Here is a 230,686-nt window from a genome sequence, read left to right on the forward strand (position 1 = left end):
TCAACAATTTTATAAAAATCAATCTTTTACTTGTGGATAAAGTGCATTCATAATAGTCGGTCTTGGGCTGCTTATTGAGCCATTTAAACGCAATACAGGTGTGATTTTTGAATCATTATTGATGTGCGGGAATAAAAATTATATCTCTGGGAGTTTTACTGTGTATCTGTCGGTTTGGCAAAGTTGTTTATATGTATTGCAAGATGAATTGCCTTCGCAGCAATTCAGTATGTGGGTCAGACCACTTCAAGCAGAAAGTACCGAAGATACCTTGACGATTTATGCGCCTAATCGTTTCGTACTTGATTGGGTGAGAGAGAAGTACTTAAATAGAATAAATGAATTATTGGTAGAAATTTGTGGTGTAGAAGCACCCGAGTTACGCTTTGATGTAGGTAGCAAGCCGCTATTAAATGCACAAGCTGCACCAGTGGTTGAAACACAATCAGCGCCAAGCACGCAATCAACGGCAAAACAACCGCCTCGAGAACAAAAACCGGTTGTAGAGCCAGCTCCTAAATCTGGTTATAAATCAAACATTAAAGAAAACTATACCTTTGATAGTTTTGTTGAGGGTAAATCTAACCAATTAGCAAAAGCGGCTGCCACTCAGGTAGCAGATAATCCTGGCTCTGCATTTAATCCTGTTTTTATTTACGGTGGTACGGGCTTAGGTAAAACGCATTTATTACATGCGGTAGGCAACGGTATTATGGCCAATAAGCCAGATGCTAAAATTGTCTACATGCATTCAGAACGCTTTGTGCAAGACATGGTTAAAGCACTGCAAAATAATGCGATTGAAGAGTTTAAGCGTTATTACCGCAGTGTTGATGCACTCATGATTGATGACATTCAATTTTTTGCTAATAAAGAACGTTCACAAGAAGAGTTCTTTCATACCTTTAATGCATTATTAGAAGGTAACCAGCAAATTATTTTAACCTCTGACCGTTATCCTAAAGAGATAGAAGGGGTTGAAGATCGCCTTAAATCTCGTTTTGGTTGGGGATTAACTATCGCGATTGAGCCGCCAGAGCTTGAAACACGCGTTGCCATTTTGATGAAAAAAGCCCAGCAAAGTAAAATTAATTTACCGCATGAAGTGGCATTTTTTATCGCTAAAAAATTACGTTCAAACGTACGTGAACTTGAAGGGGCTTTAAACCGTGTAATTGCTAATGCAAACTTTACCGGCCGCCCAATTTCTATCGACTTTGTAAAAGAAGCACTGCGTGATTTACTCGCACTGCAAGATAAACTAGTCACCATAGACAATATTCAACGTACGGTAGCAGAATACTATAGAATACGTGTGTCTGATTTACTGTCTAAGCGCCGCAGCCGCTCTATAGCAAGGCCGCGCCAAGTTGCCATGGCATTATCTAAAGAACTCACTAATCACAGCTTACCTGAGATTGGGGATGCCTTTGGTGGGCGTGACCATACAACAGTACTGCACGCGTGTCGCAAAGTTAAATCATTACGTGACGAAAGCCACGAGATTAAAGAAGATTACCAAAATTTAATAAGAACATTGTCATCTTAGGGCTGACTTTATTATGCAAATAACAATATCAAGAGAACAATTTTTAAAACCATTGGTGCAAGTATCGGGTGCCATAGAGCGTAAGCATACGTTACCTATTTTATCTAACGTATTACTCGTGGTAGAAAATGGCCAGCTTTCAATGACAGGGACCGACCTTGAAATTGAATTAGTGGCGAGCGTGTTTGTAGGTGATGATGTTGCCGATACCAAGCTCACATTACCGGCTAAAAAATTACTCGATATTTGTAAAAGTTTACCGGATGGTTCTGATCTTACATTAAGCTTACAAGATCATCAGTTACTTTTAACCAGTGGTAAAAGTCGTTTTTCATTGACCACATTAGCGGCTGAAGATTTTCCTAATTTAGAGCAGTGGGATGGTGAAGTTGAATTTCAACTAACGCGTTTAGAGTTACGTAAATTACTTGAAAGCACGCACTTTTCAATGGCAAACCAAGATGTGCGTTATTACTTAAACGGCATGTCGTTTGAAGTTGATAACAGAGATATAAAAACAGTCGCCACTGATGGGCACCGTTTAGCGATTGCACAAAAGCAACTAGGTCAGTCATTAAATACACAGCGCCAATTAATTATACCGCGCAAAGGCGTGCAAGAAATTATGCGCCTAATGGTTGCCGACCAAGAGTTAGTCACTATTCAGTTTGGTGCTAACCACATCCGTATTATTGATATTGAGTTTACTTTTACGAGTAAATTAGTTGATGGCCGTTTCCCTGATTACCGCCGTGTTTTACCACGCGGTGGCGATAAAGTTATTACAGCAAACAGAGAATGGTTACGTAATGCATTTCAACGCGTATCGATTTTATCGAACGAAAAGTTTCGTGGTGTACGTTTAAATTTATCAAACGGTTTATTAAAAATTACGGCTAACAACCCAGAGCAAGAACAAGCGGAAGAAGTAGTTGAAGTAATGTACGAGGGCGATGACCTAGAAATAGGGTTTAATGTGTCTTACGTGCTTGATGTATTAAATACATTAAAAACTGAAGATGTGTTATTTACACTTGCCGATTCAAATAGCAGTGCACTAATAGAAGGTGCTGGCGATGAAGAAGCGATGTACGTCGTTATGCCTATGCGTTTATAAGATTATAAATACATAATGAGCTTAAGTCATTTGAGCCTCAAATATTTTCGTAATATTGAGGCGCTGACGCTAGAACCAGTTAATGGCGTTAATATAATTTATGGTGAAAACGGCAGCGGAAAAACCAGCCTTTTAGAGGCTATATATTACCTTTCTCACGGCAAATCTTTTCGAACTTCTAAACATAAAAGTATTATTGCACACCAGCAAGATCAGTTTGTTATTCATGGCCGCAAAGCGTTATACGATTTATCTATCCCTATTGGTATTAGTAAAACCCAAGCGGGTGAAACCAATTTAAAAATCCAGGGTAAGGCGAGTCGAAAAGTATCTGAACTTGCCCAGTTAATGCCGGTACAAATTATAACACCAGAGAGCTATTCACTATTTTTTGGCGGTCCTAAGGAGCGCAGAAAGTTTTTAGACTTAGGTTTGTTCCACGTGGAACATGAGTTTTTTTTCTTATGGCAATCGTTTAATAAAGTGCTTAAACAACGCAACGCCTTATTAAAATCTAAGCCTAAGAATTATTTTGACCAAATCAAGTTTTGGGACAAAGAATTTGTTAGACTGGCTGAACAAATAAATAAATTAAGAATCGCGTATATAACTAGGTTTAAGCAGCAATTTTTTGATAAAATGTGTGCAGAATTAACGCTAATACGCGATTTAGAAATTAGCTTCAATGCGGGCTGGAAAGAGAGTGAATCTCTTTGTGATGCGTTAGAGCAAAGTTTTGAGCGAGATGCTCGCCAAGGCTTTACAAGTAAAGGCCCTCATAAGGCTGATTTTAGTTTTAGTGTCGCTGGCTGCAGTGTTGAGAATGTATTCTCACGCGGGCAATTAAAGTTATTGTTGTATGCGTTAAAAGTAACGCAAAATAGCTTAATTGAGTCAGAGACAGATAAGCAATCAATATTGCTAATAGATGATCTACCTTCAGAACTAAGCGAAGATACAAAAGAGAAAGTGGGCCAGTTATTGACTCACTGTAGTTCTCAAATATTTATTTCTTCAATTTTATCTGAAAGTATTTCTGCTGTGGTGGAACCCATGCAACGAGAACTAAAAATGTTCCACGTGAAACATGGCAACCTAATAACAAGATAAGTGGGATTAACCATGTCTGAGAATTATGATTCGTCGAGTATTAAAGTACTTAAAGGATTAGATGCAGTAAGAAAGCGTCCTGGTATGTATATAGGGGACACCGATGATGGTACGGGCTTACACCACATGGTGTTTGAGGTCGTTGATAACTCTATCGATGAGGCCTTAGCGGGTCACTGTGATGATATTTATGTCACTATTCACTTAGACGGTTCGGTATCTGTAAGAGATAACGGCCGTGGTATTCCTACTTCTATACATGAAGAAGAAGGTGTATCTGCAGCTGAAGTAATTATGACGGTACTACACGCCGGTGGTAAGTTTGATGATAACTCTTATAAAGTATCAGGTGGCTTACACGGTGTTGGTGTATCGGTAGTAAATGCATTATCAGAAAAATTAAAACTAACCATTCGTCGTGAAGGTAAACTTCATGAGCAGTTTTACACTATGGGTGTACCTGATGCACCACTAGCTGTAATTGGTGATTCTGAAACAAATGGTACTGAAATTCGTTTTTGGCCAAGTGGCGAAACGTTCACTAACCTTGATTTTCATTACGATATTTTAGCAAAGCGTTTACGCGAGCTGTCGTTTTTGAATTCAGGTGTAAGTATCATATTAAGCGATGAACGCGAAGAAAATAAAAGCGACCACTTTAAGTACGAAGGCGGTATCAGAGCATTCGTTGAATACCTAAACCGCAATAAAACACCAGTGCATAAAGGGGTATTCCATTTTACTCACGAACGTGAAGAAGATGGTATTAGTGTAGAAGTATCAATGCAGTGGAATGATGCATTCCAAGAAAATATTTACTGTTTCACAAATAATATTCCTCAACGTGATGGTGGTACTCACTTAGCTGGTTTTAGATCGGCGCTAACGCGTACGCTCAATAACTACATGGAAAAAGAAGGCTTTAACAAAAAAGCTAAAACAACCAGTAATGCAACGGGCGATGATGCGCGTGAAGGCTTAACTGCAGTTGTGAGTGTTAAAGTACCTGATCCAAAGTTCTCATCACAAACAAAAGACAAGCTAGTTTCTAGCGAAGTTAAGTCGGCAGTTGAGCAAGCAATGGCTGAAAAATTCACTGAGTTTTTATTGGAAAACCCATTGGATGCAAAAATTGTTGTTGGCAAAATTATTGATGCAGCACGCGCCCGTGAAGCAGCGCGTAAAGCGCGTGAAATGACACGTCGTAAAGGCGCTATGGACTTAGCTGGTTTACCAGGTAAATTAGCTGATTGCCAAGAAAAAGATCCAGCCCAATCTGAACTATACATAGTGGAGGGTGACTCAGCTGGCGGTTCAGCCAAGCAGGGTCGTAACCGTAAGAATCAAGCGATTCTTCCGCTTAAAGGTAAAATCTTAAACGTAGAAAAAGCACGTTTTGATAAAATGCTTTCTTCACAAGAAGTGGCAACGCTAATTACTGCATTAGGTTGTGGTATTGGCCGTGACGAATATAACCCAGAAAAACTACGTTACCACCGTATCATCATCATGACCGATGCCGACGTGGATGGCTCTCACATTCGTACCTTGCTACTAACGTTCTTCTACCGTCAAATGCCGGAAATTGTTGAACGTGGTTACATTTATATTGCTCAGCCACCTCTTTATAAAGTGAAAAAAGGTAAGCAAGAGCGTTATATTAAAGATGACCCTGCATTAGTTGATTACCTTACATCTTTAGCGCTAAGTAATGCTGCTCTTTACACGAGTGATAGTGCAGAAGCGGTTGATGGTGAAGCGTTAGAAGCAATCGTTCATGATTACCAAAACACGGTTAAAGTGATCGAGCGCTTAAAGCGTAAGTATCCAAACACAGTGATGAACCGTTTGATTTACCAAAGCGAGCTGAAAAAAGAAGACCTTTCAGACGAGGCTAAGGTAATTGCTTGGACTAAAGAGCTTGTTGATGACTTAGTTGCGCGTGATGAAGATGCAACTATTTTCCACGCAGGTACTGAGCACGATACAGAGCGTAATTTATATTACCCTGTTGTGAATATTCGTCAGCATGGTGTGGATAAAGCGCATGTACTTCATTATGACTTTATTACTTCAAGAGATTACCAACGTATTGCTGTAACAGGTAAAAATATTGCTAATATCATCACTGAGGGTGCTTACATCCAACGCGGTGAAAAAACAAAACCTGTTGATAACTTTGTGGATGCATTGGAATGGTTGATCGCAGAATCTAAGCGTGGGATCTATATTCAACGCTATAAAGGACTAGGTGAAATGAACCCAAATCAACTTTGGGAAACCACCATGGATCCAAGCGCACGCCGTATGTTGCAAGTGACGATTGAAGATGCTGTTGCAGCGGATCAATTATTTGCTACGTTAATGGGCGATCAAGTTGAGCCTCGTCGTGAGTTCATAGAAACGAATGCACTGCGTGTGGTTAACTTAGACGTATAATTAAATTATGCTAATCACAAAAAAGGAGCCTTAGGCTCCTTTTTTATTTTCTCAATTGCACAAACTGCTTAAAACCTGAGTGTGCACAAGGTATACTGAGGGTAATTTTCACGCTACTTCTCAGATAGTAAAAAGCCAAAATATGCAAAAATATGACGTTAAAACCTTTCAAGGTTTGATCCTGGCTTTACAGGATTATTGGGCACAGCAAGGCTGTGTCATTATTCAACCACTTGACATGGAAGTGGGCGCAGGGACATTTCACCCGCAAACATTTTTAAAATCAATTGGCCCAGAGCCTATGTCGAGCGCTTACGTTCAACCGTGTCGTCGACCTACCGATGGTCGTTACGGTGAGAATCCAAACCGCTTACAACATTACTACCAATTCCAAGTGGTGTTAAAGCCATCTCCAGATAATATCCAAGAGCTTTATTTAGGCTCTTTAGCGGCGATGGGTATTGATACCCTCACTCATGAAGTGCGCTTTGTAGAAGATAACTGGGAATCACCAACGTTGGGTGCATGGGGACTGGGCTGGGAAATTTGGTTAAACGGCATGGAGGTAACCCAGTTTACCTACTTCCAGCAGGTGGGCGGATTAGAATGCTCACCGGTCACAGGTGAAATTACCTACGGCCTAGAGCGTTTAGCAATGTATATTCAAGGCGTAGATAGCATTTACGACTTAGTATGGGCAGACGGTCCATTAGGGCGCGTAACCTACGGTGATGTATTCCATCAAAACGAAGTAGAGCAGTCTACTTATAATTTTGAACATGCAAACGTAGAAGACTTATTTGCACAGTTTGATAAGTGCGAAGCAGAAAGCCAAAAGTTAATTGAAGCAAACTTACCATTACCTGCCTACGAGCAAGTAATGAAAGCATCGCACGCATTTAACTTATTAGACGCACGTCATGCTATTTCGGTGACCGAGCGTCAACGTTACATTTTACGCGTTCGTGCATTATCAAAAGCGTGTGCACAAAGTTATTACGATGCACGTGAAGCGCTTGGTTTCCCGCTGTGTAAGGATAAGTAAGCATGTCAGCAGAAAATTTATTAGTTGAAATTGGCACCGAAGAATTGCCACCAAAATCACTTCGAAAATTAGCCGAAGCCTTTGCTGCAAACTTAACAGCAGAACTTGAAAGCTTAGAACTTGCTCACCAAGGTGTGAGCTGGTATGCATCACCTCGTCGTTTAGGTTTACAAGTAAAAGCGCTAGACGCTAAACAACAAGACAAAGAAGTTGAAAAACGCGGCCCTGCAACTAAAGCGGCATTTGACGCTGAGGGCAACCCAACCAAAGCAGCCATGGGTTGGGCTCGTGGTTGTGGAATTGAAGTAAAAGATGCGCAAACACTCGAAACCGATAAAGGCGCGTGGTTATTACATATTGCTAAAGTAGCAGGGCAAGAAACCAAATTACTAATGGCTGATGCAATTAGTAAAGCGCTTGCTAAATTACCTATTCCAAAACCAATGCGTTGGGGCGCGAATAAAACACAATTTATTCGCCCTGTGCATACAGTCACTATTTTACTGGGTAGTGAGCTAATAGAAGGTGAGATACTGGGTAAGCAAGTGAGCAATCAACTGCAAGGCCATCGTTTTCATCATCCAGAAAAAATTAGTATTAACCATGCTGATGATGTGTTTGACGTACTTAAATCAGCTTACGTGATAGCTGACTACGAACAGCGTAAAGCACAAATTCGTGCGCAAATAGAAGACGCAGCAAAAGCAGTTAATGCCGTAGTTGCTATGGATGAAGATTTACTTGAAGAAGTTACTTCATTGGTTGAATGGCCAGTAACGCTAACAGCTACATTTGAAGAAGCATTTTTAGATGTGCCAGCCGAAGCGCTTATTTACACCATGAAAGACGATCAAAAATACTTCCCGTTATTAGATCAAAACGGCAAACTTTTAAATAAGTTTTTGTTTGTTTCTAACATCGAAAGTAAAGATCCAAGTGTGGTTATTTCTGGTAACGAAAAAGTAGTGCGCCCGCGTTTAGCTGATGCGCAGTTCTTCTTTGAAACAGATAAAAAGAAAACCCTTGAAAGCCGACTTGAGTCGCTAGACAGCGTTTTATTCCAAAAGCAGTTGGGCACACTTAAAGATAAGTCACAGCGTATCAGTGAACTTGCCGGTTACATTGCAGAGCAACTAGGTGCAGATAAAGCACTAGCAGCGCGTGCTGGCTTATTAAGTAAAACCGATTTAATGACCGAAATGGTGATGGAATTTACCGACGTACAAGGTGTAATGGGAATGCATTACGCACGTCATGACGGTGAAGCTGAAGATGTCGCTGTTGCGCAAAACGAGCAGTACATGCCACGCTTTGCCGGCGATAACTTACCAACGAGTTTGATCAGCTGTGCAGTTGCTATTGCAGATAAGTTTGACACACTGGTGGGTATTTTTGGTATAGGCCAAGCACCAAAAGGTGATAAAGACCCATTTGCACTTCGTCGTGCGGCCATTGGTGCATTACGTATCATGGTAGAAAAGCAGCTACCACTTGATATTTTAGACCTGGTTGCTAAGTCGCAAACCTTGTTTGGTGAAAAGCTGACTAACCTAAATGTATCAACCGATGTATTCGAATTTATGCTAGGGCGTTTTCGTGCTTGGTATCAAGATGAAGGCATTGAGGTAGATGTAATTCAAGCGGTACTTGCGCGCCGTCCAACGAAGCCTGTTGATTTTGATCGCCGAGTTAAAGCCGTAAGCCATTTCCGCACTCTAGACGCCGCAGAATCGCTTGCAGCCGCTAATAAGCGTGTAAGTAATATTCTGGCTAAAAACAACATTACAACGCAAGGTGATGTTGATCAGAGCTTACTAAGTGACGACGCAGAAAAAGTACTGGCTGCGCAAGTTGCAAAATTTGCCACCGACTTAGCGCCGCTATACAGCGATGGAAACTACCAAGAGGCATTAAGCCAATTAGCTGGTATTCGTGACAGTGTTGATAACTTTTTTGACAATGTCATGGTAATGGCCGACGATGAAGCGGTTAAGCAAAACCGCCTTGCGCTTTTAAGCCAGCTTAGCGGGTTATTTTTAGAAATTGCAGATATTTCTGTATTACAAAAATAACAGCCAATAGCTATTTAAAAAGCCAGCATTATGCTGGCTTTTTAGTGTTTTATTTATATTAGTTAATAGAGGATTCACCATGAAGCTCCCAATGAAACGCATTTTCACGTTAGCCTTAGTGGGCCTATTGAGTGCCTGTACCAGCCAAATTTCAATTAACGACGTGTTGCCGCAGCAAGAATTGGATCGCAGTATTTATTTAAGAGGGGACTTCACATTATGGGATGCCGAACCTCAATATCAATTTAAACAAGTTGGGCCTGCGCTTTACCAAGCCCAAGTTAGGTTTTCGACCCCAGGCAAAGTGTACGAATTTAAAATAGCGGATGCGGATTTTAGTGAAGGTTTTAACTGTGGCTACAGCGATTCACAGCCATCAGGGCAAAGCCTAACACTCGGCCAATCAACACGCGCCGACTGTAATACCATTTATAATTACTTTAGCTACACACCAGCGATTAAAGGCTCCTACATAGTCAGCATTGATTTTAGTGACTACGATGAGCCGCAAGTGACGATAACGAAGAAGTAAAAGCTGTAAGTCATCAGCCGTCAGTCGTTAGTTTAAAGATAAAATAAAAAACCGTGCTTGATTTAACAAACACGGTTTTTTTAATTTTGAGCTGATAGCTGATAGCTGATAGCTGATAGCTGATAGCTTTACAACCCTTTCTTCACCACATATCTATACGGTGATTCTGCAACTTCTTTAGCCACTAGCGTGTGATCCATGAACGTACAAAAGCTAGGTATATCACGGGTGGTTGAGGGGTCGTCGGCAATAATAAGCAATGTTTCACCCTCGCTCATTTTGCGAATTGCAGCGCGCACCATCATCACAGGTTCTGGGCAGCGAAGGCCGATAGCATCTAATTGGTGATCGGGGTTATCAAAGCTCATAAAAATTACCTGTAAAAATAGTCGTGGCTTGGTTAGGTCGGGTAGTTTAGCGCAAATAAAGCTGTTGGTTAACTATTTTACGTATAACAAAACGGCTCAACTTATTAATAGATAATCTGAGATAAATTTAATGCACCCGATCACATTATTCATTTTAAACCTGCAAAAGCTGGTGGCATAAAAAAGGCGAACTAACTTGCGCTAGTTCGCCTTTTAATCACCAAGATGGTTTTACATGTTAAAAACTAATTAGTCTTGAACACGTTCAAATACAGTAGCAATACCTTGGCCTAAACCAATACACATAGTCGCTAAACCGTATTTTGCGTTATTGTCTTCCATTAAGTGAATAAGTGAGGTGCTAATACGCGAACCCGAACAACCCAGCGGGTGACCCAGTGCGATAGCGCCGCCATTTAAATTCACTTTTTCGTCAACCACATCCGCTAAACCTAAGTCTTTAAGTACGGGTAATGATTGTGCTGCGAATGCTTCGTTAAGTTCAGCAACATCGATGTCATCAATAGTAATACCAGCTTGTGCCAATGCTTTTTTACTTGCTGGTACTGGGCCGTAACCCATGATTGATGGATCGCAACCGGCAACGGCCATCGCGCGAATATATGCACGAATTGGTAAGCCAAGTTCTTTTGCTTTTTCTTCGCTCATCACTAACATAGCTGATGCGCCATCAGAAAGTGCTGAAGATGTGCCCGCTGTAACAGAACCCGTAGCAGGGTTAAATACTGGACGCAGCTGCGATAAACCTTCAACCGTTGTTTCAGGGCGAATTACTTCATCATCTTCAACAAGGATAAGTGAACCGTCAGCATCGTGACCTTCCATTGCTAAAATTTCGCGGCGGAAACGCCCTTCAACTGTTGCAGCATGTGCACGTTGATGCGAGCGGTAAGCAAACTCATCTTGTTGCTCACGGCTAATACCGTGAATAGTAGCAAGGTACTCAGCAGTTAAACCCATAGAGCCAGATGCTTGTGCAATTGATGTAGCTAAGCCTGGGTGAAAGTCGTTACCGTGAGTCATAGGTACGTGGCCCATGTGTTCAACACCACCAATTAGGTAAGTATCACCAGCGCCAGTCATAATAGCGCGAGCAGCATCATGCAATGCTTGCATTGATGAGCCACATAAACGGTTCACTGTGGTTGCTGGCACTGAATGTGGAATGCCTGCAAGTAGAGATGCGTTACGTGCAACGTTAAAGCCTTGCTCTAAAGTTTGCTGTACACAACCCCAATAAATATCGTCAATTGACGCAGGGTCAACTGCTGGATTACGTTCTAATAAGCCTTTCATTAAATGAGCGCTTAAGTCTTCCGCACGTTTGTTTTTAAATACGCCGCCTTTTGAGCGACCCATTGGTGTGCGGATACAATCTACAATTACTGGATTATTCATGATATTAACCTTCCACCTTATAGAAAACACGGCCTTCTTCAGCCCACTTGCGAGTTTGCTCTGATACTTGGTAAATCGCACCTAGGTGAGCGTATTTATCTGCTGCTGCAACAAAATTAGCTAAACCTGTTTGATCTAAGTAACGGAACGCGCCGCCTCTAAATGGAGGGAAACCAACACCGTATACAAGTGCCATATCAGCTTCTTGAGGAGAAGCAACAATGCCTTCTTGTAAGCAAAGTAGCACTTCGTTGATCATTGGGATCATACAACGGTCAATGATTTCTTGTTTATCAAATTCTTTTGGTGCGTCTGTAATTGGTGCAAGTAGTTCAATCGCTGTTTGGTCATGCGATTTTTTAAGACGACCACGACGATCTGTTTCGTACTTGTAGAAGCCCGCTTTGTTCTTTTGACCAAAACGTTTTTCGTTAGCAAAAACAGTCACTGGATCTTTTTCTGCACGCGCCATGCGCTCAGGGAAACCGTCAGCCATTACGCCAGTACAATGATAAGCCGTATCAATACCTACAACATCTAATAGGTAAGCTGGACCCATAGGCCAGCCAAATACGTTTTCCATGACTTTATCTACTTTTGCAAAGTTAGCGCCTTCAACCACTAATTTGCTAAAGCCTGCAAAGTAAGGGAATAAAACACGGTTTACAAAAAAGCCTGGGCAATCGTTAACAACAATCGGCGATTTACCTAGTTTAAGTGCGTAATCAACTACGGCATTAATGGTTTTATCTGAGGTTTTTGCACCACGGATAATTTCTACTAATGGCATTTTTGGTACTGGGTTGAAAAAGTGCATACCACAGAAGTTTTCTGGTTTTTCAAGTGCTTCTGCAAGTAGGTCAATACAAATAGTCGATGTATTTGACGTAAGCACAGTGCCTTCTGGCATATTCTTTTCAAGGTCAGCAAGTACGGCTTGCTTCACTTTAGGGTTCTCTACTACCGCTTCAACAATAATGTTGGCGTTTTGTAGGTCTGCATCGTTAAGCGTTGGTTTGATTTTGCTAAGCGTTGCTAGCATTTTTTCCATCGGCATATGGCCGCGCTTAACTTTTGCACCTAATAGCTTAGACGCTTCACCCATACCTAAATCAAGTGCATCCTGTTGGATGTCTTTCATTATGATTGGTGTACCTTTATAAGCAGATTGGTATGCAATACCGCCGCCCATAATACCTGCGCCTAATACAGCAGCTTGTTTAATTTCTACATCACTGTGCTTAGCAAATTTACGTGCTTTACCTTTAATGTATTGGTCTGCTAAAAAGATACCTGTTTGCGCGGCTGCTTCGTTGGTACGAGCAAGCTTTGCAAAGTTGGCATTTTCAATTGCCATTGCTTCGGCGCGTGAGCAGTTTGCTGCCGCTTTAATAGTGCGAACGGCCATAACTGGAGCAGGATAGTGGCCTTTGGTTTTACCCATTACCATACCTTCTGCCATTGCAAAGCTCATGCCTTGCTCAACACGGTTTAATTTAAGCGGTTGTAATTTTACAGCGCGTTTTGCTTGCCAATCTAGCTTGCCAGCAATCGCTAATTCTAATGTTGCTATACTTGACTCTTGTAGTTTGTTGGCACTAACTACTGCGTCAAATGCACCTACTTTAAGGGCATCAGCTGCGCGATTTTCGTTACCTGTGGTGATCCACATCATCGCGTTATCGGCGCCAATAATGCGCGGAAGGCGCACTGTGCCGCCAAATCCAGGCATTATGCCTAATTTAACTTCTGGTAAACCCATTTTTGCTGAGTCACTTGCAACACGATAATCGGTAGCAAGTGCCCACTCACAGCCGCCGCCAAGCGCCAAGCCGTTTATAACACTTAGTGTTGGAAATGGTAAATCTTCAATTGCATCAAAAACGTCAGTTGCATCTTTGATCCACGTTACTAATTCTGCTTCAGGTTTAGTAAAAGTAGGTAAAAATTCGAAGATATCTGCACCAATAATAAAGTGGTCTTTATCACTGGTAAAAATCATGCCTTTAATATCAGCGTTAGCGGCTAATTCTTTTAATGCTGCCGCGCAATCTGAAAGAGTTTGTTGAGATAATGTGTTTACAGAACCTGTAGCACAAAACTTAAACTCGGCGATGTTTTCCTTCACGAAGCTAACTTCAAAGGAATCGCTTTTATATAACATTATTATTCTCCCTAGTTGATGAACTAAGACTGGTACGATGAGTTCATATTCAGACCAGTGTGCTTGCTTTAAATTAAAAATGCAACGAAAAATTTATCTTGGTTACAAACGTCTGGTTAAAATATAGCTGGTTTGGTGCTAAGGTGGGTTTGAAAGTTTTCTTTATTCATTTTATTGCGCTGTCTTAGTGTTCATAGCTTGGGTTTTATTAGAATAAATAGTACAGCTGTGTATGTGCTGTTGTTTACTTACTCTTCGCCACACTTCGTCAGCCTTGAAGGTTACTATGCCCTAAAGGACATTATGAAAAAATACTTATTAAGCGTAGCGGCAGCGACTCTATTTTTCTCTTTTACCTCTGCCAACGCGAAAACTGATATTGATGCATTTTTAGACGCTGAAAAACAGGCGCGCTATGGCAATTATCAAAATTTTAAAGAAGCGGTGGATTCATTGTCTCATCCGCTTAAACCGTATGTTGAAAAAGCATATTGGGAACGTTACCCAAGCTTAGCCCACCAAACAGAGATAGAAAATTTTCTCACTGTTTATGAACATACGCCATTAGAGTGGCCAGTGCGTAAAGCATGGTTAAACTATTTAAAACGCAGAAATCAAAAAGCAGCGTTTATTAAAAACTACCGTGAAACCTCTGACAGTGAGCTTACTTGTACCCACCTTACTTTTCAGCTTGATCTTGGTGCGCCTAAAAAAGCAATACTCAATCAGGTAACCGACTTATGGACAGTGGGTGAGTCGCAGCCAAGTGAATGCGATGGCCTTTTTAAACGCTGGCGTCAAAATGGTTATTTAACGCCCGATGTTGTTTGGCAACGTGTCACTTTAGCGGCACAAGGTGGGTCTTATCGTTTACTGCCTTATTTAAAAACATTGTTGCCAGCCAATGAGCGCTACTTAGCCGATTTATACTCAAAAGTAAGACGTGACCCAAGTGCAGCGGCGGGGTTATACCGTTATAAGCGCAAAACAGTGAAAGAGGGTGAAATAGCGCTTTATGGTATTAAGCGTTTAATTTGGCGTGATAAAGAGTTGGCATTAAAGGCATGGCAAAAAATTGAGGGGTTATTTGATTACACTGATGATGAAAAAGCGGATGTATATTATACCTTTGCGCTTTCATTGGCGTCGAGCGGCCATAGCCAAGCTAGCTTCTATTTAAATAAAGTACCCAAAGAGCGCCAAGATCGTAAATTAATGCAATGGCAGTTAGCTAATCTACTCAAAACCCAAGATTGGGAGGGAATTGCGGCATTTTTTACAGGTAAAGAAAATCTTAGCTTAGGGCAACAGTATTGGCTTGCTTATAGTTATGACAAACGCGCAGATCATGAAAAAGCTAAGGCAATTTGGACTAAAGTGGCCGCTAACCGTGATTATTATGGTTTTTTAGCCGCTGCGCGTTTGGGCATACCGGTTGATTTAAATGAGTTGCCCGTTAATGTAAATCAAGCTTTAGTAACAAGAGTGAGTAATGCGCCAGGCTTTAAGCGTGCCAAAGCCCTGTATGAATTAGAGCGCTTTACTGCTGCTCGACGCGAGTGGAATTATTTAACTGATACCTCAGCTGATGATGAAAAATTAGCTGCGTCGGTACTTGCAGCCGAGCTGGATTGGTTTGATAGTACTATATTCACCCTAGCAAAAATAAAAGCATGGGATTATGTGGATTTGCGTTTCCCTTTTGCATTTCAAGAAATGTTTGAGCGTTACAGCAAGCGAAGCAAAATTGACCTAACTTGGAGTATTGCTATTGCACGTCGCGAAAGCTCATTTGCACCTGATGCGCGCTCCCATGCAAATGCACGCGGGTTAATGCAGCTATTACCGAGTACGGCAAAGTATATTAATAAAGGCACGGTTTCTAATCGTCGTTTGTATCAACCAAAAACCAACATTCGTCTTGGGACTCGTTATTTACAGTATTTAAAAAAGAAAAACCACGGCAATGAGGTGTTAGCTACAGCATCTTATAACGCTGGGTATCATCGTATTAAGCGTTGGTTACCAGAAGAAGCAATGCCGGCTGAGCTATGGGTTGAACTTATTCCTTACAGAGAAACCCGAGATTATGTAAAAAATGTATTTGCTTATCGGCAGGTTTATCATACTCGCCTTGGTCGGGAGGGAAACCTTCTAGCCCCCATATTAGAAATGACGATGGGCGGATAGTAAAAATAAATCTACAACCACAGAGGGATATTTACACAGTACGTATCCCTCTTTTTTGAGCGCTTTGTGTATAAGTGGTAGACTCAAAGCAAGTTAAATTTAACAGATGGGTTTATTATGGAAAAATTAGCCGTTTTATACGCCGAACATATTGCAACATTGCAGCAGCGTACACGTACTATTTGTGAGCAAGAAGGGTTAGAAGGATTAGTCATTCATTCAGGCCAAGCTAAGCGCCAATTTTTAGATGATATGTATTACCCGTTTAAAGTTAACCCTCATTTTAAAGCGTGGCTACCGGTTATTGATAATCCACATTGCTGGATTGTGGTAAATGGTAGCGATAAGCCAAAACTTATTTTTTATCGTCCAATTGATTTTTGGCATAAAGTACCTGATGAGCCAAGAGATTTTTGGGCAGAATACTTCGATATTGAATTGTTATTACAACCTGATCAGGTTGAAAAGCTACTACCTTACGATAAAGCTAAATTTGCCTACATTGGTGAGTATCTCGAAGTAGCACAAGCACTTGGTTTTAGTATTATGAACCCTGAGCCAGTACTTAACTATATTCATTACCACCGTGCTTATAAAACGCAATATGAACTTGAGTGTTTACGTAATGCGAACCGTATTGCGGTTGATGGCCATAAAGCAGCGCGTGATGCGTTTTTTAATGGTGGTAGCGAGTTTGATATTCAGCAAGCTTACTTAATGGCAACGCGCCAAAGTGAAAACGAAATGCCATATGGCAATATTGTGGCACTTAACGAAAACTGCGCTATTTTGCACTACACCCATTTTGAGCCAAAAGCACCACAAACGCATAATTCATTTTTAATTGATGCGGGCGCTAATTTTAATGGTTACGCTGCGGATATTACCCGTACCTACGACTTTAAAAAGCAGGGTGAGTTTGCTGACTTAGTTAACGCTATGACAGCGCATCAAATTGAGTTAGGAAAAAGCTTAAAGCCAGGTTTACTGTATGGCGATCTGCATATTGATTGTCATAACCGTATTGCTCAGCTATTAAGTGATTTTGATATTGTTAAACTACCTGCAGCCGAAATTGTTGAGCGTCAAATTACCTCAACTTTCTTCCCGCATGGCTTAGGGCATCATTTAGGTGCACAGGTTCACGATGTGGGTGGTTTTATGCGTGATGAAACAGGGGCACATCAAGCGCCACCAGAGGGTCATCCATTCTTGCGCTGTACTCGCTTAATTGAGAAAAACCAAGTATTTACTATTGAGCCAGGTTTGTACTTTATTGACTCTTTATTAGGTGATTTAGCACAAACAGACAATAAGCAGTTTATTAACTGGGAAAAGGTCGAGGCGTTTAAACCTTTTGGCGGTATTCGTATCGAGGACAATATTATTGTTCACGAAGATAGCCTAGAAAATATGACGCGTAATTTATTACTCGACTAAATCCTTATAAAGACGAGTTAGCCAATACGCGCTAAAATAAACGGATACAAAGGGGCCTTTTGGCCCCATTTTTTTAATTAAAGCCTAAGTAAGTGCTATGTCTGAATATAAATACCCAGCCGAAGCTGTATTTCATCAAGAAGAAATTAAAAAAAGTACCTTTATCGTTCATATAGGTCACACGCCCGATCTAAATGCTGCGAAAGCCTTTATTAAAAATATTGAAGAAAAATATAGTGATGCACGTCACAATTGTTGGGCACATGTTGCAGGTAACCCAGGGGGCAGCCATGTTTATGGTTTTTCTGATGACGGGGAGCCCAATGGCACCGCCGGTAAACCCATGCTCAACGTGTTGGTGGGCTCTGGCCTAGGTGAAGTAACTGCTGTTGTAACACGGTATTTTGGTGGTATAAAGCTTGGTACCGGTGGGTTAGTTCGTGCTTATGGTGGCTCACTTAATAATGCCTTAGCAAAATTACAAACAGTGGTAAAAGTACCCAGCATTGAGCTGGTTGGCTTTAGTGAATACAGTATGCAAGGCGCAATAGAACAGCACTTAAAAACCAACTTTCAGGTACTTAATATTGAAAAGCAGTTTACTGCAAATATTGAGTGGACTATTACCATTGATAGTCGCCAAGCGCAGCAAGCCATCAAAGATATTTTTGATTTAAGCCACGGCGCAGTTGAGTTAACAATCAAAGAGTAATAGTCTTACATTCATCCCATTTAATGATTAAACATTAAATTTCGAGTCATACAGTAGTTATTTTAATTTACTAATAAAAAGCGATACGCTCAATGCAATTTCGTACCATCATAAAAATTCTTGGCCAATTGGTTGCGCTATTCAGTATTACTATGGTGCCACCAGCGCTAGTGTCTTTAATTTATAAAGATGGTGGAGGGGTGCCGTTTGTTTTAGCCTTTATATTCAGTGTTGTTATTGGCTTAATGGCTTATTACCCAAATAGGCATGAGCATGGCGATTTAAAAGCCCGCGAAGGCTTTTTAATCGTGGTTTTGTTTTGGCTAGTACTAGGCGCGTTTGCCTCCTTACCGCTGGTATTTTTACAAGAACCCAACCTCTCTTTAGCCGATGCCGTGTTTGAAGCTTTTTCTGGCTTAACCACAACAGGGGCTACCGTGCTGACCGGTATAGAGTATCTGCCTAAATCGGTCTTGTTTTATCGCCAACAATTACAGTGGTTTGGTGGTATGGGGATCATTGTATTAGCGGTAGCAATCCTGCCAATGCTTGGCGTAGGTGGTATGCAGTTGTATCGGGCTGAGATTCCAGGCCCCGTTAAAGATTCCAAAATGACCCCGCGTATAGCCGACACCGCTAAACACCTTTGGTATATTTATGTGTCTATTACCCTTGCATGTACTTTGGCGTATTGGAGCGCTGGCATGAATTGGTTTGATGCAATTTGCCATGCTTTTTCTACGGTGGCTATTGGTGGTTTTTCTACTTATGACGCTTCAATGGGGCATTTTGATAGCCCAGTAATTAACTTTATTTGTGTGTTCTTTTTAATTATCGCAGCCATTAACTTTTCTCTGCATTATGCTGCTGTAGCGAGTCGTAATATTAGTGTCTACATTCGTGACCCTGAATTCAAAGTGTTTCTATGTATTCAGCTCGCGCTGGTGGTGATTTGTTTCACGGTACTTTCATCTCACGATGTTTATGCCAATGGCGATGAAACCCTCGATCAGGCATTGTTTCAAGCTGTATCTATAAGCAGCACCGCAGGATTTGCCACAGATAACTTTTCTGCTTGGCCTTTGTTTTTACCTATTTTATTAATATTCTCTAGTTTTATTGGTGGCTGTGCTGGTTCAACTGGCGGCGGTATGAAAGTAGTGCGCGTGTTTTTACTTTATCTACAAGGGGTGCGAGAGCTAAACCGCTTAGTGCATCCTCGAGCTATATACTCTATAAAGTTAGGACGAAAGGCGCTACCAGATAAAGTAGTTGAAGCGGTATGGGGGTTTTTCTCGGCTTATGCACTAGTCTTTATTATTATTATGTTAGCGTTAATGGGCACCGGGTTAGACAATATAACGGCATTCTCAGCAACGGCAGCGTGTTTAAATAACCTTGGGCCTGGTTTAGGAGATGTTGCTTCTCATTATGGCGCTATTACCGATACTGCAAAATGGATATTAACCGTGGCAATGGTATTTGGTCGTTTAGAGATATTTACCTTACTTGTGCTATTTACCCCAACATTTTGGCGTGGATAACGTTATAAATATCAGGAAGGAAATATGCGAAAAACCAATTTGGAAAAGTTAAACCAAATCGTCACGGGTGGCATAGTTGATTTAGAAATCCTCACCCCCACGAGTAGCCGACGCGTAAAAACAGAGTTTATAGGCTTATTAGAAAATAAGTTTATTGTTTTAAATTACCCCAATGCAAAACGGCTCCCCATGGCAAGTGATTATTTACGCGATGGTGTGATGGTGGTGGTAAGAGCGCTTATAGAGGGCAGTGGTGGGCATGTTTTAGCGTTTCGTCAGCAGCTTATGTCTGTAGCATCTCACCCGGCTAAGTTATTGTTTATCGACTATCCTTCACAAGTACAGCTATTTGAACTGCGCTCGCAAGCGCGTATACCGACGCTGTTTCCAGCCAAGTTAAAATTATCGGATGATCGCCCTTCCTTTGAAGGTGTTATAAAAGATATTTCGTTAACGGGTGTTATGTTTGATATTAAAACAACCCAAGAAATCGACGACATTAAAGATATGCGTTGCATCGTAGTGTTTGATGAAGATACAAAGCACGAAGGGCAAATATGCAGTGTGAAAAAACATGCTAAGGGCATATATTGCGGAATTCGATTATTTGCCAGTGAAGAGCAAATGAAAGCCCTGATGGGGGATCACTTCATTGACCCTAATGCACTTGAAGTTGAAATTGTATAAGACCTGTTATCTTTCGACGCTAAACATTTTACAATTCTAAAATATCAACAAGCTCTAACATTTTCGCTCTTTTGCAACAAATAGCCATGTGTTGTTGTTATTTTTAAAAGCCATTTCAAATTTATTTTATAAATTCATTAAAAACAATTAGTTAAATATGTTTTTTATTCTAATTTTTTTGTTTATAACAAAATTAAACTCAACTCACCTTCCTTTTTGTTTATTTAATCCTCTTTTTTAGCGGTTGCTCACCGACTGTGTGGGGTTTTCCCTAAACTCAACTCTTTGATTTTTATTGTTTTAATTTTATTGCCTTATCTACTGTTGCTAAAAAGCAACAAAATAACGAGTTAAATAGCGCCATTTTCAGCTAGTTGCTGGTTAATGTATTGAAAATTATGGTTTTTATATTTTTGGCATCGAAGTTGTAATAGTCAGGCTGTATTGAACGAAACGTGATTTAAAGTAAAACACTTAATCGCATAAAACATAAACTTTGAAGGAAGATAGATTATGAAAAGCATTAATAAAACTTTAGCACTTATCGCATTGGCTTCTTCATCAGCCGCTTTTGCAGCAAGCGACTTTGACACGCTAGACGTTGACGGCAACGGCGCAATCAGTCAAAGCGAAGCATCGGTTGATGCAAAATTAATGAGCATGTTTTCAGAGCTTGATACTGACCAAAACGGTGAGTTATCAAAACAAGAGTTCTCTAAAGCATAACCCTAAGCTATTAAAGTTTTGGGAGTTAAAAGCTCCCCGATTATTTAAACGATTTTAAGGAATACTCATTATGAAAACATTACACAAAACATTTGCACTTATCGCTCTTGCTTCTTCATCAGCTGCCTTTGCAGCGAGCGACTTTGACACACTAGATACCGACGGTAACGGCGCTATTAGCCAAAGCGAAGCATCGGTTGATGCAAAATTAATGAGCATGTTCTCAGAGCTTGATACTGACCAAAACGGTGAGCTATCAAAAGAAGAATTTTCGAAAGCATAAGGCAAGGCTAAGTATATTCTGAGTTGCCAAAGACAACCTAAATAGGCAAGGAAGCCTATGAAAGAGAATAACAAGGACCGTGATAGCCAGACACAATTTTTTGATAAACCATTGCATTACATTTTGAAGGATTAAATTATGAAAACATTACATAAAACATTTGCACTTATCGCGCTAGCTTCTTCATCAGCTGCTTTTGCAGCAAGCGACTTTGACATGCTTGATACTGATGGTAACGGTGCTATTAGTCAAAGCGAAGCCGCTGTAAACGCTGATTTAACAGCCGCATTTACTGAGCTTGATACTGACGGTAATGGTGAGCTTTCTAAAGCTGAGTTTGCAAACTTTTAATTTTTGACTTTTTTCATTGCACAGGGATCTCAGAAAAGGATTTCCCTCTTATAGGAGACTTATTATGAAAGCATTAAACACAACACTTGCGATTTTAGTATTAGCGTCATCATCAGCAGCTTATGCAGCGGTAGATTTTGCCTCTTTTGATAGTAATGGCGATGGTGTAATTAGCCAGCAGGAAGCCGCCGCTAATAAACAACTAATGAACATTTTTGATGATTTAGATACCGACGGAAATGGTGAACTTTCTAAAGAAGAGTTTGCAAGAGTACAATAAGTATTAACCCATCATACTCCACTAAAGCCGCTTAATAGTCAGCGGCTTTTTTGTGTTTGTTGATTACTTAACTCAAGCAGTTTAATTATAGAAAAATAGCGCTAACTTGGAATAACTTTTCAACCACGTTAATGTGCTTTTTATCAATTAAGAACATGATTACATGATCGCCTGACAAAATAATTGTATCGTCATGGGCAATCAGTACATCGTCATTTCGCACAATTGCACCTATTGTGGTACCTGCAGGCAATTTAATATCGGCAATTGCGCGACCTACCACTTTAGAGGTATTTTCATCACCATGGGCAACCGCTTCTATGGCTTCTGCAGCCCCTTTACGCAACGAGTACACGTTTACAATATCACCACGGCGCACGTGAGTCAGCAATGCAGAAATAGTCGCTTGTTGTGGTGAAATCGCAATATCAATTTCGCCGCCCTGTACTAAATCAACGTAAGCGCCTCGTTGAATAAGTACCATGGTTTTTTGTGCCCCCATGCGTTTTGCGAGCATAGCCGACATTATATTTACTTCATCGTCGTTGGTAACGGCAATGAACACATCGACCTGTTCAATGTGTTCTTCAGAGAGCAGCTCTTGATCGGATGCATCACCACAAAATACCACGGTGTTGTCGAGCATTTCAGAAAGCTGTTCGGCACGCTCTTTACTTCGCTCTAGTAACTTAACGCTGTGGTTTCTTTCCAGTGAACGGGCTAGGCCTGCACCAATATTACCGCCACCGGCAATCATGATTTTTTTATACGAGCGTTCCAGCTTTTGTAGCTCGTTCATTACCGCACGAATGTGTTTGGTTGCGGCAATAAAAAATACTTCATCGTCGGCTTCTATTACGGTGGTGCCTAAGGGTTTTATCGCTTTACCTTGGCGGTAAATAGCGGCTACCCGAGTTTCAACATTAGGAATATGCTGCTTAAGTGTAGATAGGGCATAGCCTACCAATAAGCCGCCATAGTAGGCTTTTACAGCCACTAAAGAGAGCATGCCATCGGCAAATTGCAGTACTTGTAATGCGCCAGGGTAGTCTATTAGGCGGCGAATATACTTAGTAACGAGTGCTTCTGGGGCTATATAATGATCGACAGGTAAGTCATCATTATGAAAGAGTTTTTCGCGGTATTTTAAATACTGCTCAGAGCGAATACGGGCTATTTTGGTCGGTGTATTAAAAATACTGTAGGCAACTTGGCATGCCACCATGTTAACTTCATCTGAGCTGGTCACCGCAATAATCATATCGGCATCTTCAGCCCCTGCGCGACTTAACACGTCGGGGTGGGCGCCGTGGCCTGCAACACCTTGTAAATCGTATTTATCTTGCAGTTCGCGCAAGCGGTTACCGTCGATATCAACTACGGTTATTTCGTTTTGTTCACCCACTAGGTTTTCTGCGAGTGTGCCGCCAACTTGCCCAGCACCGAGTATGATTATTTTCATTATGTACCCGTATTATTAATACTAATTACATCAAAGTATTAGCTACCTCTAAACTGAAGTAGCTAAATGTGTTGCCTAGGCTTTTTTAACTAATTTAGCGTAGTAAAAACCGTCACTTTCGCCTGGTAATAACTGCAAGCCTGGTGTGGTTTTAGTGTCTTCGCTGTGCAAAGGAATATGCTCTGCGTCTTCATTATTAGCTAAAAACTTAGCAACTTGTTGTTGGTTTTCTTGTGGAAGCACCGAACAGGTTGCATACACCAATGTACCGCCTGGCTTTAACAATGGCCAAATGCTGTCGAGTATATCGCCTTGGAGGGTCGATAAATCGTTAATGTCGGATGCGCGACGTAACCATTTAATATCTGGGTGACGACGAATTACGCCAGTTGCAGAGCAGGGTACATCTAACAAAATACGATCAAACTGTTCTTCATCCCACCAAGTGTGAGGTTGCGATGCATCACCACATTGTAAGTCGGCGCCCAAACCTATGCGTTCTAGGTTTTGTTTAACACGTTCTAGGCGTGCGGCATCGCTATCAAGCGCAAGCACATCTGCGTCGGCAAGCTCTAAAATATGGCAGGTTTTACCACCAGGCGCTGCGCAGGCATCGAGTATTGAATCACCATTTTGTGGGTCTAGATAGCGTGCAGCAAGCTGCGCTGCCGCATCTTGTACTGAACAGGCACCGGTATCAAACTCAGGAAGTGAAAACACATCGCGTGGTTTGCTTAGTTTAATGCCATCAATAAAATCAGGATTTAGAGTATGTTCAATATCGTTAGCGGTTAGCATTTCGCTATATTCTTGGGTGCTAAACTGCGATTGATTCACTCGAAGCCACATTGGCGCTTGTTGCTGATTAGCTTCTAGAATGTCTTCCCAGCTATCTGGGTAGGCTTCTTTTACTTGCTTTATAAACCAGTTTGGATGGTTGTATAAACACACTGGAATCTGTTTGGCTTTTTCTTCAAGCTCAACTTGTTGGCGCTGAAAGCTTCGTAAAATGGCGTTAATAAGCCCTTTTAAGCCAAGAGCGCGTAATTGCTGTAACGCATTAACTGTTTCGCTAATTGCTGCATGCGGCGGTACACGCATGTGTTGTAGTTGGTAAATACCCACATACAACAAAAACTGGAAAATACGGCGTTTGCCTTTAAGCGGTTGTTCTACTAAATGCTGGCAATAATTTTCTAGGCTAGGTAAGTAACGTAATACTCCATAGCAAATTTGCTGCAGTAAGGCTTTATCTTTAGGAGATAGGCCTTGGCTAGCGAAAGGGAGTTCTTGATTAAGCGATGCGCCTTTATCAACCACGTTATATAAAGTTTCAGCGGCTAGCGCTCTGACATTGCTTATATTACTCATTATTTTCGCCTAATACGGTGCCGGGTGTGACCCAGTCGCTACGACCGTTTAAAAAATCATTAATTGCCATTGGCTTTTTGCCTTGTGGTTGTAATTCGCCAATAGATAAAGCGTGTTTACCACAAGCCACAACGATACCGTTTTTATCACTTGTTAATACAGTGCCAGCTGCGCCTGATTGTTCAACCACGTTTGCTTGGTATATTTTTACCGTATTACCACGCATTTGGGTAAAGCATACTGGCCATGGGTTAAAGGCACGAATATTACGCTCGATTTGCTCGGCATCCATAGACCAATCAATGTTGGCTTCGTCTTTTGAGAGCTTTTTAGCGTAATTGGCATCGGCGTCGTTCTGTGGTTCAGGCGTTATGTCCCCGTTAGCTAAACGATTTATGGTGTCGATTAATGCACCAGGTCCCAGTTCAGCAAGCTTAGTGTATAAGCTTGCACTGGTTTCAGTACTATCAATAGGGCAGCGGCTAATATGCAGCATATCGCCGGTATCTAGCCCTTCATCCATTTGCATTATGGTTACACCGGTTTGCTGATCGCCTGCCCAAATAGCGCGTTGAATAGGTGCGGCGCCACGCCAGCGCGGTAAAATAGAACCATGTACATTTAAACACCCTAAACGTGGGGCATCTAAAATGGCTTTAGGTAAAATTAAACCGTAGGCAACGACAATCATGATATCGGCATTGAGGCTGCTTAGCTCTTCAAGTGCGTCGTCTGTTTTGAGTGATTGCGGTTGAAAAACGGGTAGGTCATGTTCTAATGCAAGCGCTTTTACTTCACTGGCTTTTAGTTTTTTTCCGCGACCCGCTGGACGATCTGGTTGACTGTAAACGCCCACTATTTGGTGTTCACTATTTATGAGTGCTTGCAGATGGCGTGCAGCAAAGTCCGGCGTACCGGCAAATATAATGCGTAATGGTTGTGTCACTGAGTTTCCTAATTATTTACTAAGGTGCTTATTACTGCGCTGCAAACTTCGCTTCTTTTTCAAGCTTTTTACGAATGCGTTGGCGCTTTAATGGAGATAAATAATCAATAAATAATTTACCTTGAAGGTGATCAAGTTCATGCTGAATACAAATCGCTAATAATTCGTCAGCATCAAGAATAAATTCTTTACCTTCTTCGTTCAGTGCAGCTACGGTAACGGTTTCTGCACGGTCAACTTTTGCATACGAATGAGGAACTGATAAACAGCCTTCTTCGCTCACGGTTGAGCCATCTTTTTTGATAATTTGCGGATTGATAAGCACGAGTGGTTCATTGCGCTCTTCTGATACGTCGATCACCACAATACGCTGGTGAATATCAACCTGTGTAGCAGCAAGCCCAATACCATTTTCATCGTACATAGTTTCTAGCATATCTTTGACAATTTCACGCACTTGATCGTCAACAACAGTTACTTCTTTTGCGATTGTACGTAAACGTTCATCTGGAAATCTTAAAACTTCTAACCTAGCCATAGTTACCTTTTACACTTATGCTTAAATTTAGGGTATTGTATGTTCTTATTTTAGCCATTCACGTTCCCCTTTAACAGGTTTTGGTTAATAATAATGAAAAAACACTATGAGGAAGCTCAATGAAATCTCCATTAATTGCAATTATACTTGCATTAGGTGCAACTTTTCCTGTGCTGGCAGATGTACTAACTATAAAAAAAGATGCACCTAAACAGTATGTTGTGAAAAAAGGTGACACGCTTTGGGATATCTCAGCTATATATCTAAACGAACCTTGGTTATGGCCTGAACTATGGCAAATGAATCCACAAATAGACAACCCTCACCTTATTTATCCGGGAGATGCGTTAGCATTAATTTACGATACAGACGGTAATCCGCGTTTAGTGATTAATAAAGCGTATCGAAAGCTATCACCTATGGGACGTATTACGCCAAAAGGGAAAGATGCGATAACAACTTTACCTCTTGCGTTGATTAAACCGTATTTGTCGTTTGAGCAAGCTATTAACAGCGATTCGATAAAAGAAAAGCCCTATATTTTGGGCGCCAACGAAAATACCAAAACCCAAACTATTGACCATATTTTATATGTAAAAGGTAACTTAAAACGTCATCAGGCATATGCTATTTATCATAAAGGTGCGCCTTATACTGACCCTAATACCGGTGAAGAGTTAGCGAGTAGAGCATCTTATGTGGGTATGGCTCGTGCATTTAGAACAGGTGATGCGGCCAATGGCGAACCTGCCTCAGTAAGAGTTGAATCAGTAAAACGTGAGATCAAACAGGGTGACTTTTTATTACCTGCAATGGAAGGGCAGATGCTGCCAGTATATTTTGAGATGCATCGTCCTGAACAGCCAATGCAGGGTCAAGTGATTGCCTCTCCGCGCGAGGTGAGAGAATTTAGCACGATGGATGTAGTGGTGCTAAACTTAGGTTCAGAGCAACAAGTTAAAGTAGGTCATGTACTGGATATTGAACGTCAGTCACCTAAGGTGATTGATAGTGCCAGAGGCCCGCGTTATACCGAAGATTCAAGTCGTTTAGAAAAATTGGTATCGGCTACTAGCGAATTATTTGGCTCAGAAACCGATGAAGATAGCGTTACTTGGAAAATGCCAGCAGAGAAAGTTGGTGAAATGATTATTTTTAAAGTGTATGACAAAGTTAGTTATGCGCTGATCACTAAAAATCAGCACCCAATTCGCATTGGAGATTTGGCAGTAATTCATTAAGTAGCGAGTCGGTGTTCTAGGAGGGAACATGGAGCAATCGTTTGGCAAGCTAAGCCATTGGCTTGCCTTTTACTTATGCAAAGGGCTTGGAATAAAAACGCTATTAGCCCTCTCTAAGCAGCACAGTTTAGAGTCGCTGTTTTCCTTATCGCATTCCCAGCTGGTTATGTTGGGCTTAACAGCGAGCCAAGCAAGCAATTTACGTAATACAAATTGGCAGCAAGTTGCGCATTATGAACAGCTTATTAGCCAGCAACATATTATTGTTATTAGTATTTTTGATACCACCTACCCAGAACACCTAAAACAAATAGCCAGTGCGCCATTATTACTTTTTTGTAAAGGCGATATCAGCTTACTGTCTTCTCCACAAATTGCGATTGTTGGCAGTCGAAATGCAACCACCACAGGACTTGAAATTGCTGCAGAATTTGCACATCAGCTAACGCTTGCTGGCATAACAGTAACCTCTGGTATGGCGCGTGGCATTGATGGTGCTGCCCATAAAGGAGCGCTGGCAGGAAATGGTAAAACCATTGCCGTACTAGGGACTGGTGTTGATGTTTATTACCCTAAACGCCATAAGTTACTTACAGATCAAGTATTAACACAGGGTTTATTGGTAAGTGAGTTTTTACCGGGCACCGCGGCCAACGCGCATAACTTTCCACGGCGTAATCGTATTATTTCAGGACTCTCTTTAGGCGTTTTAATTGTTGAAGCCGAAATTAAAAGTGGCTCACTGATCACCGTACGTTATGCGCTTGAACAAAATAAAGACGTTTTTGCGGTGCCAGGCTCAATTAAAAACCCGCTGGCACAAGCAAGTCATTTTTTAATTAAGCAAGGTGCTAAGCTGGTAGAAAACGTCGCCGATATTCTTGATGAGATGAACTTTTCATACCCTTCTGGTCTAAACTATAAAGAGTTAACTGATGCTGTAACCTCAGATTGCGAGGTGCTTAACAGTATTGGTTTTGAGGTGACCAGTGTGGACGATATTATGCGTCGAGTACAGTGGCCAATTGATAAAGTACAAGCGCGATTGCTTGATTTAGAGTTAGACGATCAAATTGAACGTGTATTAGACGGCTATATTAAATTAAGCGCTGGAGGATAATATGTTTGATATTCTCATGTATTTATTTGAAAACTATGTTCACAGCGAAAGCGATGTATTTGTTGAGCAAAGCACACTTACCGATGAGTTACTTCGCGCTGGGTTTAACAAACCCGAAATTAACAAAGCCATTGACTGGTTAGATCAACTTGCCGCATTACAATACAGCAATGAATCGCCTTATTTATTAGCCACTCCACAACATGCAGTGCGTATTTTTACCGACAGTGAGTGCCAAGTTCTCGACACCGAGTGTCGCGGCTTTTTAATGTTTGTTGAACAAACGGGCGTTATTAATAGCACCACTCGTGAAATGGTGATGGACCGTTTAGCGGCGCTTGATAATTCAGCTATTACTTTGGAAGATTTAAAATGGTTAATTCTTATGGTGTTATTTAACGCCCCTGATTCTCAGCAGGCGTATGAGCAAATGGAAGATCTTATTTTTGATGAGCCCAGTGAAGTGTTACATTAACAGGTTCACGACTAATGATGTGAGTAATCATTATTGCGTGTTTTATTATTTTCAGCGTTAACAAACCGACTACCATAGCTTGTATCTTTAAGGGTTTTGGGTATATTAGGCGAAAATTCACCAACCACTAGGATTTACATGAGTAAAATCGATCATTCACTTTTCTCGGCTAATAAACACGCCTTAGAAAAAGAATATGAGATATGCCCGCAATGTGGTTCAGAACTCGTCATTCGTAATAGTAAATCTGGGCCTTTTTTAGGCTGCGCTAGTTACCCTAAGTGCGATTTTATTCGCCCGCTTGCACATCATGATAGCAATGAAATCAAAATACTTGAGGACAGCGAGTGTCCAGAGTGTAGCAAGCCGCTGGTGGTGAAAAATGGCCGCTACGGTATGTTTATTGGCTGTACCGGTTACCCTGAATGTCATTATATTGCCAGTGAGCATGACAATACGCCAAGTGAAGAGCCTGTGATTAGTTGCCCTAAATGTAAAAAAGGCCACTTGGTTTCACGCAGCAATAAATTTGGGAAAGTGTTTTATTCTTGCGACTGTTACCCAAGCTGTAAATATACGCTTAATCATAAACCTGTAGCTCAAGCGTGTCCTGTATGTGACTGGCCAGTTGTTACTGAGAAAAAAACCGCGAGTGGTGTTGTGTTACAATGCCCACAAAAAAGCTGTATGCATAAGTTTGCTGCCACTGAATAACGTAAATATCTCTGGAGACAATTTTGTCTGACCTTTCTTCTTTATCTGCTGCAATAACTAGCTTAGAACAAGGCGATGTTATTTTATACCCAACCGAAGCTGTTTATGGCCTTGGTTGCGACCCTGACAATCAACAGGCGGTGGAACGTTTACTTGATATTAAACAACGCCCCGTTGAAAAAGGGCTTATTTTAATTGCTGACAATTACGGGCAATTATTAAAATACGTCGATGACGCTAAGCTGCCTATGGATAAACGTGCCGATATTTTTTCAAGTTGGCCAGGCGCACTCACTTGGGTGATGCCTGCAGCTAAGTCTACCCCAAAGTGGTTAACAGGGCAGTTTGATACTATTGCAGTAAGAGTAACTAACCACCCTACAGTTAAACGTTTATGCCAACAGTTTGGTAAACCACTGGTATCAACAAGTGCAAATTTAACCGGCCAAGCAACGGTAACAAGTATTGTTGAAGCTCAGCAGCAGTTTGGCGAGCAGGTTAGTTTTTATGTTGATGAACCATTAGGTGGTAATACGCAACCAAGTACCATTAAAGATGCCATGACAGGCAATGTATTCAGAGGTTAACGATGCAAAGCGAATTATTAAAACAAGTAAAAGCGTACTTTATGGCTTTGCAAGATACCATTTGCCAAGGCTTAGAAGCAGTAGACGGGAAAGCACAGTTTGTTGAAGACAGCTGGCAGCGAGAAGAGGGCGGCGGTGGTCGTACTCGCGTTATCACTAATGGTAATGTGATTGAGCAAGGGGGAGTTAATTATTCTCATGTATTTGGTGCCTCTATGCCGGGCTCTGCCACTGCACATAGACCTGAGCTTGCCGGGCGCAGCTTTCATGCGTGTGGTGTATCATTAGTGATTCATCCTAAAAACCCACATATACCAACAAGCCATGCCAATGTGCGCTTTTTTATTGCCGAGAAAGAAGGTGAAGAACCGATTTGGTGGTTTGGTGGTGGTTTTGATTTAACCCCGTTTTACCCTGTACTTGAAGATGTAGTGCATTGGCACCAAGTTGCGCACGATGTGTGTCAGCCGTTTGGTGATGATGTTTATCCAAAATATAAAAAATGGTGTGACGAATACTTTTATTTAAAACATCGTGATGAAACTCGCGGCGTAGGCGGCTTATTTTTTGACGATTTGAATGAGTTAGGTTTTGAGCAAAGCTTTGCATTTATGCAATCGGTGGGTAATGGCTTTTTAGATGCTTACGTTCCTATTATTGAGCGTCGCAAAAACGATAAGTACACCGAACAACAACGCGACTTTCAATTATATCGCCGTGGTCGTTATGTTGAGTTTAATTTAGTCTGGGACCGCGGCACATTATTTGGCTTACAAAGCGGTGGCCGAACTGAATCTATTTTAATGTCGATGCCACCTTTAGCCCGTTGGGAATATAACTATACCCCAGCCGAAGACAGCGCAGAGGCATTGCTATATAAAGACTTCTTAAAGCCACGTGATTGGTTAGCTCTAGGCTAAGAATGATATGCCAGTCAATAAACTACTTATTGACTGGCTTTTAAGGTTATTGTTTTAGTTTAAAGCTTCGTACCTGCTCATCTAACGAGCGAGCTAAATTGAGTAACTCTTCACTGACTTTTTGATTTTCATCCGCATCCACTAACGATTGCTCTGCATTATCACTGATACCAACAACGCTTCTGTTTATTTCTTCTGCGGCTTGGTTTTGCTGCTCTGTCGCATCGGCTATTTGTATATTTAGCTCATTTATTTCATTCATTTGGCTAGAAATATCTTTTAAAGCCTGTGCAACTTGTTGTACTTGTTGCGCTCTTTCGTCTGCCTCTGCACACGACTCACCCATGGTTTTAACTGTTTGCGCTGCTTCTGATTGTAACTTATCTATTGTGCGACGTATTTCATCGGTAGAGGCATGAGTTCGGGTTGCTAAAGTACGTACTTCATCAGCAACAACGGCAAACCCTCGGCCTGCTTCACCTGCACGGGCAGCTTCAATGGCTGCATTAAGTGCTAATAGGTTTGTTTGTTCAGCAATACTGCTGATCACCTCAAGTACTTTGCCCACTTCAAGCGTTTGCTCTTGCAGTTGTCTCACTTGATCTGCCGCTTGGCGTACATCTTCAGCTAGTTGATTTATACTGAGTTCGGTTTGCTCTGCAACCTGCATGCTTTGCTGTGCTAGCTCATTACTGTTCTCAGATTTTTCTTGAGCAAAATGTGTGGTGTTTCTTACCTCGTTTGAAGAGCTTTCAAGTTCATTAATTGCTGCGGCTACCGAGTCGGTGCTTTTCTTTTGCTCTAAAATAGCGCGCTCAGTAGTATCGGCAGAAGTATAAATTTTCTCTGCTGAATGAATAAGCACTTTTGAAGAGTGAGATACCTGAGCAATGTTATCTTTAAACGTGGCAATCATTTGATTAAAGCTGGTGGCAAGCCAGCCGAGTTCATCTTCGGCGTTATCTTCAATGCGTAAGGTTAAATCTTTATTGGTAGTAGCTAAGTGCATTGCATGGCCTAGCTTTTTAAGGCGCACTATAAATATTTTTCTAAACATTATACCTAGCAGCACAAAGGCAATAATAAAAATAGTAGAAAGTAGGCTGGTGGTTATTAATGTGTTGTAAGTTACCTCACTATCAATATCAGCTAAGGAATAGCTAATTTTTACCACACCTAGTACATCGCCTTCTTGCGCTTGATGGCAGCCTAAGCAGTTTGTACCTTTGTAGTCTGTACTAGCAAACATAGGGCGAAGATAGGTCATACTGCGATTATTATTGCTTTGCTCTATAAATAAACTTTCTTTGCCTCGCAGCGCTTCGCGTTCACTATTATTACTCGCTGTTTGGTTTTTATTGCCTGGTCCATACAGCTTATTGACTATGTCAGAGCGAATAATATGAGCGTCTTCAATATTAGGATGTTTACGAAGCTTTTGGCTCAATAACTCTCGATTAGCCATAGTACCCGTTAGCATCATGGTGTTTATTGAATCAAAATAGTTATCGGCAAGTAGCTTAATATTTTCTGCCACCGTATCTTGTGCGAGCGTGCGCTGTTGACTCGCACTACTAAAAATACTGGCTATGAGTACAATAATGCCGGTTAACGCTAACAAAGCATAAATTTTATGTTGGATTGATTTCACACGCGCCACGCTTTTCTAACTATTTAATAGGGTATTATCTCTATTTTAGAAAAGCGGGTTTTGACTTAGCGCAAATAATCCCCAATTAAAAAGCGGGGTAAATTAATGCTGATTAATCATATGACTGGCAAGCTGTGCCAGTGATTGGCGTAAACCTTCGCGTAAAACGGGGTTATCAATTTCTATGTCTAAGGTTTTATTCATGCAATACATCCACTGATCACGTAAATCTTGATCAATAGGAAATGGCATATGGCGTTTGCGCAGCATTGGATGGCCATGTTTTTCTACAAATAAGTCAGGGCCACCAAGCCAACCCGATAAAAACTCAAAAAATACTTGGCGAATTCTATCTAATGGTTGAGGATGCATATCATATAACGGTTTAGCGTATTCATCGCTGGCCATTATGTCGTAGAATCTATTGGCAATTGCACGCGTGGGCGCTTCTCCGCCGATGATTTCATACGGGGTTTTCTCTGGCGTAGGCGCTTGAGTGGTTGTAGACGGCTTTGATCTTGAAAAGAGTCTTTTAATCATAGTTTTATCATCGTTAATAGGCAGTACTAAAACTGCAAAGAGGTTGTTTAAAATGGACAAATATGCGGTTTTTGGAAATCCAATCAAACATTCAAAATCTCCCAGCATACATCAGCAGTTTGCTAAGTCATTGGGAGAGCAAATCGACTATAGCGCAATCTTAGCACCTATCGATGAGTTTGAAAAAACAGTCGCGACTTTTTTTGAGCAAGGGGGCAAAGGCGCAAATGTCACTGTTCCTTTTAAAGAGCAGGCCTTTGCTTTAGCCGATGAACTAACCACAGTTGCTAAACTTGCAGGCGCAGTAAACACCCTTAAAAAGCGCGATGATGGTACCTTACTCGGTGATAACACCGACGGCATAGGCTTTGTGAACGATTTACTAGCGAATAAAGTAATAATAACAGATAAACGCCTGCTGATCATTGGTGCAGGTGGCGCTGCCCGTGGTGTTATTTTACCTTTACTTGAGCATCAGCCTAAAGAAATCATTATCGTTAATCGCACGGCACACAAAGCCCAAACATTGGCAAAACTCTTTACTGGGCACGGTAATGTTTCGGGGTATGGTTTTGACGACCTTCCTTCTGCCGATTATCATTTAGTTATTAACTCAACCTCAAGTAGCATGAATAACGAGTTACCTGCGTTAAGCGAAAAGCACTTAAGCGCATGTGAAATGGCTTATGATATGTTTTATGCGACGCAAAATACGCTATTTATGAATTGGGTGAGCGAACACAATAAAGCGGCTAAGCTATTAGATGGCAGTGGCATGTTAGTAGGGCAAGCTGCACAAGCTTATTATGTATGGCGAAATAAAATGCCGGACATTGTTCCCGTTGTTATTGCATTAAAGCAGGGAGTACTTAAATGAATCAAGCAATACAGTTTATAGACCGACTCGAATTTAGAGAGCCAACTCATCAATTAGTTTTTTTTGCACAAGTAAGCGGAATGCTAGTTGAGTGTGTGATTGCTGTAAGTAGTTTAAATTTAGCCGATGAGAGTCATGCAACGCGTTATTTTGAACAATATCGATTTGATTATGAAGAGCGTGCCGAGCAGCTAATCGAAGACGAAAGCTATAACTCGGCAGGGCAAATAGAAGTGAGCTTACTTAATTAAGCAAAAAGTTGTGGTTATTTCGCGTCTTCAGCTAAGTATTCATCTTTAAGCTGCACGTAATTATCGGCAGACACTTTTAAAAAGCTCAGCTCTTGATCTGTTAAAGGGCGGGCTTGTTTCGCTGGGCTACCTACATACAAATAGCCAGACTCTAAACGCTTATTAGGAGGTACTAAAGCACCACCACCAATAATCACCTCGTCTTCTACAATTACGTTATCCATAATAATAGCGCCCATGCCCACGAGTATGCGGTTACCTAGAACGCAGCCATGCAGCATTACCTTATGACCCACGGTAACATCATCACCAATAATAAGTGGGTAACCCTCAGGATTGCTTTTAGTCGCTCTTGATAAATGTAAAACACTGCCATCTTGTATATTAGTACGCTTTCCGATACGAATATGATTAACATCACCACGGGCAGCAACTAGTGGCCATACACTACTATCATCACCTAGGGTGATATCACCGACTAATACAGACGACTCGTCTATATAAACAGAATCATTAAACGCAGGAGTTATTCCTTTATAAGAACGTATTGCCATATAAGCACCTTTAAATTAAACAATATGAATAGTATCAGTGTAACAGTAGCGCTTATTTAAGTACCAGCAAAGCCTGATTTGATTATAAAACTAGCTGTTTCATCTGTTTTAGCTCAGATACTGACCGAACAGTGTGTTTTTTTAGTTTTTCTTTAAAAAAGTACTTGCGTAAAAATCTGTTCTCCCTATAATGCGACCCCACTGAGACGGCAGAGCGCAACGCATAGCGAGGCATGAGCTACTCAGAGAGTTAAGTAAAACTTAAGTTTAAATCATCGCAAGAAAGTTTAAAATTAAGTGTTGACTCGAAAAATAAAGGATGTATTATACGCATCCCTAGCGACAACGTCGCAACGTTCTTTAACAATATAAAGCAATCATCTGTGTGGGCACTCGTACAGATTGAGTTCTAACAGCCAAGCTACTTCGTTCTTTATTGAGCAAGTAACGAGGCAAGCAAATTTAGAGTCTCAATTGAACTGAGTGACCAACAGAATAGTTACTTAGGTAATTATTCAGCACAGTCAATTCAATATCGAAAGATATTAAATAAATTCAGAATTCATTGAGCTGTCGAAAGACAAAAAACTTTTTAATTGAAGAGTTTGATCATGGCTCAGATTGAACGCTGGCGGCAGGCCTAACACATGCAAGTCGAGCGGTAACATTTCTAGCTTGCTAGAAGATGACGAGCGGCGGACGGGTGAGTAATGCTTGGGAACATGCCTTGAGGTGGGGGACAACAGTTGGAAACGACTGCTAATACCGCATAATGTCTACGGACCAAAGGGGGCTTCGGCTCCCGCCTTTAGATTGGCCCAAGTGGGATTAGCTAGTTGGTGAGGTAATGGCTCACCAAGGCGACGATCCCTAGCTGGTTTGAGAGGATGATCAGCCACACTGGGACTGAGACACGGCCCAGACTCCTACGGGAGGCAGCAGTGGGGAATATTGCACAATGGGCGCAAGCCTGATGCAGCCATGCCGCGTGTGTGAAGAAGGCCTTCGGGTTGTAAAGCACTTTCAGTCAGGAGGAAAGGTTAGTAGTTAATACCTGCTAGCTGTGACGTTACTGACAGAAGAAGCACCGGCTAACTCCGTGCCAGCAGCCGCGGTAATACGGAGGGTGCGAGCGTTAATCGGAATTACTGGGCGTAAAGCGTACGCAGGCGGTTTGTTAAGCGAGATGTGAAAGCCCCGGGCTCAACCTGGGAACTGCATTTCGAACTGGCAAACTAGAGTGTGATAGAGGGTGGTAGAATTTCAGGTGTAGCGGTGAAATGCGTAGAGATCTGAAGGAATACCGATGGCGAAGGCAGCCACCTGGGTCAACACTGACGCTCATGTACGAAAGCGTGGGGAGCAAACAGGATTAGATACCCTGGTAGTCCACGCCGTAAACGATGTCTACTAGAAGCTCGGAACCTCGGTTCTGTTTTTCAAAGCTAACGCATTAAGTAGACCGCCTGGGGAGTACGGCCGCAAGGTTAAAACTCAAATGAATTGACGGGGGCCCGCACAAGCGGTGGAGCATGTGGTTTAATTCGATGCAACGCGAAGAACCTTACCTACACTTGACATACAGAGAACTTACCAGAGATGGTTTGGTGCCTTCGGGAACTCTGATACAGGTGCTGCATGGCTGTCGTCAGCTCGTGTTGTGAGATGTTGGGTTAAGTCCCGCAACGAGCGCAACCCCTATCCTTAGTTGCTAGCAGGTAATGCTGAGAACTCTAAGGAGACTGCCGGTGATAAACCGGAGGAAGGTGGGGACGACGTCAAGTCATCATGGCCCTTACGTGTAGGGCTACACACGTGCTACAATGGCGCATACAGAGTGCTGCGAACTCGCGAGAGTAAGCGAATCACTTAAAGTGCGTCGTAGTCCGGATTGGAGTCTGCAACTCGACTCCATGAAGTCGGAATCGCTAGTAATCGCGTATCAGAATGACGCGGTGAATACGTTCCCGGGCCTTGTACACACCGCCCGTCACACCATGGGAGTGGGTTGCTCCAGAAGTAGATAGTCTAACCTTCGGGAGGACGTTTACCACGGAGTGATTCATGACTGGGGTGAAGTCGTAACAAGGTAGCCCTAGGGGAACCTGGGGCTGGATCACCTCCTTATACGATTTAGAACTTATTTGTTCGTAGTGTCCACACAGATGATTGTTAATTGTAAAGAGAACAACACTTATTGTTTGGGTCTGTAGCTCAGCTGGTTAGAGCGCACCCCTGATAAGGGTGAGGTCGGTAGTTCAAATCTACTCAGACCCACCACTTCTTCTTAATACTTCGTTGTAAGCTTCGTTGTTTAGTAAACTAAACGGCCTCAACTTACGCCTTGTCTTAAAAAGAAGTCGGTATACAAACAGTAAGACCAGCATATGTGGGGCTATAGCTCAGCTGGGAGAGCGCCTGCCTTGCACGCAGGAGGTCAGCAGTTCGATCCTGCTTAGCTCCACCACTTTACTTCTTAAAAATAAATATTCTTTTATCGGGTAGCACAATCACCTGAGAATAGAGTGTGTTTAATTTTGAGAAGTTTTTGATTCTCTGCTCTTTAAAAATTTGGAAAAGCTGATAATAAAATTCGTATGAATACAGTGTATTTGTACAGAGTTTTCAAAAGTAAAAAAGAATGATAGCAGTATCATTCAGTGCCATTTAATAAACGTTTACGTTTATTGATTGGTATCTACTTTAGTATTCAATATTAACTTCTGGCGAAGTTAAACTGTCACGAAACAAAGACCCGTTTGGGTTGTATGGTTAAGTGACTAAGCGTACACGGTGGATGCCTTGGCAGTTGGAGGCGATGAAGGACGTATTAACTTGCGATAAGCCTAGTCAAGCTAGTAAAAAGCACTTGAGACTAGGATTTCCGAATGGGGAAACCCACCTGCTTGCAGGTATCGTTAACTGAATACATAGGTTAACGAGGCGAACGCGGAGAACTGAAACATCTAAGTACCCGTAGGAAAAGAAATCAAGCGAGATTCCGATAGTAGCGGCGAGCGAAATCGGAACAGCCCTTAAGCTTATTATGTGTTAATGGAAGGCTCTGGAAAGTGCCACGATACAGGGTGATAGTCCCGTACATGAAAACGCATTTTAAGTGAAATCGAGTAGGTCGGAGCACGTGAAACTTTGACTGAATATAGGTGGACCATCATCTAAGGCTAAATACTCCCAACTGACCGATAGTGAACCAGTACCGTGAGGGAAAGGCGAAAAGAACCCCTGTGAGGGGAGTGAAATAGAACCTGAAACCGTGTACGTACAAGCAGTAGGAGCCCACTTGTTGGGTGACTGCGTACCTTTTGTATAATGGGTCAGCGACTTATATTTTGTAGCGAGGTTAACCGATTAGGGTAGCCGTAGGGAAACCGAGTCTTAACTGGGCGAATAGTTGCAAGGTATAGACCCGAAACCCGGTGATCTAGCCATGGGCAGGTTGAAGGTTGAGTAACATCAACTGGAGGACCGAACCCACTAACGTTGAAAAGTTAGGGGATGACCTGTGGTTAGGAGTGAAAGGCTAATCAAACCGGGAGATAGCTGGTTCTCCCCGAAATCTATTTAGGTAGAGCCTCGGACGAATACTTACGGGGGTAGAGCACTGTTAAGGCTAGGGGGTCATCCCGACTTACCAACCCTTTGCAAACTCCGAATACCGTAAAGTAATATCCGGGAGACACACGGCGGGTGCTAACGTCCGTCGTGAAGAGGGAAACAACCCAGACCGCCAGCTAAGGTCCCAAAGTCATAGTTAAGTGGGAAACGATGTGGAAAGGCCCAGACAGCCAGGAGGTTGGCTTAGAAGCAGCCATCCTTTAAAGAAAGCGTAATAGCTCACTGGTCGAGTCGGTCTGCGCGGAAGATGTAACGGGGCTAAACTATGCACCGAAGCTGCGGATTCAAAATTTATTTTGAGTGGTAGGGGAGCGTTCTGTAAGCGGTTGAAGGTGTACCGGGAGGTATGCTGGACGTATCAGAAGTGCGAATGCTGACATGAGTAACGATAATGCGGGTGAAAAACCCGCACGCCGGAAGACCAAGGGTTCCTATCCCATGTTAATCAGGGTAGGGTAAGTCGACCCCTAAGGCGAGGCCGAAAGGCGTAGTCGATGGGAAACGGATTAATATTTCCGTACTTGGTATAATTGCGATGGGGGGACGGAGCAGGCTAAGCAAGCATGGCGATGGTAGTCCATGTGAAAGTGTGTAGGCTAGTGACTTAGGTAAATCCGGGTTGCTGTTAGGCTGAGACACGAGACGAGTCACCACGGTGATGAAGTTGCTGATGCCATACTTCCAGGAAAAGCCTCTAAGCTTCAGATTATACCGAATCGTACCCCAAACCGACACAGGTGGTCAGGTAGAGAATACTAAGGCGCTTGAGAGAACTCGGGTGAAGGAACTAGGCAAAATCGTACCGTAACTTCGGGAGAAGGTACGCTCCGATTGGTGATGGGACTTGCTCCCTAAGCTGATTGGAGCCGCAGTGACCAGGTGGCTGGGACTGTTTATTAAAAACACAGCACTGTGCAAAATCGCAAGATGACGTATACGGTGTGACACCTGCCCGGTGCCGGAAGGTTAATTGATGGGGTTATCTTCGGAGAAGCTCTTGATCGAAGCCCCGGTAAACGGCGGCCGTAACTATAACGGTCCTAAGGTAGCGAAATTCCTTGTCGGGTAAGTTCCGACCTGCACGAATGGTGTAACCATGGCCACGCTGTCTCCACCCGAGACTCAGTGAAATTGAAATCGCAGTGAAGATGCTGTGTACCCGCGGCTAGACGGAAAGACCCCGTGAACCTTTACTACAGCTTGGCACTGAACATTGAACCTACATGTGTAGGATAGGTGGGAGACTTAGAAGCAGAGACGCTAGTTTTTGTGGAGTCGTCCTTGAAATACCACCCTTGTAGTTTTGATGTTCTAACGTTGGCCCCTGAATCGGGGTTACGGACAGTGCCTGGTGGGTAGTTTGACTGGGGCGGTCTCCTCCCAAAGAGTAACGGAGGAGCACGAAGGTTGGCTAAGTACGGTCGGACATCGTACGGTTAGTGTAATGGTAGAAGCCAGCTTAACTGCGAGACAGACACGTCGAGCAGGTACGAAAGTAGGTCATAGTGATCCGGTGGTTCTGAATGGAAGGGCCATCGCTCAACGGATAAAAGGTACTCCGGGGATAACAGGCTGATACCGCCCAAGAGTTCATATCGACGGCGGTGTTTGGCACCTCGATGTCGGCTCATCACATCCTGGGGCTGAAGTCGGTCCCAAGGGTATGGCTGTTCGCCATTTAAAGTGGTACGCGAGCTGGGTTTAGAACGTCGTGAGACAGTTCGGTCCCTATCTGCCGTGGGCGTTTGAGAATTGAGAGGGGTTGCTCCTAGTACGAGAGGACCGGAGTGAACGAACCGCTGGTGTTCGGGTTGTCATGCCAATGGCATTGCCCGGTAGCTACGTTCGGAACTGATAAGCGCTGAAAGCATCTAAGCGCGAAGCAGGCCTCGAGATGAGTTCTCACTAGACTTTTAAAGTCTCTGAAGGGCCGTTGAAGACTACAACGTTGATAGGCAAGATGTGGAAGTGGTGTGAGCCATTAAGCTAACTTGTACTAATTACCCGTGAGGCTTAACCATACAACGCCAAACGCGTTTTATGTGATAGTTTAAGCGCAGAAGTTAATAGAACTAAAGTAGATTACTTGATTACTCTTTATTATCAGAATTCCAAATTTTAGTAAGCTTGATTAAATCGAACTTACACCAAATTTGCTTGGTGACAATAGCGTTTTGGACCCACCTGACCCCATGCCGAACTCAGTAGTGAAACGAAACAGCGCCGATGATAGTGTAGCATTTGCTATGTGAAAGTAGGACATTACCAGGCTCCAAATTAAAGAAAGCCCGACTAGCAATAGTCGGGCTTTTTTACGTCTGCAGGAAAGTGAAAGTATCAGCTATCAGCCGTGAGCTATCAGCTGCACAGCGTTAACCTGACCATAGTAGCGTGGTTGAGTATCACGAAACCCACGGATAAAAGAACACGACAGAGGATGAGTCGGGCTTTTTTACGTTTGGAATAAAGTAAAAGAAGGTATTAGGTTAAAGGAAGATAATTGATCAGAGCCGACCCTAAGGCATTCTACTGCGTCATCGCTTCGAAGTAGCACACCGACTCCAAATATAAGTTAGTGTACAGCCCTCAGTTTTGAAGTATTACCATCAGCACTCTCTCTTTACTGATCTTAGTTATTCTCCTTGCATCTTTAAACTAGTCCCTAAATTATCATCTTGTTGCAATTTCATTGTTGGTTTAATAACTGTCCTGTGTAAAACTATCTAGGATAATTTAGTAAATCAGGTGACATGAATGTCGAATATAAAAGCTTGGAAACTTCTCAGCCTGTTTTGTTTGTTTACAGCACTGATTGGTTGTCAATCTAAAGAAGAACAGCTACAACAAACAATTCAAGAGTCCATTAAAAAGGCCGATGTCGAGCTTACTCAGCTTGGTAAAGCACTTGATAATGGTAGTATACGTAATGCGATTATTCTTAAAGAATACAGTCGTATCCTTAAACAACAGCAGCCTGAACTCAGTAAGGTTGTTGATGTTGTTAGCCTTGATGCCACACGCCAGGGAGCGCTTTATAGTGGTTTAACCCAGCGCCTTGATGACATTAAGGGTAATTACTTAATCCCTCCTTACGAAGATACGCTATACAATATTGATTTATTGCGTGAGGCAGCAAAGCCAACGTTATTTTCTGATGCCTTAACCGATCCTATAAATATGCTTGCGGATATGTCGAATGGTTCTTTAGCACGAGTCGGTGCTATAAGCCAAAAAGCTGAAGGCGAAGGGGTGGGTAACCAAATGGTAGGTAACCCTAACTATGGTAATTGGCAAACGAATAGTAGTGGAATTAGCTTTTGGCAGTGGTATGGCATGTACCGTATTTTGGGTGATGTATTTGACCGAGTTGAATACGGAAGTTGGAGTAAACGCCGTAAGTATAGTTACTACAATGACTATGGTCGTACTCGTTACTCAAGCCCTAAACAAATAAAAACCCAAAGTGCATTAGAAACACGTACACGACAATCTTACCAACGCCAAGGCAAGCAGTTCACTAGTCCTTATGCGAGTAAAAAAACAGGTGCATCAGGTTTGAGTCGCAGCAGTTATACGCCGCCTAAAAGTCGCAGCAGTTACTCAAGAGCGAGTAGTTATAGCAATAATTCAGGATCGGTTCGTAATAGCAGTAGCAGAACCTCGCGCGGCGTAAGTCGTGGTAAGTAAAGAATAACGTTGGAGTTAGAATAATATGTATGAATTTAATGGAATAACTATGTGGTCTTTGCAAGCACTGTCTGTGGACTTTGCAATTATCATCTTACTGTTTGTGAGCTTAAAGTATATTAAAGGTTGGGTATCTAATTTACACGCCAATGATGAAATTACCGAGCGCGATAACTTTGCATTTGGAATAAGCTTTGCCGCTGGTTTGGTAGCACTTGCGATTGTGTTAACGGGCGTGAGTAGTGGTGCGTTTGCTGCTACGTTACAAAAAGAAGCTCTGTTAATGCTTGGCTATGGTGCATTAGCAATTCTGCTTATAAAGCTGGGTCACTTTTTTCAAGATAAAGTGGCGCTGCGTAAAGTGAGCTTACATAACGAAATAGTCAAAGGTAACGTTACTGCGTCAATTATTGATTTTGGCCATGTAGTAAGTGTTGCCGTGGTTATCCGCTCAGCCCTATTGTGGGTTGCTACTGAAGGTTGGCATGGCATTCCTATTGTTATTGCTGCGTTTGTAATTGGTAGTGTGGTATTGCTGTTAGTAAGCCAATATCGCGTGCAGTTATTTAAGCGCACCAATAAAAGTGGCGACTGCCTACAACAGGCTATTATTGATGGTAATTTAGCAGTAGGTGTTCGTTATGCAGGCTTTTTAATTGGTAGTGCATTAGCCATTACTGCTGCAACAGGCATTGCTCCTTATGCTGCTGACAATATTAATGCGAGTTTACTTTACTGGGCGCTAAGCGCCGTTGTTTGTTTGGTTGCTTTCATTTTACTGCACTTACTGACGATTAAAATCATTCTTGCTGGCTGTAATATTTCAGATGAAGTGAATCGTCAAAAGAATGTGGGTGTTGCCGCTATTTCTGCAGCTGTGTCATTTGCTGTCGGGATCACTATGGCCACACTACTGGGTGCATAATCACGTGTCATCAACTCAAGCTTCCCCAAGTAAATTTAATTTACTTGGGCATGATATTTTACTGATCACTGTTATGGCCGTACTCGCTGGGTGCGGCCTTATTTATGAATACTTACTTTCTCATTATGCTGGCCGAGTACTCGGCTCAGTTGAGAGTGCAATTTACGCCATGATAGGCACTATGATTGTAGCTATGGGGATGGGTGCATTTTTAGCGCGTTGGTTTAAAGATGCCTTTACCGCATTTGCTTGGCTAGAGAGTATTATTGCGCTCATAGGTATGGGCTGTATATTAGCCATTGCCAGCATTATTGCCGTGAGTTATTCACTCCCTCATTTATTCTCAAGTATTTTTAATATTCCACCTGACGTTATTCTTAATGGTTACGTGTTTCAAAAGCTGCAAGAGTGGTCTCGCTTTTTACCTTATGTATTTGGCTTAATATTAGGGCTATTTATTGGTATGGAAATACCGCTTATTGCGCGCATTCGCCAGCATGTTTATGGACGTTTTTTAGAAAATAACGCCGGCACTATATATGGGGCTGACTATATTGGCGCTGGTATTGGCGCGGCAATTTGGGTGAGTATTATGCTCGCAATGCCAATAATGCAAGCCGCCGCTTGGACAGCGCTATTTAACATTATTGCCGGACTTGCCTTTTTATGGCGTTACCATAGCTATGTACGCTTTGCTAAGTTGCTATTGGTTTGCCATATATTACTGCTGGTGTTATTCGCTTTTATTTTGCAGTTTGGTAGTAGCTGGATGGATAACCTAAGTAACGTACTATACAAAGATAAAGTTATTTACTCTCAGGCGACTAAGTATCAACATGTGGTGCTAACAGAGCGTTTAAGTAAAAATCAGCCTCAGCCAATTACTGATCTATATTTAAATGGTCGTTTGCAGTTCTCTAGTGTAGATGAGCAAATATATCACTCAATGCTTGTTTATCCTGCAATGCTCGCATCTAATCGTCATGACCGTGTTTTGATTATTGGTGGCGGTGACGGATTAGCCATGCGTGATGTATTAAAGTGGCCAGTCAAAGAAGTCACACTAATTGATTTAGATGGCCAGCTACTGAATTTATTTGGCCATGAAGACGATAAATTCACACCGCCAGAAGAGATTAAACAGCGGTTGGTAGCACTCAATAATGAATCGATGCATGACCCGCGAGCAAATATTATTGTGGGCGATGCATTTTTAGAAGTCGAAAAGCTACTGGATCAGTCAAAGCAGTTCGATACTATTTTAATTGATTTGCCAGACCCTAATCACCCTGATCTTAATAAGATGTACAGCGATTACTTTTATAATCATGTACGCCAATTATTAGCGCCTGATGGTGCTATGGCGGTACAGTCAACATCGCCTTATCATGCGAAAAAGGCATTTTTAAGTATTGCTAAAACGGTGAAAGCCGCAGGTTTTGATTATGTAGAGCAATATCAGCAAAACATTCCTTCGTTTGGTCAATGGGGATGGACTATTGCGACTAAAATGGGGCAATCACCTAGTGCCCGTATTAGCAATATAACTGATATGCCAGTGCCATCTCGGTGGATTAGTAAAAAATATTTATTAGCGAGTTTTGCATTTCCTAATAACTATTTTGAACAAGTGAACGATATTGAAGTCAATAGGTTAGGTTCTGGTCGCTTGTATGATTACTACCGAGCAGCTTGGCAAATAGAAAGTGAATTGTATAAAAATTAATAAAACATGGTTGACATAATATGTCGGTCGTGCGAATCTTAACTTAGACATAATATGTCAAACGACGAAAAGGCAGAGACATGGAATTAAATGAACTTTCAATAAAATTAGCGTCTTTTGAAACCGAGGGTGCTAACTTTGAGTCTTTCTTGATTGCCAATCCAGGTGAGCAAGATGTTTTACAAGTCATTGTTGATGGAAATGACGAGCTTCCAATTTTTGTTACTCAAACACAAGAGCAATTACTATGTATTAGCTACTTGTTTGACGAAGATGAAGTAAAAAGTGAATTACGCAACGAGTTAAACGAAACACTACTGCGTTTAAACGTGCCAATTCCACTGAGTGCATTTGCTAAGATCGATAATAAATACGCGATTTTTGGTGCACTGTCGGTAAATTCATCTCTAGATGATGTTACCCACGAACTAGTGACATTAGCTGATAACGCTATAGATGCACTAGAAGCCGTGACCTTATATTTAAACGATTAGTAGCTAGTTAGTGGAGTTAAGATTATGAGTATTTTAAAAAAATTATTTACAGCAGTACGTGGCGGCGCACGTGAAGCAGGCGAAGCAATTGTTGATGCCAATGGTATTCGTATTTTTGAGCAAGAAATTGCTGATGCACAAAATGCGTTACACCGTGCTAAAAAAAGCCTAACAGAAGTGATGGCTAAAGAAATGCAAACTAAGCGTAAAATTAGCGCAGTAGATGCATCAATTGCTGAGCATGAAGCTTATGCAGGTCAAGCCCTTGAAAAAGGGAATGAAGCATTAGCATTAGAAATTGCAGAAAAAATTGGTGACTTTGAAGCTGAGAAAGCTGAGCACGAGCAAGTGTTAGCGGGCTTTAGTAATCACATAGTGACTTTGAAGCAGCAAGTAAAAGATGCTGAAAAATCAATTAAGGAAAATCAGCGTCAGCTTACTATGGTTAAAACCACAGAAAGCGTTCAGCAAGCGACAATGGCTGTAAACAGCACGCTTAATACTAATAATTCATCAATGACATCGGCGCGTCAGTCGCTTGAGCGTATTAAGCAACGCCAACAAGACCGTACTGATCAATTAGGTGCTGCAAAGTCTCTAGAAGCAGATGTTAATGGCGACGATTTAAAAGCTAAAATGGCTGAAGCAGGTATTGGTGATACGAATCCAAAAAGTGCTGATATTTTAGCGCGCATTAAAGCGAAGCAAAATAGTTAACATTTAGAACCATATCAAAAAGGTAACCGAGTTTCGCTCCGTTACCTTTTTTGCTTACAGAGGCACCTTATATGTTTAATTTTTTCAAATCTAAAAAAAAGCCAGAACGTCAGCTTAATCATGCGAGTGACCTTAAAAAAGGCGACATGTTTACTGTCATTGATTCGTTTGCTTATCCTTCATGGCTTAAAGGTCAAACGTTGCGCGTTATTGATGTGCAAACGTATCAGTACCAACACAGCAGTGATACAGAATTTGTACTTGAAACTAACACTGGCCAAGTGGTGTTTTTACAAATAGAGCAAAATGATGGTGAACAGTGGGCAAACTTCTCTATAAAAATTCAGCGTGATGAAGTTGAAGAGATCTTTGGTCTTGATGAATTTGCGCGTATTTTTGATGAAGAGTCGTTAACACATATCACGGTACAAAATACCCCTGAGCGTTTTATGCAATTTTTAGCGAAAAGCTATCAACAAAGTGAATCGCCTTATGTATGTTATTTTCATAATAAAGACTTTCGTGGCCAAACGCTGCCTCGCTATGAGCAAGACGGTGGTGAACCCTGTGAAATGATTTGTTTAGCGTCACCCGATGAAGGGCATAGCGTTAATATAGAGATTTGGGAGGGAGGTGAAACAGAAGTCTCACTGACTTTAACTCGCCCAATTAGCGATATTGTTGATTTGTTTCCTGGAGATGCCCAGTGAGTGATGCTAAAGACAAGTGGTTGCGCCAAGAGCAAGCTGTGCGCGCCACGCAAATGGCATTTGATTTGAGTAGTGAGGTACAAAAGTCGATAAAAAAACAAGCTATCGATCAAGAGCTCACTCCCTCAGATATGATCCGTAAAATTTTAGGTCTTGATGTAAAGTCTAAAAAAACACGGCAACGACTATCGTTTAATTTAAATGATGACGAAATAGCGCAATTGGCTAGCCGGTTTGAAGTGGCAGTAGATGATAAAAGAGCGGTAAAGCAACAGGTAGCAGAGTTACTCATTGAGCATACAAAAAAGACTAAGTAACCCTTTTGCCTTCTTTATATAAAATACTTACACTGGGGCTATTATTTTCTAAAAAAGTGCCGCTGTGAATATCTTATTGATTGCCTACTTACTCATGTTTGCTTTATTTGGCACGGCGGCAAGCTACTTCGTGCGTTTTATATATGCTTACTGGGTACAGAAAAAAATGCCACTGGAATACATTTTTAAGGCAGGTGTGTGTATTTTCATGGTGGTGGTTATTTCGGTGTTAATACCGCTATTAGATTAACACCGAAACGAACTGCTACTGGTAGTTAACTGTTTTACATTGATTATCAATACATAAAGAGTGGACTTCTAGCACTGGTGAACAGTCTTTGAACTCAAGCATTGCATTATCTAGTTGTTCTTGCTCGGTGATTTTTTGCGCTAATTGCTCTGCTTGTTCTTGAGAGTGATTTAATGTTGAGTACACAACATACTTACTCGGCCCCCCACAGACACGCGAGCCAACACCTAACACCTTACATTGATAGCTGGCTGTGCAGCTTTTATTACTTGTAAGCTCATTAAGTTGAGTATTTAAAACAGATTCACTCGCGTTTTGAGCTTTGCTTGATGTTAGTGCACTACTGCAACCGCTAAGCAGCATAGTCATAACAACACAGGTAGCTGATAGCTTAATTACGGATGACAAACAAGTCATAATCTAATCCTTAAAATACACTTACCGCAGAGCCTTCAAGTTTAACACATTTATTTTCAACACACTGAGTGCTTGGCGCAGTTAAATGTTGGCAAATACTCATCATGCCTTTTTGCGCATTATAGGTACTTTCCAATTGAGTGATAGTATCGCTTAGGGCTGAAACCTGCTCTTGGGGTGCGCTTTGTGTAGAGTACACAATGTAATCACTTGGTCCACCACAGGCACGGCTACCAACAGCACTGACTTTACACTGTGAACTAGTTGAACATTGTTTATCTGCTATGAGGTTATTTAATTTATTTTTTGCTGTTTTAATATGATCAAGCGACACTTCTTTTGCAGCACCAACCGGTAGTTGCTGTGCTATTTTATTTTGCTTATTTTGCTTATTTTCTTGTGGTAGTTTTTGTTGTGGTATCGGCGTAGACGTGTTTTCTACCGCATTGGTTTTAGTTTGCTCAGTTTCATTTGAGGTGGTTTCTAAGCAAGCTGTTAAGCAAAGCGGTAGCAGTAGAGCGAGTAATGGAGTACGCATAATCGTTCCTGATAGTGATGAATTATTCATCACTATCATACACGGTGCATCCATTACGGCAATAAAAACTCTACTATCAATATATTAAAGCGCCATTAATGGCGCTTTTACATTAACCCACCTTGGGTTAATTTAGCTGGATTGAGTAATGCCTCTAATTCTGAGCGAGATAGGTCAGTCTCTTGCTCGGCGATATCAATAATTGGCTTTGCTTGCTGGTAAGCTTGTTTGGCAATTTTTGCTGCTTTTTCATAGCCAATAACTGGGTTGAGTGCAGTAACTAAAATAGGATTTTTAGTCAGCGCTTTATCAATCTGTGCTTGATTAACTTTAAAGCTAGCAATGGCTTTATCCGCTAGTGCTTGCGCACTGTTAGCAAGTATCTCTGTACTTTGCAGGATATTATAAGCAATCACGGGTAGCATTACGTTAAGCTCAAAGTTGCCAGCTTGGCCTGCTACGGTAATTGTGGCGTCGTTACCGATTACTTGCGCACTAGCCATTGCAGCGGCTTCTGGGATCACCGGGTTCACTTTGCCAGGCATAATGGATGAACCAGGCTGCAATGCTTCAAGCTCTATTTCACCAAGTCCCGCAAGCGGCCCTGAATTCATCCAACGTAGATCGTTGGCTATTTTCATTTGCGCAACGGCATAGACTTTCAGCTGCCCTGATAAAGCCACAATGGCATCTTGCGAGCCAATATTATAAAAAAAGTTATCACTGGGGATAAAGTTAATCCCTACTTTTTCACTTAGCTGTTTGGCAAATAGCGTAGCAAATTGTGGATCGGCATTAATACCTGTACCTACTGCTGTCCCCCCCTGAGCCAGCTCACAAACACGTATTAGTGCATGCTCAATACCGCTGGCTGCGTGCTTTACCTGCGATTGCCATGCGCTGAGTGTTTGCTCAAAGGTCACTGGCATTGCATCCATTAAATGAGTGCGCCCAGTTTTAACTATATGACCGATGTCTGCTTTTTTCTGCTCTAAGGCGTCGGCTAAGTTTGCTAGTGCTGGCAATAATTTTTTATCAACACTGATAGCACTGCTTAAGGCGATTGCAGTGGGAATAACATCATTCGAGCTTTGTCCCATATTCACATCGTCGTTAGGGTGAATAGGTTGATTAGCATGTTTTGAAGCCAAACTTGCAATAACTTCGTTGGCATTCATATTTGAGCTAGTACCTGAGCCAGTTTGAAAAATATCAACGGGGAAATGCTCATAATGCTGACCATCAATAATTTCTTGGCAGGCGTGGTCGATCGCATTTGCTTTCGTTTTATCTAAATGGCCCAGCTTTAAATTGGTTAATGCTGCGGCTTGTTTTATATACGCTAAAGCAATAATAAATTGCTGTGGCATGGTGAGGTTGCTAATCGTAAAGTTATTAATGGCGCGTTGGGTTTGTGCTTTATAAAGTGCGTTAGCGGGTACGTCGAGTGTGCCCATGCTATCTGATTCTGTTCTAAAGTTACTCATTAGTACTCCTAAAAAAGAGAATATATGACATTAAACTACGCTATATAAAAAGATATGGTGCTGTTATTGCTATTTACAACGGTATAGTTAAAAAGTAGGGGGCGTCAAGGCAAGTTAACAAGTGGGATTAAAACTAAAAAGTCGACTTAAACGGATTTTAAGTCGACTTAAATAATGTATTTATATAAACAGCCAGTTATAAGGCTAAACAGAGTTTTAATTGTAGCCAAGAATAAATATTTGGTCTGTTTCATGTTTTTTTTGTGCCTTTTGAGTGTGTTTTACATGAGAAAGTAAGTCGATAACCGTTGCTCTACAATCTGTTTCATGACTCGTTTTATCTAGGCTTTTATCGGTAATTGTCATTACAGCGTCTACGGCGGTATAGGGTGAAATATACATAATGTTATCCTTTTGTCGTTTAGTACTCATTAAGTGAGTAATTTAATAAAAGCATATAGCGTACCAGCTCGGTAAATATAATTTAACGTATTGAAATTAAAGTTATTTTATTATTTTGGTTAATTTACTCACGACAGAATAGCTGAAATTTGTTTTACTATTGTGCATTCATTTGCAATTTAGGTGCATCAGTATGACCAAACCGTTTTCACAAGCCTGCGAAAATAATAAAAATCATATACTTAAGGCTTTGCAGCCTGCATTGCAAAATGCAGGGTCGGTACTTGAGATAGGCTCGGGGACGGGTCAGCATAGCGTTTTCTTTGCCAAAAAATTGCCACATTTACAATGGTATACCAGTGATCGAGAGGTTAATCATCAAGGAATAAAGTTATGGCATGATGAGGTGCAACTGGCAAACTTGCATCCGCCTTTATTACTTGACCTAAACGATCCTTGGCCAGTAAATAAAGTGGATGCGATATATACTGCTAACACTTTTCACATAGTGAGCTGGGAGTTAATTACGCGTTTTTTTGCTGGAGTAAATCAGCACTTAAACCAGCAAGGGGTGGTGTGTGTATATGGCCCTTTCAAATATAAAGGGGAGTTTACCAGCCCCAGTAATAATGAATTTAACAGTTTATTGCAAAGTCGCGATCCACTTAGTGGTATTCGTGATTTCGAAGCGGTTGAGCAACTTGCAGTGCAATCTGGGCTTAAGTTACTTAGCGATACTGCGATGCCTGCAAATAATCAGTTACTCATTTTTAAACGGCAATAAAGAGCTGCATTGTTGTTTGTAAATGTCGATATGTTGGCATTCGCGTTCTAAGTAATCTGCAATAGCATGATTAAAATCGGGGTGAACAATGTGATGGGCAGAGTAAGTGGTTATCGGTTGGAAACCGCGTGCTATTTTATGCTCACCCTGAGCACCGGCATTAAAACAGTGAATATTATGCTTAATCGCATATTCAATGCCTTGGTAGTAACACAGCTCAAAGTGAAGAGAATCAATCTCTTCGCTTGCTCCCCAATAACGCCCATAAAGGGTATTGTCACCAATTAAACTTAATGTGGCGGCAATCACTTTATGGTCTTTTTTGGCTAGCATAATGAGCAATTTTTCAGCCATTAAAGCGTGTAGCAAGCTAAAAAACTCACTGTTTAAGTAGCCTAAATGGCCTGAGCGTTTTAAATAAGTACGTTGATAAAATTCACAAAAAAGCTGCATCACTGTTGTAGTGATTTGCTCACCTTCCAACCATTCAATGGTGATATTTTGCTGTGTTATTTTAGCGCGTTCTTTTTTTACTGCTTTGCGCTTACGGGCATTAAAGGTTTTTAAAAAATCGTCAAAATCTTTAAAGCTATTATTAAACCATTGAAATTGCACGCCGGTTCTTTGCATAGCACCTGCATCATTTAGCTGTGAGGCTTGTGCTTTATCGCAAAAGTTTACATGCCAGCCTGACCATGCCTGTTCTGCGCAGTGGCTATTAAGTTGCTCTGTTATGTACTTATACACTAGCTTTGGATTGCTATGCATAATACCTATTCTTTGTCCCTCAATCGGGCTAAAAGGAATACCGCACAGCCATTTAGGGTAATAATCTAAGCCATTTTTTTCATAAGCTTCAGCCCATGCCCAGTCAAATACATATTCACCGTAGGAGTGCGCTTTTAAGTAGCCAGGGGCAAGGGCAACTAGTTTATCGCCTTCATAAACGGCTAAGTGATGGGGCTGCCAACCTGTTTTTGCGCTTACACATTGGCTTTGCTCAAGTGCATATAAAAAAGCGTGTTGAGTAAAAGGGTCACTACCAAAAAAATAATGCCATTGTGTTGCGTCAATTTGGTTGATGCTATTAAACCATTGATGTGAAAAGTGGCTCATAATGCTTTGCCTATTATTTTTTAAGTGGGTTGCTGATTAATTTTGGTAATAGTGCGACAGCCATATTTGGTTTTCTGTTTTCGATAAATCTTTATGGTTTATCTGGCGCAATATATTGAGATAGGCACTGTATAAGCTTATCGAGTTCGAGAGGTTTTGCAAGATGTTCGTTAAAACCAATTGCTAAGGCATTGGCTTTATCTTCAGGCATTACATCAGCAGTTAAGGCAATAATTGGTAATTGCTCAGTACTTTTAATTTGACGTATCAAGGCGGTGGCTTGGTAACCGTCCATAATCGGCATTTGGCAATCCATTAATACTAAATCGAAGTCATTTATTTTAACTTGTTCTACTGCTAATTCGCCATTTTCAACCAGTGTTGGTGTAATCCCTAAAGAGCTAAGCATTGCTTTTATGACTAATTGATTGACGCTGTTATCTTCTGCAACCAGTATTTTTAGTTTACTTAAATTAACATGCTGGTGTATGTGCTTTGCCGTTACTTGTTGCGCTGCACATGTATTTAACTCGACAGACAGAGTAAAAGTAGAGCCCTTACCTGGCTCGCTTTGTACGCTGATATCTCCAGACATTAATAAGCTAAGTTCTTTTGCGATTGCTAAACCAAGCCCTGTGCCACCAAATTTACGTGATGTTGAGCTATCGGCTTGGGTGAACGCATCAAATAACTTACTTTGCTCTGATGGCGCAATACCGATGCCCGAGTCCTTAATAGTCAAGGTAATTTGAAAACGTCTATCGGTGATCTCTTTGCTGTATGCGCTAACACTTACTTCACCTTCATAGGTAAACTTAATGGCGTTACTACATAGGTTTAATAAAATTTGCTCAATTCGCATAACATCACCTTCAAACCAAATATCGGTTGGTAATTGGTTATCAACTTTCCAGTGAATGCCTTTTTGTTCTGCGCTTTGCTCGAACATACTACTGATCCGAGCAAGAAGCGCATTCAAATCAAAAGGAGCGACTTCTAAGGTGAGCTTTTGTGATTCAATTTTAGAGATATCGAGTACATCATTGATTAAACTTAACAATGATTTAGACGCTAAATTAATTTTATTTAAATAATCAGAAAGAATTTCAGGACTATCTTCATTTTTAGCTAGAGTTGAAAAGCCAATCACAGCGTTAAGTGGGGTGCGAATTTCATGGCTCATATTTGCTAAAAATCGGCTTTTAGCCTGATTTGCTAAATCAGATTGCTGTTTAGCTTTAACGAGCGAGCGAGTACGCTCTGCTACCAAGCGTGAGAGTGCAAGGTGCTGGTTATTAAATAACAGTAATATCAGTAAAATGAGTGAGCTTACAATGACCTGTAAAATAAGTAAAAAGAGGGTCATATGATTGTTTTGATGCGGTAGGAATTCATCATTAATTGTTAAATCAACCAGCCATGTTTGCCCTGCAAAATTAATCGTGATGGTTGTCAGTTTATTGCTTTTGGTCGGTATATTTTCGGCGTTTGAATAAAATGGATTGGTAGTATTAGCTTCATAAATAGCGATATTAAACATCTTATTTTGTGCTTGGGTAATCGACTGAGCAAGTATGTTTTTTACTAAAAATACACCTGTTGCGTAGCCTTTAATTGAGGCAACTTCGTTATTTTGTTGATACACAGGAGCAAATAATAAATACGCAGGTTCAGGTTGTTTTGCTTGAACTAACTGAATTATTTTAGTGCCCACAGGGCGATTTTTAATGCGTGGGTCGAGTAAAGTCTCACGGCGATCTTTACGAGAATTGAGATTAAAACCTATGGCAGATTGGTTTTCTGCAAAAGGAGCAATATAGGTAATAACCACCAATGGATCGTTGTTTGATAATGGCGCCCCTTTAATGCTCGGATCAAAGCTGTATGCAGTATAAACTTCATTGAGCTGTTTGTTAAAGTCACTGACCTGAGCCTGGTTAATTTTGCGGTTCCATGAAAATGCTTTAATAAATGAATGCTCAGCCAATAGTTGAGCACTGTAGCTATCAAACTCTTGCTTGCTTAAAGTCGGTGTTGATTGTATTTGGCTTGCAAGGCTTTGTACGGTTATTTGGCTGAGGTTTAAATTGCTCAGCAAACTGTTTTCAATAATAGATGTTTCGCGCTTAGCTATTTGTATCGCATTTGAATACGTCTCTTGGTTGTATAGCTTAGTGGTTAAAGCTACAGAGATAAATAACACCGAGCACACTGCAATAGTAGGTAATGGGGTAACATCATGGCGTTTAAATTTTGGTTGTAATAACGCCAATAAAAAGGGAGTTGCGATCAGTACGCCAAGAGAGTCACCAAGCCACCAAAAAGTAACGTTGTTCCAATGATTATCAATGCTGTAAGCAGGGTTAAACTGACTTAAAGCATAGACGCCAATATTGGCCGATATTAGGCTGACGACAATACCGACGACAAAAATAAAATAAATAATAGATTGGCGTTGTTTTAAATACAACGGATGGCCTAGCCAGTACTTTAAAAGAGCAGCGCCAATCATGCCTTGTAGCACGGCGCCTAAACCGATTAGCAGTACTTGTTGTAGTGTATTACCAATTAAAACCTGATCAGTGATTGGGTTATCACCGGTACTTAAATTAAAGGCGACAGAGGCAATAAATAATGCTGGGATAAAACGCCACCACCAGATAAAACAGCCAACTAGGGCAATACCTGCAGGGAGCCAGATAGGGATGACTTGTGATTGAAAGGCAAAATTAGTCAATAACTTACCAGTTGCAAAATACGCAACCGCAAATGATATGTAAAAAACAAAAGAACTGGATGTTGAACGAAAAATATTCACATGCATCCTTGTTAAATATTATTTTTATAGTGATATTTCAGTATAGCGAATCGGCACTAAATAGTATTATTTTTTAAAGTGGTAGCTGCTTTTTACTAAATGATTGTTTGAGTACTACCGTTGACTCTATATTGGCGATGCAGCTTAAGCTCCCCAGCTGGTGCTTTACAAACTGCTCATAGCTTTCTAAATCCTGAGAAATAATTTTCAGTAAATAATCGTGGCTACCTGAGATCACAGAGCACTCAAGTACATGGGCTAGCTTTTCTACATGCTGCTCAAATTGCTGTGCCGCACTCACCGAGTTTTGACTTAGTCGCACAAAGGCATAAACCAGCACATTAAGGTTGAGCGACTTAGGGTTAATGGCAGCGTGATAGCCCGTAATTACATGTTCCTGCTCAAGCTTTTTGATACGCCTAAGAGTTGGGGTGTCTGATAGGTTAATGGTATTGGCTAATTCAGAAACCGACATGCGGGCATGCGATTGTAAGGCAACCAGTAACTGCTGATCTTTTTTATCTAACATGACTATGGGATCTTATTAATTATTTTAATGTTGTTAGTGATTATTGCTAACTAAAGGTGTTTTTACTATTTTTTTTGGCGTTTTACCCTCAGGGGTTTTTGTTAGCATTAAAACATAATAATAACAGGGTGTAGTTATGAGTTCTTTTACTGCTAAGTTTGACCGTTGGATAAGATCAGAGTTTGTAAGCTTAAACTCGCAATTAGAACAGCTTTATTGGCAGCAAACCGATAAGGCTAATGTTGAGGGGATTGGTGATAGCTTAAAGCTGGCACTAAAGGAGCAAGGCAATGCGCTGATCAGCGATTTATTGGCCGAAGGCAATACCGACGAAGGATTTGATAGCGCATTCGACTTGCTTGGTAATGTTGGTTTGTTTATGGCTGCTTGTCGCAGGCATGAGATCACAGAGCCGAGCAGAGAAACAACCTCACCATTAGTTGAAGCATCGGCGCTTGCTATGCATATTGGTGCCTCTATAGGTGTAACGCCTCGTTTTGCTACCGCGCATCTAACCACGCATAATAAAGCCATTAATGGCACCTATAAGCGTTTTACAAATCTTGATGATGAAGCCCTTTTTTTAGATTACAACACCCAAGGTATTTTAGCGTATAAGCGCGCAAGCGATGCTTTACTAAAAACATTACCTTTGGGTATTTCTCACCCCGTTACAGCCGAACTACTTGAGGTGGTTAAAACGGCATTAATGGATGTAATAGCGTCGAATAACGCCTTATACACTCAGCTAGACACCGAACGTTTTTTTAATTGTGTACGTCCATATTACAAGCCTTACAGGGTAGGTAAAGAGGTTTACCGTGGTGCAAATGCGGGAGACTTTGCCGGTATTAATGTTATTGATATGCTGCTAGGGCTTTGCAGTGCCAATGAGCCGAGTTACTCGCAAATGCTGGTGGATAAATTTTTATATATGATGCCAGAGGATCAACAAATACTTCGTGAAGCCATGCGTATGCAAAGCCTAATGGATGATTTTTTAGAGGCCGAACAATATAAAAATACAGACTGGTTTCAAAAGCACGGCAAACTATTTATTCAAGTGTGTAAATTACATGGCGACACCGCTATCGGTCATCATAATCAGCTGGTGGAAAAGTTTATTGCTCAGCCATCACAGCACATGCAACAACAGCATATGAGTAAAGTAACCGCCAGTGGACCTCCTCTACCGGTACTGCTCGATTCATTAGCTAAGTTAAGAGATAGGCGTGCCGCGGCAAAGCGTGACGACATAAATACGCGCTTTGATGATTTAAACACGCTAAAACAGTGGATTAATTAATATGGCTAAAAATGATTTTTGTATGCCACAGGGTTGTTATTTATTAAGCCACTCTGTTGGCCGCCCATTAAAAACGAGCTTAGAAAATGCCACTGAACATTTTTTTACTCCTTGGCATGAAAGTGTAAAAGAGCCATGGCAACAGTGGTTACCCGCTATTGAAAGATTTACTGAGGTATTAGGGCAGCTGTTTAATGCGCCTTGTGAGCAATTTTGTCCTCAGGTTAATTTATCCAGTGGTTTAACTAAATTGGTTATGTCACACCCCGTATTTAATAAACCACAGTGTACGGTATTAATGGCGCAGGCTGACTTTCCCAGTATGGGGTTTGTAATGCAAAAAGCACTGCCTGAATGTGCAAAAATACGCTACATCCCTGAGCATGAAGACTTGAGTGATAGACAGGTATGGCAGCGATATTTAACTTCAGAGATTGATGGGGTCTTTGTTAGCCATGTTTATTCTAATACGGGTGTGCAAGCTCCCATAAACGATATTGTGGCGCTGAGTAAAGTCACGAATACACTCTCAATAATTGATGTGGCGCAATCGGCAGGGGTTATCCCTGTCGATCTAACGGCGTTAAATGCTGACTTTATGATTGGTTCAAGTGTGAAGTGGCTATGCGGAGGGCCTGGTGCGGCCTATTTATGGGTAAATCCAAAGCAAATAACACAATGTGAGCCAAAAGATGTTGGCTGGTTTTCACATCAAAACCCATTCGAGTTTGATATTTCGCATTTTCAATATAACGCTAAAACACTTAGATTTTGGGGCGGTACGCCCTCGGTACTTCCTTTTATCATTGCCGCTCATAGTATTGAATATATTGTTGAATTTGGCGTTGAACAAGTGAGATCGCACAACTTGATGTTACTTGAGTTAATTCAGCAGCAATTGGGCGCTTTTTTAATGTCACCTAGCGCTAAAGAGCAATGTAGTGGCACCGCTATTTTGCAGTTTTCTGAGCATCAGCAAAGTGTATTAACAGCATTAGAGACTGCAAAAATAAGTGTTGATGTGCGTAAACTCGGCATCCGTGTTTCACCTCACATATATAATACAAAGTCAGAGATACAAACATTTATTGATGTTGTGAAGCACATACTTAAGGTTGCTGACTAAGCTGCTGTTTTTTTTGAGTGAGTGCTTCTATTTGTTGTTGTGCTTGCTTGATTTGTGGGTCAAATCGCTGCTTAAGTGCCGCCGTTTCAGTGGTAATGGCATTCGCAATTGAGCTGGCTCCTAAGCGATTTGCTTTATCTTGGGTCATGTAATCGATTTGCTGTTTTTTTTGTGCGTATTCTTGTTGGTATTGTTTAATCTTAAGCTCAAGCTGCACAATATCACGCTCTATTTGTTGCACCGCTAGATAATCGTCAACAGAAGTATCGGCAACAGGCGTGTTTTCAGATTGTGGCGTATTTGTTTGCATGATGTTGACGTTTCTAAGCGTGATCACTTGAGCGTCTTCAGCGCAAGGAGTTTGACTAAAAGTAGGCACTCCTTTAATGGTACATTTATAAACCGTCACTTCATTTGCCATGCTAGCAGCACAGGCACCCAAACAACACAGTAGTAATATTAGCTTTGCCATGGTTAAACCTAAGCTGGTTTAAAGTACCATTTATAATGCACTAAGTTGTGACACCATACAATTTGTTTAATTTATTAGCATACGCTCGCGACTGCGTAATACAAAGTGCAAATTAATAGAGGCTATTAAAATTTAGGCACAAAAAACTACAATTAAGTGGCTTGTAATCAGTAATGGTGGAGAGGGAGGGATAGACTTACTTACATCCCTGTAATTAATCGCTGCGCGACGCTTGCAGCGGCCTAAAATGTTCCAGACATTTTATCGAACCCTGTCGAGAGTGCTCACCCTCCCTATTTCTTAACGGAGTTAAAATTTAGGCATAAAAAAACCACAATTAAGTGGCTTGTAATCAGTAATGGTGGAGAGGGAGGGATTCGAACCCTCGATAGAGCTACAAACTCTATACTCCCTTAGCAGGGGAGCTCCTTCGGCCACTCGGACACCTCTCCGACGCATTATTCAGCGTGTTATCAATCGGAAAAAACCAATTAATACAAATAAGTGGTGGAGAGATAGGGATTTGAACCCTAGAGGGGCTATAAACCCCTGCCGGTTTTCAAGACCGGTGCATTCGACCACTCTGCCATCTCTCCACGTCGTGATGCAGGATAATACTTAGGTGAGTTGCCTGTGTAAATAGCAAAAAGATCGTTTGCTTAAAAAGTGAGCGTAAATGCGGTTTTTTTTGTAAATTATGAAAATTAAAGATGATTTTTAGCTATGAGGAGGGAGCTGGCAGCAAACAGATGGAGCTAAAGAAGAAACTTCATTTAGTGGTTGGGTGTTTGCTGCAACAATACAAAAATCATGGTTGGGTGATTATTTGTATTGAATTGCACCGCCAAGTGCTAATTTTTTTCCGTAACGGTTAAGTTTAGCTAACATTCTCGCTTTGCGATTAGTTGGTTTAACTGCAACGTGAGTTGTGGCTGTTTGGTTTAATGTATTAATTGGGTTCATTGTATTCGCTCCAAGGTTGTGTCTGTTGAAAACGTGTGCATTTTGCCCGTAGGTTGGTTAAAAATAAAGCGATAAAAATTGCTGGTGAAGTATTAGTTTTTTTAATCTGAAAGTGTTTTTTTGATTTGCTATTTAATGGCATTTTTTTTGATTTTGTATATTTATTCATTATAGTCGTGTGCTATATCACTTTTATATGGGGTTTTTTCAGTTTTTTTAATTTTAATATGTTTATAAATAGATTTTTTTGTATAGTTATTCAGATTAATTTATTTTGTATTAATGGGGTGGGTTTTACTTCGTTCAAAGATTTAACATGCTATTTATAGGTGGTTAATTATTTATCAGAGAAGAGCATTAAAGAAACGATAAAAAAGAGTGTTGCTAGGCTTTTAAATTATAAAAAAAGTGCCTAGGTTACTAGGCACTTTGGAGTTAGTTGCGTTTTAAAACGCGTCTAACTGGGGATCGCACCGCCTCAAGAATTTAAAACTTAAAAAGAGGTGGTTTTAATATGTTGCAATTTGGGCTTACAATCATCAGCTCGGACGGCATTCTAAGTGATCTAGAGCGAAGTGAAGATTATACTTTGGTTTGTATTTTACTATGAAGCCACAAAATGCCTCTGCACAGCAAGAGCAGATCCGCTCAACAGTCTATTATTTGAGTTAAATGGGACTGGTGGGGGTAAAAAACGCAAAATGCGGCATAGCTTAAAAGCAAATGCCGCAAAGGGAGATTAATTAAAATGCTGAGCAGTTAGTGCTGTTTTATAGTAAATAACTCATAGCCTTTTAATGCAGGCACTTGCGCAGCAAGTTGAGTTTCTTGTTGTGCGATTTCAACAAAGTCACCACACAGTGTATTTGCACGCTGTTCAAGTTTTTTTGCATGGAGCTCTACTTTTTCTTCTATTTGTGCGCCCATATTTTCCATGCGCTCTTCAAAGGCTTGCATGTCGCCACCTGAACCCATTAGCTCAGAGCCTAATGCTACTAAAATACTGCCCATTGATTGCATTACGGCCGACTCAACGGCAGTTTCTATTTGTTGTTCAAACTGCTGTTCAAAGTTTTCACCAAACTGAGTGAAGCTTTGCTGGCCCATGACAAATGTACCTTGTTGGTAAAAGGTACCCTCTACTTCTTGTTGAATATCGTCCATTAAGGTAGCAATGTTATCGAGGCCATCAATATTAAATGCATTGGCGACTTCTTCTAATGCAACGCCCGCAATTTTAACGCCATCAAGTGCAATGTTGGCTACTTCAGGTAATTGCGCACGTAAATTATCTGTGTAGTTGGTCAGTGCTTGGCGCTGAGCGCTATTTAATGCTACTTGCTCGCCATTGATCGACAACTCACCTTGAGTGGTAAAAGTCATACGTTGATTGTTGGCTTTAAAAATTTCTAATTCACTTGGCTTTATACGTACATCGTTTTTAAACTCAACTTTACATTCGTCGTTACTAAATGAAATTGAAGAGCTGTTATCGTTATGAGCCATGGCGACGGGGGCGCACATAATTGCGCTAACTAATAATAATTCTTTCATATTTATTCTCTGTTTTTTGCTGATGATAATTAACTTATAACAAGTTTGGTGCCAATAGTTTTTAGTGTTTAAAAACAGTGGTTTGTGATTTTTAAGGTGCTTTGAAGTTGAAAGTAAAGTCATTGAAAAAGCTAAAATTTGGTCAAAATAACCAATAATCAAATGCTAATAAATAAAATTTATCGATACGATAAAAAACTCTCACTTTCCACAATTCAAATTTAGCGCTATTTATTCACAATACTGACACAGAGACTATTTAGGATAGCGATGTGGCTTTATTTTGACGTAAATTTGTACAATGAATTTGCGTTGAACATTTTAATTTCACCAATTATCGCGATACAAGAATCCGTAATTGGTCTCAAACACTTTATGGAGTGGGTTGTGGGTAAGACATTTAGTTACGATGCGCTAGATGATGATTTTGTTGAAGACGAATACGAAATGGTCGGGCGTAATCAACACGACAAGAAAAAGCAAAAGGTGAAAAGAAAGTTAGAGGATTACCTTGAGCAAAAACGCTTGCGTAAAAACCTAGGTGAAGATGACTTAAACGATTATATTGATTAGGTTGTCGCTAGTACAAATCAGTGCCGACATATTAGCTTTTAACTGCTACTTAGGTAGTATTTAAAGCTCTGTGGGTTGGTAATAAAGAGGCTTTATGCCTCTTTATAATTTTTAAGCCTTAAACTTTAGCTGCGAGCAATGCTTTTTCAATTACTTTTTCTAGTTTTTCAGGTTTAGTAAAGGGCGCGTAGCGCTTAATCGGTGAGCCATCTGAATTAATCAAAAATTTTGTGAAGTTCCACTTAATTTTTCGTGTTAACAACCCCGGTAATACAGATTTTAAATAGCGAAAAACCGGATGTGTATGCTGACCATTAACGTTCACTTTTTCTGCGATTAAAAAACTAACTCCGTAATTGATTAAACAACCTTGCGCTATTTGATTCGCGTCTCCGGGTTCTTGCTGGCCAAATTGGTTACACGGGAAACCTATAATGACTAAACCTTGGCAGGCATACTTTTCGTGTAATGCTTGCAATGACTCATATTGATAGGTGAATCCACACTCACTTGCGGTATTTACTATTAACACAACTTTACCTACAAACTCTTTAAAATCGATAGGTTGGCCTTGCAGGCTAGTAGCACTTAGTTGATGAAATGGGTGCATATTATTAAGCTATTATTTGTTTATTTGGCATAGTCTAACCTTTGCTTGGTGATTAACAAAGTCGAAATAGTGAACACTGCTATGGCGTTACTGTTAATTTAAAATCAAAAATAACCCCATACTAGCAAGTGTGGTTAGGTAAATATTATGTGTTTTGTAAGCAACTATAATGGCTACAATCGCTGCGCTTAAATAAGGATTTTGCCAATTTAGATTAATGCCACCATCATTTATAAATACAATCGGCACCCAAATAGCGGTGAGTACAGCGGGTGCACTGAAGCTCAAAAACTGCTGCATTTTAGGCCCTACTTTAAATGGTAGCGCGCGGTGTAAGAATAAATAACGGGTAAAAAAGGTAATACATGCCATAAGTAAAATAGTCGTCATCATGATTTAGCGTCCTTATTTTTTACTATTCTAGTTACAGCGTAACCTGCACTCATTGCTAATAGTGCTGAGCATACCAACCACAGCTCAAAGCCTGTGCTTTTTAATAAAGTGGCACAGATCCCTGCAACAATGACCGTGACAAGAGTAGCTAAATTTTTAACTCCTGGGATAACCAAAGCAATAAAGGTTGCAGCAATCGCAAAGTCGAGTCCTAAGTTGGTGAGATCAGGGAGCATAGTGCCGGCTACAATACCGATAAGTGTCCAAATATTCCAAGCAATGTAAAAGCTAAAGCCTGCGCTGAGCGCGTAAATTAGGCGCGTTTGAGTCTGGTAGGCGCGAGGGTGATGCGAAAAAGCAAATAGTTCATCAGTTAAGACAAAGCTGACTGGAAGGCGCCAACGCATGGGTTGCTCAATCACTTTGTGACGAACCGCCAAGCCATATAAAAAATGGCGAGAGCTAATAATAAACGTGGTAAATAAAATGGTTAATAGAGGGGTATTACCAGCAATGAGCTCAATTGCAACCAGCTGCGCCGAGCCTGCAAATACCAGTAGCGACATGGCTTGAGTTTCAAAAGGGGTAAAGCCATTTTGTATTGCCAACGAGCCACATAAAATCCCCCAAGGAATAACGGCTAAACATAATGGCAGCATATCTAAAAAGCCTTTTAGTATCGGTTTTTTAATGGACTTCATGTGTTTTACTCTGCGCACTGGTAGAAAGACTCATTAGGATACCTTAATATTAAGATGCTAAAATAGTTAGCGTTTTAGATGATACTGTTTTTTAGGGAAGGTGCAATGTTCAAGGTAAAAGTGTGGGATGGCTTTTTAAGAAGCTTTCATTGGTTATTAGTATTGAGTATTGCTGCGCTTTATTTTAGTGCTGAAGAGGGCATGATAGAGCTACATTTTGTGATTGGCTTTTTTACTTTAGCGCTTATCTCAACGCGGATTATATGGGGTCTTATAGGCAGTAAAACGGCAAGAATATCGGCATTACTGCATTCTCCTAAGTCGGTGCTTGCTTCTTTTAGAGGCAAAAAAATAAATGATGTGGGCCATTCTGCACCAGGCAGTTATATGGTGTTATTATTTTTTATCCTGATTATTACGCAGCTGGTTAGTGGTTTAATGAGCAGTGATGGTATTTTAACTGATGGTCCGTTAGCGCAGTATGTATCGAGTGATACGATTGATTTTGCCAACTGGCTGCATCATATCAATTTTGATATTTTATTTTATGCGATTATTTTGCATGTTGTGGCTATTATTGCTTACAAAATTAAAGGCAAGCCTTTAGTAAAAGCAATGATCACCGGCAATAAAGCACTGCCAACACAAAGCTCAGAGCCTGAGACAAAGTCACCATGGATTGCATGGTTTTTATTGTTACTATTACTGATTTTATTAATGAGTACTTGGGGAAGTGAGCCTTTAAGTTATCTGCTTAGTTAAAAAAATGGCGCTAATACAGCGCCATTTTTATTGTTTAATACACAGAATTTATTAGTCTTTGAATTGCTTATGGCAATCTTTACAGCCTTTAGCCCATGCACCAAATGCTTTACCAATGACCGCTTTGTCACCTGTTTGAGCTGCTACAGCAAGTTCATCAGCATATTGCTGAAACGCTGTCGCTTTTTTCATAAAAGTATCGTTTTCAGACCATACCGCAGGAAGTGCTGATGTATCGCCTTTTTCAGTGCCTGCGTAAAATGCCTCCCAAGGCATTTTAGATAATGCCGCCGCGTTATTTGCACGCTGTTTGAATTGCTCTGCATCAAAAGGAATTTTACCCTTAAGCATAGCACCCATATCGCCTATTTGAACTGAAATCATAGAAAATGCAGCTTGGCGATACTCAATTGCATCACTCGGCTCTTTAAATGCAGAATTTGCAGATACACTAAGTGCGCATGTAGATAGTAATGCCCCGATAAATACTTGCTTCAATTTCACTTTACTCTACTCCTTTGAGGGTTCTTTAATTATCTTTGTATATTAGCTTAGGCTTTAGTTCAAGGGAAAGCATAGATTATTACTTTGATATTATTAACGGGATTTTAATCGGGCTGATATTATTTTACGGTTTATTGTGAATGTTTGTAAATGCAGTGTTGCTGCTTGTTGTTTGGTTGTGTACATTCAGGTGTCATAAAAATAACCAATGAAGAGCATTTATGAAAAATAATATTTTTAAGCTGTCAGCGTTGTCTGCAGCGATAGTAATTTCGCTATCAGGGTGTGGTGGAAGCGATAATGATAATAACAATACAGTTCCAGTTGTTACTGATGTAGCACCAAAAGCGAGTGATGTTGTCGTTACTGATTTAAAACAATGGGTTCCAGTTACTGCAGACTTTAAAGCAAGTGATAATGATGGTGACGCACTTACTTTTAGTTTTACTGAAAATGGCGAGGCAATTACCGCGCAAGATGGTGTCTTTAAGTTTAGCCATGGTATGTTAACAGTAGAGGGTACTTCGTTTACATATGTGCCTGTTTCTGGTGAAGATGCGGTTATTGATTACACAGTAACTGCAAACGGTAAAACGGCCTCTGCGAAAATTAATATCTCAGGAATTATTGGAGATCCTCTTGCAAATCAGCAGTGGCACCTAAACAATACAGGTCAGAAAGCTTACTCGCTTAGTGATGAGATGAAACAAGGCTTAATTGATTTGTACGTTAGTTTATTTGGCGATACAGAAGAAGAAGCACAAGCCGATGTCAACGCTAGCTTTGCTCAATCAGAAGCGACAGAGCTTGTAGCTGGTGAAGATATGAATGTTGTTGATGCTTATGCTCAAGGTGTTACTGGGGCAGGTGCAACGGCAGTTGTGATCGATTCGGGTATGGAAATCCGCCATGAAGATTTAATCGATAATGTATTACCAAACCGCTCTTTAAACCTAAATGCTGATGCGACTGACCGTACAGATCCTACTAGTATGTCAAACAGTGGTGATCATGGTACAAGTGTTGCTGGTTTGATTGCTGCAAAAGGTTGGAATGGTAAAGGTGGCCGTGGCGTTGCTCCTGATGCTGGTTTAATTGGTATGAATTATCTTGGTGGTGCTAAAATCCCACAAACTGAGTTAATGGTGCATGGTTTCCCTGGAAGCGGCATTAGCACAACAGAAAATATTTCTGCGTTTAACCGTAGTTATGGCATAACTTTCCCAACATTTATTGCATATTCAGAATTAGATGAAGCTATTGAGTCATACCCAAACCTAAACCTGCGAGATGGTAAGGGGGCACTTAATATGAAATCGAGTGGTAACTCTTTTGTTGATGGCGGTGATGAAGGCTCACTATGTGAAGATAATGGAGCTAATGACTTAGGTTTAACGTGTTATAACGGTGCGTTTGAGCCAAGCCAAGGCCATCCTTACTATCTAAGTGTTGCTGCTGTAAATGCAAATGGTAAGCACACTAGCTACTCAACAGCAGGTGCTAACTTAATGGTTTCAGCGCCAGCTGGTGAATATGGTCGTTGGGCACCTGCAATGGTAACAACGGATCAGATGACATGTATCAACGGTTACTCAGGCTTTAATAGTGGTGCTGTTGCAAGCTTTACTCAGAGATATGGAGAAGAGTTTGCCATAAGCCAGTTCCCATTTAACTATCCTGGTAATGAAGATAACGCAAGTTGTAACTATACATCTACATTTAACGGTACATCGTCTGCTGCGCCAAATGCATCAGGTGTAGTATCACTTATTCTTTCGGCTAATCCTGAACTAACTTGGCGTGATGTGCGTCATATATTAGCGTCAACAAGTACATTAATTGACGCTGAAAATGCCCCTGTAAAATTAACTACCGCAGATGGTGAGTTTGTTGCACATGATGGTTGGGTTGAAAATGCCGCTGGTTATAGCTTTAATAACTTATATGGCTTTGGGCGTGTAGATGCAGGTGCAGCGGTTGCAATGGCTAAGTCTTATGACGCTTCATTAGGTGAGCAAGTAATCACGGATTGGAATGGTGTTGGTTCAGCCGTTTCTGAGAGTGCACTAGCATTAGAAATTCCTGATAACAGTGCTACAGGTTTAACGCAAGAAATTGTAGTTACAGAAGAATTAAACATTGAGGCAATGCAATTTAAATTTGATGTAAGCAACCCTGAAATGGGCTTCGGCCTAGCTGATGGTACTCAAACATCTGCTGGTAATGATTTAGCTATTGAGGTTACTTCGCCAGCGGGTACTCGAAGTGTATTACTTTCATCTAAACAAGCTTTGTTTTACCCTGCATATAGCTTCACGAATAGCTGGAGTGTAGGTTATGTACTTAAAGACGCTGTGATGCTTTCAAATGCTTTCTACGGAGAGTCTACGAAAGGTACTTGGACTGTTCGTTTGTTAGATACAAGCGCAGATAGCTTTGCATTTAGTCGAGGCTCAAATAATTCTCTAGGTGTTACTGGTATTAGTAATAATAACTCAGCAAGTGTACTTGAAGGTGTATCTCTTCGTGCATTTGGTCACGCAGGTCAAGAGTAAGGATTATAAAGATGAAAATTAAACAATTAATCGTATTGGGTGCTGCTGCGTGTATTTCGTTTGGGGCAACAGCAAACACTAGCTCAGATAAAGAGCTTCAGCTTCCTAAGAAACAAGTAGCTAAATTAAAGTTTGATAAAGCGGATTTTGGTTCTTACAAAATTGAAAAGAACTTACGTTTAGTGCCTTCGAGTGTTGCTTCAGAAGAGCATGTCGTTATGCAAAAAGGTGAGATGACAGTAGTAAGCGTAGATAAATCGTCTGATGTGGTCACAAAAGGAACATTAGTTCGTAATATTTTTACTAATAACCTAACGTCACTATCAGGTAATATTACTATTCTTTTAAAAGATGGTATGAGTGCAAGCGATGTTGCTTCGGCTGCAGGTTTGAAGGTCGTATCTTTATTCCCAGGCACTAAAATTGCTGTTTTAGCTGTAAATGATGGTCAAGATATTTTAGTTGCATCAAAGCAGCTAAAAGAATCTGGTTTGATTAAAGAAGCTAAAATAGAAGTGTTAGAAACTATTTACACTGCACAGTAATCTGTTTTAAATAAGTAAAACCCCGAGTAGCACGATTGACTCGGGGTTTTTTATTATTCGTTTATATCTATATCTGCGAAAATCATCCCTCGACGCATACTGCGCGTTGCCAAAAACACCTCACCGAGTAATGACATAAATGCACATATCAGTAATGCCATTGCACCAACAAAACAGCTGCCAATAGTGACACCTAAATTAATTGACTGTATGTGAGATAAAAATAACAGCATAACCACGGCGCAAACTAATAGTGCACTTAATACACTTAAACTAAATGCAATGTGTATGCAGCGAGAGCGCTTAAGGAGTGCTCTAAGCTCTGTAGTCAGAGACAAGTTAAATTCTTCATCGGTGCTAACTTTTAATTTTCGCTCTAACTGTCTGGCTCTGTCTGTAATTCGCGCCAAGCGATTAGATAAAACCCCGAGCGTTGCTGCAATACCAGTAATTAAAAAAACGGGTGCAACCGCTGTTTGAATGACTTTAGCCATTGTTAAAATGTTAATTACGTCGTTGTTCATTTTTATCCTTATTAATTAGCAGCATGAAGAGGCTATATAATGCTACTTCGTTATTGTTAGGATAACTGAAGTCATAAACATATAAAAAGAATTTCTAGGCTCTCTTTTTACATAGCTTCACAAACTAAATCTCCGTGCTATTAAATATTAGGTATATTTAATAAAAATAAAAACTACAGAGATTCCAATCAATGAAACACACCCCATTTGTTCTTACTTTTATATCCTTAGCTATTTTAGGGGGATGTAATAAAGCCCCTGATGTTGAGCAATCAGCAAAGGTTGAAAATGTAGCTGCTCAAACCGAAGTCATGCCGCCGGTTGCTAAAAAAGTGCCATATGAAATGACAATCCATGGCGACACTCGCATCGATGATTATTACTGGATGCGTGATGATGAGCGAAAAGATCCTGAGGTACTTAGTTACCTTGAGGCTGAAAATGCTTATACAGATGCAATGCTTGCGCATACAAAAACGTTACAAACTAGGTTATTTGAAGAGCTAAAAGGGCGAATTCAAAAAGACGATGATTCAGTGCCAGTTAAAAACGGTGACTATTATTATTCATCACAAACTCGCGGTGATAACGAATACGCAACTTATGTACGTAGTAGTGATTTTGCAGGCACTGACCAGCAGGTTATTTTAGATGTAAACGAGCTAGCTAAGGAACATGATTATTATGCCGTAAGTGGTTTAGATGTAAGTCCAAACGGCAATTTAATGGCATATGGTGAAGATACCGTAAGTCGTCGTATTTATAATATAAAAATAAAAGACTTAAGCACTGGTAAATTACTCGAAGATACGCTTAAAGGTACGAATGGCAGTGTTGTTTGGGCAAACGACAACAAAACGCTTTATTACATAAAAAAAGATTTACAAACTTTACTAGGTTACCAAGTTTATCGTCATACGCTCGGTACCCCACAGGCTGAAGATGAACTCGTTTATGAAGAAACAGATACCAGTTATTACATGGGTATTAGCAAAAGCAAAGACGATTCAGAAATTTATATCTGGCACAGCAGTACAACTGCGTCAGGTGTATCGGTTTTAAGTGCTGATGATGTTAAAGCTATGCCAAAACGCTTGATTGAACGTGAAGCGGATCTGGAGTATGGAATTTCTAAGCTGGGTAATACTTACTACATTGTCACTAATTTAAACGCAGTCAACTTTCAGTTAATGAAAGTAGATATTGATAAAGCTGGCGATAAAGCTAATTGGCAAACGGTGATCCCCGCTCGCGATAATATAAAATTAGAAGGCATCGACTTATTTAACGATTACTTAGTGTATCAGCAGCGTGAAATGGGTCAGTCGACTATTATTGCTCGTAACTTAACCACGGGTAAAGAGATACCGCTTAGCTTTAACGACAGTGCTTATACAATTAGCACCTACGGTAACAATGATTTAAATAGCGATACATTACGTGTGTATTATACCAGTATGACAACACCCGCTTCATCGTATGATGTTAATTTAGCTACTGGCAATAAAACATTACTTAAACAACAAAAAGTACTCGGTGATTTTAGTGCAGATAACTACGCATCAGAGCGAATTTTTGTCACTGCACGAGATGGTATTAAAGTACCGGTAAGCCTAGTCTATCGCAAAGACATGTTTAAAAAAGAGGGAACTAATCCGCTGCTACAATATGGTTATGGCTCGTATGGCGCGACCATGGATCCTACCTTTTCTAGCGCTCGCTTAAGTTTGCTCGATCGGGGTTTTGTATTTGCCATTGCGCATATTCGCGGTTCACAAATGCTAGGTCGCCCTTGGTATGAGGACGGTAAACTACTGACTAAAAAGAACACCTTTAACGACTTTGTAGATGTTACCAAGGCATTGGTTGAGCAAAAGTATGGTGCAAAAGATAAAATATTTGCTCAAGGTGGCAGTGCGGGTGGCTTGTTAATGGGCGCAGTGGCAAACCAAGCTCCTGAGTTGTATAAAGGTATGGTGGCTGCGGTTCCATTTGTTGATGTAGTGACCACGATGCTTGATGCAAGTATTCCACTTACAACCAACGAATACGGTGAGTGGGGTAACCCTAATGAGAAAGAATACTATGAGTATATGTTATCGTATTCACCTTATGATCAGGTCAGTAAGCAAGATTACCCAAATATGTTAGTTACTACTGGCTTACATGATTCACAGGTACAATATTTTGAGCCTGCAAAGTGGGTGGCTAAGCTGCGAGATTACAAAACAGATGATAACAAGCTACTGTTTAAAATCGATATGGAAGCAGGGCACGGAGGTGCATCAGGTCGCTTCAAACGCTTAGAAGATACTGCATTAAATTATGCTTTTATGCTTGATTTAGCGGGTGTGAATAAGTAACTGGTCTGGCAATATCAATAAGCGCAGCTATTTGCTGCGCTTTTTTATTTTTAAATATACACAAATGCTTTGCATTGGATAAATAAGCATTTACATTAAGGTGGCTAATGAGTGTGAATATTATTTTAGCGCAAAATAAAAACGAGAAGGGAGAGTGTAATGGAACAAAATCAAGAGATTAAAGTCGTCAATAAAGATGACCGCACATGGGCAATGCTATGTCATTTAAGTGCATTAGCGGGGTTTATTGTGCCATTTGGGTCGGTACTCGGCCCTCTTATTATCTGGTTAATTAAAAAAGATGAAATGCCAATTGTTGATATACATGGCAAAAAAGCCCTTAATTTTCAAATTACTATGGCTATAGCTTATTTTGTTTGTTTTTTACTAATTTTTGCAGCGGTTGGTTTACTACTGTTACCTATGGTGGCTATTTTTTCATTTGTGATGGTGGTTATCGCAAGCGTGAAAGCCAACGATGGCAAAGAGTTTAATTATCCCCTTAGCTTAAATTTGATAAAATAACTGTTTTTATTATTCGGTGAATTGGTTTTAAGTTAAAAAGTCGTTCAAACCCAGCTAATTGCTGGGTTTAGTTTTTAGCCATAAGGGAAAGATGCTCTATATAACATTATTTTTTACAGCATTTATATCTGCCACGTTATTACCTAGCTCCTCTGAAGTATTGATGGGTGGCATGATCATGCAAGGCAATACTAACTTATGGCTAATTTGGTTCGCAGCAACCTTGGGTAATGTACTAGGCAGTTGTGTTAACTATTGGTTAGGGACGCAGGCATTGCGTTTTAAAGATAAAAAATGGTTTCCAGTGTCTGAAAAAGGGCTTAAAAAAGCACAACAGCAGTTTAATAAATATGGTGTTTATAGCCTGTTGTTTGCTTGGCTGCCCATCGTTGGCGACCCACTAACCGTTATTGGCGGCGTGTTTAAAGTTCGCTTTACTACATTTTTAGTGCTGGTAACGCTCGGCAAGGGGTTACGTTATTTAGCGGTAATAGCCCTTGCCGTTGGATTATTTGTGCCAGTCGAGGGTTAAAGAAACCGAATCGGCAAAGCGCAACGCATGAGGTTTATCTACTCGAGCCTTAGCATAATTAACACTTGGGTGTGAGTGGCAAACAGCAAGAATTTCAGCAACTAGTTTTTCTAACAATAAAAAGTGTCCTTGCTCCACTAAGCTAATCACCTCTTTAGTAATCACTTTGTAGTTAAGTGCTTGGTCTACTTCATCTGTTTCACAAGCTTGATCAGCAGGGTAGTGAATTTCAAGGTTAATGACCACATCTTGTTTTTTTTCACGCTCATCAGGATTAAAACCAATAAATGTGCGTAGCCGTAAGTTAGTTACATTAATAATTGCGTTTGCCATACATTATCCTTTGATCAGCTGTAAAAACTCATTACGTGTTTTCGGATCGGCTCTAAAGTTTCCTAGCATTACCGAGGTACGCATGCTTGAGTTCTGCTTTTCTACACCACGCATCATCATACACATGTGTTTTGCTTCAACAATTACACCCACACCTTTTGCACCGGTTACTTCCTCAACCGCTTTTGCAATTTGATGGGTAAGCTGTTCTTGAATTTGAAAACGACGCGAAAACATATCAACAATACGCGCAAACTTAGATAAGCCTAATACTTTACCATCAGGAATATAAGCAATATGACAGCGGCCAATAAAAGGGAGTAAATGATGTTCACACATAGAGTAAAGCTCGATGTCTTGTATCAATACCATGTCGTCAGCGTCAGAGGTGAATACCGCATTGTTAGTGATTTCGTTAAGCGTTTGACGATATCCTTGAGTAAGGTACTCCATCGCTTTTGCAGCGCGTTTTGGGGTATCAAGTAACCCTTCACGTTTAGCGTCTTCACCTACAGCAGTTATAATTTTTTGATAGCTTTCTTTTAATTCGTTATGCATAAGTTTCTCAGTTTTATTAGGACTTACTTAAGATGGCGACCACCATCAACAGGTAAAGCACGCCCTGTGATGTAATGGCTGTTCAGTAGTAGGTCTATACTATTGATAATTTCTTGGCATCCAGGTTCGATACCCATTAATGATTTTTTTAAAGTTTTAGCGCGATACTGCTCATCATCATGTTGGTTAAAAATAATTAATGATGGTGCGACTGAATTTACTTTTATGTTAGGTGCATATTTAGCACTAAATGATTTAGTTAAGTTATCCAGTGCGGCTTTACTGGCCGCATAAGCAAGATGTTTTGGGCTGCCTGTTTCCACTACATAATCAGTCAAATGAATAATGTCAGCGGGTTTAGCATGCGACGCCTGATAATTTAATAGTAAATCTGCGCAATGTAAGTTTACCAAGTACGGTGTTTTTGCATGAATGCGCATCATATTGTCAAACAGCTGCTCAAAGTGAGGGTTGTTAGCTTCACAGTCCCAGCTTGATGCATTATGAATAACCGCCCTGAGTGAGTCAGTGTGTGATTTAAGCAACGTAATAAAAGTATTAATGCCCTCATCAGTACTAAAGTCAGCATAAAGACAGGTAACCCCTTGTTGTTCCAACGAATCAACTGCCTCATGACGGGTCCGATAAGTAATAATGACCGCTTGCCCTTGGGCTATAAAGTGCTTTGCCAGCGCAAGCCCTATACGTTGTGCTGCACCAGTAATCAAAATAGGGGGTGTCATAAAATATAAAACTCTCTGTTGGCAAGCGTTAAGGTTAACTTTTAAAAATTTAAGCCACTTATTTTCACGTCATGTTTACGTAAAATACAAGCGGCTCGATCAGTTAAATCACGCTTATAATATTGATTTAAAAAGCATCGTATATTGTTGGAATAGGCTGGCGCTTATGTTGCGTGCGCTGGTAAATTGCAATTATCGTTTCTTCTACATGACTTGAAACTGCTTTACCTTCTAAAAAGTCATCAATTTCTTCATAACTTAAGCCAAGTGCTTCTTCGTCTGTTAGTCCTGGTCTATCACTTTCTAAATCCGCTGTTGGTGCTTTCTCAACTAAAAGCGCAGGCGCACCCAATGTGGTTGCTAATGCGCGAACTTGGCGTTTTGATAGGCCAAATAAAGGAGCCAAATCGCATGCACCATCACCAAATTTAGTGTAAAAACCAGTAATATTTTCAGCACTATGATCGGTACCGACCACTAAGCCTTGGCAAAAGCCGGCTATTTCATATTGCGCAATCATGCGTTGACGTGCTTTGACATTACCTTTAATAAAATCGATTTTATCTTGCGAAGGGAGTGTTTGTTCGGTACCCGCGAGAGTTGCCATTGTCTGCTCATGCAGTGCATCGGTTGCGGGTTTAATGTTTACCGTCATGCGGGTGCTCGGCTTAATGAAATCAACCGCCATTTGCGCTTCACTTTCATCAGCTTGAACGCCATAAGGTAGGCGTACAGCAATAAATTGATAATGAGTGTCAGGGTGTTCTTGGTTTAGCTCATCAATAGCAAGTTGACACAAACGGCCACAGGTCGATGAATCTACACCACCACTGATCCCTAGTACAAGTGAGGTTGAATATGCTGCTTTTAAACGTGCTTTAATAAAATCCACTCGGCGTTTAATTTCAGCGTTTACATCAATCGAAGGCTGAACTTTCATTTCAGCCATAATCTCGGCGCGCATGGCCCGCTCCTTTAGTTAAATAATTTTTACGCTCTACATAGAGCAACTATTATGTGATTTCATATTTATGAATTAAAGCCCTAAGTGAGCTTTTATTTGTTTAAGCTGGACTTTTAGCTCATCAATTTCTGCAAGTAAGTCATTTAGCTCAGTGTTTTTTATATCATCAGTGTGTGTTTGTGCCTCAAGTGAAGCCTCGTTCACAGATGATTGATCTGCAAATAAATGAATATATCGACAATCCCGTTTACCTGATTCGCGCGGCATCTTTTTAACATGATTGCTTTGAATTAGTTGTTCAAGTGACTTTTCAACATCATCAATACGAGCAAAGTCGGCAAGGCGGCTACTGCGTGTTTTTAATTCGCCAGGTGTTTGTGCGCCTCGCAATAATAATAAACAAATAATCGCCCTTTGCTGTTGATCAAATTGCAGGTGACTAAACTCAGTATTACAAAAACGATGATCGTATTTATTAACTCGCCCAGACAGCCCTTCATTTACAGTGACTAATCGCATACTGATTAATTCATCAACGGTTGTTTGAACTTGCTCTTCTGTATAATTAACAACTGGCGCGCGATTCGATTTTTGATTACAGGCATTTGTTAATGCATTTAACGATAAAGGGTAGTGCTCAGGTGTTGTGCTTTGTTTTTCTAATAAACAACCAATAACGCGTTGTTGCTCCATTGATAATTGCAATTGCATACCTTATCTCACCTAATAAATTCTATTTTTAGCTTACACTGTTATTTGCTTGTAAGCCATTGCTGGAGCTTAGAATGAAGAGTTGTGGCATTGAGGGGTTTAGTTAAATAGTCATCCATACCAGTGGCCAAACATTTGTCTTTATCACCCTGCATTGCGTTTGCGGTAAGCGCTATTATTGTTATGTTTTTATTTACCTTGCCTGCTTTGCCTTCTCTGATGGCAATAGTTGCTTGGTAGCCATCCATCGTAGGCATTTGGCAATCCATTAATATTAATTGATAAGTGTTAGCTGGGTTTTGATTCAACGTTTCAACTGCCTCAGCACCATTTTCAGCAATCTCAAATGTCACGTTCAACTGTTTTAAAAAAGCAGCGGTAACAACTTGGTTAATTTTATTATCTTCTACTAATAAAACATGCGCCGCGAGTGTATCTGTCATAACCTCAGTGGCAGCAAGCAACTTTAGTTGTGTATCAACGTGTGTTTGCTCGATAGTGCTTTTTGCAGTCAGCGCATTTTGTAAATCAAAAGGGGTGAGTGGTTTAAATACGAGGGTTTCTTCGGTTAATGGTAAGGTCGCGTTTTTATTTGTATAACTCATGGGAGCCATAATAATTAAATGGCCGCTACTTCTTGTTAAAAACTGCTTAAGTGCGAGTGCTTGAGCTTCGTATAATGGTTCAAATAAAGCACTGTCAACGAGCACAATGTTTGGTGGGGTATCTTCATGGCTATTAATGTAGGCACTTATAGACAGGTAATCGCAGATCGTGCTGACCTTGCCCCCCCAGCGAGTTAATTGTTTTTTGGCAATAGTGGTATTGAGTAAGCAATCATCAATAACCCAAATACGCTTATTTTTAATTGCTTGATATGCTTCGTGCTGTTGAACTAATTGAGGGGTTATCTTTATAAAAAAGGAAAATGTACTGCCTTCATTTGGTGTACTACTCACACTCACTTTGCCACCCATGAGCTCACACAGCTGCTTTACAATAGCAAGACCCAGGCCTGTGCCACCATATTGGCGTGTGGTTGATGTGTCTGCTTGAGTAAATGAGTCAAATAAATGGGGCTGTTTCTCTGCGCTGATTCCTATACCTGAGTCAGCGATTGCACATTCTAAAACTGTGGCGTCAAGTGTGTGGGCAATTTTAGCGGTTATCAATATTTCACCGTTTTGGGTGAATTTAACGGCATTACCAATTAAGTTACTTAAAATTTGACGTAATCTATTCGGATCGCTAATAAATTCACTGCTGGTGATATGTGTTGCATCCAAAATTAACGTGGTGTTATTTTGCTCGGCTTTTAATGCAAATGACTCAACCACTTCACCCAGTAAGCGAGGTAAATTAAATTGAATATTTTCAATGTCTAACTTGCCAGCCTCTATTTTAGAAAAGTCTAAAATATCATTAATAATTCCTAACAATGACTCTGCAGATGATTGTGCAAGTTTAATATGATGCTTTTGTTGTTGATCTAATTGGGTTGCTTTAACAATATTAAGCATTCCCAACACCCCATTCATGGGTGTGCGAATTTCATGGCTCATACTGGCTAAAAACTCACTTTTTTGCAATTACAGCTTGTTCTGCGGCTTCTTTTGCCTTGACTAGTTGTGCCTCTGTTTCTATACGTTGTTGGCTAGAGTAAAGGCTGCCAATTAAAGCCCCTACAGCAATTAAAAAGCTTTCTTCATTATGGCTCCATGTTCTAACTATATCTTGCTCAGCACATACTATTCCAATAGAGCCACTGCTTGCAGGAATAAGAACACACAGCATCGCCTTGACTGAAAACGGTTGAAGGTAGCTTTCTTTGATGGGGGCTAAGTAGGGATGTTGTTGAGCATTATCAACACAAAATATCGCTTTTCGTTCTATTGCGGTAAAAAATTCAGGAATAGTTTCTTGCAGCCACGGAATATTATTTTCGCTACCTGAACGATTAAAACACGCAAATTGAATTAGCTGGGTTCTTTGTTGGTTAAACAATTTTATACTGGCGCTGTTTACCTCAAGGGCTTGGCAAATAGACTGCGTGATTAATTCTTTAGATTGGCTTAGTTTGCCATTTAATATTTCATCACTCACCGTTAAGGAGGCCAAGGTTTCGTTAAAACGAGCAATTTTGCGATTTTCTAATTCTACTTTTTTACGGGCATCAATATTTTGTAATGAACCAAATATTCTTACACAACGGCCATTTTTATGTTCAGCTTCACCGTGAACAAGTGCCCATACAGGCTGACCATTTGCATTGATCACTTCAAGCTCAGTTTCGTAACTTTCACCATGCTTAATTGCTCTTTCAACCAGTTTAGCGATTTTTTCTCTACTTTCACCTTCTTTAAAATAGTTTAAATTTTCTGACCATTTTGGTTGCTCATCTAATGGGTATTCAAATATTTTTTTAGTCATATCTGACCAAAACACGTGTTTTTTTTCTAAGTTAAACGACCATGCACCGACTTGTGCTAAATTACTCATCACCTCAAGCATTCTTTCGCTTTCTTGTTCACGGTTGAGTATTTTTAGATAAAACAAAAAGGCAGAAATGAGCAAGCCTAACACGGTTAAAATAATGAACCGTAAAGGCCAGATCGAAGAACTCACTGGTTGCCAGCCTTGCTTGGGTATAACATAAAGCTGCCAAACACCTCCTTGAAAGTTTAAAGTAAATTCTAGAGGGTCTTGATCAGTAATAGAGGGGTCACCGAAAAAAAACTCACCTTGCTTACCTAATCCATTACGTCCTTGTATTGCTATATTATAATTTTGCTGTAGTTCAATAATCCCCGAGTTTTCATAAACTTTTTCTATATCGAGTACCACTGAGAGCAATCCCCAAAAGGCGTTATTTTCTGGCAAGTATACTGGTACGCGCGCAATCAAGGCTTCGCTGCCTTGGACAAGCTGAAGTGGACCTGCCATCACGATCGTATTCGTGTCTCTTGCTTTAATGGCATCTTCGCGCTGTGCTTTATTTTCCAAAAAATTAAGACCTATCGCTTTTTCGTTACCTTTAAGCGGATGGGTCATTTTTATTACCATGTCTGGCGCCGCGCCAATGTTACGTAGCTCATTTGAGGTTTCAAAAAGTGGGGCTGCAATTTGTTCAAAGCGAGTTTGATCTAAGTTTGGCTCAGCGGCAACAGCAATAGCTAAGCCACGAATGAGTTGAATATTAGACACTAATACAGCTTCAAGTTGTGCTCTATAGGTACTTACCTGCGACAGAGTGCGTAATCGATAAGCATCTTTCTCACGGTGATAATTGACGTGATCAAGCACCAAGCTGATAGTGATTATCAACACCAGCGATAATAAAAAAGTCAGCTTAGCGTTATTAATTCGGGTGCGTTTGTTTTTGCGCTGCGGGGACATAGAATGTAATTAAGTTGTTAATCAAGACAGGCTAACTATAGTCAATTTATCGAAGAAATAAAAATGGCGCAGTTAAAAATGCGCCATTTTATTTTTATAATTAGTAGTTTAGGTGTGGTTATGAGTCGCTAACTTCGCGCGCCCAATGCTGTTGCTTTGCAACGTGTAATTTGCGGTAACCATCAAGAAGTGCTGCATGCTTTTTAAAACCCTCAAGCGATAAGCCTGGGAAAGTTAAGCCGTTAAATAATTTACGACCTTCAGCAATTTCAATAGCAAGCGTGACATTGTCGCTACCAAACATTAAACCTAATGCATCTTGATAACTTGCATATTCGCGCTCGTCATCATATTTAATTTCAAGGATTGCTTTTAAGCAACGAAAGTGACGCATCGCTTCGTCGTTTACTTGGCCGGTATGCAAAATCCAATCAACCCAGTCAATGGCTTCTTCATTACCCGCCGCTAAGCATAAATGTGCTTTAAGCTCACCAATGCGTAGTGTGTGCCAAGGTGTATCGGCGTCGGTTGCTAAGCCAATGAATTCAGCTGCGCGAATAATATCGCTATGGCCTGCTTCTTCGAGGTTGTCGTAAATTTCCATCCATTGTTCGCTATCGTACTGATCAAGCGATAAGAAGTCTTCGCGGAATTTAGCGCCTTCATTATTGTTGCGCCAAATTAACTCATCTACTGGATAAATGTCTGACATACCAGGAACTAAAATCCGACATGCATACACGTTTAAGTGGGTGTAATCCATAATATAGATATCGTGACCCATGCTATGAATTAAATCAGTACAGAAGTTGTATTCTTGCTCAGTTGAACCACTAAAGTCCCAATGTACAAATTCAAAATCTGCTTCAGAGCGGAAAAAGTCATGTGAAATTAAACCGCTTGAATCAATAAAGTGCAGTTCAATGTTCTCAGGAGTAGCGACTTCGTCGTTATCAAATGTAGCAGGTTGGAATACGTCTAGTTGATCTAGGCGACGACCTTGCAGTAATTCAGTAACGGTACGCTCTAGCGCTACTTCAAATGAAGGGTGGGCACCAAAAGAAGCAAATACTGACCCATCAACAGGGTTTATAAGCGTGACACTCATTACTGGGTATTTACCGCCTAGTGATGCATCCGCAATGCGTAAATGGAAGCCATGGCTACGCAGCTCTTCACAAGCTTCATGAATTTTAGGGTATTGTTTTACCACCTCTTCAGGCACGATTGGCAAGCTGATACCTTCGGCAATAATGCGGTTTTTAATAGCGCGCTCAAATACTTCAGATAATCCCTGAACACGGGCTTCAAATTTAGTATTACCGGCACTCATACCATTAGAAACAAAAATATTACCAATCACATTCACCGGAATGTAAATGTCTTGGTTGTCGCGCTGACGAGTGTACGGTACAGAACAAATACCACGTTCGAAATTGCCAGAGTTAAAGTCATAAAGGTGTGATGCGGTTAATTCACGCTCTGGGTCAAAATAATCCCATAAGCTTTCATCCATAATACCCTGTGGTATTTCATCGTTTTCAACTTTAAACCATTTCTCGTTTGGATAATGAGTAAAGTCATCATTGGCAAATTCTTCGCCTAAGTAAAAATCAGCAAAAAAGTAGTTACAGCTTAAACGCTCAAAATATTCACCTAGCGCAGAGGCAATAGAGGCTTTATCAGTGGCACCTTTACCATTAGTAAACATCACACCGCAGTCGCTATCTTTTATATGAACTGAATAACAGTTTGCTACAGGGTTAAGCCACAGCGCTTCTTCAATATTAATATTTAGCGCTTTTAGCTTGTTTTGCATGGTAGAGATAGACGATTCTAAATCGCGGTCTTTACCTTTAATAAATGTTTTTTCAGTCATTTTGATCTCAACTAGGTCTGCACAATACATGAACTGTGTATTATCGTGGATTTTGATGTTTATTTCACCCTTTACCCGCTTTTCGTAGCGTTTTTAATAGAACGATTATGAATATATGCTAATAATAGTTTATTGAAATAGTTAAAGGGTATATTTATGTTTAAAGTAATCAAACGGTTGCTATTGGTTGTTGTGGTTTTAGCGCTCGCCAGTACTGCAATTGTTTACGGCGTTTTGACCTTAAGTTTGCCAGCCCTTGATGGTAAAGGCCGAAGCGATGCGGTAACACAGCCCGTTAAAGTCGCTCGTGATACGCTTGGTCAAGCCGTTATTACTGCAACTACTCGTCATGACGCTGCCTATGGCTTAGGGTATGCTCATGGGCAAGACCGCTTTTTTCAAATGGATTTATTACGTCGTAATGCGGCCGGTGAGCTAAGCGAACTATTTGGTGAAGCCGCGCTTGGGCTTGATAAAAAAATGCGTTTTCACCAATTACGTAAACGCAGCCAAGCTATTTTAAAAACCCTCCCGAAGGCCGACAAACAGCTGCTACGCAGTTATGCCCAAGGTGTAAATGAAGGCCTTGCACAAGTAGGGTACCCAAGTTTTGAATATTTACTCACGGGGGCTGAGCAAAAGCCTTGGCAAAGTGAAGACAGTTTATTAGTTATTTTTAGCATGTACCTTGATTTACAGTCATCTACATTTGAGCGCGACCAAGCTTTAATTCAAATAGAGCAGCAGTACGGTGCCGAAATGGTAAGTTTTTTAACGCAGCCTAGCCAATATCAAGCCGCATTGGATGGCAGTCAGCTCGCTCTTTTGAATAACCCAATCCCCGAACTTTTATCGCAACCAATCACCGCGATTAAACCCATTACCGCTAACTTAGAAGTGGGTAGTAATAATTGGGCAGTCACCTCAAATTTAACCAACACTCAGGCTGCGATGCTCTCTGATGATATGCATTTATCAATGGCTGTGCCGGTTATTTGGTATCGAGCCCAATTAAACTATTCATTAAATAATAAACCCATGCAGGTAACGGGTGTCTCGCTTCCGGGAGCGCCGGCGATTGTAGTAGGCACAAATAACAACGTTGCATGGGGGTTTACCAACGGGTATTTAGATACCGCCGATTGGATTGCGCTTAATAGCGATAGCAAAATGTGGCAAGTAGATGAGCCTATTGCATTACCCAGTGGCAAAGTAGAAAGTTACTCTCTTACGCTCAGTGAATACGGTCCGGTAAAATACATTAATGAAAAGCCTTACGCACTGAGCTGGGCTGCACATCAACCATACGCCGTTAATATGCAGCTATTACAGCTTGAGCAAGCACAGAGTGTTGATGATGCGCTTGATATTGCAAGTGACGTAGGTATTCCTGTGCAAAACCTGCTGGTGGTCGATGACCAAGGAAATGCAGCATGGAAAAATATGGGCGGCATACCTGCGCGAACAACACCTAGTGAATTAGCCGTGAAAGAAGAAGATTACTCCGCGCTTTGGCAGCAAAACGAAATCGATCGACCTTTTATTAAAAATCCTGAAAACGGGCGATTGTGGACAGGTAATTCTCGAGTGGTATCTGCTGATGATAACGTCCGTTTTGGTAATGGCGGCTATGCGCTTGGAGCCCGTGCAACGCAAATTCGCGATAGGTTATTTGAAAAACAACGCTTTAATGAAAGTGATTTTTATCAGTTGCAGTTAGATAACCAAGCACGATTTTTAATGCCTTGGCATGCCTTATTGCTTGAGCAGTTAAAAAAGCAGCCCACGCGCTATAAAGATCATATAAATGCCCTCGAAAACTGGCAGCAATGCGCTTGCCCGCAATCAATAGGGTATACCTTAGTAAAGACGTATCGTGATGAACTGATTAATATTTTATTTAGCAGTATTGAGACAACACTCAACCAGCAAGATGGCACATTAAAATATGTGAAACGTGATTTAGAGCCTGCTGTTTGGCAGTTAATAAAGGCTCAGCCAACAAGTTGGGTTAATCCGCAGTTTACTAATTGGGAGCAGCAATTACAGGGCGCATTTGAGCAAACACTCACGCAGTTAACATCAAGGTTTGGTAGTAACATACAAAACTGGCAGTGGGGAAAAGTAAACGAATTAGCGATTGAGCACCCGTTTGCTAAACAAATGCCCATACTAAGTAAGTTACTTAACATGCCAACAGCGCCCGGGTTTGGTGACAGTTATATGCCAGCGGTGCAAAAACGTAGTTTTGGCGCATCACAGCGTTTTATTGTTCAGCCTGGGCACTTAAAGAATGCTATTTTAACGATTCCGGGTGGGCAATCAGGCCACCCACTTTCTGAGTTTTATCGAGCTGGCTTTGATGAATATGTAAAAGGTAAGCACACGCCATTATTACCGCAAGCATTAATGCATCAAATTGAAATTGCACCAATGAACGACTAGCCTTGGATGCAAAGTGAGCTAAATAAGTAGTAATAACGTTTTATAACCCAGATAAAGCAATTATAGGAAAACAAAAATGAAAAAATTACTACCGGCATTAATCACCAGTTTACTGTTAAGCAATCATGCATTTGCGGATGAAAACCCTGTTACGGCTACACAATTAAGTGAACATGTTTACGTGTTATTTGGTCAAGGCGGTAACATTGCCGCAAGCGTGGGGGATGATGGCATTTATATTATTGACGATCAGTTTGCCAAGCTTTCCGACGATATAAAAAAAACCATTAGCGACTTAAAGCCAGGCAGTGCCGAGTTTGTAATTAATACCCATCATCATGGCGACCATACTGGGGGTAACGAGAACTTTGCCAAAGCGGGCGCACATGTGATTGCTCACGACAATGTACACAAACGCTTAAAAGAAAAACATGGTGAGGGTTCTGATTACTTACCGCGTATTAGTTTTGGCCATGATTTAAAACTGCACTTTAACAATGAGCATGCGCATGTTGTGCACTACTCAAATGCACACACAGATGGCGACTCGGTTATCTTTTTTAGTAACGACAACATAGTGCACATGGGCGATATATATTTTAACTTTGGAAGCTTACCTTTTGTTGATGTAGATAGTGGCGGTAGTGTTGATGGTGTTTTAGCGGCGGTTGATGATGTGATCAAACAAATTGATGAAAAAACAACCGTTATTCCAGGGCATGGCCCGATAAGCGACCGTTCAGGGCTAATGACGTATCGTAAGCTGGTACAAAAAGCGAAAGATGTTATGCTTAATGCTATGCAAAACGATGCCAGTTTAGAGCAAGTCCTCAAAGCCGATCCATTATCAGAACTTGGCCTTGAATATGCAAACTGGTTACCAAAAGAGCGTGTAACCACCCTTTTTTATCGCAGTTTAAAGTAGCGCCTAGCGCGAACCATAACGCATAAACCTAATTAAGCTGAGCATTTGTTCAGCTTTTTTGATTTTTACGTGCCTAAAGGAGTTGTATATGTCGGCAGAAAAAACCCATCTTGAAATTTGTAACTTAAGCAGAGAACAATACCCACAAATTAAAACCTTGATGGACGAAGCGTACCCTGATTTAGGCGGCGCATGGCCAAGCCATACAATTTTTAGACTTATAGATCAGTTCCCTGAAGGGCAAATTGGTATTGTTGATGATGGCGTGCTGGTGGGGTTAGCGCTGAGTGTACAAGTGGATTATGCACGTTTTTCAAACCCGCACACCTATGAAGATATTGCTGATGGCCATGACCGTGTATTTAGTGATACCACCGGTGACGCGCTATATGGTTTAGATGTTGCTATTAGTGAGCAGTACCGAGGCATGCGTTTAGGGCGTCGTCTTTATGATGCCCGTAAAGAATTATGTCGCCAATATAACTTACGCGCTATTTTAGCGGGTGGCCGCATTCCGCGTTATTACAATCACAGCGACGATATGACGCCAATGGAATACATTGCCAAGGTGGATCAAAAAGAGATATACGATCCAATATTGAGCTTTCAATTAGCTAACGATTTTCAGGTAAAGCGTTTACTTAAAAAGTACCTTCCAGAGGATCAAGAATCAGTAGGTTATGCCACGTTACTTGAGTGGAATAACATTATGTTTGAGCCAACCGATACCGTTATTGAGTCGACTAAATCAATCGTACGTGTAGGGGCTGTGCAGTGGCAAATGCGCTGTGTTGAGTCGGTTGAAGAAATGCTAAAGCAAGTTGAATATTTTGTTGATACGGTATCTGACTATAAAAGCGACTTTATTTTATTTCCGGAGTTCTTTAACGCGCCACTGATGGGGTTAACTGAGCAAAGTAATCAAACCGAAGCCATTCGTTATTTAGCTGAATACACTGAAACTTTTAAAAATGCGATGTCGCGCATGGCAATTGAATACAACGCGAATATTATCACCGGCTCTATGCCGCTTGCCGAGGGTGATAAAATCTATAACGTGAGTTACCTGTGTCATCGCAGTGGTAAAATAGATGAGCAACGTAAAATTCATATTACCCCGCATGAACATAATGATTGGGTGATTCAAGGCGGTGATAAAATAGCGGTATTTGAAACCGATGCCGGTCGCGTAGGGATTCAAATTTGTTACGATGTAGAGTTTCCAGAGTTGTCGCGTATTTTAGCAACCCAAGGTCTTGATATTTTATTTGTGCCATTTTGGACCGACACCAAAAATAGTTATTTACGTGTTCGCCACTGTGCGCAAGCGCGCGCTATTGAAAACGAATGTTATGTGGTTATCGCAGGTTCGGTGGGTAATTTACCTGAAGTAGAAAGTTTAGATGTGCAGTATTCGCAATCTGCTGTTCTTACACCGTCTGACTTTTCATTTCCACACGATGCCACACTAAATGAGGCCACCACCAATACCGAAATGTTATTATTTAGCGACTTAGATATGGACAAGTTAAAAATACTTCATAGTGAAGGTACCGTGCGAAACTTAAAAGACCGCCGCAGTGATTTATATGAAGTGATATTGAAAAAGAGAGATGTTTAATGGCGTGGATGTACTTAATAATTGCAGGGTTACTTGAAATTGGTTGGCCAATAGGCCTAAAAGTTTCACAAAACCCAGATACCCGTTGGCAAGGCATTGCAATTGCAATCGCGTTTATGGTCGCAAGTGGCTTTATGCTTTGGTTAGCGCAAAAGCAAATCTCTATGGGGACTTCTTATGCGGTATGGACGGGGATTGGCGCAGCAGGTACGTTTTTAGTTGGTATATTATTTTATGGTGATGCAGCCACTTTTGGCCGTATTGCTGGTGTATTAATGATTATTTGTGGTGTCATCACCTTAAAAATTAGTCATTAATTGTTAGATTAAAAAACAAGCGCAGATTTATACCTGCGCTTTTTTTAACTACTTGGCAGCATAACCAATATGGCAGCCACTGCAATCAGCACTAGCCCCGCACTGTCTTGGCGCTTTAGCGGCTGCTTTAGCCATAAAATAGAGATTAACATGGTAAAAAATACTTCTATTTGACCGAGCGTTTTTACATAGGCGACATGCTGTAAGCTCATGGCACTAAACCAGCCGACGGAACCTAAGCAGCTAAATACACTCACTGCACTTGTCATTTTCTTATATTGATACATCATTTTAAAGGTATGGCGCTCTTTTAAAGCAATGTATATACATAACATCAATGTTTGTAAGCTAATAATCAGTAACAAAACCCACGCGGGTGCATAAGGAAAAGCAATACCCGAGCTTAAACTCGCTTCGCGGATCCATGACGATGACAACGCAAACGAAGTACCGCAAGCAAGCCCTGTTAAGGCGGTTTTTAAGCTAAAATGTTTCACATTCGCAATGCCGCTTAATAGCAATACAGCAAGTGCGCCAATAAATACACCAATCCAACCTAAAAATGAAAGCGCCGAACCAAAAAATAGTAACCCTAATATCGCCGCCATTAGCGCTTCGCTTTTAGCAAGGCCGGCGCCTACTGCAAAATTGTTCATTTTAAACAACTTCACCATGAGCCCTGTGGCAATAATTTGCACTATGCTGGCTCCAATAATATAGCTAATAAATAAAGGATTAAATGAAGGGAGAGGCGCATCTTGGTAATAATAAAGCGCATATAAATACAGCCCTGCAATAGGGCTTGCGACAATAAAGCGGGCTAGAGTAACGCCAGCAACGCTGACATGAGCGCTTAATTTGCTTTGCAGCGCATTACGCCATGACTGCATAAATGCGGCAAAAATAGTGAGTAAAATCCAAATCATCTTAAATAACATACAAAAAAGTGGAGAGCTAATTTAGCAGTACTCTGGCATTAAAGCGACCATCAAAAAGGCATAATGAATATTCATCACCTGCGACAATTTGCCACAGTGACGCACTGCTTAAATCGGCTATAGTGTGAGGGATGTTACTGCTAGCCGCCAGAGCTCAGGTTATTTATATTTGGCGGCTTTTTTCTATTTGCTGTGTTATTTTGGGTCATAAATAATAACTCGAGAATTATAATGACGATTTTATTGGTTTGCGCCTTAATTGCAGTGATCATGCCTTATGTTGCGAGAATCCCAGCTATTATAGAAATGAATAAGCTCGGTGGTTACGATAATAAACATCCGCGGCAACAACAAACACAACTTACAGGACTCGGAGCACGGGCGCTGGCTGCTCATCAAAACTGTTTTGAATCGTTAGCGGTTTTTGCCGTTGCTTTGGCTGCTGTATTAGGCACAAACAATGTTAATGCCGTAACCGAAACTTTAGCGATGACGCATATTGTAGCGCGTATTTTATTTTGTACTTTTTATTATTTAAACCTCGATATTATTCGCTCGATCACTTGGCTGGTGGGAATAGGCACCGCTATTGGCATGATCGCCGTCAGTTTATAACGAGAATAAGCAAAAACCACAAAGCAAGCAGCCTAAAAGGGTGCTTGCTTTATAGTCTTAAACACTTATTCCCATTAATGCGATATGTTAACTCGCTCTATTAAATCACTTTTTGTAACTGTACTGTTGAGTGCAAAATCAAGTTGTATTAGTACGTTTTGTTGTCCCATTGATGAAGGTGTATATTGCCATTGCATCAGTGCTCTTTTTGCTTCTTTGTTAAAGACTGCTTCTGGTTCAGCTTTTACAACAGTAATGTTAGCTGTTTTGCCTGCTGGGGTTATGTCGTATTTTAATACCACCGAACCGCTAATGCCTTGTTCCGCCGCTTGTTTTGGGTAAAGCGGTTCGATTCGCATTACGGGAGCGATAGATGTTTCTTTTTTAGCTGATGCTTCAGGTTGCTTTGCTACTGCTAAGCCACTGAGCAAGCTCGCAGCGATAAGTAACACGCTTCCTTTTGCTAGGCGCGAATGTGCGCCGTTATGTTTGATATTAGTAAGTCGTTGTAACATGGTTTTTTTATCTCCGTAGTGTGAATAAGCCATCAGACCCGCTGGCGCATTGGCAGCGCAGTTTATTAAGGCTTTGCTGTATAAAATTTGTTGCTGTGTGGTTTTATTGCTTAGTACCCGTTCATCACAAGTTAGCTCCTGCAAACGTCTACAGCTTGCGTAAGCCATCCAAGCCAGAGGGTTAAACCACAATAAAATTGTAGCCAGTAATAGCAGCACATTTATAAGGTTGTCTTTGCGCTTTATATGCACGTTTTCGTGCTCTAGAATAAGCGCCAGAGTAGTATTATCAAACTGAGTATTATAATTGTGCGGCAATACCAGTTTGCTATTAAAAACACCAATGACCATGGGCGTAGCCACCTGAGCACTGGTATAAGTTTTTACTCCGGTTATTACCTGCTTAAAGTTCGCTAATTCAGTGAGCTGTAGGCCTTTAACAAATCGGGTATGGGTAACAACAGCGGCAATTAATAAGACCGTGGTAATAATGACATACAGTGGCGCCCAACTAACACTTAAACCGTTTGTAAGTACCTGATTAGGCGTAATTAAATGGTAACTAATGCCGCTATTTTGCAGTGGCTTAATTGCACTAGGTAAATTAGCCAACAGAACTGATACAGGTATTAACCAAGCTAATTTATACACAAAGCGTGAACCAAGGGTTTTTAAGCCAAAGCGCTCCAGTAAAACAAACCCTGCAAACAACAGACTTAATAATAGCTGCTGCTCAATGAGCCAATTAAATCCTATTTGAATCGCCATGCTCACTCCTTACTTTTGATTCTTTTCCCAGTCATCAATGACTTTTTTAAGCTCGTTTATATCTTGCTGAGAGAGTTGCTCCGATTTAGCGAAGCCACTTACCAAAGGGGCAATACGACCACTAAAAAAGCGCTCTATGAAGTTCTTACTCTCTTTTAAAGTATAATCAGCACGCTTTATACAGGGGGTGTAAATATATTGGCGGCCGTCTTTTTCAAAGCTAAGCGCGCCTTTTTTTACTAAACGACCCAATAAGGTTTTAATGGTTTTTTCGTGCCATTGTTTATCGTCACTTAAACGCTCAATAATTTGGCTGGCTGTGGCGGGGTAGTTAATCCAGAGTGCATCCAGCACTTCAAATTCTGCTTTTGATAATTCGATCATTTTATTGCCTACAAGTGTAATCTTTTATTTAAGACTACACCTGTAATCTATTTTTGCAAGTTTATTTTTTGTTTTTTAATCACGCTAAAGGGAGGGAATTAGTGTGAGCTTATTGGCTTAAAATATCGTTTTTGTTAATTTTTATAAAGTGGTTTTCTGGGAGGTTTAAATTATCTAATAGTAATTCACTGATCTGTACGCGGTATAAATCAATGACTGTGTAGCCACAGTAATGCGCCATTTTACGTATTTGCCTGTTGAGCCCTTGTTTTAAAACAATACTAAATTGATTACTCGCTATTTTAACTACTTCACAAGGTCGTGTTATTTGCTTATCAACGGGGACGCCTGCCGCCATTTTTTCACAAAAATGCGCGTCTAATGGTTTATTCACAGTGACTAAGTAGCGTTTAGGTTGATGAAAGTCTGGATGAATCAGTTGATTACAAAAGTCTCCGTCGTTGGTCAAGATAATTAAACCACGAGAATCTTTATCAAGGCGGCCAATAGGGTAAACACGGGTAAGTTGAGGCAGGTGATGAATAAGGCTGCTGGGGTCGTGATGATTGAGTTTACAGTCAATCCCTACCGGTTTGTGATAGGCAAAGTACACTAAATCGGCTGGGCCTTTAATGGCGTGACCATTAACGATAACACGGTCGTTTTCGTCCACATGATCAATATGATTAGCGGGGCGATTATTAACGATGACAACGCCTTCATCAATCAAGCGCGACGCTTGTTTTCGTGAGCAAATACCGGCATGAGCAATGTATTTAGCGAGTCGAATTTTTGTATCCATAATGCCGTGTAATTAAAAAATATTGATCGCGATTATAGCAAAGCTGCGTATTGATTACTTGGACAGTTAATTTAACAGTAGGTAGGTTACTATGGGTATTCAATTTTCAGAACTAAAAAAGCATCAGCCATTACAAAAAGTGGTTGTTCATTCACTGGAAATGGCCTTGTACCAAGTGTCTGTTGTCATTAATAATGTTGAATACTATGTACAAGAAAGTAATGGTGAATTTGTGAAGGCACTAAGCCCATTACATATTCAAAAACGCTTTGAAGATATCGCCTATGCACAAATGATGCTAAGGCACACCAGTGCTTATGATGAAATGTGTGGTCAACCAGAAAAAATTTCCAGTAATATGCTCGAAGTGCCCTTTGGGCAAAACAACCTGTTTTAATATCAGGTATTTGCTAATATAGGTCTATTTGGAATCATCCAATGTACCTATTACATCCCGATAATTCTGAGCAATTAAATCAAGCACTGCGCGCGCACATGCTTGAGTTTAATGCTCAGCACTTCGACGCACAGCGTCAACCTCTTGGCTTTAAATATCTCGATAAACAAGGTGAGTTAGTTGCAGGCATAAGCGGTCATGTGTTTGGTAACTGGTTGCTAATAAGCTGGTTATGGTGCGATGAATCTGCACGAGGCAATGGCTTGGCTGATTCGTTATTAACATCACTTGAAAATGCAGCAATTGAAATGGGTGCCGTTCAGGCTCAGCTTGACACCTTAGACTTTCAAGCCAAGCCTTTTTATGAAAAACGGGGTTACCAAGTTAAATATCAACTTGATAATTACCCACTTAATGGCACTCGTTACTTTATGGAAAAACCGCTAATAGTGGCTAAATAACGCTGATTGGAGCGTTATTTTTTTGCTGTTAATGGCGTACCATCAAAGGTAATACCTAAAAATGGGGTGGCTTCAGGCGCTAACATAAAGGTGCGAATATTCATGTGATCGTCTGCATCTGGGTTGTTTAGTACGTCTTCGCGATAAAATGCCCCAAAACAATCTAATGTATTTTGCTTACTAAGACCATTGAGCTTAGCAAACGCAAAAATTTTGCATGAACCGTTATTTTCACTCGCAGAGCTCAATAACCCATGGTTACTAAAACTGCACGCTGTAAAAGTATAATGCTCATCAATAACGGCCATAGTATCAGCAAAACCAATGCTTTTAGGCTCATTCGCGAGCGTTGTTAAGTAGTTTGTGAGCGTCATACGCTGTCCTTGTTATTATAAGATATTGTTAAGTAATTACCCCTAACCTATCTTATGATTGATTTATATTCAATTGAGCCAATAAAACAAGCATAGTTTATTTACCAATTAAATGGGTTAACGCATGAATGTTGGTTATTTCAATATCAGCAAGTCCTTTGTAGGCATAGGCTTGTGCTTGATTATTTAACCACACAGACTGGCAGCCAGCGTTATTAGCACCTTGCACATCGCTATCAAGGCTGTCACCTATGTGTAAAATTTCACTGTTGTTAATACGCAAATGTGTTGCAGCTTGATCAAATAAGGTCGTATGTGGTTTAGCTTTACCGTGCAAGCCAGCTTGCAGCACCAGTTCAAACTTATCTTTTAAATTAAAACGCTCAACCTCTACATTACCGTTAGTAATGGCAATTAATTTGTAGTGCTGGCTTAGTTTATCGAGCAATGTTAGTACGTCTTCGCTCACTTCAATATTACTGCGCGCATCAGCAAATGCTTGATAAGCACTGTGTGCATGATGCTCTACTTCATCGTCTTTAAAACCAAGCTCAGACAAAACTAAGCGTAGGGTATGTTTACGCCACTGAGTGACGTTATCAATGAGTTCAGGTTGGTGTTGAACAACTCGCTCACGGCATTGTTGCCAAAACTGTGGCCCCTGTTTTTTATAGCCTGGCAGCGCATTTAAATAATCAATTTGCGCCTGAACGGCTGCGGTTATGATTGGGCGGTTGTCGTATAAGGTGTCGTCTAAGTCAAAGCTTAGTACAGAAAAAGGAGAAATTGCGCGATTAAATCGGATCATGGTTATTACCCTAATCGGTTCGTTTTTTAGCACGTGGATGGGTGTTGTCGTACACCTTAGCCAAGTGCTGAAAATCTAAATGAGTATAAACTTGGGTTGCAGATAAACTACTATGGCCTAATAACTCCTGTACTGCTCGTAAATCGCCAGACGATTCTAAAATATGCGACGCAAATGAGTGGCGTAATTTATGCGGATGCACTTGTGAGCTTATACCTTGTTTAATGCCCCATTCTTGCATTCGCAAACGGACTTGGCGCACAGAGATACGGTTTTTTTTACTACTTAAAAATACCGCGTGTTCGTCTGCGCCCATAAATAGCGGCCGAACCGCGAGCCATTTCTTTAATGCCTCAAGGGCCTTAGAGCCAACCGGTATTAGCCGTTCTTTTGCACCTTTACCACGTACCAGTATTTCACCATTACGGGCGTTTATATCCTGCATGTTAGCACCAACTAACTCGCTAATGCGCAGACCTGATGAATACATGAGTTCCATCATGGCTTTATCTCGAATGGCAAGTGGATCGTCATCGGGGATTTCGAGTAAACGTGCCATTTGGTCAACATCAAGATTTTTAGGTAAAGGCTTGGCAAATTTAGGGCCTTTTATCCCTTGCGCGGGGTTATGGTAATGCGGTTGCTCAGTAATATTTTTTGCTTTTAAAAACTTATATAAACTTCGAATGCAGCTTAGCTTTAAGCTGATTGTTCTGCCGCTCAGTTGCTTAGCGCGCAGCGCCATGCTGTAACGGCGAATGTGCTCACTTTGTACGGCAAACCAATTGTCGCATAGCTTATTAAAATACAAGGCGGCAAAACCTAATTGGCTAACATATTGATTGACGGTGTGCGCTGAATACTGGCGTTCAAATTTTAAGTAATCACTAAATAATGTAATGGGTGTACGCCAGCTATCGCTTAAGTCGCTAATATTTGGCGTGTCGTCGCTCATGCCAGTTCCAGTAACCGTATTTGTAATGAGCGTACAAAATCTAACACAAATAAGTTATCTTGTGAGGGCTCAAAGTGGTTCTCATCGTGGCTGCCAAAAGCCAAAATTGCGTAGGGGTTACTCGGTTCGCCAATTAAATACAGGGCGGTCGATTGGGTATCATCGTTAAAGAGTAAGTCGCGCTCTTGCTGATTTACCCGCCCTAAATAATGATTACTATCTGACAATCTATGCTTTACTAAGCCCTCAAACGCGCTGTCGTATCTTACGAGTTTGCACTCATTAATAGTCGGGCTCATGCAAATAATGTTGCGTAAGTTACTTGCCAAAGTATTAAAGTCGTAATTGCTCCAAAGCTGACGATGGCATTGACTGAACAAGCGGTACACGAGTTCATTTTGCGTGGCATGCTTGGTCATCGTCTCGATTTGATGTTTTAACTGAGTATTATGTTCACGTAGTTGACGTTGCTGAATATGTACTAACGAAGTCGCACCCTGAACTTGCTGTTGTAACTCAAGTTGCGCTAATAGCGCAGGTTGATTTATTAAAAAATCAGGGTGCTGTTGTAAGTAATCTATTACTTGCTGTTTAGTTAATTCACTCATAGTGCAACTTGCCCATCAAATACATGTTCAGCGGGGCCTGTCATACGCACTGGGTGGCCTTCGCCACTCCAGCGAACTTGTAAGCTACCGCCTGGTAAATCAACTTGCACTGTGCTGGTGAGCTTGTTTTGAATAAAGCCAATCACCATAGCGGCACACGCACCGGTACCACAAGCAAGTGTTTCGCTTACACCACGTTCCCACACTCTGAGTTTAATGTGTTCTTGAGAAATAACCTGCATAAAGCCAATATTTGCGCGCTGTGGAAAACGTTCATGATTTTCAAGCAACGGGCCAAGGGTACTCACTTGTGCCGTTTCAATGTCGTCTACTTCCATGACGCAATGCGGGTTACCCATAGAAACAGCACCACTAAAAACGGTATGTTCTTCTGCACGAATAATATAAGTCAGCTCACGTTTGGTTGCTTTGAGCGGGATTTTACTCGGCTCAAAATTAGGGTGTCCCATGTTAACCGTTACTTGGCCGTCTTTTTCAATATACAGGGTGAGGTTACCCGATTTAGTTGAAACGCTAATTTTATGTTTATTGGTTAAGCCTTTCATGCGCACAAAGCGGGCAAAGCAACGGGCGCCGTTACCACATTGTTCTACTTCGTGGCCGTCGGCATTAAAAATCCGATAGTGAAAATCGAGATCGGGTGAGTAAGGGGCTTCAACCATCAGTAATTGGTCAAACCCAATGCCGAAATGGCGATCGGCCAGCTTTTTGATTTGATCACGGGATAAAAAAACGTTTTGTGTAATATTATCAATCACAACAAAGTCGTTACCTAAGCCGTGCATTTTGGAAAAATTAACTAACATAGCGCTCTAATTCGGTTTTGCTCTGCGCTAATCATGCCACAGAGCAGCTAGTTGGCAAAAACGTTTATGGTAAAATTTTCTCACCTTGGTACAGGCTCTCGATGGTTTCGCGTTCGCGAATAAGATGATGTTGCTCACCATCTACCATTATTTCGGCAACCCGTGGGCGTGAGTTATAATTTGAACTCATTGTAAAGCCGTACGCTCCAGCGCTACGCTGCACTAACAAGTCACCTTGCTTGAGTGCTAGAGGGCGGTCTTTACCTAAAAAGTCACCGGTTTCACACACCGGCCCAACCACATCATAGTTGTGGGTAGGTGTTTCGTCATCACGCACCGAGACAGGAATAATTTTTTGCCACGCTTGATAAAGTGATGGGCGCAACATGTCATTCATACCCGCATCAACAATCGCAAAGTACTTGTCTTGATTTTGCTTAATAAACTCAACCTGAGTCACTAAAATCCCAGCGTTAGCGGCAATAGCTCGCCCTGGTTCAAAAATCAGTTCAAGGTGGCGATAATTAGTAAGGCGCTGTGTTACTTGTGCTGCATACTCACTCGGGTGGGGAGGCTGTTCGTCGTTGTAGGTTACGCCAAGGCCTCCACCAATATCTAAATGGCTTAACTCAATACCTGCATTTTTTAACTCATCAATTAATGCCAGTAGTTTATCAAGCGCCTCTAAAAACGGTTTGGTTTGTGTCAGCTGTGAGCCAATGTGACAATCAACCCCAACTATATTTAAGCCAGGTAACGACGCAGCATGTTGGTACACACTTAACGCGGTTTCGATACCAATGCCAAATTTGTTTTCTTTTAGGCCAGTAGAAATATACGGGTGTGTTTTAGCATCAATATCAGGGTTAACACGAATAGAAATTGGCGCGTCCAGATTAAGCTCACACGCTACTTCTGAAATGCGCTCAAGCTCTGAGATTGATTCAACGTTAAAACATTTAATACCTAATTCTAACGCATAAGCAATTTCGTCAGCGGTTTTAGCAACCCCAGAAAACACCACTTTATTGGCTGCGCCTCCCGCTTTGATGACCCGCGCGAGCTCGCCTTTTGAAACAATGTCAAAACCCGCACCAAGTCGCGCCAGTATATTTAATACTGCAATATTTGAATTTGCTTTAACGGCGTAGCACACTAGGCTTTTATGATCTTGAGCTGCATTGGCAAACGCTAAATAATGGCGTTCAAACGTCGCTCTTGAATACACATAACACGGTGTACCATAGTGCTGTGCAATCGTTGCTACGCTGACATCTTCAGCAAATAGTTGGTTGTTTTTATAATTAAAAAAATCCATTTACTGCTCCTGTTTTTGCTCAATAGGTGTTTGCTTGTTGGGGGTGTCTGTTGGCTGATTTTGTTCAGTAGGCTGCTCTGGTAAGTACAGCGGGCCGCTTTGACCACAGCCAGCTAACGCACACAACAAAACGGTGCTGATTAATAGTTGTTTTAATTGTAAGGTATATGTCGCTTTCATTAGATTAATACGGTTGCTGGCTTTATAATCGCAGAGTAACAGAATATCTAAAAAATGCAGCTATTCGCGGATGATTTTATTCCTGTTACACTAGCTGTACAAACATGCACCCATTATTTAGGCGTCTTGCCTGCAAAGGAAATTAACGATGACTGATCACGAATATCACCAGTTAGCAGAAGCTCTTATGTTCACAATTGAAGAACAAGTTGATGATTGTGAAGCAGATTTAGATTATGAATCGGCTCAAGGTATTTTAGAAATTATTTTTCCAGATCGCAGTAAAATTGTGATTAATAAGCAAGCACCTTTGCATCAAGTGTGGGTGGCAACAAAATTTAACGGTCACCATTTTGAAATGCGTGATGGTCAATGGATTGATAACCGCTCAGGCGCAGAGTTTTGGAGTTTCATCAATGAAGCGTCAACACGTCAAGCGGGTCAAGAAATTAAGTGGCAATCATCGCTATGAGTTTAGAGTTTGTTCAATACCCAGCTCAGGGGACGCATAAAGCCACGGTTATTTGGCTACATGGTTTGGGTGATTCAGGTGATGGTTTTGCCCCAGTAGCGCCGCAGCTCGATTTACCCAGTGAATTAGGTGTGCGTTTTATCTTTCCGCATGCGCCAATGCAGGCCGTTACTATCAACGGCGGTATGCAAATGCGCTCATGGTATGACATTAAATCGATGGATTTAGACAAACGTGCAGATGAACTAGGGGTTAGGGAGTCTGCAGCAAAAGTTGAGCAATTAATAACGCAAGAAATTGCTAACGGCATACCGGCGAACAAAATTATTTTAGCGGGATTTTCACAAGGTGGCGTCATATCGCTACATTTAGCCCCGCGTTTAGAGCAAAAGCTTGCTGGCGTTATGGCGCTGTCAACCTATATGTGTGTGCCACATAAATTGGCTGATGAAGCAAAGCAAACACAGCTAAATATATTTATGGCTCATGGGAGCCAAGATGACGTTGTACCGCATAGCGCGGGTAGAAGTGCGTTTGAAGTATTATCAACGCATAACATGGATGTGAGTTGGCAAGAATACCCTATGGGGCATCAGGTTTGTACACAAGAGTTACAAGCTGTGCGCCAATGGTTAATTTCTCGCTTAAGTTAGTTTAGGAGCCGCTGAGGGTCAAAATGAGTCAAAAAATAGTAATAACAGCAAATGTAAAACGTGAACCACAGGTTAGCGAACCCAGCGTGAGCTATGAGTGGCATTGGCGTCGGATTGTGAGTATTTCTATGTTGGTGATTATGACCTCTGCAGCGGTTATTTACGGCCTGTCTAGCGCTGTGAATGCTGATCAAGGGGCGCCGCATCCTAATGAGCAGCTCGATTCTACTGAGCAACAAACAGCAATTGTGTCGTTAAGCGATGATACTGCAGCATCAGCAGAGAGTGAAAACGCAACAGATGCTGATGAGGAGCTGCTGAGCAGTGTCGCAATTGCAGCACCTAAAATCCTTTCCCCAGATGAGCAAAAACCAGCTCCTATTACCGAACAAGTAACATCAGAGCCTGAAGTTCAACAAAGTATTATTGAGCAAGAAGTAGAGCCAACGATCACTGCTGAGCCTGAAGAAGCAGCCATGGCTGCAACAGATAACCAAACGCCTGAAACCGAAACGGCCAGTGAAAAACCGGCTGAGCAAAAAGTATTTGCTGAATCAGCACAAGTTGCGAGTGTGGCCATTGGTGCCAAAATAGATACAGCTACTATTAGCCGCGCCGTATTGACGCGCAGTGTGAGTAATCGTGAACCAACCAATGTATTTGCCGCCGATGTGCGTTTAAGCCAATTTGAAGAATCATTGTCATTTTTTAGTGAGCTTAAAAACTTACAAGGTCAGCAGGTAAAGCATATTTGGTTATTTGAAGGCGAAGTGATGGCGGAAGTGTCGCTCAAAGTTACTTCTCCGCGCTACCGAACTTACTCAACTAAAAATATTATGGATTCCCAGCTAGGGAATTGGCGCGTTGATGTGGTTGATGAGCGAGGTTTACTCATTGCGCAAAAAGAATTTAGAATTTTAGCTGATTAAATCGCCCTCAGATAGAACAGGTTTTAATCCTGGAAGGTCAACAGACCCCAGTAATTATTAATGGATATTTTATGACTGAAAAAACAAAGTTAGTTCGCATTGCTACTCGTAAAAGTGCATTGGCACTGTGGCAGGCTGAATTTGTAAAAGCGCAGCTAGAGCATTTTCACGATGACGTGCGTGTAGAGCTGGTGCCTATGTCGACTCAAGGTGACATTATTTTAGATACACCACTGGCTAAAATTGGTGGTAAAGGCTTATTTGTAAAAGAACTAGAACAAGCCATGCTTGATGGGCGAGCAGACATTGCAGTGCATTCAATGAAAGACGTGCCAGTCGAATTTCCAGATGATTTAGAGTTACACGTTATTTGTGAGCGTGAAGACCCGCGTGACGCGTTTGTCTCAAATAATTTTGCCAATATTGATGCGTTACCGCAAGGCGCCATTGTTGGCACCTCAAGTTTACGTCGCCAATGCCAAATCAGAGCGTTGCGTCCAGATTTAGAAATTCGTGACTTACGTGGCAATGTAAATACACGTTTAGCAAAGCTTGATAGTGGTCAATACGATGCGATTATACTCGCAGCGGCTGGGCTAATTCGTTTAGAAATGGGTGAACGTATTCGTGACTTTATTGAGCCAGAAGTGTCGTTACCTGCTAATGGTCAAGGTGCTGTCGGTATTGAATGCCGTATAAATGATGAAGTTACTAAAGCCTTATTAGCTCCGCTGGAGCACAGTGAAACTCGTATTCGTGTTAATGCCGAGCGCGCAATGAACCGCCACTTAGAAGGGGGCTGCCAAGTTCCGATTGGTGCTTATGCATTGGTTGATGGTGAGCAAGTGCATTTACGTGGTTTAGTTGGGGCGATTGATGGCAGCGAAATTTTACGCGATGAAATTAGTGGGCATGTTGATGATGCGGAAAAATTAGGAGTTGAGCTGGCTAAAAAACTCTTAGCACAAGGCGCAGATAAAATCCTTGCTGACGTATATCGAGACGCATAATGAAACACATCTTGATAACTCGGCCCGAAGGAAAAGGCGCAGCCCTTGCACAGCAACTTGAGCAAGCGGGTTATCAAGCGTCTTTATGTCCTGTTCTAAAAATAACGTATTTAACCCCAACCAGCGTTGAGCTAAGCCCGTTGGTTAATGCCGACAAAATTATTTTTGTTTCGCAAGATGCAGTACATGCACTGAGTGCGCTTAAGCCTGCAATTAACACCAAAGCGCAGTTTTATGGTGTTGGCCAACAAACAGCCGACACCATTTATGAAGTATTTGGTGTACGTGCTGCTTTGCCAAAACAACATGATTCTGAGGGGTTGCTGGCGCTTAAGTCATTGGCTGAGGTTGATGGCAGTAATATCGTGTTGGTTAAAGGTATTGGTGGGCGGCCTGAGATAGCAAAAACCTTAAAACAACGCGGTGCTTTTTTAAATAATTGTGTGGTGTATCAGCGTGAGCCGGCAGCGCAACAACCCGCTGACTGGATAGACCACTGGCAAAGCCAGAATGTACACGGTATAGTCATTACTAGTAATGCCGCCGTTGATGCCATTTTTAATACCCTTACCGCGGCGCAACTAACATGGTTACAACAGTGCGAATTTTATGTTGCCAGTGAGCGTATTGGCGATTATTTACAACAGCAAAAAATAAATTCGACACATATACATACTGCGGCAGGGGCTAGCGACCACGCTATGTTTGCCTGCATTAATCAGCAAGGTAGCAAAATGAGTGAACAGTCAGCGACGTCAAAAGTAGAAAAAGCAGCAGCGCAACCAATAGCCAATAACACGTCTAATACCGCTAAAAACGACACTGCAAAAGCCAATAATCAAACGCAAAATAATACCCATAAAGTGAGTAAGGTGGGCAGTTTAGCGTTGGTGATTTCGTTACTTGTTGCCAGTGGCGTGGGTTATGAGTTTTATCAAAAGCTCAATGCCGGTAAAGTGCAAAATTTAGCGGTTAATGCATTAACAGAGCAAAATAAGATATTGCAGCAAGAGCTGCAAGCGCTTAAGTCTGAGCAACTCAGTCTACAGCAAGCGTTACAAAAGAGCGAAGAGCAAATTGCTATGGCGCTCAATGAAAACTCTGTAAAAAATCAGCAAGCATTAAAAGCAGCACTGCAAAAAGTGCAGCAAAGTGGTAACACATTAAACCCACAAGAAGTGACTAGCTTACAACGCATGGCTGAATTTAAATTGTGGGCTGAACAAGATTACCAAGGCACAAGTGCAGTGCTTAAACGTTTAGATTCACTTTTAAGCGACCACCCAGGCACGCTTGAGTTGCGCCAAGCAATTATACAAGACATACAAACACTCGATAGCATTAAACCCGTTGCAACAGAGGCGATTTACTTACAGTTAAATAGTGTAAGAGATCGTATCGATAACTTGGTATTTAATGCGGTTAATTTGCCAGAAGAAGCGTCAGTAACTGACGAAAACGCGCTCTCTGAAAATATGAGTGATTGGCAGCAAAACATCCGAAATAGCTGGAATAAAATAGTTGATAGCTTTATTACAATTCGCCATCACGAAGGGGTATTAATAGAGCCGCTATTAACTGATAGAGAGCGCCACCTGATTAATCAGCGCATAAAGCTCAATATTACTCAGGCGCAAGATGCGCTAATGAGCAAGCAAGCCAGCATCTATTTTAGCGCCTTAAACGACACAAAACGTTTGGTTAATGAATACTTTAAGCAAGATGATAATGCCACAAAAGTGGTACTACAAACTTTAGTAAACCTTGAAAAAGAGCCGCTTAACTTTAACCCTGAGGTGACATTGCAAAGTACTGAGCAAGTTAAGGAGTGGGCACAATGATAGGGTTGATCATTTTTATTGTCGCTATTGTATTGGTATTAGCGATCACTCCTTTCGTGTTAGATGAAAAAGGCTATGTACTGATTTCATTTAATAACACCACCATAGAAGGTACGATTGTTTCGTTTTGTATTATGGCGGCACTGAGCGCAGCAGCTTTGTATTTAACTTACAAATTCGTACGCTACTGTTTATCTATTTACAGAAATACCAAACATGGATTTTTTGCTCGCAGCCAAGAGCGCAAGCATGCGGCTATAGAGCAAGCACTTTGGAGTTTGATTAATGACGATTACGCGCAAGTGGAAAGCGCGTTATCAAGTAACAGTGTGCCAGCTAAATTTTTAGACATACGTTTGGCGTTACTAGCAAAAGCTGCACTGGCAAATAATCAACCCGATAAAGCGCTGGAATACTTGTTTGAAATAAGCCCTGAGCAGCAACTAAAAGTGGCTAAACTATGGTTAGCCAGTGGCGACAGCAGTGTTATTGAACCGCAAATACGGATGGCGGCTGAATCTAAAAAAGCCACGGTACTTGAGCTTAAACTGTACACTGAAGTGTTGGTGCAACAGCAGCACTTTAAAATATTAGAAGACTTTTTACCGCGCTTATTACGTAAAGATGCATTGAGCGATAAGCAGTGGCAGCAGGTGTTTTTAGCTTATTTTGCTGCTCAAGCGAGTGATGAGCTAACCAGTAAGTACCAGCAATTAGGTAAGAAATTGCAAGCACATGCGCACACTGCGTACTTAACTCAAATGGCAAAAACAGGGCAGTTGGCGAGTATTGAAAACGAGTTAATTAAAATGCTCAAACACGCTAAGCACCACACTGAGCTTGCCGACATTTTACGTGAAGCTGCGCCAAGTAATGCTTACAAGCTGCAATCAAGCATTCAAGAACGGTTGAAAAAAGATGAGCACAATAACGCGTTATTATTAGCATTGGCGTGTTTAGCGAATGCCCAAGGTGATTATGATTTAGCTGCACGAGTATTCGACAAAGCGCTTAATAGTGATAACAAATCACAGTATCGACAACAAGCTATACTAAGCTATAAACACAGCGCACAATTAGATAAGGCGCTTGTGCTCTATCAATAATGGATTATATTTTATAAATCAATAATTAAAAGCGCAGGAGCGAAGGCTATGAAAAATGTGTTTACACTCTCTTTTAGTCTTGCATGCGCTTATTTTTTTACTGGTTATCTTAGTAATTTATTACTCGCAGTTGACGGTTATGCCGTGGCTTCTTGGCCACCTGCAGGCATTGCACTAGCCAGTTTTTTATTATGGCGCCATCGCGCTTACTTAGGCATTATTGCTGGTTCTTTACTGATTAATTTAATTCATTTAGACCATGTTACAGATATTTTAAACTGGCAAATTTTGTTACATGCAGTGGGCCTCAGCTTCGCTGCTTTTTTGCAAGCATGGCTTGGCGCGCAAATAATTACAAAAGTAATAAAAGCCCCTCTAGACCTTTCATCGTTAAAATTAAGTATTCAAAGCTTAGTAATTGCAGGTCCTGTCTGCTGTGTTATAGGCGCTATTGCTGGCACGAGTTTATTAGTATTTAACCAGATCATCCCTGCTGCGAATGCGCTGGATAATTTTATTACTTGGTGGATAGGTGACAGCATTGGCGTATTAATTTTTACCCCATTGCTATTAGCTGTATTTCACTATTCTGAAATGCGCCATCGACTACAAGTTATTGTTCCTGCATTACTTATTTATGCGATTATTAGTATTAGTTTTTATGGTGCAGCGAGTGTAAAAAAACAAAAAGACACTCAAAAGCAAGAAACGAAAGTGCTTGCGACTCAAAGCGCTATAAATCAAAAGTTAGATGAGATCATTGCGCATCTATCTTTATTAAGTGGTTTTTTAGCAAATAGTGAAGATGTTAGTTTTAGTGAGTTTACGCAGTTTACAGCTAAACAATTAAGCTACAGTGAAGAAATACTTGCTTTTAAATGGGTTCCTGCGATTACTGATGATTCTCGTGCCGAGTATCAATCATGGATTGAGCAAGTTGATAGCGAAAACCCGTTTATCAAACAAAAATCAGCGAATGGGCAATGGCAAAAAGCCCCCTATCGAGAGCTCTATTACCCCGTAAAATATATAAACCCACTTAGGGGAATGAAAGATATTGTTGGGTTTGATTTAGGTTCAAACGAGCAAGTACGCACAGCACTCACTAAATCTAAAGTACTTAATGAATTGGTGATCAGTGAACCGACAGCACTGATACCGAATAACGAAGAATTAAGTGTATTTTTTATGTATCCCGTTTTTGGAAATGTGGTAACAGAAGGCGATTTTAAAGGATTTGTTGTTGCCGTGGTTAGCTTAGCTAAACTTTCTAAGTCGCTGTCGTTTGACTCTAATGAGCGTATTGCGATTAGTTTTTTTGATATTAATAATGCTGAAAAACAGCAGGCACTTTATATTGCAGAGCATCATTCTATGGTGTTACTAAAAAAATATCAGTTGTTAATTGGTCAGCGAATGTGGCGCATTGAGCTGCATCAACCCGTTTTAAAATCATCGTGGCTCATATACTGGCTAGCGCAAATAGTGGGTATGTTATTTGTGTGGTTGTTGATTATATTTTTGATCTCTGTGACGGCTACCAATATTCGGATTCGCGAACAAGTGGCAAAGCAAACACTCACGCTACGCCAAGAAAAACAAAAGGCCGATGAAGCCAGTGCTATAAAAAGTCAGTTTTTAGCCAACATGAGTCATGAAATACGCACGCCAATAAATGGCATAAAGGGTATGCACTATTTAGCGCTACAACAACAGGATTGGCAGCAAGCAAAAGGCTATATAGAGCAAGCTGATGGTGCTCTAAGTGTATTATTAAGAGTGTTAAACGATGTACTCGATTTTTCTAAAATGGAAGCCGGTAAGCTTGAGTTAATGCAAGAGCCTGTGAACCTCAAACAATTAGCCGAAGACATCGTCGGTTTAATGCAATTTGAGGTGGAGAGTAAATCGCTTTCTTTAAAATTAGAGTATGACAGCGATGCGCATTTAATTCTCAATACCGATCCTATTCGTTTAAAGCAAATTCTGCTTAATTTATTAAATAATGCAGTAAAATTTACCGCAAAGGGCTGTATTACGTTAAAGATTTGGCAATCATCAAAAATGACATACTTTAGCGTTAACGATACCGGGATTGGCATTAGCTCTGCAGCTCAAAAACAGCTTTTTAAACCCTTTTCTCAAGCAGATAGCTCAACGTCGCGTCAGTACGGTGGTACTGGTTTAGGTTTGAGTATTTGTAAAAAATTGGTCGAATTGATGGGAGGGGCTATTGATTTAAAAAGCAGTGAGGGGCATGGATCTACGTTTACTTTTAGCTTACCAGTTCATTCATCGCTGCCAAAAGCCAAATACAGTGCTGATGCTTTATCAAAAATTGATGTCAGTAATATTTCTTTAGAAAAATATCAATTACTTATAGTGGAAGACAACCCATTAAACCAACATGTTGTAAGTGCTATTTTAGAAACTAAACACGGTATTGCTGATATCGCAAATGATGGCTTAGAAGCGATTGCGATGCTTAGCGAAAAAAACTACGACCTAGTATTAATGGATATTCAAATGCCTAATATGGATGGTTTACAAGCAACAAAAGTGATTCGTAATGAGTTAGGTTTTTTTGATTTACCTATTATTGGTTTATCCGCCAACGCTCACGAACAAGACGCTCAAAAAGCGATTGCCTCTGGAATGGATAGCTACATGACCAAGCCTATTGAAGCTGATGAGCTATTTAAAACGCTTTGGTATTATTTATCTCGCTTAGATAAGTAACAGTTATTTTTGTACAAAAGGCAGACATAAGACCTCCAAGCGCCATTTTAAATATTCTACACTTGAAATATTACTGTACCTGCGTATCATTCGCGCAATTTTAACTCAACCGAGTAGCTACTATGATTAATAGAAAAATACCTTTGCTAGATATTCACCGTCACTTAGATGGGAATGTACGCGCGCAAACCATACTAGAACTTGGTCGTCAGTTTAATATAGCTTTACCAGCAGATAATGTTGAGGCACTTATTCCTCATGTTCAAGTTATTGATCCTGAGCCAAACCTAATGGCATTTTTACAAAAGCTTGATTGGGGGGTCACGGTACTGGGTGATTATGATGCCTGTAGACGAATTGCAATAGAAAACATTGAAGATGCACAAGCGCAAGGCCTTGATTACGTAGAACTACGTTTTAGCCCTTACTACATGGCACAAAGCCAAGGTTTACATCCTCAGGGCGTTGTTGAAGCCGTGGTTGATGGTATTAAAAGTGCAACAAAAGATGCTGATATTAAAGCAAACTTAATTGGTATTTTATCTCGTACTTACGGTGTTAAAACCTGTCAACACGAGCTGGATGCTTTACTTGCTTTTAAAAATGATTTGGTCGCGGTTGATTTAGCGGGTGACGAAATTGGTTACCCTGGTGAACTGTTTGTTGATCACTTTAAACAAGTACGCGATGCATATTTAGCGGTTACTGTGCATGCTGGCGAAGCATTGGGTGCTGCAAGTATTTGGCAAGCATTAAACGAGCTTGGCGCAAGCAGAATAGGGCATGGCGTTAAAGCGATTGAAGACTCAACGCTAATGGATTATTTACGTGATAACCGTATTGGTATTGAATCGTGCTTAACCAGTAATATTCAAACCAGCACAGTGAATGATTTAACTAAGCATCCGCTTAAACAGTTTTTAGATCATGGCATTTTGGCCAGCATTAATACCGATGATCCGGCTGTTGAAGGGATTGAAATTGAGTACGAATACGCAACTGCAGCGCCACAAGCTGGTTTATCGCAAGCTGATATGGAAAAAGCGCAAGCCAATGCACTTGAGATTGCGTATTTAAGTGATGCAGATAAACAGGCACTCAAAACCAAAGTCGCACAGCGTTAATCACCTGTACTATAAAAAAATGCCACTGTTTACAGTGGCATTTTTGTCTATATGTGAGTTTGGCAGCTAACGTAATTATCATAAAGTGCTTTTAAAATATCGGCACGGCTGATCATGCCAACTACAACGTCACCATCAACCACAGGGTAATTCTTTGGCTTACCGGGTTGCATTTGTTCTGCTAATTCCATGATATTGGTATCACCGCTGACCGTCACAACTTCTGTTTGCATCAACTGCGATACTTTTACCATACCGTCACAAAAATAACTGCTTTGCATTAGGGGTTTAAGTAGCTCTTGCTCAGAGATAAAACCTACTAGCAACTTGTTATCGTCAAATACTGGGGCACCAAGCAATTTAAATTTTTGTAGTTCTGCAATGGCGGTCGTCATTTCTGTATTAGGGGTGATATGAGGCAACTTGTGTTGCATAAAATCTTTTACTTTTGTATTTAGCATTTAGGTTTCTCCCGCTGAATGTTCTATACAAAGTATGGTTTATAGATTGGATTTTAGGAAATTGTTTATGTTGATGAGTTTAATAGGTAATAACAATCATCGCAGCGGTAATGGCGGGCAATAAAAACAATTAAGGCACCCTAAGGTGCCTTAAAAATGATGCATTTGCTGTTATTTTATAAAAGCAAATGCATCCGCGTACATGTTTTCGCGAATGGCACCGTGGCTAATAAAGTCATCGCGCACTATGCCTATCATGTCAAAACGACCTGCCATGTAAATATCGTAAGGTTCAAGCGAGATGATATCGTCCATTACCGCTTTATGCACATAACCAGTATGGCCAGTCCAGCTGTCAGTAGGATTTTCTACCACAGGAATAAATTCGAAGTGCTTATGACTATCTGCCCAAGTTTTCATTTCGCTGTGTGCATACAGCGCAGACTCTTCTTTAACACCCCAATAAAATAGCACTGGGCGCTGACAATTTATTTCAGCAAGGTGATCGGCCATTGATTTTGCGTAAGAGAAGCCTGTGCCGCCAGCAAGTAAAATAATGGGGCGCTCGCACTGCAAACGTAGTTGAGAAACACCTAAGCCCGCTTCAATAGTCACTGTTTGATTATTATTGTGGGCACTACGAAGGTGCTCTAGCGATTGCATAGCATATGAGTCAGCAACTGAAGCACCAATATGTAATTCTAAAGCATCCGTTTGTGAAGGACGGCTTGCAATTGAAAACGCACGTTTATCTTTTTCACCTAAAACCAATTGTAAATATTGGCCAGCTTCAAATGTGACGGGTTGCTGCGGCTTTAAAATAACTTTATGAACAAATTCTGTTAGTGGACTGATAGAAACAACGTCAGCGTGTAATGTTTGCATGTTTTACCTTAAATTAGCGGATACGCACTTTATTTGAGCAATAGTAGCATATCCGCAGGGTGAGTTTATAGCCTAGACCAAAGTCGTTAAAGAATACCTAGGCTATCCCAAAGTTCATCAACGCGATCTTTAGTGGCTTGATCCATAACAATAGGTTCGCCCCACTCACGGGTTGTTTCGCCAGGCCATTTGTTGGTTGCATCCATGCCCATTTTTGAACCAAGGCCAGAGACAGGCGATGCAAAGTCTAAATAGTCTATTGGCGTGTTTTCAATTAACGTGGTGTCGCGTGCAGGATCCATACGGGTAGTAATAGCCCATATTACATCGTTCCAATCTCGGGCGTTAATGTCATCGTCGCAGACAATAACAAATTTAGTGTACATAAACTGTCGTAGGAATGACCAAACCCCCATCATTACGCGCTTGGCGTGCCCGGGGTATTGTTTTTTCATCGTAACCACGGCCATACGGTACGAGCAGCCCTCTGGCGGTAAATAAAAATCAACGATTTCTGGAAACTGTTTTTGTAAAATTGGCACAAATACTTCGTTTAAAGCCACCCCTAAAATAGCTGGCTCATCAGGCGGACGACCCGTAAAGGTACTGTGATAAATAGGGTCTTTACGATGAGTAATATGAGTGACTGTCATAACGGGAAAGTCATCGACTTCATTATAGTAACCCGTATGGTCGCCATAAGGGCCTTCAGGTGCCATTTCACCTGGCATAATATGCCCTTCAAGCACGATTTCTGCGCTGGCCGGTACTTGTAAATCATTCGAAATAGACTTAACCACTTCCGTTTTACTGCCACGCAATAAACCGGCAAAAGCATATTCGCTTAATGTATCGGGGACCGGAGTAACCGCCCCTAAAATTGTGGCAGGATCAGCCCCTAATGCCACTGATACCGGATACGGCTCACCAGGGTGTTCTTTGCACCACTCTTGAAAATCAAGCGCGCCACCACGATGAGATAACCAACGCATAATAATTTTATTTTTGCCAAGTAACTGCTGGCGGTAAATCCCTAAATTTTGACGCTTTTTATAAGGCCCTTTGGTAACGGTTAAACCCCAAGTAATTAAAGGCGCAGCATCACCAGGCCAGCAATGCTGAATAGGAAGCTTGGTTAAATCAACATCGTTACCTTGTAAAATAACTTGTTGGCAGGGCGCTTTTTTTACTTCTTTGGCTGGCATATTAAGGACTTGCTTAAATACCGGAATTTGTCCAAGGGCTTCTTTAATGCCTTTCGGTGGCTCTGGCTCTTTTAAAAATGCCAATAACTTACCAACTTCTCGTAATTCACTGACATCTTCTTGGCCCATACCCATTGCTACACGCTTAGGTGTACCAAATAAGTTAGCTAGAACAGGCATGTCATACCCTTTCGGGTTTTCAAATAATAAAGCGGGGCCTTTAGCACGCAGTGTGCGATCGGCAATTTCGGTCATCTCAAGATACGGGTCGATTTCTTGGCTGATGCGTTTTAATTCGCCTCGTTTTTCAAGTAAATCGATAAAATCGCGTAGATCTTTGTATTTCATTGTGGGCCGTTACTTAGCAAAAAGTTAAAAGTATTATACCCAGTTCATGCAAGCCAAGTCATTACTTGCACTTAAAACTTAAAGCGCTCTACCGCACCTTTTAAAGAGTGTGCAAGTTGGTTAACATCTTCACTTTCGCTTGCTAGGGTCGTCGCATTGTCGGCATTTAAGGTGGCATGATCGGTTACCTTAGCCATTATTTGTTGTATATCAGTGCTGTTTGCAAGTTGTTCATGCGATGCATGGGCAATGTCTTTGCTCATTGCATTGACCGATACTAACGTGCTTTTGATACGCTCAACGGCTGCATTTAGTTCAGTACTGTTTTCAACACAATGTTTGGCTTGTTGTTGACCATCATTTATTTCAGCTTGGGTAGTCTGAGTATGTTGTTGTAGTGTGTTGATCATGGTGGTTATTTCGCTAGTGGAGCTTTGTGTTCGTGCTGCAAGCGAACGCACTTCATCGGCCACTACGGCAAATCCTCGACCATGTTCACCGGCTCTTGCTGCTTCAATGGCCGCATTAAGCGCTAGCAAATTGGTTTGCTCTGCAATACTGCTAATCGTATCAACAATCGCGCCAATCAGTTGGGTGTATTGTGCAAGCTCCTCGGTGCTGCTAACTGCTTTATCTAGGCGGCTTAAAAGAGATTCAATACTTTGGCTATTGTTGTTTGCAATGTCATTGACATCATTTGCAAACTGCGAGGCATTCGTTATTTCATTTGAGGTACTCTGCGCTTGTTCGTAAACGGCTTGTGAGCTTTGTAGCATACGTTGCGCTAATGAGGTTGCTTGTGCGCTGCGTTCCAGCTGTTGCTTAGCAACGATGGTCATTTGTTGCCCTTTTTCACTGGTTTGAATGGCTGAATTATCGAGTTCGTAGGCGTCGTTACTGATCCCTTTTATTAGGTGAGTTAAATCATCACAAAGCTTATTGGTATTATGCAGTAAGGTACCAAATTCGTCTTTACTTAGAGGATTACTACGCTGTGAAAAGTCACCTGAGGCTATGCGTGCGAGTTCTTTATTCACCTTTTTAAGTGGTTTTAGCATGGCGTTAGTAGTAAACACTGAAATAATAACCAGCAAAACAATTAAAACAAAAGCAATAATAATAACTAAGCTAGAGCCGGTATTGATTGCTGACTTAGCGCTCTCTTGCAGGGAGTTAAAGCGCGTGTCTGCAAGTTTATTAAGCTCAATTAGCTGATTTTCTATAATGATAAAAGCATGTTGAAAACTTTCAAACCGCTGATCAACCTTGTCTTTGCTATTGAGTACAGTGTTCTGCAATGCATACAGCCCATCAGGATTATTTAATAGGCTGCTTAAATCGTTAAACGCCGCTATTAACTCATTGGCGTTGAGCTTATTTGCAATAGGAGAGGCTTGTTGCTCTAAATAACTAAGATTAGATTGAATATTATCGAGTAAAAAAGAAGTGTCCTGTTGGTGGGCATTGATATCTTCAGAGGTGGTTACTTGCCCGATGCCTTTGACATTATTGTTTAGAGTAAATAATAAATCATCAATTCGAGTCGCTGTGCCAAAGACTGCATTTAAAAGCGATTGCTGGTTGCCTGCTACGTTTATAAGCTCTATATCAAGTAATTGGTTACTCAGATCGCGAAGCTGTTCATTAAAGGTAACTGTCAGTGCTGCGGCGGTACTTTGCGCCTTAAAGCGTTGCTCTTTTGCTGCCAGCATGTCGTTGCTTATTGTATTTAGCTCAGTGAAGTCATTATGAATAGTAACAAGTAATGTTTGCATACTTTGTTGCTTGGCAACTTGCGCTTTTAGCGTCTCTAATTTATTAAAAAACTGTGTTTGCTCTGCGTGTGCTTGCTTTTTATTTTGCAGTAGTAAATCAAGTTTAGTTTGGCTGTAAGCAATGGCGTTAAATTTAGTAATTGAAAGTAGCGATAAACGCAGGTCTTTACTCGCTTGCTGTACCGGAACCGCTAACGTTTCTATGCGCGAGTTAGTGGTACTGATTTGATGGAGTGACCAGTAAAAAAATATGCAGCTGGTAAGCATTAACAGACCAATAGCTGAAAAGGCTAAAATTATTTTATGTTTTATAGCGATAGAATGCATAACTTTATCAACAATATTAAGACTTTTGTTAGTGTAGCAAGTTTTTTAATATGTTGTTAGTTAATGGTTAATTGCTTATGCATTGATATTTTTTACCGTCAATTATTAGCATAGCTTGCTCGCCCTTACTCCAAAACAGTACCTTGGTATTAATATATTTGCTACCAGAAGCACTCACCTCATGAGTTAATAAATAATCATGCTTATTAAAGCGGAGCGTCGCCTGTTTGTTGCTAATAATATCTAGCTGTGCAGCGGTGTTATCGCACATGTAGTTAGTTGTAATGGGTTGCTCATTGCATGCAACCAGCGCTATTAAAGCAATAGTAGTGGCGTAGTGTTTCATTAGGTTGTGTTTTACTTATTTAGTCGCTTGGTTAATTAAGAGCTTAGCAAAGCTAAATTAACCGTTGGTGAAAATAAGGCTTTACGTTATGTTTAAGCTCTTATTTTTAGCTAGGGAATATCATGGCTGGCACTAACCTCTTAACATTACTTGATGATATAACGACCTTACTTGATGATATTGCGACCATGAGTAAAGTTGCGACTAAAAAAACGGCAGGCGTACTAGGAGATGACTTGGCGCTCAATGCGCAGCAAGTTACAGGGGTCACTGCCGATAGAGAGCTGCCGGTAGTATGGGCGGTGGCAAAAGGGTCGTTTTTAAATAAAGCGATATTAGTCCCGGCTGCGTTATTAATTAGTGTGTGGTTGCCTTGGCTAATTACGCCACTTTTAATGATGGGTGGTTTATTTTTATGTTTTGAAGGCGCTGAAAAAGTATTTGCTCGCTTTTTACCTCACCATGAGGAAACGATAGATGATGATGAAAAGTTAGATTTAGTTGAATATGAAAGGCAAAAAGTAAAAGGTGCTATTCGTACTGACTTTATTCTGTCTGCTGAAATTATTGTAATTACCTTAGGGACTGTGGCTGGGGCTACGTTAATGAATCAAGCACTGGTGCTAAGTGTTATTGCCATCATCATGACAATTGGTGTTTATGGACTGGTAGCTGGAATTGTAAAACTTGATGATGCTGGATTGTATTTACTTAACCAATCAAAACTCTCTGCGAATAAATTTAAAGAATTACTGGGTAAAGGCCTACTTGCAGCAGCTCCCCGACTTATGCAGTTTTTAGCCTTTGCAGGTACAATCGCCATGTTTTTAGTGGGGGGTGGAATTTTAGTGCATGGTGTTGAGTTACTGCATCATACGCAGATTGATATCATACATTATGCCCAGTCAACTTTAGGTGGGGTAGGTGAGATGCTAGCCCCTTTAGTATTTGATGGCTTACTTGGTGTGGTTGCGGGTTTGGTTATTGTTATTATGCATGTAACCTATACTAAGCTCTTTAAAACCCATAGTAGCGCGGCGTAATCGCGCTACTTTACATTATTCACATTGTGCACTTTTACATAATTGCTCAAGCTCGTGTTTAGCTTTGCTATTACCTTGAGCAATGGCTTTTTTATACCAATAAATAGCTTGTGGGGCGTTTTTCTCTGTGCCTTGCCCGTCGCGATACATTTGCGCCAGATTTAGTTGCCCCCATTGAGAACCTGTTTGCGCTGCAAGAGTAAAGCTTTCTAGCGCTTCATCGTATTGCCCATCTTTGTGGTACATAATTCCTTGTTGATTATTTTTATCGAGCTTTACTCCTTTATATAAAGGTTTTGGCTGTGGCGGAAACATCACAAATCCACCATATAAACTATTTGCATAGGGGCGCAGTACGTCGAATATAATGTCATCCTTGTATAAGCGTTTTATTTCATTACGAGGCAGGGTGATGGTTTTAGACGAAAAGTAATCTCTTTGCACTAATAAACTGGCACGCATTGCTGTGGTTATAGCGCTGCTGCGCTTATAGCTGTAATTACTCACCTGAAACGTTATAAATTGCTGATCAAAGCTCAGCACTTGCGCTACTTTTAAATTAGTCAGTGTCCACGGTTCATGAGTGAATTTATCGGCCTTTACTAAATAGGTATCGTAGGCTTTGGGGTTGGTTAAATAACTTTGTTTTAGTGCCTCAGCATTAAGGTGTTTTTGGTAAAAAAATAACAATACCCACAGCAATAAAACTAACCCAATACAGTATTTGGGTAGGCTTAGCTTTTCGAACAGGGGTAACTTTTTAATGCTTGTAGGCTCACAATGTCCACATTGATAGCACTCGCGTTTATAGCTCAACTTTATCGGAAATATAGGAAGAATAGTAAAGCGCAAAAAGCGGCTTTGGTTAACTAAGTGATAGCTGTTACTTTTGCAATTAGGGCAGCACTGTACTTGTGTAAAATGAGGAAAAGACTGACTGGTATTGAAAAGCAGCATGAAAATACGCTCCCTGTTTTAATTTTCTTTAAGTTAAAACAATGAGCGTATTAGTTAAAGCAGCAAACTGTAAGTAATTATGTCTGTTACTCTTTAGTGCGTGCTTTTGGTTTAATGGTCGTTTTAGCGTCGGCGGCCATTAACGCAAATACAGCATAAGCAGCGGTGTTTTGACGAAGTTTAGCGGGGGTTACTTTATCAAGGGTGTCATCCGCTGTATGGTGGTAATCAAAGTAGTCAGTACCATCTTGTGCCAGTTCAAAAATAGGTGCAGAAACTGCATTTTTAAATGGGATGAGATCGGGTCCGCCTTTAGCTTCATTTTGGCCAATGTATTCAATATTTAATGGCGCAAGTTCTTTGGCAATCGCGCGCACTACTGGCAGTGAAGCTGCGTTTACATTTGATTCAAAGCCATAAACTACATCAGCACCAAAGTCAGACTCTGCAGCAGCCACAATGTTATTAAGCTCATTTTTATGCTTTGCAAAATACGCTTTTGCGCCCCAAAGGCCGAGTTCTTCAGCTGCAAAAAGCACAACGCGAATACTGCGCTTAGGACGTTTTACATCACTAATATGCTTTGCTGCTGCCATGGTTAAGGCAACGCCAGCGCCATCATCCAGAGCGCCAGTACCTAAATCCCACGAATCTAAGTGTCCACCAATAAGTACATATTGCTCAGGGTTTTCAGTACCATTAAATTGGCCAATGACGTTATAACCAGTGCCCTCGCCTAGGTTTTCGGTTTGTACATTAATATTAACCGACACGTCTTTGTTTAATGCGACTAATCGTGCTATTTGGTCAGCATCAGGATTGGCAATAGTCACGTTAGGTATTTTAGTTACCCCTTCTTTATAATAGCTACCGCCGGTATGTGCAAAGCGATGGTGGCCAGTGCTAACTGAGCGCATCATATAGGCAACGGCGCCTTTTTTAGCCGCTTCAATTGCTCCGGTAGCACGGGCTTTTACCGCGGGGCCATAACCATTGCCGTCAATATCACGGTTCATACGGTAATTAATATAAGCAATTTTACCTTTTAAGCTATTCGCCGGTGCAGCTTTTAATTCGTCAAGGGTTTCGAATAAGACGACAGGTGCGCTGATCCCCTCTTTGGGGGTACTAATGCTGTTACCCAGTGCTGTTAAATGCAGAGGTTGCTCGCTTGGAGTGAGTATTTTTCCGCTTTCGCTATAGCGACGCCATTCAGGGAAGGTTGCTTCTTCTAACCAGACTTTATCAAAGCCCAATTCATCAAACTTTGCTTTTGCCCAAGCAACGGCTTTCTTATCGTTTTCGGTGCCTGGTAGGCGCGGGCCTATTTCAGTGGTGAGTGATTCTAGTAATTGATAGCTTAAATCACTTTTAAGGGCGGTGGTGCGCACCTCATCTACTTGTTGTAGCTGTTTTGTAGTGAATTCACTGTTGTTGGCGCTTACCGTCATGCTGGTGGTAAATAGGAGTGCTGTGAGCAATTGTTTCATATTCAGAGAGCCTTTGTAATGATTAACACCATTAAAGCATGTAACAAACAGGATAAAAAATAGATGAGATGAGTAGGCTATTCAGTGGGTTCAAAAGTCAGTTCAAAAAAAAAGCCCACCTCAAATTGAGGTGGGCTATGGGTTTTTAAAGTTTGTATTTAAAAGCTAAATTGCGCTGCTAAACGCACGTTTGTGCCTTCACCTACCGTCACGTTATTTAATCCACCACCGGCTAGGTAGTTTTTATCGAATAAGTTTTCAATGTTTAAACGCAGGTTAATATCTGTATTACTTACCTTAAGTGCGTATGTTGCGCCAACATCAACACGGGTATATCCCTGTTTTGTTACTGTATTGGCATTATCGGCAAAACGTTCACCTTCATAAAAAGCGCCGGCATTAAAAGCAATGGCGTCGTTGAGTTCATAACGGGTCCAAAGTGAGGCTGACCACTTTGGCGCATCGGTTGGGCGCTTACCTTCTAATTCTTCATCTCGTTCATAGTTAGCATCTAAATACATGGTTGATGCCATAACAAATAAACGATCGGTAGCAGCACCTTGTGCAGAAAGTTCAAAGCCTTTATGGCGCTGTTCACCTGCTTGCGTGGTTATGCTGGTTATATCACCAATAGGGTTAATCAGATTTTCGCTCACTAAGGTGCCTGTTTTACTAATATCAAATAGGGCGCCGCTAAGCATTAATCGATCATCAAACAGTTGCCATTTAACCCCAACTTCTCGTTGCTCAGAAGTAATGGCATCGAGTTTCATGCCATTATTAACATCATTTTCATTTTCTAATGTTTCGTTTTGCGGCTCAAATCCTTCCGAGTAACTTGCGTATACGGTTGCTGATGCATTTGGATGGTAAAGTACGCCGACCTTAGGTACGAACGATTCGTTATTGCTGTTTTCTTTACTTTGTTTATCGTAACGACCACCCAGTGATAGTTGCCATTTAGGCGAGAACGAAATCAAATCTTGGATATAAATCCCGTAGTAGTCGTAGGCAGATGAGCTAACAGTATCATCTGATTTGTAACTTATATTTGGGCGATTAGGCTCATTTTGACCGGCAGAAAAATTAATCGTATCAGCAGATGTGCGTAATTGGCCATAGTAATAATCCAGTGAGTTAACGCCTACAAGTAATTGATGATGCACACCCACGGTTTCAAATTCGCCAATAAAGTCGATAAAAGCAGTTTTAAACTGCCAATCATCAAAGCGATCGTAAGGGCGTGACTGATAACTATCGCCTTCGATAAAGTCACTTGGCTTACGTGGTGCTGACTCAAAACGCTGGCGCTCAAATGTTTGTTCATTGTAGCCAAGTTTTACTTGCCAGTTATCGGCTAAAAATACATTAAAATCAATGCCCATGTTTTCAACGGTGATGTCGGTAAAGGCCCAAGACATGTCACGAATTGTTTTATCGTTACCAATGATATTAGCATCATTATCGATCCAAGCCCCCGTATCCAGACCTGCTTCGTCATCTGTACGGTCATAGTGAACACGTACTAAGGCATTATCGCTAATATCGTAATCAACCACTAATGCACCTAAAAAACGATCGCGTTCGCGGTTATCACCGTTTTGATACTCACGCCAATATTCAACATCTTGTTTTACTAATACGCCACGGGCACGTAAATCTTCAGCTTCAGTCAATGCGCCGCCAGCATCAAGCATAAAGCGAGTTGAGCCATGTTGATCGACATCGGCACTGGCATTAAATAACGTTTGTGCGGTTGGCTTTTTAGTCACCATATTTACTAAGCCGCCAGGGCCCGATTGGCCGTACAAAATACTCGATGGTCCTTTAATTACTTCAACTTGCTCTAAAATTTCAATAGGTTGTTGATAGTGCGACCAATGCTGGTGGCCATCACGCAGGTAGCCGGTTGATGAACTTAACTCAAAACCACGTAAGTTAAATACTTCACGATTACGTTGCTTAGATCCTGGCGTTAAACTCGCATCGTTACTTAGTACTTCACCTAAGGTGGTTGCTAGTTGCTCATTTACAATTGTATCTGTAATAACAGTGACTGATTGTGCGGTATCGAGTAATGAGGTTGAGGTTCTCATTGCCCCACTGGCATTATCTACTTTGTAGTCGTTGAAGTAACTGCCTTTTACTTCAATGCGCTCTATATTTGCGGTGTTAGCGAATACATTTGCAGAGGTACTGGCTAAAAGTGCGATAAAAAGTGGGTTAAGTTTCATTAGTAGCTTCCGGCTTAGAGTTATTAGAATAGTAAAACGCCGCAGATCTTAATGAAAATAACTATCATTTGCAATATCTTTATTTGCACTTTTTATCGTGCGTTGTTAATGGTTGCTAATTGTTAAATCTGCTATTATTAGCCGCATATTTATTGAGACTTTTCTCAAGTTATTTTTTTGCTATGGAATTTACTGTGACCGCAACTGCTTTTTCATCGTTGGCCTTACCTTCTGGGTTAGTTGATAATTTATCAACACTCGGCTACACCCAAATGACTCCTGTACAGGCACAAAGCCTGCCTCCTGTTTTAAGTGGTAAAGATATTATTGCCCAAGCGAAAACAGGCTCAGGTAAAACAGCGGCATTTAGTCTGGGCGTTTTAGCCAAGCTGAATGTTAAACGCTTTCGTATCCAGTCGTTAGTGCTGTGCCCAACCCGTGAGCTTGCAGAGCAGGTGGCTGTTGAAATGCGCAAATTAGCACGCGGTATTCATAATATTAAAATTTTAACTTTGTGTGGCGGGGTATCAATTGGTCCTCAAATTGGCTCACTTGAACATGGTGCGCATATTATTGTGGGCACACCAGGGCGAGTTGACGACCATATTCGTAAAGGTACATTGCGCTTAGATGATGTTGAAACGCTGGTACTTGATGAAGCCGACCAAATGCTTGATATGGGTTTTCAAGACACCCTCGATGCCATAATTGAGTGTATTCCAACAAATCGTCAAACATTGTTATTTAGCGCGACTTTTCCAAAATCAATCGAAGCCATTGCAAAGCGTGTTCTGAGCAACCCTGAAATGATTAAAGTAGAAGAGCAGCAAGAAAAAAGCACTATCAAGCAATACTTCTATAAAATGGATAATAATAAGCAACGTTATCCAACCCTTAAATTACTATTACTTAAATTTACCCCACAAAGTTGTGTGGTGTTTTGTAATACCAAGGTAGAAACACAGCAAGTATGTGATGATTTAGCCGATGAAGGCTTCAGCGCCGTTGCATTGCATGGCGATTTAGAGCAGCGTGACCGTGAGCGTACACTGATTCATTTTGCCAATAAGAGTGCGTCTATTTTAGTGGCAACCGATGTAGCAGCACGCGGCTTAGATATTGATGATATGGACATGGTAATTAACTATCACTTAGCGCATGACCCACAAACGCATGTTCACCGTGTAGGGCGTACCGGGCGAGCGGGCAAAAAAGGCATTGCGTGTTCTATTTACGGTGATGCTGAGCAATTTAAAGTAGCGCAAATTGGTGACCACTATGAGCGTGATTTTACCCCTGAGCCAATGCCATCTTATAACCTACTTGATAAGCCTCCATACAAACCTGAAATGGTGACATTGATGATAGATGCGGGTAAAAAGCAAAAAGTGCGCGCGGGTGATATCTTAGGGGCATTAACAGGTAAAGATGGTATAGCAGGGCGCCAAGTGGGTAAAATTAATGTACTTGATAACGTGGCTTTTGTCGCGGTAGAGCGTAACTCATCTAAACCCGCGTTACGTAAATTAACCGAAGGCAATATTAAAGGGCGTAAAATCCGTGCTCGTCGCCTGACGCGCTAGTTTTACGTTTTAAGATGAGCAGCTCGCCTTGAGTTGCTCATATTCCATTTTTAATTGTTTAAACACTTCATTATCACCCCCTTGTTTGTCTGGATGATGCTGAACGGCTAGTTGTCGCCAACGCTTTTGTAATGTTTTTAAGGTAATTGGTTGTACTAATTGCCAGCGAGCGATTAATTGCTGATGTTGCTGAGCACTTAAAGGCGCTTCATGTTGTTTAGGCTTACTGAAACGTTGCCAAAAGCTATCTAATAATGCGTTAATTTCTGCTGTTGATGTTTCAAAGTTTTGCCAGTTTAAGTAGTAGTCACGCAGCGGATCGTTTGGGTGAAGTTGGTTTTGGCGAGGGTCGCTTACCAGCTCAATATGTAAACTTTTAATCAGTAGCTGCTGTTTTGGCATAACTTGCTGCTGTAACTGATAAAGTGCATTCATAATTAAAAAATTACGTTTAAATAAATCACGCCCAGGATCAGCTGCTAAGGTATCAAGTAACCCACGTTCTTTTAGTTCCGATGCTAAAGTATGAACCATCCACACTTTATTATTGATTAATAGTTCAAAAATCTCATCTATCAGTGGGTTAAGCATTGTTTACAATCTATTAATTGGTGTATCTTGAACAAATTATCATACACCTAAGTAACATTAAACCCCAAGGAGTGGGCGTGAATGCCTATTTTATATTGGTCTAAATTAGATGTTTACATATTGTTTGGGTGTCATTTTATTATGGCTAGCAAGGATTAAAGGATATTTTTATGCTGACTCGGTTAAAGCGCATCTGCTTTATTGGTCTTTTGGTTGTACTGAGTGGTGCATCAAACGACGCTTTATCCAATGAGCAGACAAGTTTGTTTGAGCAGTTCGATCTTGAGCAAACATGGACTGAAAAGCACCGCCTTGCAACAGACATATTAGCTAACCCTGATCTTCCAAATTTACAACGCGTGACCATTTACAGTGACTTAGCGGAGCTGGCGTTTACACAGAGTGATTTAGCTAATGCACTAAAGTATTTTAAATTACTAGAGGCGAATAGCACCCTTAAAGAACAGCCAAAACTTTATTTTCGTGCAATTAAAATGCAAGGCGTGGTGCTTTATTATCAAGGGTTAGTGCAACAAGCGGTCGTTGATTATAATCGCGCGTTAAACATTGCCATTACCCTTAAAAGCCCGATTAAACAGGCTAACTTACTCAGTAATATTGGGCTCGCTTACTTTGATATGTATAACATGGAGCTAGCCCTCGACTATTATCAGCAAGCCAAAGTCATTTATGAAAAAGAGGGGAGCGCACAAGATAAAGCCGATATATTACATAATATCGCCGGTATTTATATTCGTCTCTCTCGGTATGAGTCCGCGCTTGAGATGTATCGTGAGGTTTTAAAAGTTTTTCAAGAGCTTGGTGATGACGATGGCGTTGCACAGGTATACGGTAACATGGGTGTGGCGTACACTGAATCGAGGCAGTACCAGTTAGCGTTGCATTACAACCAATTAGCTTTGCGCTACTATCAAAGTGTTAATAACGCCTTTCAGCTTTCGACTAAGCACACCAATTTAGCCACAATTAATCTTAAATTAAATAAATTTGATGTCGCGTTATATCATGCTAATGCAGGGCAACAGTTTGCACTTGAGGCTGATAATAAGTCGTTACTAGCGGCTGCCTTACACGTGTTATCGACTGTTCAATTTGTGCAAGGCAATACAGAAAATGCCAAAGAAACCTCAGAGCGTTCAATTACGCTTGCCAAAGAGTATAATAATGGCATGCGCATAAAAGACGGTTTGGGGGTTGAAGCGCTGATCCATGCTAGCTTAGGGGATTATGAAAAAGCGTTAAGTTTGCATCAACAGTATGTTGATTATCAGCGCAGTGTTAATACCGAAGAAGCCTCAAAAGCGGTCAGTCAATTTCAAATTCAGTTTGAATCAAATCAGCTAAACCAAGAAATTAAACAATTAAAACAGCAACAATACTTACAAGAATTACAAATAGCTAAACGTTCACAGCTGACGTTCTTATTGGTGATTGTTGCCATATTGATTTTAATTACAGTAATTGCTGTTTATAAACGCCGAACAGAAAAACAAGCGAAGTTAAAGCTGAGTGAGCAAGTTGAACAGCGCACCAAAGAGCTGCAAAGTGTGGCGCAAGAACTGCGTGAAGCTAACGAGGTTAAAAGCCAGTTTTTAGCGAATATAAGCCATGAAATTAGAACGCCATTAACCGCTATTTTGGCGCAAACTGACGATCTTATTAGTGGTCAGTACAAGGCTGAGCAATTACAAGATGAGCTTAGGGTAATACAACGACAAAGTGAGCATTTAAGAAGCCTGATTAATGATGTGCTTGATTTAAGTAAAATCGAAGCAAACAGGCTAGAACTTAACATTAGCTGTTTTGATATGGTGCGATTGATCAACGATGTTCATGCTATGTTTTCTCCACAAACTAAAGCGAAAGGCTTGTCACTGATATTAGAGAGTCAGTTAGGTGATACCTATTTTACGCGGCTAGATTTAACTCGAGTAAAACAAATACTTATTAATTTATGCGCCAATGCCATTAAGTTTACTCATAAGGGGCACGTAACAATTGCTGTTAGCAAAACGGATCAAGGGCTGCTCTTTTGTATTCAAGATACCGGAATTGGCATGAGCTCCTCACAGCTTAAGCTTATTTTTGAATGCTTTAGCCAAGCAGATAACAGCATTAGCCGACGTTTTGGCGGTACTGGTTTGGGCTTGAGTTTGTCGCAGCAGTTAGCAGCTATGATGGGTGGCTATATTAGCGTGCAGAGTGAGTTTAAAAAGGGCAGTGAGTTTTCGTTCTATTTGCCTTGTATACAAGTTGAAGAGCAAGTTTGCCACGATGATATGCAGGCTAAATCGGGTGAGGGGCATAGGTTGTTATCGGGTAAGGTGGTGCTTGCTGAGGATCACAGTGATAACCGCAAACTGATCAGTCGTTATTTACACTCCCTAGGACTTGAAGTGATTGCCGTTGAAAATGGTGAGCAAGCCGTAGAGCAAAGTTTAAAACTGTATCCGGATTTGGTGCTTTTAGATATTCAAATGCCCGTTATGGATGGTATTTCTGCGTTTGAACTACTCAAACAATGTGGCTATGAGCAGCCTATTTTAGCGTTAACGGCCAATGCCATGAGCCACGAGATTGACCACTACTTATCACTTGGTTTTAGCGATTATTTAGCAAAACCAATAGACAAAGAATCTTTTTACACTGTTTTAGCTAAATACTTAAGCTCAGCAAATGAGGATTCATCGACAGAAAGTATCCATGTAGATATGAGTGATTTAGTAGCGAGTTTTAAACAAAGCCTGATTACAGAAAGTGAGCTAATTGAACAGCATTTTAAAGTTGGAGATTATAAATCGCTGCAAAAAGATAGCCACCGAGTTTTAGGTGCGGCACAAATGTTTGAGTTTAAAGAAATAGCATTAGTGGCAAAAGCACTAGATGACGAATTACTTCAGTCACAAATTAACACTCAAAAGTTAACAACATTAGTAAATGACTTGCTGGTACTGCTTAAGCAATACGGATAAGCTGATTTACTCTAAAAATAAAAAAGACACCATCTGGTGTCTTTTTTATTTAAAAATTTTTATTTCACCAGCGTTCAGATTACTGACGTTTCATCGAATCAAAAAACTCATCGTTGGTTTTACTCATCGATAGTTTATCGATTAAAAATTCCATGGCATCAATTTCTGACATGTCATGGACTATCTTACGTAAAATCCACAGCTTTTGGAGCTCATCAGGCTTAGTAAGTAATTCTTCACGACGCGTACCAGAACGGTTAAAGTCGATAGCTGGGAATACACGTTTTTCCGCAATTTTACGGTTAAGATGTAGTTCCATGTTGCCCGTACCCTTAAACTCTTCGTAGATAACTTCATCCATTTTAGAGCCGGTATCAATAAGCGCAGTCGCAATAATTGTTAAGCTACCGCCTTCTTCAACGTTACGTGCAGCACCAAAGAAACGTTTAGGCTTATGTAATGCATTAGCATCTACACCACCGGTCAATACTTTACCTGATGATGGAATAACGGTGTTGTAAGCACGTGCTAAACGTGTGATTGAATCAAGTAAAATCACCACGTCTTTTTTGTGCTCAACTAAGCGCTTTGCTTTTTCGATAACCATTTCAGCAACCTGTACATGGCGAGATGCTGGTTCATCGAATGTTGATGCAATAACTTCACCTTTTACTAGGCGTTGCATCTCAGTCACTTCTTCCGGACGTTCATCAATAAGTAAAACCATTAATGTAACATCAGGGTGGTTATGTGTGATTGATTGCGCAATATTTTGTAGCAACATGGTTTTACCCGCTTTTGGCGGTGCCACTAATAAACCACGTTGGCCGCGGCCAATGGGTGACGCTAAATCAAGAACTCGTGCGGTAATATCTTCTTTACTGCCGTTACCACGTTCCATACGAAAACGTTCGTTTGCATGTAGTGGTGTCAGGTTTTCAAAAAGTATTTTAGTGCGAGAGTTTTCAGGTTTATCAAAATTAACTTCGTTTACTTTAAGTAAAGCAAAGTAACGCTCACCATCTTTCGGCGGACGAATAAGACCTGAAATAGAGTCGCCAGTACGCATACTAAAGCGGCGAATTTGGCTTGGAGATACATAAATATCATCTGGGCCAGCTAAGTAAGAAGCTTCTGATGATCTTAAAAAGCCAAAACCATCTTGCAAAATTTCTAATACACCACCGCCGAAGATATTCTCTCCGCCTTTGGCATGGGATTTAAGAATAGCAAAAATAATGTCTTGCTTTCTTAAGCGGGCTACGTTTTCGAGCCCCATGGACTCAGCTAAGTTTACAAGCTCTTTTATAGACTTGTCTTTTAATTCGCGTAAATGCATATTGGTGGGTTCTTTATTACAGTTGTCATACTCAAAATCGCTTTATTAGATCGTTGAGTGAGGTTTGTTGAATATAACTAAGGATTAGTTGGCTTTATAAACTAGCAGGTCATTACTGCAGCGTCCAGTACTTCTGTAAAATAAATAATAAAAAAAGGGCTGAGCGCCCTTTTTTTATAAATTTACACTTAGATGTTGTTTTCTAAAAACTCAACTAATTGTGTTTTTGATAGTGCGCCTACTTTAGTTGCAGCCACTTGACCATCTTTGAAAAGTAGTAGTGTAGGAATACCACGAATACCAAATTTAGGTGGAGTACCTGCGTTTTGGTCAATGTTTAATTTAGTAATCGTTACACGGCCATCAAATTCCTCAGCAACTTCGCTTAGAATTGGGGCGATCATTTTACACGGTCCGCACCATTCAGCCCAAAAGTCTACTAGTACAGGTTTGTCTGATTGTAATACGTCAGCTTCAAAGCTATCGTCGGTAATTTGGATTATTTTCTCGCTCATTGCGCTCTCCGGTTTAGTTAGGCGAAATATTTAGTGCGTATTTAAACACTCTTGTTTCTTATTGCAAGTTTAAACGTTATGCTTAAACGCTATGACTAAGACACATTTGACCGATAAAAAGTTTTCAGACTTTGCTATTGCACCGGAAGTGGTTGCCGGGTTAACCGAAAGTGGGTTTGAATATTGCACACCCATTCAAGCTAAATGCCTACCGTTTATTTGTGAAGGGCGCGATATTGCGGGCCAAGCACAAACAGGTACAGGCAAAACGTTGGCGTTTTTAACCGCCACATGCCACCGGTTATTACAATCTAGCAAAGCACCTAGTAAACATCCAAGAGCCCTGATCATGGCCCCAACTCGGGAGCTTGCGATTCAGATACACAAAGATGCAAAAATTTTAGCGCCGCACTGTAATCTTAACTTAGGTTTAGTATATGGTGGCGAAGATTACGAAAAACAACGTGCACAACTAGAAAAAGGCGTTGATATTTTAATTGGTACTACAGGTCGCCTAATAGATTTGTACAAGCAAGGCTGTTACACCCTTAATGAAATTGAGGTAGTCGTGCTAGATGAAGCCGATCGTATGTTCGATTTAGGCTTTATTAAAGATATCCGTTATATGTTCCGTCGTATGCCGGATACATCAGAACGTTTAAACTTATTATTCTCTGCCACACTGTCGTATCGTGTACAAGAGCTTGCATTTGAACACATGACAAACCCAGAGCATGTGCAAATAGAACCCGATGTAAAAACGGGTAAGCGTATTCAAGAAGAGCTATTTCATCCTTCACAAGAAGATAAAATTAAGCTGTTGTTAACCTTGATTGAAGAAGAATGGCCTGAGAAAGCCATTGTTTTTGCAAATACCAAACACAGCTGTGAAACTGTGTATGCATGGTTAAAAGCAGATGGACATCGAGTGGGTATGCTCACCGGTGATGTAAACCAAAAGAAACGTCAATCAATACTCGCGCAATTTAGTAAAGGCGAGCTAGACTTTTTAGTGGCTACCGATGTTGCTGCGCGTGGTTTACATATTCCAGAAGTAAGTCATGTATTTAACTTTGACTTACCTGATGATTGCGAAGATTACGTTCACCGTATTGGTCGTACAGCTCGTGCAGGCGCTTCGGGTCATGCAATTAGCTTTGCGTGTGAGCAGTATGCTTATAACCTTCATGAAATTGAAGAGTACATCGAGCACAGTATTCCTTTATCGCATTACGATAAAAGTGCATTGCTAGATGATTTGACCAAGCCGACTATTCACAGAAAACGTAATTTTTCTACCGGTCCACGTAATCGTAGTAATAACAACGGACGTCGCCCAAATAATGGTTACCAAAAAGGACGGTCTTAACCGACCGTTAGTTTGATAGTATTCGTAACTAGAGGTTTTTGAACGGTGGGGCAACTTAAACCGCAAAAAAATGTATATGCAGTCATTGATTTGGGCTCAAATAGCTTTCATATGCTTATTGCCAAATCAGTGGCGGGTGGCTTGCAAACAATAGGTCGCGTCAAACGCAAAGTAAGACTCGCCGCTGGGCTTGATGATAATAATCTATTGAGCTTAGAGGCTATGCAACGAGGCTGGGAGTGTTTGGCCTTGTTTGCGGAACGTTTGCAAGATATTCCCAAGAAAAACATCACCATTGTTGCCACTGCAACACTTCGTTTAGCAACCAACGCCGACGACTTTAAATTACGTGCTGAAAAAATATTAGGCCATAAAGTTAATGTTATTAGTGGTGAGCTAGAAGCGCGAACTATTTACAAAGGAGTTGCGCACACTTCTTCATGTGCGGGCAAACAGCTAGTTATTGATATTGGTGGTGCGAGTACTGAAGTGGTGATTGGCCAAGGCTTTGAAGCACGTCACTATAAAAGTCTTAATATAGGGTGTGTTACTTACCTTGAACGCTACTTTAAAGATTGCCAGTTAAATGAAGCGAACTTTAATACTGCTATTGAAGCCGCGCGTACTGTTATTGATGAAATAGCGCCTGAGTATAAAACGGCTGGTTGGCAACTTGCCTCTGGTGCGTCAGGGACCGTACAAGCTATTCAAGAAATCATGGTGGCACAAAATTTAAATGAAATGCTCACCCTTGAAAAGCTATACACCATTAAACAACAATCTATTGCTTATGAGACTATAGCTGAACTCGACTTGCCAGGGTTAAGTGAAGAGCGACGTTTAGTGTTTGTATCTGGGCTGGCTATCTTAATTGCACTGTTTGAGTCACTAGAAATAGAACAAATGGGATTGGCGGGTGGCGCACTTCGTGAAGGTGTTTTATATAGCATGCTACCGGAACTGCATAATAACGACATTCGTCAACGTACGATTGATGGTTTTATGAATCGTTATCATGTGGATCAAAAGCAAGCATCGCGAGTATCCGGTTTAGCTTTACAATTAGCTAGCGAAGTTAATCATTATTGGCCGATAGAAGCATTAAGTGGGTTACCGCTTTTAAATGCGGTGGCGCAACTTCATGAGATTGGTTTATTAATAGAGTACAAGCAATACCACAAACATACCGCTTACATTCTAGAAAATACCGATATGCCAGGTTTTTCGCAATCAGAACACAAAGTGATCGTTGCGATTGCCAACAGCCATCGTTCAGACCTTCAAAAAGGATGTTTAGATCATTTAGGCGCACACAGTAGGGTTGCAACGTATATCGTTCGACTATTACGTGTTGCTGTTATTTTATCTATGCGCCGCCAAGATGATGTCTTGCCCAACTTTAAGATAACAGCTGAAAATGAAGAGTTAGCTATTCAATTTGAAAGCGATTGGTTAAAAAACCACCCACTAATGGCAAGTGAGCTAAATCAAGAGATTAAGTATCAGAAAAAATGTGGTTGGAAACTTAAAGTAAACTAGTTAAACCGTTCTTTACCACAGTTTTTAGTGGTTAAAATGAGCGTTTAGTTGTAATTTTGTTCGAACAGTCATTTATTTCAAGTTTTCTTCAAAAAAGGGTTGATCTGTTTTCGGATCTCCCTATAATGCGACCCCACTGAGACGGCAGAGCGCAACGCATAGCGAGGCACGAGCTACTCAGTGAGTTGAGTAAAACTTAGTTTCGAAAACTTTCAAGTTTAACAAAATTAAGTGTTGACAAAAAAATAGGAAAGCGTAATATGCGCAGCCCTAGCGAGATAAAGTTAAACGCTTTAATCGCAACGTTCTTTAACAATATAAAGCAATCATCTGTGTGGGCACTCGTACAGATTGAGTTCTAACAGCCAAGCTACTTAGGTAGTGAGGCAAGCAAATTTAGAGTCTCAATTGAAACTGAGTGACCAACAGCAATAACTACTTAGGTAGGAATTGCAGCACAGTCAATTCAATATCGAAAGATATTAAATAAATTCAGAATTCATTGAGCTGTCGAAAGACATAAAACTTTTTAATTGAAGAGTTTGATCATGGCTCAGATTGAACGCTGGCGGCAGGCCTAACACATGCAAGTCGAGCGGTAACATTTCTAGCTTGCTAGAAGATGACGAGCGGCGGACGGGTGAGTAATGCTTGGGAACATGCCTTGAGGTGGGGGACAACAGTTGGAAACGACTGCTAATACCGCATAATGTCTACGGACCAAAGGGGGCTTCGGCTCTCGCCTTTAGATTGGCCCAAGTGGGATTAGCTAGTTGGTGAGGTAATGGCTCACCAAGGCGACGATCCCTAGCTGGTTTGAGAGGATGATCAGCCACACTGGGACTGAGACACGGCCCAGACTCCTACGGGAGGCAGCAGTGGGGAATATTGCACAATGGGCGCAAGCCTGATGCAGCCATGCCGCGTGTGTGAAGAAGGCCTTCGGGTTGTAAAGCACTTTCAGTCAGGAGGAAAGGTTAGTAGTTAATACCTGCTAGCTGTGACGTTACTGACAGAAGAAGCACCGGCTAACTCCGTGCCAGCAGCCGCGGTAATACGGAGGGTGCGAGCGTTAATCGGAATTACTGGGCGTAAAGCGTACGCAGGCGGTTTGTTAAGCGAGATGTGAAAGCCCCGGGCTCAACCTGGGAACTGCATTTCGAACTGGCAAACTAGAGTGTGATAGAGGGTGGTAGAATTTCAGGTGTAGCGGTGAAATGCGTAGAGATCTGAAGGAATACCGATGGCGAAGGCAGCCACCTGGGTCAACACTGACGCTCATGTACGAAAGCGTGGGGAGCAAACAGGATTAGATACCCTGGTAGTCCACGCCGTAAACGATGTCTACTAGAAGCTCGGAACCTCGGTTCTGTTTTTCAAAGCTAACGCATTAAGTAGACCGCCTGGGGAGTACGGCCGCAAGGTTAAAACTCAAATGAATTGACGGGGGCCCGCACAAGCGGTGGAGCATGTGGTTTAATTCGATGCAACGCGAAGAACCTTACCTACACTTGACATACAGAGAACTTACCAGAGATGGTTTGGTGCCTTCGGGAACTCTGATACAGGTGCTGCATGGCTGTCGTCAGCTCGTGTTGTGAGATGTTGGGTTAAGTCCCGCAACGAGCGCAACCCCTATCCTTAGTTGCTAGCAGGTAATGCTGAGAACTCTAAGGAGACTGCCGGTGATAAACCGGAGGAAGGTGGGGACGACGTCAAGTCATCATGGCCCTTACGTGTAGGGCTACACACGTGCTACAATGGCGCATACAGAGTGCTGCGAACTCGCGAGAGTAAGCGAATCACTTAAAGTGCGTCGTAGTCCGGATTGGAGTCTGCAACTCGACTCCATGAAGTCGGAATCGCTAGTAATCGCGTATCAGAATGACGCGGTGAATACGTTCCCGGGCCTTGTACACACCGCCCGTCACACCATGGGAGTGGGTTGCTCCAGAAGTAGATAGTCTAACCCTCGGGAGGACGTTTACCACGGAGTGATTCATGACTGGGGTGAAGTCGTAACAAGGTAGCCCTAGGGGAACCTGGGGCTGGATCACCTCCTTATACGATTTAGAACTTATTTGTTCGTAGTGTCCACACAGATGATTGTTAGTTAGTTTGCTCTTTGAGTTTACTAATTAATATGCTCTTTAAAAATTTGGAAAAGCTGATAATAAAATTCGTATGAATACATTGTATTTGTACAGAGTTTTCAAAAGTAAAAAAGAATGATAGCAGTATCATTCAGTGCCATTTAATAAACGTTTAATGTTTGTTGATTGGTATCTACTTTAGTATTCAATATTAACTTCTGGCGAAGTTAAACTGTCACAAAACAAAGACCCGTTTGGGTTGTATGGTTAAGTGACTAAGCGTACACGGTGGATGCCTTGGCAGTTGGAGGCGATGAAGGACGTATTAACTTGCGATAAGCCTAGTCAAGCTAGTAAAAAGCACTTGAGACTAGGATTTCCGAATGGGGAAACCCACCTGCTTGCAGGTATCGTTAACTGAATACATAGGTTAACGAGGCGAACGCGGAGAACTGAAACATCTAAGTACCCGTAGGAAAAGAAATCAACCGAGATTCCGATAGTAGCGGCGAGCGAAATCGGAACAGCCCTTAAGCTTATTATGTGTTAATGGAAGGCTCTGGAAAGTGCCACGATACAGGGTGATAGTCCCGTACATGAAAACGCATTTTAAGTGAAATCGAGTAGGTCGGAGCACGTGAAACTTTGACTGAATATAGGTGGACCATCATCTAAGGCTAAATACTCCCAACTGACCGATAGTGAACCAGTACCGTGAGGGAAAGGCGAAAAGAACCCCTGTGAGGGGAGTGAAATAGAACCTGAAACCGTGTACGTACAAGCAGTAGGAGCCCACTTGTTGGGTGACTGCGTACCTTTTGTATAATGGGTCAGCGACTTATATTTTGTAGCGAGGTTAACCGATTAGGGTAGCCGTAGGGAAACCGAGTCTTAACTGGGCGAATAGTTGCAAGGTATAGACCCGAAACCCGGTGATCTAGCCATGGGCAGGTTGAAGGTTGAGTAACATCAACTGGAGGACCGAACCCACTAACGTTGAAAAGTTAGGGGATGACCTGTGGTTAGGAGTGAAAGGCTAATCAAACCGGGAGATAGCTGGTTCTCCCCGAAATCTATTTAGGTAGAGCCTCGGACGAATACTTACGGGGGTAGAGCACTGTTAAGGCTAGGGGGTCATCCCGACTTACCAACCCTTTGCAAACTCCGAATACCGTAAAGTAATATCCGGGAGACACACGGCGGGTGCTAACGTCCGTCGTGAAGAGGGAAACAACCCAGACCGCCAGCTAAGGTCCCAAAGTCATAGTTAAGTGGGAAACGATGTGGAAAGGCCCAGACAGCCAGGAGGTTGGCTTAGAAGCAGCCATCCTTTAAAGAAAGCGTAATAGCTCACTGGTCGAGTCGGTCTGCGCGGAAGATGTAACGGGGCTAAACTATGCACCGAAGCTGCGGATTCAAAATTTATTTTGAGTGGTAGGGGAGCGTTCTGTAAGCGGTTGAAGGTGTACCGGGAGGTATGCTGGACGTATCAGAAGTGCGAATGCTGACATGAGTAACGATAATGCGGGTGAAAAACCCGCACGCCGGAAGACCAAGGGTTCCTATCCCATGTTAATCAGGGTAGGGTAAGTCGACCCCTAAGGCGAGGCCGAAAGGCGTAGTCGATGGGAAACGGATTAATATTTCCGTACTTGGTATAATTGCGATGGGGGGACGGAGCAGGCTAAGCAAGCATGGCGATGGTAGTCCATGTGAAAGTGTGTAGGCTAGCGACTTAGGTAAATCCGGGTTGCTGTTAGGCTGAGACACGAGACGAGTCACCAAGGTGATGAAGTTGCTGATGCCATACTTCCAGGAAAAGCCTCTAAGCTTCAGATTATACCGAATCGTACCCCAAACCGACACAGGTGGTCAGGTAGAGAATACTAAGGCGCTTGAGAGAACTCGGGTGAAGGAACTAGGCAAAATCGTACCGTAACTTCGGGAGAAGGTACGCTCCGATTGGTGATGGGACTTGCTCCCTAAGCTGATTGGAGCCGCAGTGACCAGGTGGCTGGGACTGTTTATTAAAAACACAGCACTGTGCAAAATCGCAAGATGACGTATACGGTGTGACACCTGCCCGGTGCCGGAAGGTTAATTGATGGGGTTATCTTCGGAGAAGCTCTTGATCGAAGCCCCGGTAAACGGCGGCCGTAACTATAACGGTCCTAAGGTAGCGAAATTCCTTGTCGGGTAAGTTCCGACCTGCACGAATGGTGTAACCATGGCCACGCTGTCTCCACCCGAGACTCAGTGAAATTGAAATCGCAGTGAAGATGCTGTGTACCCGCGGCTAGACGGAAAGACCCCGTGAACCTTTACTACAGCTTGGCACTGAACATTGAACCTACATGTGTAGGATAGGTGGGAGACTTAGAAGCAGAGACGCTAGTTTTTGTGGAGTCGTCCTTGAAATACCACCCTTGTAGTTTTGATGTTCTAACGTTGGCCCCTGAATCGGGGTTACGGACAGTGCCTGGTGGGTAGTTTGACTGGGGCGGTCTCCTCCCAAAGAGTAACGGAGGAGCACGAAGGTTGGCTAAGTACGGTCGGACATCGTACGGTTAGTGTAATGGTAGAAGCCAGCTTAACTGCGAGACAGACACGTCGAGCAGGTACGAAAGTAGGTCATAGTGATCCGGTGGTTCTGAATGGAAGGGCCATCGCTCAACGGATAAAAGGTACTCCGGGGATAACAGGCTGATACCGCCCAAGAGTTCATATCGACGGCGGTGTTTGGCACCTCGATGTCGGCTCATCACATCCTGGGGCTGAAGTCGGTCCCAAGGGTATGGCTGTTCGCCATTTAAAGTGGTACGCGAGCTGGGTTTAGAACGTCGTGAGACAGTTCGGTCCCTATCTGCCGTGGGCGTTTGAGAATTGAGAGGGGTTGCTCCTAGTACGAGAGGACCGGAGTGAACGAACCGCTGGTGTTCGGGTTGTCATGCCAATGGCATTGCCCGGTAGCTACGTTCGGAACTGATAAGCGCTGAAAGCATCTAAGCGCGAAGCAGGCCTCGAGATGAGTTCTCACTAGACTTTTAAAGTCTCTGAAGGGCCGTTGAAGACTACAACGTTGATAGGCAAGATGTGGAAGTGGTGTGAGCCATTAAGCTAACTTGTACTAATTACCCGTGAGGCTTAACCATACAACGCCAAACGCGTTTTATGTGATAGTTTAAGCGAAGAAGTTAATATAACTAAAGTAGATTACTTGATTACTCTTTATTATCAGCATTCCAAATTTTAGTAAGCTTGATTAAATCGAACTTACACCAAATTTGCTTGGTGACAATAGCGTTTTGGACCCACCTGACCCCATGCCGAACTCAGCAGTGAAACGAAACAGCGCCGATGATAGTGTAGCATTTGCTATGTGAAAGTAGGACATTACCAGGCTCCAAATAAGAGAAACCCGTTACAGCGATGTGACGGGTTTTTTTACGTCTGTAGGAAAGTGAAAATGCAGGTTCGAGGTGAAAGGTATTAGGTTAAAGGAAGAGAGTTGATCAGAGCTGACACCACGATATTCTACTGCGTTGTTGCTACGAAGTAGCGCACCATGGCTCCAAATTTAGAAAGCCCGACTCACTGAGTCGGGCTTTTTTAAACGTTCCAAAATTAGATGAAAGGCCTGAGGTTAAAGAAAAATATTCATAGCCAAAAACACACTAACTGCACTGTTGTTCGTTAGTATTGTTTATACAAATAATTAGCTTAGAACAGTCCATAGGCTTCAGTCTCTTGCTCTTGTGCGTTGCTAGAGGTTTGAAGCTCTTTGGGTTTAAATATAGCGCTTGGATCAATAAGTACGCTGTGTTTGTCGGCTAGCTTAATTAATCCATGCATCATATTTCTTGTTTGTGGATCAATATCAAAGCCTATTTCAGTCAACTTATCGAGAGGTTTTATATCTTCTTGTTTATATTCAATATTATCTTCTACTTTATCAACTAATAAGCCAACATGCGGGGTCATTCCATCTTTTGTTGTAAAAACAATAATCGGTTTATAGTCTAAGGTTATTTGCTCTTTGGCTGATTCAAATAAGCGCTCTAATTGGATCAGCTCATGGCGCTTTACAATTTCAAGCTGTATGAGTACTTGTTTACTATTTTTTTGTTTATGTACTTTAATAGCGTCTTCTACTTTTTGTAAAAGTGATTTAAACGGCTCATTAAAGCGTGACATCGTACTTTTTAATTCGTCGTTATCGGTTTTAAATTCCATATAAAATTGTTCAAAGTCAGCAAGCTCATATTGACTCGTATTTAACGAATTTTGCGAACTTAGTAACGCTTGCTCTAATTGATTAAACCAAGCAATGAGTTGTTTTTGCCAAGATTTAAGTTGCTTTAACGCATCACGGTTACTGTGCTCGGTAGATACGCCATTTAAAATTATTCCTAAGTCAAATACTGGGGTTGGGATCCCCATATAATCTTTAACGCCTAGGAAGCTCTTGTTATCGTTAGGCAGCACCGTGAGGTTATTATGAAATTGTTCCGTTAATAAGATATCAAGAATCTTAAGTGAAATGGTTTTATAACCCACTTTAAAATTAATTAAGTCCATGGCTTCCTCACATACTAAGTTTGTATACTAAGGATAGAACAATATTTGCAAGGTATTTATTTATTCACATAATAAGAGCGATAAACATTACGTTTATTGTTGTTTTCAGTATTTATGAATAACTTTTGGATAAGTGTATCGGTTACTAATAAAGAATTAAGCTCATTCATCAGGCAGGATTGCTGAAGGGGGAATTGACAGTTTTTCGCTGCTTTGCTAAATGCCATAGCGTTAATATAACCCTCAAAATGAAGACGACTCGGTTTTTTAATGTTGCTCGCTTGCATATCGGCTAAAAACTCAGTACAAAAATTATCGTTACAATTTAGTGGGTTTGGAACAATCTCAGTTACCATAATATGTGAGGGTGAGTTTACTTCATCAAATAAGTCAAAGCTGGGTACAAACGAAACGCTAGTATATTCAGGATTAAACCCTTGCTTTTGTGCGCTATTAATAAACTCAGAGAGTGGTTCATAAGTGCCGACTAAACAGATTGCCGTAACTCCGCTTAATTTTAAGGTATTAAGTGCCGACTCTACATCTTGGCTATTGCGTTTGTAGCGAGCAACTATTACCGGTGTAAGGTTATATTTAGCGAGTGCTTCTCTTAGTCCTGATTCTACATATAAGCCAAATTCGTCAGCCTGTATAAACAGCCCTATTTTAGTATGTTTATGCTCTTCAACGAGGTATTTGATTTGTTCTTGTGCTTCGTCGTTATAGCTTGCTCTTAAGTTAAATGCTTTAACTGACGGTTTTTCACGAAGAAAGCTCGCCCCGCTAAAAGGCATTAAGAACGGAATTTTTGATTGTTCTAGTAAAGGTATAATTGCATGGCTGGTTGGGGTACCCATGGCACCAAACAGGGCATCAACTTTATTTGTGTAAATAAACTCACGAGTATTATTAACGGTTTGTTTGGGTTCATAGTGATCGTCAGCAACTAAAAGTAGCACCTTAGCGCCATTAATGCCGCCAGCGTTATTAACTTTGTCAAAATAAACGCTGCTACCTTTATGTAACTGTTGGCCAATATTTTTAGCAGGGCCAGTCAGTGCAGTAGACATGCCCAGCTTAATTACTTTGTTGTTGGTTTGCTCGGCATGCGCGAAAGTTTGCCCAAGCACTAATGCTATAAGGACAATGTTAAGGTTTGCTATTATGCGAAATGCGCTCATACCAATTATTTACAGCCTTTTTAAATAATGTATTAAATGACTTTGTGCCATTCAAACCTAACTGACTTTGGATATTTTTCGGTGTCCAATTTTGTAATACTAGCCTAATAAAAACATATTGGAAATTATCGTCATCGGTTGGCAAGCTATACGGCAATGCCCAAAAACGTCGCCAGAGTAATGGTTTTATATTAAAAAGCTGGTAGTCACTTGTTAACATAGACTTTAATCTTGATTGCTCAGTGATACTGCTGGTATGAGTATTAAAATGAGAGACAATTTTCGCGACCAGTTGATAATCAAGCTGACTATAGTGATCGAGTAGTTGCAAAGGGAAATCGGCTTCAAACTGTGCTACTAATTGCTCTACTAGTTGGTCACTTTTAGTTAAGCTTTTAACAACTAATGCACTGTGCTCGCCCGTTGCCTTATCTTTTTGAAAACCGAGTTTAACTAAATCAAAGCCATTACTTTGCCAAAAACTGAGTAATTGCGCATTGCCACCAAAGCTGGCACCAAACCAATGACACTCGCTCTGCAATTGTTGTTCACAGTATTTAAGTAACTGTGTGCCTATTTTTTTGTTGTGATGCTGTGGATCAATGGCAATACGCACCACGCGGGCGCAGTGTTGTTTTAAAACATCAGCATTAAAACTCAATTGTGCTAACGTTTGTGCCATTAAGTGACCTTGAGGCCTGCGCTTTCCTTGTGCTATTTCATTGCTCATGGCGGCATTAAACCCACCTTCAATCGCAATTAAACAGACACCGAGAATATTATCACCTTGTTGGCAAACAAATACATGTTGTTTAGTGGCGTCTAGTAAGTGGCGTAAATCATTCACACTGGTCTGATAATGTGCCAGCGTTAGCAACCCAATCACTTGATAAAGTAGTGACTCGTTACTAGCAAGTTGATGTGCCTGTAACTGCTTAAATTGCAAAGGGGTAGAGTGTAAGGTGAGGCTGTGATGTTCAGCATCTAAGGCTAATAACGTGCGAATGTGCTGCTCTAATGGGTCCTGCTTTGCAAAGCGAATAGGCTGCTCAAGAGTCATACTGCGCATATTTTTAAAATGCGTTTTAATGTAGCGAGTAAACTTTAGAATATAGCCGCGACCATTGCCTTCATAGCCAACCATGGTGCTTGAAAATACCACGCGAGGATAAAGGTGGAGTAGTTTTATGAGCATTGGAACAGGGATTGCTGCCGCTTCATCAATTAATAGCAAGTCACACTCAGGCTGTTCGTTAAGTAGTTGATCAGATGCAATATATTGCATGTTTGCAATGCATTTATTGCCTGCTTGATACTCTAAATTAAGTGCGTTTGCTAAATGTTTAAAGCTGCTGTGCAATGCGCGAAATTGCATAGAGCTGATGAGGATTTTTTTATCGCTGAGCTCGCTTGCGGCAATCCCTAATGCCGCTGATTTCCCCCGTCCCCGATCAGCATTAATCAATAATGGTCTATTTGCCCGTCCGTGCGCGGTTTTTTTTATTAATTCAACACATTGTTGTTGCTCGGTAAAATCTATAGTACCTGCTGATGCATCAATGTCGGCAAGAGTAACCCAGCCATCTTGTTGATTAAAATGTAATAAAGAGGCGCTGCTCAGTAAGTGCTTTAAACGTTGATTAAAAAAGCTGTATTGATGCGCTTGTCCAAATGATTGAAATAATGGCAGCGCAGGATCGCACCAATGTTCAAGTGATTCGAGCGCTGGAAGTAATACAATTAAAAAGCCACCCGCTTGAACTACGCCCGCTAAGGCTGCTAGTTTATCTGGCACCAGTCCACTGTAGCCATCATAAACAGCATGGGCGCACTCTTGCCCTAAAATTTGATGGGTATGCTCTGGCCAATGTGCATTAACTAAATTTGTGTTTTTAGAAAGAACAAAAGAGGGTTGCTGTAATTGAGCAAGCAGCTGAGTGCATTGCTCATAACACCAATTTTTATCGCCTGTAAGCAACAGTAACTGACGATGTTTAGCATTCGTTAGCTGCTGTTGCAGATGCTCTATAACGCGGTTAAACGGCTTGTAGTCTTGCATAAGCTGTTACTAACCACTTACTACCTAAGTCGTCAAAGTTAACTTGTACTCGCGATTGTGCGCCACTGCCTTCGTAATTAAGCACCGTACCAATGCCAAATTTTGCATGTAGCACCCGTTGACCTAAATTAAACCCGCTTTCTTCAAAGGCGGCATGGCTAACCGATGCACTAAAGCGACCAACTGCTGGCGGGCGAGAAACCTGGGTTTTAATGCGAATTTCTTCTACGCAGTCTTCGGGTATTTCACGTAAAAAACGCGATGGGCTGTGGTATTTTTCTTGACCATATAAACGGCGGCTTTCTGCGTGGCTTATATACAGTTTATCCATAGCACGGGTCATACCTACATAACAAAGGCGGCGTTCTTCTTCTAAACGGCCCGTTTCTTCATTACTTTGTTGTGATGGGAACATGCCCTCTTCAACACCGACCATAAATACCAGCGGAAACTCTAAGCCTTTAGCTGAGTGAAGAGTCATCATTTGTACCGCATCTTCATGTTCATCAGCTTGCCCTTCACCTGATTCAAGCGAGGTGTAGGCTAAAAAGCCTTGTAGTGGTGAACTAAATTCTTCCTCTTCAGGGAGTTCATATTGATCGCAGGCGCTAATTAATTCTTCTAAGTTTTCAACCCGAGCACGGCCTTTTTCACCTTTTTCAGCCTGATACATTGCCATTAACCCTGAGGTTTGAATGGCATATTTAGCCTGCTCGTGCAGCGTTAAGTCACTAATTTTATCTTCAATATGTTCAATTAACTCAACAAACTTGGCAACAGCTCCAGAAGCGCGACCCGATAAATGCTGTTGCTCTACAATGGCTTTAGCAGCATACCAAAGCGGCAAAGATTCAGCGCGAGCGCAGTCACGTATATGGCTTAATGTTTTATCACCAATGCCGCGGGCGGGCGTATTAATTACACGCTCAAATGCGGCATCATCTTGGCGGTTACCCACTAAGCGTAAGTATGAAAGAGCATCTTTAATTTCTTGGCGTTCGAAGAATCGCATACCGCCATAAATTCGGTATTTTAAACCTTCTTGTAGCATTGCTTCTTCAAGTACCCGCGATTGCGCATTACTACGATATAAAATAGCCGCATCTTGAAGTGCATTACCCGCATTAAGCCAGCTACGTAATTTGCTACTCACAAAGCGCGCTTCATCTAGCTCATTAAAAGCAGCATAAATAGAAATAGGTTCACCGTCATTACCATCAGTCCATAAACTTTTACCCATTCGCTCGGAGTTATTTTGAATTAACGCGTTTGAGGCTTTAAGAATAGTGGCAGTCGAGCGATAGTTTTGCTCAAGGCGAATCGTCTCTGCATCAAAATCGGTTAAAAAGCGTTTAATGTTTTCTATTTTTGCGCCGCGCCAACCATAAATACTTTGGTCATCATCGCCTACAATCATGATGCTGCTGGTATCGCCCGCAAGTAGTTTTAACCACGCATACTGAATAGTATTGGTATCTTGAAACTCGTCTACAAGCATGTGCGCAAAGCGCTGCTGATAATGACGCAGCAAGGTTGGGTTATTTTTAAGAACCTCATAGCTACGTAGTAAGATTTCAGCAAAATCAACTAGGCCCGCTCTATCACAAGCTTCTTGATAGGCTGCGTAAACACGCAGCATCATTTGCTCGTTAATATCGTATGCCTGAATATCTTTAGGGCGCAGAGCTTCATCTTTTTTAGCGCTTATGTACCAACCAAACTGCTTTGCCGGCCATTTTTTATCATCAATATTCATCGATTTTAATAAGCGCTTGATCATACGAAGCTGATCGTCAGAGTCTAAAATTTGAAAGGCTTCTGGTAAGTTTGCTTCACGGTGATGTGCACGCAAAATTCGGTGCGATAAACCATGGAAAGTACCAATCCACATGCCGCCTACAGGGGCTTTTAATGTTTCTTCAACCCGTGAGCGCATTTCTTTAGCGGCTTTATTAGTAAAGGTTACCGCAAAAATACTATAGGCAGAGGCTTGCTCTACTTGCATTAACCAGGCAATACGATGAACCAATACTCGAGTTTTACCTGAACCTGCTCCTGCTAATACCAGCATGTTTTGTAATGGCGCTGCAACGGCATCGCGTTGTTTATCATTTAAGCCATCGAGTAATTCTGAAACGTCCATCGTTACGCCTTTTTAATCAATAATGAGAGCAGTATAACAGGTGTTTTTGTTAGGCTAAATAAAATACTGTTTTTATAAACAGCTATTTATAAAATACGTATTTAAGTTGTTGAATAATTAACAGTATAAACTGAGCAAGTAACTAAAATAGCTATTTAAAATTGCTAATTTGACTTATTTTTGGCAAAAAATACTAAACTGATAAATTCGTAATAATTTAACTGTATGATTTGTAAGCCTTAATAAATTGGCATAAAGTGTGTAAGTATAAATAATAAGTACAAATACAAAATTAATTAAACTACAGAGGTTAGTATGTCTCAACAAGGTTCTGGCGGTAACGTAATCGCAGCATTATGTAATATTTTTTTCCCCGGTTTAGGGCAGTTGGTGCAGGGCCGTATTTTAGCGGCACTTGTTTTTGCAATTCTGGTTTTTGGCGGTTATGCGCTATGGTTTTTAGTTGTTCCAGCCGTAATCGGTGCCGTGTTCCATTTATGGGCAATTATTGATGCTGCACGCTATCGCTCAGGCGGTTAGCTAAATTGATGATGCTAAATAGCGCCTTATGGCGCTATTTTTGTATCTGGCTTTCATTATTCATAGCTGATTAGGTTATAATCTGTTGCATTAGCAGTACTGGAATAAAGTTATGGAATACCAATTCATTCGCGATCCTATTAGTGGGTTAAGAATTAAAATTTGCAGCGAGCACGCGATTATAGGTCGCTGGTTAAATGAAGAAATAGGCAAAGACAAAGTCGCGATGGTGCAGGCACTTATTAGCTCGGTGAGTTCAAGCTTTGAGCCGGTAACACTTAAAGGCCAAGAAATTGATCTAATTCTGTCTAAAGATGAAGCGTTATTTGAAGCGCATGCGCTGCATCAAGATAACGAAGATATATTAGCCTACCAAGATGATGAACTCATGCTTGAAGAGAATGATTTAAGCAGTGGTTGTGGTTTTGAAGACTTTGTTGACCTGATCAACTCATGGCATGAGTTTTCGGCTGGTCGTTAAGTTATATTATCTGTATTATTACCCTAATTATAAATCCAACAGTGGAACCAATATGTCTGCGAATTTAAACAAACTAGTTGTTATGCTAGAAATGCAAAATGCCATGAATACCAAAGTACATGAGCAATGGTTTAGTCAAGGCTTTGAATGGTATAGAGCTATTTGGGTTGAATGTGCAGAAATGCTGGATCATTACGGTTGGAAATGGTGGAAAAAACAAACGCCAGATACTGAACAAGTAATTTTAGAGCTGGTTGATATTTTTCATTTTGGTTTATCGCTACGTATCGACGGTGAGACCAGCTACGAGCAAATAGCAACACAGCTACAAACTCAAATGAGCGCCCCACAGCAAGGTGATGATTTTAAACAAACGCTTGAATTATTAGCAGCCAGTGCGGTTGCCAATAAAACCTTTAACGCGGCTGCTTTTGCCGGTTGTATGGCACAAATCGGTATGGATATTGATGATTTATATCGTGGCTATGTGGGTAAAAATACGCTGAACTTCTTCCGTCAGGATCATGGTTACAAAGAGGGTAGCTACATTAAAGTGTGGCATGGCAAAGAAGATAACGAACACTTAGTTGAAGTAGTTAAAAGCCTTGATACTGAGCATGTAGATTTTGCAAAACAGGTATATCAAGGCCTAGTAGCGCGTTACCCTCAGGGCGAATAAGCCAGGGTCTGTTGACCTTTGCGGATTACAATTTGTTCAAATTAGGGGCGGTTTAATCGCGACGCGAGGTTTGTAACCTAGTGGGCTAAGTAAAAACCGAGCAACAAAGAGTAAATCGCCCCTAGGCAGAACCCTTCGGGCAGCGCCTGTTTGGCATTGATGCTGCGTTATCGCCTATTTATGGGGAATAACCACACCACATAGGCTCTGCCTTGCCTAAATACCAAACAGACTGCTGCAAATTTAACCTTGAAAGATCAACAGACCCTAAATAAGCTTACGGTAATCGGTGACACTTAAGTAGTCGGTTATATCGTTATGTGGTTGCTGGCTATTTGGGTTAGCAACCGCAAGTAAATGCTCAATGCCGTATTCTCGTGCGGCATTTAATACCGGTAAGCTGTCATCTACAAATAATGTGTGGCGTTTATCAAACCCTAAATCCCCTTGAACCTTATGCCACAAACTTTGTTGCTCTTTACTTACCCCATATTCATGCGTTGACACCACTCCGTCTAAATAATTATCAATAGCGGTATGTTCAAATTTAAGCATTACGCATTCTGGATGAGCATTGGTAAGTAAAATGAGCTCTTTACCTGCACGTCGAAGTTCAGTTAAAAAATGCGGAACGTCTTCACGAATTTTGATTAAGTGAGCAGACTGGCGCTTTAGTTCGAGAATAGGTAAGTTTAGCTGTGCTTCCCAATAGTCAGAGCAGTACCACTGAATTTTGCCACTCACAGCCTGATAGCGTTTTAAGATATCTGCGCGGGCTTCCTCAAAACTGATATTTTGAGCCAGAGCATGTTGTTGTGGAACAACATTGAGCCAAAAGTCAGTGTCGTAATGTAAATCAAGTAAAGTCCCGTCCATGTCGAGTAATACAGTATCGATTTTTGACCAATTGAGCATGATATATCCTTGTGGAAATTGAGGCGTTAAATGACTACGTTGCGATGAAATGCTTGCAAGCGAAATATAATGGGCTCTGTTAATTGAACTTTAAAAACATATACCCAATGATGAAATATTAAGGGCGAATTCAATAACGCCAGATAAATATTTAACCTTAACTACGGGTAAGATATTTTATGATTAATTCTGCATTTAAATTGCTTTTAATTCAAACTGAAACTCGCATCTTATACTCATTTGGGTATATGATTAGTATAACTGCAATGATAGCAAATTGATGCCCATGACACAGAAAAAGCACCCAACACCACCACAAATTCTCAGTAATAATGTTGTCGCTAAAAGTCGCTTATTTACTGTGGAGTCTTTAGAACTAAAATTTTCAAATGACGAAGAGCGTCAGTATGAACGAATTCGCGGCGGTGGCCGTGGAGCCGTTATGATTGTACCCATCACAGCTGAAAACGAACTACTACTCGTTCGAGAGTATTGCGCCGGCACCAATGACTATCAGTTAGGTTTCCCTAAAGGATTAATTGACCCCGGTGAAACACCTGAGCAAGCGGCAAACCGAGAGCTCAAAGAAGAAATTGGCTTTGGTGCAGAATACTTTGAAGCACTTAAAACGGTCACTATGGCGCCTAGTTATTTCAATGCCACTATGCATATTCTCTTTGCTAAAGATTTATACCCTGAAACCCTATTAGGTGATGAGCCAGAGCCATTAGTGCTTGTTAAATGGCCACTTGCGCAGTGGCAGTCGCTATTAGAACAACCTGACTTTACTGAAGCACGTAGTGTTGCCGCTCTGCTATTATTAGATAAGTACTTAGCCTCAGGAGCGACTAATGGATAAATTACTTGAACCATGCATAACACTTGCCCAAAGTGCAGGTGATGCAATTATGGCTATTTATAAAAAAGATGATATTGGTCAACAAGAAAAATCAGACAATACGCCAGTTACTAAAGCAGATTTAGCCGCAAACGATGTACTTGTTGCTGGCTTAAAAGCGCTAGCTCCCGATATTCCTATTATGTCAGAAGAGACGCCGATCCCAGCATTGGAAGACAGGCAGCACTGGCAACGCTATTGGCTGCTTGATCCGATGGATGGCACCGGTGAATTTATATTAGAAAGCGGCGACTTTGCCGTTAATATTGCGCTGATAGAAAATAATCATCCTGTATTGGGAGTGATTCATTGGCCAGCAAAAGACGTGACCTATTTTGCTACCGCTAATAATGGGGCGTTTAAGCGTAAAGGCGAGCATGATAAACAAATATTTGTAGCGCCTCCCGAAAGTTTAACTTTGGCTGTAAGTCGCCGCCAAAAAATAGAAGCCGTGAGTCAGTATTTAAATGCGCAATTTGCAACGGTGGCTTTAGGCTCATGTTCGCTTAAAGCTTGTATTGTTGCTGAAGGTAAAGCTGACTGCTTTTTAAGAATTGGTCCCACTGGTGAATGGGACACTGGCGCATCACAAGTAATAGTTGAAGAGGCGGGGGGGTGTATTACCGATGCTGAGTTTAACCCTCTGACCTATAACCAAAGGGAAAGCACAGAAAACCCAGACTTTATTGTTATGGGTCATCCCGATTGGGAGTGGCAAAAAATGATAAACCCACATCAGCGATTAGTGTAATAACCGCCGTTTGATGGGTTTTTGTTCACTTAAACGTTTTTAATTAGTAAAACCTTGCATTATAGGTTTATTCCTATATTATAGCGCTCTCTTCGAAACAGGCTTGTGAATAACACGATACTGTTACAAAGAAATTACAGGCGCGGGATGGAGCAGCCTGGTAGCTCGTCGGGCTCATAACCCGAAGGTCGTCGGTTCAAATCCGGCTCCCGCAACCAATTTCCTCTAGAGGTTTGAGGTTACTGTAAACTCTAACTTAAGAGATTAAATTAAGTAGTCGATAGACTTAAAATATACAGGCGCGGGATGGAGCAGCCTGGTAGCTCGTCGGGCTCATAACCCGAAGGTCGTCGGTTCAAATCCGGCTCCCGCAACCAATTTTTCATTGGAAGCCAAGTTGTAATGTAAGCAACTATAAATAAATCTGCAATTTCAGGCGCGGGATGGAGCAGTCTGGTAGCTCGTCGGGCTCATAACCCGAAGGTCGTTGGTTCAAATCCGGCTCCCGCAACCACTGAAATAACATGTTTTATTAAATCGACACTCTACAAGAGTGTTTTTTTATGTCTGAAATTCAGTGCGTCTAAAAGCTCGTCGGTTCAAATCCGGCTCCCGCAACCACTGAAATAAACAGTTATAGTAAAGCAACACGCCTAAAGCGTGTTTTTTTATGCCTAAAATTCAGTGAAATGGGTAGCTCGTCGGTCTCAGTTCTTCATTAGCCAGCAAAGGTCGTTGGTTCAAATCCGGCTCCCGCAACCACTGAAATAACATGTTTTATTAAATCGACACGCCTAAAGCGTGTTTTTTTATGCCTAAAATTCATATTCCCTCACGCTATTTTTAACACGTATACCTGCTGTTCTTTTCTAATTCTACTTTTTGAAAGTGTTATTACTGAATATTTAGTATGCTATGCGTTAAACTCTTTAAAACTTTTTGTAATCAAAATTATGACTGAACTCTATCACTGGTTTGATTTAATTGGCGTAGCGGTATTTGCTATATCGGGCACCTTGGTTGCCTATGAAAAGAAAATGGATGGCTTTGGTGTGGTTGTGCTTGCAACCGTTACGGCTATTGGCGGCGGTACTGTTCGCGATGTGATACTCGATCAACCCGTGTTTTGGTTACACGATCAAAGCTACTTCTATGCTATTTTAGCCGCAGTGCTTGTTACAACACGACTGATCAATAAACAAAAATCGATTCCTTATTATGTTTTACAAACAGCCGATGCATTTGGTTTAGCCTTTTTTGCGGTAATGGGAGCACAAAAAGCGCAATTGGCCGGTATGCCTGATATGACGGTTATTATTATGGCGGTGATCACCCCCTGTTTTGGTGGATTGATTCGCGATGTGCTTGCTCGCGATATTCCTATGCTCCTCAAAGGTGAGCTCTATGCTATTACCTGTATTGCTGGTGGTATTGTGTATACCTTAGCTATAAACCTATCTTTAACGGTGGAAGTGGCGATGATCTTGAGTATGTTAATGACCTTATTGCTGCGCTTTTCGGCCATTAAATGGAAGATTATATTACATGTTTTTAAATATCCTGACTAAACTGGTTTAATACAGCAGTTAACTAGGATAAGGAATGTCGTTAGCCCGTATATTTTCTCGCGCACAAGTAGGAATTAATGCCCCCGAGGTTATGGTTGAAGTGCATTTAGGGAATGGTTTACCTGCATTTCATATTGTCGGCTTACCCGAAGCATCGGTTAAAGAGGCCAAGGATAGAGTACGCAGCGCCCTTGAAAACTCTCAATTTGGATTTCCCGATCAACGTATCACCGTTAATTTAGCACCTGCCGATTTACCAAAAGACGGCGGGCGGTTTGACCTTGCGATTGCGGTAGGCATTTTGGTCGCATCGGGGCAAATAGTCTGCCCTGATATTCATAAGTATGAGTTTTATGGTGAGCTTGCACTTAATGGTGAAATACGTGCAGTGAATGCTATTTTACCCTCAGTGCTCGGTGCTAAAGAGCAAAACCGTTGTTGCTTTCTTCCTCTTGAAAACGATAGTTTGGCCAGCCTTGTCAGCGGTGTAAAACGAAAAGCGGTAAGCTCTATACAAGAGGTGTGGGGAGACTTACTCAACCAACAACCTTTACCATTGAATATTGCCTACCCTGACTGTACCCAAGCGCCAGACTTTTTACTCGATTTAAGTGATGTAAAAGGCCAACCCGGTGCTAAACGAGTACTAGAAATTGCTGCCGCAGGTGGACATAACCTACTATTTTTAGGGCCACCAGGAACCGGCAAATCAATGCTTGCGCAACGAATGTCTACAATAATGCCAACCATGTCAGATGATGAAGCCATTGATACTGCCGCTTTGTATTCCATTATTGGCCACTCAATCGATTTAACCAACTGGCGTCAGCGACCATTTCGAAATCCTCATCACACTTGCTCTGCAGTTGCGCTGGTAGGCGGTTCGTCTAACCCTAAACCCGGTGAAATATCGTTAGCGCACAATGGCGTATTATTTTTAGATGAGCTGCCTGAATTTGAGCGCAAAGTACTGGACTCGTTACGAGAACCAATGGAAACCGGAACCGTGACGATTTCGCGCGCGGCAAGACAAATGGAATTTCCGGCACAGTTTCAGCTTATTGCAGCACTTAATCCCAGCCCGACAGGGTGCCATCATGATAAACGGGCGACCCCTGATCAAGTGATGCGTTATTTATCGCGGGTATCAGGACCGTTTATCGATAGAATTGATTTGCAAATTGAGCTCCCTAGACTAAGCAGTGTGGAGCTACAAAGTACGACTGCAGAAGAAACCAGTGCTGAAGTGAGAGCGCGAGTAGAAGCGGCTTATGCAATACAATTAAAACGCCAAGGTAAAGTGAATGCGCGGCTAAATAACAAAGAAATGAGCTTATACTGCGAGTTACCCGCTGCGGAGCTACAGTTTTTAGCTAGAGCAAGTGAAAAGCTGGCGTTATCGCCGCGCTCTTATCATAGAGTGATAAAAGTAGCGCGTACCATTAGTGATTTAAAGGGCGCGCCACAAATTAGTTTAAATGAGCTTAAAGAAGCGCTTAATTATCGGGCGTTTGAGCGTTTATTATCGCAGTTAACCCAATACTAAATAGATAGCATATAGCCTTTACCACGCACGGTGACGATGCGTTTTTGATCTTTCTCATCGTTCAGCTTTTTACGTAAACGACCCACTAACACGTCTACGGTACGATCGTTGGGGCTCCAATCAGGCTGGCCAATTTCTTCTGATATTTTTTCACGTGAAGTGGCTTTACCGGCATTGCCGATTAAACAAATAAGCACTTTATGCTCTGCTTCGGTGAGCCGTGATTCAATCCCACTGGCTGTAATGAGTGTGCGGTTATCTGGATGGAGTTTAAAATCAGCGTATTCGATAAACTCTTCACTGTCATCGTCGTGTTGATTGTTTGCAATACGTTTGTATAAAGCGCGCATTCTCAACTCAAGCTCGAGTAAATCGACAGGCTTGCAAATATAGTCATCGGCACCTTGAGCAAGACCAGCAATACGATCAGCTTGTGAGTCACGGCTCGATAACAAAATAACACCAATATCGGTGAGCGTATTTAACTCTTTGGCAAGTTGTAAACCATTGCGCTTTGGCAGCACAATATCAATAATTGCCAAGGAAATAGCACTGCGCTGATTTACACGGCTTTTGACCATGCTTAAAGCATCGGCACCCGTTGCGTCAACATCAATAGAGAACTCGGTATTTATAAAATGATTTTGGATGCGCTTTACTAGCAGCTCGTCATCTTCAACCAATAAAACATTAATTGCCATAGTCTGTTATTTTTTTAATAGTAGCCTTGCATGTTAGCATTATTCGTTACATGCATAACACAGAGTTTAATTTTTTTCGGTAACTTTATATTACAAAAAAGAATAATGAAATTACCTTTGTATTGCGCACTTTTTATAAATTATTTTAAGTGCGCATTTAAATGACTACTGGCCGTACATTGAATCCCACCATTGTGGTTCATTTTTTAACTTTTTATCAAAGTAAGCCAACATAGTGTTCCACCAATTAAAGCGCTTATCGCGAGCAAATATTTGATGATCGGCTCCTTTGTACTCAATCATTTCAACATCTTTATTTAGCAGTTTTAGCGCGGTGTACATAGTTAAGCTTTCACCTACTGGCACATTCGTATCGCTGTCACCATGAATAAGCAGTAATGGCGTGGTCACTTTATCGGCATGAAACACTGGGCTATGTTGGCTATAAAGTTCAGAGTTATTCCACGGGAAACTATTTTTAGAGGCTTCGCCTGAGTATAAATATCCCCACCATCCTTCACCCCAGTAAGAAGTTAAGTTTGAAATTCCCGCATGAGCAATAGACGCGCTGAACATATCGGTTTTAGTAGCAAGCAGCATCGTCATAAACCCACCGTAAGATGCCCCTAAATTACCGACTTTACTTCTGTCTACAAAATCATATTTAGCTAAAAATGCCTCTGTGCCTTGCATAATGTCATCGGCGGTATAATCGCCCCACGCATTGACATGTTGCGCTGAAAAAGTTTGTCCAAAGCCCGTTGCACCAGTTGGCTGTACCACATAAACCACATAGCCGTTTGCTGCCCATAAATTAAAAGGGTAACGCCCTGTAAATCCACGAGTCACAGGTGAGGTGCCACCATAGTAATAGACCAGAGCAGGGTGCTTTTTAGTTTTATCAATATTACTTGGCAAGTAAACACGACCAGATATTTCTACGCCACGCTTATTGGTAAAGTTAAATTCTTCAAGCTTAGGAATCGTGGTATTGGCATATGCAATCGGGTTTGAATCCCAGATTAACTCCACCTTATTTTTGCTTACGTCAAAGCGCTTGAGTTGTTGGGCGCTTGAAGCATTACTGCCAGAGAGCAGTAGCTGGGTATTGCGAGTATTTGAAAAACTAAACTGTTCTACAATATCAAACCCTGTATCTAACTTTTTAAAGCGTTGTTTACTCAGATCATATAAATACAGTGGTTGGGTGTCTTTTTCTGTCACTTTGATTAACGCATCGCCATTGCTTAGTACTTCCAATGTGCCAATCGCAGGGTCAAATTGTTTACTTAACGCCGTTACTTTTTTAGCGTTATCGGTTAGTAAATACAGCTGGCCATCATAATTATTCGCCAGCATAGTTTGCGGTAGTACTCTGCCTGCGCTATTTTTAAAATCAGGGCCTGCAACAACATAAATATTGTTTGCGGTATATTTCGCTTGATTAAAGGTTTTAAACTTACCTAACGATTTTATGCTGTTGGATTTTAATGTAAGTTCAACCAGCTCAGTCTTTGGATGGGTTGAGGCTTGCATGGCCATTACTGGACGACTTATTAATAGTTTTCCACGGTTGCTATTAGCATCTTCAAGTTGATGGCTTAATACGCCTTCGGTCAGGGCTTTGGTTAAACCACTGTGGGTATCGAGTAAATATAATTGGCTAACCGTACGGGCGTAAGACCAACGGTCTTGCAAGCCTTTATGATGTTTAGTGAGGCTATTGGTTTTTTCAGGTGATTTGGACCAGCTAAAAAGAATACTATTATCGTTGTAATAGCTAAAGTTGCTTGCCCCCTCAAGGCCTGAGGCTAAGGTTTTTATAGCGAAAGTTTTACGGTTTAACTGCTTTAATTCGCCGTTGAGTAAATAGACTAAAAATTGATTATCAGGACTCCAAGTGAATTGGCTAGGCTGCGCTTCTTCAAATCGGTATACCGTTTGGTTATTAGTATTTTTAAGCTCGGTTGTGGTAATGGCGTCGTTGCCTGTTTTATCGCTGTAACGCTTTGTTGTACTTAAGTAATGCTTAGCATCAGGTGACAAAGACAAGCCGCTAATAGTTGGGGCGTCAAACAATTGCTTAGCCGATAAGCGCTTGGTCTTATTTGTCGTTAGGGTCACGGCGTCAGTTTCTGCTTTTGGCACAAACTCTAAGGTGACATCATTCCAATTAGCAACCTGTTGAGCAATGACAATAACGGTGTGTGAGCCGTTATTTAAAGCAAGCTGATAGCGTTGGTTTTCACCACTTTGTTTCTCACCGTTAATAAAAACCTGGCCTTGCTCTATTCCTTTAATGTTTAAGGAGCCTTGAGTAAATCGGTTAGTTTCAATATTAAATTTAAGTGCTTGTAAACCGCCTAAAGTAAGCGCGTTAATTTTATCAAGTGGTTGCCACTTGTGCTTTTTACCAAACACAACAAAGCTTTCTTTGTTTGATTCAAGTTGTGCAAGCAGATTATTGATAATCACGTCGCCATGCGGTGTTTGAAATGGCTTTGCTTGCATGTCTTCTGCAAGAGGCCCGATAAACTGAATTTTTGATTGATCGAGTGGGGCAGCTAATGCCGTTAAACTCAAACTACTTAATGTGAGTAGGGCTGCCAAGTGAGTAAAACGTTTTGCGTAACGATGCCAAGGTGCGCTTAAATTCATTGCTATGCCTATTATTATTGGAGATTTGGCCAAATATAGCATGTATTGTTATGATGCTCATATATCCAATTTAGAGGAAAAAAAGTGACACTATTAATCGTTTACATGGTTACAGCGATTGTGATTTCGTTTCTATGTTCTGTCATGGAAGCGGTGCTATTGAGCATTTCACCTAGTTATGTTGCGCTGCTTCGTAAAGAGCGGCCAGTACTGGCTAAGCAACTAGAGAAGCTAAAAAGTAATATCGATCAGCCATTAGCGGCTATTTTAACACTTAATACTGTTGCACATACTGCCGGTGCTGCGGGCGTGGGTGCACAGGCTGCCGTGGTGTTTTCAGATGCGGCTGTGGGGATTGCGTCTGCAATTATGACTTTATTGGTACTGGTGTTATCTGAAATTATTCCTAAAACGCTGGGGGCTAATTATTGGCGTGCTTTAACGCCTAGTGTGACTTATGGTTTACGTATTTTGGTACTAGTCCTTAAGCCTTTTGTTTGGGCAGCACAAAAGCTAACTAATTTGATGGGTCAAAAGCATAATGAGGCCTATTATATTCGCCAAGAAATAGAAGCAATGGCCGACATTGGTAGTGAGTCTGGGGCGCTTCATGCTGATGAATCAGAAATCATTCGTAATTTGCTGCACTTTAGGCATGCAAAACTAACCGATTTAATGACACCGCGTACGGTCATTTTTAAAATCCATAAAGATCTTACCGTTAATCATTACTTGAGTGAACACGGTTCGTCGTCATTCTCTCGAGTGCTAATTTATGACAAAGACGCTGACGATATCATAGGCTTTGTACATAAAAACGATATTATGTTGGCATATCATCGGTTAGGCACAGATTACAAAATTAGTAAGTTAGTTAAACCTATCTATACGGTACCGAGCACCCAAAATGTATCGTCGCTATTACAAACATTGCTCACCCAACGTACCCACATTTGCTTAGTGATTGACGAATACGGTGATGTGCAAGGAATTGTAACGCTTGAGGATATGATAGAAGCGTTAATGGGCTTAGAAATTGTGGATGAGCGAGATCAATCAACCAATATGCGCGCCGTAGCAAAGCAGCGTTGGCACCAGCGTTTAGCTGATAGTGAGCATATCGTCAGCGCCGACGATAATGAATCTCGTTAGCTGTTTTTTGTTTTAGCAGCTGTTTTTATCCAGTGTTGGGCCCACGAGATAAATTCAGCTTTTGCTTTTGGGCAACTAAATAAAAAGCCCTGTATAGCTAAATTTGTTTGATAATGCTTGAGGTAGGCCAGCTCTTCGGGGCGCTCAACCCCTTCGGCCACTAATTCAAGCTGCTCTTGGGTTGTCATATTAATCAGTGAGCTGACTACCACTTGAGAAAACTTATCGGTTTCTATGTGGCTAATAAAAGAGCGATCTATTTTTACTTCTGTAAATGGCAGCTGTTTCAGTTGGTTAATATTAGTAAAACCAGTGCCAAAGTCATCGAGTGAAATCCCAAAGCCGAATATTCTTAATCTATTTAAGGTTTCGAGTTGTGTGTAGCTTGAAAGGGCATGCTGCTCGGTTATTTCAAGCACCACATCACTGGGTAAAACATCATGTTTTTGTAGAAGCTGTAATAACTTATTGGGGCTGTTTAAATCATCTAACTGACACGGCGATAAGTTAAATGACAATTTCAAATTTGTACCTAGCTGCTCTTTTAGCTGCTTGATGTCACCACAGGCTTTTTCAAATAGCGTAAACGTAATGTCATTGATTAAATCGCATTGCTCAGCCAGGCTGATAAAACGGCTTGGTAAAATAACTCGTTCGTCTTTACTTGATACAATGCGAGCCAGCACTTCAACACTTTGTATTTGATTGGTGTTTATATTTATTTTAGGTTGATAGTAAGGTGTTATTTCATTATTTTTTAATGCGTTAATTAGTTTTTCTTTAGTGATTGGGCGCTCTTTTACAAGTGTGTGGCTGTTTAACTGAGCGATTTTGGTAAGTAACGTATTTACCTGATTGAGTTGCACAGGCTTAGATAGGTTGCCAATTAAATGCACATTGTGCTGTTTAGCGAGGTCAGCGGCTAGGCTGATTATTTTAGGGTCCATTTCAGAAATAATAACAATTGCACCGCAATAGCCTATTTCACCTAAGTTACGGATCAGCTCCATGCCATCCATTTCTGGCATATTTAGATCGGTAAATATGGCATCAAAATAGTTTATATCAGCTTTTACTTTTTCAAGTGCTTTAACTGGGTTTAAGCAGGTGGTTGTGGTTTGCGACATTTCGAGTTCATTAAAAATAGCTTTCATGACAATCAAAATGGCTTTTGAGTCATCGACAACGAGTATGTTTGGTAATTTTGTGCGCATTGTTGTCCTTAACTTAACAGTCGTAATTTATATCCTTCTGTTTTAAAAATAGTCGCTTGAATTGTTTTTGTCAGTATTTATTGCTGTTTTAAATTTTAAATATCAGCAAAATCCAATCGACAAATTATTCTATCTCACTCGTGTTTTTTAGGTGGGTAGGTATACTAGCGCCATAATTTATAATGGTTATAATACCAAGCCGCAATAATACTTAATCATTTTGAGGGGCAAGTCAGACGCGAGCTGCGTTAAAAAATTCTCCTTAAGAGCAACTAAATAACGAAGTTTTTGCCTTGCTATCGACAGGATTTTTCTGCCTCAAAATAGCACCCCTAATTAAGCGAACTGATATAACAATGATAAAAATCGATCTGAATCTAGCCGAACAACCGTTTACGCTTATGCTAGATAAGCAACAAATTGTAAAAATATTTCATGATCAGCAAGCGATTGCATTTGAAAATCCACGTGAAAACTATGTTGAGTTTATGCTTGATGAGCAGCTAATTGGTATTGATAGCAGTGACGTTAACCAACAGAGTATTGCGCTATTTGTAGATAATCAGTTTGCCACTCAGCTGGCTTTACCTGTGGCGGCGCAAGGCGAATCTAAAAAAGGCTTTTTGGGACTTGCGGCGCTAGGCTTTAAGTTATTTAAAAGTGCTAAGGTGGTTAAAGTGGCGCTAGCGAGCGCATCGGTGGCCGGTTATGCTTGGCTGTTTACCATTGAATTTGCGTTAATGCTGATTGCTTGCCTAGTGGTACATGAATATGGCCATGTGCGAGCTATGAAGTATTTTGGGATAAAAACCAAAGGCATTTATTTAATTCCTTTTGTAGGCGGGTTAGCCGTTAGCGACGATAAAATAACTACGCGCTGGCAAGATGTGGTGATCTCACTAATGGGCCCTGCCTTTGGTTTGTTTACCTCAGTGCTAGGCGTGGTGCTTTTTTACGCCACAGAAATGGAAATATTTGCAGGCGTTGCGGTACTTAGTGCACTGCTTAACTTATTCAATTTACTGCCTATTTTACCACTTGATGGCGGACATGTTTTAAAGAGTATTAGCTTTTCAATGCGATCGTGGGTGGGGCTGAGTGTATGTTTATTGGGAGTGTTATTTGGCTTATGGCTAAGTTACACCTTTGGTTTAATGTTATTAGTGTTCTTTTTGTTTGTTGGGGCGCTGGAAATTGTGTTTGAATGGCGCGGCCGTCATTATTCGCATTTATTGCCATTAGATAAATATGGCCAAGGCTTTTCAGCGGTCATGTATGCGCTGGTGGTTGCAGGTCATGTAGCAGTGATGATGCATTTTGCTGACTCTGACAATCCAATACTGAGTTTGCCAATGAAAATTTTATCGAGCTAACGACAAAAAACAGCATGGAAAGTTTAAAAAATGTGCACTGTGCTGTTTTTTTTGTTCGGTTGTTGCTGTTTTTAAAGGTTTTTGTATGTTTGTTGTTGTTTTTTTGTAACTGAAGATGTAGTGTTCCGATATCAGGGTTGTTCAGGGATTGTTCAGGGATGTTATTTAGAAAGGAAGCTATCGCTCAGCAAAGTGAGCGTTTAACGGGGGCGATTACCCTCATACAACCTCTATCAATAAAATTAACTGTGCTTATTTTGGCCTGTGTGGCTGTCACAGTTATTACCTTTTTATTCACTGCAGAATACTCACGCAAAGAAACCGTGCGCGGTTTTTTAATGCCTAATAAAGGGGTTATCCAAAGCTTTGCTAATCAAGGTGGTATGATTGAGCAGCTATTTGTACAAGAGGGTGATGCCGTTAATAAAGGTCAGCCGTTGGCGACCATTATTGTGCAGCAAAATAACAGCCAAGGCATAGCCTTGAGTACCCAGCTAGTTGAACAGCTAAGTATGCAAATACAACTACTTAATGACGAAATTACACAAAACCACACCCTACAAAAGCAAGAGTCACTTAACTTGCAGGCACAAAAACGTGCACTAACTAATGAGCAAGCTGCATTACAAAGCCAACTTAAACTTACTGATGAAAAACTAGCGCTACTTAACCGCCAACAAAGTAACCTTAACCAGCTTAATAAAAATGGCTTTTTATCAAATATTGAGCGTGAGCAACAACAGCAAGCCCTGTTGGATGCTAAGCAAGAAAAACAAAACCTAGCACGCTTGCTGATGCAGCAAGAAAACCAGTTAAGCCAACTAAGCTTTAATATTGCCAACGTGCCCCAGCAATACACGTTGCGTATAAATAGTCTTAAACGCCAACAAGCGGATGTTCAAAACCAACTTACGCAAATTAAAAGTAACTATCAATACACCGTCACCGCAAGTAATAGCGGTACAGTCACGGGTATTCAAGTGGTGGAAGGTGAAACACTCACCCAAGCCAAACCGCTACTGCATATTATTCCCGAAGGTTCAGAATTAGTGGCTGAATTACTATTACCTACACGTTCAGCAGGTTTTATTGCGCTTGGTAACGATACGCGTTTGCGATTTGATGCCTTTCCTTATCAACGCTTTGGTTTTATTAACAGCAAAATTAGCCGGATTGATAAGGCGCTCATTACCCCAAACGAAATACGCTTGCCTATCGCACTGCAAGAGCCAGTATACCGCTTGCGAGCAACACTTAGCCAGCAACAAATGCAGGCTTATGGTAAAGCATTTGAGCTAAAAAGCGGCATGTTGTTTGAGGCAGATATTATGCTAGAGCAGCGCACATTAATTGAATGGTTACTCGAGCCGCTGTATAGCCTAAAAGGACGAGTAAGTTAATTGTAGCAATAAAGGAAAATTTAAAAGTTTTGGTGGTTTGCTAAATGCAAACAACCGAAAAAGACGGCCAGCTTTAGTTAACTTTAGCGAGCAGCTAAAGCCAGCCTATTAACCGCTCACCTAATTGTAAGGTTGAGCATATTAACAACCCGATGACTTAACTAAAAAGCATCGGATTTATGGAGTATAACAAAATGCGTGAATTAAACGTAAAAGAAATTCAAGAAGTAAATGGTGGAGGAAGATCTCTAGGTGCAACAGGTTTGATTGGTGGAGCTGGAGCTTGGGGGGCCGCTTTTGTTACGACTAGCGCATTAGCTGGTGCTATGTTTATGACCGGCGGGTTGGTTCTAGTTGCAGCTGGTGCTGCATATTATGCGAGTCAGAAATAATGAAAGAATTAAACGAATTAGAATGTAAAGTCGTTACAGGTGGGGCATTAAATGCAGATAATACGATTGGCTTAGGGCTTGGTATTGTTGGCGTTGCGGGCTCGATCGCTGGCGCCGCGGCAGGAGCATTTTTCTTTCCTGTAATCGCTGCTGCTGCAGGTGGTTGGTATATTGGCTCTTCACTTTATTCAATGGCGACAGAGTAAGTAATTAAGGTCCAATCTTTGGTTGGGCCTTAAATCAATAAGGGGTAGGAATGAAATCAATTGCATTAATAACATTTGTTTTGAGTGTGTTCTTCATTTTCATTAAAAATTCAAGTGATAACTATCTGATATTTATATTTACTTGTATATTCTTAGCATTAGAAAAGCAGATTGAAAAGAATAAAAGTATTAGTACTATTGTTTTTATTATCTTATGTGTGTTTTTAGCTAATTTAATGTATCAAATAGTGAAGTTGTTTCTATTATAGCTTAGCTGCTCAATTCGTGATTTAACTTAGGATAGTGTTTTGGATTTAAACTTTAGCCTGAAAAATAGCATACCCCTTATCCTTCAATCCGAAATAGCTGAATGCGGCCTAGCTTCTGTGGCAATGGTGGCAAGCTATCACGGTCATAGGCTGGATATGCCGGCTATGCGTAAGCGCTTTTCGGCGAATCTAAAGGGTATGAACTTACAGCAGCTGATTGAGCTGGGTGATAATTTAGGGCTAGCCAGTCGTGCGCTGCAATGCCCAATCGAAGAAGTCCATAAACTGCAAACACCGTGTATATTGCACTGGGATATGAATCACTTTGTGGTGCTGACCAAAGTCTCTGGTAAAGGGCCTTCAGCTAAATTTGCTATTAACGACCCTGCTGTGGGTAAGCGTAGTTTAAGCTCGGAAGAGTTTAGTAAACACTTTACCGGCATTTGTTTAGAGCTCACGCCAACCAGCAAGTTTGAAGCTAAACAAGAACAAGCAAGAATGAAGTTTACCCAGCTTTGGAGCACCATGAAGGGCTTAAAAGCAGGGTTGCTAAAACTGATTGCATTGTCATTAGTATTACAACTATTCGCCTTAATGACCCCGTATTATATGCAGTGGGTTGTGGATGAAGTACTAATTAGTTTTGACGAATCGTTATTAACGGTACTGGCTATGGGGTTCGCGCTGATTGCAATTATCTCAGTGGTGACTAATGCAGTGCGGAGTTGGCTGATTTTGCGGCTTTCGAGTTTGCTCAATATGCAAATGGGGGTGAACTTGCTCAGGCACTTATTGCGACTACCAATGAATTATTTTGAGTCGCGCCATGTTGGCGATATTGTCTCGCGCTTTGGCTCATTAGCACAAATACGAGAACGCATTACTACTGGGTTTGTAGAAACCTTAGTCGATGGCGTCATGGCCATTACCGTATTGATTATGATGCTTATTTATTCACTGAAACTCACTGCGGTGGTTGTAGGGGCAATTGTGCTGTATACCTTAGTGCGCTTAGCACTTTACAGGCCACTGCACCAAGCCACCGAAGAAATGATTCAAAATTCAGCTAAAGAACAATCCAACTTTTTAGAAAATATTCGCGGTATGCAAACCATAAAATTGTTTGGTAATGAATCGCAGCGCCAAGGCATTTGGCAAAACCGTTATGCTGAGGTAATAAACAGCGAAATTCGTTTAGGGCGATTAAATATAAGTTTTGATTCATTTAATAAACTGCTATTTGGCCTGGAAAATGTATTAGTGATTTACTTTGCGGCATTGTTAGTTATGAGCAATAGCTTGTCTGTTGGTATGGTACTGGCGTTTATTGCCTATAAAAACCAGTTAACTAGCCGCTTTGCCAACTTAATTGAGCAAATCATTCAATTTAAAATGATGCGCTTACACTTAGACCGTATTGCCGATATTGCCCTAACTCAACAAGAAGCCAATCGCGATGGTGAAATAGCCTATACCGGTGATGACGAGGGTAATGTTAAAGGTCAGCTTACCCTTGAAAATATCTGCTTTAGTTACAGTGAAGAGCAAGCGCCCATTTTAACTAACGTGAATTTAACGCTCAATGCTGGTGATTCTATTGCGATTACCGGGCCTTCTGGTGCGGGTAAAACTACCTTGATGAAAATGATGCTCGGGTTATTGCAACCTACCTCAGGTAAAGTGCTGCTTGATGGTAAAGACATTACCCAGCTCGGCCTTAAAAATTACCGTAAGCAAATTGCCGCTGTAATGCAAGACGACACGTTACTGGCAGGTTCAATCGCCGATAACATCAGCTTTTTTGATCCACAACCCAATTATTTAAAAATAGAGCAGTGCGCCCACCATGCTGCTATTCATGATGATATTACTAAAATGACCATGGGTTACAATTCGTTAGTAGGTGATATGGGCTCAAACTTATCGGGTGGGCAGGTGCAGCGGTTATTACTTGCCCGTGCGTTATATCAATCGCCCTGCGTGTTGTTTATGGATGAAGCAACAAGCCATTTAGATAAAGATAACGAGGCTAAAATAAGCGAGCAAATTCAGCACTTACCCATTACACGCATTATGATTGCCCACCGCCAAGAAACTATTAATATGGCAGATAAAGTATTTGAACTTAAAGGTGGAGAGCTGGTGAATATGCAACAGCAAACAGTAAGTGCGTAATGTTGGGCAGTAAAAATAACTTTAAAAATTTTGGTAGTTTGCTAAATGCAAACAACTAAAAGACGGGTAGCTTTAGTTAACTTTAGCGAGCAGCTAAAGCCAGCCTATTAACCGCACACCTAATTGTAAGGTTGAGCATATTAACAACCCGATGACTTAACTAAAAAGCACCGGATTTATGGAGTATAATAAAATGCGTGAATTAAGCGTGAATGAATTTCAAGAAGTGAATGGTGGATGTGCAGAACATTGTTGGGGAGATTTTTCTTCAAAAGATTTATCTTCGGCAATGTCTGCTGGTGGTATGTTGGGCGTTAAAGGGGCACTTGTTGCTGGTGCTGTATACATAGCTGCAGTAGCTTGGTTTGATTTGAAGTAATGAGATATAAAGTACTTTTAATTCAGATAATTGCAACTTTTTTTATATGGTCTTCTCTTAACTTATTATATGAAAATTATATTCACTTTACAGATGAAGTATATAAATTTGCTTATTATATGCTCATAGTCTTAGTTGTTATTTACTTCAATAGAAAGTTGCGAACATATCTTTTGAAAGATAAAAAGTAGTAGCTTTAATATGATTGAGTTTTACTATTTAGGTTTAATATGACTATTGGGTTTAATTTAGCAATAATGTTAAAAAAGAGGAAGCAGAGCCGCTGCGAACGTTGCTGTTTATTACATGATAATTCATTGTGCACATGTCCTCACTGCTCTTCCTTGATGGGTGATCAGCTTTTAGATTATAAGCTTAAGAATCAAAAGAAAGTTCATAATATGGGTAAGTTTTTCATTGTATTATCACTTTTTTTATTTTTTTGCTTACTAATAAGTTTTTTTCTTTACGGATAAAAGCTCAACATCAAGGATATAAACACCCCAGTAATAATCAGCTGTACCACGCAAAAGCCCATAATGTCTTTAGCTTTTAATCCTGCAATGGCTAATACCGGCAATGCCCAAAAGGGTTGAATTAAATTAGTCCACGCATCTCCCCACGCCACAGCCATAGCAACCCGCGCCATATCTGCACCAAGCTCTTGTGCTGCAGGTATAACAATAGGCGCTTGTACCGCCCATTGTCCGCCACCTGAGGGCACAAACATATTAACGAGTCCTGCACTAATGAAACTGTAAAATGGCAAGCTATCGGCATCAGCGATGGCTATAAAGCCCTGTGATATTTGTTGCGCCAGTCCAGTATCTACCATGACCGCCATAATGCCAGCATAAAAAGGGAACTGAATTACAATTCCTGCGCCACTCGGAATCGCTTGTTGCAAGCTATTAAGCACATTATGGGGTGTTTGATGCAGAGTGATTGCCATAAACAAAAACAGGGCAATTACACTATTGAGGTTTAAGCCGCCACCTGCGATGAAAAAGTAATAACCTAAGTAGGCAAGTCCGATTAAACCAATGCCCATACCTAATAGCTTACTTTGTTCTAAATGCTGAGCAGGGCGTGTTATTGTTACTTTATCAGGTGGTGTGTTTTCAAGCAGTGATGGGTCAACATAAACACTGTCTTTTTCACTCGGTAGCATGTAGCGGTTAACCAGCGGCATAATAATAAATAAGCCAATCAGAATCGCAATGTTAAAGCCTGCGAATAAGGTTTGCTGTGTGCCAATAATACCCATAGTCGCCTGTGAAAAATGCCCTTCGGTGGCAATGGTTAGTGGTACGGAGCCTGCCAATCCGCCGTGCCATACTACAAAGCCTGAATAGGCACTTGCCACTAACAGCCGATAATCCACTCGAGTCTGATTAGCAATCGCTTTAGCAAATAAAGCACCAATTACTAAGCCAAACCCCCAATTTAGCCAGCTTGCCAAAAGCGAAATAAATGTCACTAAAATAATGGCTTTTGGGGCCGTATTAGCAAGCGTTGCTAATTTTGTTAGTAACATACTTATTAAAGAGGTACTGGCAAGCATATAGCCTGTTACTAGCACCAACAGCATTTGCATGGCAAAGCTTAGTAAGTTCCAAAACCCGCTCCCCCATGATGTTATTACCTCAAGTGTGGTTGCAGGGGTCGCTAAATTCGCAATGACTAAAGTAATAATGGTGAGCAAAATAACAAATATAAATGGGTCGGGTAAGTAGCGCTCGACGAGCTTGGTAAATGGACTGGCAACTTTATTAAGCATAATTAATAACGAGTTAGTGAAAACTTATTTGTTAATTAATCATGAAATCTTAGGATTAGCAAACACCGCTTTGAATAAACGCTCAGCAAGGCAGACTTTTTAAAGGTTGTTAATGAGGGGGTGTCGCTAGCAAATACTTACCTTGGTCGGTATTTGCTAGTTATGCTCAATTAAGAATCACCAAGCACTTGCTTTAAGCGATTTTGTACTTCTTGAACGAGTAAGTCGGGCTGAAATTTTGATAAAAATGCATTACAGCCTACTTTTTCCACCATGGCTTGGTTGAAGCTACCACTCAGGGACGTGTTAAGCACCACATGTAAGTTTTTTAAGCGATTGTCGTTACGTATTTCATAGGTTAAGCGATAGCCATCCATCGAAGGCATTTCGGCATCGGTAATCACCATTAGCAGCTCTTTTTCAACATCGCGCCCTTCATCAGCCCAGCTTTTGAGCATTTGTAGGGCTTCTAGGCCGTTACTGGCAGGAATAATTTCGATACCAAGCTGCGATAACGTATCGCTAACTTGTTTACGTGCTGTTGGCGAATCATCGGCGTGCAATATTTTGCGTCCTGCAAATTCGTTTACGATGGTTTCATCCAACACCCCATCAGTAATATTGACCTCGTACTCAACTATTTCAGCGAGTACTTTTTCTACATCAATAATTTCAACTAATTGCTCTTGGCCATCACGCTGTACTTTAGTTAGTGCCGTAATATAATGATTTTTACCCACAGAGCTGGGGGGCGGCATAATGTCAGACCAGGTCATATTCATGATTTGATCAACCTTGCCAATTAAAAAACCTTGTGTGGTGCGGTTATATTCAGTTATGACCAGATTACAATCTTCACCATATTCTTTTTTAGCCATAGAAATGGCTTGGCGAAGGTCAATCACTGGGATAGATTCACCGCGTATATTGGCTACACCGGTTACCTTAGGGTGAGAGTGCGGTATTTTGCTTAAACGGGGAAGCTTTACCACTTCTTTTATTTTAAATACATTGAGTGCAAATAAATGGCGGCTATGCAAATAAAAAAGTAGCAACTCTAAACGATTTTCGCCTACAAGCTGAGTACGCTGATCAACTGACGCTAAAACACCTGACATAATAGACCCATATTTTTCCTCATAACTTTATAACTATAGTTTACTCTTATTTTTCTTCATAACGAACCGTGAATATTTCGATTACAGTAAAACGTTGCTTAAGTGTTATCATGTGCAGTATCGTGTTACTAAATGATTTAAATAATCAATCGATTAACAAAAAATTATGCATCATATTTTTAAACGTATTGTTGTGCTGTTGCGCAGCCATATTGATCAGGTAAGTTGGCAGTCTGTTGTAATAGCAACATCCTTACATATGCTGCTTACTTGGTGCTTATTGTTAGTGGCAAATGAGCAGGCACTGCTTTCACCGGGTACTTTTTTTTACTACTACACGGTAACCACTTCAACGGTAGGGTATGGGGATTTAAGTCCATCAACTGACTTAGGTCGATGGATTGTCGCATTAATACAAATACCTTTTGGTTTGGCTTTATTTGGTGTCTTGTTGGGTAAAACAGGACAAACAGTAACTTACTTAATTAGGCGCGCTATGACTGGTGATAAAAACTTTGCTCACAGTAGCAATCATATTATTATTTTTGGTTGGCATAATGCTCGTACCAAAAAAATGATCGACTACATTTTGGCTGATACTAAGCGGACAGATCGCCGTATTTTATTAGCGGTTACTGAACAAATAGAGCATCCGTTTTTAAGTAATGAGAATGTTGATTTTGCTCGCCTAACCAGTTTCACCGATTTGGATGAATTAGAGCGCGTTGCCATTCGCCACGCCGATAAAGTGATTATTGATGGCCAAGATGACGACCAAACATTTACCACCGCACTGCGTATTAGCCGTTTAGTCAAAGAAGATTGCCACATAAGTGCGCACTTTTTTGATGAAACAAAAGTTGAAATGTTATTAGAACATTGCCACAACGTAGAGTGTAGCAGTACTAAATCAGCAGAGATTTTAGTGCGCTCAATGCAAGACCCAGGCTCAAGTCGTGTACAAGAGGAATTATTATCAACCTTGCATGGTGATACGCAGTTTAGTTTACAAATCCCTAGTAATGTAAAAACCATGGAGTTTGGTAAATTATTTCATCACTTTAAGTACGATCATGATGCAATATTGTTAGGTGTGGCTCATAATTTAAGTGCAAAAAATATGGATTTAAATCCGCCTTTAGATTATGCAGTAAACGCCGGAGATATTTTGCATTACATTGCGCAAGAGCGAGTATTGAGTAATGAAGTTGACTGGCCTAGCTTGGAAAAATAATGACTGAAATTGCGTTTTTAATTATCGTTTTATGTGCTTACATTTTCCCTATTATGATAATTCTTAACAGTAAGCGTAGCCAAGGCCATGAAAAAAATGGCTGGCTAGTCGGCGCTATCTTCTTTTCGTGGATAGCGCTGATTCTTTACTTTTCGATTGTGCCCAAGCAAGGGCACGCCAAGAAAAAGTAAAGAATGAGTACCTTTTGTTACTTATTCTAATTGTCTCAGCTTATGCTCAACCAGCGGGTCGTCTGGCGCTAGCTGTTGAGCCACTTCTAATAGTTTAATGGCATCATTTGGATTTTCATCTTGATGCTTAATGGCTACGTCTATTAAAGGTTGAATATCAATTTTTTCTTGGTGCTCTTGCACGTGCGCTGCTTTTTCGTCGATTAAAATAGTGTGAGCGGTACTTAATAACGCTTGACGATGCGGCGAATTAGCATTGGCTTTATTAAGTTTTTTATAATAATCCTCTTTTAAACGCAGTGTTTTTGTTTGTAGCCTAAATTGTGCAATGTCGATTTGTTGATTAGCAATAAAATCAATAGCCACTTGTTTATAAAACCCAAACTTATTTAAATAAGTGGCATGAGTGCCGTGCCCCATCCCAAATACGCGTAAGTGAGTGAGCTGCTGGTAGCGTTTAGCGTGTTGGCGGTCAATGCGGTTGGTTGGGTCGTAAATAATGTAGCCCTGTGCATCCCCTAAATCTAAATCATGGTAGTCACCTTGCCAGTCATATTGTTGGGCAATGTCGGTACTTGAGCGGTCATCCCAAGGGGCGATAAGTTTGTTTTTAGTGCTAACAGGATGGAAAAGCAGTACTTTGTCGAGTTTGAGTAATTTAGCAAATGCACCCACAGCAAAGCCGCCACGACTAAGTCCATAACCTAGCTTGGTTTCAAAAGGAGAGAGTAGGGTTGATAGTTGCTCAATAAAAAAGATTAAATTGCGGTTACGAAACCAATTACTTTTACCCAAATGCTGAAACGCAATAATATTAACGTTTTGCTTTTGTGCTAAATGATAGCCCCAAGGTGCAAAGTCTTCGTTCAAATCACGCTCTTGTACATCAGTACCGGCAGGTGAAAAAGTAAAAAGTAAGGGTTTGTTGAGATCAACAAAGTGATATTTTACATACACATCACCGAGTAAATCCCCACCAGAGGTAGGTAGTTTTGCTTGCTTCTCATTATCGCTGAGAGTTAACCATTCATCTAACCAGTATAGTAATTTCATTTTTCCTCCAGTGCGCACAAGCCGCAGATCATAGCAAATATGAGGGCATAAGAGAAATTGAGCCAAGCTATGCTGCGCTGGTGGAGTGCCTTTTTAATGAAAAAATGTATGTTACCTTTGCGACTATTAAGCCATGTTCAAAATTTCATTCCAGTCATTTTCGGTCACTGGCATGACCGATAAACGCCCCCCTTTTTTAAGAGCAATGTCTGTCACTGACTCATTTGCCTTAATTGCTTGCAAGCTCACTATGCTACTGAGATGAGAATGGTAGGTTACTTCCACCACAAACCAACGGGGGGTCTCAACGGTTGCTTTGGCATCATAATAATCGCTACTTAAGTCAAACTGAGTCGGATCAGGGTAAGCGGCTTTAGTGACAATTCCTATTCCCGCAACACCAATCTGTTTACAGCTAGAATGATAAATCATCACTAAATCACCTTGTTTAACATCATCGCGGATAAAGTTACGCGCTTGGTAGTTTCGCACGCCTTCCCATAACGTGGTTTGTTCAGGGGCATACTTTAAGTCATCAATTGAAAAGGCGTCGGGTTCGGTTTTAAATAGCCAAAAAGCCATATTAGTTTTCCTCACTCAGTGTGTTGGTATTTTTCCAGTATTGTATAGTATCATTTAGAAATTAGGGGATTGAGGAAGAAATAATGAGCCAAGTATTAGATGATTTATTGTCGTTGTTATCACTTGAAGAAATTGAACAAGGTTTATACCGAGGACAAAGCCAAGACTTAGGTTTTAGAGCGGTGTTTGGCGGTCAAGTTATGGGGCAAGCGCTTTCAGCAGCCAAAGAAACACTGCCAGCGGGGCGAATTGTTCACTCATTACATTCTTACTTTTTACGCCCAGGCGATGCTGCAAAGCCGATAGTGTATGACGTTGAAACGATTCGCGATGGTAAAAGTTTTAGTACGCGTCGTGTTAGCGCGATTCAGTACGGTAAGCCTATTTTTTACATGACGGCGTCGTTTCAAGGTGATGAACAAGGGTTATCGCATCAAGCGACCATGCCAGATGTTCCTGCCCCTGAAGAGCTACGTTCTTCATTAGAGTTTTATCAAGAAAATGCACAGCATATTCCAGAAGCTATCCGTAATAAATTTATTCGTGAAATGCCGATTGAAATGCGCCCAGTGAATTTTCATAACCCCTTTAAACCAGAAGCCATCGAACCAGTAAAACATATTTGGTTTAAAGCCAATGGCGATATGCCTGACGATCAACGTATTCATAACTATTTATTAGCGTATGCGTCCGACTTTGAATTTTTACCAACCGCATTACAACCACATGGCGTGTCGTTTATGCAGCCGAATATGCAAGTGGCGACGATTGACCATGCTATGTGGTTTCATCGTCCGTTTAGAATGGATGATTGGATTTTATATACTATTGATAGCCCAAGCGCGAGCTCAGGAAGAGGGCTGGTACGTGGGCAGTTTTTTGACCGCCAAGGAAACTTGGTAGCCTCTACTATTCAAGAAGGGGTAATGCGCCAGCGCTAATCCTAATACCCACTATATTGAATACCTTCAATATAGTGGGTATGGCTTTATTTTACTTGCATTGAGCGTGCACAATATCTGTTATTGACTGCCAAATACGTGCCGGTAATAGCGTTTGTAGTTGTTTGTAAGTCTCGCACAACGCTGGACTGCCTTGTAAGCCATTATCTGACTCACTAATTAGCTTTTGTTCGCGTAGGTTTGAAATAAAGCTACTGAGTACCTTTTTGTCAAAAAACTCCGGCGTTTTAATGCCATGTAACGTACCCAAGCGCTGCGCCAGCACATAGCTTTCACGTTCAAGCTCTGCTTTTTCAATCCCTTGGCTGGTTTGAATAAAGCCAATCACAATCGCATAACGTTGCAAAGTAAAGCTCAATGCACGACCGAGCATTTCGAGTTTGGCAAAGCTATCGTTATTTTGAGTCACTTTAATGTTATCACCATCAAGCGCAATTAAGCCTTGATCACTAAAGTTAGTTAAAATACGAGTAACATAGCTCTCATCTAACTCTTGCAAGTACCACTCTTTAGCAAACAATGGATAAAAAGATTTCACCAGCTGATGGCACTGAGTTACGGTGCTTTGATGTTGCTTAAATAAATGCAGCGCCACTAAACTAGGCACCGCAAAAATATGTAAAATGTTATTACGGTAATAGTTGAATAAGGTTTTTTCTTTATCGCTTATCGCAATTATTTCGCCAAACTCATCACTGATCACGTCAAACTTGTTAAGTTTTAAGGCATGTTCAAGTAGCTGCTCTGGTGTTTCATCTGGTGCGGTTATTTTACTGCTATAGCTGGCTTCACGTTGCAATCGTAAGTAAAACTCAAGCTGAGCTAACAGCTTTGGCTTACTCAATGCCTGCTTATCGTTTACCAGCAGTATCATCGCCAGTAAGTTAACTGAGTTAAGTGCGGCGGCATTGTTAATTTTAACCATAACCTGATCAGCAAGATTAGCCACCTGCGGCCCTAACCATTGTGGCTTTTGCACATCGGTTGCATGAATTGATTCACGCCAGTCAGGCTGGTTATCATTTAAATACTGATTGATAGAAATAGGGTCGCCAAAGTTTAAATAACCACGACCATAGTTTTTTAAATTTTTAATCGCTTTAAAAATACCTAATATCGACTCGCCTTTTTTATCGTTCCCAGCCAGCTCTTTTAAATAGGTGTTTATTTCCATGACGTGCTCGTAACCAATATATACCGGCACAATAGATATAGGTCTGTCTATACCGCGCAACATGGCTTGCATTGTCATTGCGAGCATGCCGGTTTTAGGGGGTAGTAAACGTCCCGTTCTGCTGCGCCCACCCTCGGTATAAAACTTTACCGAGTAACCTTTGATAAATAACTGGCTTAAGTATTCTTTAAATACCGCTGAGTAAAGTTTGTTACCAGCAAACGAGCGGCGAATAAAAAACGCGCCACTGCGGCGGAATATGCCACCGGCTGGGAAAAAGTTTAAGTTAATACCCGCTGCAATATGCGGTGGAACAAGCCCTTGATGGTAAATAGAGTAGGTCAGTAGCAAGTAATCCATATGACTACGATGACACGGCATGTAGATTATTTCATGACCTTTGTTGGTTAGGTCATGGATTTGCTCGGTGTACTTTATATCAATCCCATTATACAGCTTGTTCCAAAGCCAGGTTAATATGCGATCGGCAACGCGAATGGTGGCGTCGCTGTAATTAGCAGCAATTTCATCAAGAAGCTTTAATGCGTTTTGTCGCGCTTGGGCTTGGCTAATATTTTTTTCAGACGCTTCAGTTTGAATCGCTTTTTTTATCGTTGGGGATGCCAGTAGTGAGCTAAATAATTGATCTCGAGATGGGATTTTAGGCCCTGTGGCAGCCAGCTTCTGGCGCTTAAAGTGTACTCTAGCTACGCGAAGTAGTTTATGCGGAAGCTCATTTACATCGGCTTTTTCGTTCACCAATAGTGATAAATCGAGTGGTTGGCTAAAACGAATAAAGTTGTCTCTACCTGAAAAAAGTACAACAAATATTTTTCTAAACCAGCTGGGCGTAAGTGAGTGCGAAAGTAAAGTACTCAGTCCTGGCTTCTCTTTACCCGGTGCTCTGCCCCATAAAATAGTCACAGGCACAACCTGCACATTTTTTTGGCCACTATTTAATAAGTGCTCAATGATTTGCTTGCCCTGATCTAATGCGTTGGTAGGCTTTTCTTTATTGCCAAATAACGGTGGTGGGTTTTTAATGCCAATAAAACGATCTAACGCTTGGTCACCTAACACTTGCTGCTCGGTTGGGTCGGGTAAACCATTTCGTTTACATACACGCGCGAGTGCCGCTAAATCAAAGCGTGAATTTAAACGCACTATATAAAAGGTCGGGTTTTTAGGGTTTAACTCAAATTGCTCTAACGGCTTTTCAGGCAGTACTTTGCTTTTAACAAACAAACGGCTAATACCACCAGAGATAAGATTTAAACCATAATTTAAAATACGCATTGACTCACCATAAGAGAGTAGTTACCCAAACCAATATGGGTATATAACAGCAAAATTAGCGCATAGGATAACATATTATCGCAAAGATCCTCTGCAGATTAATCGACAAGCTATGACATTATAGTGACATCATCACTTCCATTACGTTCACTATTAATAAACTTAGCTATTTTTTAAACGACAATTGCAAAGCAATTATGTCTAAATAGTTGTTGCATTTATCACCAGCATCATTATAATACGCAGGCTTTCAAAATTCCCTCGGGAACAAGAAAGAATAAATTAAGCTTGGATTTCAAGCTAATAAACAGGAGTTCCGATTTGGAACTCAACGTAGATATAATCTAACAACCGGCATCTTAATTATTAAGATTGTTTCGGTCGTTTTTTTATGCTCTTTAAATGCTCTTTATATTGAGGTTTAAGAATGTCAAATCAACGCATTCGTATTCGCCTAAAAGCTTTTGACCACCGTTTGATTGACCAATCAACGGCGGAAATCGTGGAAACTGCGAAACGCACTGGCGCACAAGTACGTGGTCCAATTCCACTACCTACACGCTTTGAACGTTTTACTGTACTTACATCACCGCACGTTAATAAAGACGCGCGTGATCAGTACGAGATCCGCACCCATAAACGTCTGATCGACATCGTAGAACCAACTGACAAGACTGTAGACGCACTTATGCGTTTAGACCTTGCTGCTGGTGTTGATGTTCAAATCAGCCTGGGTTAATCGGAAGATTAGAGAGGTTTTAGGAAAATGGCATTAGGTCTAGTCGGTCGTAAAGTGGGTATGACACGTATCTTCACTGAAGATGGTGTATCTATCCCTGTGACAGTTATTGAAGCGACTCCTAACCGCATTGCTCAGATCAAATCTGACGCAACAGACGGTTATAACGCGCTTCAAGTAACCGCAGGCACTAAAAAAGCAAGCCGTGTAAACAAAGCAACAGCGGGTCACTTCGCTAAAGCTGGTGTTGAAGCGGGTCGCGGTCTGTGGGAATTCCGCCTAAATGGTGGTGAAGGCGATTTTGAAGTAGGCGCAGAGCTTACGGTTGAATTATTCAACGAAATCAACAAAGTTGACGTAACCGGTACTTCTAAAGGTAAAGGTTTCCAAGGTGGTGTTAAGCGCTGGAATTTCAGCATGCAAGACGCTACACATGGTAACTCTCTATCTCACCGTGCTCCTGGTTCAATCGGTCAAAACCAATCACCTGGTAAGGTGTTTAAAGGTAAGAAAATGGCCGGTCAAATGGGTAATGAGCAAGTAACAACTCAGAACCTTGAACTAGTTCGCGTTGACGCTGAGCGTAACCTGCTTTTAGTTAAAGGTGCAGTACCTGGCGCTATCGGCGGTGACGTTATCGTTAAACCAGCTGTTAAAGCATAAGTCCTGGAGATTTAGTGATGGAATTAGCAATTAAAGACGCTTCTGGCGCTCTTGAAGTTTCTGAAGCTACTTTTGGACGTGAGTTTAACGAAGCATTAGTACACCAAGTAGTTGTTGCATACGCAGCAGGTGCTCGTCAAGGTACTCGTGCTCAGAAGACACGTTCTGAAGTAAGCGGTGGTGGTAAAAAACCATGGGCTCAAAAAGGTACTGGCCGTGCACGTGCTGGTACAATCCGTAGTCCAATTTGGCGTTCAGGTGGCGTTAGCTTCGCAGCTAAACCACAAGACCACAGCCAAAAAGTAAACCGTAAAATGTACCGCGGTGCGATCAAAAGCATCTTATCTGAATTAGTTCGTCAAGAGCGTTTAATCGTTGTTGAAAGTTTTGGTCTTGAAGCACCAAAAACTAAAGAACTAGTTGCTAAGCTTAAAGAACTTGAGCTTAAAGATGTTCTTATCGTGACTGAAGAAGTAGATGAAAATCTTTTCTTATCGGCACGTAACCTGTACAAGGTTGACACACGTGATGTAGCTGGTATCGATCCTGTAAGCTTAATTGCTTTCGACAAGGTACTAATTACAGCTGCTGCTGTTAAGCAACTTGAGGAGGCGCTAGCATGATCCGTGAAGAACGTCTTTTAAAAGTGATCCTTGCTCCACACATCTCTGAAAAAAGCACAATCGCTGCTGAAGAAAACAACACGATTGTTTTCAAAGTAGCAAATGACGCAACTAAAGCTGAAGTTAAAGCGGCAGTTGAGAAGCTTTTTGAAGTAGAAGTAACTGGTGTTCGCACACTTAACGTTAAGGGTAAAACAAAACGTACTGGCATGCGTTTCGGTCGTCGTAGCGACTGGAAGAAAGCTTACGTTACTCTTAAAGAAGGTAGCGAGCTGGACTTTGTCGGCGGCGCCGAGTAATAAGGGGAGTTAGAATTATGGCACTTCAAAAGTGTAAGCCAACTTCTGCGGGTCGTCGTCACCTAGTTAAAGTGGTTAACCCAGATTTACATAAGGGTAAACCTTACGCACCACTATTAGAGAAAAACTCTAAATCAGGTGGTCGTAATAACAATGGTCGTATTACGGTTCGTCATATCGGTGGTGGTCATAAGCAGCATTACCGTTTAATCGATTTTAAACGTACTAAAGATGGCATTCCAGCCACTGTTGAGCGTTTAGAATATGATCCAAATCGTAGCGCAAACATCGCTCTTGTATTATATGCAGACGGTGAGCGTCGTTACATTATCGCACCAAAAGGCTTAAAAGCTGGCGATGCAATCCAGTCTGGTGTTGATGCACCAATCAAACCTGGTAATGCATTACCAATGCGTAATATGCCTGTAGGTTCGACTGTTCACAACGTAGAACTTAAACCAGGTAAAGGTGCTCAAATTGCACGTTCTGCTGGTGCATACGTTCAAATCCTTGCACGTGATGGTCAATATGTAACATTACGTCTTCGTTCAGGCGAAGTTCGTAAAGTTGAATCTGATTGTCGTGCGACACTAGGTGAAGTAGGCAATGCTGAGCATATGCTTCGTTCACTTGGTAAAGCAGGTGCAAATCGCTGGCGTGGTATTCGTCCGACAGTTCGTGGTGTTGCCATGAACCCGGTTGATCACCCACACGGTGGTGGTGAAGGTCGTACATCTGGTGGTCGTCATCCTGTGTCTCCATGGGGTAAGCCGACTAAAGGTGCTAAGACGCGTAAGAACAAGCGTACGGATAAATTTATAGTACGTCGTCGTACTAAGTAATATTGAGGAATAGCCATGCCACGCTCTCTCAAGAAGGGTCCTTTTATAGACCTACACTTGCTGAAGAAGGTAGAGAAAGCTTTGGAAAGCGGTGAAAAGAAGCCAATTAAAACTTGGAGCCGTCGTTCAATGATCATACCTAACATGATCGGATTGACCATTGCTGTCCATAATGGTCGCCAGCATGTACCAGTTTTCGTTTCTGACGAAATGATCGGTCACAAACTAGGTGAATTTGCACCAACTCGCACTTACCGTGGCCATGCTGCGGATAAGAAAGCGAAGAAACGTTAAGAGGGGAAGATAAATGCAAGCATTAGCTAAACATAAATTCGCCTCTGGTTCGGCGCAAAAAGCACGTCTAGTTGCAGATCAGATCCGCGGGTTACCTGTCGATCGCGCACTAGAAATCCTGGCGTACAGCCCGAAAAAAGCGGCTGTATTAGTTAAGAAAGTACTTGAGTCTGCTATTGCTAACGCAGAGCATAACGAAGGTGCTGACATTGATGAGCTACGTGTAACAACGATTTTTGTGGACGATGGTCCAACAATGAAACGTATTATGCCACGTGCTAAAGGACGCGCAGACCGCATCCTTAAGCGTACAAGCCACATCACTGTTGTGGTTTCAGATAGCTAGGAGATATAAGTAATGGGACAAAAAGTTCATCCTACTGGTATTCGCCTAGGTATATCTAAACCTTGGGTTTCTACCTGGTACGCGAATTCAAAAGATTTCTCTGCACAGCTTTTTGGCGATCACAAAGTACGTACATTCCTTACTAAGGAATTGAAAGCGGCTTCTGTGTCTAAAATCGTTATTGAGCGTCCAGCAAAATCTATCCGAGTAACTATTCACACGGCTCGTCCGGGTGTTGTTATCGGTAAAAAAGGCGAAGACGTAGAAAAATTACGTCAAGCGGTAACTAAAATCGCTGGTGTACCTGCTCAGATTAATATTTCTGAAGTACGTAAACCAGAACTAGATGCACAACTAGTAGCAGACGGCATTGCCTCTCAGTTAGAGCGTCGTGTTATGTTCCGTCGCGCTATGAAGCGTTCGGTACAAAATGCAATGCGCATCGGTTCTAAAGGGATTAAAGTTGAAGTTAGCGGTCGTCTTGGCGGCGCAGAAATCGCACGTTCAGAATGGTATCGTGAAGGTCGTGTACCTCTACATACTCTTCGTGCTGATATCGACTACGCAACTTCTGAAGCCTTAACCACTTACGGTATCATTGGTGTTAAAGTTTGGATCTTCAAAGGCGAAGTTATTGGTGGTTTACCACTAGTACAAGAGCAAGAGAAGCCAGCTAAACGCGCACCAAAGAAAGCCAAAAAAAGTGCTAAGTAGAGGTAGCGAGTAATGTTACAGCCAAAACGTACAAAATTCCGTAAAATGCATAAAGGCCGCAACCGTGGTCTAGCGCAAAACGGTAACAAAGTAAGCTTCGGTACTTTCGGTTTGAAAGCTACTGGTCGTGGCCGCATGACTGCTCGTCAAATCGAAGCAGCTCGTCGTGCTATGACGCGTCACGTGAAACGTCAAGGTAAAATCTGGATCCGTGTCTTCCCTGACAAGCCGATCACAGAAAAACCTCTTGAAGTTCGTATGGGTAAAGGTAAAGGTTCTGTTGAATATTGGGTTGCTGAAATTCAGCCTGGTAAAGTACTTTACGAAATGGAAGGTGTTTCAGAAGAGCTTGCTCGTGAAGCGTTTAACCTTGCTGCTCGTAAACTGCCATTCAAAACAACTTTCGTAACTCGGACGGTAATGTGATGAAAGCAAGCGAACTAAAAGATAAAAGCGTAGAAGAGCTAAATGCTGAACTTCTAGGTCTTCTTCGTGAGCAGTTTAACCTGCGCATGCAAGCAAGCACTGGTCAGTTAGCTCAGACACACACGCTAAGAACAGTACGTCGCGATATCGCGCGTGTAAAAACAATTATTAACCAGAAGGCAGGTCAATAATGAGCGATAAAATTCGTACTCTTCAAGGCCGTGTAATCAGCGACAAGATGGAAAAATCTTTCACTGTTGCTATCGCACGTTACGTGAAGCACCCAATCTATGGGAAATTCATCAAACGTACGACTAAGTTACACGTACATGACGAAAATAACACTGCAAAAGCGGGTGACGTAGTTACTATCCGTGAATGCGCTCCAATCTCTAAGAACAAATCTTGGACTTTGGTAGATGTTGTTGAACGTCCAAAACAAGCTTAATTTTTAATTAAGTCTGTTTTATGAAAAGCCCCGGCATTAGCTGGGGCTTTTTACGTTTAGAGCAGTTTTTAGCGGTAAGCTTTCAGCCTTTAGCTGGCAGAAGTAAATTATAGCGCCGTAGTTTGGGTTGAGTGTTACGAACCTAAGTGCAATAAAATATTATTATAAAATAGGCGTAAGAAAAGCCTTTGCAAGTGCAAAGGCATATGCTTTTCTGCGAAGCCCGAAGCCCGAAGCCCGAAGCCCGAAGCCCGAAGCCCGAAGCCCGAAGCCCTTTTACCAAATCATTTCTACAAATTCAGGGTGGTCGATATACGGGTTACGATTTCCCTGAAATTCAAACGCTGCTTGATTGCGGTCTAATTCCATTTGGCTAACGGGGTCGTTGTTATGCCATTTTAACAGCATGGCCACAACCCAGCTTTCAAATACTTGGTTACTAGAGCCGTTAAGTACGGCATTACTAGCCGTGGTGTTATTTTGCCAAGAGCCGATTACGTTTTGGTAGCGTGTAGCCATGTAAAAATAAGCACGAGCAAAGTCACCTTTAAATTCATCAATAGGCTCAAATACAGTACCAGTGTAATTAATCGCACTACTTGCAGAACCTAATTGACTGCCATTGGTTGAAGTAAACGTAGCGCTGGCCACTTCACCGAACGGGAAGTTGCTACGCTTTGAATTTACATAGCCGTCAGTGGCGTAAATATGATGAACATCAGAGTTCATTGGTTCTATGGTGCCGCCAAACCAGCTTTTAGGAAATGAATGTTCGCGGTTATAACAATCGGCTTCGCTATTGTAGGTGCCACACTGATCGCTTACAGCAGTATAAGTGTAGCTATCAACTCCATTTGGCTTTTCACTGTACATATCTAAAATACTGTTATCATTTTCAAAGTATTTATCGCGTGCTGATGCGTCGTAAAAACTCCAAATAGCAGAATACCCTTGAGCGTTATGGTTATTAATAATGTTATAAAGCTCAGTTTTTAGCGTGTAGCCAGTTAAGCCTTGAGTTGTCACATAGTAGCCGGTTGGCGTCGGTGTTGGCTGAGTAGCACCTAATGAGAATGCGGTAGACTCACTTGCTTGAAAGCTTGATCCACTGGCAAGCAATGTGGCTTCATTATCCAAGGCGTAGCTGCCACTGCCATATGAACAGCAAATACCATCGCCGTAGCTGTCGTTAATAGTAAATGTATAGTCGCCATTGGTTAAACATAATTGTTCGGTGTATTGGGTATTTGCGGCATAACCACTGCCGCTTGCAACTATACCAGCTTGGTTGTGTGTTATTTGCCAACTGGTTTCTTCGCCATAGTTATCTGTGGTTAGGTTAAAAGTAAGGCTGTTATCTGCGCAGCTTGGATAACCGCCGCCGCTGTCATTATTAGGTAAGAAGTTATCAACATAAACTAACTCACTACCATCAAAGCCGCTTGTATCGTAAAAGCGTAAACCGACATCAATCGTTTTACTACTATCAGCGGTATAGCTGTAAGTTATGGTTTGCCACTGGTTTGTTAAAGCAGGGTTTGAGTAGCCTTGATAACCATCTATGAACAAACGGGCCTTAAGATGACCTTCGGTATGATACACATCCACTGAAAATTCATAAGTTTCACCCATTTCCACCGCGACTTGCTGTAAAAAGTCAGTGTTACTTTGTGTGCCAGTATTTACACTAATCGCTGCTGCTTGTAAGCCTGTACTCACGACTGCGCTGTTGGCAGATACGTTAATACCGCTATCAATCACCGTCCATGCTTGTGGGGTGGTGCCTGTCCATTGTTCAAAGTTGCCATTAACCACATTAGCCATCGCAGGCAAAGAGCTCAATAACAACGCGCTCAAAAGTAATTTGTTTTTATATATGCCGTGTAACATAGGTGTTCCTATTTTATAGTTTTAAGCAATATACATTAGATCATAAAGGTTACAAAATTGTTAAATTAGAATTTCATAAAAGGCAATAAAAACCCTTTAGGTTAATTTCACTGGTTTTTAACGAGATTAATAACTAAATGGAATATCAAAGCAGATTCTATTCTTTTTTTATCTATGCTTAGACGGCTATCCTGCATACTCAATTAACCTCAACAGAACCTTCTGAATGAGGTGGCACTCATTTTAAACAATGTGAACAAGCATTGTGTTTAACGTTCAGGGTTATGAGGAAAAATTCATGTTGTTAGGTCAACTCAATGCGCTAGCAAGTCCGCTTTCGCAAGAGCAAGTACAAAAGCTACAAGGTTTAGTGGCTGAGCTTAATCCAATTCAGCAAGCGTGGGTTAGCGGCTATTTGGCTGCTAATGCTAATTCAGCAGCGCTAGGTGCGCCAATTGCAGGTACACCAGCAACCTCTGAGGCAGCAGTACTTACTATTTTGTATGGTTCACAAACAGGTAACGCTAAAGCGGTGGCGACTAAGCTTAAAGAGCAAGCTGAATCTCGTGGGTTAGCTGCAAAGCTGGTTAGCATGTCAGATTACAAGCCAACCGCATTGAAAAAAGAAAAGTTTTTAACCGTTGTTGTATCGACTTATGGTGAAGGTGAGCCACCTGAAGATGCCGAAACACTGTACGAATTTTTAATTACCAAAAAAGCGCCAAAGCTTGATGGCGTTAAAGTCGCGGTATTAGGTTTAGGTGATTCTAGCTATGAATTTTTCTGTCAAACCGCTAAAGACTTTGAAGAGCGTTTAACTAAACTCGGTGCAGAGGTTATGTATCAACGTGCCGACCTAGACGTTGATTACGATGATGAAGCCGCCACTTGGATTGAGGGCGCGTTAAATGCGTTTGAACCAGATTTAAAAGCTCAGCAAGATGCCACAGGCGGCCAAGTTGTATCAATGCCATTTGGCACGCCCACGACAGCGGCTAGCCAATACACTAAGCAAAACCCGTTTGCGGCAGAGCTAAGCTTAGTGCAAAAAATTACCGGTCGTGACTCAACCAAAGATGTACGCCATGTTGAAATTTCACTTGAAGGGTCTGACATTACCTATACGCCGGGTGACTCATTAGGCATTTACTTTTTAAATGATGAAGCCCGTGTAGATGAGCTACTAACGCAAACACAAATTGATCCAAATAGCCGCGTTAAACTTGGCGATGAAGAACTCAGCGTGCGTGATGCCTTAATTGAAAAACTAGAGCTGACACAATCGTACCCTGGTTTTGTCGAAAAATATGCCACGGCTACAGGCACGCCTGAACTTCTTAAGCTTGTGGAAGATAAAGCCGCAATGCGTGAATACATTGAGCCTCGCCAAATTTTTGATGTGGTTGCACAAAACCCAGCTAAATTAGAGGCGCAAACACTGGTTGATTGCCTACGTAAATTGCAAGCGCGTTTATATTCAATTGCTTCTAGCCAAAGCGAGGTTGAGGACGAAGTGCATTTAACTATTGCATTGGTTGAGTTTGAAGCGTTTGGCACAGAGCATTTAGGTGGCTGTTCAGGCTATTTAGCACGCCGTGCGCAAGAAGGCTGTAAAGTAAAAGTATTTAGTGAACATAACGACAACTTCCGCTTACCAGTAAATGATGACACACCGATCATCATGGTAGGGCCAGGTACAGGTATTGCACCGTTCCGTGCCTTTTTACAAGAGCGTGATGCGCGAGAGGCTACGGGTAAAAACTGGCTGTTTTTTGGTAACCCACACTTTACCCAAGACTTTTTATACCAAGTAGAAATTCAAGGTTACTTAAAATCAGGCTTGTTAAGTAAAGTCGATGTGGCGTTTAGCCGTGATCAAGCAGAAAAAGTTTACGTGCAAGATAAGTTACGTAAAAACTCAAAAGAAGTATTTGACTGGTTAGAAGCGGGTGCTCATTTTTATGTGTGTGGCGATGCAAACCGTATGGCTAAAGATGTACACAATGCCTTAATTGATATCATCACAGAAAATACCGGCAAAAGTAATGAAGAAGCCGATCAATACTTAAAAGATTTGCGTAGCGCAAATCGCTATCAGAAAGACGTGTACTAAGTGCACGTTGTTTATTTTATTAAAGCTAACAGCCGTCACTGTAACAAATTTAGGATTTAAAATGAGCGAACAAGATAAAACCGTAAAGCTTTCTGATAACGAACGTTTAAAAAGAGAAAGTAACTTTTTACGCGGCACTATAGCGCAAGATTTAAAAGATGAAATTACCGGTGGTTTTACTGCCGATAATTTCCAGTTAATTCGTTTTCATGGCATGTACCAGCAAGATGACCGCGATATTCGTCCTGAGCGTGCTAAGCAAAAGCTAGAACCACTACATAATGTCATGCTGCGTGCACGTATGCCTGGCGGCATTATTAAGCCCGAGCAATGGTTAGCAATTGATAAGTTTGCTGGGGAGAAAACCAGCTATGGCAGTATTCGTTTAACTACGCGCCAAACATTTCAGTTTCATGGTGTATTAAAACCTGAAATTAAAGGTATGCACCAATTACTTAATAGCGTGGGTATTGATTCTATTGCAACCGCCGGTGACGTGAACCGAAATGTACTTTGTACCACTAACCCTGTTGAGTCTGAGTTACACCAGGAGGCGTATGAGTGGGCGGCAAAGATTTCTGAACACTTATTACCTAAAACCAAAGCGTATGCAGAGATTTGGCTCAATGGCGAAAAAAGCGAAACCACAGAAGAGCCAATTTTAGGCTCAACTTATTTACCGCGTAAGTTTAAAACCACAGTAACAATTCCACCAAATAATGAAGTGGATGTTCATGCAAACGACTTAAACTTTGTGGCGATTGCTGATAACGGTAAATTAGTTGGTTTTAACGTGCTAGTAGGGGGTGGCCTTGCCATGACCCATGGTGATACTGCAACGTATCCACGAAAAGCCGATGATTTTGGTTTTATTGCCCTTGAAGATACCTTAAAAATTGCTGAGCACGTAGTGTCTGTGCAACGTGATTGGGGTAATCGTTCTAACCGTAAAAACGCAAAAACTAAATACACACTTGACCGTGTTGGGTCCGATGTATTTAAAGCAGAAGTTGAAAAACGTGCAGGTGTGAGTTTTGCACCAAGCCGCCCTTATGAGTTTACTCATCGAGGGGATCGTATTGGTTGGGTTGAAGGCATTGACGGTAAACATCACTTAACGCTCTTTATTCAAAGTGGTCGTATTTTAGATTACCCCAATAAGCCACTGAAAACAGGGTGTCGTAAGATTGCAGAAATTCATCAAGGTGATTTTCGCATGACCGCCAATCAAAACTTAATTATTGCCGGTGTGCCTGCGGATCAAAAAGCAATCATTGAAAAAATAGCGCGTGAACACGGTTTGATTGATGACAAAGACACTGAGCAACGTAAAAACTCAATGGCGTGTGTGTCACTGCCCACTTGTCCTTTAGCGATGGCTGAAGCCGAGCGTTACTTACCGAGTTTAATTGAAAAAATAGAAGGCTTATTGGCTAAGCATGGAGTACCAAATGACAGCATTATTATGCGTGTGGTTGGTTGCCCTAACGGCTGTGGTCGTGCCATGCTAGCTGAAGCTGGATTAGTAGGTAAAGGCCCAGGTAAGTACAATGTTTACCTTGGCGGGAATACGGAGGGTACGCGTATCCCTAAGCTTTATCTTGAAAATGTGGGCGAAGAAGTTTACCTAGAGGCATTTGATAAGCTGATTGGGCAATGGGTTAGTGAGCGCAATGAAGGCGAATGCTTTGGTGATTTTGTTATTCGCAAGGGTATTGTTGCAGAAGTAAAAGTATCTGTTACCGATTTTTACGCATAATTTAAAAGCAGCGCACCGCGCTGGTGAGGTTTAAAATTGACCATGAGTGAATTTAAAAACATATTACAGCTAGATAAGCAAAGCCAACAGGCTATGTTAGCTGATGCGAACGGTTTGCTGGCTAACATGAGTGCTGAGCAGCGCGTTGCATGGGCGTTAGAGCACTTGCCTGACACCGCGTTTTTATCATCGAGTTTTGGTATTCAAGCAGCGGTAATGTTGCATTTAATGACATCACAGCGCCCCGATATACCTGTTGTATTAACAGACACGGGTTATCTATTTCCAGAAACCTATCAGTTTATCGATCAGATGAGCGAGCGTTTATCACTTAATTTAAAAGTGTATAAAGCGCAGTTGAGCCCTGCATGGCAAGAGGCTAAATTTGGAAAACTATGGGAGCTTGGTGAAGAAGGTATTAAGCAATACAACCAGCTCAATAAAGTAGAGCCAATGACGCGTGCTTTAAAAGAGCTTAACGCGAGCACTTGGTTTAGTGGCTTGCGTCGAGATCAATCGTCGAGCCGTGCTGAAAAACAAGTTTTAGAAATAAGCCGGGGTACAGTAAAAGTGTACCCTATTATTGAGTGGAATAATCGTGATGTGTACCAATACCTCACTAAACATGATCTGCCATACCACCCATTATGGGAGCAAGGTTATGTGTCTATGGGTGATGTACACACTACGCGTAAATTAGAGCCAGGAATGAGCGAAGAAGAAACCCGCTTTTTTGGGCTGAACCGTGAGTGTGGCTTGCATATTGATGGTGATGGAATTTAATTACCTTATTATTCAAAGCTATAAATTTAAAAACGCAGCTAAAGCTGCGTTTTTATTTTGTGGAAAATAATTGCCTGACTGCTGTTTTTTTATTATATTAATGATAATAAAGGATTAAATTTACAGCAGGAACGCTATGAAATACTTTACCTACTTAGCAATATCAGTAATGGTCATTGCTCTTATCTCTTTGTTTTATCTTAAAAAGCCAAATGGGCAACCTTGGCTCACCAGCTCATTGATTAAAAATGAATCTTTTTCTATTAAAGATAAAGTGGTAGCGCTTTCATCTAATACATTCGAACAGCTCACACTTGAGCTTAAAAAAGTAGGAGATAAAATCACATCGTCACCGTTAGCATCTGACTCTCAAAGTAAAATTTATAAGTGGCAAGATGAGCAAGGGCAGTGGCATTTCTCCGATGTGCCAAATAAAAATGGCAAGAGTATTGAAGTGCATCTTGATCCCGCAGATATTAATGTTGTGGTAGCCGAAGATACGGCTATATTAAGTGGCAGTGCTAAATCTGCGGCAAAACCTTTTCCTCAGCGAGCGCCTGAAATATACAACAGTGAGTCAATCAATAAGTTGTTTGAAGATGCTGAAAAAGCCAAAAAGAGAATTGAGCAACGCAGTAAAGAAGTCGAAAGTTTCAGCGGCTTTTAGCCCTAGACGGTTACTGCGATTTCAAGTAGCGCTTTTCTGCTTCCATTAATAATATGGTTAAATAAATTTTAGTTGGCAGTGATAAAAACACACCAATTGCAATGCACGCTGCTGCAGTAATAATGCCTTTAATACCGTACTGGCTGGTAAAGTAGCTCGATACAATTAATATATGGCCTGTCACAATCAGGCATAACCCAAGCAAAATAGATGTTTTAAGTAGTCTTATCATTACTATTGAAGACATGGCGACCTCTGCGCAGCGTGTCTTCTTAGTGTATGGTATCTTGATAGAGCAACATTGATTTAGCGCAAGGGTGTATCAATATTTACTCTATAGCGAATGTAAAAAAGCCCAGCTCATTGCTGAGCTGGGCTTTTAAGCTACTACTGTTTAATGGCTAGTTAGTCGAGCATATTGCGTAATACGTACTGTAAAATCCCGCCATGTTTGTAGTAATCCCACTCTTTAGGAGTATCAATACGCACATCGGCACTAAAACTAACTTGTTTACCTTCACTGTTAGTGGCAATGACACTGACTTCGTCGGTTTTGTCGTATAAACCTTGAATATCAAATTGTTCTTGCCCCGTTAAGCCCAATGACTCATGGCTTTCACCCTCTTTAAATTGTAAAGGTAATACGCCCATACCAATCAGGTTCGAGCGGTGAATACGCTCATAGCTTTGTGCTATCACAGCTTTAATACCGAGTAGTAATGAGCCTTTTGCAGCCCAATCTCGTGAGGAGCCGGTACCATATTCTTTACCTGCTAGAACCACTAATGGTGTTCCACTCTCTTGATATGCCATTGCCGCATCATAAATACTCTCTAGCTTATCGTCAGGTTGAGTGCGAGTGACACCGCCCTCAGTACCGGGGGCGAGTAAGTTTTTAAGGCGCACATTAGCAAATGTACCACGCATCATCACTTCGTGATTACCACGGCGAGAACCATAAGAATTAAACTGTGCTTTTTCTACCCCATTTTCTTGTAGATAAAGTCCTGCGGGTGCCTCCGCTTTAATCGCACCTGCTGGTGAAATATGATCGGTCGTCACTGAATCGCCTAGTTTAGCTAGACAGCGCGCACCTTCTATTTTTGGGATCCCCGGCGGTTCAACACTCATACCATCAAAGAATGGCGCTTTTTTGATATAAGTCGAGGCAGCATCCCAATCGTAAAGCTTACCATCAGGTATTTGAATTTTTTGCCAGCGACTGTCGCCATCGTAAACATTGGCGTAGCTTTTTTCGAACATTTCTTTAGTTACCGTATTTTTTACAAGCTCACTCACTTCTTTAACGCTTGGCCAAATATTTTTAAGGTATATATCGTTACCATGCTTATCTTGCGCAAGTGGTTCGTTGTATACATCAATATCGGTTCTACCTGCTATAGCATAAGCTACTACAAGTGGTGGCGACGCGAGGAAGTTCATTTTAACGTCTTGGTGAATACGCCCTTCAAAGTTACGGTTACCCGACAAAATAGAGCTTACAATTAGTTTATGTTTTTGAATAGCTTCTGAAATTTCATCCGCTAATGGGCCTGAGTTACCGATACAGGTGGTACAGCCATAACCAACTAAGTTAAAACCAAGCGCATCAAGATCATCCATTAACCCTGCTTTTTCAAGGTAATCGGTAACCACCTGCGAACCTGGTGCTAAAGACGTTTTAACCCAAGGTTTTACATTAATACCTAATTGACGTGCTTTTTGAGCCACTAATCCTGCCGCTAAAATTACGCTTGGATTAGAGGTATTAGTACAGCTTGTGATTGCAGCAATGACGCAGGCGCCATCGTTTAATTCAAACTCTTGGCCATTAAAGTTAACTTTTGCTGCGCCCATAAACTGCGCTTCATCAGTGGGTTCGTCAGGATTGGTAGTAGGGCCTTCACTTTCAATACGCGCTTGCTCTTCATCGCTTTTATCTCGACGTGCCATACGCTCGTCTTGGAAGTCTTTTAAGTGTTGACCAATAACATCACCGGCTTTATCCAGTGTGATTCTGTCTTGTGGACGTTTCGGGCCAGCAAGACTTGGTACTACATCATCTAAATTTAGTTCTAGCTTATCGGTATAATGTGCTTCATCGCCATCATTACGCCATAAACCTTGATGTTTTGCGTAATCTTCAATCAGTTTAAGCTGCTTTTCATCACGATTAGTTAAGCGTAAGTAATTAATCGTTTCATCATCAATAGGGAAAATACCACAGGTTGCGCCATATTCCGGTGCCATGTTGGCAATAGTCGCTCTGTCGGCCAGTGGTAAGTCGGCAAGCCCGTCACCATAAAACTCAACAAACTTACCTACCACACCATGATTTCGTAGCATTTCAGTAACAGTTAATACTAAATCTGTTGCTGTAGTGCCCTCAGGTAAGCGGCCATTTAATTTAACGCCAACGACCTGAGGAATAAGTAGGCTAATAGGTTGGCCAAGCATTGCGGCTTCGGCTTCAATACCGCCTACACCCCAACCGAGTACGCCTAGGCCGTTGATCATGGTTGTGTGAGAATCAGTACCAACCAGTGTATCTGGATAGGCTAACGATTTACCGTTTTTTGTATCATTGAATACTACGCGGGCTAAATACTCTAAATTTACTTGATGGACAATACCTGTGGCTGGTGGCACCACTTTTAAATTATCAAATGCAGTTTGACCCCAACGTAAAAACTCGTAGCGCTCTTTATTACGTTCATATTCTAGTTTTGAATTTAAGTCGAATGAGCCATCTTTACCGTAACCATCCACTTGTACTGAGTGATCGATCACCAGTTCAGCCGGAGAAAGCGGATTTATTTTTGCAGGATCGCCACCAAGTTTTTCCATCGCATCACGCATGGCGGCTAAGTCAACAATAGCAGGGACACCGGTAAAATCTTGCATTACTACGCGGGCAGGGGTGAAGGCTACTTCGGCCGAGGGCTTAGCCTTTGGATCCCAATCTAGTAGTGCCTGAATATCTTGCTCTTTAATATTCACACCATCTTCATTACGCAATAAATTTTCTAGTAATATTTTTAACGAAAAAGGCAGGCGTTTGGCTTTATCGCCAAGTCCCATGAGCGAGTTAATATGATATTGCTCGCCATTGATAGTAAGCTGTTGTTGGGTGTCGAAACTATTTTTCATTATTTGTCCCTTCAATAAATTAGATTGATATTCTTGAAAAAGTGACCTCTGTAGTAGTTTGCAAACTGTGTACCATGATAAAAAAATACCATGCAGTGTAATTTTTTTGACTGTTATATAAATAGAGATGAAGGCCAAAAGTTAAAATTCAAGGGATGCTCTGAGTAATAATTGGCCACAAAACTAAACTCAAAAAAGTGTTATTTAAAGTAGTCCAGTTGTTTTAAGTGGAAACTTAAATACACCAATGCAATCGCAATTAAGGTCACTGCAATAGGCATAAAAATAGCGCTAACGCCAAACAAGCTGATGCTATTAATAATTATAAAATTATAGTATTGCTGAGCTAAAACCGCTGCCAAAGAGATTATTAATGTTAATGCGGCTAGTGACTTTTTGAATAATAAAAGTACGCACCCTAATGCGCCGCCAAATACTGCAATAGCAAACGCTAAAGTAGCCCATAGAGGTTGGCTGTTATAAGCAAGTTGTTGTTCTTGTGGGAGTTTACTTACCATTTCGGGTGTTAATAATAGCTGCATGATAAATGCAAAAACACCTAATATATTCCATAACAGGGCGGTGATGAGTACGGGTTTTATCCAGCGGTTTGCAGTGTTTTCTGACATGTAAGCATCGATTTTTTATTATTGGTATTCTATTAAAGAATAAAAAAGCCAGTGATGCAAACTGGCTTTTAATAATACATATGACGTAAGCGAATGTTAGCCAAACGAAATAGGACGACGACCCGTTTTTTCATCCACTTTAGGTTTTTTAGTACGTTTGCGCTTATTTTTAGCCGGCTCTGTTGTTGCTACTGGCGCGGCTTTTTCTGCTGTAACTGTTTCATCAATAACAGGACGCTCTGCAGGAGTGGCATCTTCACTTAGCGTCAGTTGGAACAACTCGCCATCAAATGTAAGAACATCGCCACTGTATAATTTTTTCCGTTTAATTGTACAAATTTCATGGTTAACACCCACATAGCCACCGCTAATTAGATTTTTTGCTTGGCCACCACCTTCAACTAGATCTAATACTTTTAATAATTTACAAAGCTCTATAGGCTCTTCTTCTAATTCAATTTCTATATATTCTTCGTTCATCATGTTTCTCTGTGGGGGTGGCATTAGCTGTAGTATAAAGGCTAGCTGGTTATTTTGCACCAAAGTGCGTTTGTTAGATGCGATGATTGTGCATTTTTTATGAAACTTTTTACCTCTTTCATTTGTCTTTAAAAAACTGAAGTAATTCAAGACTACACTTCGCGTGAAAAAAATTACACATTGGCGCGCTTATTGCCAATATCTGTCGTAAAAAGAGATTGAATATAAACAGTGGAGTAAAACATGGGCATAAGATTAGCGATGAAAAAAGAGCTAATGGGCTTAGACAATTCAGATATGTTAACTGCTGATGATGTTAGAAAGCATTTGGCTCAGCAGGTACAAGAAGACACTGAACGTGGTTTTTCAGTTATCTCCAAGTTTAATGACACCCATAGTCAGTTAGTCAGCGGGCTTAAAACCAAACAAAGCGAGCTGGTATTTGAACGACATCGTTTATTTAATGAAGTACTTTATAATCGCCAGAGTGTTGATGCATGGTTAAATAACCAAATAAATTAAATTGCCATTTTAAATCACCCCTTATAGACTACGTTTGTAATCGATTGGGGGTGATAATGAAAAATGGAATTTTAATATGTGTATTGGTGTTTTTATTAGCTGCGTGCCAGCGACCTACTGTTTATGTTTTTATTGAAAACTTGCAAGGTGAACAGCGCAACCAGCTAGATGCTGCACTAAATGCACAAACTCTTCCCTATGAATATGTAGAACTAGCAATCCCATCAGATTTTGGTGAGGCCACATTACTACTCTCAAGCGATAAAATTTACCCCAAAGAGACGGAGCAACTTGCAGCTATAATGCAAGAGCTAGGGTACGCGCCACAAGTTAATTATACAAGTCGTTCAAATCATTTTTATGGTGATGGCAATATAGGCTTTTATTTAAAAAATGCTGATGCCAATAGAAATTTTGTTATGCCTAAACAGCTGAGAACAACTCATTGCAGCGAAGATAAATACAATGATTTAGCAGTCAAATTTGCAAATGAAGCTGTTGAGTTTACATTACCAAGTGGCGCAATCGTGAGGTTAAACTGGGAATATTTATATGGTTATGTTGTTGTTTATTTTAAAGACTATTCGCAAACATACAGTCATTCGCAGCCGCTTGTAAATACCCCCTTTGGCGCCAAGCCGTCAGATACCTACACATATACCGCAAGCGTTAACACCCCAGGTTGGCTTGATTGCTCACTACAAATTGTTTATATGGACTGATTTAACCGTGGGTTTCTATATGTTCGCTTAGTTTAGCTATGCGCAGGCTCATTCCTTCAATAATACGGTCTTTAATTTTTTCGCGTATAACATTAGGTAGGCGGGTAAGGGCATCGGCAGTAATAGCCAGTACGATGGCATTTTCTTTGGCGCGTGCATTAATGCTGCGCTCTCGGTTATTAATAAACGCGCCTTCACCAATAAATTCACCAGGTTCTATGCTGCCTAGCTCTAGAAGGTGATTATGCTTAAACACCATCAAGGAGCCACTGAGGACAATAAACAGTCGCTTGTCATTATCAAACTCTTTAAATAAAAACTGATTTTTACTTACTAAGTATAATAATCCAAATGACTCTAAAAGAATTTGACGTTCATTAAGCGTGAATTCTTTAAAGAATTCTAAGCGATTTATAATTTCCATTTGCTTAAACAAAGGGATGTTTTCAATTAACTTCATCAATAACCTAGGGCGCTAGCCTTATAAAATATCAGCTAATATTGCGCTCTTTTAATTTACGGGTCAACGTATTGCGACCCCAACCAATTTTTACCGCGGCTTCTTGCTTATGGCCTGAACAATTAGCGAGTGCTGTTTTTATTAAGCGGGTTTCCAGCTGGGCTTGAATATCCGGCCAAATATTTTCTTTACCTTGTTTAAACTCTTGATTAAGCCATTGCTGAAATGAATCTAGCCAATCGCCTTCTTGGGTTGCGGCTGCATTATCAATAATTTCAGGGGGTAAATCTTGCTCACCAATCAGCTCTCCAGGTGCCATTACGGTTAACCATCGACAGGTGTTTTCAAGCTGGCGAACATTTCCTGGCCAATTAAATAAACACAGTTGTTTAATCGCTTTAGGGCTAAGTACTTTACTATCTACTTGCAGGTCTTTTGCACTTTTATGTAAAAAGTGTAGCGCTAAGCGTTCTATGTCTTCGGGGCGCTCGCGTAGAGCCGGCAAGCGTAAGCGAACCACGTTTAAACGATGAAATAAGTCATCTCTAAATTTACCTTGTTTTACCAACTCTTCTAAATTTTGGTGAGTGGCGGCAATAATGCGCACATCCACTTTTATACTTTGATGGCCACCAACGCGATAAAACTCGCCATCGGCTAATACGCGTAATAAGCGGGTTTGTACATCAAGCGGCATATCACCTATTTCATCCAAAAATAAGGTACCGCCATTGGCTTGTTCAAAGCGCCCTTTACGCACGCTATCGGCCCCCGTAAAAGCGCCTTTTTCATGGCCAAATAATTCAGACTCAACTAACTCTTTAGGAATAGCGGCCATATTAAGAGCAATAAATTGGTTTTCTTTACGCGGGCTATGATTGTGCAGGGCGCTGGCAACCAACTCTTTACCGGTTCCTGACTCACCGTTGATGAGTACGCTCATACTTGATGCTGACAGCTTACCTATGGCACGAAACACTTCCTGCATAGCAGGGGCTTCGCCAATAATATGGGCACTTTTTGGCGGGGCGGTTTTTCGTTTGGTTTTTTTGGTCGAATTAGCACGATAGGCGCTTTCCACTAGCGCAACGGCTTCATTTAAATCAAACGGTTTAGCTAAGTACTCAAACGCACCTTTTTGAAAAGCATTAACCGCTGAGTCTAAATCAGAGTGTGCGGTCATAATAATAACGGGTAGGCCAGGGGTTTGCTCAGCTATCAGCTCAAGTAACGCCATCCCGTCCATCCCCGGCATTCTTACATCTGAAATTAACACACTGGGTTGACTAAATTTTAGTGCATTAAGAACGTTTTGCGCATCTGCAAAGCTTTCTACTTCAAACCCTGCGCGAGTCAGTGCTTTTTCTAGTACAAAGCGAATTGAGGCATCATCATCTACAAGCCAAGCTGTTTTCATGCAAACTCCAAAGTATTAATCTGTAAATGGCAGATAAATATTAAATTCAGTATGTCCTGGCCAACTATCGCATTCGATATAGCCATCATGTTGATCAATCAAGGTTTGCGCTATAGATAATCCAAGTCCCGAGCCACCTTCTTTATTAGTGGTCATAGGGTAAAATAAGGTGTCGCGTAAATTAGCATCAATACCTGGGCCGTTATCCATTACTTGAATAAGCAATGCCTTTTTAGGGGCTTTTCCCGGACGACGATGCTGATAATTAATCCGTGTTTTTATTTTTATTTCGCCACCATCCACCAATGCCTGTTGCGCATTACGCACAATATTAAGCACCACTTGTTGAACCTTGCTCTGATCAATATAGACATCAGGAATACTCGGGTCGTAGTCTTTAACTAACCGAATATCGCGGTTGTTATCTAACGTACTGAGTTTAACAACCGACTCTAATGTTTGATGTATATTGCCATACGATTTTTGCGGTAGTTGGTTAGGCCCAAGGAGTCTATCAACTAATTCACGCAACCGATCGGCTTGTTCAATTATCAGTTCTGCACATTGATCTCTTTCTTGTTGATCACCCTCATACTGCAATAATTGCGCCGCCCCGCGAATTCCACCCAGCGGGTTTTTAATTTCATGGGCTAAACCGCGAATTAAGTTACGTGCAGCTTGGTATTGATGCATTTGATTTGAGACTTGGTCATGTTTTATTTCGTCATCGGTTTGTCGACATTCAAATAAAATATAATAGGTGTCGTTATGTTTTATTCGCCGAGTACTCACCGCTAATTTTGCATGGCGAGAATCGATAAACACCACGTCAGCCCTGTGCTGGTGGCAGTCTACACCATCAACTAACGAGTACTGTGCAATGCGTTTTAAGTCGATAGAATGGTAGTTAAATAAATCGTCGAATGCTTGTCCTAGCAAACGTTTTTCGCCTAAGCCAAGTAATTCACTGGCACTGGTGTTAGCGTAAATAAGCTGAAAGCTTTCATCAAGTAACATCAGGGCAGTGGTTTGGTTTTGCCAAATTATATTCAGTAGCTCTGGGCTAAAATGTGTTTTATTAATCATCATTGCACCATTTTAGTGCGCCTGGGAAGGTAGGCAAGGTTTTTAGAAAATATACGCTAAACACGCGTACTTAATTGTAATTATCGACCTATGTTAAGGCCTTTACGGTGCATAAAAAATACACTTTCAGGACTGGTTGCAATTACCTGATTTTGTTTATTATAAAGTTTAACTTGCAGTGTGTGTTGGCCTCGCTCCACATCTCTTAACGCCAGTGTTGTCGTATCGCTCGGTGCACCAATGGCAACGCCATCTAAAAATAAACCAATGGTAAATCCAGCTTCAAATCGAGGGGCAATACGGGTAGAGACATACACAGAGCCCGTGTTTTCCCTGATAGTTTGGTGTGGTTCAGGCGATGAAATACTAATACTAAACTTTACTGCTGTTTTAGTAGGAGCAGTATCAAGAATATCGGTGTTTGTAGCGGGCATGCTGAGATGTTGGCTCGTGAGTTTAACCTCTTTAGCGCCTGGCTGAGGAGTATCTGAAAAAACCAACACCCCATTTTTGTCTTTCCATGCGTAAATTTTTTTATCGCTCGCATGGCTATTAAGGCTTAACATTAAAGCTATTAATAGCAACAAAATCTTACCTACCATCCAGCTATCCTGCATTGTTTAAACTAACTTCACTTTAGTGTAGAACCGTTAAATTTACCATAAAAAAAGCCCGCAAAGCGGGCTTAAAACACACATTATTTATCGGTTAATAAATTAACAGCTGTAGTACATTTCAAACTCAACTGGGTGAGTTGTCATGTTAAGTTTTTCAACTTCTTTTGACTTAAGTGCGATGTAAGCATCGATTAGGTCATTGGTGAATACACCACCTTGGTTTAAGAATTCACGGTCTGAATCAAGCGCAGCTAATGCTTCATCTAATGATGAGGCTACTGTTGGAATTTCTGCCGCTTCTTCAGCTGGTAAGTCGTATAAGTCCTTGTCCATAGCATCGCCAGGGTGGATCTTGTTTTTAATTCCGTCAAGGCCAGCCATAAGCATTGCAGAGAAAGCAAGGTATGGGTTAGCTGTTGGATCTGGGAAGCGTACTTCGATACGACGACCTTTTGCAGATGGAACCACTGGAATACGGATTGATGCCGAACGGTTACGAGCCGAGTATGCAAGCATTACCGGTGCTTCAAAACCAGGTACTAAACGTTTGTACGAGTTAGTTGACGCGTTAGCAAAAGCGTTGATCGCTTTAGCATGTTTGATAATACCGCCAATGTAGTAAAGTGCATCTTCAGAAAGGCCGCCGTATTTATCACCTGCGAATAAGTTTACGCCATCTTTTGCTAAAGACTGGTGACAGTGCATACCAGAACCGTTATCACCAACAACCGGCTTAGGCATAAACGTTGCCGTTTTACCGTAAAGGTGAGCCATGTTGTGGATAACATATTTCATTTCTTGGATTTCATCGGCCTTTAACACCATAGTGTTAAAACGCGTTGCAATTTCGTTTTGACCGGCAGTCGCCACTTCGTGGTGATGCGCTTCAACAACTTGACCCATTTCTTCTAAAACTAGGCACGTTGCAGAACGCCAATCTTGGAAATCATCAACAGGTGCAACTGGGAAGTAACCGCCTTTAACACCTGGGCGATGGCCTGTATTGCCATCTGCATATTCTTTATCTGAGTTCCAAGCTGCTTGCTTAGAATCAATTTTGTACATTGAACCAGACATGTCAGATTTGTATTTAACGTCGTCAAATACGAAAAACTCTGGTTCTGGGCCAAATAAAACAGTGTCAGCAATACCCGTAGAGCGCATGTACTCTTCAGCGCGCTTAGCAACTGAGCGAGGGTCGCGTTCGTAACCTTGTAATGTAGAAGGTTCAACCACGTCACAACGAACGATTAGTGTTGTTTCTTCTGTGAAAGGGTCAAGTTTAATTGAATCTGCATCTGGTAGTAACACCATGTCTGATTCGTTGATGCCTTTCCAGCCAGCAATTGAAGAACCGTCAAACATCTTTCCATCTTCAAAAAAGTCTTCATCAACTTGATGATGAGGAATAGAAACATGTTGCTCTTTACCTTTTGTGTCAGTAAAGCGTAAATCAATGAACTTAACGTCATTTTCTTTAATAAAATCTAAAACCGATTGTGACATGTGTCCTCCAACTATTGGGTTTTATTATTGCTGCTTAGATACGTTGAATACTTATAAGCTGATTTTGTGCCACTATTATAATTATTTGTTTTTTATGTAAAAAAATATAAATAAAATAAAGGCGATATAGATTAAGCACCATCTTAGTGCGTAATTTTTCCAAAATGGTGCAATATTTACAAAGCAATAATTGCTTGTAAATTAATCACCTTAGACTAGCACAAAGAAAATGCAAAATACGCAGTAAAGTCGCTTTAAATTAACCCAAAACCATCTTTTTATATAAATATCTAAAAATTAATTATCATAATTAATTATTTTAAAACAATGGGTTAATTATTTTATTGAGAAAGTTTGAAATTTTATTTTGGATAAACTTTCATCCATTCCATTTATAGGGGATAATATGCGCCCTTTTAAATCCTATGCTGGGACATCTCGTGAAAGCGCAGGTGAGAACGTATAGCCCCTGCAGGATCAATGAGATTCAATTTCTCTGAGTGAATATATGAGCATCGAAAAGTTAAGAAATATAGCAATTATCGCCCACGTTGACCACGGTAAAACAACACTGGTTGATAAACTACTTGAGCAATCAGGTACATTAGAAACACGCGGCGGTAATGAAGAGCGCGTGATGGATTCAAACGACATTGAAAAAGAACGTGGTATTACCATTTTAGCGAAAAACACCGCTATCTCATGGAATGATTACCATATCAATATCGTAGATACTCCTGGACACGCCGACTTCGGTGGTGAAGTTGAACGCGTACTTTCGATGGCTGACTCAGTATTACTACTTGTTGATGCTCAGGAAGGTCCAATGCCACAAACGCGTTTCGTAACGCAAAAGGCATTCGCGCAAGGCTTAAAGCCAATCGTTGTTATCAATAAAATTGATAAGCCAGGTGCTCGCCCTGATTGGGTTATGGATCAAATCTTTGATTTATTCGATAACCTAGGCGCAACTGATGAACAGTTAGACTTTAAAGTAATCTACGCATCAGCAATCAATGGTTGGGCTACATTAGATTTAGACGAAGCATCTGATAACATGGAACCTATGTTCAAGATGATCGTTGACGAAGTATCACCACCGGATGCAGATCCTGAAGGTGACTTCCAAATGCAGATCTCACAGCTTGATTACAACTCTTATAAAGGTGTAATTGGCATTGGTCGTATCAAACGCGGTTCAGTTGTACCTAACCAACAAGTTACGGTTATTAGCGCTGACGGGTCTAAACGTAACGGTAAAATTGGTTCAGTACAAAGCTACTTAGGTCTTGAGCGTATTGACACTGACAAAGCTTACGCTGGTAACATCGTAACGGTAACGGGTCTTGGCGAGCTTAAGATTTCAGATACGCTTTGTTGTCCTAACAACGTTGAAGCATTACCTCCACTAAGTGTTGATGAGCCAACAGTAACGATGACGTTCTCTGTAAATAACTCACCTTTCTGTGGTAAAGAAGGTAAGTTTGTAACATCACGTAATATCCGTGAGCGTTTAGACAAAGAGCTAGTACACAACGTTGCACTTCGCGTTGCAGACACTGATAACCCAGATAGCTTCCGTGTATCGGGTCGTGGTGAATTACACTTAGGTATCTTAATCGAGAACATGCGTCGTGAAGGTTACGAGTTAGCGGTATCTCGTCCAGAAGTTATCTTACGTACTGTTGATGGTGTGTTAGAAGAACCGTATGAAACACTAACAATTGACTGTCAAGAAGAGCATCAGGGTTCTATCATGGAACAAATTGGTCTTCGTAAAGGTGAGCTTACTGATATGGCCCCAGATGGTAAAGGCCGTATGCGTTTGGACTTTATGATCCCAAGCCGTGGTTTAATCGGTTTCCAAACTGAGTTCATGACGTTAACATCAGGTTCTGGTTTACTTTACCACACGTTCGATCACTACGGTCCGCACAAAGGTGGCGAGCTAGGTGTTCGTAAGAACGGTGTAATGATTGCAAATGCAACAGGTAAAGCACTAACTAACGCATTATTTAACTTACAAGAGCGCGGCCGTTTATTCATCGGTCACGGTGTTGAAGTATACGAAGGTATGGTTATCGGTATTCATAGCCGTGATAACGACCTTACAGTTAATGCGCTTAAAGGTAAGCAACTTACTAACGTTCGTGCATCTGGTACCGATGAAGCACAAACACTAACACCAGCTCTTAACTATTCACTTGAGCAAGCGCTTGAGTTTATTGCTGATGATGAGTTAGTAGAAGTTACACCTGAGAACATTCGTATTCGTAAACGTCATTTAACTGAAAATGAGCGTAAACGTGCGGGTCGTGCGCCAAAGTCATAATCTATTAATTTAGAATCATGATTTTAAAAGCCGCTGTATTGCAAAATACAGCGGCTTTTTTGTGGATAATAGTTAGCCAGAGAAGAGCGTAAGTCCACAGGTTAAAGCATCGCAGTTGGTTCGATACTGTTAAACAGTTTTTAATATTGAACCTAAAAGAGGTATTAAGTTATTATCAAAGCTATATTTACTATGTGCGTGTGAGCTAGTGTGAATACCGAAAATGAAATTATGGCAAAACTAGAGATAGAACATATTGCTGAACTGCAAAAATATAAAGATGAATTTGAAACGTTAGGAAAAAATGATTGGGGCTTGAAAGATCTCATATCAATTTTTTTACCCTTTATTTTGTTATCAATTGCTAATAGCTTCTATGATATTGAAACTGAAATATTTCAAATAATATGTTTTATTTTCCTTGCTTCAGCTGTGGTGCAGGGAATGATTAGGGAGCAGACCAAAAAAACAAATCGCAGAATTGATTTGCTTCTTAAAATTATTAATCATGAGCAAAAGGGTGGCTGAAATTAGCTTTATTAGGGCGCAGCGCTCTTTATATAAGGAAAAACGTGCTTGAGAATTAAATAATCTATATTGCAAAGTCTCTGTTTTTGTTAATAGGGTATTTTTGTTGGGTTTCGCTTAGCTCAACCCAACCTTCGTTATCAATTATTTAGTTAGTGATTACTTACTTTTCGGTAGCAAAGTGATTTTCCCAAATACATCTGCATCTATAAATCCACGGTTTCTGTCACCGTTCACTGGCTGTACTTCGTGTGAGCCCATAAAGTGTTCACGTACTTCGCTACCATCGTTATCGCAGTAGGCGAGCATAAAACCAATAACGTGTTTTTCAGTTAATTTAAGCGGAGTGTTTTGTGCGCCTTGTTGATAATCATTCGGGTAGAGTTTTATCGCCACTTCCCACGTGATGTTATAGGGCGCAGTGGTATTACGCTTCCAGTTACTAACTAAGTGGTCGGTATATAAATGCGCTTTTTTATCAGGGCCATAATCGGCTGCTTGGTTATCAAGACCAATGTGATAAGCAAACGCGGTATGATTAAACTGATGATTCCCACCCGATGCGTCACTATCTATAAACACTTCTAAGGCATCATCATCCCAGTATTTATCAGTTGGATTTGGGTGAGTATCAATCAGCACATCGTCACTAATATCTGCTTGTAAATACAAGTAGTTTTCATCCCATAGAAGACGGTAGCGGCCTTTAAAATCGGCATCTGATGAGGGAAGTGCGCCATCCATTAGGTGCGGCATAGGATGCCATGTGGCGCTATCCCATGTACTTTCAGAGACACCATCAATAATAATAGCTGTTGATGTATAACTAACTTCAATAGCCATAAGTGGTTGGGTGAAAAGTAAACTAAAAGCGAGTAGTGTTTTTTTCATTAATAAGCTCATCAATTAAAGATGATTTAGCTTGGCTTAAATAGCAATTAAAAACAATCTCATAGTTGTATTTATTATATTAACTTATTGCCCCAGTTATGCTTGTTTTTAATGCCAGCATTAATAAATGCGCGCTTTCACCCGACATTTTAAAAGGGTTAAAGTCAATGTTACCCGAGTATTTTAGATTAAGTAACTCGGTTAGCTGTGATTGCGGCACATAGCCCATTGACCATGTTTCAAACTCTCTTTCGGGAATTTGGATATAGTTGAGCATAATTACATTGTGGTGGCGTTTGTCATTTAATATTTGTTGATAGGTATTATTAACAGCGGTTCTGGAGCCTTCAAGGCATTGTAAAAAGTATTCATTACTAAAACATAACATGCCGGTGACATTTGTTTTTACATTGTAGGTTCGCGCACTTTGTAAAATATTTTCTATATCTTCAGGCCCAAAACCACTACTTATTTTACTGGCGTAAATGAGTCGCACAAGAAACATAAAACCCCCTGACTGTTTAGTTAATTAAAGATAGTTCAGTGAGGGGGTTATTACTAATTATGTAAACGCATTTTGTGTAAATGACTAATTAAAGCTGGATGCTTTCACCTTCATTTAAAATATACAGGGGTATCTTCGAGTTCATTTTTTTATGCATATGCAATAAGCGCAGTAGTGCTGAATGGCTGCTGTGATCGCCCATCTTCCAACTTGAGTTACCATAGCCCCACGGTATCATTACTTTACAGTTAAGCGCTTGTGCTGCGGTTAATGCATCCTCAGGAGTGGTATGTACATAACGGTACCAGTTGCCGTTCTCTTTATGGTAATAAGAGGCAATAGGCATTAAGCACACATCGATATCGCCATATTTTTGCTGTATATCGTTAAAGTGTTTTGAATAACCAGTGTCGCCTGCAAAAAATAAAGTGCTGCCACTTTGCTCAAGTAACCAGCCATTCCATAGGTCTTTATTGTTATCTTCATAAATAAAAGGCACTAAAACACGACTACTAAAATGATGCGCAGGTAGCGCATGAATGGTTAAATCATCAATTTTAGTTTTTGCATACCATGCCATTTCACTAATGTTAAAGCCACCTGTTGGAAAGTTATCAGCCATACCAAGGGGGGTTAGGTAGCGAGGCTGATTACCAATTTCTTCAATATCGGCTTTATTGAAATGATCGTAGTGAATGTGAGAATACATAACGGCGACTAAGTTTTTCAATTCATTGTCTGTGAGCCAGTCGCCAGGCTTGCGATAAAATCCTGAAGTAAGGCGAAAAGCTAAATCAATAGGCGAGTCAAATTGCTCTTTTACGGGATCAAACACAACTTGTTGGCCATTCGGGGTTTTGATCACAAAGCCTGCGTGTCCGAGCCAACGAATAGTAAAGCCCGCATTAACCTGCGGATTTTTTTGCTGACCTTGATATTGGCAGTTTTCAGCCTCTGTTTCACAAACTAAGTTATTGTTTTTTGGGTAGCAATCAGTTTCACAGCTAACAGGATAACTTTTTTTGCCTGGGTAGAGGTTGTGGTAGCGCCCAGCTTGCTCACCTTGTTGATGAAGTGGAATAACGGTATTAGGGCCAGCAATAACCTCAATATTATTCGCAGTGCTGCATGCAACGAGCACACTGGAGGCGATGATTAAGCTAAGCGTATGTATTTTCATAATTCATTTTTAGTTGTTATTTTTATCTTACTGAAAGTGTAACAAAAGCAGTTTGCTAAAAAAGGACAAAAAAGTAACAAAAAGTGTGTATAAAAAAGCCCGCTATTTTTAGCGGGCTCAGTTTAATAGGTTAAATATTTAGGATTTATTCATTTGCTCAATAAATTTATTTGAGTCTTCAATCGATTTGTTCATATCATTCATTAATAACTGAATATCGCGCTTTAAGTTAGTAAATTCACCTTTGATAGCCGCTACCGCTTGCGCATTTAAGTTATGCTTTAAGTACAATACGTTGTCTTTTAAAGATGATAATACCGGCTCCATTTTACTCTCGGCGCTGCGCATTGAGCGAAGTAACTGGTCGAATTGACGTTGTGTTGCTGCTAACTTTTTGCTGCTTTCACGCTTAAGTGAGGCACTTTTGTATTGCTCTAACTCATCATTCCACTCATCAAATAAAGCTTCTGCTACGTCTTCAACTTTATTAATGTTACTTGATACTTCGTTTGCCGCTTGAAGGCTTGACTCGTAATCGTCATTAAGTTGATTGTAAGCATCTTGCAATTCACCGCCATCAAAATTAATGAGTGTAGTTAAACGCTCAAGTGCTGATTGAAATTCTTGTTGAGACTCTTGTTGTGAGTCTTTTGTTTCTTCTACGCGGTCAATCAAAATATCACGCTTATGAACACCTACTTTTTCCATTGCCGAATAATAAGCAGACTGACAACCAGAGAGCATCAGCATTAACGCAAGTATGGTTGTCCCTAAAAATGTTTGTTTTTTCATCTGAATTCCTATTTACGAGTGTTAATGCTGTAAATTATGGCCTTGATTGTTATTATAATCAAAAGCTCACCAACAAAGTTAATTGTATGAATGATAAGCTCTCCCATTATAAACAGCAAGTTAAGGCGTTTTTAAAACTGCAACCAGGCTGGTGGATGCAATATTTTAATCGCTGTATTGACGATCAAATAACCATTAATGCAGGGTATTTAGCGTACGTTACTTTACTTTCGTTAGTCCCACTTATTGCTGTAGGTGTGGCAATATTTTCTGCTTTTCCAGGATTTGAGTCGACTCGTTTAGCCATTGAGAGCTTTTTGTTTACTAACTTTGTGCCGACCTCTTCTGGTGTTATTAAAGAGCATATTAGCTCGTTTGCTAGTAATGCCAATCAAATGACGGCAGTAGGTATTGGCTTTTTAGCAGCCATTGCCTTGCTACTTATTCGTAATGTAGATGCCACGCTAAACCGTATTTGGCGAGTAAAGAAAAAACGCCCGATGATGATATCGTTTGCCGTATATTGGATGGTACTCAGCTTAGGGCCCGTATTACTGGGCGCCAGTATCGGTGTCACCTCATATATTGTGTCGTTGGTATCGTTTGCCGATCAAGGGATCCCAGGGTTTAGTGGTTTCTTGTTAAAGCTACTACCGTACGCTATCTCTATGGCCGGTTTTATTATGCTTTACACCTTAGTGCCCAATACTCGTGTTTCGTTTAAGGCGGCCGTTCCCGGTGCGCTATTTGCTGCCATGTTATTTGAGCTAACCAAAAAAGGCTTTGCTTTGTACATTAGCCATTTTCCATCATACGAAGTGATTTATGGTGCGGTAGCAACCATTCCTATTTTGTTTGTATGGGTTTACTTGTCGTGGGTCGTGGTGCTACTAGGCGCTGAATTCACCGTGTGTATTAACATGCAGCATTACAATAAAAAAGATCAACAAGCAGAGGATACAGAGTAAATGCAGGGATTAATTCAACGAGTAACACATGCTAATGTGGTGATAGACCAACAGCTTGTCGGTGAAATTAAACAAGGCATTGTATTATTGCTGGGGGTGGAAAAAGAAGATGATGAAAGCAGCGCTGATAAACTATTACACAAAGTCACCAATTACCGTATTTTTAATGACGAAAACGATAAAATGAATCTCAGCCTTAAAGACATACAAGGCGAACTGTTAGTCGTATCGCAATTTACGCTCGCAGCCAATACAAAAAAAGGCATGCGGCCTAGCTTTTCATCGGCAGCTACACCAGACCAAGCGCAAGCGCTATATAATTACTTTGTAGAGCAGGCTAAATTACTCGGTATTAAGGTCGCGACCGGTGAATTTGCAGCCGATATGCAGGTGAGTTTATGTAACGATGGGCCGGTTACCTTTAATTTAACCGCTTAACGTGCTTTTTTTACAATCACAATATGATTAACAAAGCCGGTAATTTTTTGAATACTAATAGCCTTCCCAAATACAGTCAGTAGTACATGTTGTAACTGAGTGAGTTGTGATGAGTGCTGCGATAAAAAGTTAATAAATAAGATGCCCTGTTGATCAAGTGCATCATAAATTGTTTGATAAAAGCATGAATCAAATAAAAATCGCGGGGCGTCTAATTCACTAAATAAATCTAAAATGACCCAGTCCATATGCTCTGCTGATTTTAAAATTGTTTGCGCATCCTCGCAATGAATCTGTTGTTGTTCACTGGGGGCAAAAAATTGTTGATAACAGTCAATAATATGGGGGCTTTTCTCTACTGAAGTAACCTGCACTTGAGGATACTGTTCTAATAAGTAATTACGAATGGCACCGCCACCTAACCCCAGTTCGAGTACTTTTTTAGGCGCAGGTAGCTGTTGCCAAGCCGTTGCTAAATAAGCAAGGTGTGGAAACAGTAATGCATGTGGTTTTGCTTTTAAAATAACAGACTGCAAGGTGTTATTAATGAGTAGCCAGCGAAGTTGTTGATACTCTCTTACTTGTATGTGCTCACCATGCTGATTATGCCAATAAAGTAACTGGCCTAGCGATGAACTATGCTCAATAAAATTTTGGCTGATCAGGCCACTACTGCAATGGATATATTTATTCATGCTATTGAGCATAAACCAGCAGAGGTAAATCGCAACGGCTTTTGTCATTAATTTTTTACAGCTGTTTTCTCAGCACCAAAGTCTTATTTGCAGTTTTATCCAGATCGAGTATGGTGTTTTTCACAAAATGCACAGCGTAATATTTTACATTTTTAATTTATGGAGTATGTATGTTTCAAGTGAGCACCCCACAAAGTAGTGAAGACTGGCAAGCCTATTACCAATTACGCTGGCAGGTTTTACGTGCCCCATGGGGCGAACCTCGGGGCTCTGAGCAAGACGATTTAGAGCAAGAGGCTGAGCATCGCTTCATTAAAAATAAAGCGGGTGAAGTATTGGGTGTGGCTCGTTTGCACTTTAATAATCAGCAACAAGCTCAAGTACGTTATATGGCGGTTGCAGAGGGTAACCGTAATCAACATATTGGTAGCCGTTTACTACATGAACTCGAAAAAATAGCGTGGAATCAAGATGCTGATGAATTAGTGTTGTTTGCTCGCGAACGTGCACTGGAATTTTATCAGCGCCATGGCTATGAAAATAAAGAAAAAGCACATTTGGCTTATGGTGATGTACAGCATTACAAAATGGTTAAGCTCAAACCGAGTGAGCCAGGTTGGTTTCGCCACCCTAATTGGACTCAAGTACTGCAAAACACATGGCGTGAATCAATCCCCATTAGTGATGCTATGGGAATAAAAGTAGAAAGTTACACAGATTGGCAATTTACTACTCGTGCAGATTTAAATGCTAACTTAAATTTACACAACACTATGTTTGCGGGCTCTATTTATAGCCTAGCTACGTTAACGGGTTGGGGTGCAACGTATTTAGCATTAAAAGAAGCAGGGCTTGAAGGGAATATCGTGTTAGCAGATGCCAACATTAAGTATTTAAAGCCACTTAATACCGACCCTAGAGGCTGTGTGAATATTCAAACCTGTAAAGGGAACTTAATGGAGTTACAAGAGGCGGGTAAGGCGAGCTATTTAGTACCAGTAACCATTTTTGATGGTGACCAAGTAGTTGCCCAGTTTGAAGGGCAGTTTGTGGTTAAAAAGTGATAAAATAAACGAAAAAGCCAAGCGAGTTGCTTGGCTTTTTTTATAAGCGTTTTTTACAGTAAATCTGTCAGTAATATACCCACACCAAAGCGTTCAATATCGGCGTTATAGTCTATTAAACTTTCACCATAACCATTAAAGTACTGCGCATAGCCGCGTACTCTTCCCCATAGAGGGAATGACCAATCAAGCTGAATTGCCCCGCGGTTATCTGAATTTAAATTATTACGGGTCATAAAACTAAATTCATGATCGTGAAAGCGATACGCGCCACCAAATTCAAAGTAACCCATGTATTTATAGATATCTGGGTTATCGTCACCTCGTGCATCTAACGGCGCAGGCTTTTTGTTTTCAGGAATGCGATACCAAGGTTTAAAGCTAAATACAAAGCCGTCTTTTTCCCAAATGAAATCGGCATAAATGCGATTCCAAGAACGCGAGTTTGGCTGACTACGACCATTAGATTGGTGCGAAATACCAATGGCTATTGCCATTTCATCGCCCCATAAAACGTTTTCAGGGTCTAAGTAATTAATCCAAAATACTTCTGGCTCGTAGTTGGTTTCACGAAAAGGAGAGGAAATATCGTCGTTATATACTTGCCAGTATGACTGCAAAGTAAAGCCAAAAAATATCGCCTGGTCTGAATCGGCAAACTCATCATATAAAGGCACTTTAATTGATAGCTGATATTTAGCTTCGAGGTTATCAAGTGGGTCGCCATCTTTTTTATCGGTTAACTCTGCAAATCCATCAAACGGGCGAGTGTTTGGGTTCGACATATAAGAAACCGGTAAAATATAATTACGTTTATGCGGGGTAATTACATTACGATTTTTTTTACCAACTGCTTCACGGGCTTGGCGTTTGTCGATAGCCGTTAGCTGCTTGTTTTCCTCAACAGCAGAGCATTTTTCGCGTAATTGATCGAGAGTTTGTTTACCGTCTCCACCGATCACTTCATTTAAAATACATTGCTTTACCAGCTCAAGTTCATTGTTTTGCTCGTTATTCGCTGTTTCTTCAGCAACAACGGTTGTGCTGAGTAATGTAGAAAGTAGTATCCAATGGCGCCAACTCATTATAATTCCTTTGTAAGTGAGGGAAGTCAGTATTTTGCTAATTATAGCGCCTTTTTAACACATAAACGGTGAATTTGTCCTGAACTTTAATACTTTAAAAAGAAAAGCGACCTAAGTCGCTTTTACTGTGTAACTAGTTATCTACTAGCTAACTCTCACGCAATGAGAAGGGGTGAGCTAAAGCTCAAAGACGTTGGTAAAAAATTTATACAGCTCGGTACCTTGATTCACACTCGCTGAGGCAAAATGCAATATCGCAATTGCATCGAGATCAAAGCTTAGAGTTTGCAGCGGTTGTTCGCTTAAATAGCGCTCCATTCGCAGTATTTTAGCAATGGGTTCTCCAGCTTTAACATGCCCGCCAAGAGGTGCGAGGTATTCGACCATGCCACCCATGGGGGCGTAATAAGCGATATAATCATTTAGTTGGCAGCCATATCTTGTCATCAATTTTGGCTTGTAGGGGGCATCAACAAATACTTGCTTATGATTTAAATAACTTAAAATACTATTGGCATCGTCTAGTGCCGCGCTTAAATCGATTTTTTCTTGGCTGCCAAGCTCTACCGTAAAGGCTTCAACTTGCACGTTAAATTCACGCCCTTGCTGAGCAAGTTGCTCACTAAGCTGCCACCATGGACAAAAGCTTGCTTCATCCATTGCGCCATCAAAGTCATTAGGAATAACCAGCACATGGGGAATATTAAAGTAACGCGCGCTATCGGTCGCATACTCAGGGCAATATAAGTGCTGACTAGAAATAGGGCCGGTGTGTAAATCTAAAACTATATCTGCTTGATGCGCCAATTTTTGTAAGTTTAGCGCAATCCGTTTCCCCGTTGTTAAACGATAATCAGGGCCGTTGAGTTGTTGCTCAACGTCATTAATTAACGCGGCTTTAAAGGCTGTTTTCAGAATTTTATCATCGGCATCGCTGAACTGCTGTGCAAACTGGGTCGCCAGTTTATTATTGCAGTGATACATGCGATTCCAATTAGTCCCCGTAATGGGATCGAATCGGCCAAGGGTAAATTCCCCCGACTTTTGATTACAGCCAATGGGGTTAGCGTAAGGAACTAAGGTAATATCACCTTTTAAATTAAGTGTTTTTAGTTGCTCAAGTAATTGGTAAATTACCGCGTTGCCTTGCACTTCTGCGCCATGCATATTTGCTTGTACATACACACTTGGGCCGGTGCCATCGCCTTTTAAACGATACACAGGAATAGTCAGTGGTAGTCCGTTTGCGACTTCGCCAACTACAATGTTTTCTTGGCTTATAGCTATGGTGTTATTCATCTTTTTTACCTCAAGTAGTGGCTTGCATCTTCTGCTTGTCGCACGCAACTCAATACGCCATTGTGTATAACATATTCACCGGCCAGCTCATGACATAAAAAGTACGGCATACTTTCGGTAAAACCGTAGGCACCGCATTGACTAAATACTAGCCAGTCTTGCTCATTTAAATCACTGGGTAATTGGTGCTCTCCTAAGCAATCAAGTGCAGTACATAAGGGGCCGTATAGGCTCATTGCTTGATTTGCTGCGTTTGAATCTCGTAATAAACGCGCAGGGAAATCTTGACTGGTGACCGCAGGGCGCAATAAATGATTAATGCCGCCGCTCATAATCACCTGTTGTTGGCCGTAATTTAGTTTGCGCTCAACAACAGGTGTGGCGTAGTGGCCGCATTCGCCTACAGCGTAGCGACCTAGTTCCATCCATAGCTCAGTAACCCCCGCATCGCATTTAATTTTTGCAAGCGCCTCTATGAGTGCATCCCAACTTAGAGTGGGCGTATCAAGCGTATAGGGAATACCTAAACCACCACCTAAATCCAGCACCTTGAGGTTAATATTTAAATCCTCAGCAAGTTGCCTTAACGGCGTAATCATTTGTGTCCACAGCTCAGCGAGTTTGTCGCTGCTAAGCATGTTGCCCCACTGAAAAATATGCAGACCGTCAAAATTAAGTGCACAGTAGTCACTGGTATTTAGCGCCTGCCACTCGTCGCACCCTAAGCCAAATGGAGTAAGACTATCGCCCCCTAGCGGGTTTTTATCACCCTCGGGCCAGCGTAATTGAACACGCAGCAAAACCTGCAACTGGCACTGCTGAGCAATCGCTTGTTCGTTGAGCCAACGTACCTGATTGAGACTTTCGGCCACAAAGGTACGTACGCCACGCGCAATAAAGTGCTTAATTTGTTTAGGGCTTTTTGCAGGCCCCGTGTTGAGCACGCGTTCACTGTTAACTCCTTGGGCAAGGACTTGCTCAAGCTCGCCTTTACTGGCGACATCAAAGTTAAAACCAGCGTTATTTAAGCGTTGGATCACGCTAGATAACGGGTTCGCTTTAACTGCATACCAGAGTTTTACCTCGGTTTGTGCTACTAAACGCGTTAAATGTGTGTTTAGTGAATCAAGATCATAAACAAAAAAGGGCGTATCAAGCTCAGTTGATAGCTTATCAATAGCGCTTTTAACGGGCGTGCTCAAAAAGGTCATTAACGTAAAACCTCTTCAAGCAATAATGACGCGTCACTTTGCTCGTCACGGTATTTAACAATTAACGCACACGACATGCTTAAGCCTTGCTCACGCGCCCAATCGTTTGACGCAGGGCGAGATCCAGGGATCACAATCGCGTATTCAGGGATTGCTTCGCCTTTATCAAGCTGGCGCTCATTTACGCAGTCATAAACAGGGATGGTTGCAGATAAGCGAACACCTGGGGCAAGTACCGCGCCTTTTTTAACTACCACGCCTTCAACAATCACACAGCCTGCACCAATGAATGCATCGTCTTCTATGACCACAGGGCTTGCGCCAATGGGCTCAAGTACTCCGCCTAATTGTACCGCTGCGCTTAAATGCACATTTTTACCTACTTGAGCACATGAGCCAACCAATGCGTGGCTATCTACCATAGTGCCCTCGTCAATAAATGCACCAATATTTACGTACGCAGGTGGCATAATAATAGTGCCTTTGGCAACATGTGCACCACGGCGCACACTTGAACCACCGGGTACCATGCGAACTCCTGCTGTGGCTTCAAAGCTTTGCGGCGCTAAGTTATGTTTATCAACAAAACCGCCAGCAAACTCGGTGTTTTGACCGTTTTTAAAGGCTTCTAAAATGCCTTGCTTTACTTCTACGTTAGCGTGCCATTGGCCGTTTTCGTCTTGTGTTGCTGCGCGAACCGCGCCCGTTTCTAAATTATTTAATAGTTCTAACCAGTTCATTATAAAAACCTGTATTTAATGCCAAGATAAAATGGTGTTGTTTGCCGATGAAATGTCATCTGTGTGTGTCAGCTCAAGGTGTGTTAAAGGTGGGCGTAAATACGGACTGCCAATACGCCCTTGTAAATGCATTAACACTTTGACTGGGATAGGGTTGGCTACTGAAAATAAGCTATTGATAGCACTAGACCACTGGACAAAAAGATTAGGGTGTTGGCCGCTTAAACTGCGCTTTACAAAATCATGGGTTTGCACTGGCCATGCATTGGCTGCAACCGACACTAAACCTTTTGCACCTGCTTGGGCAAAATAAGGCATGAGGGCATCGTCACCACTAAAAATGGCTAGTTCAGGCGCTGCTTGTCGATAGGCTTCAAATTGAGAGATAGAGCCACTGGCTTCTTTCAGTGCCCATAAATTTTTATGATGTTTGAGGTTTTCAATAGTCGCAATGGGAATGCTTACGGCGCTACGTCCTGGTACGTTATAAAGCATACACGGATGAGAACTTGCATCGAGTAAGCTTTCAAACCAATGCGTTTGCCCCAGTACACCGGGTTTGGCATACAAAGGCGAGCCGAGTAAAAAACCATGGATAGGCAGCTGGTTGCAGTAATTAACCCATTCAAGCTGTTGCTTTAAGTTACTACCGCCTACCGCAACCATAAGGGGGACACTCGGTTTTAATTGGCAGACATGCTCTACGATGGCTTGCTGTTCTTTGAGGGTAAGGGCTAACCCTTCGCCGGTGCTACCTAGCAGTAAAATGCCATTGTTAGCAGCTTCTTGTTCGGCCACTAAGGTGTTTAAGGTTGCGTAATCAACTAGGCCATTTTGATCAAATGGGGTGATCAGCGCAGTCCATAAATGGAAATTGTTAATATTGAAGTTGTTGATCATCTCTCACGAACTTATAGGGCATTCGTCGAGTTTTTGGCGGGTATTTAGGATGCCTGACTCTTTGAATGTGTTTATAATTCGAAGAGCGAATGGGCTTAAATAATAGGGCGCACGGCCTTATTATACTAAGACCAGAAGCTCTCCACCAAATATGTTATTGGTGACAGTCGCTAGGATTCAGCCTAGTCGCCCGAAGCAACCTTTCACAAAAAAGTGTTACCTCTCGGCGTTAATTCCCCTCACGTATGCTCAATGGAGTTTGCGCTCCTAACATACGCTACCTGAATAACGCACCTCTTCCAGCCCTTTGCACTTGCTATTGAAAAATCAATCAGCAAATACAATGTAATAGGGTAAGTGTGGCGATTAAACCACTTTAGCCGTCTAGGTGTCAAGTGACTAAATATAGATAGATTCATCCTGATTGACAGTTATTACGTATTAGCTGCTTTTCTCGTACACTAGTACTATTGTCGAAGTAAGGTATTAAGCAGATGGAAAAATTTAGTGATATTTATAAGCGAGCGGTAGAGCGAAAGGGCTCTGAAAAAATGCTTAAGTTGTTACTCGCAAAACCTTTATCTAACAAACAACTCCTCACATTAAATGATGATGATTGGCTAGAAGAATTTACTCGGAAAGTTTTTCAAAGTGGTTTTTATTGGTCGGTGATCAACAGTAAGTGGGCCGGATTTAGAGAGGTTTTCTGGGATTTCAATGTTGAAAAACTATTGATGATGCCACCGGATATGCTTGAGCAAAAAGCCAGTGATGAGCGGATTGTACGCAACTATAAAAAAGTAAAAACTATTACTGAAAATGCGTATATGATCCACGAAGTTGCAGAGCAATACGGCAGCTTTAGTGAGTTTATTGCTAACTGGCCAAGTGAAGATATTATTGGCTTGTGGGCGTATTTAAAAAAGCATGGTGCAAGGCTTGGTGGTAATACCGGCCCTTATGCGCTGCGCGCCTTAGGAAAAGATACTTTTTTACTTTCAAGAGACGTAGAAAGCTATTTGCGTGCCCATAAAATTATAGATGGCGGATTACAAACTAAAAAGTCACTAAGTGCGGCGCAGGCATTCTTTAATGAACTGCAGCAGCAAAGCGGCTTAAGCATGCAAGAGCTGAGCTTAATTGTCGCTTATGGTGTAGGCGACAATCGCGTAGGTATCAGCCAAAAACAATAGGATTAAACATGAAATTAGTGCCAAGGTATACCGACATTGGTGAGGGGTTTGCAATTAGCGATCATCCAGCCAAGGTGACAGCGCCACAGTTATTGTTATGGAATGAGCCCCTAGCTAAGCAATTTAATATACAGGTGAGTGCCGATTCTCGAGCAAATATATTTAGCGGTAATGAACCCCAAGCGATTTCTGCGGTGGCACTGGGATATTCTGGTCATCAGTTTGGTCACTTTTCACCGCGACTAGGGGATGGTAGGGCACATTTGCTCGGTGCGATTAGCGATGATAAAAATCAGCTTTGGGATCTGCAATTAAAAGGCGCTGGTGCTACGCCATTTTCGCGCGGAGGCGATGGCCGCTGTGCATTAGGTCCAGCTATTCGTGAGTACGTAATGAGCGAAGCTATGCACGCGCTTGGCATTCCAACAACGCGTTGTTTAGCCGTGGTTGGCAGTGGCGAAACCGTTTATCGCAACCCACCTCAACCAGGTGCTATTGTAACCCGACTCGCCAGCAGTCATATTCGGGTGGGCTCGTTTCAATATTTAGCCACTCAAGGTGACGTTACTAGCCTAAAAAACTTAGCCGACTTAGCCATTCAAAGACACTATCCCGAGATTAACAGCACTGGCGCTCAGCGTTATTTAGATTTTTTAGCTGCAGTGATCGCCAACCAAGTCAAATTAGTCGTAAGTTGGATGAGGGTGGGGTTTATTCATGGAGTTATGAACACCGATAACACCTTAATTAGTGGTGAAACCATAGATTACGGCCCATGTGCCATGATGAACCAGTTTGATTTTGATACCGTGTTTAGCTCTATTGATAAACAAGGGCGTTATGCGTTTGGTAATCAGCCAAACATGGCAAGTTGGAACTGTGCCCGCTTAGCAGAGAGTCTAATAGCGCTGATCAGTGACGATGACGAGCAAGCGGTGGCAATGATGACGCCTTTAATTGAGGGCTTTTCAACGCAATTTAACCAACAATTTAGCGCTATGTGGGCGCAAAAGTTAGGGTTAACAGTCGCGGATGATAAAGATAATGAGTTGGTGGGAGAGTTACTAGGGTTATTAAAACAACACCAGCTTGATTATACCAATACTTTTAATGCGTTAACTGAATCGTTAAATGGACAAGCGCAAATACCATCAGCACTCGTATCATGGGCGCAGCAATGGCAAACACGAACTAATGAGCATAGTTATAATATAATGCGACAGGCAAACCCAAGTGTGATTCCGCGTAATCATATTATTGAAGATATTATTACGCAGTACACTACGCATGGGGGTAGTGAGCTACTCAGTCGTTTTAGCCAAGTGATGGCGAGCCCTTACACAAACCATGTGCAGGCCACAGAGTTTCAAACGCCGCCCGAAGATGATAAGAATTATCGTACTTTTTGTGGTACTTAAGTATGGTTTTTTGCATTTTAAAATGAATATAAAAGGTCATTTTTTACCCGAGCGACGTTCATTCATAGAGCAAACTATGAACGGGTGATACCATCACTCCATAAAAGCCAGTGATCGTGTGGGGTTTAAAGCGATTGTTTGCTTTTTGAGCTAGCCTGTGTTCATCGACATTTTTTATGAGCTAGTTTTATTATCCTAGATATTGAAAAAAATATATTTGCGTTAAGTATTGATTAACAAAGACTCAGTTACTGTATAGGTAAGTTAGAAGAGCTAGCAATGCTTAGCTACATTTTTAGTTGTTAAAATGGGAAGAAAACAATGAAATTAAAATCACTTACAATGGCTATTGCGTTAGCTGCAACTAGCGCATCTACTTTCGCAGCCGAGCAAGAAGGCTTTTACATCGGTGCATTCGGCGATTATTACGATGCTTCGTGGAAAAACATGCGTGAGCAAGCTGGCCTTGACGTTAATGAGTCAACAGGCTGGGGTGCTGAATTAGGCTACCGCTTTAATGATTACTGGAGTGCGCGTTTAGAGTACGCAGACCTAGACTTTAATGCTCACGACAAAGTATTGAACAACCGCAACGATATTGACGGCGAACGTTACGGTATCGATGCACTTTACCACTTTGGTGGCGGTCCTTTCTACGGCTTATTTGGTCTGAAAGATATTGATGTTGTTGATGACAACACGTTTGTAAACGCAGGTGTAGGTTACCGACACTTTGTTACAGACAACTTTTTTGTTAATGCTGAAACCAGTGTTTACCAAGGTTTAGACAAAGGCTACACAGATGTTGGCGCTAAATTAGGTATAAACTACTTCTTTGGTCAAAAATCGGCGCCAGTAGCACCGGTTGAGCCTGCACCACAGCCAGAGCCAGAAATTGTTCCTGTGCCGGTAGCACTTGCTGATACAGATAAAGACAGCATTCCTGATGTAGATGATAAATGTGCCAATACGCCTATGACAGATGCTGTTGGTAGCGATGGTTGTACACTTTATGAAGATACTGAAGTAACAGTAAGCTTGTTAGTAACATTCCCTAACAATGACTCGTCAGTTTCACAGCAGTACTTAAATGATATTGATGAAGTAGCGACTTTCTTAAAAGAGTACCCAGATACAACAGTGCTTCTTGAAGGTCATACGTCTGCAGTAGGTAAAGCGTCTTACAATAAATGGTTATCTAAAAAACGTGCTGATGCAGTAGCTAAAAAGCTAATTGCTGATGGTATTGCAGAAGATCGCATCACAACGGCAGGTTTAGGTGAAGAACGCCTTAAAAATGAAGCGAATACGGCAAAAGCGCATGCTGAAAACCGCCGCGTTGAAGCACACGTAAAATCTATTAAACGTGTAAAAGTATTACGTTAATAGTCTCATTATTGAGTAAAAACCCAGCTTAGGCTGGGTTTTTTTATGGCTGCTTAATAGGTATTCATGGGAGTTGGTTTTACTTTGTTCACTATTCATATTATTAATAATCGGTATAACTAGTTGCCTAACTGGATGGATTTTAATCTATGCACAAAAGCTTTATAATCGGCAGATAGAATACTATAAGTATTGGGTTATGGTGTGTTTAGTAAACACCACCGAATACTTTAACGTCACCAAGAGGGCAATACTGTGCTACAAGAATATCGTAAACACGTAGAAGAACGTGCCGCGTTAGGTATCGTACCAGCGCCATTAGATGCTCAGCAGACGGCTGATCTTATTGAGCTAATTAAAACGCCACCGGCAGGTGAAGAAGAGTTCATCCTAGAACTACTGATCAACCGCGTACCACCAGGTGTTGATGATGCAGCCTACATTAAAGCAGGATTTTTAGCGGCTGTTGCTAAAGGTGAAGCTGTTTCTCCATTGATTTCTAAAGAAAAAGCAGCTGAGTTACTAGGTACTATGCTCGGTGGCTACAATATTGCGCCAATGGTTGAACTACTTGATGACGAAGCGTTAGCGCCAATTGTAGTAAAAGGCCTTTCGAACACATTATTAATGTTTGATGCGTTCTACGATGTAGAAGAAAAAGCAAAAGCAGGTAATGCATACGCCAAGCAAATTATAGAGTCTTGGGCTGCTGCAGAATGGTTTATCAATAAGCCAGCCGTTGCTGAAAAAATCTCTGTTACGGTATTTAAAGTCACTGGCGAGACAAACACCGATGATTTATCACCAGCACCAGATGCATGGTCACGTCCTGATATTCCGCTTCATGCATTAGCCATGCTTAAAAATGAGCGTGATGGTATTAACCCTGACAAAGACGGTGAAGTAGGTCCAATCACTCAGCTTGAAGAATTAAAAACAAAAGGCTTACCACTTGCTTACGTAGGTGACGTTGTTGGTACAGGCTCTTCGCGTAAGTCTGCAACAAACTCTGTGCTTTGGTTTATGGGGGATGATATCCCATTCGTACCAAACAAGCGCGTGGGTGGTGTATGTTTAGGTAACAAGATTGCGCCTATTTTTTTCAACACGATGGAAGACTCGGGTGCGTTACCAATCGAATTAAATGTTGATGAATTCAACATGGGTGACCAAATCGACATCTACCCTTATGAAGGTGTTGTGAAACGTCATGGTACTGATGATGTGATTTCTACATTTGAACTTAAATCAGAGGTGATTTTAGACGAAGTTCGTGCTGGTGGTCGTATTCCATTGATCATTGGTCGTGGTCTTACAGACAAAGCACGTACATCATTAGGTTTAGGCGCAACTGACGTATTTAAAGTACCAGCAGTGACTGAAGTATCAGACAAAGGCTTTACGCTTGCGCAAAAAATGGTTGGTAAAGCATGTAACGTTGCCGGTATTCGACCTGGCCAATACTGTGAACCTAAAATGACCACGGTTGGCTCGCAAGATACAACAGGTCCTATGACGCGTGATGAGCTTAAAGACTTAGCCTGTTTAGGTTTCTCTGCAGATTTAACAATGCAGTCTTTTTGTCATACATCCGCTTACCCTAAGCCAATCGATGTAAACACGCACCATACGCTTCCTGATTTTATTATGAATCGTGGCGGTGTATCGCTTCGCCCTGGTGATGGTGTAATTCACTCATGGTTAAACCGTATGTTATTACCAGATACCGTAGGTACGGGTGGTGATTCACATACACGTTTCCCACTAGGTATTTCATTCCCAGCAGGTTCGGGGGCGGTAGCGTTCGCAGCTGCAACGGGTGTAATGCCACTAGATATGCCTGAATCAATTTTGGTTCGTTTTAAAGGTGAAATGCAACCGGGTATCACTTTACGTGATCTTGTACATGCTATCCCTTACTTCGGTATCAAAGAAGGCCTATTAACGGTTGAGAAGAAAGGTAAAATCAACGAATTCTCTGGTCGCATACTAGAAATTGAAGGGGTTGAGCACTTAACGGTTGAGCAAGCGTTTGAGCTATCCGATGCATCTGCAGAGCGTTCAGCTGCTGGCTGTACTGTTAAGCTTTCTAAAGAGTCTATCAGCGAATACCTTGAGTCTAATATTGTTATGCTTAAGTGGATGATTTCTGAAGGTTACGGCGATGTACGTACGATTGAACGTCGTGTTACTGCAATGCAAGACTGGTTAGCAAACCCAGAGCTAATGGAAGCTGATAAAGACGCAGAGTACAAACACGTACTTGAAATCGACCTTGCTGAGATTAAAGAGCCAGTACTGTGTGCGCCAAATGATCCTGATGATGCACGCCTACTTTCTGATGTGACAGGCGAGAAAATCGATGAAGTATTTATCGGTTCTTGTATGACTAATATTGGTCACTTCCGTGCTGCAGGTAAATTACTCGATGGCTTTAAAGGGCGTATCCCAACACAGCTTTGGGTTGCTCCACCAACGAAAATGGATAAAGACCAACTTACAGACGAAGGTTACTACGGTATTTTTGGTCGTGTTGGTGCACGTATTGAAACGCCAGGGTGTTCACTGTGTATGGGTAACCAAGCACGTGTTGCGGACAAAGCAACGGTCGTGTCTACTTCTACACGTAACTTCCCTAACCGTTTAGGTACAGGGGCAAACGTATTCTTAGCATCAGCAGAGCTGGCAGCAGTAGCGGCAATTTTAGGTAAATTACCTACACCCGCTGAGTACCAAGAATATGCAGCGAAGATCAATGCAACGGCAGCAGATACCTACCGTTACTTGAACTTCCACCGTATGCCTCAGTACACTAAAAAGGCAGACAACGTAATTATTCAGCAAGCTGTATAATTTATAGAGTGTGTTTAAAAACTCGCTTCGGCGGGTTTTTTATTGTCCAAATGAAATATTAGATAGATAATGCTTAATTCGTTACATGATTGTATTAACTTTCGTTAAATGTCGTCATTGATATGGTTAATAAAGCAAAAAATCCTCTCTACATGCATTAAAATCCTCGACAATATTATCATTATTATAAGCAGGATTTTATGACCGCATTAAACAACCAGAATTTACTGCAACTTCGTTTTATTAACCAAGCCAATATTGATTTGGTTAAGCCTTCTTTTGATAACTTACCTGCAAATCCTTATGCAGATGGTGCGTTTCGTAAACGCCGTTATTCAGTGGTTAAATTACAAAATGGTGAGCTTAATCTTCAAGCGACCAAAGCGTTTGTGCAAGACGATTCAATTAATACCTTTCAAGGTAATGTTAAGCGTACTTACGAAAACTTAGAGCAAAGCTTGCTTGAGTCTGAGGGTATGAAAAGCATTGTTAGTGAATTTGCAGAAATCACCGGCATTGATGCAGAGCGTGATATTGAAATTCACCAATTTAGAATGCTTGCCATTGATAGCGATACGCCAGCAGCTCCAGAAGGTGTGCATCAAGATGGGTTTGACCATGTGTGTGTATGTGGTGTTTCTCATGAAAATTTAGAAGGTGGTGAGCTATTGGTTTATGAAAACCAACAAGCTGAACCGTGTTTTAAAATGGAAATAAAAGACGGCATGTTTGCACTAATTAATGACCGTCAGGTATGGCATAACGCCACGCCAATGAACAAAATTGATGCTAACAAACCAGGTTACCTGGATTGCTTTGTACTAACTGCTTAAGAGAAATAAAATGAATTTAATGCAATTGCGCGCGCAATTTCCTGCTTTAATGCAAACTGTTGATGGCAAGTCACCGGTGTTTTTAGATGGGCCAGGTGGCTCACAAGTACCCCAGTCGGTACTCAGTGCCATGACCGCTTATTTAGGGCATTACAATTCAAACTTGGGCGGTGCGTTTTTCTCAAGTGACAAAACGGTTGAGCTGATGGCGAATGCGCGTCAAGCGGCGGCTGATTTGTTAAATGCGCCCAGTGCACAAAATATTGTGTTTGGCCCTAATATGACTAGCCTAACATTTAGCTTTAGCCGAGCAATTTCACGCAATTGGCAAGCAGGTGATGAAATTATAGTGACCAATGCTGATCATTTTTCAAATGTATCGTCTTGGCAGCAAGCCGCTGAAGATAAGGGCGTTGTGGTTAATACTGCACTGGTTAATGAAGCCGACTGCAGTTTAGATATGGCGCATTTTGAAAGCCTATTAAACAGTAATACTAAATTAGTTGCCGTTACGTATGCCTCAAACACCACGGGATCTATTAACGACATTAAACGTGTTATAGAGCTTGCTCATAATGTGGGTGCGTTGGTGTATGTTGATGCGGTGCATTATGCGCCACATGAACTGATTGATGTACAAGCGTTAGATTGCGACTTTTTAGCTTGTTCTGCATATAAGTTTTTTGGCCCGCACTTAGGCATGGTTTATGGTAAAACTGAGCACTTAGAAGGGTTTACACCTTATAAAGTAGAGCCAGCAAAAGATGTTGCACCAGGTCGCTGGGAAACCGGAACACAAAGTTTTGAGGCACTTGCAGGCTTTATTGCGGCGGTTGATTACATAGCGGCGATTAGCGAACTTGATGACAGTCACTCACGCCGAGAAAAATTACGTGTTGCGTTTGCTAAAACAAAACAACATGAAATGGCATTGAGTGAATACTTTTTAACGCGTCTAGTTAACTACCCAAAAATTAAGTTGTTTGGTATAGACGATTTAGAGCGTTTGAGTGAGCGTACCCCTACGTTCGCACTGACCTTTGAAGGGTTAGAGCCTCGCCAAGTGTCTGAATTTTTGGGTAAACACCATGTATGTGTATGGGATGGTAATTTTTACGCCCAAGGTTTATGCAAACAACTGGGTGTGCTTGATAAGGGCGGCGTAGTACGCATTGGTTGTATGCACTACAACACCATTGAAGAGATGGACACTTTGTTTGACTTGTTTGATGAGCTGATTTGAAGCTGTCAGCTATAAGCCGTCAGCTTTCAGTTTAATGCAAATACTTGACAGTAGTCAGCAGTTAGTTAATTTCTGACCGCTGACCGCTGACCGCTGACCGCTGACCGCTGACCGCTGACCGCTGACCGCTGACCGCTGATGCTTTGTGGCGTTCCATAAATTTGCTCTGCTCGATTAAACAAAACCCATGAGGTTAAAATATACTTATCGTTTGATACTGGCTTATTGCCTCTATGTGTATGGGTAAAGTAGCCTGGGGCAACCACCATACTGCCTTTTTTAGGGGCTATTTTACGATTTTGATAATAAAACTCGGTTTCTCCGCCTTCTTCAACATCATTTAAATAAAACATAAATAACAACACCCGATGCAGTGCTTCATTATGCTGTAGCTGCGGATACACCTCACTGTGCCAATACGGATAACCGCCTTTATTTACTTCGTATTTTTGCGCTTGAATATTACCGAGTCTAAAAATTTGCTGTACCAATAAGGGGAGTTGTGGTTTACCTACCTCGTCATAGTTGGCGTGAGTTAAATCAACCGGTTGTCCTGTTTTTGGGTGATATACCTTTAAACCAAATGCCCCAATCATCATAAAAATATGTTCTTCAATGTAGTTGAAAACATACTGTGCAGTGGTTTGTTGAATATGTTTTAATTGTTCTGCGTATTCAGGATGATTGTTTAAGTATAAGTCGTGGCTATCTTTTTTATTAAGATCAACACCGCCCGATGTCATCCCTTGTTTAATATGCGGGCTTTGAGAAAAGGTAGTGATAAAGTTATCGCAAAATTCATTACTGAGCGCGTTGTCATACACGCGGATAAAGTCCGTCATGAGTTACCTGTTTAATTATTATTGGATTATTATGTTTACTGAAAAAGTGATGCCGCGTTTTAGCGAAACGGATGCACTCGGACACATCAACAATACCGTACTCCCCGTATGGTTTGAAGCGGCCCGAGTACCTATTTTTAAATTTTTTACGCCAGATCTAAATCCACACAACTGGAAGTTAATCATTGCTAAAGTTGAAGTGTCGTTTGTTGGCGAACTATTTTATGCCCATGAGGTGACAATTAATACCAGCATAGAGCAAATTGGCAATAGTTCATTTGTGATCCGCCAAGAAGCATGGCAGCAAGATAAGTGCTGCGCCATTGGTAAAACGGTGATGGTACGTTATGACTTTGTTAGTAAAACAAAGCAACCACTTTCGACTGATGAAAAAGCCGCATTAACACAGCACCTTGTAGCAGTTAGTTAATCGCAGCTTAACTATGACAAGCAGGATGTTTAGTTAAATATTGCCCCAAGGCAATGACTTGTTTTTCAGTAAAGCGCAGCCCAAGCTTTGTTCGTCGCCAAAGTATATCTGCGCTGGTTCTTGCCCATTCATGGTTTACTAAGTAATCAACTTCTTGCGCATACAGACCATGACCAAAGTGATAACCTAAATCGCCGATTGCTTGGCTGTTCCCCAGTAATTGATAACTAAGCGTGCCATAGCTGCGAACCATACGTTTTAAGGTGTCGATTGCCAGCCAAGGGTAGCTGCTTTCTAACTGTGCGCTAAGGTATGCTTGGTTACTAAAGTCACCGCCTGGTAAAGGGGCATCTTTCGTCCACGAGCCACTCATCTTTGGGTAAAAAGGCACTAATTTATTGACGGCATTTTCTGCAAGCTTTCGATAGGTAGTAATTTTACCACCAAACACACTTAATAAAGCGGCATGTTCGGTGTCGTTGCTTAATATCAGCTTGTAATCACGGGTCACCGCTTGAGCATCTGTTGATTTGTCATCTAATAGTGGCCGCACCCCACTAAACGTGTGCACAATATCCGCTTCGCTTATTGGCTTTTTAAAGTAATGATTAGTAATACTGATGAGATACTCGATTTCTTGCTCACTAATTTTTACATCAGCAATATCGCCGGTGTACTCTTCATCTGTGGTGCCAATCAGTGAGTAATCTTGCTCATAAGGAATGACAAATACAATGCGGTTATCTTTATTTTGTAAAATATAGGCAGCTGGCTCATTGTGGAGTCGGGGCACTACAATATGACTGCCTTTCACAAGGCGAATAGTGTGCGGTGTGGGCTGGGTAAATACATCTTCAAATAATGACGCGACCCATGGGCCTGCGGCATTTACAACACTTTTTGCCTTTATATTTAGGTGCTGCTTGCTGGCTTGTTGCTCTAAAATCACATCCCAATAATCTGCGTTACGCGTTGCTTTAATGCAGCGGGTGCGTGTTGCAATGGTGGCACCCAAATTATGCGCTGCTTGGGCGTTTAAAATCACTAAACGCGCGTCATCAACCCAGCCGTCTGCGTATTCAAAGCCTTGGGTAATGCTGCTGTTAAGAACGCTATCGCTGTTAAACTCAATCGCCTTTGAAGCGGGTAAAGTATTACGCTTGGCTAGGTGGTCGTAAATAAATAACCCCACACGAATCATCCAAGAAGGACGTAAGTGTGCTTGGTGCGGCAGTCGAAAAGACAGTGGCCACATAATATGCGGCGCTTTTTTTAATAGCACTTCACGTTCACGTAATGCCTCTCTTACCAATCTAAATTGATAATTCTCTAAATAGCGTAGCCCGCCATGAATAAGCTTGCTGCTATTAGAGGAGGTGGCTGAGGCTAAATCGTTTTGCTCACACAATAATACTTTTAAACCGCGACCACTAGCATCGGCAGCAATGCCAGCGCCGTTAATACCGCCGCCAATAATGAGTAAGTCATATTCGTTGTCGTGTGCGCTCATAGATTTTACTCACTCTCGCCGTCATTGCTATTAGAAAGTCTAACTTGTGCAATGCAATGTAGCCACTTTGCGTATAAATCGTTGCGCTCTTCACTGCTCATGGTTGGTTCAAAGCGACGATCGCTTTTCCACATGCTGGCAAGCTGCGCAGTTGATTCATACACCCCAGTTTGCAAACCGGCTAAGTAAGCAACCCCTAACGAAGTGGTTTCGGTTAGAGTGGGGCGCTCAACACTTGCGCCTAAAATATTGGCTAAAAACGCCATTGCCCAATTATTGTTTGCCATGCCGCCATCAACTCTTAGAATACTAGGGCGGAGTCCGTCACCTTCCATAGCTTTTTGTAAATCTTTGGTTTGATAACCCACCGACTGCAAGGCAGCTGCAACAATAGTGCTAATGCCTGAGTCTCGGGTTAGGCCCAAAATTGCGCCTCGGGCATTTGCATCCCAATAGGGCGCACCTAAGCCTGTAAACGAGGGAACCAAGAATACTCCATGATCCAAGGGAACATCTTTGACGAGGGCTTCACTTTCACCTGCGTTTTCTAATAACTTTAAGCCTTCTACTATCCACTGCATGGTGGCACCAGCCATAAAAATACTGCCTTCAATCGCATAGGTGGGTTTGCCGTTGAGCCGATACGCAAGAGTGGTTAATAAACGATTATTTGATTTTAGTGCTTTATCACCAGTGTTAAGCATTAAAAAGCAGCCCGTTCCGTAAGTACTTTTTGCCATTCCTTCTTCAAAACAAGCTTGACCAATTAAGGCGGCTTGTTGATCGCCTGCTATACCGCAAATTGGAATTTCACCACCAAATAGCTCGCTTGCAGTCACCCCAAAGTCAGCCGCTGAGTCCATTACCTCAGGTAGCATCGACGCTGGAATATCAAATAAGGCGAGTAAGTCTTCATCCCAGCATTGCTGATGAATGTTAAACAGTAATGTACGAGAGGCATTGGTAGCATCGGTTTTGTGAGCTTTACCGTTAGTGAGTTGCCATAGCAAGTAGGTATCTATCGTACCAAATGCTAGTTCACCTGCGTGTGCTTGCTCTTTAGCGCTTTTGACGTTATCTAAAATCCAACGAATTTTGGTTGCAGAAAAGTAAGGATCGAGTACTAAACCGGTTTTATCATTCACCATTTGTGTATGCCCAGCATGACGTAAATTATCACAATAGTCACTGGTACGTCGGTCTTGCCACACAATCGCATTGTAGATAGGTTGCCCGGTTTTTTTATTCCACACTAAGGTGGTTTCTCGTTGGTTAGCAATGCCAATGGTAATAATGTCGGCGGCAGTGACTTGTTGCTGCGATAATACGTTTTTAACGCTGCTTAATACGGTTTGCCAAATATCTACAGGGTCATGTTCAACCCAACCATTTTTCACAAAGTGTTGAGGGAAGGTTTGTTGAGCCGTGTCAAAAACCTCGGCATCTTTAGTGTATAAAATAGCTCGAGAGCTTGTCGTTCCTTGGTCAATCGAGAGTATGTATTTAGACATAAAAAATAGTGTTGTTTAATTTAGATAAAGACAGCTTGTCTTTAAGCTAAACGAATAGCAATGCTTTTGCACCATAATGGTTAAAATTATAGATGAGCGAAAGGTAGGAGAGGGAGGTGAAAACTCAATTCTGGCGCCTACAATTTTATAGGCGCCAAATAACAACAATTAATTAGCATCCGTTAATTGTTGATGTAGCCAATCTTTTAATACCATTCTGTCGTGTTTTAACTGCTGCATGGCTTCGTCATCTATGGGTGAGTCTTGTAGCTCAAGTACTCGAATTTCTTTATCGATTTCATTGTATTGTTTTGCTTTGGTTGCAAAGTTTTCATCGTTTGCATTAAGTTTTGCAATAGTTTGCGTGTAATCAGGAAAATCTTTAGTTAATGAATGGTCTTCGCCTAACATAGGTTACTCCTTAAATGGCTGTTGCATAATGCACGTCACGTTATATAAAAATGATCAGTGACTTGGGGTGTCCCCATACAACAGAGCTTGGGCTGATCTAAAATAAATCAACCGTTATTGGTTGTTAGTGTGTCTATTTATGTTTGCTGGGCTGCAAAACACTGACACCTGCAAAGGCTTCAGTTAGAATATGCCTGCGACAGGCCCTAATTACTTTGAGTACTTTATTACATGCTTTTAATGATCGATAACTATGACTCGTTCACCTATAACTTGGTACAGTATTTTCAGCGCTTAGATCAAGACGTGTTGGTAAAACGTAACGACCAAATAACGCTGAGTGAGATCAAACAGTTAAACCCAGATCATATTGTGATTTCTCCAGGACCTAAAAACCCGACTGAAGCGGGAGTGTCGTTATCTGTGGTAGAGCAGTTTAAAGGAGTTTATCCTATATTAGGTATTTGTTTGGGGCACCAAACCATTGCTCAAGTGCTAGGTGGTAAAGTAGTGCGAGCTAAACAGGTTATGCATGGAAAAACATCGCCTATTTATCATCAGCACCAAGGCATGTTTAAGGGCCTACCTAATCCACTTACGGTGTGCCGCTACCATTCATTAATTGTTGAAGCGCATTCATTGCCAAAGGAGTTAGAAGTAACAGCATGGACTCAAAGCATCGCTGGGCAGCGTGATGAAATTATGGGATTATTACATAACGAGCTCGCACTTGAAGGTGTGCAATTTCACCCTGAAGCGATTTTGACCGAGCAGGGCTTAGCTTTACTTGATAACTTTTTAACGCGCTTCTAGGCTTATACCTGCAAGCTATTTACTTTTTGCCCTAAGATAGAGCTTATGACCGACATATTGCAGCAACAGCGTATTGTTAATGTGCTAAACCAACGAGCGCATGATTTGCTACTGGGTCATAGTTTTGCCAATCAGCAAATTGGTTTTATTCATACCTTAGATCTTAATGACGGCAAACCCGTTAAAAAACGCACCTTATTAGAAGTAGAAGTAGCTGCGCAGCAAAAGCGCCAACAAAAAAGCTCTTCACATCAAAAGTTACAGGCTAAAACCAGTCAAAAACTCCATACCGTTATTGAAAGCGTGATTGCTAAACGTCTTGAAGACATCGATTTTGTGATTAAAGACACCATTGGCATAGAAGATAACGTGTGCGCCATACTCGATATACTGGCTACTCGCGCCGCCTCGGTTGGCCGTTTAGAGCCGCTAATTAACGATTTAAGTTGGTTGGGCCGAGAGCTGGTTACCTTAGTTAATTTACCTTTTTATCGTAAGCAGCGCAGTAAAGGCACCTCAGTCAAAGTAGATACCCCAGCGTTGGCATTACGTTATGTAGGCTTAGATAATTTACAGCTGGTAGTGCCTACTTTTGCAGTGCGTCATTGGATGCCACATAGCACAGAACCATTCACGTTATTAAAGCGCAGGTTAAAAGACAACACCATGTCGTGTGCCATTGCAGCGCAAACGCTTGCCCAGCTTAACGGGGTAAACCCAATGCATGCGTTTACATTGGGCATGTTACTGAATGTAGGGCAAATTGCTTTAGTGCGCTTATACCTAAAAGTGTTTGATCAGGTATGGCAGCGCAAAGTACTGCGTGCTCGTGAAGAAGGTGATAAAAACCTACACACCGCGCTATTAGAGCTAAAACCAGATCCGTTATTTTTAACAACACTGCTACACGAAAAATCACTGCTTGTCAGCGCCAAGGTCATAGAAACCATGTCGTTCAAATATTTGCCATTTAACAGTGTTATGCAGCAGTTAGTGAATGGGGTTGAAAAGGGCGATAGTTTATTGCCATTATCGCAAGTGATTTTAAAGGCTCGCTGTTATTCTCAATATTTAAATTTAAAAGAGCACCAGCTGATTGAAGACGATGAATTACAAAGCTGGTTTAGCTATTATCAGTTCAATAAAAAAGAGTTAGATACCCTAAAAACAGGTAATTTTACTAATTTGGCACTTCAAATTGATTAAATCTGTTAATTTTTTTGCGACTATTCATTCACTTTAATTCTACTTATTCATGTGCAGTTGATTTATAAGCGCCATGCTTTTTTCGTTGTAGAGGCGCTCACTAAGGTAAATGCACATCATAATTAGCTCTCAAATAGTTATTCACTATCTATGAAATAATATCTTAAGCCCTTTATTTTAAAGGGGTACATGAAAGTTTTTGAAGAGACATCCCCCTAAATTTCTGAAATAATGAGCGCCTGAAAATTGAACCACAACGTAGTTTCAGGCAAATATACAGCTATTAATTTTTGCCGGCACATTTGGTTATTAACAATAATCACACCCCTATTCTACTGCTTTGTGATGCACACAATTAAGAGGAAATAAAATGACAGTCAATCGCGAATTATTTGATCACGTAATGGTTCCTAACTACGCACCTTCAAGCGTAATTCCTGTTCGAGGCGAAGGCTCTCGTGTATGGGATCAACAAGGACGAGAGTTTATCGACTTTGCTGGTGGTATTGCCGTTAACTGTCTTGGCCATTGCCATCCTGCATTAGTGGGCGCATTAAAAGAGCAAGGCGAAAAAATTTGGCATTTATCAAATGTAATGACCAACGAGCCGGCACTTCGCTTAGCTAAAAAAATGGTTGATGCGACATTTGCTGAAAAAGTTTACTTTGCAAACTCAGGCGCAGAAGCAAACGAAGCGGCACTTAAGTTAGCGCGTCGTTTTGCGCTTGATAAATTTGGCGCAGAAAAATCGCAAATCATCGCCTTTAATAAAGGTTTCCATGGCCGTACATTCTTCACCGTTACTGTAGGCGGTCAAGCAGCCTATTCAGATGGGTTTGGTCCTAAGCCAGGCGACATTGTTCATTGTGATTACAATGACCTTGCCGCATTTGAAGCACTGATCAGCGATAACACCTGTGCGGTAATGATGGAGCCAATTCAAGGTGAAGGCGGTATCATTTCGCCAACTGACGAATTTGCACAGGGCGTTCGCGATTTATGTACTAAACACAACGCACTGCTTATTTTTGATGAAGTACAATCAGGTGTTGGCCGTACAGGTGAGCTATACGCATACCAAGGTTTAAACGTAGTGCCTGATATTTTAACCTCAGCAAAAGCTCTCGGTGGCGGTTTCCCAATTGGCGCTATGCTAACAACCACTGAGATTGCACAGCATCTTAAAGTGGGTACACATGGTTCTACTTACGGTGGTAACCCATTAGCGTGTGCAGTTGCAGAAGCCGCATTTGATACTGTAAATAACCCAGAAGTTTTAGCAGGCGTTAAAGCAAAGTCGGCGTTATTTACTGAGCTATTAAATGCCATTAACGACAAGTACAACGTATTTAGTGAAATTCGTGGCCAAGGTTTATTAATTGGTGCTGTGGTAAACGAGCAATACAAAGGCCGTGCAAAAGAGTTTTTAGTTGCCGGTACTGAGCATGGCTTAATGTCATTGGTTGCTGGTGCTGATGTGGTTCGTTTCACACCTTCTTTAGTAATACCAGAAGCGGATATTCGCGAAGGTATGGCACGCTTTGAAAAAGCAGTAGCCCACGTTGTAAATGCGTAATTGCTAATTCAACTTCTTTAGGGGCAAACGTAGTTTGCCTTGCAGTTCCTATTTACCGTTATATATAAGGGAGTAAGCGGATTCATGATGATCCTTCGCCCAATCCAAAAAAGTGATTATGCAGCTTTAGTAACCATCGCCGACGAGTCGGGACATGGCTTTACTTCTTTGCCTAATAATGAAGAGTTATTACAAAAGAAGATAGCGCATTCAGTTAACTCATTTACAAAAACGACATCACAACCAGGTGATGAGGGTTACTTATTTGTTCTTGAAGATACTGAAACTGGTGAAGTAGTCGGTACTTCAGGTATTGAAGCCGCAGTTGGCTTAGATGACGCATTTTATCATTATCATTTGAGTAAAGTGATTCACTCTTCGCGCACGCTAGATGTGTATAAAGCGGTAGATATTCTCACCCTTTGTAATGACTACACTGGGGCGACAGAGCTGTGCACACTGTTTTTAAAAAACGGCTATCGTAAAAATTGTAACGGTAAGCTGCTTTCAAAAGCACGTTTTATGTTTATAAAACAGCATCAACAACGCTTTGCACAAACCGTTATTGCAGAAATGCGCGGTGTATCTGACGAAAACGGTAGTAGCCCATTTTGGCAGTGGCTTGAAGAGCACTTTTTCTCTATGGACTTCCCAACGGCAGATTATCTGACGGGAATAGGGCAAAAAGTATTTATTGCTGAGCTTATGCCTAAATACCCAATTTACGTCAACTTATTGAGTAAAGACGCGCAAGCGGTTATAGGTCAAGTGCATGACAATACGCGCCCTGCAATTCAACTATTAAAAAGTGAAGGTTTTACTTTTAATGGTTACGTTGACATTTTTGATGCGGGCCCAACCGTTGAAGCAAAAGTAGATAACATTGCGACAATTCGTAATGCACAAAACTTTAGTGTTGAAATTGGCGAAATGACAGGCGATACCATGGTGTTGTTAGCCAATGACAAGCTTGAAGATTTTAGAGCAACCATTGTTCCTATGACATTTGATTCGCGATCAAACAGCCTAGTGCTTACGCAAGAACTTGCTGATGCATTACATTTGAAATCGGGCGATTTTGTTACTGCTACCCCAGTTTAATTTAGGAGAAAGTATATGACTCATCCTGCACAATTTATTAATGGTCAATGGTCACCAGGCCAAGGCACCGAATTTAACTCAGTTAACCCTGCAAATAACGATGTTATTTGGCAGGCATCAGCTGCAAGCGCTGAGCAAGTAGATAGCGCCGTAGCCTCTGCGCGTGAAGCATTTTATAGCTGGGCTGATAAAAGCTTTGCGCAGCGCTTAGAAATTGTAAAAACCTTTGCTGCAACGTTAAAAGAGCATAGCGAAGAGTTGGCTGTGGCAATAGCTCAAGAAACAGGTAAGCCACTTTGGGAAACGCGTACTGAAGCGGGTGCCATGGTCGGAAAAATTGCCATTGCTGAAAAAGCATTTTTAGAGCGTACCGGCGACGTTGAAAACGCGATGCCGCAAGGCCGTGCGATGATCCGCCATAAGCCACACGGTGTTGTTGCTGTATTTGGTCCTTATAACTTCCCTGGGCATTTACCAAATGGCCACATTGTACCTGCACTTTTAGCTGGTAATACCGTGGTATTTAAACCCTCTGAACTAACACCTATGGTGGCTGAGCTAACCCTTAAACTATGGGAAAAAGCCGGTTTACCAGCAGGGGTTATTAACCTTGTACAAGGTGAAGTTGAAACAGGTAAAGCACTGGCGTCACACAAAGGCATTGATGGTTTATTCTTTACAGGTTCTTCTCGTACGGGTCATATTTTACATGAGCAGTTCGCAGGTCAACCAGGTAAGATTTTAGCGCTTGAAATGGGTGGTAATAATCCGCTAATCGTTAAAGATGCAGAAGATACGCTTGCTGTTGTGCACGATATTGTGCAATCTGCGTTTATCTCAAGCGGCCAACGCTGTACGTGTGCGCGTAAATTGTTTTTACCAACAGGTGCTAAAGGCGATGAAATTTTAGCGCGCCTAATTACAGCCACTAAAGCAATCAAAGTTGGTAATTACGACGATGCTGACCAACCATTTATGGGCTCTATGATTTCAACGGCCGCTGCCGCTGGAATGGTTAAAGCACAAGATGAGTTAAAGGCCATGGGTGGCGAAGTGCTGGTTGAACTTGAGCACACAGCAAACACTGGTTTTGTTACACCGGGTATTATTGAGTGTACAAATATCAATGACTTCCCAGATGAAGAGCATTTTGGTCCGCTTCTAAAAGTATTCCGTTTTGATGACTTTGACCAAGCAATTGATAAAGCAAACGACACGAGCTTTGGTTTATCAGCAGGCTTACTCAGTGATAACCAAGCTGACTACGATCATTTCTTACGTCGTATCCGTGCGGGTATTGTTAACTGGAACCGTCCTATTACCGGTGCATCAAGTGCAGCGCCGTTTGGCGGTATTGGTGCCTCAGGTAACCACAGAGCAAGCGCTTATTATGCCGCTGACTACTGTGCATACCCTGTTGCGTCTGTGGAACTTGAAAAAGTAACCATGCCAGCAACACTAAGCCCAGGTTTAAAAATCGATTAATCGATTTTTTAAACTAGTAATAAATCACTAAAAAAGCAGCTTCGGCTGCTTTTTTTGTACTGCAATCTCACAAAGCTAGCAATTATCAGTGCTTTCTGCTTAAATTAAGCAACCAGTATTTTTGAGGTAAGTAGACAATGGTTTTAAACAGGCAAGGGTACGATGACTTAATAATGTACCTAACTCAGAACTTAGCGTTGTTTGAAAAACCAGGTGAAATAAAGCCAGGTGCACCAACGGTTATTGAGTTAATTGAAGATGTAATTGCCGAAAATGTCATACGCATTTGTCAACAACACCCCGATCTATCTACAGAGCAGCGTAGTCAAATTGTACGCGAAGTTGATGGCATTGTTTACGACTTACAAGAAGTACTCAGCAGTGTGACTTCTCACACCGTCACAGTCGAACAGCATGCTTTTATTGATGAGTTTGCAGGGCTAGTCAAAAACTTATTTGATAACGCTATTAGTTAATATTTCCCCCTTTAAAACCACGCTTTATTCGCTATTTAATTTTAAATGCGCGCGAGTGTCTGCGTGTAATGAATATAAATTATTGAGATAAAACAGTGCAAGCAAATGTAAAATGGGTTGAAGGTAATACTTACATCGGTCGCTCTAACAGCAATCATAATGTCGTGTTTGATGCGGGCAGTGACGGAGCCGCACCTAGTCCAATGGAAATGGTATTGATGTCGGTTGGTGGTTGTTCATCGGTTGATGTGGTGAGTATTTTAAAAAAAACTAAGCAAGAGTTCTCATCAGTAGATGTGCAGTTAACCGCTGAACGAGCAGAAACAGCCCCGCGCGTGTTCACCAAAATTAATTTACACTTTGTTGTAACCGGTAATAATGTGTCTGAAAAACACCTAGAAAGAGCGGTTTCGCTTTCGGCAGAAAAGTATTGTTCAGTTGCATTAATGCTTGATAAAACAGTAGAAATTACCCACAGCCATGAAGTTGTTCAAGATCAGGGAAAATAACGCTTTTTCCGTGAGTAAAATTCGTATAAAATCCGCGAACTTTTCATTCTGCAGGTGCAGATTTCACTAATTTATAGGTTGGTTTATATGAACAAACCCTTCGATAAACTTAAACTTCATGGCTTTAATAATTTAACTAAAAGCCTAAGCTTTAGTATTTACGATATTTGCTATGCAAAAACAGAGCAACAACGTAAAGAATATATAGAATATATCGATGAGCAGTATAGTGCAGATAGACTAACCGACATTTTAGGTGATGTGGTTGATATTATTGGTGCCAATATTTTAAATATTGCACGTCAAGATTACGAGCCACAAGGTGCCAGCGTAACTATTTTGGTTTCAGAAGAGCCGGTAGAAGAGCAGCAAAATTATGATGCTGACGAAGCACCAGGGCCGTTACCTGACTCAGTGGTTGCACACCTTGATAAAAGCCACATTTGTGTTCACACGTACCCTGAAGCACACCCTGATGATGGTATTTGTACTTTCCGTGCTGATATTGAAGTATCAACCTGTGGCATTATTTCGCCACTTAAAGCGTTAAACTTCTTAATCCATAGCCTTGAGTCAGATGTGGTTACAATTGACTACCGTGTACGTGGCTTTACCCGCGATATTAACGGCGTTAAACATTACATTGACCATGCAATTAACTCGATTCAAAACTTCATGACAGAAGATACTAAAGAAGCGTACCAAATGATGGACGTGAACGTGTATCAAGAAAACCTGTTTCATACCAAAATGATGTTAAAAGAAACCGACTTAAATACGTATTTATTTGGTTTATCTACTGATGATTTGTCAGATGACGAAGAAGAAGAGATTCGCTCAAAACTAACACGTGAAATGCAAGAAATATTCTATGGTCGTAATCTGCCAGATACAGAATAATAGCAACGCATTAAATAAAAAATGGCGCTCACTGAGCGCCATTTTTGTATGTGTTGTTTAATGCTACTTAATCAGTAATAACTCGGTTTGTCGGCCATTTAGATACCACACACCGGTTTTATCAAATAGGGCGTCTTCTTCTAGCATTATTCTTATTTCTTTATTCCACGGCTTTATAAACACCGCATTGTTAAGCTCAATAGAATAAGCGGTATTTAAATGCAGTGGGTAATCGCCATCACCCGGCACACCTTGCTGTGAATCCCACATGCCTAGTGTCGTGCCAGCTGCATGGCCATGATAGCCAAGCGGGTGCGTATAAATAGTGGGTTTTAAACCTTGTGCAATGGCTTTTTCGCGGGCGGCTTTTAATACCTGATTACCCGTTTTACCAGCTGTAAATTCAGCCGTAAAAATGTCCTGTAGCTTATTACCCTTTTTTAACGCATCAACAAGGTAATCTGGGGCTTTTGTCTCGCCTGGTTTTAAAACATACGCATGTTGTTGAGTGTCGGTATTTAGGCGTAAATACGTAATACCAAAATCAACATGCAGTAAATCGCCAGCTTGAATAACATTGTCGGCATAGCCATTGGTAAAACTGTCTTCGTGGTCGAACGATTTACTGTCGGCGCGTTGTATTGCAATACTTGGGTGAAACCACGTTTGCAGTTTAAGCTCCCTTACGCGCTCTCTAAACCACCATACTAAGTCGTCGCTGGTTGTCTCTCCAACCGTAATGGTATTACTGGAGAATCCCTCAGCAATAATATGATGGGCAATAGATACAATATGCTTATACATATCTACTTCTTCGGGAATACGTTGTTCAAGCCATGAAACAGCCAGCGGCTCGGCTGATATTATTTTGCTTTGATATGGTTTAGGTAGGGTAGACATTAATTGTTTATAATCGCCCAGTACCAAGCCATCGGCATGAGCCCAGTCTGTTGATGTATTAAGGGCAATATTTCGTGGTTGGTATTGCTCAATTAGCTCATTAAGTGCGCGCCACTGATTGGGCTGTGCTTGCTTGTCCCAGGCCTTTTTAAACACATTCCCTATTTTATAAGGCGCAATAGCAAAAGCATCTACAGCCCCTGAGGCATTGCGTGCGAGCACTAAAATGGTGGTGCGTCTTGCCGACAACCACGTTGCTGGCAGCATGGTTTTTAATATCGGATCTTCATTATATTCGCGGCTTATCATTAGCCACATATCTATATTGTGTTGCTGCATTAATGTGGGTAATAACGTATTGATGCGTTTTTCGGTAATGCTATCGATAAACGCGGCCCTGTCTTTCATTGATAAAATAGTCGGGGACTCAGCGGCTTTAATTACAGGGCTAAGAAGTATGAGTATAAAGGCTAATAAAAAAACGCATTTATTGTTTTGCATAGTTGGCTTATTTTTAGGCGAATATATAAGCTAACATCTCACAAGCAATACGATAAAAAAATCATTTGCGATAAACCGCAGGCACAAAAAAGCCCAGCAAAATACTGGGCTTTTTAGAGTCAAAACGTTTAGCTAAGCATGCTGTACAGTAACGCACAAACGGCTAACGAACCGACCGCCAGTACAAATAAGGTACTTAAACGGTTACGGTATTTTTGTAAGCTAGGTACTTTGTAAACCGCAATCATTGGCATAATGAATAAAATCATCGCAATGATTGGGCCCGATAACTGATCCATCATATCTAGTATGCTTGGGTTTTTAACCGCGCAGAACCAAATAGCAAAAAACATCAGTACCGCACCCACTTTGTCAGCCACTTTAGGGCTCATGCTTGAGTGTTTAGTTACTAATCCGGTAAAGCTTTCGCGCGCCCCTAAAAAGTGACCTAAAAACGACGACATAATAGCAATAAAGGCAACCAAAGGTCCCAGCGTTGCAATGAATGAGTTTTCCGTAATATTAGCTAAGTAAGACAAAACAGAAACGTTTGCCGCTTTGGCTTCTGCCATTTGTTCACCTGTAAGTGATAGCACACATGAGAACACAAATAACAAAACAAAGGTGATCAGTAATAAGCTAGTACGTTTTAGAATCGCTTCTGACTTAGACGTTGCTAGTTCACCGTAGTGGCTGCGTTGTTTATTAACAAAGCTTGAAATAGCCGCTGCATGGCTAAACGAAAATACAATAATAGGAATTGATAACCAAAGTGTTTTACTAAAGCTGCCTAGCTCAGGCAAACTTGTATCCGGCATTTGCCAGCTTGGGATTAAATACAGCGATAAAAAGAATAATATACCCACTAACGGATACACTAAAATAGCAAAGGCGCGCAGCATTAAGCGTTCACCGCCCATCATTAAGCCAATCATCAGCGCAACTAAGATACCCGATAACGCAACGCGTGACGGCGACTCCATCCCTAGCTGATTGACCATAAAGCTGTCTACCGTATTGGTTAAACCCACACCGTAAATAAGCAAAATAGGAAAAATTGATAAAAAGTATAACAAGGAGATCAGTCGACCCGCATTTACGCCAAAGTGCTCTTCTACCACATCGGTAAAATCAGCCTCTTTATTTTTTGACGATAATACAAACCGCGCCAAGCCACGGTGGGCTAAAAAGGTCATCGGAAAGGCTAAACACGCCATAATAATCAGCGGCCAAAAGCCACCAATACCAATGTTAATCGGTAAAAATAAAATACCGGCACCTACTGCGGTGCCAAAAAGACTGAGTGTCCACTGCGTATCATGCAGGTTCCATTTTGATTTAGACGTGTGTGCGTCTTGCGTTGGTGCATTTGAAAGCGTTGCACCTTGAGATGTTGTCATGTGTGTGTATCCATTATTTATCATAATAATTGCGCCGAAGAATATAGTTTTTAGGCACTCATTTCATGTGTTTTTATGTCTTGGATATAAATTTGTTGTAGCGTATTAGTTACTGACTGTCACGAATATGAAACAGTGTTTAAAAGCTGCGCAATTAGTGCAGGAATATGCCGCGAAATGCGTGAATAATCAGCATGATTGGTGTGAAAGGCGGGACATACAATCTGAAAAGTTATTTTCAAGTCAATGTGTACTTGGTATAGATTAACTCAGTGAATGATTGATAAGTGTACTTATGAGAATTGAGAGTACTTGCTCACTTTCTTGGCCAGTTAATTGATAGCTAATAACTCAAAACGGGTTTTATCCTGTAATATTGAAGCCATTAATCGGAACTTCATAAGAGATTTTTTCTAAACTCCGTTATACTTTCTACAATTCAATAAGCCAAATGAAGTAAATAGGCCGCTAATTGCAATGAGCAAAGACATTCTTTTCCATACTATTTTTGTGCACGAAACCAGTAAAACATGGGTAGTATTTGTCCATGGCGCAGGGGGTAGTTCGGCAATCTGGTTTCGTCAGCTTAAAGCTTATAAAAAAGAATATAATGTGTTGTTGCTTGATCTTCGTGGTCACGGTAAATCTAATGATCTATTACAAAACTTTGTAGATAATAATTACTCATTTAATAATGTTTCTAAAGACATTATTGATGTGTTAGATCATAACAATATCACCAGCGCACACTTTGTTGGTATTTCATTGGGCACAATTCTTATTCGAAATATTGCAGAAATCGCCCCGCAATATGTTTCTAGCATGGTGCTAGGTGGAGCGGTTACTCGTTTTAACACTCGTAGTAATACCTTGGTTTATTTAGGCAATACCTTTAAACACTTGTTGCCTTACATGTGGCTGTATCGTTTATTTGCTTTTATTATGATGCCGAAAAAGCGTCATAAAGAGTCTCGACTTTTGTTTGTTCGTGAAGCAAAACGCTTGTGCCAAAAAGAGTTTATAAAATGGTTTAAATTAGCCATGGACGTAAATCCTTTAATGCAGTATTTCAA

The 230,686-nt window shown here is 41.2% G+C and carries 208 protein-coding genes, 7 tRNA genes, 6 rRNA genes, 2 pseudogenes and 1 riboswitch (1 of these 224 cut by a window edge); of the genes and pseudogenes, 128 read left to right on the top strand and 95 right to left on the bottom strand.

The genetic code is table 11. The features are described 5' to 3' along the window. Nucleotides 1-160 precede the first annotated feature (160 nt). The 7 genes from dnaA to PISS_RS00035 all read left to right on the top strand — a co-directional run bounded on the left by dnaA (nt 161) and on the right by PISS_RS00035 (nt 9,864). Complete coding sequence (dnaA, locus tag PISS_RS00005) at nt 161-1,549, top strand: chromosomal replication initiator protein DnaA (protein WP_010392708.1); 1,389 nt, start codon at nt 161-163, stop codon at nt 1,547-1,549. 13 nt (nt 1,550-1,562) lie between these two features. Continuing rightward, entirely contained in the window at nt 1,563-2,666 is a 1,104-nt protein-coding gene (dnaN, locus tag PISS_RS00010; protein ID WP_058153948.1) for a DNA polymerase III subunit beta, read from the top strand. 15 nt (nt 2,667-2,681) lie between these two features. Continuing rightward, a complete protein-coding gene (gene recF / locus PISS_RS00015) occupies nt 2,682-3,776 on the top strand; it encodes a DNA replication/repair protein RecF (RefSeq protein ID WP_058153949.1) in 1,095 nt (364 codons plus the stop codon). Between the two features lie 12 nt (nt 3,777-3,788). Beyond that, nucleotides 3,789-6,215: a DNA topoisomerase (ATP-hydrolyzing) subunit B gene (gene gyrB, locus PISS_RS00020; RefSeq protein WP_013463644.1), complete on the top strand. Its 2,427-nt coding sequence runs from the start codon at nt 3,789-3,791 to the stop codon at nt 6,213-6,215. A 142-nt stretch (nt 6,216-6,357) separates the two neighbouring features. Then, complete coding sequence (gene glyQ, locus PISS_RS00025) at nt 6,358-7,260, top strand: glycine--tRNA ligase subunit alpha (protein ID WP_013463645.1); 903 nt, start codon at nt 6,358-6,360, stop codon at nt 7,258-7,260. A gap of 2 nt (nt 7,261-7,262) precedes the next feature. Next, complete coding sequence (gene glyS / locus PISS_RS00030; protein WP_058153950.1) at nt 7,263-9,332, top strand: glycine--tRNA ligase subunit beta; 2,070 nt, start codon at nt 7,263-7,265, stop codon at nt 9,330-9,332. Between the two features lie 79 nt (nt 9,333-9,411). After that, nucleotides 9,412-9,864 carry an early set domain-containing protein gene (locus PISS_RS00035; RefSeq protein WP_024601485.1) on the top strand — a complete coding sequence of 151 codons (453 nt, stop codon included), beginning with the start codon at nt 9,412-9,414 and terminating at the stop codon, nt 9,862-9,864. 128 nt (nt 9,865-9,992) lie between these two features. Here PISS_RS00035 and tusA read toward each other — a convergent pair whose 3' ends face one another. The 3 genes from tusA to fadB form a co-directional block, all read right to left on the bottom strand. Next, a complete protein-coding gene (tusA, locus tag PISS_RS00040) occupies nt 9,993-10,232 on the bottom strand; it encodes a sulfurtransferase TusA (RefSeq protein ID WP_058153951.1) in 240 nt (79 codons plus the stop codon). 249 nt (nt 10,233-10,481) lie between these two features. Beyond that, a complete protein-coding gene (gene fadA / locus PISS_RS00045) occupies nt 10,482-11,651 on the bottom strand; it encodes an acetyl-CoA C-acyltransferase FadA (protein WP_033102898.1) in 1,170 nt (389 codons plus the stop codon). A gap of 4 nt (nt 11,652-11,655) precedes the next feature. Then, the gene (fadB, locus tag PISS_RS00050) at nt 11,656-13,815 is read right to left on the bottom strand and encodes a fatty acid oxidation complex subunit alpha FadB (protein ID WP_058153952.1); all 2,160 of its coding nucleotides are present in this window, start codon (nt 13,813-13,815) and stop codon (nt 11,656-11,658) included. A 303-nt stretch (nt 13,816-14,118) separates the two neighbouring features. On the opposite strand from fadB, the gene PISS_RS00055 reads away from it, so the two are divergent. The 9 genes from PISS_RS00055 (at nt 14,119) to PISS_RS00095 (ending at nt 22,028) form a co-directional block, all read left to right on the top strand. Beyond that, nucleotides 14,119-16,005 carry a lytic transglycosylase domain-containing protein gene (locus tag PISS_RS00055; protein WP_058153953.1) on the top strand — a complete coding sequence of 629 codons (1,887 nt, stop codon included), beginning with the start codon at nt 14,119-14,121 and terminating at the stop codon, nt 16,003-16,005. Between the two features lie 117 nt (nt 16,006-16,122). Continuing rightward, entirely contained in the window at nt 16,123-17,445 is a 1,323-nt protein-coding gene (gene pepQ / locus PISS_RS00060) for a Xaa-Pro dipeptidase (protein ID WP_013463654.1), read from the top strand. Nucleotides 17,446-17,542: 97 nt separating this feature from the next. Then, on the top strand, nt 17,543-18,157 hold the full coding sequence (locus PISS_RS00065) for a YigZ family protein (protein ID WP_096040820.1): 615 nt from the start codon (nt 17,543-17,545) through the stop codon (nt 18,155-18,157). 92 nt (nt 18,158-18,249) lie between these two features. Beyond that, nucleotides 18,250-19,701 (top strand): TrkH family potassium uptake protein, encoded by a 1,452-nt coding sequence (locus PISS_RS00070; protein WP_013463656.1) that lies wholly within the window; start codon nt 18,250-18,252, stop codon nt 19,699-19,701. Nucleotides 19,702-19,725: 24 nt separating this feature from the next. Then, nucleotides 19,726-20,388, top strand: a complete 663-nt coding sequence (locus PISS_RS00075) for a flagellar brake domain-containing protein (protein ID WP_013463657.1) — start codon at nt 19,726-19,728, stop codon at nt 20,386-20,388. Between the two features lie 513 nt (nt 20,389-20,901). Beyond that, complete coding sequence (locus PISS_RS00080; protein WP_013463658.1) at nt 20,902-21,114, top strand: EF-hand domain-containing protein; 213 nt, start codon at nt 20,902-20,904, stop codon at nt 21,112-21,114. A 70-nt stretch (nt 21,115-21,184) separates the two neighbouring features. Then, entirely contained in the window at nt 21,185-21,397 is a 213-nt protein-coding gene (locus PISS_RS00085) for an EF-hand domain-containing protein (protein ID WP_013463659.1), read from the top strand. Nucleotides 21,398-21,535: 138 nt separating this feature from the next. Further along, a complete protein-coding gene (locus tag PISS_RS00090) occupies nt 21,536-21,748 on the top strand; it encodes an EF-hand domain-containing protein (RefSeq protein WP_013463660.1) in 213 nt (70 codons plus the stop codon). Between the two features lie 64 nt (nt 21,749-21,812). Next, the gene (locus tag PISS_RS00095) at nt 21,813-22,028 is read left to right on the top strand and encodes an EF-hand domain-containing protein (protein ID WP_016900039.1); all 216 of its coding nucleotides are present in this window, start codon (nt 21,813-21,815) and stop codon (nt 22,026-22,028) included. Nucleotides 22,029-22,113: 85 nt separating this feature from the next. Here PISS_RS00095 and trkA read toward each other — a convergent pair whose 3' ends face one another. The 4 genes from trkA to def form a co-directional block, all read right to left on the bottom strand. Beyond that, nucleotides 22,114-23,490: a Trk system potassium transporter TrkA gene (gene trkA / locus PISS_RS00100; RefSeq protein WP_008112933.1), complete on the bottom strand. Its 1,377-nt coding sequence runs from the start codon at nt 23,488-23,490 to the stop codon at nt 22,114-22,116. Nucleotides 23,491-23,565: 75 nt separating this feature from the next. Next, nucleotides 23,566-24,861: a 16S rRNA (cytosine(967)-C(5))-methyltransferase RsmB gene (rsmB, locus tag PISS_RS00105; protein WP_058153954.1), complete on the bottom strand. Its 1,296-nt coding sequence runs from the start codon at nt 24,859-24,861 to the stop codon at nt 23,566-23,568. Continuing rightward, nucleotides 24,854-25,807 carry a methionyl-tRNA formyltransferase gene (gene fmt, locus PISS_RS00110; RefSeq protein WP_058153955.1) on the bottom strand — a complete coding sequence of 318 codons (954 nt, stop codon included), beginning with the start codon at nt 25,805-25,807 and terminating at the stop codon, nt 24,854-24,856. The genes rsmB and fmt overlap by 8 nt, the downstream gene beginning before the upstream one ends. Nucleotides 25,808-25,838: 31 nt before the next feature. Then, nucleotides 25,839-26,345 carry a peptide deformylase gene (gene def / locus PISS_RS00115; protein WP_013463665.1) on the bottom strand — a complete coding sequence of 169 codons (507 nt, stop codon included), beginning with the start codon at nt 26,343-26,345 and terminating at the stop codon, nt 25,839-25,841. A gap of 119 nt (nt 26,346-26,464) precedes the next feature. On the opposite strand from def, the gene PISS_RS00120 reads away from it, so the two are divergent. From PISS_RS00120 to hemF, 6 genes are all read left to right on the top strand, one after another. Then, nucleotides 26,465-27,586 (top strand): LysM peptidoglycan-binding domain-containing protein, encoded by a 1,122-nt coding sequence (locus PISS_RS00120; protein WP_016900042.1) that lies wholly within the window; start codon nt 26,465-26,467, stop codon nt 27,584-27,586. A 28-nt stretch (nt 27,587-27,614) separates the two neighbouring features. Next, nucleotides 27,615-28,706 (top strand): DNA-processing protein DprA, encoded by a 1,092-nt coding sequence (gene dprA / locus PISS_RS00125; protein ID WP_024601480.1) that lies wholly within the window; start codon nt 27,615-27,617, stop codon nt 28,704-28,706. Between the two features lies 1 nt (nt 28,707). After that, nucleotides 28,708-29,181 carry a DUF494 family protein gene (locus tag PISS_RS00130; RefSeq protein WP_013463668.1) on the top strand — a complete coding sequence of 158 codons (474 nt, stop codon included), beginning with the start codon at nt 28,708-28,710 and terminating at the stop codon, nt 29,179-29,181. Between the two features lie 138 nt (nt 29,182-29,319). After that, entirely contained in the window at nt 29,320-29,895 is a 576-nt protein-coding gene (locus PISS_RS00135; RefSeq protein ID WP_033102907.1) for a DNA topoisomerase family protein, read from the top strand. 23 nt (nt 29,896-29,918) lie between these two features. Further along, a complete protein-coding gene (tsaC, locus tag PISS_RS00140; RefSeq protein ID WP_028834913.1) occupies nt 29,919-30,482 on the top strand; it encodes an L-threonylcarbamoyladenylate synthase type 1 TsaC in 564 nt (187 codons plus the stop codon). 2 nt (nt 30,483-30,484) lie between these two features. After that, complete coding sequence (hemF, locus tag PISS_RS00145) at nt 30,485-31,402, top strand: oxygen-dependent coproporphyrinogen oxidase (protein ID WP_058153956.1); 918 nt, start codon at nt 30,485-30,487, stop codon at nt 31,400-31,402. A 46-nt stretch (nt 31,403-31,448) separates the two neighbouring features. Here the strand turns inward: hemF and PISS_RS00150 are convergent, their stop codons facing one another. Both PISS_RS00150 and PISS_RS00155 read right to left on the bottom strand, forming a co-directional pair. Further along, the gene (locus tag PISS_RS00150; RefSeq protein ID WP_058153957.1) at nt 31,449-33,053 is read right to left on the bottom strand and encodes a methyl-accepting chemotaxis protein; all 1,605 of its coding nucleotides are present in this window, start codon (nt 33,051-33,053) and stop codon (nt 31,449-31,451) included. 102 nt (nt 33,054-33,155) lie between these two features. Beyond that, nucleotides 33,156-33,593 carry a group II truncated hemoglobin gene (locus PISS_RS00155; RefSeq protein WP_013463674.1) on the bottom strand — a complete coding sequence of 146 codons (438 nt, stop codon included), beginning with the start codon at nt 33,591-33,593 and terminating at the stop codon, nt 33,156-33,158. Between the two features lie 52 nt (nt 33,594-33,645). Between PISS_RS00155 and aroE the strand changes: the two genes are divergently transcribed. Both aroE and PISS_RS00165 read left to right on the top strand, forming a co-directional pair. After that, the gene (gene aroE / locus PISS_RS00160) at nt 33,646-34,470 is read left to right on the top strand and encodes a shikimate dehydrogenase (protein WP_058153958.1); all 825 of its coding nucleotides are present in this window, start codon (nt 33,646-33,648) and stop codon (nt 34,468-34,470) included. Continuing rightward, complete coding sequence (locus PISS_RS00165; protein ID WP_013463676.1) at nt 34,467-34,721, top strand: DUF1488 family protein; 255 nt, start codon at nt 34,467-34,469, stop codon at nt 34,719-34,721. Before aroE ends, PISS_RS00165 begins: the two co-directional genes overlap by 4 nt. A 14-nt stretch (nt 34,722-34,735) precedes the next feature. Here PISS_RS00165 and PISS_RS00170 read toward each other — a convergent pair whose 3' ends face one another. After that, nucleotides 34,736-35,275 carry a gamma carbonic anhydrase family protein gene (locus tag PISS_RS00170; RefSeq protein ID WP_013463677.1) on the bottom strand — a complete coding sequence of 180 codons (540 nt, stop codon included), beginning with the start codon at nt 35,273-35,275 and terminating at the stop codon, nt 34,736-34,738. A gap of 593 nt (nt 35,276-35,868) precedes the next feature. Here PISS_RS00170 and PISS_RS00175 point away from each other — a divergent pair. The 13 genes from PISS_RS00175 (at nt 35,869) to PISS_RS00235 (ending at nt 47,737) form a co-directional block, all read left to right on the top strand. Further along, nucleotides 35,869-37,402: ribosomal RNA gene (locus PISS_RS00175) — 16S ribosomal RNA — on the top strand. 76 nt (nt 37,403-37,478) lie between these two features. Next, nucleotides 37,479-37,555, top strand: a tRNA-Ile gene (locus PISS_RS00180). Between the two features lie 111 nt (nt 37,556-37,666). After that, nucleotides 37,667-37,742 (top strand) — tRNA-Ala (locus tag PISS_RS00185). A 303-nt stretch (nt 37,743-38,045) separates the two neighbouring features. Continuing rightward, a 23S ribosomal RNA gene (locus PISS_RS00190) occupies nt 38,046-40,932 on the top strand. 135 nt (nt 40,933-41,067) lie between these two features. After that, a 5S ribosomal RNA gene (gene rrf, locus PISS_RS00195) occupies nt 41,068-41,182 on the top strand. The 16S, 23S and 5S rRNA genes sit together here with 2 tRNA genes alongside, the layout of an rRNA operon. A 483-nt stretch (nt 41,183-41,665) precedes the next feature. Beyond that, nucleotides 41,666-42,598, top strand: coding sequence for a hypothetical protein (locus PISS_RS00200; protein ID WP_010392530.1), 933 nt, complete (start codon nt 41,666-41,668; stop codon nt 42,596-42,598). A gap of 25 nt (nt 42,599-42,623) precedes the next feature. Next, the gene (locus PISS_RS00205; RefSeq protein WP_013463678.1) at nt 42,624-43,523 is read left to right on the top strand and encodes a DUF350 domain-containing protein; all 900 of its coding nucleotides are present in this window, start codon (nt 42,624-42,626) and stop codon (nt 43,521-43,523) included. Between the two features lie 4 nt (nt 43,524-43,527). Next, nucleotides 43,528-45,249 (top strand): polyamine aminopropyltransferase, encoded by a 1,722-nt coding sequence (locus tag PISS_RS00210; RefSeq protein WP_016900245.1) that lies wholly within the window; start codon nt 43,528-43,530, stop codon nt 45,247-45,249. 80 nt (nt 45,250-45,329) lie between these two features. Further along, nucleotides 45,330-45,743: a YjfI family protein gene (locus PISS_RS00215; protein WP_004335098.1), complete on the top strand. Its 414-nt coding sequence runs from the start codon at nt 45,330-45,332 to the stop codon at nt 45,741-45,743. 24 nt (nt 45,744-45,767) lie between these two features. Continuing rightward, a complete protein-coding gene (locus PISS_RS00220) occupies nt 45,768-46,460 on the top strand; it encodes a PspA/IM30 family protein (RefSeq protein ID WP_008113282.1) in 693 nt (230 codons plus the stop codon). A 71-nt stretch (nt 46,461-46,531) separates the two neighbouring features. Beyond that, entirely contained in the window at nt 46,532-47,170 is a 639-nt protein-coding gene (locus PISS_RS00225; protein ID WP_016900243.1) for a hypothetical protein, read from the top strand. Continuing rightward, a complete protein-coding gene (locus PISS_RS00230) occupies nt 47,167-47,487 on the top strand; it encodes a hypothetical protein (RefSeq protein ID WP_008113280.1) in 321 nt (106 codons plus the stop codon). The genes PISS_RS00225 and PISS_RS00230 overlap by 4 nt, the downstream gene beginning before the upstream one ends. A 64-nt stretch (nt 47,488-47,551) precedes the next feature. After that, on the top strand, nt 47,552-47,737 hold the full coding sequence (locus tag PISS_RS00235) for a hypothetical protein (RefSeq protein ID WP_008113278.1): 186 nt from the start codon (nt 47,552-47,554) through the stop codon (nt 47,735-47,737). A 15-nt stretch (nt 47,738-47,752) separates the two neighbouring features. On the opposite strand, the gene PISS_RS00240 is transcribed toward PISS_RS00235, so the two are convergent. The 4 genes from PISS_RS00240 to PISS_RS00255 all read right to left on the bottom strand — a co-directional run bounded on the left by PISS_RS00240 (nt 47,753) and on the right by PISS_RS00255 (nt 50,581). Then, nucleotides 47,753-48,154 (bottom strand): hypothetical protein, encoded by a 402-nt coding sequence (locus PISS_RS00240; protein ID WP_058153959.1) that lies wholly within the window; start codon nt 48,152-48,154, stop codon nt 47,753-47,755. A 10-nt stretch (nt 48,155-48,164) separates the two neighbouring features. Continuing rightward, on the bottom strand, nt 48,165-48,692 hold the full coding sequence (locus PISS_RS00245; RefSeq protein ID WP_198147819.1) for a hypothetical protein: 528 nt from the start codon (nt 48,690-48,692) through the stop codon (nt 48,165-48,167). Nucleotides 48,693-48,799: 107 nt separating this feature from the next. Beyond that, complete coding sequence (locus PISS_RS00250; protein WP_058153961.1) at nt 48,800-50,179, bottom strand: class II fumarate hydratase; 1,380 nt, start codon at nt 50,177-50,179, stop codon at nt 48,800-48,802. A 216-nt stretch (nt 50,180-50,395) separates the two neighbouring features. Next, complete coding sequence (locus PISS_RS00255) at nt 50,396-50,581, bottom strand: hypothetical protein (protein WP_058153962.1); 186 nt, start codon at nt 50,579-50,581, stop codon at nt 50,396-50,398. A gap of 193 nt (nt 50,582-50,774) precedes the next feature. Between PISS_RS00255 and PISS_RS00260 the strand changes: the two genes are divergently transcribed. After that, nucleotides 50,775-51,365 (top strand): DUF938 domain-containing protein, encoded by a 591-nt coding sequence (locus PISS_RS00260; RefSeq protein ID WP_058153963.1) that lies wholly within the window; start codon nt 50,775-50,777, stop codon nt 51,363-51,365. Here the strand turns inward: PISS_RS00260 and PISS_RS00265 are convergent. The 3 genes from PISS_RS00265 to PISS_RS00275 form a co-directional block, all read right to left on the bottom strand. Next, nucleotides 51,342-52,481 (bottom strand): GNAT family N-acetyltransferase, encoded by a 1,140-nt coding sequence (locus PISS_RS00265; RefSeq protein WP_058153964.1) that lies wholly within the window; start codon nt 52,479-52,481, stop codon nt 51,342-51,344. The two genes, PISS_RS00260 and PISS_RS00265, sit on opposite strands and share 24 nt — an antisense overlap. A 91-nt stretch (nt 52,482-52,572) precedes the next feature. Further along, on the bottom strand, nt 52,573-55,299 hold the full coding sequence (locus PISS_RS00270) for an ATP-binding protein (protein ID WP_058153965.1): 2,727 nt from the start codon (nt 55,297-55,299) through the stop codon (nt 52,573-52,575). 73 nt (nt 55,300-55,372) lie between these two features. Beyond that, nucleotides 55,373-55,828, bottom strand: a complete 456-nt coding sequence (locus tag PISS_RS00275; protein WP_013463689.1) for an Lrp/AsnC family transcriptional regulator — start codon at nt 55,826-55,828, stop codon at nt 55,373-55,375. A 136-nt stretch (nt 55,829-55,964) separates the two neighbouring features. Between PISS_RS00275 and PISS_RS00280 the strand changes: the two genes are divergently transcribed. After that, on the top strand, nt 55,965-57,134 hold the full coding sequence (locus tag PISS_RS00280) for a PrnB family protein (protein WP_028834884.1): 1,170 nt from the start codon (nt 55,965-55,967) through the stop codon (nt 57,132-57,134). Between the two features lies 1 nt (nt 57,135). After that, nucleotides 57,136-58,260 (top strand): aminotransferase class V-fold PLP-dependent enzyme, encoded by a 1,125-nt coding sequence (locus PISS_RS00285; protein ID WP_058153966.1) that lies wholly within the window; start codon nt 57,136-57,138, stop codon nt 58,258-58,260. Here the strand turns inward: PISS_RS00285 and PISS_RS00290 are convergent. The 5 genes from PISS_RS00290 to PISS_RS00305 form a co-directional block, all read right to left on the bottom strand. Further along, on the bottom strand, nt 58,244-58,732 hold the full coding sequence (locus tag PISS_RS00290; protein WP_013463692.1) for a DUF4124 domain-containing protein: 489 nt from the start codon (nt 58,730-58,732) through the stop codon (nt 58,244-58,246). The genes PISS_RS00285 and PISS_RS00290 overlap by 17 nt on opposite strands. Nucleotides 58,733-59,091: 359 nt before the next feature. Then, nucleotides 59,092-59,184: transfer RNA gene (locus PISS_RS00295), tRNA-Ser, on the bottom strand. 53 nt (nt 59,185-59,237) lie between these two features. Then, a tRNA-Ser gene (locus PISS_RS00300) sits at nt 59,238-59,328 on the bottom strand. 226 nt (nt 59,329-59,554) lie between these two features. Next, entirely contained in the window at nt 59,555-59,695 is a 141-nt protein-coding gene (locus PISS_RS18860) for a hypothetical protein (protein ID WP_008113257.1), read from the bottom strand. A 759-nt stretch (nt 59,696-60,454) separates the two neighbouring features. Further along, entirely contained in the window at nt 60,455-61,249 is a 795-nt protein-coding gene (locus PISS_RS00305) for a YggN family protein (RefSeq protein WP_029609995.1), read from the bottom strand. A gap of 387 nt (nt 61,250-61,636) precedes the next feature. Between PISS_RS00305 and PISS_RS00310 the strand changes: the two genes are divergently transcribed. Then, the gene (locus tag PISS_RS00310; RefSeq protein ID WP_008108975.1) at nt 61,637-61,822 is read left to right on the top strand and encodes a PA3496 family putative envelope integrity protein; all 186 of its coding nucleotides are present in this window, start codon (nt 61,637-61,639) and stop codon (nt 61,820-61,822) included. Nucleotides 61,823-61,940: 118 nt separating this feature from the next. On the opposite strand, the gene PISS_RS00315 is transcribed toward PISS_RS00310, so the two are convergent. From PISS_RS00315 to PISS_RS00325, 3 genes are all read right to left on the bottom strand, one after another. Next, on the bottom strand, nt 61,941-62,432 hold the full coding sequence (locus tag PISS_RS00315) for a glutathione peroxidase (protein ID WP_058153968.1): 492 nt from the start codon (nt 62,430-62,432) through the stop codon (nt 61,941-61,943). Nucleotides 62,433-62,525: 93 nt separating this feature from the next. After that, nucleotides 62,526-62,825: an AzlD domain-containing protein gene (locus PISS_RS00320; RefSeq protein ID WP_058153969.1), complete on the bottom strand. Its 300-nt coding sequence runs from the start codon at nt 62,823-62,825 to the stop codon at nt 62,526-62,528. Beyond that, the gene (locus PISS_RS00325) at nt 62,822-63,526 is read right to left on the bottom strand and encodes an AzlC family ABC transporter permease (RefSeq protein WP_058153970.1); all 705 of its coding nucleotides are present in this window, start codon (nt 63,524-63,526) and stop codon (nt 62,822-62,824) included. The genes PISS_RS00320 and PISS_RS00325 overlap by 4 nt, the downstream gene beginning before the upstream one ends. Before the next feature lie 105 nt (nt 63,527-63,631). Here PISS_RS00325 and PISS_RS00330 point away from each other — a divergent pair, with 105 nt between their 5' ends. After that, nucleotides 63,632-64,288 carry a cytochrome b/b6 domain-containing protein gene (locus PISS_RS00330; protein ID WP_016900232.1) on the top strand — a complete coding sequence of 219 codons (657 nt, stop codon included), beginning with the start codon at nt 63,632-63,634 and terminating at the stop codon, nt 64,286-64,288. 51 nt (nt 64,289-64,339) lie between these two features. On the opposite strand, the gene PISS_RS00335 is transcribed toward PISS_RS00330, so the two are convergent. After that, nucleotides 64,340-64,792, bottom strand: coding sequence for a c-type cytochrome (locus PISS_RS00335; protein WP_013463699.1), 453 nt, complete (start codon nt 64,790-64,792; stop codon nt 64,340-64,342). Between the two features lie 221 nt (nt 64,793-65,013). Here PISS_RS00335 and PISS_RS00340 point away from each other — a divergent pair, with 221 nt between their 5' ends. Together PISS_RS00340 and PISS_RS00345 are read left to right on the top strand one after the other, a co-directional pair. After that, nucleotides 65,014-67,347: a S8 family serine peptidase gene (locus PISS_RS00340; protein WP_013463700.1), complete on the top strand. Its 2,334-nt coding sequence runs from the start codon at nt 65,014-65,016 to the stop codon at nt 67,345-67,347. An 11-nt stretch (nt 67,348-67,358) separates the two neighbouring features. Continuing rightward, nucleotides 67,359-67,892, top strand: coding sequence for a S8 family serine peptidase (locus PISS_RS00345; protein ID WP_013463701.1), 534 nt, complete (start codon nt 67,359-67,361; stop codon nt 67,890-67,892). A 53-nt stretch (nt 67,893-67,945) separates the two neighbouring features. Here the strand turns inward: PISS_RS00345 and PISS_RS00350 are convergent, their stop codons facing one another. Continuing rightward, nucleotides 67,946-68,416 carry a DUF2721 domain-containing protein gene (locus PISS_RS00350; protein WP_013463702.1) on the bottom strand — a complete coding sequence of 157 codons (471 nt, stop codon included), beginning with the start codon at nt 68,414-68,416 and terminating at the stop codon, nt 67,946-67,948. A 191-nt stretch (nt 68,417-68,607) separates the two neighbouring features. Here PISS_RS00350 and PISS_RS00355 point away from each other — a divergent pair, with 191 nt between their 5' ends. The 3 genes from PISS_RS00355 to PISS_RS00365 all read left to right on the top strand — a co-directional run bounded on the left by PISS_RS00355 (nt 68,608) and on the right by PISS_RS00365 (nt 71,836). After that, nucleotides 68,608-70,779, top strand: coding sequence for a S9 family peptidase (locus PISS_RS00355; RefSeq protein WP_013463703.1), 2,172 nt, complete (start codon nt 68,608-68,610; stop codon nt 70,777-70,779). A gap of 159 nt (nt 70,780-70,938) precedes the next feature. Beyond that, nucleotides 70,939-71,304 carry a DUF4870 domain-containing protein gene (locus PISS_RS00360; RefSeq protein ID WP_010392586.1) on the top strand — a complete coding sequence of 122 codons (366 nt, stop codon included), beginning with the start codon at nt 70,939-70,941 and terminating at the stop codon, nt 71,302-71,304. 91 nt (nt 71,305-71,395) lie between these two features. After that, nucleotides 71,396-71,836 carry a YqaA family protein gene (locus tag PISS_RS00365; protein ID WP_013463704.1) on the top strand — a complete coding sequence of 147 codons (441 nt, stop codon included), beginning with the start codon at nt 71,396-71,398 and terminating at the stop codon, nt 71,834-71,836. On the opposite strand, the gene folX is transcribed toward PISS_RS00365, so the two are convergent. The 7 genes and pseudogenes from folX to ycaO form a co-directional block, all read right to left on the bottom strand. After that, nucleotides 71,813-72,169 carry a dihydroneopterin triphosphate 2'-epimerase gene (folX, locus tag PISS_RS00370; RefSeq protein ID WP_013463705.1) on the bottom strand — a complete coding sequence of 119 codons (357 nt, stop codon included), beginning with the start codon at nt 72,167-72,169 and terminating at the stop codon, nt 71,813-71,815. The genes PISS_RS00365 and folX overlap by 24 nt on opposite strands. Nucleotides 72,170-72,172: 3 nt before the next feature. Beyond that, entirely contained in the window at nt 72,173-72,727 is a 555-nt protein-coding gene (folE, locus tag PISS_RS00375) for a GTP cyclohydrolase I FolE (RefSeq protein WP_058153971.1), read from the bottom strand. Between the two features lie 23 nt (nt 72,728-72,750). Then, on the bottom strand, nt 72,751-73,470 hold the full coding sequence (gene folM / locus PISS_RS00380) for a dihydromonapterin reductase (protein ID WP_013463706.1): 720 nt from the start codon (nt 73,468-73,470) through the stop codon (nt 72,751-72,753). Between the two features lie 127 nt (nt 73,471-73,597). Beyond that, nucleotides 73,598-74,434, bottom strand: a complete 837-nt coding sequence (gene nadE, locus PISS_RS00385; protein WP_058153972.1) for an ammonia-dependent NAD(+) synthetase — start codon at nt 74,432-74,434, stop codon at nt 73,598-73,600. A 72-nt stretch (nt 74,435-74,506) separates the two neighbouring features. Beyond that, nucleotides 74,507-75,139, bottom strand: coding sequence for a YceH family protein (locus PISS_RS00390; RefSeq protein WP_175527479.1), 633 nt, complete (start codon nt 75,137-75,139; stop codon nt 74,507-74,509). A gap of 47 nt (nt 75,140-75,186) precedes the next feature. Beyond that, nucleotides 75,187-78,541, bottom strand: a pseudogene (locus PISS_RS00395) (ATP-binding protein). A 118-nt stretch (nt 78,542-78,659) separates the two neighbouring features. Beyond that, nucleotides 78,660-80,420, bottom strand: a complete 1,761-nt coding sequence (gene ycaO / locus PISS_RS00400; protein WP_013463710.1) for a 30S ribosomal protein S12 methylthiotransferase accessory factor YcaO — start codon at nt 80,418-80,420, stop codon at nt 78,660-78,662. 156 nt (nt 80,421-80,576) lie between these two features. Here ycaO and PISS_RS00405 point away from each other — a divergent pair, with 156 nt between their 5' ends. The 4 genes from PISS_RS00405 to PISS_RS00420 all read left to right on the top strand — a co-directional run bounded on the left by PISS_RS00405 (nt 80,577) and on the right by PISS_RS00420 (nt 85,728). Continuing rightward, nucleotides 80,577-82,865 carry a penicillin acylase family protein gene (locus PISS_RS00405; RefSeq protein WP_058153974.1) on the top strand — a complete coding sequence of 763 codons (2,289 nt, stop codon included), beginning with the start codon at nt 80,577-80,579 and terminating at the stop codon, nt 82,863-82,865. A 76-nt stretch (nt 82,866-82,941) separates the two neighbouring features. Next, nucleotides 82,942-83,790, top strand: coding sequence for an MBL fold metallo-hydrolase (locus PISS_RS00410; protein WP_033103662.1), 849 nt, complete (start codon nt 82,942-82,944; stop codon nt 83,788-83,790). An 88-nt stretch (nt 83,791-83,878) separates the two neighbouring features. After that, complete coding sequence (locus tag PISS_RS00415; RefSeq protein WP_016900226.1) at nt 83,879-85,411, top strand: bifunctional GNAT family N-acetyltransferase/carbon-nitrogen hydrolase family protein; 1,533 nt, start codon at nt 83,879-83,881, stop codon at nt 85,409-85,411. After that, nucleotides 85,411-85,728 carry a DMT family transporter gene (locus PISS_RS00420; RefSeq protein ID WP_058153975.1) on the top strand — a complete coding sequence of 106 codons (318 nt, stop codon included), beginning with the start codon at nt 85,411-85,413 and terminating at the stop codon, nt 85,726-85,728. The genes PISS_RS00415 and PISS_RS00420 overlap by 1 nt, the downstream gene beginning before the upstream one ends. A 44-nt stretch (nt 85,729-85,772) precedes the next feature. On the opposite strand, the gene PISS_RS00425 is transcribed toward PISS_RS00420, so the two are convergent. Continuing rightward, nucleotides 85,773-86,654, bottom strand: a complete 882-nt coding sequence (locus PISS_RS00425; RefSeq protein ID WP_013463714.1) for a DMT family transporter — start codon at nt 86,652-86,654, stop codon at nt 85,773-85,775. Between the two features lie 243 nt (nt 86,655-86,897). On the opposite strand from PISS_RS00425, the gene PISS_RS00430 reads away from it, so the two are divergent. Next, nucleotides 86,898-87,281, top strand: a complete 384-nt coding sequence (locus PISS_RS00430; protein ID WP_013463715.1) for an MAPEG family protein — start codon at nt 86,898-86,900, stop codon at nt 87,279-87,281. 74 nt (nt 87,282-87,355) lie between these two features. Here the strand turns inward: PISS_RS00430 and PISS_RS00435 are convergent, their stop codons facing one another. The 3 genes from PISS_RS00435 to PISS_RS00445 form a co-directional block, all read right to left on the bottom strand. Then, nucleotides 87,356-88,564, bottom strand: coding sequence for a M56 family metallopeptidase (locus tag PISS_RS00435; protein WP_058153976.1), 1,209 nt, complete (start codon nt 88,562-88,564; stop codon nt 87,356-87,358). Nucleotides 88,565-88,573: 9 nt separating this feature from the next. Continuing rightward, the gene (locus PISS_RS00440) at nt 88,574-88,948 is read right to left on the bottom strand and encodes a BlaI/MecI/CopY family transcriptional regulator (RefSeq protein WP_013463718.1); all 375 of its coding nucleotides are present in this window, start codon (nt 88,946-88,948) and stop codon (nt 88,574-88,576) included. A gap of 109 nt (nt 88,949-89,057) precedes the next feature. Then, entirely contained in the window at nt 89,058-89,750 is a 693-nt protein-coding gene (locus tag PISS_RS00445) for a pseudouridine synthase (RefSeq protein ID WP_013463719.1), read from the bottom strand. 91 nt (nt 89,751-89,841) lie between these two features. Here PISS_RS00445 and PISS_RS00450 point away from each other — a divergent pair, with 91 nt between their 5' ends. Together PISS_RS00450 and PISS_RS00455 are read left to right on the top strand one after the other, a co-directional pair. Continuing rightward, a complete protein-coding gene (locus PISS_RS00450; RefSeq protein ID WP_013463720.1) occupies nt 89,842-90,147 on the top strand; it encodes a DUF6482 family protein in 306 nt (101 codons plus the stop codon). 41 nt (nt 90,148-90,188) lie between these two features. Further along, entirely contained in the window at nt 90,189-90,608 is a 420-nt protein-coding gene (locus tag PISS_RS00455) for a GNAT family N-acetyltransferase (RefSeq protein WP_033103665.1), read from the top strand. 14 nt (nt 90,609-90,622) lie between these two features. Here PISS_RS00455 and PISS_RS00460 read toward each other — a convergent pair whose 3' ends face one another. The 7 genes from PISS_RS00460 to lptM all read right to left on the bottom strand — a co-directional run bounded on the left by PISS_RS00460 (nt 90,623) and on the right by lptM (nt 95,678). Then, on the bottom strand, nt 90,623-90,982 hold the full coding sequence (locus tag PISS_RS00460; RefSeq protein ID WP_033103666.1) for a HopJ type III effector protein: 360 nt from the start codon (nt 90,980-90,982) through the stop codon (nt 90,623-90,625). 97 nt (nt 90,983-91,079) lie between these two features. Next, nucleotides 91,080-91,790 carry an HAD-IA family hydrolase gene (locus PISS_RS00465; protein WP_013463723.1) on the bottom strand — a complete coding sequence of 237 codons (711 nt, stop codon included), beginning with the start codon at nt 91,788-91,790 and terminating at the stop codon, nt 91,080-91,082. A gap of 10 nt (nt 91,791-91,800) precedes the next feature. Continuing rightward, complete coding sequence (locus tag PISS_RS00470; protein WP_013463724.1) at nt 91,801-92,745, bottom strand: tyrosine recombinase XerC; 945 nt, start codon at nt 92,743-92,745, stop codon at nt 91,801-91,803. After that, nucleotides 92,742-93,353 carry a DUF484 family protein gene (locus PISS_RS00475; RefSeq protein WP_028834868.1) on the bottom strand — a complete coding sequence of 204 codons (612 nt, stop codon included), beginning with the start codon at nt 93,351-93,353 and terminating at the stop codon, nt 92,742-92,744. Before PISS_RS00475 ends, PISS_RS00470 begins: the two co-directional genes overlap by 4 nt. After that, nucleotides 93,350-94,180: a diaminopimelate epimerase gene (dapF, locus tag PISS_RS00480; RefSeq protein ID WP_013463726.1), complete on the bottom strand. Its 831-nt coding sequence runs from the start codon at nt 94,178-94,180 to the stop codon at nt 93,350-93,352. The genes PISS_RS00475 and dapF overlap by 4 nt, the downstream gene beginning before the upstream one ends. A 64-nt stretch (nt 94,181-94,244) precedes the next feature. Further along, on the bottom strand, nt 94,245-95,498 hold the full coding sequence (gene lysA / locus PISS_RS00485; RefSeq protein ID WP_013463727.1) for a diaminopimelate decarboxylase: 1,254 nt from the start codon (nt 95,496-95,498) through the stop codon (nt 94,245-94,247). Further along, the gene (lptM, locus tag PISS_RS00490; RefSeq protein ID WP_013463728.1) at nt 95,499-95,678 is read right to left on the bottom strand and encodes an LPS translocon maturation chaperone LptM; all 180 of its coding nucleotides are present in this window, start codon (nt 95,676-95,678) and stop codon (nt 95,499-95,501) included. 148 nt (nt 95,679-95,826) lie between these two features. Between lptM and cyaY the strand changes: the two genes are divergently transcribed. From cyaY to add, 8 genes are all read left to right on the top strand, one after another. Then, nucleotides 95,827-96,150: an iron donor protein CyaY gene (gene cyaY, locus PISS_RS00495; RefSeq protein WP_013463729.1), complete on the top strand. Its 324-nt coding sequence runs from the start codon at nt 95,827-95,829 to the stop codon at nt 96,148-96,150. Further along, entirely contained in the window at nt 96,147-96,803 is a 657-nt protein-coding gene (locus PISS_RS00500) for an alpha/beta hydrolase (RefSeq protein WP_058153977.1), read from the top strand. Before cyaY ends, PISS_RS00500 begins: the two co-directional genes overlap by 4 nt. 23 nt (nt 96,804-96,826) lie before the next feature. Continuing rightward, nucleotides 96,827-97,732 (top strand): DUF2914 domain-containing protein, encoded by a 906-nt coding sequence (locus tag PISS_RS00505; protein ID WP_028834864.1) that lies wholly within the window; start codon nt 96,827-96,829, stop codon nt 97,730-97,732. A 71-nt stretch (nt 97,733-97,803) separates the two neighbouring features. After that, the gene (gene hemC, locus PISS_RS00510) at nt 97,804-98,742 is read left to right on the top strand and encodes a hydroxymethylbilane synthase (RefSeq protein ID WP_013463732.1); all 939 of its coding nucleotides are present in this window, start codon (nt 97,804-97,806) and stop codon (nt 98,740-98,742) included. Further along, complete coding sequence (locus tag PISS_RS00515) at nt 98,742-100,583, top strand: uroporphyrinogen-III synthase (protein ID WP_058153978.1); 1,842 nt, start codon at nt 98,742-98,744, stop codon at nt 100,581-100,583. Before hemC ends, PISS_RS00515 begins: the two co-directional genes overlap by 1 nt. Further along, nucleotides 100,580-101,689 carry a heme biosynthesis HemY N-terminal domain-containing protein gene (locus PISS_RS00520; protein WP_058153979.1) on the top strand — a complete coding sequence of 370 codons (1,110 nt, stop codon included), beginning with the start codon at nt 100,580-100,582 and terminating at the stop codon, nt 101,687-101,689. Before PISS_RS00515 ends, PISS_RS00520 begins: the two co-directional genes overlap by 4 nt. 48 nt (nt 101,690-101,737) lie before the next feature. Then, nucleotides 101,738-104,428, top strand: coding sequence for an ATP-binding protein (locus PISS_RS00525; RefSeq protein ID WP_058153980.1), 2,691 nt, complete (start codon nt 101,738-101,740; stop codon nt 104,426-104,428). 122 nt (nt 104,429-104,550) lie between these two features. Further along, nucleotides 104,551-105,552, top strand: a complete 1,002-nt coding sequence (gene add / locus PISS_RS00530; protein ID WP_024601988.1) for an adenosine deaminase — start codon at nt 104,551-104,553, stop codon at nt 105,550-105,552. Nucleotides 105,553-105,599: 47 nt separating this feature from the next. Here the strand turns inward: add and PISS_RS00535 are convergent, their stop codons facing one another. From PISS_RS00535 to PISS_RS00555, 5 genes are all read right to left on the bottom strand, one after another. Next, entirely contained in the window at nt 105,600-106,013 is a 414-nt protein-coding gene (locus tag PISS_RS00535) for a CBS domain-containing protein (RefSeq protein ID WP_013463737.1), read from the bottom strand. A gap of 171 nt (nt 106,014-106,184) precedes the next feature. Further along, nucleotides 106,185-106,898 carry an NAD(P)H-flavin reductase gene (fre, locus tag PISS_RS00540; RefSeq protein WP_058153981.1) on the bottom strand — a complete coding sequence of 238 codons (714 nt, stop codon included), beginning with the start codon at nt 106,896-106,898 and terminating at the stop codon, nt 106,185-106,187. An 86-nt stretch (nt 106,899-106,984) separates the two neighbouring features. Then, nucleotides 106,985-108,451, bottom strand: coding sequence for a 4-hydroxy-3-polyprenylbenzoate decarboxylase (ubiD, locus tag PISS_RS00545; RefSeq protein ID WP_033103673.1), 1,467 nt, complete (start codon nt 108,449-108,451; stop codon nt 106,985-106,987). 71 nt (nt 108,452-108,522) lie between these two features. Further along, nucleotides 108,523-110,553, bottom strand: a complete 2,031-nt coding sequence (locus tag PISS_RS00550; RefSeq protein ID WP_033103674.1) for a methyl-accepting chemotaxis protein — start codon at nt 110,551-110,553, stop codon at nt 108,523-108,525. Between the two features lie 67 nt (nt 110,554-110,620). Next, entirely contained in the window at nt 110,621-110,899 is a 279-nt protein-coding gene (locus tag PISS_RS00555) for an MliC family protein (RefSeq protein WP_058153982.1), read from the bottom strand. A gap of 122 nt (nt 110,900-111,021) precedes the next feature. Between PISS_RS00555 and PISS_RS00560 the strand changes: the two genes are divergently transcribed. After that, on the top strand, nt 111,022-111,942 hold the full coding sequence (locus PISS_RS00560; RefSeq protein WP_058153983.1) for a DUF808 domain-containing protein: 921 nt from the start codon (nt 111,022-111,024) through the stop codon (nt 111,940-111,942). 15 nt (nt 111,943-111,957) lie between these two features. Here the strand turns inward: PISS_RS00560 and PISS_RS00565 are convergent, their stop codons facing one another. From PISS_RS00565 to PISS_RS00575, 3 genes are all read right to left on the bottom strand, one after another. After that, nucleotides 111,958-112,899 carry a tetratricopeptide repeat protein gene (locus PISS_RS00565; RefSeq protein WP_058153984.1) on the bottom strand — a complete coding sequence of 314 codons (942 nt, stop codon included), beginning with the start codon at nt 112,897-112,899 and terminating at the stop codon, nt 111,958-111,960. A gap of 86 nt (nt 112,900-112,985) precedes the next feature. Beyond that, nucleotides 112,986-114,389 carry a M20/M25/M40 family metallo-hydrolase gene (locus PISS_RS00570; RefSeq protein ID WP_058153985.1) on the bottom strand — a complete coding sequence of 468 codons (1,404 nt, stop codon included), beginning with the start codon at nt 114,387-114,389 and terminating at the stop codon, nt 112,986-112,988. Nucleotides 114,390-114,547: 158 nt separating this feature from the next. Beyond that, on the bottom strand, nt 114,548-116,623 hold the full coding sequence (locus PISS_RS00575; RefSeq protein WP_058153986.1) for a TonB-dependent siderophore receptor: 2,076 nt from the start codon (nt 116,621-116,623) through the stop codon (nt 114,548-114,550). A 194-nt stretch (nt 116,624-116,817) separates the two neighbouring features. Between PISS_RS00575 and dbpA the strand changes: the two genes are divergently transcribed. Then, nucleotides 116,818-118,206: an ATP-dependent RNA helicase DbpA gene (gene dbpA, locus PISS_RS00580; RefSeq protein WP_024601994.1), complete on the top strand. Its 1,389-nt coding sequence runs from the start codon at nt 116,818-116,820 to the stop codon at nt 118,204-118,206. A gap of 9 nt (nt 118,207-118,215) precedes the next feature. Here dbpA and PISS_RS00585 read toward each other — a convergent pair whose 3' ends face one another. After that, the gene (locus tag PISS_RS00585; protein WP_024601995.1) at nt 118,216-118,797 is read right to left on the bottom strand and encodes a DNA-J related domain-containing protein; all 582 of its coding nucleotides are present in this window, start codon (nt 118,795-118,797) and stop codon (nt 118,216-118,218) included. A 170-nt stretch (nt 118,798-118,967) separates the two neighbouring features. On the opposite strand from PISS_RS00585, the gene PISS_RS00590 reads away from it, so the two are divergent. Continuing rightward, entirely contained in the window at nt 118,968-121,790 is a 2,823-nt protein-coding gene (locus tag PISS_RS00590) for a tetratricopeptide repeat protein (protein ID WP_058153987.1), read from the top strand. A 79-nt stretch (nt 121,791-121,869) separates the two neighbouring features. Here PISS_RS00590 and rho read toward each other — a convergent pair whose 3' ends face one another. Next, nucleotides 121,870-123,129: a transcription termination factor Rho gene (gene rho / locus PISS_RS00595; protein ID WP_013463749.1), complete on the bottom strand. Its 1,260-nt coding sequence runs from the start codon at nt 123,127-123,129 to the stop codon at nt 121,870-121,872. A 188-nt stretch (nt 123,130-123,317) separates the two neighbouring features. After that, on the bottom strand, nt 123,318-123,644 hold the full coding sequence (trxA, locus tag PISS_RS00600; RefSeq protein ID WP_013463750.1) for a thioredoxin TrxA: 327 nt from the start codon (nt 123,642-123,644) through the stop codon (nt 123,318-123,320). A 91-nt stretch (nt 123,645-123,735) separates the two neighbouring features. On the opposite strand from trxA, the gene rhlB reads away from it, so the two are divergent. The 5 genes from rhlB to rrf (PISS_RS00625) all read left to right on the top strand — a co-directional run bounded on the left by rhlB (nt 123,736) and on the right by rrf (PISS_RS00625) (nt 132,047). After that, on the top strand, nt 123,736-125,013 hold the full coding sequence (rhlB, locus tag PISS_RS00605) for an ATP-dependent RNA helicase RhlB (protein ID WP_010392673.1): 1,278 nt from the start codon (nt 123,736-123,738) through the stop codon (nt 125,011-125,013). Between the two features lie 45 nt (nt 125,014-125,058). Beyond that, nucleotides 125,059-126,552, top strand: coding sequence for a guanosine-5'-triphosphate,3'-diphosphate diphosphatase (gene gppA, locus PISS_RS00610; protein WP_058153988.1), 1,494 nt, complete (start codon nt 125,059-125,061; stop codon nt 126,550-126,552). Nucleotides 126,553-127,082: 530 nt separating this feature from the next. Further along, a 16S ribosomal RNA gene (locus tag PISS_RS00615) occupies nt 127,083-128,616 on the top strand. A 294-nt stretch (nt 128,617-128,910) separates the two neighbouring features. Next, nucleotides 128,911-131,797, top strand: a 23S ribosomal RNA gene (locus tag PISS_RS00620). A 135-nt stretch (nt 131,798-131,932) separates the two neighbouring features. After that, nucleotides 131,933-132,047, top strand: a 5S ribosomal RNA gene (gene rrf / locus PISS_RS00625). 318 nt (nt 132,048-132,365) lie between these two features. Here the strand turns inward: rrf (PISS_RS00625) and PISS_RS00630 are convergent. From PISS_RS00630 to uvrD, 4 genes are read right to left on the bottom strand one after another with little or no spacing between them, the layout of a single operon-like run. Beyond that, nucleotides 132,366-133,223: a chemotaxis protein gene (locus PISS_RS00630; RefSeq protein ID WP_058153989.1), complete on the bottom strand. Its 858-nt coding sequence runs from the start codon at nt 133,221-133,223 to the stop codon at nt 132,366-132,368. Between the two features lie 56 nt (nt 133,224-133,279). Next, nucleotides 133,280-134,404, bottom strand: a complete 1,125-nt coding sequence (locus PISS_RS00635; protein WP_016899588.1) for an ABC transporter substrate-binding protein — start codon at nt 134,402-134,404, stop codon at nt 133,280-133,282. Next, nucleotides 134,373-136,463 (bottom strand): GNAT family N-acetyltransferase, encoded by a 2,091-nt coding sequence (locus PISS_RS00640; RefSeq protein WP_058153990.1) that lies wholly within the window; start codon nt 136,461-136,463, stop codon nt 134,373-134,375. The genes PISS_RS00635 and PISS_RS00640 overlap by 32 nt, the downstream gene beginning before the upstream one ends. Continuing rightward, on the bottom strand, nt 136,441-138,606 hold the full coding sequence (uvrD, locus tag PISS_RS00645; RefSeq protein ID WP_058153991.1) for a DNA helicase II: 2,166 nt from the start codon (nt 138,604-138,606) through the stop codon (nt 136,441-136,443). The genes PISS_RS00640 and uvrD overlap by 23 nt, the downstream gene beginning before the upstream one ends. A 315-nt stretch (nt 138,607-138,921) precedes the next feature. Here uvrD and PISS_RS00650 point away from each other — a divergent pair, with 315 nt between their 5' ends. From PISS_RS00650 to PISS_RS00660, 3 genes are all read left to right on the top strand, one after another. Further along, nucleotides 138,922-139,146: a hypothetical protein gene (locus PISS_RS00650; protein WP_013463755.1), complete on the top strand. Its 225-nt coding sequence runs from the start codon at nt 138,922-138,924 to the stop codon at nt 139,144-139,146. A 112-nt stretch (nt 139,147-139,258) separates the two neighbouring features. Beyond that, nucleotides 139,259-139,627, top strand: a complete 369-nt coding sequence (locus PISS_RS00655) for a YacL family protein (RefSeq protein WP_058153993.1) — start codon at nt 139,259-139,261, stop codon at nt 139,625-139,627. Between the two features lie 52 nt (nt 139,628-139,679). Next, on the top strand, nt 139,680-140,306 hold the full coding sequence (locus PISS_RS00660; protein WP_024601290.1) for a dUTP diphosphatase: 627 nt from the start codon (nt 139,680-139,682) through the stop codon (nt 140,304-140,306). Between the two features lie 267 nt (nt 140,307-140,573). Here the strand turns inward: PISS_RS00660 and yrfG are convergent, their stop codons facing one another. After that, nucleotides 140,574-141,221: a GMP/IMP nucleotidase gene (yrfG, locus tag PISS_RS00665; protein WP_058153995.1), complete on the bottom strand. Its 648-nt coding sequence runs from the start codon at nt 141,219-141,221 to the stop codon at nt 140,574-140,576. A 286-nt stretch (nt 141,222-141,507) separates the two neighbouring features. Between yrfG and nudE the strand changes: the two genes are divergently transcribed. From nudE to PISS_RS00700, 7 genes are all read left to right on the top strand, one after another. Continuing rightward, nucleotides 141,508-142,080 carry an ADP compounds hydrolase NudE gene (nudE, locus tag PISS_RS00670; RefSeq protein WP_024601288.1) on the top strand — a complete coding sequence of 191 codons (573 nt, stop codon included), beginning with the start codon at nt 141,508-141,510 and terminating at the stop codon, nt 142,078-142,080. Beyond that, complete coding sequence (gene cysQ, locus PISS_RS00675; protein ID WP_013463760.1) at nt 142,073-142,870, top strand: 3'(2'),5'-bisphosphate nucleotidase CysQ; 798 nt, start codon at nt 142,073-142,075, stop codon at nt 142,868-142,870. The genes nudE and cysQ overlap by 8 nt, the downstream gene beginning before the upstream one ends. A 141-nt stretch (nt 142,871-143,011) precedes the next feature. After that, a tRNA-Met gene (locus tag PISS_RS00680) sits at nt 143,012-143,088 on the top strand. 82 nt (nt 143,089-143,170) lie between these two features. Beyond that, nucleotides 143,171-143,247: transfer RNA gene (locus tag PISS_RS00685), tRNA-Met, on the top strand. 60 nt (nt 143,248-143,307) lie between these two features. Further along, nucleotides 143,308-143,384, top strand: a tRNA-Met gene (locus PISS_RS00690). 439 nt (nt 143,385-143,823) lie between these two features. After that, nucleotides 143,824-144,438, top strand: a complete 615-nt coding sequence (locus PISS_RS00695) for a trimeric intracellular cation channel family protein (protein ID WP_024601286.1) — start codon at nt 143,824-143,826, stop codon at nt 144,436-144,438. 34 nt (nt 144,439-144,472) lie between these two features. Beyond that, complete coding sequence (locus PISS_RS00700) at nt 144,473-145,984, top strand: YifB family Mg chelatase-like AAA ATPase (RefSeq protein WP_013463762.1); 1,512 nt, start codon at nt 144,473-144,475, stop codon at nt 145,982-145,984. Here PISS_RS00700 and PISS_RS00705 read toward each other — a convergent pair. After that, on the bottom strand, nt 145,981-146,685 hold the full coding sequence (locus tag PISS_RS00705; RefSeq protein WP_013463763.1) for a response regulator transcription factor: 705 nt from the start codon (nt 146,683-146,685) through the stop codon (nt 145,981-145,983). The genes PISS_RS00700 and PISS_RS00705 overlap by 4 nt on opposite strands. A gap of 165 nt (nt 146,686-146,850) precedes the next feature. Further along, nucleotides 146,851-149,343, bottom strand: a complete 2,493-nt coding sequence (locus PISS_RS00710) for an alpha/beta hydrolase family protein (RefSeq protein WP_013463764.1) — start codon at nt 149,341-149,343, stop codon at nt 146,851-146,853. 84 nt (nt 149,344-149,427) lie between these two features. Between PISS_RS00710 and PISS_RS00715 the strand changes: the two genes are divergently transcribed. Continuing rightward, the gene (locus tag PISS_RS00715) at nt 149,428-150,495 is read left to right on the top strand and encodes a CNNM domain-containing protein (protein ID WP_013463765.1); all 1,068 of its coding nucleotides are present in this window, start codon (nt 149,428-149,430) and stop codon (nt 150,493-150,495) included. On the opposite strand, the gene PISS_RS00720 is transcribed toward PISS_RS00715, so the two are convergent. Then, nucleotides 150,492-151,709, bottom strand: coding sequence for an EAL domain-containing response regulator (locus tag PISS_RS00720; RefSeq protein ID WP_013463766.1), 1,218 nt, complete (start codon nt 151,707-151,709; stop codon nt 150,492-150,494). The genes PISS_RS00715 and PISS_RS00720 overlap by 4 nt on opposite strands. Before the next feature lie 356 nt (nt 151,710-152,065). Between PISS_RS00720 and PISS_RS00725 the strand changes: the two genes are divergently transcribed. From PISS_RS00725 to PISS_RS00755, 6 genes are all read left to right on the top strand, one after another. Then, nucleotides 152,066-153,082 (top strand): metalloprotease, encoded by a 1,017-nt coding sequence (locus PISS_RS00725; protein ID WP_013463767.1) that lies wholly within the window; start codon nt 152,066-152,068, stop codon nt 153,080-153,082. A gap of 158 nt (nt 153,083-153,240) precedes the next feature. Next, entirely contained in the window at nt 153,241-154,482 is a 1,242-nt protein-coding gene (locus tag PISS_RS00730; protein WP_016900067.1) for a beta-barrel domain-containing protein, read from the top strand. A 194-nt stretch (nt 154,483-154,676) separates the two neighbouring features. Then, complete coding sequence (locus tag PISS_RS00735; RefSeq protein ID WP_013463768.1) at nt 154,677-154,874, top strand: hypothetical protein; 198 nt, start codon at nt 154,677-154,679, stop codon at nt 154,872-154,874. Continuing rightward, nucleotides 154,874-155,080, top strand: coding sequence for a hypothetical protein (locus PISS_RS00740; protein ID WP_013463769.1), 207 nt, complete (start codon nt 154,874-154,876; stop codon nt 155,078-155,080). Before PISS_RS00735 ends, PISS_RS00740 begins: the two co-directional genes overlap by 1 nt. Nucleotides 155,081-155,388: 308 nt before the next feature. Beyond that, nucleotides 155,389-157,524 carry a peptidase domain-containing ABC transporter gene (locus PISS_RS00750; protein ID WP_076916056.1) on the top strand — a complete coding sequence of 712 codons (2,136 nt, stop codon included), beginning with the start codon at nt 155,389-155,391 and terminating at the stop codon, nt 157,522-157,524. Between the two features lie 193 nt (nt 157,525-157,717). After that, nucleotides 157,718-157,903, top strand: coding sequence for a hypothetical protein (locus tag PISS_RS00755; protein ID WP_013463771.1), 186 nt, complete (start codon nt 157,718-157,720; stop codon nt 157,901-157,903). Nucleotides 157,904-158,369: 466 nt separating this feature from the next. On the opposite strand, the gene PISS_RS00760 is transcribed toward PISS_RS00755, so the two are convergent. Both PISS_RS00760 and PISS_RS00765 read right to left on the bottom strand, forming a co-directional pair. Next, the gene (locus PISS_RS00760; protein ID WP_013463772.1) at nt 158,370-159,683 is read right to left on the bottom strand and encodes a short-chain fatty acid transporter; all 1,314 of its coding nucleotides are present in this window, start codon (nt 159,681-159,683) and stop codon (nt 158,370-158,372) included. A 170-nt stretch (nt 159,684-159,853) separates the two neighbouring features. Further along, on the bottom strand, nt 159,854-160,801 hold the full coding sequence (locus PISS_RS00765; RefSeq protein ID WP_013463773.1) for a chemotaxis protein CheV: 948 nt from the start codon (nt 160,799-160,801) through the stop codon (nt 159,854-159,856). Nucleotides 160,802-160,967: 166 nt separating this feature from the next. Here PISS_RS00765 and PISS_RS00770 point away from each other — a divergent pair, with 166 nt between their 5' ends. Together PISS_RS00770 and PISS_RS00775 are read left to right on the top strand one after the other, a co-directional pair. Beyond that, nucleotides 160,968-162,035 carry a potassium channel family protein gene (locus PISS_RS00770; RefSeq protein ID WP_013463774.1) on the top strand — a complete coding sequence of 356 codons (1,068 nt, stop codon included), beginning with the start codon at nt 160,968-160,970 and terminating at the stop codon, nt 162,033-162,035. After that, entirely contained in the window at nt 162,035-162,226 is a 192-nt protein-coding gene (locus PISS_RS00775; RefSeq protein ID WP_013463775.1) for a hypothetical protein, read from the top strand. The genes PISS_RS00770 and PISS_RS00775 overlap by 1 nt, the downstream gene beginning before the upstream one ends. A gap of 21 nt (nt 162,227-162,247) precedes the next feature. Here PISS_RS00775 and PISS_RS00780 read toward each other — a convergent pair whose 3' ends face one another. Continuing rightward, nucleotides 162,248-163,279, bottom strand: a complete 1,032-nt coding sequence (locus tag PISS_RS00780; RefSeq protein WP_036955672.1) for a hypothetical protein — start codon at nt 163,277-163,279, stop codon at nt 162,248-162,250. 126 nt (nt 163,280-163,405) lie between these two features. Continuing rightward, entirely contained in the window at nt 163,406-163,861 is a 456-nt protein-coding gene (locus tag PISS_RS00785) for an EVE domain-containing protein (RefSeq protein ID WP_058153997.1), read from the bottom strand. An 83-nt stretch (nt 163,862-163,944) separates the two neighbouring features. Between PISS_RS00785 and tesB the strand changes: the two genes are divergently transcribed. Then, entirely contained in the window at nt 163,945-164,802 is an 858-nt protein-coding gene (gene tesB, locus PISS_RS00790) for an acyl-CoA thioesterase II (protein WP_013463778.1), read from the top strand. A gap of 52 nt (nt 164,803-164,854) precedes the next feature. Here tesB and plsB read toward each other — a convergent pair whose 3' ends face one another. Continuing rightward, nucleotides 164,855-167,293, bottom strand: a complete 2,439-nt coding sequence (gene plsB / locus PISS_RS00795) for a glycerol-3-phosphate 1-O-acyltransferase PlsB (RefSeq protein WP_024601283.1) — start codon at nt 167,291-167,293, stop codon at nt 164,855-164,857. A 427-nt stretch (nt 167,294-167,720) separates the two neighbouring features. Here plsB and rpsJ point away from each other — a divergent pair, with 427 nt between their 5' ends. From rpsJ to rpsQ, 11 genes are read left to right on the top strand one after another with little or no spacing between them, the layout of a single operon-like run. Beyond that, entirely contained in the window at nt 167,721-168,032 is a 312-nt protein-coding gene (rpsJ, locus tag PISS_RS00800) for a 30S ribosomal protein S10 (protein ID WP_002957900.1), read from the top strand. A gap of 27 nt (nt 168,033-168,059) precedes the next feature. Next, nucleotides 168,060-168,695: a 50S ribosomal protein L3 gene (gene rplC, locus PISS_RS00805; RefSeq protein WP_008108338.1), complete on the top strand. Its 636-nt coding sequence runs from the start codon at nt 168,060-168,062 to the stop codon at nt 168,693-168,695. 17 nt (nt 168,696-168,712) lie between these two features. Then, nucleotides 168,713-169,318 carry a 50S ribosomal protein L4 gene (rplD, locus tag PISS_RS00810; protein ID WP_008108340.1) on the top strand — a complete coding sequence of 202 codons (606 nt, stop codon included), beginning with the start codon at nt 168,713-168,715 and terminating at the stop codon, nt 169,316-169,318. Continuing rightward, nucleotides 169,315-169,617: a 50S ribosomal protein L23 gene (rplW, locus tag PISS_RS00815; protein WP_008108343.1), complete on the top strand. Its 303-nt coding sequence runs from the start codon at nt 169,315-169,317 to the stop codon at nt 169,615-169,617. Before rplD ends, rplW begins: the two co-directional genes overlap by 4 nt. A 17-nt stretch (nt 169,618-169,634) precedes the next feature. Next, nucleotides 169,635-170,459, top strand: a complete 825-nt coding sequence (gene rplB, locus PISS_RS00820) for a 50S ribosomal protein L2 (protein ID WP_007376192.1) — start codon at nt 169,635-169,637, stop codon at nt 170,457-170,459. 15 nt (nt 170,460-170,474) lie between these two features. Beyond that, nucleotides 170,475-170,753: a 30S ribosomal protein S19 gene (rpsS, locus tag PISS_RS00825; RefSeq protein WP_004588689.1), complete on the top strand. Its 279-nt coding sequence runs from the start codon at nt 170,475-170,477 to the stop codon at nt 170,751-170,753. A gap of 13 nt (nt 170,754-170,766) precedes the next feature. Further along, entirely contained in the window at nt 170,767-171,099 is a 333-nt protein-coding gene (gene rplV, locus PISS_RS00830) for a 50S ribosomal protein L22 (protein ID WP_004588690.1), read from the top strand. 12 nt (nt 171,100-171,111) lie between these two features. Next, the gene (rpsC, locus tag PISS_RS00835) at nt 171,112-171,813 is read left to right on the top strand and encodes a 30S ribosomal protein S3 (RefSeq protein ID WP_008108350.1); all 702 of its coding nucleotides are present in this window, start codon (nt 171,112-171,114) and stop codon (nt 171,811-171,813) included. Between the two features lie 12 nt (nt 171,814-171,825). Further along, nucleotides 171,826-172,239, top strand: coding sequence for a 50S ribosomal protein L16 (gene rplP / locus PISS_RS00840; RefSeq protein WP_008108352.1), 414 nt, complete (start codon nt 171,826-171,828; stop codon nt 172,237-172,239). After that, nucleotides 172,239-172,430: a 50S ribosomal protein L29 gene (rpmC, locus tag PISS_RS00845; RefSeq protein WP_004588692.1), complete on the top strand. Its 192-nt coding sequence runs from the start codon at nt 172,239-172,241 to the stop codon at nt 172,428-172,430. The genes rplP and rpmC overlap by 1 nt, the downstream gene beginning before the upstream one ends. Then, nucleotides 172,430-172,687: a 30S ribosomal protein S17 gene (gene rpsQ / locus PISS_RS00850; RefSeq protein ID WP_013463780.1), complete on the top strand. Its 258-nt coding sequence runs from the start codon at nt 172,430-172,432 to the stop codon at nt 172,685-172,687. Before rpmC ends, rpsQ begins: the two co-directional genes overlap by 1 nt. A gap of 276 nt (nt 172,688-172,963) precedes the next feature. Here rpsQ and PISS_RS00855 read toward each other — a convergent pair whose 3' ends face one another. Then, nucleotides 172,964-174,577, bottom strand: a complete 1,614-nt coding sequence (locus PISS_RS00855; RefSeq protein WP_058153998.1) for an endonuclease — start codon at nt 174,575-174,577, stop codon at nt 172,964-172,966. Nucleotides 174,578-174,875: 298 nt separating this feature from the next. Here PISS_RS00855 and PISS_RS00860 point away from each other — a divergent pair, with 298 nt between their 5' ends. From PISS_RS00860 to PISS_RS00875, 4 genes are all read left to right on the top strand, one after another. Further along, on the top strand, nt 174,876-176,690 hold the full coding sequence (locus tag PISS_RS00860; protein WP_058154000.1) for an assimilatory sulfite reductase (NADPH) flavoprotein subunit: 1,815 nt from the start codon (nt 174,876-174,878) through the stop codon (nt 176,688-176,690). Between the two features lie 61 nt (nt 176,691-176,751). Beyond that, nucleotides 176,752-178,449, top strand: coding sequence for an assimilatory sulfite reductase (NADPH) hemoprotein subunit (gene cysI / locus PISS_RS00865; RefSeq protein ID WP_028835920.1), 1,698 nt, complete (start codon nt 176,752-176,754; stop codon nt 178,447-178,449). 42 nt (nt 178,450-178,491) lie between these two features. After that, complete coding sequence (locus tag PISS_RS00870; protein WP_013463784.1) at nt 178,492-179,232, top strand: phosphoadenylyl-sulfate reductase; 741 nt, start codon at nt 178,492-178,494, stop codon at nt 179,230-179,232. Nucleotides 179,233-179,368: 136 nt separating this feature from the next. After that, complete coding sequence (locus PISS_RS00875; protein ID WP_013463785.1) at nt 179,369-179,899, top strand: DUF4124 domain-containing protein; 531 nt, start codon at nt 179,369-179,371, stop codon at nt 179,897-179,899. 10 nt (nt 179,900-179,909) lie between these two features. On the opposite strand, the gene PISS_RS00880 is transcribed toward PISS_RS00875, so the two are convergent. From PISS_RS00880 to PISS_RS00895, 4 genes are all read right to left on the bottom strand, one after another. After that, complete coding sequence (locus tag PISS_RS00880; RefSeq protein ID WP_013463786.1) at nt 179,910-180,146, bottom strand: hypothetical protein; 237 nt, start codon at nt 180,144-180,146, stop codon at nt 179,910-179,912. A 158-nt stretch (nt 180,147-180,304) separates the two neighbouring features. Further along, the gene (acnA, locus tag PISS_RS00885) at nt 180,305-183,049 is read right to left on the bottom strand and encodes an aconitate hydratase AcnA (RefSeq protein WP_096040821.1); all 2,745 of its coding nucleotides are present in this window, start codon (nt 183,047-183,049) and stop codon (nt 180,305-180,307) included. Between the two features lie 200 nt (nt 183,050-183,249). Beyond that, a complete protein-coding gene (locus PISS_RS00890) occupies nt 183,250-183,678 on the bottom strand; it encodes a hypothetical protein (RefSeq protein WP_058154001.1) in 429 nt (142 codons plus the stop codon). Between the two features lie 96 nt (nt 183,679-183,774). Beyond that, entirely contained in the window at nt 183,775-184,158 is a 384-nt protein-coding gene (locus tag PISS_RS00895; RefSeq protein WP_013463789.1) for an RNA-binding S4 domain-containing protein, read from the bottom strand. 243 nt (nt 184,159-184,401) lie between these two features. Between PISS_RS00895 and PISS_RS00900 the strand changes: the two genes are divergently transcribed. Both PISS_RS00900 and PISS_RS00905 read left to right on the top strand, forming a co-directional pair. Then, the gene (locus PISS_RS00900) at nt 184,402-184,680 is read left to right on the top strand and encodes a hypothetical protein (RefSeq protein ID WP_013463790.1); all 279 of its coding nucleotides are present in this window, start codon (nt 184,402-184,404) and stop codon (nt 184,678-184,680) included. Nucleotides 184,681-184,736: 56 nt separating this feature from the next. After that, complete coding sequence (locus PISS_RS00905) at nt 184,737-185,402, top strand: hypothetical protein (RefSeq protein WP_013463791.1); 666 nt, start codon at nt 184,737-184,739, stop codon at nt 185,400-185,402. Between the two features lies 1 nt (nt 185,403). Here the strand turns inward: PISS_RS00905 and PISS_RS00910 are convergent, their stop codons facing one another. The 5 genes from PISS_RS00910 to glnA form a co-directional block, all read right to left on the bottom strand. After that, nucleotides 185,404-185,862 carry a Crp/Fnr family transcriptional regulator gene (locus tag PISS_RS00910; RefSeq protein ID WP_058154004.1) on the bottom strand — a complete coding sequence of 153 codons (459 nt, stop codon included), beginning with the start codon at nt 185,860-185,862 and terminating at the stop codon, nt 185,404-185,406. Between the two features lie 31 nt (nt 185,863-185,893). Continuing rightward, the gene (gene ntrC / locus PISS_RS00915; protein WP_008108382.1) at nt 185,894-187,279 is read right to left on the bottom strand and encodes a nitrogen regulation protein NR(I); all 1,386 of its coding nucleotides are present in this window, start codon (nt 187,277-187,279) and stop codon (nt 185,894-185,896) included. 15 nt (nt 187,280-187,294) lie between these two features. After that, entirely contained in the window at nt 187,295-188,365 is a 1,071-nt protein-coding gene (gene glnL / locus PISS_RS00920; protein WP_013463793.1) for a nitrogen regulation protein NR(II), read from the bottom strand. 80 nt (nt 188,366-188,445) lie between these two features. Beyond that, nucleotides 188,446-188,967, bottom strand: a complete 522-nt coding sequence (locus PISS_RS00925; protein WP_058154005.1) for a DUF4124 domain-containing protein — start codon at nt 188,965-188,967, stop codon at nt 188,446-188,448. 114 nt (nt 188,968-189,081) lie between these two features. Then, nucleotides 189,082-190,488: a glutamate--ammonia ligase gene (gene glnA / locus PISS_RS00930; RefSeq protein ID WP_013463795.1), complete on the bottom strand. Its 1,407-nt coding sequence runs from the start codon at nt 190,486-190,488 to the stop codon at nt 189,082-189,084. 508 nt (nt 190,489-190,996) lie between these two features. Between glnA and typA the strand changes: the two genes are divergently transcribed. Both typA and PISS_RS00940 read left to right on the top strand, forming a co-directional pair. Next, nucleotides 190,997-192,820 (top strand): translational GTPase TypA, encoded by a 1,824-nt coding sequence (typA, locus tag PISS_RS00935; RefSeq protein WP_013463797.1) that lies wholly within the window; start codon nt 190,997-190,999, stop codon nt 192,818-192,820. Nucleotides 192,821-193,030: 210 nt separating this feature from the next. Continuing rightward, nucleotides 193,031-193,348 (top strand): hypothetical protein, encoded by a 318-nt coding sequence (locus tag PISS_RS00940; RefSeq protein WP_016900062.1) that lies wholly within the window; start codon nt 193,031-193,033, stop codon nt 193,346-193,348. A 159-nt stretch (nt 193,349-193,507) separates the two neighbouring features. Here PISS_RS00940 and PISS_RS00945 read toward each other — a convergent pair whose 3' ends face one another. From PISS_RS00945 to PISS_RS00960, 4 genes are all read right to left on the bottom strand, one after another. Next, on the bottom strand, nt 193,508-194,239 hold the full coding sequence (locus PISS_RS00945; protein ID WP_058155437.1) for a CBM9 family sugar-binding protein: 732 nt from the start codon (nt 194,237-194,239) through the stop codon (nt 193,508-193,510). A gap of 79 nt (nt 194,240-194,318) precedes the next feature. Next, entirely contained in the window at nt 194,319-194,744 is a 426-nt protein-coding gene (locus PISS_RS00950; protein WP_028835927.1) for a BLUF domain-containing protein, read from the bottom strand. A gap of 88 nt (nt 194,745-194,832) precedes the next feature. Then, nucleotides 194,833-195,924: an MBL fold metallo-hydrolase gene (locus tag PISS_RS00955; RefSeq protein WP_013463801.1), complete on the bottom strand. Its 1,092-nt coding sequence runs from the start codon at nt 195,922-195,924 to the stop codon at nt 194,833-194,835. Nucleotides 195,925-196,062: 138 nt separating this feature from the next. After that, a complete protein-coding gene (locus PISS_RS00960) occupies nt 196,063-196,716 on the bottom strand; it encodes a DUF2959 domain-containing protein (RefSeq protein WP_013463802.1) in 654 nt (217 codons plus the stop codon). Nucleotides 196,717-196,802: 86 nt separating this feature from the next. Here PISS_RS00960 and PISS_RS00965 point away from each other — a divergent pair, with 86 nt between their 5' ends. After that, a complete protein-coding gene (locus tag PISS_RS00965) occupies nt 196,803-197,684 on the top strand; it encodes a virulence factor BrkB family protein (RefSeq protein WP_013463803.1) in 882 nt (293 codons plus the stop codon). Then, entirely contained in the window at nt 197,685-198,122 is a 438-nt protein-coding gene (gene dtd / locus PISS_RS00970) for a D-aminoacyl-tRNA deacylase (protein WP_033102725.1), read from the top strand. Here dtd and PISS_RS00975 read toward each other — a convergent pair. Continuing rightward, the gene (locus PISS_RS00975; protein WP_058154007.1) at nt 198,119-198,865 is read right to left on the bottom strand and encodes a spermidine synthase; all 747 of its coding nucleotides are present in this window, start codon (nt 198,863-198,865) and stop codon (nt 198,119-198,121) included. The genes dtd and PISS_RS00975 overlap by 4 nt on opposite strands. A gap of 122 nt (nt 198,866-198,987) precedes the next feature. On the opposite strand from PISS_RS00975, the gene PISS_RS00980 reads away from it, so the two are divergent. After that, nucleotides 198,988-199,881: a bifunctional GNAT family N-acetyltransferase/hotdog fold thioesterase gene (locus PISS_RS00980; RefSeq protein ID WP_058154009.1), complete on the top strand. Its 894-nt coding sequence runs from the start codon at nt 198,988-198,990 to the stop codon at nt 199,879-199,881. Nucleotides 199,882-199,934: 53 nt separating this feature from the next. Here the strand turns inward: PISS_RS00980 and PISS_RS00985 are convergent, their stop codons facing one another. The 5 genes from PISS_RS00985 to dapA form a co-directional block, all read right to left on the bottom strand. Continuing rightward, complete coding sequence (locus PISS_RS00985; protein ID WP_058154011.1) at nt 199,935-200,966, bottom strand: phospholipase A; 1,032 nt, start codon at nt 200,964-200,966, stop codon at nt 199,935-199,937. A gap of 177 nt (nt 200,967-201,143) precedes the next feature. Beyond that, on the bottom strand, nt 201,144-202,265 hold the full coding sequence (locus tag PISS_RS00990) for a succinylglutamate desuccinylase/aspartoacylase family protein (RefSeq protein ID WP_058154012.1): 1,122 nt from the start codon (nt 202,263-202,265) through the stop codon (nt 201,144-201,146). A gap of 5 nt (nt 202,266-202,270) precedes the next feature. Then, nucleotides 202,271-203,476 (bottom strand): PLP-dependent decarboxylase, encoded by a 1,206-nt coding sequence (locus PISS_RS00995; RefSeq protein ID WP_058154014.1) that lies wholly within the window; start codon nt 203,474-203,476, stop codon nt 202,271-202,273. Continuing rightward, a complete protein-coding gene (locus tag PISS_RS01000) occupies nt 203,476-204,216 on the bottom strand; it encodes a 2,3,4,5-tetrahydropyridine-2,6-dicarboxylate N-succinyltransferase (RefSeq protein WP_013463810.1) in 741 nt (246 codons plus the stop codon). Before PISS_RS01000 ends, PISS_RS00995 begins: the two co-directional genes overlap by 1 nt. A gap of 15 nt (nt 204,217-204,231) precedes the next feature. Next, nucleotides 204,232-205,116, bottom strand: a complete 885-nt coding sequence (dapA, locus tag PISS_RS01005) for a 4-hydroxy-tetrahydrodipicolinate synthase (RefSeq protein ID WP_058154016.1) — start codon at nt 205,114-205,116, stop codon at nt 204,232-204,234. A gap of 127 nt (nt 205,117-205,243) precedes the next feature. Beyond that, nucleotides 205,244-205,423, bottom strand: a riboswitch (Lysine riboswitch). Nucleotides 205,424-205,610: 187 nt separating this feature from the next. On the opposite strand from dapA, the gene PISS_RS01010 reads away from it, so the two are divergent. The 6 genes from PISS_RS01010 to PISS_RS01035 all read left to right on the top strand — a co-directional run bounded on the left by PISS_RS01010 (nt 205,611) and on the right by PISS_RS01035 (nt 214,042). Beyond that, nucleotides 205,611-206,309: a DNA-3-methyladenine glycosylase I gene (locus tag PISS_RS01010; RefSeq protein ID WP_058154018.1), complete on the top strand. Its 699-nt coding sequence runs from the start codon at nt 205,611-205,613 to the stop codon at nt 206,307-206,309. Nucleotides 206,310-206,317: 8 nt separating this feature from the next. After that, nucleotides 206,318-207,727 carry a protein adenylyltransferase SelO gene (locus tag PISS_RS01015; protein ID WP_058154020.1) on the top strand — a complete coding sequence of 470 codons (1,410 nt, stop codon included), beginning with the start codon at nt 206,318-206,320 and terminating at the stop codon, nt 207,725-207,727. A 321-nt stretch (nt 207,728-208,048) separates the two neighbouring features. Continuing rightward, a complete protein-coding gene (locus PISS_RS01020; protein ID WP_013463815.1) occupies nt 208,049-209,113 on the top strand; it encodes an OmpA family protein in 1,065 nt (354 codons plus the stop codon). 255 nt (nt 209,114-209,368) lie between these two features. Beyond that, nucleotides 209,369-211,966 (top strand): bifunctional aconitate hydratase 2/2-methylisocitrate dehydratase, encoded by a 2,598-nt coding sequence (acnB, locus tag PISS_RS01025; RefSeq protein ID WP_028835937.1) that lies wholly within the window; start codon nt 209,369-209,371, stop codon nt 211,964-211,966. 200 nt (nt 211,967-212,166) lie between these two features. Further along, nucleotides 212,167-212,799, top strand: a complete 633-nt coding sequence (locus tag PISS_RS01030; RefSeq protein WP_058154022.1) for a 2OG-Fe dioxygenase family protein — start codon at nt 212,167-212,169, stop codon at nt 212,797-212,799. A 10-nt stretch (nt 212,800-212,809) separates the two neighbouring features. Continuing rightward, complete coding sequence (locus tag PISS_RS01035) at nt 212,810-214,042, top strand: cysteine desulfurase-like protein (RefSeq protein WP_058154024.1); 1,233 nt, start codon at nt 212,810-212,812, stop codon at nt 214,040-214,042. A gap of 140 nt (nt 214,043-214,182) precedes the next feature. Here the strand turns inward: PISS_RS01035 and PISS_RS01040 are convergent. After that, a pseudogene (locus PISS_RS01040) lies at nt 214,183-214,884 on the bottom strand (2OG-Fe(II) oxygenase); the annotation flags it as partial. Between the two features lie 31 nt (nt 214,885-214,915). On the opposite strand from PISS_RS01040, the gene PISS_RS01045 reads away from it, so the two are divergent. Continuing rightward, complete coding sequence (locus PISS_RS01045; protein ID WP_024602231.1) at nt 214,916-215,314, top strand: acyl-CoA thioesterase; 399 nt, start codon at nt 214,916-214,918, stop codon at nt 215,312-215,314. A gap of 7 nt (nt 215,315-215,321) precedes the next feature. On the opposite strand, the gene glpD is transcribed toward PISS_RS01045, so the two are convergent. The 3 genes from glpD to PISS_RS01060 all read right to left on the bottom strand — a co-directional run bounded on the left by glpD (nt 215,322) and on the right by PISS_RS01060 (nt 218,746). Then, nucleotides 215,322-216,824 carry a glycerol-3-phosphate dehydrogenase gene (glpD, locus tag PISS_RS01050; RefSeq protein ID WP_058154026.1) on the bottom strand — a complete coding sequence of 501 codons (1,503 nt, stop codon included), beginning with the start codon at nt 216,822-216,824 and terminating at the stop codon, nt 215,322-215,324. Nucleotides 216,825-216,829: 5 nt separating this feature from the next. Beyond that, nucleotides 216,830-218,335, bottom strand: a complete 1,506-nt coding sequence (glpK, locus tag PISS_RS01055; protein WP_058154028.1) for a glycerol kinase GlpK — start codon at nt 218,333-218,335, stop codon at nt 216,830-216,832. A 168-nt stretch (nt 218,336-218,503) separates the two neighbouring features. Further along, nucleotides 218,504-218,746, bottom strand: a complete 243-nt coding sequence (locus PISS_RS01060) for an HP1242/YdcH family protein (RefSeq protein ID WP_013463823.1) — start codon at nt 218,744-218,746, stop codon at nt 218,504-218,506. A gap of 231 nt (nt 218,747-218,977) precedes the next feature. On the opposite strand from PISS_RS01060, the gene PISS_RS01065 reads away from it, so the two are divergent. The 8 genes from PISS_RS01065 to speD all read left to right on the top strand — a co-directional run bounded on the left by PISS_RS01065 (nt 218,978) and on the right by speD (nt 226,812). Further along, the gene (locus PISS_RS01065) at nt 218,978-219,559 is read left to right on the top strand and encodes an anthranilate synthase component II (RefSeq protein ID WP_013463824.1); all 582 of its coding nucleotides are present in this window, start codon (nt 218,978-218,980) and stop codon (nt 219,557-219,559) included. A gap of 45 nt (nt 219,560-219,604) precedes the next feature. Continuing rightward, complete coding sequence (locus tag PISS_RS01070) at nt 219,605-220,765, top strand: HDOD domain-containing protein (RefSeq protein WP_058154029.1); 1,161 nt, start codon at nt 219,605-219,607, stop codon at nt 220,763-220,765. 370 nt (nt 220,766-221,135) lie between these two features. After that, nucleotides 221,136-222,341 carry an aspartate aminotransferase family protein gene (locus tag PISS_RS01075; protein WP_013463826.1) on the top strand — a complete coding sequence of 402 codons (1,206 nt, stop codon included), beginning with the start codon at nt 221,136-221,138 and terminating at the stop codon, nt 222,339-222,341. An 84-nt stretch (nt 222,342-222,425) separates the two neighbouring features. Beyond that, nucleotides 222,426-223,442 carry an arginine N-succinyltransferase gene (astA, locus tag PISS_RS01080; RefSeq protein ID WP_058154031.1) on the top strand — a complete coding sequence of 339 codons (1,017 nt, stop codon included), beginning with the start codon at nt 222,426-222,428 and terminating at the stop codon, nt 223,440-223,442. 15 nt (nt 223,443-223,457) lie between these two features. Next, the gene (gene astD, locus PISS_RS01085; RefSeq protein WP_024602227.1) at nt 223,458-224,927 is read left to right on the top strand and encodes a succinylglutamate-semialdehyde dehydrogenase; all 1,470 of its coding nucleotides are present in this window, start codon (nt 223,458-223,460) and stop codon (nt 224,925-224,927) included. A 137-nt stretch (nt 224,928-225,064) separates the two neighbouring features. Further along, complete coding sequence (locus PISS_RS01090) at nt 225,065-225,403, top strand: DUF3802 family protein (protein ID WP_013463829.1); 339 nt, start codon at nt 225,065-225,067, stop codon at nt 225,401-225,403. Nucleotides 225,404-225,498: 95 nt separating this feature from the next. Beyond that, complete coding sequence (locus PISS_RS01095; RefSeq protein ID WP_013463830.1) at nt 225,499-225,912, top strand: OsmC family protein; 414 nt, start codon at nt 225,499-225,501, stop codon at nt 225,910-225,912. An 87-nt stretch (nt 225,913-225,999) separates the two neighbouring features. Further along, a complete protein-coding gene (speD, locus tag PISS_RS01100) occupies nt 226,000-226,812 on the top strand; it encodes an adenosylmethionine decarboxylase (protein ID WP_013463831.1) in 813 nt (270 codons plus the stop codon). 63 nt (nt 226,813-226,875) lie between these two features. Here speD and PISS_RS01105 read toward each other — a convergent pair whose 3' ends face one another. Then, nucleotides 226,876-228,213 (bottom strand): M24 family metallopeptidase, encoded by a 1,338-nt coding sequence (locus tag PISS_RS01105; RefSeq protein WP_058154033.1) that lies wholly within the window; start codon nt 228,211-228,213, stop codon nt 226,876-226,878. Nucleotides 228,214-228,341: 128 nt separating this feature from the next. After that, entirely contained in the window at nt 228,342-229,613 is a 1,272-nt protein-coding gene (locus PISS_RS01110; RefSeq protein ID WP_058154035.1) for an aromatic amino acid transport family protein, read from the bottom strand. A 477-nt stretch (nt 229,614-230,090) separates the two neighbouring features. On the opposite strand from PISS_RS01110, the gene PISS_RS01115 reads away from it, so the two are divergent. Further along, on the top strand, nt 230,091-230,686 hold the 5' portion of the coding sequence (locus tag PISS_RS01115; protein WP_008468816.1) for an alpha/beta fold hydrolase. 202 nt of this gene lie beyond the right edge of the window; the window shows 596 of its 798 coding nt (coding positions 1-596); its start codon is at nt 230,091-230,093; its stop codon lies beyond the right edge, outside the window.

This window comes from Pseudoalteromonas issachenkonii (genome assembly GCF_002310795.1).
Classification (GTDB): domain Bacteria; phylum Pseudomonadota; class Gammaproteobacteria; order Enterobacterales; family Alteromonadaceae; genus Pseudoalteromonas; species Pseudoalteromonas tetraodonis.

Excerpts from the sequence above, each read along its gene's own strand:
- PISS_RS00170 (WP_013463677.1), bottom strand. The coding sequence starts at position 35,275 with ATGGCAATACGTTCTTATAAAGGAATAACTCCTGCGTTTAATGATTCT.
- PISS_RS00555 (WP_058153982.1), bottom strand. The coding sequence starts at position 110,899 with ATGAAACACTACGCCACTACTATTGCTTTAATAGCGCTGGTTGCATGC.
- folM (WP_013463706.1), bottom strand. The coding sequence starts at position 73,470 with ATGACACCCCCTATTTTGATTACTGGTGCAGCACAACGTATAGGGCTT.
- PISS_RS00465 (WP_013463723.1), bottom strand. The coding sequence starts at position 91,790 with ATGATCCGATTTAATCGCGCAATTTCTCCTTTTTCTGTACTAAGCTTT.
- hemF (WP_058153956.1), top strand. The coding sequence starts at position 30,485 with ATGCAAAGCGAATTATTAAAACAAGTAAAAGCGTACTTTATGGCTTTG.
- PISS_RS00355 (WP_013463703.1), top strand. The coding sequence starts at position 68,608 with ATGAAACACACCCCATTTGTTCTTACTTTTATATCCTTAGCTATTTTA.
- PISS_RS01065 (WP_013463824.1), top strand. The coding sequence starts at position 218,978 with ATGCTTTTAATGATCGATAACTATGACTCGTTCACCTATAACTTGGTA.
- PISS_RS00520 (WP_058153979.1), top strand. The coding sequence starts at position 100,580 with ATGATAGGGTTGATCATTTTTATTGTCGCTATTGTATTGGTATTAGCG.
- PISS_RS00285 (WP_058153966.1), top strand. The coding sequence starts at position 57,136 with ATGGCTAAAAATGATTTTTGTATGCCACAGGGTTGTTATTTATTAAGC.
- PISS_RS00630 (WP_058153989.1), bottom strand. The coding sequence starts at position 133,223 with ATGGACTTAATTAATTTTAAAGTGGGTTATAAAACCATTTCACTTAAG.
- PISS_RS01090 (WP_013463829.1), top strand. The coding sequence starts at position 225,065 with ATGGTTTTAAACAGGCAAGGGTACGATGACTTAATAATGTACCTAACT.
- PISS_RS00695 (WP_024601286.1), top strand. The coding sequence starts at position 143,824 with ATGACTGAACTCTATCACTGGTTTGATTTAATTGGCGTAGCGGTATTT.
- PISS_RS00990 (WP_058154012.1), bottom strand. The coding sequence starts at position 202,265 with ATGAATAACACCATAGCTATAAGCCAAGAAAACATTGTAGTTGGCGAA.
- rpmC (WP_004588692.1), top strand. The coding sequence starts at position 172,239 with ATGAAAGCAAGCGAACTAAAAGATAAAAGCGTAGAAGAGCTAAATGCT.
- PISS_RS00700 (WP_013463762.1), top strand. The coding sequence starts at position 144,473 with ATGTCGTTAGCCCGTATATTTTCTCGCGCACAAGTAGGAATTAATGCC.
- PISS_RS00855 (WP_058153998.1), bottom strand. The coding sequence starts at position 174,577 with ATGTTACACGGCATATATAAAAACAAATTACTTTTGAGCGCGTTGTTA.
- PISS_RS00965 (WP_013463803.1), top strand. The coding sequence starts at position 196,803 with ATGAATGATAAGCTCTCCCATTATAAACAGCAAGTTAAGGCGTTTTTA.
- PISS_RS00200 (WP_010392530.1), top strand. The coding sequence starts at position 41,666 with ATGTCGAATATAAAAGCTTGGAAACTTCTCAGCCTGTTTTGTTTGTTT.
- PISS_RS00870 (WP_013463784.1), top strand. The coding sequence starts at position 178,492 with ATGAGTGAATTTAAAAACATATTACAGCTAGATAAGCAAAGCCAACAG.
- rpsQ (WP_013463780.1), top strand. The coding sequence starts at position 172,430 with ATGAGCGATAAAATTCGTACTCTTCAAGGCCGTGTAATCAGCGACAAG.
- PISS_RS01075 (WP_013463826.1), top strand. The coding sequence starts at position 221,136 with ATGACAGTCAATCGCGAATTATTTGATCACGTAATGGTTCCTAACTAC.
- PISS_RS00900 (WP_013463790.1), top strand. The coding sequence starts at position 184,402 with ATGGGCATAAGATTAGCGATGAAAAAAGAGCTAATGGGCTTAGACAAT.
- add (WP_024601988.1), top strand. The coding sequence starts at position 104,551 with ATGATTAATAGAAAAATACCTTTGCTAGATATTCACCGTCACTTAGAT.
- dprA (WP_024601480.1), top strand. The coding sequence starts at position 27,615 with ATGGAGCAATCGTTTGGCAAGCTAAGCCATTGGCTTGCCTTTTACTTA.
- PISS_RS00710 (WP_013463764.1), bottom strand. The coding sequence starts at position 149,343 with ATGAATTTAAGCGCACCTTGGCATCGTTACGCAAAACGTTTTACTCAC.
- PISS_RS00705 (WP_013463763.1), bottom strand. The coding sequence starts at position 146,685 with ATGGCAATTAATGTTTTATTGGTTGAAGATGACGAGCTGCTAGTAAAG.
- rplC (WP_008108338.1), top strand. The coding sequence starts at position 168,060 with ATGGCATTAGGTCTAGTCGGTCGTAAAGTGGGTATGACACGTATCTTC.
- PISS_RS01070 (WP_058154029.1), top strand. The coding sequence starts at position 219,605 with ATGACCGACATATTGCAGCAACAGCGTATTGTTAATGTGCTAAACCAA.
- PISS_RS00635 (WP_016899588.1), bottom strand. The coding sequence starts at position 134,404 with ATGAGCGCATTTCGCATAATAGCAAACCTTAACATTGTCCTTATAGCA.
- PISS_RS00080 (WP_013463658.1), top strand. The coding sequence starts at position 20,902 with ATGAAAAGCATTAATAAAACTTTAGCACTTATCGCATTGGCTTCTTCA.
- PISS_RS01110 (WP_058154035.1), bottom strand. The coding sequence starts at position 229,613 with ATGACAACATCTCAAGGTGCAACGCTTTCAAATGCACCAACGCAAGAC.
- PISS_RS01035 (WP_058154024.1), top strand. The coding sequence starts at position 212,810 with ATGAATTTAATGCAATTGCGCGCGCAATTTCCTGCTTTAATGCAAACT.
- PISS_RS00410 (WP_033103662.1), top strand. The coding sequence starts at position 82,942 with ATGAAAAAATTACTACCGGCATTAATCACCAGTTTACTGTTAAGCAAT.
- uvrD (WP_058153991.1), bottom strand. The coding sequence starts at position 138,606 with ATGGACGTTTCAGAATTACTCGATGGCTTAAATGATAAACAACGCGAT.
- PISS_RS00550 (WP_033103674.1), bottom strand. The coding sequence starts at position 110,553 with ATGCATTCTATCGCTATAAAACATAAAATAATTTTAGCCTTTTCAGCT.
- PISS_RS00505 (WP_028834864.1), top strand. The coding sequence starts at position 96,827 with ATGAGTCAAAAAATAGTAATAACAGCAAATGTAAAACGTGAACCACAG.
- PISS_RS00325 (WP_058153970.1), bottom strand. The coding sequence starts at position 63,526 with ATGAAGTCCATTAAAAAACCGATACTAAAAGGCTTTTTAGATATGCTG.
- PISS_RS00655 (WP_058153993.1), top strand. The coding sequence starts at position 139,259 with ATGGAATACCAATTCATTCGCGATCCTATTAGTGGGTTAAGAATTAAA.
- PISS_RS00730 (WP_016900067.1), top strand. The coding sequence starts at position 153,241 with ATGTTATTTAGAAAGGAAGCTATCGCTCAGCAAAGTGAGCGTTTAACG.
- PISS_RS00405 (WP_058153974.1), top strand. The coding sequence starts at position 80,577 with ATGTTTAAAGTAATCAAACGGTTGCTATTGGTTGTTGTGGTTTTAGCG.
- PISS_RS00890 (WP_058154001.1), bottom strand. The coding sequence starts at position 183,678 with ATGTCAGAAAACACTGCAAACCGCTGGATAAAACCCGTACTCATCACC.
- speD (WP_013463831.1), top strand. The coding sequence starts at position 226,000 with ATGAACAAACCCTTCGATAAACTTAAACTTCATGGCTTTAATAATTTA.
- PISS_RS00565 (WP_058153984.1), bottom strand. The coding sequence starts at position 112,899 with ATGCTGCTTTTCAATACCAGTCAGTCTTTTCCTCATTTTACACAAGTA.
- PISS_RS00945 (WP_058155437.1), bottom strand. The coding sequence starts at position 194,239 with ATGAAAAAAACACTACTCGCTTTTAGTTTACTTTTCACCCAACCACTT.
- PISS_RS00955 (WP_013463801.1), bottom strand. The coding sequence starts at position 195,924 with ATGAAAATACATACGCTTAGCTTAATCATCGCCTCCAGTGTGCTCGTT.
- rpsJ (WP_002957900.1), top strand. The coding sequence starts at position 167,721 with ATGTCAAATCAACGCATTCGTATTCGCCTAAAAGCTTTTGACCACCGT.
- trxA (WP_013463750.1), bottom strand. The coding sequence starts at position 123,644 with ATGAGCGAGAAAATAATCCAAATTACCGACGATAGCTTTGAAGCTGAC.
- PISS_RS18860 (WP_008113257.1), bottom strand. The coding sequence starts at position 59,695 with ATGAACCCAATTAATACATTAAACCAAACAGCCACAACTCACGTTGCA.
- PISS_RS00785 (WP_058153997.1), bottom strand. The coding sequence starts at position 163,861 with ATGGCTTTTTGGCTATTTAAAACCGAACCCGACGCCTTTTCAATTGAT.
- PISS_RS00165 (WP_013463676.1), top strand. The coding sequence starts at position 34,467 with ATGAATCAAGCAATACAGTTTATAGACCGACTCGAATTTAGAGAGCCA.
- cyaY (WP_013463729.1), top strand. The coding sequence starts at position 95,827 with ATGACTGATCACGAATATCACCAGTTAGCAGAAGCTCTTATGTTCACA.
- PISS_RS00905 (WP_013463791.1), top strand. The coding sequence starts at position 184,737 with ATGAAAAATGGAATTTTAATATGTGTATTGGTGTTTTTATTAGCTGCG.
- yrfG (WP_058153995.1), bottom strand. The coding sequence starts at position 141,221 with ATGCTCAATTGGTCAAAAATCGATACTGTATTACTCGACATGGACGGG.
- PISS_RS00575 (WP_058153986.1), bottom strand. The coding sequence starts at position 116,623 with ATGAAACTTAACCCACTTTTTATCGCACTTTTAGCCAGTACCTCTGCA.
- ubiD (WP_033103673.1), bottom strand. The coding sequence starts at position 108,451 with ATGAAATACAAAGATCTACGCGATTTTATCGATTTACTTGAAAAACGA.
- PISS_RS00765 (WP_013463773.1), bottom strand. The coding sequence starts at position 160,801 with ATGTCAGGTGTTTTAGCGTCAGTTGATCAGCGTACTCAGCTTGTAGGC.
- dapF (WP_013463726.1), bottom strand. The coding sequence starts at position 94,180 with ATGTTAGTTAATTTTTCCAAAATGCACGGCTTAGGTAACGACTTTGTT.
- PISS_RS00360 (WP_010392586.1), top strand. The coding sequence starts at position 70,939 with ATGGAACAAAATCAAGAGATTAAAGTCGTCAATAAAGATGACCGCACA.
- PISS_RS00455 (WP_033103665.1), top strand. The coding sequence starts at position 90,189 with ATGTACCTATTACATCCCGATAATTCTGAGCAATTAAATCAAGCACTG.
- plsB (WP_024601283.1), bottom strand. The coding sequence starts at position 167,293 with ATGCGTATTTTAAATTATGGTTTAAATCTTATCTCTGGTGGTATTAGC.
- glyS (WP_058153950.1), top strand. The coding sequence starts at position 7,263 with ATGTCAGCAGAAAATTTATTAGTTGAAATTGGCACCGAAGAATTGCCA.
- fadA (WP_033102898.1), bottom strand. The coding sequence starts at position 11,651 with ATGAATAATCCAGTAATTGTAGATTGTATCCGCACACCAATGGGTCGC.
- PISS_RS00035 (WP_024601485.1), top strand. The coding sequence starts at position 9,412 with ATGAAGCTCCCAATGAAACGCATTTTCACGTTAGCCTTAGTGGGCCTA.
- PISS_RS00245 (WP_198147819.1), bottom strand. The coding sequence starts at position 48,692 with ATGCGTACTCCATTACTCGCTCTACTGCTACCGCTTTGCTTAACAGCT.
- astD (WP_024602227.1), top strand. The coding sequence starts at position 223,458 with ATGACTCATCCTGCACAATTTATTAATGGTCAATGGTCACCAGGCCAA.
- def (WP_013463665.1), bottom strand. The coding sequence starts at position 26,345 with ATGGCTAGGTTAGAAGTTTTAAGATTTCCAGATGAACGTTTACGTACA.
- PISS_RS00875 (WP_013463785.1), top strand. The coding sequence starts at position 179,369 with ATGAAATACTTTACCTACTTAGCAATATCAGTAATGGTCATTGCTCTT.
- rplP (WP_008108352.1), top strand. The coding sequence starts at position 171,826 with ATGTTACAGCCAAAACGTACAAAATTCCGTAAAATGCATAAAGGCCGC.
- PISS_RS01045 (WP_024602231.1), top strand. The coding sequence starts at position 214,916 with ATGTTTACTGAAAAAGTGATGCCGCGTTTTAGCGAAACGGATGCACTC.
- rpsC (WP_008108350.1), top strand. The coding sequence starts at position 171,112 with ATGGGACAAAAAGTTCATCCTACTGGTATTCGCCTAGGTATATCTAAA.
- PISS_RS00435 (WP_058153976.1), bottom strand. The coding sequence starts at position 88,564 with ATGGCGATTCAAATAGGATTTAATTGGCTCATTGAGCAGCAGCTATTA.
- PISS_RS00055 (WP_058153953.1), top strand. The coding sequence starts at position 14,119 with ATGAAAAAATACTTATTAAGCGTAGCGGCAGCGACTCTATTTTTCTCT.
- PISS_RS00740 (WP_013463769.1), top strand. The coding sequence starts at position 154,874 with ATGAAAGAATTAAACGAATTAGAATGTAAAGTCGTTACAGGTGGGGCA.
- PISS_RS00315 (WP_058153968.1), bottom strand. The coding sequence starts at position 62,432 with ATGCACCCATTTCATCAACTAAGTGCTACTAGCCTGCAAGGCCAACCT.
- PISS_RS00275 (WP_013463689.1), bottom strand. The coding sequence starts at position 55,828 with ATGTTAGATAAAAAAGATCAGCAGTTACTGGTTGCCTTACAATCGCAT.
- dtd (WP_033102725.1), top strand. The coding sequence starts at position 197,685 with ATGCAGGGATTAATTCAACGAGTAACACATGCTAATGTGGTGATAGAC.
- PISS_RS00640 (WP_058153990.1), bottom strand. The coding sequence starts at position 136,463 with ATGCAAGACTACAAGCCGTTTAACCGCGTTATAGAGCATCTGCAACAG.
- PISS_RS00280 (WP_028834884.1), top strand. The coding sequence starts at position 55,965 with ATGAGTTCTTTTACTGCTAAGTTTGACCGTTGGATAAGATCAGAGTTT.
- PISS_RS00425 (WP_013463714.1), bottom strand. The coding sequence starts at position 86,654 with ATGATTTGGATTTTACTCACTATTTTTGCCGCATTTATGCAGTCATGG.
- glnA (WP_013463795.1), bottom strand. The coding sequence starts at position 190,488 with ATGTCACAATCGGTTTTAGATTTTATTAAAGAAAATGACGTTAAGTTC.
- fre (WP_058153981.1), bottom strand. The coding sequence starts at position 106,898 with ATGCAAACATTACACGCTGACGTTGTTTCTATCAGTCCACTAACAGAA.
- PISS_RS00950 (WP_028835927.1), bottom strand. The coding sequence starts at position 194,744 with ATGTTTCTTGTGCGACTCATTTACGCCAGTAAAATAAGTAGTGGTTTT.
- recF (WP_058153949.1), top strand. The coding sequence starts at position 2,682 with ATGAGCTTAAGTCATTTGAGCCTCAAATATTTTCGTAATATTGAGGCG.
- PISS_RS00980 (WP_058154009.1), top strand. The coding sequence starts at position 198,988 with ATGTTTCAAGTGAGCACCCCACAAAGTAGTGAAGACTGGCAAGCCTAT.
- PISS_RS00365 (WP_013463704.1), top strand. The coding sequence starts at position 71,396 with ATGCTCTATATAACATTATTTTTTACAGCATTTATATCTGCCACGTTA.
- PISS_RS01060 (WP_013463823.1), bottom strand. The coding sequence starts at position 218,746 with ATGTTAGGCGAAGACCATTCATTAACTAAAGATTTTCCTGATTACACG.
- PISS_RS01010 (WP_058154018.1), top strand. The coding sequence starts at position 205,611 with ATGGAAAAATTTAGTGATATTTATAAGCGAGCGGTAGAGCGAAAGGGC.
- PISS_RS00320 (WP_058153969.1), bottom strand. The coding sequence starts at position 62,825 with ATGATGACGACTATTTTACTTATGGCATGTATTACCTTTTTTACCCGT.
- PISS_RS00755 (WP_013463771.1), top strand. The coding sequence starts at position 157,718 with ATGCGTGAATTAAGCGTGAATGAATTTCAAGAAGTGAATGGTGGATGT.
- PISS_RS00570 (WP_058153985.1), bottom strand. The coding sequence starts at position 114,389 with ATGAAACAATTGCTCACAGCACTCCTATTTACCACCAGCATGACGGTA.
- PISS_RS00735 (WP_013463768.1), top strand. The coding sequence starts at position 154,677 with ATGCGTGAATTAAACGTAAAAGAAATTCAAGAAGTAAATGGTGGAGGA.
- PISS_RS00470 (WP_013463724.1), bottom strand. The coding sequence starts at position 92,745 with ATGAGCGACGACACGCCAAATATTAGCGACTTAAGCGATAGCTGGCGT.
- PISS_RS00590 (WP_058153987.1), top strand. The coding sequence starts at position 118,968 with ATGCTGACTCGGTTAAAGCGCATCTGCTTTATTGGTCTTTTGGTTGTA.
- glnL (WP_013463793.1), bottom strand. The coding sequence starts at position 188,365 with ATGATTAATAAAACACATTTTAGCCCAGAGCTACTGAATATAATTTGG.
- rplW (WP_008108343.1), top strand. The coding sequence starts at position 169,315 with ATGATCCGTGAAGAACGTCTTTTAAAAGTGATCCTTGCTCCACACATC.
- astA (WP_058154031.1), top strand. The coding sequence starts at position 222,426 with ATGATGATCCTTCGCCCAATCCAAAAAAGTGATTATGCAGCTTTAGTA.
- gyrB (WP_013463644.1), top strand. The coding sequence starts at position 3,789 with ATGTCTGAGAATTATGATTCGTCGAGTATTAAAGTACTTAAAGGATTA.
- PISS_RS00440 (WP_013463718.1), bottom strand. The coding sequence starts at position 88,948 with ATGATCGAATTATCAAAAGCAGAATTTGAAGTGCTGGATGCACTCTGG.
- PISS_RS00260 (WP_058153963.1), top strand. The coding sequence starts at position 50,775 with ATGACCAAACCGTTTTCACAAGCCTGCGAAAATAATAAAAATCATATA.
- PISS_RS00250 (WP_058153961.1), bottom strand. The coding sequence starts at position 50,179 with ATGAGTAACTTTAGAACAGAATCAGATAGCATGGGCACACTCGACGTA.
- nudE (WP_024601288.1), top strand. The coding sequence starts at position 141,508 with ATGACACAGAAAAAGCACCCAACACCACCACAAATTCTCAGTAATAAT.
- rplV (WP_004588690.1), top strand. The coding sequence starts at position 170,767 with ATGCAAGCATTAGCTAAACATAAATTCGCCTCTGGTTCGGCGCAAAAA.
- ntrC (WP_008108382.1), bottom strand. The coding sequence starts at position 187,279 with ATGAAAACAGCTTGGCTTGTAGATGATGATGCCTCAATTCGCTTTGTA.
- rplD (WP_008108340.1), top strand. The coding sequence starts at position 168,713 with ATGGAATTAGCAATTAAAGACGCTTCTGGCGCTCTTGAAGTTTCTGAA.
- nadE (WP_058153972.1), bottom strand. The coding sequence starts at position 74,434 with ATGCGCGCCGAGATTATGGCTGAAATGAAAGTTCAGCCTTCGATTGAT.
- ycaO (WP_013463710.1), bottom strand. The coding sequence starts at position 80,420 with ATGACTGAAAAAACATTTATTAAAGGTAAAGACCGCGATTTAGAATCG.
- folX (WP_013463705.1), bottom strand. The coding sequence starts at position 72,169 with ATGGCAAACGCAATTATTAATGTAACTAACTTACGGCTACGCACATTT.
- PISS_RS00775 (WP_013463775.1), top strand. The coding sequence starts at position 162,035 with ATGACTGAAATTGCGTTTTTAATTATCGTTTTATGTGCTTACATTTTC.
- aroE (WP_058153958.1), top strand. The coding sequence starts at position 33,646 with ATGGACAAATATGCGGTTTTTGGAAATCCAATCAAACATTCAAAATCT.
- PISS_RS01030 (WP_058154022.1), top strand. The coding sequence starts at position 212,167 with ATGACCGCATTAAACAACCAGAATTTACTGCAACTTCGTTTTATTAAC.
- PISS_RS00085 (WP_013463659.1), top strand. The coding sequence starts at position 21,185 with ATGAAAACATTACACAAAACATTTGCACTTATCGCTCTTGCTTCTTCA.
- PISS_RS00450 (WP_013463720.1), top strand. The coding sequence starts at position 89,842 with ATGGGTATTCAATTTTCAGAACTAAAAAAGCATCAGCCATTACAAAAA.
- PISS_RS00895 (WP_013463789.1), bottom strand. The coding sequence starts at position 184,158 with ATGAACGAAGAATATATAGAAATTGAATTAGAAGAAGAGCCTATAGAG.
- PISS_RS00340 (WP_013463700.1), top strand. The coding sequence starts at position 65,014 with ATGAAAAATAATATTTTTAAGCTGTCAGCGTTGTCTGCAGCGATAGTA.
- PISS_RS00585 (WP_024601995.1), bottom strand. The coding sequence starts at position 118,797 with ATGCTTAACCCACTGATAGATGAGATTTTTGAACTATTAATCAATAAT.
- PISS_RS00225 (WP_016900243.1), top strand. The coding sequence starts at position 46,532 with ATGTTTAATTTTTTCAAATCTAAAAAAAAGCCAGAACGTCAGCTTAAT.
- PISS_RS00995 (WP_058154014.1), bottom strand. The coding sequence starts at position 203,476 with ATGACCTTTTTGAGCACGCCCGTTAAAAGCGCTATTGATAAGCTATCA.
- folE (WP_058153971.1), bottom strand. The coding sequence starts at position 72,727 with ATGCATAACGAATTAAAAGAAAGCTATCAAAAAATTATAACTGCTGTA.
- PISS_RS00330 (WP_016900232.1), top strand. The coding sequence starts at position 63,632 with ATGTTCAAGGTAAAAGTGTGGGATGGCTTTTTAAGAAGCTTTCATTGG.
- PISS_RS00095 (WP_016900039.1), top strand. The coding sequence starts at position 21,813 with ATGAAAGCATTAAACACAACACTTGCGATTTTAGTATTAGCGTCATCA.
- pepQ (WP_013463654.1), top strand. The coding sequence starts at position 16,123 with ATGGAAAAATTAGCCGTTTTATACGCCGAACATATTGCAACATTGCAG.
- PISS_RS00420 (WP_058153975.1), top strand. The coding sequence starts at position 85,411 with ATGGCGTGGATGTACTTAATAATTGCAGGGTTACTTGAAATTGGTTGG.
- PISS_RS00960 (WP_013463802.1), bottom strand. The coding sequence starts at position 196,716 with ATGAAAAAACAAACATTTTTAGGGACAACCATACTTGCGTTAATGCTG.
- PISS_RS00350 (WP_013463702.1), bottom strand. The coding sequence starts at position 68,416 with ATGAACAACGACGTAATTAACATTTTAACAATGGCTAAAGTCATTCAA.
- rsmB (WP_058153954.1), bottom strand. The coding sequence starts at position 24,861 with ATGAGTAATATAAGCAATGTCAGAGCGCTAGCCGCTGAAACTTTATAT.
- PISS_RS00925 (WP_058154005.1), bottom strand. The coding sequence starts at position 188,967 with ATGGTAGGTAAGATTTTGTTGCTATTAATAGCTTTAATGTTAAGCCTT.
- PISS_RS01000 (WP_013463810.1), bottom strand. The coding sequence starts at position 204,216 with ATGAACTGGTTAGAACTATTAAATAATTTAGAAACGGGCGCGGTTCGC.
- rho (WP_013463749.1), bottom strand. The coding sequence starts at position 123,129 with ATGCATTTACGCGAATTAAAAGACAAGTCTATAAAAGAGCTTGTAAAC.
- acnA (WP_096040821.1), bottom strand. The coding sequence starts at position 183,049 with ATGAAAAATAGTTTCGACACCCAACAACAGCTTACTATCAATGGCGAG.
- PISS_RS01015 (WP_058154020.1), top strand. The coding sequence starts at position 206,318 with ATGAAATTAGTGCCAAGGTATACCGACATTGGTGAGGGGTTTGCAATT.
- PISS_RS00240 (WP_058153959.1), bottom strand. The coding sequence starts at position 48,154 with ATGACTTGTTTGTCATCCGTAATTAAGCTATCAGCTACCTGTGTTGTT.
- tusA (WP_058153951.1), bottom strand. The coding sequence starts at position 10,232 with ATGAGCTTTGATAACCCCGATCACCAATTAGATGCTATCGGCCTTCGC.
- glyQ (WP_013463645.1), top strand. The coding sequence starts at position 6,358 with ATGCAAAAATATGACGTTAAAACCTTTCAAGGTTTGATCCTGGCTTTA.
- PISS_RS00880 (WP_013463786.1), bottom strand. The coding sequence starts at position 180,146 with ATGTCTTCAATAGTAATGATAAGACTACTTAAAACATCTATTTTGCTT.
- PISS_RS00725 (WP_013463767.1), top strand. The coding sequence starts at position 152,066 with ATGATAAAAATCGATCTGAATCTAGCCGAACAACCGTTTACGCTTATG.
- PISS_RS00265 (WP_058153964.1), bottom strand. The coding sequence starts at position 52,481 with ATGAGCCACTTTTCACATCAATGGTTTAATAGCATCAACCAAATTGAC.
- PISS_RS00760 (WP_013463772.1), bottom strand. The coding sequence starts at position 159,683 with ATGCTTAATAAAGTTGCCAGTCCATTTACCAAGCTCGTCGAGCGCTAC.
- PISS_RS00910 (WP_058154004.1), bottom strand. The coding sequence starts at position 185,862 with ATGAAGTTAATTGAAAACATCCCTTTGTTTAAGCAAATGGAAATTATA.
- PISS_RS00860 (WP_058154000.1), top strand. The coding sequence starts at position 174,876 with ATGTTGTTAGGTCAACTCAATGCGCTAGCAAGTCCGCTTTCGCAAGAG.
- PISS_RS00660 (WP_024601290.1), top strand. The coding sequence starts at position 139,680 with ATGTCTGCGAATTTAAACAAACTAGTTGTTATGCTAGAAATGCAAAAT.
- glpK (WP_058154028.1), bottom strand. The coding sequence starts at position 218,335 with ATGTCTAAATACATACTCTCGATTGACCAAGGAACGACAAGCTCTCGA.
- PISS_RS00770 (WP_013463774.1), top strand. The coding sequence starts at position 160,968 with ATGCATCATATTTTTAAACGTATTGTTGTGCTGTTGCGCAGCCATATT.
- PISS_RS00305 (WP_029609995.1), bottom strand. The coding sequence starts at position 61,249 with ATGAAAGAATTATTATTAGTTAGCGCAATTATGTGCGCCCCCGTCGCC.
- lysA (WP_013463727.1), bottom strand. The coding sequence starts at position 95,498 with ATGGATTTTTTTAATTATAAAAACAACCAACTATTTGCTGAAGATGTC.
- PISS_RS00975 (WP_058154007.1), bottom strand. The coding sequence starts at position 198,865 with ATGACAAAAGCCGTTGCGATTTACCTCTGCTGGTTTATGCTCAATAGC.
- PISS_RS00215 (WP_004335098.1), top strand. The coding sequence starts at position 45,330 with ATGGAATTAAATGAACTTTCAATAAAATTAGCGTCTTTTGAAACCGAG.
- cysQ (WP_013463760.1), top strand. The coding sequence starts at position 142,073 with ATGGATAAATTACTTGAACCATGCATAACACTTGCCCAAAGTGCAGGT.
- PISS_RS00255 (WP_058153962.1), bottom strand. The coding sequence starts at position 50,581 with ATGTATATTTCACCCTATACCGCCGTAGACGCTGTAATGACAATTACC.
- PISS_RS00120 (WP_016900042.1), top strand. The coding sequence starts at position 26,465 with ATGAAATCTCCATTAATTGCAATTATACTTGCATTAGGTGCAACTTTT.
- PISS_RS00070 (WP_013463656.1), top strand. The coding sequence starts at position 18,250 with ATGCAATTTCGTACCATCATAAAAATTCTTGGCCAATTGGTTGCGCTA.
- rhlB (WP_010392673.1), top strand. The coding sequence starts at position 123,736 with ATGACTAAGACACATTTGACCGATAAAAAGTTTTCAGACTTTGCTATT.
- dnaN (WP_058153948.1), top strand. The coding sequence starts at position 1,563 with ATGCAAATAACAATATCAAGAGAACAATTTTTAAAACCATTGGTGCAA.
- PISS_RS00515 (WP_058153978.1), top strand. The coding sequence starts at position 98,742 with ATGAAACACATCTTGATAACTCGGCCCGAAGGAAAAGGCGCAGCCCTT.
- PISS_RS00720 (WP_013463766.1), bottom strand. The coding sequence starts at position 151,709 with ATGCGCACAAAATTACCAAACATACTCGTTGTCGATGACTCAAAAGCC.
- PISS_RS00985 (WP_058154011.1), bottom strand. The coding sequence starts at position 200,966 with ATGAGTTGGCGCCATTGGATACTACTTTCTACATTACTCAGCACAACC.
- PISS_RS00065 (WP_096040820.1), top strand. The coding sequence starts at position 17,543 with ATGTCTGAATATAAATACCCAGCCGAAGCTGTATTTCATCAAGAAGAA.
- PISS_RS00290 (WP_013463692.1), bottom strand. The coding sequence starts at position 58,732 with ATGGCAAAGCTAATATTACTACTGTGTTGTTTGGGTGCCTGTGCTGCT.
- PISS_RS01020 (WP_013463815.1), top strand. The coding sequence starts at position 208,049 with ATGAAATTAAAATCACTTACAATGGCTATTGCGTTAGCTGCAACTAGC.
- PISS_RS00220 (WP_008113282.1), top strand. The coding sequence starts at position 45,768 with ATGAGTATTTTAAAAAAATTATTTACAGCAGTACGTGGCGGCGCACGT.
- trkA (WP_008112933.1), bottom strand. The coding sequence starts at position 23,490 with ATGAAAATAATCATACTCGGTGCTGGGCAAGTTGGCGGCACACTCGCA.
- glpD (WP_058154026.1), bottom strand. The coding sequence starts at position 216,824 with ATGAGCGCACACGACAACGAATATGACTTACTCATTATTGGCGGCGGT.
- PISS_RS00525 (WP_058153980.1), top strand. The coding sequence starts at position 101,738 with ATGAAAAATGTGTTTACACTCTCTTTTAGTCTTGCATGCGCTTATTTT.
- PISS_RS00650 (WP_013463755.1), top strand. The coding sequence starts at position 138,922 with ATGTCTCAACAAGGTTCTGGCGGTAACGTAATCGCAGCATTATGTAAT.
- dapA (WP_058154016.1), bottom strand. The coding sequence starts at position 205,116 with ATGATCAACAACTTCAATATTAACAATTTCCATTTATGGACTGCGCTG.
- PISS_RS00205 (WP_013463678.1), top strand. The coding sequence starts at position 42,624 with ATGTATGAATTTAATGGAATAACTATGTGGTCTTTGCAAGCACTGTCT.
- PISS_RS00430 (WP_013463715.1), top strand. The coding sequence starts at position 86,898 with ATGACGATTTTATTGGTTTGCGCCTTAATTGCAGTGATCATGCCTTAT.
- cysI (WP_028835920.1), top strand. The coding sequence starts at position 176,752 with ATGAGCGAACAAGATAAAACCGTAAAGCTTTCTGATAACGAACGTTTA.
- rpsS (WP_004588689.1), top strand. The coding sequence starts at position 170,475 with ATGCCACGCTCTCTCAAGAAGGGTCCTTTTATAGACCTACACTTGCTG.
- fadB (WP_058153952.1), bottom strand. The coding sequence starts at position 13,815 with ATGTTATATAAAAGCGATTCCTTTGAAGTTAGCTTCGTGAAGGAAAAC.
- PISS_RS00135 (WP_033102907.1), top strand. The coding sequence starts at position 29,320 with ATGAGTAAAATCGATCATTCACTTTTCTCGGCTAATAAACACGCCTTA.
- PISS_RS00445 (WP_013463719.1), bottom strand. The coding sequence starts at position 89,750 with ATGGATACAAAAATTCGACTCGCTAAATACATTGCTCATGCCGGTATT.
- hemC (WP_013463732.1), top strand. The coding sequence starts at position 97,804 with ATGACTGAAAAAACAAAGTTAGTTCGCATTGCTACTCGTAAAAGTGCA.
- PISS_RS00560 (WP_058153983.1), top strand. The coding sequence starts at position 111,022 with ATGGCTGGCACTAACCTCTTAACATTACTTGATGATATAACGACCTTA.
- PISS_RS00075 (WP_013463657.1), top strand. The coding sequence starts at position 19,726 with ATGCGAAAAACCAATTTGGAAAAGTTAAACCAAATCGTCACGGGTGGC.
- PISS_RS00460 (WP_033103666.1), bottom strand. The coding sequence starts at position 90,982 with ATGACGCTCACAAACTACTTAACAACGCTCGCGAATGAGCCTAAAAGC.
- lptM (WP_013463728.1), bottom strand. The coding sequence starts at position 95,678 with ATGAAAGCGACATATACCTTACAATTAAAACAACTATTAATCAGCACC.
- PISS_RS00475 (WP_028834868.1), bottom strand. The coding sequence starts at position 93,353 with ATGAGTGAATTAACTAAACAGCAAGTAATAGATTACTTACAACAGCAC.
- PISS_RS01105 (WP_058154033.1), bottom strand. The coding sequence starts at position 228,213 with ATGCAAAACAATAAATGCGTTTTTTTATTAGCCTTTATACTCATACTT.
- PISS_RS00500 (WP_058153977.1), top strand. The coding sequence starts at position 96,147 with ATGAGTTTAGAGTTTGTTCAATACCCAGCTCAGGGGACGCATAAAGCC.
- rplB (WP_007376192.1), top strand. The coding sequence starts at position 169,635 with ATGGCACTTCAAAAGTGTAAGCCAACTTCTGCGGGTCGTCGTCACCTA.
- tesB (WP_013463778.1), top strand. The coding sequence starts at position 163,945 with ATGAGCCAAGTATTAGATGATTTATTGTCGTTGTTATCACTTGAAGAA.
- PISS_RS00780 (WP_036955672.1), bottom strand. The coding sequence starts at position 163,279 with ATGAAATTACTATACTGGTTAGATGAATGGTTAACTCTCAGCGATAAT.
- typA (WP_013463797.1), top strand. The coding sequence starts at position 190,997 with ATGAGCATCGAAAAGTTAAGAAATATAGCAATTATCGCCCACGTTGAC.
- PISS_RS00415 (WP_016900226.1), top strand. The coding sequence starts at position 83,879 with ATGTCGGCAGAAAAAACCCATCTTGAAATTTGTAACTTAAGCAGAGAA.
- PISS_RS00130 (WP_013463668.1), top strand. The coding sequence starts at position 28,708 with ATGTTTGATATTCTCATGTATTTATTTGAAAACTATGTTCACAGCGAA.
- PISS_RS00090 (WP_013463660.1), top strand. The coding sequence starts at position 21,536 with ATGAAAACATTACATAAAACATTTGCACTTATCGCGCTAGCTTCTTCA.
- PISS_RS00535 (WP_013463737.1), bottom strand. The coding sequence starts at position 106,013 with ATGCTAAATACAAAAGTAAAAGATTTTATGCAACACAAGTTGCCTCAT.
- PISS_RS00345 (WP_013463701.1), top strand. The coding sequence starts at position 67,359 with ATGAAAATTAAACAATTAATCGTATTGGGTGCTGCTGCGTGTATTTCG.
- PISS_RS00155 (WP_013463674.1), bottom strand. The coding sequence starts at position 33,593 with ATGATTAAAAGACTCTTTTCAAGATCAAAGCCGTCTACAACCACTCAA.